General features: G+C 43.8%; 178 protein-coding genes and 4 tRNA genes (1 of these 182 only partly in view). 87 read left to right on the forward strand and 95 right to left on the reverse strand.

Annotation, left to right across the window (positions count from 1 at the left end; genetic code table 11):
- On the forward strand, positions 1–70 hold the end of the coding sequence (rlmB, locus tag X939_RS0112680) for a 23S rRNA (guanosine(2251)-2'-O)-methyltransferase RlmB (RefSeq protein ID WP_025763651.1). 701 nt of this gene lie to the left of the window's left edge; 70 of the gene's 771 nt are visible here — the last part of the coding sequence; its start codon lies off the left edge, out of view; it ends in the stop codon at positions 68–70.
- A 124-nt stretch (positions 71–194) separates the two neighbouring features.
- Here the strand turns inward: rlmB and mnmA are convergent, their stop codons facing one another.
- The gene (gene mnmA / locus X939_RS0112685) at positions 195–1307 is read right to left on the reverse strand and encodes a tRNA 2-thiouridine(34) synthase MnmA (protein WP_025763652.1); all 1113 of its coding nucleotides are present in this window, start codon (positions 1305–1307) and stop codon (positions 195–197) included.
- A gap of 1095 nt (positions 1308–2402) precedes the next feature.
- On the opposite strand from mnmA, the gene X939_RS0112690 reads away from it, so the two are divergent.
- The 7 genes from X939_RS0112690 to gdhA all read left to right on the forward strand — a co-directional run bounded on the left by X939_RS0112690 (position 2403) and on the right by gdhA (position 12262).
- The gene (locus X939_RS0112690; protein WP_025763653.1) at positions 2403–5561 is read left to right on the forward strand and encodes a SusC/RagA family TonB-linked outer membrane protein; all 3159 of its coding nucleotides are present in this window, start codon (positions 2403–2405) and stop codon (positions 5559–5561) included.
- A 34-nt stretch (positions 5562–5595) separates the two neighbouring features.
- The gene (locus X939_RS0112695) at positions 5596–7068 is read left to right on the forward strand and encodes a SusD/RagB family nutrient-binding outer membrane lipoprotein (RefSeq protein WP_025763654.1); all 1473 of its coding nucleotides are present in this window, start codon (positions 5596–5598) and stop codon (positions 7066–7068) included.
- A 38-nt stretch (positions 7069–7106) separates the two neighbouring features.
- Positions 7107–7580, forward strand: a complete 474-nt coding sequence (locus tag X939_RS0112700; RefSeq protein ID WP_025763655.1) for a hypothetical protein — start codon at positions 7107–7109, stop codon at positions 7578–7580.
- A gap of 43 nt (positions 7581–7623) precedes the next feature.
- On the forward strand, positions 7624–8811 hold the full coding sequence (locus X939_RS0112705) for a pyridoxal phosphate-dependent aminotransferase (RefSeq protein ID WP_025763656.1): 1188 nt from the start codon (positions 7624–7626) through the stop codon (positions 8809–8811).
- A 130-nt stretch (positions 8812–8941) separates the two neighbouring features.
- Complete coding sequence (locus X939_RS0112710; RefSeq protein ID WP_025763657.1) at positions 8942–10036, forward strand: AEC family transporter; 1095 nt, start codon at positions 8942–8944, stop codon at positions 10034–10036.
- Between the two features lie 20 nt (positions 10037–10056).
- Positions 10057–10635, forward strand: a complete 579-nt coding sequence (locus X939_RS0112715; protein ID WP_044199357.1) for a hypothetical protein — start codon at positions 10057–10059, stop codon at positions 10633–10635.
- A 289-nt stretch (positions 10636–10924) separates the two neighbouring features.
- Positions 10925–12262, forward strand: a complete 1338-nt coding sequence (gene gdhA / locus X939_RS0112720) for an NADP-specific glutamate dehydrogenase (RefSeq protein WP_198034411.1) — start codon at positions 10925–10927, stop codon at positions 12260–12262.
- 148 nt (positions 12263–12410) lie between these two features.
- On the opposite strand, the gene X939_RS0112725 is transcribed toward gdhA, so the two are convergent.
- From X939_RS0112725 to X939_RS0112740, 4 genes are all read right to left on the reverse strand, one after another.
- Complete coding sequence (locus tag X939_RS0112725) at positions 12411–13910, reverse strand: choice-of-anchor A family protein (RefSeq protein WP_198034412.1); 1500 nt, start codon at positions 13908–13910, stop codon at positions 12411–12413.
- Positions 13911–14608: 698 nt separating this feature from the next.
- Positions 14609–15661 (reverse strand): AI-2E family transporter, encoded by a 1053-nt coding sequence (locus X939_RS0112730; protein WP_025763661.1) that lies wholly within the window; start codon positions 15659–15661, stop codon positions 14609–14611.
- 119 nt (positions 15662–15780) lie between these two features.
- Positions 15781–16524 (reverse strand): hypothetical protein, encoded by a 744-nt coding sequence (locus X939_RS0112735; protein WP_025763662.1) that lies wholly within the window; start codon positions 16522–16524, stop codon positions 15781–15783.
- A 69-nt stretch (positions 16525–16593) separates the two neighbouring features.
- Positions 16594–17535 (reverse strand): sterol desaturase family protein, encoded by a 942-nt coding sequence (locus X939_RS0112740; protein ID WP_025763663.1) that lies wholly within the window; start codon positions 17533–17535, stop codon positions 16594–16596.
- A 119-nt stretch (positions 17536–17654) separates the two neighbouring features.
- Here X939_RS0112740 and X939_RS0112745 point away from each other — a divergent pair, with 119 nt between their 5' ends.
- Positions 17655–18734 (forward strand): agmatine deiminase family protein, encoded by a 1080-nt coding sequence (locus X939_RS0112745; RefSeq protein WP_374754301.1) that lies wholly within the window; start codon positions 17655–17657, stop codon positions 18732–18734.
- A gap of 51 nt (positions 18735–18785) precedes the next feature.
- Here the strand turns inward: X939_RS0112745 and X939_RS0112750 are convergent, their stop codons facing one another.
- Positions 18786–19583: a glycoside hydrolase family 25 protein gene (locus X939_RS0112750; RefSeq protein WP_025763666.1), complete on the reverse strand. Its 798-nt coding sequence runs from the start codon at positions 19581–19583 to the stop codon at positions 18786–18788.
- A gap of 92 nt (positions 19584–19675) precedes the next feature.
- On the opposite strand from X939_RS0112750, the gene X939_RS0112755 reads away from it, so the two are divergent.
- The 6 genes from X939_RS0112755 to X939_RS0112780 all read left to right on the forward strand — a co-directional run bounded on the left by X939_RS0112755 (position 19676) and on the right by X939_RS0112780 (position 28890).
- Positions 19676–20632 carry an isopenicillin N synthase family dioxygenase gene (locus X939_RS0112755; protein WP_025763667.1) on the forward strand — a complete coding sequence of 319 codons (957 nt, stop codon included), beginning with the start codon at positions 19676–19678 and terminating at the stop codon, positions 20630–20632.
- Positions 20633–20904: 272 nt separating this feature from the next.
- Positions 20905–22050 (forward strand): chromate efflux transporter, encoded by a 1146-nt coding sequence (chrA, locus tag X939_RS0112760; RefSeq protein ID WP_025763668.1) that lies wholly within the window; start codon positions 20905–20907, stop codon positions 22048–22050.
- A 90-nt stretch (positions 22051–22140) separates the two neighbouring features.
- Positions 22141–25104: a serine hydrolase domain-containing protein gene (locus X939_RS0112765; protein ID WP_025763670.1), complete on the forward strand. Its 2964-nt coding sequence runs from the start codon at positions 22141–22143 to the stop codon at positions 25102–25104.
- Between the two features lie 306 nt (positions 25105–25410).
- Positions 25411–26352 (forward strand): M20/M25/M40 family metallo-hydrolase, encoded by a 942-nt coding sequence (locus tag X939_RS0112770; RefSeq protein WP_025763671.1) that lies wholly within the window; start codon positions 25411–25413, stop codon positions 26350–26352.
- Between the two features lie 65 nt (positions 26353–26417).
- Complete coding sequence (treA, locus tag X939_RS0112775) at positions 26418–27971, forward strand: alpha,alpha-trehalase TreA (RefSeq protein ID WP_044199364.1); 1554 nt, start codon at positions 26418–26420, stop codon at positions 27969–27971.
- Positions 27972–28104: 133 nt separating this feature from the next.
- Positions 28105–28890, forward strand: a complete 786-nt coding sequence (locus X939_RS0112780; protein WP_025763673.1) for a PhzF family protein — start codon at positions 28105–28107, stop codon at positions 28888–28890.
- 66 nt (positions 28891–28956) lie between these two features.
- Here the strand turns inward: X939_RS0112780 and X939_RS0112785 are convergent, their stop codons facing one another.
- Positions 28957–29826, reverse strand: coding sequence for a DMT family transporter (locus tag X939_RS0112785; RefSeq protein WP_025763674.1), 870 nt, complete (start codon positions 29824–29826; stop codon positions 28957–28959).
- A gap of 75 nt (positions 29827–29901) precedes the next feature.
- On the opposite strand from X939_RS0112785, the gene X939_RS0112790 reads away from it, so the two are divergent.
- Positions 29902–31287 (forward strand): OmpA family protein, encoded by a 1386-nt coding sequence (locus tag X939_RS0112790; protein WP_025763675.1) that lies wholly within the window; start codon positions 29902–29904, stop codon positions 31285–31287.
- 700 nt (positions 31288–31987) lie between these two features.
- Here X939_RS0112790 and pth read toward each other — a convergent pair.
- Positions 31988–32548 carry an aminoacyl-tRNA hydrolase gene (gene pth / locus X939_RS0112795; protein ID WP_025763676.1) on the reverse strand — a complete coding sequence of 187 codons (561 nt, stop codon included), beginning with the start codon at positions 32546–32548 and terminating at the stop codon, positions 31988–31990.
- 145 nt (positions 32549–32693) lie between these two features.
- On the opposite strand from pth, the gene pyrR reads away from it, so the two are divergent.
- Positions 32694–33233 carry a bifunctional pyr operon transcriptional regulator/uracil phosphoribosyltransferase PyrR gene (pyrR, locus tag X939_RS0112800; RefSeq protein ID WP_025763677.1) on the forward strand — a complete coding sequence of 180 codons (540 nt, stop codon included), beginning with the start codon at positions 32694–32696 and terminating at the stop codon, positions 33231–33233.
- A gap of 40 nt (positions 33234–33273) precedes the next feature.
- Here pyrR and X939_RS0112805 read toward each other — a convergent pair whose 3' ends face one another.
- Positions 33274–34806, reverse strand: coding sequence for a hypothetical protein (locus tag X939_RS0112805; RefSeq protein ID WP_025763678.1), 1533 nt, complete (start codon positions 34804–34806; stop codon positions 33274–33276).
- Positions 34807–34954: 148 nt separating this feature from the next.
- Here X939_RS0112805 and argS point away from each other — a divergent pair, with 148 nt between their 5' ends.
- From argS to X939_RS0112860, 11 genes are all read left to right on the forward strand, one after another.
- The gene (gene argS / locus X939_RS0112810) at positions 34955–36733 is read left to right on the forward strand and encodes an arginine--tRNA ligase (protein WP_025763679.1); all 1779 of its coding nucleotides are present in this window, start codon (positions 34955–34957) and stop codon (positions 36731–36733) included.
- A gap of 173 nt (positions 36734–36906) precedes the next feature.
- Positions 36907–37491, forward strand: a complete 585-nt coding sequence (locus tag X939_RS0112815; protein ID WP_025763680.1) for a glutathione peroxidase — start codon at positions 36907–36909, stop codon at positions 37489–37491.
- Positions 37492–37560: 69 nt separating this feature from the next.
- On the forward strand, positions 37561–38454 hold the full coding sequence (locus X939_RS0112820; protein ID WP_025763681.1) for a 1,4-dihydroxy-2-naphthoate polyprenyltransferase: 894 nt from the start codon (positions 37561–37563) through the stop codon (positions 38452–38454).
- Positions 38455–38967: 513 nt separating this feature from the next.
- The gene (locus tag X939_RS0112825) at positions 38968–41358 is read left to right on the forward strand and encodes a response regulator (RefSeq protein ID WP_025763682.1); all 2391 of its coding nucleotides are present in this window, start codon (positions 38968–38970) and stop codon (positions 41356–41358) included.
- Positions 41359–41438: 80 nt separating this feature from the next.
- Complete coding sequence (locus X939_RS23085; RefSeq protein WP_025763683.1) at positions 41439–41762, forward strand: DUF6660 family protein; 324 nt, start codon at positions 41439–41441, stop codon at positions 41760–41762.
- Positions 41763–41844: 82 nt separating this feature from the next.
- A complete protein-coding gene (locus X939_RS0112835; RefSeq protein WP_025763684.1) occupies positions 41845–46224 on the forward strand; it encodes a CusA/CzcA family heavy metal efflux RND transporter in 4380 nt (1459 codons plus the stop codon).
- A gap of 47 nt (positions 46225–46271) precedes the next feature.
- Positions 46272–47471 (forward strand): efflux RND transporter periplasmic adaptor subunit, encoded by a 1200-nt coding sequence (locus tag X939_RS0112840; protein ID WP_025763685.1) that lies wholly within the window; start codon positions 46272–46274, stop codon positions 47469–47471.
- Between the two features lie 85 nt (positions 47472–47556).
- Positions 47557–49563, forward strand: a complete 2007-nt coding sequence (locus tag X939_RS0112845) for a heavy metal translocating P-type ATPase (RefSeq protein WP_025763686.1) — start codon at positions 47557–47559, stop codon at positions 49561–49563.
- Positions 49564–49710: 147 nt separating this feature from the next.
- Positions 49711–51915, forward strand: coding sequence for a hypothetical protein (locus X939_RS0112850; protein WP_025763687.1), 2205 nt, complete (start codon positions 49711–49713; stop codon positions 51913–51915).
- Between the two features lie 90 nt (positions 51916–52005).
- Complete coding sequence (locus X939_RS0112855; RefSeq protein ID WP_025763688.1) at positions 52006–52548, forward strand: pyridoxamine 5'-phosphate oxidase family protein; 543 nt, start codon at positions 52006–52008, stop codon at positions 52546–52548.
- 185 nt (positions 52549–52733) lie between these two features.
- Complete coding sequence (locus tag X939_RS0112860; protein ID WP_025763689.1) at positions 52734–54311, forward strand: glycoside hydrolase; 1578 nt, start codon at positions 52734–52736, stop codon at positions 54309–54311.
- Between the two features lie 23 nt (positions 54312–54334).
- On the opposite strand, the gene X939_RS0112865 is transcribed toward X939_RS0112860, so the two are convergent.
- The 13 genes from X939_RS0112865 to X939_RS0112925 all read right to left on the reverse strand — a co-directional run bounded on the left by X939_RS0112865 (position 54335) and on the right by X939_RS0112925 (position 79725).
- A complete protein-coding gene (locus tag X939_RS0112865) occupies positions 54335–56365 on the reverse strand; it encodes an aceric acid hydrolase (RefSeq protein WP_025763690.1) in 2031 nt (676 codons plus the stop codon).
- A gap of 37 nt (positions 56366–56402) precedes the next feature.
- Positions 56403–58256, reverse strand: coding sequence for an exo-alpha-sialidase (locus X939_RS0112870; protein WP_025763691.1), 1854 nt, complete (start codon positions 58254–58256; stop codon positions 56403–56405).
- A 66-nt stretch (positions 58257–58322) separates the two neighbouring features.
- Positions 58323–59735: a RagB/SusD family nutrient uptake outer membrane protein gene (locus X939_RS0112875; protein ID WP_025763692.1), complete on the reverse strand. Its 1413-nt coding sequence runs from the start codon at positions 59733–59735 to the stop codon at positions 58323–58325.
- A 74-nt stretch (positions 59736–59809) separates the two neighbouring features.
- Complete coding sequence (locus X939_RS0112880) at positions 59810–62956, reverse strand: SusC/RagA family TonB-linked outer membrane protein (protein WP_044199367.1); 3147 nt, start codon at positions 62954–62956, stop codon at positions 59810–59812.
- Positions 62957–63219: 263 nt separating this feature from the next.
- Positions 63220–65535, reverse strand: a complete 2316-nt coding sequence (locus X939_RS0112885) for a glycoside hydrolase family 95 protein (RefSeq protein WP_025763694.1) — start codon at positions 65533–65535, stop codon at positions 63220–63222.
- A gap of 51 nt (positions 65536–65586) precedes the next feature.
- Complete coding sequence (locus X939_RS0112890) at positions 65587–66231, reverse strand: DUF3826 domain-containing protein (RefSeq protein WP_025763695.1); 645 nt, start codon at positions 66229–66231, stop codon at positions 65587–65589.
- A gap of 52 nt (positions 66232–66283) precedes the next feature.
- A complete protein-coding gene (locus X939_RS0112895) occupies positions 66284–67165 on the reverse strand; it encodes a sugar phosphate isomerase/epimerase family protein (protein WP_025763696.1) in 882 nt (293 codons plus the stop codon).
- Between the two features lie 44 nt (positions 67166–67209).
- The gene (locus X939_RS0112900; RefSeq protein WP_025763697.1) at positions 67210–68295 is read right to left on the reverse strand and encodes a sialidase family protein; all 1086 of its coding nucleotides are present in this window, start codon (positions 68293–68295) and stop codon (positions 67210–67212) included.
- A 41-nt stretch (positions 68296–68336) separates the two neighbouring features.
- Positions 68337–69890: an MGH1-like glycoside hydrolase domain-containing protein gene (locus X939_RS0112905; RefSeq protein ID WP_025763698.1), complete on the reverse strand. Its 1554-nt coding sequence runs from the start codon at positions 69888–69890 to the stop codon at positions 68337–68339.
- Between the two features lie 4 nt (positions 69891–69894).
- Positions 69895–73029, reverse strand: a complete 3135-nt coding sequence (locus tag X939_RS0112910; protein WP_025763699.1) for a DUF6298 domain-containing protein — start codon at positions 73027–73029, stop codon at positions 69895–69897.
- Positions 73030–73079: 50 nt separating this feature from the next.
- Entirely contained in the window at positions 73080–74759 is a 1680-nt protein-coding gene (locus tag X939_RS0112915) for a pectate lyase family protein (RefSeq protein WP_025763700.1), read from the reverse strand.
- Positions 74760–74830: 71 nt separating this feature from the next.
- Positions 74831–76585, reverse strand: coding sequence for a RagB/SusD family nutrient uptake outer membrane protein (locus tag X939_RS0112920; protein ID WP_025763701.1), 1755 nt, complete (start codon positions 76583–76585; stop codon positions 74831–74833).
- 11 nt (positions 76586–76596) lie between these two features.
- Positions 76597–79725, reverse strand: a complete 3129-nt coding sequence (locus tag X939_RS0112925) for a SusC/RagA family TonB-linked outer membrane protein (protein ID WP_025763702.1) — start codon at positions 79723–79725, stop codon at positions 76597–76599.
- Positions 79726–80378: 653 nt separating this feature from the next.
- Here X939_RS0112925 and X939_RS0112930 point away from each other — a divergent pair.
- The 3 genes from X939_RS0112930 to X939_RS0112940 all read left to right on the forward strand — a co-directional run bounded on the left by X939_RS0112930 (position 80379) and on the right by X939_RS0112940 (position 83159).
- Positions 80379–81296, forward strand: a complete 918-nt coding sequence (locus tag X939_RS0112930; RefSeq protein WP_025763703.1) for a DUF5996 family protein — start codon at positions 80379–80381, stop codon at positions 81294–81296.
- 436 nt (positions 81297–81732) lie between these two features.
- Positions 81733–82557 carry a metallophosphoesterase family protein gene (locus X939_RS0112935; RefSeq protein WP_025763704.1) on the forward strand — a complete coding sequence of 275 codons (825 nt, stop codon included), beginning with the start codon at positions 81733–81735 and terminating at the stop codon, positions 82555–82557.
- A gap of 5 nt (positions 82558–82562) precedes the next feature.
- Positions 82563–83159, forward strand: a complete 597-nt coding sequence (locus X939_RS0112940) for a hypothetical protein (RefSeq protein ID WP_025763705.1) — start codon at positions 82563–82565, stop codon at positions 83157–83159.
- A gap of 45 nt (positions 83160–83204) precedes the next feature.
- Here the strand turns inward: X939_RS0112940 and X939_RS22405 are convergent, their stop codons facing one another.
- The 3 genes from X939_RS22405 to X939_RS0112950 all read right to left on the reverse strand — a co-directional run bounded on the left by X939_RS22405 (position 83205) and on the right by X939_RS0112950 (position 85356).
- Positions 83205–83849 carry an NAD(P)/FAD-dependent oxidoreductase gene (locus X939_RS22405; RefSeq protein ID WP_229236057.1) on the reverse strand — a complete coding sequence of 215 codons (645 nt, stop codon included), beginning with the start codon at positions 83847–83849 and terminating at the stop codon, positions 83205–83207.
- A 49-nt stretch (positions 83850–83898) separates the two neighbouring features.
- Complete coding sequence (locus X939_RS23925) at positions 83899–84117, reverse strand: NAD(P)/FAD-dependent oxidoreductase (protein ID WP_229236058.1); 219 nt, start codon at positions 84115–84117, stop codon at positions 83899–83901.
- Positions 84118–84522: 405 nt separating this feature from the next.
- On the reverse strand, positions 84523–85356 hold the full coding sequence (locus X939_RS0112950; RefSeq protein ID WP_025763706.1) for a hypothetical protein: 834 nt from the start codon (positions 85354–85356) through the stop codon (positions 84523–84525).
- A gap of 607 nt (positions 85357–85963) precedes the next feature.
- On the opposite strand from X939_RS0112950, the gene X939_RS0112955 reads away from it, so the two are divergent.
- On the forward strand, positions 85964–87202 hold the full coding sequence (locus X939_RS0112955; RefSeq protein ID WP_025763707.1) for an ice-binding family protein: 1239 nt from the start codon (positions 85964–85966) through the stop codon (positions 87200–87202).
- 294 nt (positions 87203–87496) lie between these two features.
- Here X939_RS0112955 and X939_RS0112960 read toward each other — a convergent pair whose 3' ends face one another.
- From X939_RS0112960 to X939_RS23090, 3 genes are all read right to left on the reverse strand, one after another.
- Entirely contained in the window at positions 87497–87988 is a 492-nt protein-coding gene (locus X939_RS0112960) for a hypothetical protein (RefSeq protein ID WP_131694739.1), read from the reverse strand.
- A gap of 17 nt (positions 87989–88005) precedes the next feature.
- Complete coding sequence (locus X939_RS0112965; RefSeq protein WP_025763709.1) at positions 88006–88374, reverse strand: alpha/beta hydrolase; 369 nt, start codon at positions 88372–88374, stop codon at positions 88006–88008.
- 681 nt (positions 88375–89055) lie between these two features.
- Positions 89056–91995, reverse strand: coding sequence for a T9SS type A sorting domain-containing protein (locus tag X939_RS23090; protein WP_025763710.1), 2940 nt, complete (start codon positions 91993–91995; stop codon positions 89056–89058).
- Between the two features lie 771 nt (positions 91996–92766).
- Here X939_RS23090 and X939_RS0112975 point away from each other — a divergent pair.
- On the forward strand, positions 92767–93348 hold the full coding sequence (locus X939_RS0112975) for a Crp/Fnr family transcriptional regulator (RefSeq protein ID WP_025763711.1): 582 nt from the start codon (positions 92767–92769) through the stop codon (positions 93346–93348).
- Positions 93349–93413: 65 nt separating this feature from the next.
- Positions 93414–94040 carry an FMN-dependent NADH-azoreductase gene (locus X939_RS0112980; protein WP_025763712.1) on the forward strand — a complete coding sequence of 209 codons (627 nt, stop codon included), beginning with the start codon at positions 93414–93416 and terminating at the stop codon, positions 94038–94040.
- A gap of 320 nt (positions 94041–94360) precedes the next feature.
- Here X939_RS0112980 and X939_RS0112985 read toward each other — a convergent pair.
- The 11 genes from X939_RS0112985 to X939_RS0113035 form a co-directional block, all read right to left on the reverse strand.
- Positions 94361–94447, reverse strand: a tRNA-Ser gene (locus X939_RS0112985).
- Between the two features lie 63 nt (positions 94448–94510).
- Positions 94511–95587 carry an asparaginase gene (locus tag X939_RS0112990; RefSeq protein WP_025763713.1) on the reverse strand — a complete coding sequence of 359 codons (1077 nt, stop codon included), beginning with the start codon at positions 95585–95587 and terminating at the stop codon, positions 94511–94513.
- Positions 95588–95602: 15 nt separating this feature from the next.
- Positions 95603–96373 carry a TatD family hydrolase gene (locus X939_RS0112995; protein ID WP_025763714.1) on the reverse strand — a complete coding sequence of 257 codons (771 nt, stop codon included), beginning with the start codon at positions 96371–96373 and terminating at the stop codon, positions 95603–95605.
- Positions 96374–96437: 64 nt separating this feature from the next.
- On the reverse strand, positions 96438–97430 hold the full coding sequence (locus X939_RS0113000) for a glycosyltransferase (protein ID WP_025763715.1): 993 nt from the start codon (positions 97428–97430) through the stop codon (positions 96438–96440).
- Positions 97423–98058: a polysaccharide deacetylase family protein gene (locus X939_RS0113005; RefSeq protein WP_025763716.1), complete on the reverse strand. Its 636-nt coding sequence runs from the start codon at positions 98056–98058 to the stop codon at positions 97423–97425. The genes X939_RS0113000 and X939_RS0113005 overlap by 8 nt, the downstream gene beginning before the upstream one ends.
- Positions 98059–98245: 187 nt before the next feature.
- Positions 98246–99754, reverse strand: coding sequence for a glutamate synthase subunit beta (locus tag X939_RS0113010; RefSeq protein WP_025763717.1), 1509 nt, complete (start codon positions 99752–99754; stop codon positions 98246–98248).
- Between the two features lie 56 nt (positions 99755–99810).
- Positions 99811–104394, reverse strand: a complete 4584-nt coding sequence (gene gltB / locus X939_RS0113015; protein ID WP_084299467.1) for a glutamate synthase large subunit — start codon at positions 104392–104394, stop codon at positions 99811–99813.
- A gap of 681 nt (positions 104395–105075) precedes the next feature.
- Entirely contained in the window at positions 105076–105498 is a 423-nt protein-coding gene (locus tag X939_RS0113020) for a hypothetical protein (RefSeq protein WP_025763719.1), read from the reverse strand.
- Between the two features lie 39 nt (positions 105499–105537).
- Positions 105538–106473, reverse strand: coding sequence for a phosphoribosylaminoimidazolesuccinocarboxamide synthase (locus tag X939_RS0113025; protein WP_025763720.1), 936 nt, complete (start codon positions 106471–106473; stop codon positions 105538–105540).
- A 13-nt stretch (positions 106474–106486) separates the two neighbouring features.
- Complete coding sequence (locus tag X939_RS0113030; protein WP_025763721.1) at positions 106487–107200, reverse strand: tetratricopeptide repeat protein; 714 nt, start codon at positions 107198–107200, stop codon at positions 106487–106489.
- 43 nt (positions 107201–107243) lie between these two features.
- Positions 107244–108206, reverse strand: a complete 963-nt coding sequence (locus X939_RS0113035; protein WP_025763722.1) for a vWA domain-containing protein — start codon at positions 108204–108206, stop codon at positions 107244–107246.
- 129 nt (positions 108207–108335) lie between these two features.
- On the opposite strand from X939_RS0113035, the gene X939_RS0113040 reads away from it, so the two are divergent.
- The 4 genes from X939_RS0113040 to X939_RS0113055 all read left to right on the forward strand — a co-directional run bounded on the left by X939_RS0113040 (position 108336) and on the right by X939_RS0113055 (position 109416).
- Positions 108336–108422 (forward strand) — tRNA-Ser (locus X939_RS0113040).
- A gap of 43 nt (positions 108423–108465) precedes the next feature.
- A tRNA-Pro gene (locus tag X939_RS0113045) sits at positions 108466–108542 on the forward strand.
- Between the two features lie 64 nt (positions 108543–108606).
- A tRNA-Arg gene (locus X939_RS0113050) sits at positions 108607–108683 on the forward strand.
- Between the two features lie 157 nt (positions 108684–108840).
- Positions 108841–109416: an O-methyltransferase gene (locus tag X939_RS0113055; protein WP_025763723.1), complete on the forward strand. Its 576-nt coding sequence runs from the start codon at positions 108841–108843 to the stop codon at positions 109414–109416.
- 57 nt (positions 109417–109473) lie between these two features.
- On the opposite strand, the gene X939_RS0113060 is transcribed toward X939_RS0113055, so the two are convergent.
- Positions 109474–110622: a N(5)-(carboxyethyl)ornithine synthase gene (locus X939_RS0113060; RefSeq protein WP_025763724.1), complete on the reverse strand. Its 1149-nt coding sequence runs from the start codon at positions 110620–110622 to the stop codon at positions 109474–109476.
- An 873-nt stretch (positions 110623–111495) separates the two neighbouring features.
- Here X939_RS0113060 and X939_RS0113070 point away from each other — a divergent pair.
- The 6 genes from X939_RS0113070 (at position 111496) to X939_RS0113095 (ending at position 121234) form a co-directional block, all read left to right on the forward strand.
- Positions 111496–114693 (forward strand): histidine kinase dimerization/phosphoacceptor domain -containing protein, encoded by a 3198-nt coding sequence (locus X939_RS0113070; RefSeq protein ID WP_025763726.1) that lies wholly within the window; start codon positions 111496–111498, stop codon positions 114691–114693.
- A 6-nt stretch (positions 114694–114699) separates the two neighbouring features.
- A complete protein-coding gene (locus tag X939_RS0113075; RefSeq protein ID WP_025763727.1) occupies positions 114700–115449 on the forward strand; it encodes a LytR/AlgR family response regulator transcription factor in 750 nt (249 codons plus the stop codon).
- Positions 115450–115706: 257 nt separating this feature from the next.
- The gene (locus tag X939_RS0113080; protein WP_025763728.1) at positions 115707–116372 is read left to right on the forward strand and encodes a peroxiredoxin; all 666 of its coding nucleotides are present in this window, start codon (positions 115707–115709) and stop codon (positions 116370–116372) included.
- Between the two features lie 183 nt (positions 116373–116555).
- Positions 116556–117704 (forward strand): NAD(P)/FAD-dependent oxidoreductase, encoded by a 1149-nt coding sequence (locus X939_RS0113085; RefSeq protein ID WP_044199379.1) that lies wholly within the window; start codon positions 116556–116558, stop codon positions 117702–117704.
- A 41-nt stretch (positions 117705–117745) separates the two neighbouring features.
- Positions 117746–118015 (forward strand): hypothetical protein, encoded by a 270-nt coding sequence (locus X939_RS0113090; RefSeq protein WP_025763730.1) that lies wholly within the window; start codon positions 117746–117748, stop codon positions 118013–118015.
- Positions 118016–118192: 177 nt separating this feature from the next.
- The gene (locus tag X939_RS0113095; protein ID WP_025763731.1) at positions 118193–121234 is read left to right on the forward strand and encodes a DUF8693 domain-containing protein; all 3042 of its coding nucleotides are present in this window, start codon (positions 118193–118195) and stop codon (positions 121232–121234) included.
- A gap of 66 nt (positions 121235–121300) precedes the next feature.
- Here X939_RS0113095 and X939_RS0113100 read toward each other — a convergent pair whose 3' ends face one another.
- Together X939_RS0113100 and X939_RS0113105 are read right to left on the reverse strand one after the other, a co-directional pair.
- Positions 121301–122794 carry a mannitol dehydrogenase family protein gene (locus X939_RS0113100; RefSeq protein ID WP_025763732.1) on the reverse strand — a complete coding sequence of 498 codons (1494 nt, stop codon included), beginning with the start codon at positions 122792–122794 and terminating at the stop codon, positions 121301–121303.
- A gap of 21 nt (positions 122795–122815) precedes the next feature.
- Positions 122816–124528 (reverse strand): purine-cytosine permease family protein, encoded by a 1713-nt coding sequence (locus X939_RS0113105; protein ID WP_131694740.1) that lies wholly within the window; start codon positions 124526–124528, stop codon positions 122816–122818.
- 369 nt (positions 124529–124897) lie between these two features.
- Here X939_RS0113105 and X939_RS0113110 point away from each other — a divergent pair, with 369 nt between their 5' ends.
- The gene (locus tag X939_RS0113110; protein WP_025763734.1) at positions 124898–125623 is read left to right on the forward strand and encodes an NUDIX hydrolase; all 726 of its coding nucleotides are present in this window, start codon (positions 124898–124900) and stop codon (positions 125621–125623) included.
- Between the two features lie 103 nt (positions 125624–125726).
- Here X939_RS0113110 and X939_RS22415 read toward each other — a convergent pair whose 3' ends face one another.
- Positions 125727–126047 (reverse strand): winged helix-turn-helix transcriptional regulator, encoded by a 321-nt coding sequence (locus X939_RS22415; protein ID WP_044199498.1) that lies wholly within the window; start codon positions 126045–126047, stop codon positions 125727–125729.
- A 135-nt stretch (positions 126048–126182) separates the two neighbouring features.
- Here X939_RS22415 and X939_RS0113120 point away from each other — a divergent pair, with 135 nt between their 5' ends.
- The gene (locus X939_RS0113120; protein WP_025763735.1) at positions 126183–127184 is read left to right on the forward strand and encodes a YhdH/YhfP family quinone oxidoreductase; all 1002 of its coding nucleotides are present in this window, start codon (positions 126183–126185) and stop codon (positions 127182–127184) included.
- Between the two features lie 15 nt (positions 127185–127199).
- Here the strand turns inward: X939_RS0113120 and X939_RS0113125 are convergent, their stop codons facing one another.
- The 10 genes from X939_RS0113125 to cmoA form a co-directional block, all read right to left on the reverse strand.
- A complete protein-coding gene (locus X939_RS0113125) occupies positions 127200–128084 on the reverse strand; it encodes a LysR family transcriptional regulator (RefSeq protein ID WP_044199381.1) in 885 nt (294 codons plus the stop codon).
- A gap of 102 nt (positions 128085–128186) precedes the next feature.
- Entirely contained in the window at positions 128187–130961 is a 2775-nt protein-coding gene (locus tag X939_RS0113130) for a PAS domain-containing sensor histidine kinase (RefSeq protein ID WP_025763737.1), read from the reverse strand.
- Positions 130962–131194: 233 nt separating this feature from the next.
- A complete protein-coding gene (locus X939_RS0113135; protein WP_025763738.1) occupies positions 131195–132658 on the reverse strand; it encodes a sulfatase in 1464 nt (487 codons plus the stop codon).
- Positions 132659–132747: 89 nt separating this feature from the next.
- A complete protein-coding gene (locus tag X939_RS0113140) occupies positions 132748–134202 on the reverse strand; it encodes a RagB/SusD family nutrient uptake outer membrane protein (RefSeq protein WP_025763739.1) in 1455 nt (484 codons plus the stop codon).
- A gap of 22 nt (positions 134203–134224) precedes the next feature.
- Positions 134225–137569 carry a TonB-dependent receptor gene (locus tag X939_RS0113145; RefSeq protein WP_198034413.1) on the reverse strand — a complete coding sequence of 1115 codons (3345 nt, stop codon included), beginning with the start codon at positions 137567–137569 and terminating at the stop codon, positions 134225–134227.
- A gap of 200 nt (positions 137570–137769) precedes the next feature.
- A complete protein-coding gene (locus X939_RS23095; RefSeq protein ID WP_025763741.1) occupies positions 137770–138828 on the reverse strand; it encodes a FecR family protein in 1059 nt (352 codons plus the stop codon).
- Between the two features lie 61 nt (positions 138829–138889).
- Entirely contained in the window at positions 138890–139525 is a 636-nt protein-coding gene (locus X939_RS0113155; RefSeq protein WP_025763742.1) for an RNA polymerase sigma factor, read from the reverse strand.
- A gap of 471 nt (positions 139526–139996) precedes the next feature.
- Entirely contained in the window at positions 139997–140398 is a 402-nt protein-coding gene (locus tag X939_RS0113160; RefSeq protein ID WP_025763743.1) for a hypothetical protein, read from the reverse strand.
- A 193-nt stretch (positions 140399–140591) separates the two neighbouring features.
- Complete coding sequence (locus tag X939_RS0113165) at positions 140592–141311, reverse strand: methyltransferase family protein (RefSeq protein WP_025763744.1); 720 nt, start codon at positions 141309–141311, stop codon at positions 140592–140594.
- Entirely contained in the window at positions 141308–142045 is a 738-nt protein-coding gene (gene cmoA, locus X939_RS0113170) for a carboxy-S-adenosyl-L-methionine synthase CmoA (RefSeq protein WP_025763745.1), read from the reverse strand. The genes X939_RS0113165 and cmoA overlap by 4 nt, the downstream gene beginning before the upstream one ends.
- A gap of 339 nt (positions 142046–142384) precedes the next feature.
- Between cmoA and X939_RS0113175 the strand changes: the two genes are divergently transcribed.
- A complete protein-coding gene (locus X939_RS0113175) occupies positions 142385–143758 on the forward strand; it encodes a sigma-54-dependent transcriptional regulator (RefSeq protein WP_044199385.1) in 1374 nt (457 codons plus the stop codon).
- A 2-nt stretch (positions 143759–143760) separates the two neighbouring features.
- On the opposite strand, the gene X939_RS0113180 is transcribed toward X939_RS0113175, so the two are convergent.
- The 6 genes from X939_RS0113180 to thiM all read right to left on the reverse strand — a co-directional run bounded on the left by X939_RS0113180 (position 143761) and on the right by thiM (position 148359).
- On the reverse strand, positions 143761–144666 hold the full coding sequence (locus X939_RS0113180) for an LEA type 2 family protein (RefSeq protein WP_025763747.1): 906 nt from the start codon (positions 144664–144666) through the stop codon (positions 143761–143763).
- 76 nt (positions 144667–144742) lie between these two features.
- On the reverse strand, positions 144743–145249 hold the full coding sequence (locus X939_RS0113185) for a pyridoxamine 5'-phosphate oxidase family protein (RefSeq protein WP_025763748.1): 507 nt from the start codon (positions 145247–145249) through the stop codon (positions 144743–144745).
- A 163-nt stretch (positions 145250–145412) separates the two neighbouring features.
- Positions 145413–146063, reverse strand: a complete 651-nt coding sequence (gene tenA, locus X939_RS0113190) for a thiaminase II (RefSeq protein WP_025763749.1) — start codon at positions 146061–146063, stop codon at positions 145413–145415.
- On the reverse strand, positions 146063–146881 hold the full coding sequence (thiD, locus tag X939_RS0113195) for a bifunctional hydroxymethylpyrimidine kinase/phosphomethylpyrimidine kinase (protein ID WP_025763750.1): 819 nt from the start codon (positions 146879–146881) through the stop codon (positions 146063–146065). Before thiD ends, tenA begins: the two co-directional genes overlap by 1 nt.
- Positions 146882–146915: 34 nt before the next feature.
- Complete coding sequence (gene thiE, locus X939_RS0113200) at positions 146916–147599, reverse strand: thiamine phosphate synthase (protein ID WP_084299473.1); 684 nt, start codon at positions 147597–147599, stop codon at positions 146916–146918.
- Complete coding sequence (gene thiM, locus X939_RS0113205) at positions 147556–148359, reverse strand: hydroxyethylthiazole kinase (RefSeq protein WP_131694741.1); 804 nt, start codon at positions 148357–148359, stop codon at positions 147556–147558. The genes thiE and thiM overlap by 44 nt, the downstream gene beginning before the upstream one ends.
- Positions 148360–148683: 324 nt before the next feature.
- Between thiM and hxpB the strand changes: the two genes are divergently transcribed.
- Both hxpB and X939_RS22425 read left to right on the forward strand, forming a co-directional pair.
- A complete protein-coding gene (gene hxpB / locus X939_RS0113215; protein ID WP_025763753.1) occupies positions 148684–149352 on the forward strand; it encodes a hexitol phosphatase HxpB in 669 nt (222 codons plus the stop codon).
- A 276-nt stretch (positions 149353–149628) separates the two neighbouring features.
- Entirely contained in the window at positions 149629–150081 is a 453-nt protein-coding gene (locus X939_RS22425; protein WP_025763754.1) for a hypothetical protein, read from the forward strand.
- A gap of 12 nt (positions 150082–150093) precedes the next feature.
- Here X939_RS22425 and X939_RS0113225 read toward each other — a convergent pair whose 3' ends face one another.
- Entirely contained in the window at positions 150094–151779 is a 1686-nt protein-coding gene (locus X939_RS0113225; RefSeq protein ID WP_025763755.1) for an amino acid permease, read from the reverse strand.
- Positions 151780–152044: 265 nt separating this feature from the next.
- On the opposite strand from X939_RS0113225, the gene X939_RS0113230 reads away from it, so the two are divergent.
- The 3 genes from X939_RS0113230 (at position 152045) to X939_RS0113240 (ending at position 155105) form a co-directional block, all read left to right on the forward strand.
- The gene (locus X939_RS0113230) at positions 152045–152836 is read left to right on the forward strand and encodes a phosphatidylinositol-specific phospholipase C/glycerophosphodiester phosphodiesterase family protein (RefSeq protein ID WP_025763756.1); all 792 of its coding nucleotides are present in this window, start codon (positions 152045–152047) and stop codon (positions 152834–152836) included.
- Between the two features lie 34 nt (positions 152837–152870).
- Positions 152871–154175, forward strand: coding sequence for an ethanolamine permease (gene eat, locus X939_RS0113235; RefSeq protein WP_025763757.1), 1305 nt, complete (start codon positions 152871–152873; stop codon positions 154173–154175).
- A 195-nt stretch (positions 154176–154370) separates the two neighbouring features.
- On the forward strand, positions 154371–155105 hold the full coding sequence (locus tag X939_RS0113240) for a LytR/AlgR family response regulator transcription factor (RefSeq protein ID WP_025763758.1): 735 nt from the start codon (positions 154371–154373) through the stop codon (positions 155103–155105).
- Between the two features lie 547 nt (positions 155106–155652).
- Here X939_RS0113240 and X939_RS0113245 read toward each other — a convergent pair.
- From X939_RS0113245 to greA, 4 genes are all read right to left on the reverse strand, one after another.
- Positions 155653–156897 (reverse strand): exo-beta-N-acetylmuramidase NamZ family protein, encoded by a 1245-nt coding sequence (locus X939_RS0113245; RefSeq protein WP_025763759.1) that lies wholly within the window; start codon positions 156895–156897, stop codon positions 155653–155655.
- A gap of 115 nt (positions 156898–157012) precedes the next feature.
- Entirely contained in the window at positions 157013–158083 is a 1071-nt protein-coding gene (locus tag X939_RS0113250; protein WP_025763760.1) for a M20/M25/M40 family metallo-hydrolase, read from the reverse strand.
- 81 nt (positions 158084–158164) lie between these two features.
- Positions 158165–158494 (reverse strand): hypothetical protein, encoded by a 330-nt coding sequence (locus X939_RS0113255; protein ID WP_044199389.1) that lies wholly within the window; start codon positions 158492–158494, stop codon positions 158165–158167.
- An 88-nt stretch (positions 158495–158582) separates the two neighbouring features.
- Positions 158583–159059, reverse strand: a complete 477-nt coding sequence (greA, locus tag X939_RS0113260) for a transcription elongation factor GreA (RefSeq protein ID WP_025763762.1) — start codon at positions 159057–159059, stop codon at positions 158583–158585.
- Positions 159060–159291: 232 nt separating this feature from the next.
- Between greA and fmt the strand changes: the two genes are divergently transcribed.
- From fmt to X939_RS0113275, 3 genes are all read left to right on the forward strand, one after another.
- Positions 159292–160254 carry a methionyl-tRNA formyltransferase gene (fmt, locus tag X939_RS0113265; RefSeq protein WP_025763763.1) on the forward strand — a complete coding sequence of 321 codons (963 nt, stop codon included), beginning with the start codon at positions 159292–159294 and terminating at the stop codon, positions 160252–160254.
- Between the two features lie 83 nt (positions 160255–160337).
- Positions 160338–160829, forward strand: a complete 492-nt coding sequence (locus X939_RS0113270) for a dihydrofolate reductase (RefSeq protein ID WP_025763764.1) — start codon at positions 160338–160340, stop codon at positions 160827–160829.
- A 50-nt stretch (positions 160830–160879) separates the two neighbouring features.
- Entirely contained in the window at positions 160880–162004 is a 1125-nt protein-coding gene (locus X939_RS0113275) for an alpha/beta hydrolase (protein WP_025763765.1), read from the forward strand.
- Positions 162005–162064: 60 nt separating this feature from the next.
- Here the strand turns inward: X939_RS0113275 and hslU are convergent, their stop codons facing one another.
- A complete protein-coding gene (hslU, locus tag X939_RS0113280; protein WP_025763766.1) occupies positions 162065–163468 on the reverse strand; it encodes an ATP-dependent protease ATPase subunit HslU in 1404 nt (467 codons plus the stop codon).
- Between the two features lie 215 nt (positions 163469–163683).
- Here hslU and X939_RS0113285 point away from each other — a divergent pair, with 215 nt between their 5' ends.
- The 3 genes from X939_RS0113285 to X939_RS0113295 all read left to right on the forward strand — a co-directional run bounded on the left by X939_RS0113285 (position 163684) and on the right by X939_RS0113295 (position 167653).
- A complete protein-coding gene (locus tag X939_RS0113285; RefSeq protein ID WP_025763767.1) occupies positions 163684–165966 on the forward strand; it encodes a GH92 family glycosyl hydrolase in 2283 nt (760 codons plus the stop codon).
- A gap of 85 nt (positions 165967–166051) precedes the next feature.
- The gene (locus tag X939_RS0113290) at positions 166052–167230 is read left to right on the forward strand and encodes a PQQ-dependent sugar dehydrogenase (protein WP_025763768.1); all 1179 of its coding nucleotides are present in this window, start codon (positions 166052–166054) and stop codon (positions 167228–167230) included.
- 6 nt (positions 167231–167236) lie between these two features.
- Positions 167237–167653, forward strand: a complete 417-nt coding sequence (locus X939_RS0113295) for a c-type cytochrome (RefSeq protein ID WP_084299475.1) — start codon at positions 167237–167239, stop codon at positions 167651–167653.
- Positions 167654–167697: 44 nt separating this feature from the next.
- Here the strand turns inward: X939_RS0113295 and X939_RS0113300 are convergent, their stop codons facing one another.
- Complete coding sequence (locus tag X939_RS0113300) at positions 167698–169155, reverse strand: gluconokinase (protein ID WP_025763770.1); 1458 nt, start codon at positions 169153–169155, stop codon at positions 167698–167700.
- A 348-nt stretch (positions 169156–169503) separates the two neighbouring features.
- On the opposite strand from X939_RS0113300, the gene X939_RS0113305 reads away from it, so the two are divergent.
- Complete coding sequence (locus tag X939_RS0113305; RefSeq protein WP_025763771.1) at positions 169504–171057, forward strand: DUF5723 family protein; 1554 nt, start codon at positions 169504–169506, stop codon at positions 171055–171057.
- A 97-nt stretch (positions 171058–171154) separates the two neighbouring features.
- The gene (locus X939_RS0113310; RefSeq protein ID WP_025763772.1) at positions 171155–173710 is read left to right on the forward strand and encodes a penicillin-binding protein 1A; all 2556 of its coding nucleotides are present in this window, start codon (positions 171155–171157) and stop codon (positions 173708–173710) included.
- A gap of 104 nt (positions 173711–173814) precedes the next feature.
- On the opposite strand, the gene X939_RS0113315 is transcribed toward X939_RS0113310, so the two are convergent.
- A complete protein-coding gene (locus X939_RS0113315) occupies positions 173815–175584 on the reverse strand; it encodes an ABC transporter ATP-binding protein (protein WP_025763773.1) in 1770 nt (589 codons plus the stop codon).
- Positions 175585–175798: 214 nt separating this feature from the next.
- Between X939_RS0113315 and X939_RS22430 the strand changes: the two genes are divergently transcribed.
- The 9 genes from X939_RS22430 to X939_RS0113365 all read left to right on the forward strand — a co-directional run bounded on the left by X939_RS22430 (position 175799) and on the right by X939_RS0113365 (position 184312).
- A complete protein-coding gene (locus X939_RS22430; RefSeq protein ID WP_044199396.1) occupies positions 175799–176344 on the forward strand; it encodes a DUF4126 domain-containing protein in 546 nt (181 codons plus the stop codon).
- Positions 176345–176366: 22 nt separating this feature from the next.
- Positions 176367–177281: a helix-turn-helix domain-containing protein gene (locus X939_RS0113325; RefSeq protein ID WP_025763774.1), complete on the forward strand. Its 915-nt coding sequence runs from the start codon at positions 176367–176369 to the stop codon at positions 177279–177281.
- A 164-nt stretch (positions 177282–177445) separates the two neighbouring features.
- Positions 177446–178828 (forward strand): glycoside hydrolase family 88 protein, encoded by a 1383-nt coding sequence (locus X939_RS0113330; protein WP_025763775.1) that lies wholly within the window; start codon positions 177446–177448, stop codon positions 178826–178828.
- 64 nt (positions 178829–178892) lie between these two features.
- Entirely contained in the window at positions 178893–179717 is an 825-nt protein-coding gene (locus X939_RS0113335) for a sugar phosphate isomerase/epimerase family protein (protein WP_025763776.1), read from the forward strand.
- Between the two features lie 32 nt (positions 179718–179749).
- Positions 179750–180895 carry a Gfo/Idh/MocA family protein gene (locus X939_RS0113340; RefSeq protein WP_025763777.1) on the forward strand — a complete coding sequence of 382 codons (1146 nt, stop codon included), beginning with the start codon at positions 179750–179752 and terminating at the stop codon, positions 180893–180895.
- Between the two features lie 59 nt (positions 180896–180954).
- Complete coding sequence (locus X939_RS0113345) at positions 180955–181725, forward strand: 3-ketoacyl-ACP reductase (protein ID WP_025763778.1); 771 nt, start codon at positions 180955–180957, stop codon at positions 181723–181725.
- A 97-nt stretch (positions 181726–181822) separates the two neighbouring features.
- Positions 181823–183064: an MFS transporter gene (locus tag X939_RS0113350; protein WP_025763779.1), complete on the forward strand. Its 1242-nt coding sequence runs from the start codon at positions 181823–181825 to the stop codon at positions 183062–183064.
- A gap of 353 nt (positions 183065–183417) precedes the next feature.
- Positions 183418–183810 (forward strand): T9SS type A sorting domain-containing protein, encoded by a 393-nt coding sequence (locus X939_RS0113360; RefSeq protein ID WP_025763780.1) that lies wholly within the window; start codon positions 183418–183420, stop codon positions 183808–183810.
- A gap of 115 nt (positions 183811–183925) precedes the next feature.
- Complete coding sequence (locus X939_RS0113365; RefSeq protein WP_025763782.1) at positions 183926–184312, forward strand: T9SS type A sorting domain-containing protein; 387 nt, start codon at positions 183926–183928, stop codon at positions 184310–184312.
- Positions 184313–184371: 59 nt separating this feature from the next.
- On the opposite strand, the gene X939_RS0113370 is transcribed toward X939_RS0113365, so the two are convergent.
- Together X939_RS0113370 and X939_RS0113375 are read right to left on the reverse strand one after the other, a co-directional pair.
- The gene (locus X939_RS0113370) at positions 184372–184995 is read right to left on the reverse strand and encodes an alpha/beta hydrolase (protein WP_025763783.1); all 624 of its coding nucleotides are present in this window, start codon (positions 184993–184995) and stop codon (positions 184372–184374) included.
- Positions 184996–185069: 74 nt separating this feature from the next.
- On the reverse strand, positions 185070–186014 hold the full coding sequence (locus X939_RS0113375) for a ring-cleaving dioxygenase (RefSeq protein ID WP_025763784.1): 945 nt from the start codon (positions 186012–186014) through the stop codon (positions 185070–185072).
- 241 nt (positions 186015–186255) lie between these two features.
- On the opposite strand from X939_RS0113375, the gene X939_RS0113380 reads away from it, so the two are divergent.
- Positions 186256–187365 carry a Gfo/Idh/MocA family protein gene (locus X939_RS0113380; RefSeq protein ID WP_025763785.1) on the forward strand — a complete coding sequence of 370 codons (1110 nt, stop codon included), beginning with the start codon at positions 186256–186258 and terminating at the stop codon, positions 187363–187365.
- Entirely contained in the window at positions 187358–188314 is a 957-nt protein-coding gene (locus X939_RS0113385) for an SMP-30/gluconolactonase/LRE family protein (RefSeq protein WP_229236059.1), read from the forward strand. Before X939_RS0113380 ends, X939_RS0113385 begins: the two co-directional genes overlap by 8 nt.
- Before the next feature lie 44 nt (positions 188315–188358).
- Here the strand turns inward: X939_RS0113385 and X939_RS0113390 are convergent, their stop codons facing one another.
- Positions 188359–190962: an alkaline phosphatase D family protein gene (locus X939_RS0113390; protein WP_025763787.1), complete on the reverse strand. Its 2604-nt coding sequence runs from the start codon at positions 190960–190962 to the stop codon at positions 188359–188361.
- Positions 190963–191196: 234 nt separating this feature from the next.
- Here X939_RS0113390 and X939_RS0113395 point away from each other — a divergent pair, with 234 nt between their 5' ends.
- The 5 genes from X939_RS0113395 (at position 191197) to X939_RS0113415 (ending at position 197822) form a co-directional block, all read left to right on the forward strand.
- Entirely contained in the window at positions 191197–193587 is a 2391-nt protein-coding gene (locus tag X939_RS0113395; protein WP_025763788.1) for a TonB-dependent receptor, read from the forward strand.
- Positions 193588–193635: 48 nt separating this feature from the next.
- Positions 193636–194577, forward strand: a complete 942-nt coding sequence (locus X939_RS0113400; RefSeq protein ID WP_198034414.1) for a DUF4249 domain-containing protein — start codon at positions 193636–193638, stop codon at positions 194575–194577.
- A 109-nt stretch (positions 194578–194686) separates the two neighbouring features.
- Positions 194687–195100 carry a hypothetical protein gene (locus X939_RS0113405; protein WP_025763790.1) on the forward strand — a complete coding sequence of 138 codons (414 nt, stop codon included), beginning with the start codon at positions 194687–194689 and terminating at the stop codon, positions 195098–195100.
- Positions 195101–195335: 235 nt separating this feature from the next.
- Positions 195336–195737, forward strand: a complete 402-nt coding sequence (locus X939_RS0113410; protein ID WP_025763791.1) for a DUF1398 family protein — start codon at positions 195336–195338, stop codon at positions 195735–195737.
- 42 nt (positions 195738–195779) lie between these two features.
- The gene (locus X939_RS0113415) at positions 195780–197822 is read left to right on the forward strand and encodes a dipeptidyl-peptidase 3 family protein (RefSeq protein WP_025763792.1); all 2043 of its coding nucleotides are present in this window, start codon (positions 195780–195782) and stop codon (positions 197820–197822) included.
- Between the two features lie 52 nt (positions 197823–197874).
- Here the strand turns inward: X939_RS0113415 and X939_RS0113420 are convergent, their stop codons facing one another.
- The 4 genes from X939_RS0113420 to X939_RS0113435 form a co-directional block, all read right to left on the reverse strand.
- A complete protein-coding gene (locus tag X939_RS0113420; protein WP_025763793.1) occupies positions 197875–198885 on the reverse strand; it encodes a threonine aldolase family protein in 1011 nt (336 codons plus the stop codon).
- 84 nt (positions 198886–198969) lie between these two features.
- Positions 198970–199686 (reverse strand): superoxide dismutase, encoded by a 717-nt coding sequence (locus X939_RS0113425; protein WP_025763794.1) that lies wholly within the window; start codon positions 199684–199686, stop codon positions 198970–198972.
- Positions 199687–199718: 32 nt separating this feature from the next.
- Positions 199719–200333 (reverse strand): recombination mediator RecR, encoded by a 615-nt coding sequence (recR, locus tag X939_RS0113430; protein WP_025763795.1) that lies wholly within the window; start codon positions 200331–200333, stop codon positions 199719–199721.
- Between the two features lie 29 nt (positions 200334–200362).
- Positions 200363–200638: an ATP-dependent Clp protease adaptor ClpS gene (locus X939_RS0113435; RefSeq protein ID WP_025763796.1), complete on the reverse strand. Its 276-nt coding sequence runs from the start codon at positions 200636–200638 to the stop codon at positions 200363–200365.
- Between the two features lie 111 nt (positions 200639–200749).
- On the opposite strand from X939_RS0113435, the gene X939_RS0113440 reads away from it, so the two are divergent.
- Both X939_RS0113440 and X939_RS0113445 read left to right on the forward strand, forming a co-directional pair.
- Positions 200750–202213 carry a sodium:solute symporter gene (locus tag X939_RS0113440; protein WP_025763797.1) on the forward strand — a complete coding sequence of 488 codons (1464 nt, stop codon included), beginning with the start codon at positions 200750–200752 and terminating at the stop codon, positions 202211–202213.
- A 298-nt stretch (positions 202214–202511) separates the two neighbouring features.
- Positions 202512–203081, forward strand: coding sequence for a Cif family virulence factor (locus tag X939_RS0113445; protein ID WP_025763798.1), 570 nt, complete (start codon positions 202512–202514; stop codon positions 203079–203081).
- A gap of 133 nt (positions 203082–203214) precedes the next feature.
- Here the strand turns inward: X939_RS0113445 and X939_RS0113450 are convergent, their stop codons facing one another.
- From X939_RS0113450 to galE, 7 genes are read right to left on the reverse strand one after another with little or no spacing between them, the layout of a single operon-like run.
- Positions 203215–203556 (reverse strand): MGMT family protein, encoded by a 342-nt coding sequence (locus X939_RS0113450; protein WP_025763799.1) that lies wholly within the window; start codon positions 203554–203556, stop codon positions 203215–203217.
- A complete protein-coding gene (locus tag X939_RS0113455) occupies positions 203534–204118 on the reverse strand; it encodes a DUF3109 family protein (RefSeq protein WP_025763800.1) in 585 nt (194 codons plus the stop codon). Before X939_RS0113455 ends, X939_RS0113450 begins: the two co-directional genes overlap by 23 nt.
- Positions 204119–204122: 4 nt before the next feature.
- Entirely contained in the window at positions 204123–206483 is a 2361-nt protein-coding gene (locus tag X939_RS0113460; protein ID WP_025763801.1) for a LysM peptidoglycan-binding domain-containing protein, read from the reverse strand.
- A 27-nt stretch (positions 206484–206510) separates the two neighbouring features.
- On the reverse strand, positions 206511–207152 hold the full coding sequence (locus X939_RS0113465) for an O-methyltransferase (protein WP_025763802.1): 642 nt from the start codon (positions 207150–207152) through the stop codon (positions 206511–206513).
- 34 nt (positions 207153–207186) lie between these two features.
- Positions 207187–208053, reverse strand: coding sequence for a glucose-1-phosphate thymidylyltransferase RfbA (gene rfbA, locus X939_RS0113470; protein ID WP_025763803.1), 867 nt, complete (start codon positions 208051–208053; stop codon positions 207187–207189).
- A gap of 2 nt (positions 208054–208055) precedes the next feature.
- Positions 208056–209111, reverse strand: coding sequence for a dTDP-glucose 4,6-dehydratase (rfbB, locus tag X939_RS0113475; protein ID WP_025763804.1), 1056 nt, complete (start codon positions 209109–209111; stop codon positions 208056–208058).
- Complete coding sequence (galE, locus tag X939_RS0113480) at positions 209108–210127, reverse strand: UDP-glucose 4-epimerase GalE (protein ID WP_025763805.1); 1020 nt, start codon at positions 210125–210127, stop codon at positions 209108–209110. Before galE ends, rfbB begins: the two co-directional genes overlap by 4 nt.
- 213 nt (positions 210128–210340) lie before the next feature.
- Here galE and X939_RS0113485 point away from each other — a divergent pair, with 213 nt between their 5' ends.
- Complete coding sequence (locus X939_RS0113485; RefSeq protein ID WP_025763806.1) at positions 210341–211186, forward strand: transglutaminase-like domain-containing protein; 846 nt, start codon at positions 210341–210343, stop codon at positions 211184–211186.
- A gap of 1 nt (position 211187) precedes the next feature.
- On the opposite strand, the gene X939_RS0113490 is transcribed toward X939_RS0113485, so the two are convergent.
- Complete coding sequence (locus X939_RS0113490) at positions 211188–211817, reverse strand: 4'-phosphopantetheinyl transferase family protein (protein WP_025763807.1); 630 nt, start codon at positions 211815–211817, stop codon at positions 211188–211190.
- 43 nt (positions 211818–211860) lie between these two features.
- Here X939_RS0113490 and X939_RS0113495 point away from each other — a divergent pair, with 43 nt between their 5' ends.
- From X939_RS0113495 to folB, 3 genes are all read left to right on the forward strand, one after another.
- Positions 211861–212763, forward strand: a complete 903-nt coding sequence (locus X939_RS0113495) for a WD40 repeat domain-containing protein (RefSeq protein ID WP_025763808.1) — start codon at positions 211861–211863, stop codon at positions 212761–212763.
- A gap of 103 nt (positions 212764–212866) precedes the next feature.
- Positions 212867–213787 carry a DivIVA domain-containing protein gene (locus tag X939_RS23335; protein WP_025763809.1) on the forward strand — a complete coding sequence of 307 codons (921 nt, stop codon included), beginning with the start codon at positions 212867–212869 and terminating at the stop codon, positions 213785–213787.
- Between the two features lie 53 nt (positions 213788–213840).
- On the forward strand, positions 213841–214191 hold the full coding sequence (folB, locus tag X939_RS0113505; protein ID WP_025763810.1) for a dihydroneopterin aldolase: 351 nt from the start codon (positions 213841–213843) through the stop codon (positions 214189–214191).
- A gap of 59 nt (positions 214192–214250) precedes the next feature.
- Here the strand turns inward: folB and X939_RS0113510 are convergent, their stop codons facing one another.
- From X939_RS0113510 to X939_RS0113525, 4 genes are all read right to left on the reverse strand, one after another.
- Entirely contained in the window at positions 214251–214559 is a 309-nt protein-coding gene (locus X939_RS0113510; RefSeq protein ID WP_025763811.1) for a rhodanese-like domain-containing protein, read from the reverse strand.
- Between the two features lie 29 nt (positions 214560–214588).
- Positions 214589–216457: a T9SS type A sorting domain-containing protein gene (locus X939_RS0113515; protein ID WP_025763812.1), complete on the reverse strand. Its 1869-nt coding sequence runs from the start codon at positions 216455–216457 to the stop codon at positions 214589–214591.
- Entirely contained in the window at positions 216429–217232 is an 804-nt protein-coding gene (locus X939_RS0113520; protein WP_025763813.1) for a PASTA domain-containing protein, read from the reverse strand. Before X939_RS0113520 ends, X939_RS0113515 begins: the two co-directional genes overlap by 29 nt.
- A gap of 67 nt (positions 217233–217299) precedes the next feature.
- Entirely contained in the window at positions 217300–217893 is a 594-nt protein-coding gene (locus tag X939_RS0113525) for a riboflavin synthase (protein WP_025763814.1), read from the reverse strand.
- Positions 217894–218076: 183 nt separating this feature from the next.
- Here X939_RS0113525 and hisB point away from each other — a divergent pair, with 183 nt between their 5' ends.
- The 4 genes from hisB to X939_RS0113550 all read left to right on the forward strand — a co-directional run bounded on the left by hisB (position 218077) and on the right by X939_RS0113550 (position 222240).
- Positions 218077–219201, forward strand: a complete 1125-nt coding sequence (gene hisB / locus X939_RS0113530) for a bifunctional histidinol-phosphatase/imidazoleglycerol-phosphate dehydratase HisB (RefSeq protein WP_025763815.1) — start codon at positions 218077–218079, stop codon at positions 219199–219201.
- A gap of 347 nt (positions 219202–219548) precedes the next feature.
- Entirely contained in the window at positions 219549–219845 is a 297-nt protein-coding gene (locus tag X939_RS0113540) for a hypothetical protein (protein ID WP_131694742.1), read from the forward strand.
- A 121-nt stretch (positions 219846–219966) separates the two neighbouring features.
- Positions 219967–220620, forward strand: coding sequence for a carbonate dehydratase (gene can, locus X939_RS0113545; RefSeq protein WP_025763817.1), 654 nt, complete (start codon positions 219967–219969; stop codon positions 220618–220620).
- A 42-nt stretch (positions 220621–220662) separates the two neighbouring features.
- Complete coding sequence (locus X939_RS0113550; protein ID WP_025763818.1) at positions 220663–222240, forward strand: SulP family inorganic anion transporter; 1578 nt, start codon at positions 220663–220665, stop codon at positions 222238–222240.
- Positions 222241–222372: 132 nt separating this feature from the next.
- Here the strand turns inward: X939_RS0113550 and X939_RS0113555 are convergent, their stop codons facing one another.
- From X939_RS0113555 to X939_RS0113590, 8 genes are all read right to left on the reverse strand, one after another.
- The gene (locus X939_RS0113555) at positions 222373–222849 is read right to left on the reverse strand and encodes a hypothetical protein (protein WP_025763819.1); all 477 of its coding nucleotides are present in this window, start codon (positions 222847–222849) and stop codon (positions 222373–222375) included.
- A 16-nt stretch (positions 222850–222865) separates the two neighbouring features.
- Positions 222866–223315, reverse strand: a complete 450-nt coding sequence (locus tag X939_RS0113560; RefSeq protein ID WP_025763820.1) for a hypothetical protein — start codon at positions 223313–223315, stop codon at positions 222866–222868.
- 57 nt (positions 223316–223372) lie between these two features.
- Positions 223373–223915 carry an RNA polymerase sigma factor gene (locus tag X939_RS0113565; RefSeq protein WP_025763821.1) on the reverse strand — a complete coding sequence of 181 codons (543 nt, stop codon included), beginning with the start codon at positions 223913–223915 and terminating at the stop codon, positions 223373–223375.
- 177 nt (positions 223916–224092) lie between these two features.
- Entirely contained in the window at positions 224093–225046 is a 954-nt protein-coding gene (locus X939_RS0113570; RefSeq protein WP_025763822.1) for a transketolase family protein, read from the reverse strand.
- A gap of 71 nt (positions 225047–225117) precedes the next feature.
- Positions 225118–225984 carry a transketolase gene (locus X939_RS0113575; RefSeq protein WP_025763823.1) on the reverse strand — a complete coding sequence of 289 codons (867 nt, stop codon included), beginning with the start codon at positions 225982–225984 and terminating at the stop codon, positions 225118–225120.
- A gap of 98 nt (positions 225985–226082) precedes the next feature.
- Positions 226083–226535, reverse strand: coding sequence for a thioredoxin-dependent thiol peroxidase (gene bcp, locus X939_RS0113580; RefSeq protein WP_025763824.1), 453 nt, complete (start codon positions 226533–226535; stop codon positions 226083–226085).
- Positions 226536–226541: 6 nt separating this feature from the next.
- Entirely contained in the window at positions 226542–228485 is a 1944-nt protein-coding gene (locus tag X939_RS0113585) for a M23 family metallopeptidase (protein WP_052353462.1), read from the reverse strand.
- A 46-nt stretch (positions 228486–228531) separates the two neighbouring features.
- Positions 228532–229143: a fumarylacetoacetate hydrolase family protein gene (locus X939_RS0113590; protein WP_025763826.1), complete on the reverse strand. Its 612-nt coding sequence runs from the start codon at positions 229141–229143 to the stop codon at positions 228532–228534.
- A gap of 253 nt (positions 229144–229396) precedes the next feature.
- Between X939_RS0113590 and X939_RS0113595 the strand changes: the two genes are divergently transcribed.
- Positions 229397–230026, forward strand: coding sequence for a C40 family peptidase (locus X939_RS0113595; protein ID WP_025763827.1), 630 nt, complete (start codon positions 229397–229399; stop codon positions 230024–230026).
- A 4-nt stretch (positions 230027–230030) separates the two neighbouring features.
- Here X939_RS0113595 and X939_RS0113600 read toward each other — a convergent pair whose 3' ends face one another.
- Positions 230031–230684, reverse strand: a complete 654-nt coding sequence (locus X939_RS0113600; RefSeq protein ID WP_025763828.1) for an HAD family hydrolase — start codon at positions 230682–230684, stop codon at positions 230031–230033.
- Positions 230685–230686 lie beyond the last annotated feature (2 nt).

Below are 230686 nucleotides of genomic sequence, written 5' to 3' on the forward strand. Positions count from 1 at the left end.
AGAATCCTTGAACGTAGGCGTTGCCAGCTCAATCGTGCTTTATGAAGCCGTAAGACAGAGAACCATCTAAGGTAAAAAGCAAAAAGAGCCCTGGCCAATAGAATTGACCAGGGCTCTTTTATGATCCCAAGTGATGGGTACATGCCTAAGATTGAAATTTAGATGGCCTTCATAATAGAACTGGAACAGGGCTCTTACGAATGTTCTTGTTTAAAGCTTTTCATAATCCATCCCCCTCCTACTACATCGTCACCTTCATAGAAAACCGCCGCTTGGCCGGGTGCAATCCCGTTGACGCCATCGTGAAAGCGTGCAATTATTTTATCTGATTCAACCTGCTCAATAACTGCTGGCGTACCTTCGTGCTTATACCGAACCTTAGTTATTGTTTCCATAGAACCTGGGATATGGTCATATTTTTGCAAGTTAAGCTTGGAAACATTCATCCCGTCCCTGAATAGATCGGGCAAATCACCCAGTACCACTTCGTTGCTATCTTTCCTTATTTCGGTTACAAAGACTGGGCGACCTAAAGCGATACCCAAACCCTTGCGCTGCCCCACCGTGTAGAATGGGTAACCCTCATGTTTCCCTACTACGGTACCATCGGCATAGACAAAATTACCACCCGCCACTTCGGCCTCCAGACCTGGGATCCTACGTTTTAGAAAGCCTCGGTAATCGTTATCGGGCACAAAGCATATTTCGTAACTCTCCGATTTGTTAACCAGGTCGATAAAACCGCGCTCTTTGGCCATTTCCCTAATCTCCGATTTGTGCAGATGCCCAAGTGGCAACTTGGTCCGTGCCAAACTCTCCTGCGACACCCCCCAAAGTACATAACTCTGATCCTTGGTCGTATCGATTCCTTTAGAAACATAGTGTCGCCCATTCTGAAACTGCATGTTCGCATAATGCCCCGTCGCAATAAACTCACAGTCGAGCCGGTCGGCGCGCTTCAGTAGAGCATCCCATTTGATATGTGTGTTGCATAGCACACAAGGATTGGGAGTCCGTCCTTCTAAATATTCACCCGTAAAATGATCGATGACGTAGTCACCAAACTCATTACGGATATCCAGAATGTAATGGGGGAAACCCAATTCTACAGATATATTCCTGGCATCATTTATGGAGTCTAAAGAGCAGCAACCTGTCTCCTTTTTGGTGCCGCCGCTACTGGCGTAATCCCAGGTTTTCATGGTCATACCAATGACCTCATATCCTTGTTCGTGTAATAAAACAGCTGCGAGGGAGCTGTCGATGCCACCACTCATGGCGACTAAGATTCTTCCGTGTCTACTCATTATACAATCAGCCGAAGGTTGAATGCCTTCCGATGTTAAGCTATAAAATAAAAAAATCGGCTCCATCCGAAACCGAAACACAAAGATACTCAATAAATCTGGTGGAAAACGATTGTAACTAGGATATTCTACCCTATGCACTACTTCCCACCCAGCCAATACTCCTTGGCAATAGTAAAGTATTGCAAATATCTCTCCTCTAAAATTTCCGTTCTCATGCCAATTTATACGTGGTCCTACAGATTTTGATTTACCAGGACTATTACGCTTGCAATAAATGAACTAAGAAATGGCATGCGTCCTACCTCAGCATACTGAGAGACAAGGCCAAATGCAGAACCCCTTGCCAAGCAATTATACCATTAAACCAATTCAGCTATCCCGGCAACAGGCCTCTTTTAGTTTAGGAGGGCCAATTCCCTGAATGATCCATAGCTTTTGCATGAAATAGCATTCTTCCCATACTGTAACAAGAGGGCTTAAGGCAAAAACAAAGCGCTATTTCTCTGGTTTGAAGAATTTGACAGACTACGGCTGCCTCCATTCACTGCTGGCAAACCCACTGGAAAGGATTATTTCAATATCATTTTGCAAGAAACCTAAGTAGCCAATTTTTATTGCCTATTATTTGACTTTTTTAGAATATTCATCTTGCACTTTTCAAGTTTGTCAGTATATTTGAACTGTCATTACACGAATGAACCAGCGATTTACAAGACCTCTATAGTTATGCCGCACCTATCTATGGAGGAAGATTTGCAGGAATGTTAAGGAGACTTACTCATACTATTTTATTTTACAAATAGTATTTCAGCCAAGTATCCTACCTGCCTCATATTATAATTTTACTTATAACCACCATAATGGTGGACAAACGTTCGGGACATCGGTACCAGCTTATTGTATTCGATGAATCAACCTAATTTTTGTCCTCTATTAAGAGGGTAATGCTTTCCGGAAAAGCTGTTTTGCAAGCTTATGGCCGTGGCGTTCTGTTCGTACACTCCTGTGTGCGGCGCATGAGTGACGATCAGCTCACGGCCATAACTTTTTTACTAATCCTAACTATCACCAACGGCACTTAATGGATTCAATATGCGAAACATTTTACTTATTCTATCCTGCGTTTGTTTAATTTCCTTTCATGGTTTTGCACAGGTTCGTGAAATCAAAGGAACCATAACAGCAGCAGATGACGGACTCGGCCTAGCAGGAGCATCCATAATACTTAAAGGAACTAATGTCGGTAGCAATGCTGATATGGATGGTAATTTTAAATTCACCATTCCTGGAGAAGGAATTCTCGTTGTATCCTATGTTGGATTTCTTATTGAAGAGATACCAGTAGGAAACAAGACAACTTTTGATATCAAACTCAAATCGGATACCCGGCAGCTTTCAGAGGTCGTCGTAACGGCTTTTGGGATCGAAAGAGAAAAGAAAGCCCTGGGATATACCGTACAGGAGGTAAAAGGCAGTAGCCTCACCGAATCGCGATCTACCAATGTGGCCAACGCGCTTTCGGGTAAGATTGCCGGAGTCCGGATCCAGTCGAATGGAGGGCCCGGAAGTGGTTCTACTATTCAGATACGTGGAGCCGGATCTATTTCAGGAAATAATCAACCCCTTATTGTGATTGATGGGGTGCCTATGCAACAAAGTGCCTCCTCTTCTACTGGAAATCAGTTTGGGGGAGGAATGTCTGAGGTAAACCCCGACAATATAAAAGAGGTTTCCGTACTTAAAGGGCCCAACGCGGCTGCCTTATATGGCTCCCGTGCGGCAAATGGCGTAATCCTTATTACCACCAAAACGGGCCAAGGCACCAAAGGAATTGGAGTAGAAGTCAATTCCAATATTACATTCGAACGGCCCTGGATCAAGCCCGATTTTCAGAATACATACGCCGGGGGAAATAGTTATAGGACCTGGTACAACGATGGCTGGAGCTCGGCATTTTCCGATCCCTTGCAGGTGGCACAATACCAGGCCGTTTACGGCACTTCGGCTCCTTTAACGGGAACTCAGGGAACGGATGAAAGCTGGGGATCTCCTATGGATGGACGATTAGTTCGTCAATGGTGGACAGGCGACGACGTGGCCCCACTTACTCCACAACCCAATAACTGGGATGAGTTCTGGGACACAGGCCGTACCATTACAAATAGTGTAGCACTGTCGGGAGGGAATGATCAAGGATACTTCCGTCTAGGGCTTGGACAAACCAATCAAAAAGGAATCGCTCATAATAACGATTTTCATCGATACAATTTCAAAATCAATTCGGGGTACAACCTAACCAAAAAGTTGAGTGTTGCCCTTTCGGCCGAATATATAAAATCTGGTGCTGACAATAGAGGATACACTTCAGGACAGGAATTCATCTGGGCCCACCGCCATGTATCCTGGGATCAGTTGAGAAATTATGAAGACTATGCTGGGGTTCACAACCAAAAAGCTGGTGATACTGATCCTGCCAACTGGCAACATACCTACTTTACTAATCCATTCTTTATACAGGATAAACTTCCCCTAGGGAACGAGAAAGATCGACTATTAGGCAATATTTCTCTTAACTATAAGATCTTACCCTCACTTAGTTTCATGTTGAGGTCGGGAACAGATGTATGGACGGATACACGAATTAATGTTTCCAACTTCGAAAGAGTCAGAAACGGCAATAAGACTCCGGGGCGATACAGTGAAGAAGTATTAAGAAATCAGGAAACCAACACGGACTTCATGCTGACCTTTAACAAGCAGCTTACCAATGATCTCTCATTCAATCTGCAAGCAGGAGGAATTCAACGAAGCAACTACTCTAAACGCAACTACCTTTATGTAGGCGAATTGGTAGTAGATGGGGTATATAATGCCGCTAACTCCGTAGCGAGTCTCAATAAAATAGAAAGTTCTATTATTAAGTCAGAGGTACAAAGTCTGTTCGGGGCGGCACAGTTTGGCTGGCAAAATATGCTATTCCTGGATCTGACTGCTCGCAATGACTGGTCGAGTACCCTTCCCTCAGCGGATCGATCCTATTTCTATCCTTCTGCCTCTTTAAGTGCCGTGATGACCGATGTGTTCAATGTACAGAGCGATGTGTTGAGTTTTGCCAAATTACGGGCCAGCATTGCTCAGGTCGGAAATGATGCCGATCCTTATGCACTTCAGCAAACCTTCGCCGCCAGCGGATCGTGGAATGGTAACTTAACAAAATTTGCGGAAGCCACGAAAATCGCCAATGCAGGCCTGAAACCTGAGATTACCACTGGCCTTGAATTTGGAGCAGACTTACGATTCTTTAAAGGAAAGCTGGGTCTAGACCTTACTTACTACAGTCAAAATACGAAGGACCAGATTCTGGCAGTAGAAATTTCTAAGGCTAGCGGTTACGATACCAGGGTGCTAAATGCCGGAGAGGTGACCAATAAGGGTATAGAGATAATGCTTACCGCTACTCCGCTGAAACTTCCCAATGGATTAACCTGGGATTTAGGAATTAACTTTGCCAAAAATAAGAACAAAGTAATAGCCTTAGCAGAAGGGCTAACAACCTATACCCTCACCACGCAACGCGGTATGACCTCAGAAGCGCGGGTAAATGAGGCCTATGGTACCTATTATGGCAAAGGATGGCAAAGAACTGAAGACGGGCAGGTTATCTACAAAGACGGACTCCCTCAGGTGGCCAACGGAACCATCAAACTCGGAAATATTCAGCCGGACTGGACGGGCGGAATTACCAATAGTTTTAAATACAAGGGATTTACCTTAAATGCCCTGGTAGACATCAGAATGGGTGGAGACTTATATGACGAAGGAACCGCCACAGCCCGCTGGACCGGCCAGTATGCAGAAACTGCGATTGGGCGCGAAGAAGGTGTAATTGGTCAAGGTGTCAAAATGGGACCCGATGGCAATTATATAGCTAATGACATTATTATTCCAGCCAAGGAGTTCTATGGGTATAACAACCCCAGAAACTACCATGAAGCGGCAATTTTCGATGCTAGCTATGTTAAACTCAGGGAACTCTCACTGGGCTACAGTATCCCTGCCAATTTACTAAAGAAGACCTTTTTACAAACAGCAAAACTCTCACTGGTGGGTCGTAATGTGTGGATGATTTTCAAAAACACCCCACATCTTGATCCAGAGTTCGATTCGAAAGGAGGCAATGCCCAGGGCTTCGGCTACGGACAGCTACCAAGCTCGAAGAGCATGGGCTTCAACCTTAGCTTTTCTTTCTAAGACAACCGCTTTCCTTACTTAAATCCGATTTAGAATGAAGAATTTCACCTATAAATCCATCATTTTGAGCGTTGCTACGGTATTACTCTCTAATGGTTGTACCAATGACTTCGATACTATCAATGCGAACCCCAACGACCCTACTCAGGTGAAGGCTCAATACCTTTTAACGACAGGGCTCGAATCCTCAATTGATCGTTACTGGGGACATCGCAATAGGTTTGAAAGGATTAATATTGACGCGGCAGAGTTGTATATGCAACATTTGACTCGTAATATCTATTCAAACGAAGGAGATGATTACACGGTATCCGTAGCGCTTACCAATAACAACTGGAAGGGCTTTTTTAACGACGCTCAGGTCAACTTTCAGCGTATTATTGCCATCTCATCCGAGGGCGGACTCACACCCAATAGTAATTATGCTGGAATAGCACTAACCATGCGTTCATGGGTATTCATGTTGCTCACCGACATGTATGGGCCTATCCCCTACTCGGAAGCCATAAAAGGCACCGCTAGTGAGCCCATTTATAGTCCAAAATATGATTCTATGGAATCAATTTACGCTGGCTTGTTGAATGATCTGAAGTTAGCCAACGAACAGCTAAGCCTAACGGGTCCTGCCGTAGCAGGAGATATTATGTACCAAGGGGATATACTGAAATGGAAAAAATTCACCAACTCCCTCCGGCTTCGTATTGCCAATAGACAGGCGGCCAAGAAACCGGCAGAGTCTAAAGCTATTTTCTCCGAAATTTTAGGAAACCCCACAGTCTATCCGATTTTCACGTCCAATGCTGACAATGCCCAACTGAACTGCACCACGGTTTTACCTAGTAATAATGAGTGGAACCAGGTCATGATACAAGACGGGCGTACCGATTGGAACATTAGCAAGACCTTGGCTGACAAAATGAATGCGCTGAGCGATGATAGAATCAAGGTATATGCCAATCCCAATAAGGATGGACTATATCAGGGGCACCCCAATGGATTGCCCGATAACGTGGCGACTACTTACCTGGCAACCAGCTCGACTATCGGAAGCTATTTTACGGATGCCTCTGCTCCAGAAGTAATTATGACTTTCGCAGAGCTCAATTTCATCCTGGCCGAAGCAGCCATAGATGGCGATATTGTCGGTGATGCGGATATGTATTTCCAAAAAGGTGTAAAAGCATCATTCGAGCAATATGGACTTACGCCCTCTGCCGAATTTACCAGCAAACTCGGATCGGTCTCCAAGGAAAAAATATTAGAGCAAAAATGGGTAGCACTTTTCGGACAAGGCATAGAGGCCTGGACAGAATGGCGTAGAACCGGCTTCCCTATTTTCCCTCCTGCCGACTCCCGAGCCGTACTCAATAATAATGGAATATTACCCACCCGCTTCACTTATTCTACCAACGAATATTCCTTGAACAAAGTGGGCATAGAAAGTGGAATCAAGCTACTTGGAGGTCAGGATGATATGAAGACAAAATTATGGTGGGCCGAGAAGTAATTCCTAAAAAATGATCTATAATCCAAATCATTGATCCTATGAAAATTTCTTATAAATACTTGTTTTTACTTGGGCTAACCCTATCCCTGCTATCATCTTGCAAAGAAGAAGACCCCTGGGTAGATGCGGCAGCGGCACCAGTCCTGGTGGATATAATAGGCGCTCCTTTTGGCTATCCCCAAGCTAAAGACCCAACCGTAGAATACCCCATTGCTACGGCCAAGTTATCCTTACAAGCCAGGTTATTGGAGCTTGACAAAACTAATATTCTTAATAAGGATATTGGAATCGATTCAATACCAGTAGCGGGTGTAAAAGTAATCGTAAGCCTGCGCGATGGGGCAACCCTTGCCGAGGCCACCTCAGGAGCCGATGGCCTGCTTAAAATAGAAAAATCCTGGACAGAACTTGGCGTCTCGGCCCCCAAGGCGAACCAATTGATCAAACTCAGCTGGACAGGATCATATAAAGGAGTAACATTTACCCGATTTTCCCAGATCAAAGCCTTGTAACCATAATCAAACTACCCAAAATTAAGCTAAAACAATTGTAGATATGAATCAGAAAATGGACCGTCGCAGTGTATTAAAATCGGGTTTATTAGCCATTGGAGGCATGTCCCTTGCCCCTCACCTGAGCATGGGAGCGTTCTCTAACAGCCCTTTATCCCTGGATCCTGAAAATCGCATTTACCGCAGCCCTCTGGTAAGGGAGCATTTTCTTCCTGATGATTTTAAGGCCCCTAAAATCATAGCCAAGCTGAATGCCAATGAGAACCCTTACGGCCCTCCAATGTCTGCCCAGAAGGCAGTGGCTGATTCTGTTAAAAATGGCAATAGGTATGCATGGAAAGAAATGTATGATCTGGTTGATAAGATTGCCAAAAAAGAAGGGGTTACACCAGACCATATAATGATGGGCCCTGGCTCCTCAGACCTCTTAGAGAAAGTTGCAATTGTACTTTTTATGGATGGGGGAAATGTCGTATCGGCAGACCCATGCTATATGTCCTTAATTAAGGTAGCAGAGTCGGTTGGAGCTACCTGGAAGGCGGTTCCCTGCACCTCCGATTGGTCACATGACCTAAAAGCAATGGAAGCGGCCATAGATAAGGACACCAAATTGGTTTACGTATGTAATCCCAACAACCCTACAGGGGCTATCACCTCGGGAAAAGATTTGCTGGACTTCTGCTCCAGAGTGTCCGAAAAAGTCCCTGTTTTCGTAGACGAAGCCTATATCGAACTTGCGGTAGGTGCCGATACAGAAAGTATGGTATCCCTTCTTGCTAAGAAAAAGAATGTTATCGTGGCCCGTACCTTCTCTAAAATTATGGGTATGGCCGGAATACGGGTGGGATATATGGCGGCCCTCCCTTCGTTTATTGAGCAAATCAGTAAGATTACACGGGGAGGAATGGGTATTTCTTACACGTCAATATTTGCAGCTTCTGCCAGCCTCGACGACAAGGACTTCCAAGGAAATACGCGCAAACTCAACCACGAGGCAAAGCAGTATCTCTATACAGAATTAAAAAATCGAGGATATGAATATATTCCCTCTTATACCAACTTTGTTCTGTTCCCTATAACCTTTCCAGGAAAGGAATTACTAACGAAAATGGCCTCTAAAGGCGTAGCCGTTCGCTCCTTCGATATTATGGATAAAACATGGTGTCGGGTAAGTATTGGCACCATGGACGAGATGAAGGCCTTCGTAGGTGCACTCAACCAATTTAGTTAAATAATAGTACGGGGACCCAGCCGGGCGGAGAATCCGCCCGGCTGGCTTAGCCCTATTAGCGTACCCACGAAAGCATTACCCTCTTCTCTATAAAAGACTCAGGACTCCTATCATCAAAAAGAAATTCACCATGAGCGATGCCCTACAAAAAACCATTACCCTTCTCCTCATTATCGTACTCGGCCTTTTATTAAAGAATAAGTTCACAAGCAAGGAACAGACCAATGGTCTTAAAGAAATCATATTGTCGGTAGCCCTTCCAGCCACAATTTTTATCTCACTGATGAAGATTGAAATCGACTCTACCATGATTGTTATCCCGGTTCTGATGCTGGTATTTAACATTATACTCTACTTACTCACGCCCCTGTCCTTTACGCTCTTTGGGATCGATAAAGATAGCCAGACAGGGCGGACGATGATGATGTTGATTCCCTCCCTGGCCCCTGGACTTTCCTGCTTCCCATTTATCGCCGAATTTCTTGGAGATAAAAGTCTGGCCATTGCGGCCTTAGCAGACGTGGGCAATAAAATATTTGTTCTCATTACCCTTTATATTGTGGCTTTGAACATGTATTTAAAAAATAATAATGACCAGGATACGAATACCAGGAGTAAAGTCACGAGTCTATTGTCCAGTATGTTCCGCGAACCCATCAATATACTAATGATAGCCGCCCTGATCATGTTAAGTATCGGGATCAATTATAGCACCTTACCGGCCGTTATCACCGACCTTTTTAACAAAACCAGTGCCATGATGACTCCTCTGGTTTTGCTATTTATAGGCTTAGCCGTTCAGCTTCGGGAAGGCAGAAAAAGAACTGTAGCAAGCATGTTATTTTTTCGGGCGGGTATTAGTCTTTTGATTAGTTCGGGAATGATATTTCTACTCAACATTAACGACACAAACACTATCTTGCTGGCCACCGTGCTTCCGCTTAGCGCCGTTAGCTTTTGGCCGTTAGCCCATATATCTGCCTTTACCGCCAAGGAAGATCAAAAAAATCTACCGAAGGAAAAGCGTACTTTCGACACCGAATTAGCCGTACTATTGCTCGCCTTTTCCCTTCCATTTTCGACCCTGCTCATACTCGGACTCCTTTCTTCAGGCACTTATTTTGCGAATCTCCATCACCTAATTATTTCAGGATTTGCACTGCTTGGTATGGGAGCGCTCCCCCAGATTATAAACAAGGTATATCTCAGTGTGTCTAAGGCCTAATGTCACTCCATTCCCCTATTATGAAAGCACTATCCCTTATATTCCTGATCATTCTAAGCGCAAATTGTTTTGCCAGAGAGCAAACTGATAAAAAAAAGAAGGTCACCAGTGAAAAAAATTCCGTTCAAATTGGTAAAGATAGTCGGCGCGTTTCCTTTCTGGGTCCTAAAGCCACCATCACCCTTGCTGATGGATTGAAGAAAAATCTGGAGAATATCGTTATTGGAGATCAGCTAACTACCTGCCAGCACGGACAGCCTGCTATCACTAAAGTTCTGCACATAACCGTATATAATAATCCTTCTCAGCCTCTTATGGCTGTATACCTTCGTCCGCACAGTTCCGAAGAAACAATGGTACCGGCCCTATTGCTTGAAGGGGCGGCACATCACAAAGTGCAAACGACAAATGGTAGAAAGAAGTTGAAAAATCTTAGTAAAAGGGATATACTCTATCATTTCGACTACGAAACCGGCTTGGTTACAAAATGGAGGGTGGGGGCTATTAAAAGAAATGCAAATAACATAAACAAGGCTTATCAACTCACCACGGAATCTGGCACATTCCTTGCCGACAACCTCCTAGTTACCAACCATTAGAAGATCATGTAAATCCGCACTGTAAGGTGGTGCAAACAGTAATGATACAACTTGGGGCAGTTGCTCCAAGTTGTTTTTATTTGGGATAAACTCATGGAAAAACACATATATCCAGTAGCTAGCCTACCTGTTGGCCTGGGTGGAGTATGGTTTTGGAACAGTGGTCACAAATTAAATATAATTTGTAACTTCGGGGCCTAATGCGCCTACCAATTTCCTTCTCAAGGAGGCATGGGCCAGAAAACGCACACACTCACATGAATTTCATTCCATATAAAATTTAAAAAAGTTGAAGTCTGTAAATTCCTTCATGTCCCGGATCATTAAAAGAAATCCGGGGGAGCCTGAGTTCCACCAAGCAGTTCAAGAAGTAGCAGAAAGTGTACTTCCATATATCGAAGATAAGCCAGTATATGTAAAAACCAAGATTCTCGAACGAATGACCGAACCCGAACGGGTTATCATTTTTCGGGTACCCTGGATGACTGATTCGGGGGAAGTGGAAGTAAACCGGGGTTTCAGGGTTCAAATGAGTAGTGCTATAGGGCCTTATAAGGGAGGACTGCGCTTCCATCCATCGGTCAATCTTAGCACCTTAAAGTTCCTGGCTTTTGAACAAACCTTTAAGAACAGCCTTACGCAACTGCCTCTAGGTGGCGGTAAAGGGGGGTCCGATTTCGACCCTAAGGGTAAGTCAGACCGGGAAATTATGAATTTCTGCCAAAGCTTCATGACTGAACTCTTCCGCCATATCCATTCCGACAATGATGTCCCTGCAGGGGATATTGGAGTAGGAGCCCGGGAAATTGGATTTATGTTTGGCCAATATAAAAGACTTAAAAACGAATTTACGGGTGTACTTACCGGCAAGGGACATAGCTACGGGGGAAGCCTGATACGCCCTGAAGCAACAGGATATGGACTGGTATATTTTGTGCTGCATATGCTCAAACTACATCAACGATCCATCGACGGAAAAATCGTTGCTATTTCAGGCTCAGGAAATGTAGCTCAATATGCATTGGAAAAATGCATAGAATTAGGGGCAAAGGTCGTAACATTATCCGACTCATCGGGATACATTTATGATCAAAATGGTATTGATGCGGATAAATTGGCCTATGTTATGCGCCTCAAAAACGAAGAAAGAGGGCGAATTAAAGCATATGCAGAACGATTTGGCTGTGCTTTTGTAGCGGGAAAAACGCCCTGGGAAGTAAATTGCGATATTGCCCTCCCCTGTGCGACACAGAATGAACTCCTGGAAGAGGATGCCAAAATGTTAATCAAAAATGGTTGCTTCTGCGTAGCAGAAGGAGCCAACATGCCCTGTACTCCCGAAGCCATCGAGATTTTCGAAAACAACGATATTCTTTACGCTCCCGGAAAGGCAACTAATGCGGGTGGAGTAGCCGTATCTGGCTTGGAAATGTCTCAGAATGCGCTGCGCCTGTCCTGGTCTCGTGCAGAAGTCGACCAGAAACTACAAGAAATTATGGAAAACATTCACCGAACCTGCATACAATACGGCTATCAACCGGATGGTCGATTGAGCTACGTTCAAGGTGCTAATATTGGGGGCTTTATTAGGGTTGCAGACGCAATGATCGCCCAAGGATTGGTTTAAGTTCATTCCTATTGAACGCCTTCCATAATTCATCATATAAAAATCCCGGAAAAATTCTGAATAGAACATTTCTGGGATTTTTATATTTCAACCTTATGTTTGATATCAGCAGTCGTGAAGCAGCTAACCTTAGTTTCCGGGAATATTATTATGGACGCTGTACCAACAGTTTATGTCTCGACTCCAGAATTCCATTCCTGAACAAGGAAATGGTATAAAACCCTTGAGCCAAATTCCGGCAATCCACTCCTTCTTCCGAAATTAAAGCCTGAGAATAAACAACTAATCCAGAGGCATTAATAATCTCAATACGATCGTATAAACTAGGTTGGCTCACCAATAACCGCTCACTTACAGGATTGGGATAAAGACTTACCCCCCCACCTACATGGATACTCCTTATACGGCTAAAACTAAAGGTTCCATCTTGATCTATCATTTTTAAACGAAAGTAATGCATTCCTACTGAAGCCCGGGCATACCAATAGGAATACCTCATCTCCGCCTGGCTTTCACCCTCTGCCCCCACTGCAGCTAGGGTTTCCCAATTTTTTCCGTCGAGGGTATGCTCTACTTCAAAATGACTACTGCCACGTTCCTCAATAGTACTCCATTCCAATTGTACATCAGTATTTTCCAGGTTCAATAAAAATTGCTTCAGTCGTACGGGCAAAGCGTTATCAAAATTGGCTGTCAAATTAAAATTATGAAATTCGAAACCCCCTATCTGTTCGACATTCCCACCTATGACGGCCTGTCCGTTTATGGAACCACCGCTACCCGATAAGCTAGCCTGTGGAGCCAGAACACTTCCTAACAAGCCAAAACGTGTTAAGGACAATTGGGTAGTATTGGGGAAATTAAATAATATCTTTTCACCAGCTCCATACAACGGGATCCCTTTCCCATTAATGGTCATATTTCCGTCTGAGATTACTACATCCGTATTGGTCACATTGATCAGGATGGAAGATCCTTCAGGTACCATCACGGAAATTCCTGTATTATGCCCGGCAGGAATGGTAAGTTCAAATACATTCAGCTCCGTATTGCTACCCGTTAGCGTAATGGGCTCCCAGGGGAACTCTTGAAGAGCAGTGCCAGTAGGAGCAAAATTTTGCAGTTTAATACTAAGGGCTTTGTATTCGTTCAGTAGATCACCTTCATTAAACTTGATATAGTTGGTTAAGCCCGTCTGCATCGTCCCCATGGTCGTGGGTGTGGTAGACCCTACACTTACCCTATTCAAGATAATATTGCCCTGGACCTGCCAGTTAGAGCCTAAATTGGTAAAATCTCCATTGACTATAAAATTATCTGTATTAACTGGAGCACTCGACGATCCCAGGGCTGGTCCGGCGATGCCCACACTATAACCAGCGTTGGGCGTGAGGAACGAAAAGTCTCCTCCTACAACTAAACGCCCCTCGGTGTCACCAGAGTTACTGGTTAGATTCCCGAAGATCAGTGCATTGAAATTCCCACTACCTGCAAACCCGGTAGTTTGGTATTTGGCAGGTATTGTCAAGATATTATTGACACCCTGCGCATGGCTTTCCGATGCATACAGTCCTACATAGCCAATGATCATTAATATTTTAAAAAAGGTAAGATTGCTCTCAAAACTTACAGTAAATTTTCTACTCATAAACACTAATAAATGATTGGTTATATTATTTATTTTTTTACTCACCTCCCACCTTGCGAATTCCCCTGTCATGAAAAGCAATTATTATTTTGTGAGCAATTGCATTATTCAGGAACAACCAATGATTAAGTTCAGCAAATAGAGTCAAATCTTTTCGATTTAATATTTACGATTATTCAAGGCAAACAAGCCCGCAAATATAAGGAGATCCTATGACCCAAACCTAGACAAAATAATATTTATCTACCTAACAATCAGCAGATTACAAAGAATAATAGTAGCGTTATTGATTTTTATTAATTATTGGATCCAAATATGGCATTCTACATTTATCAGATGTCTCAAATTTTAACTATAATCAATAAAAATAAATTTGAATAATTTTGGTAAAATAAAATCAGATAGGAATATAATTTCTATTGGTCTAAAAACGGATGATACCTAAGATCGAATAGCGGTAATATGGGTTTATATCCGTTAAGATTAAATTGATTTACGTCGGCCAAAAGTAGGAGCTCCTTCCCATTTTGTTTGATACAACAGCAAACTTTATCTGTTTTTCTCTAAACAAAACTCTAGAAACCTAGACATAATTTTTCAGAGAAAGGGAGATTTACCAAATCCTTTACGGTCAGGTAGTAAAGAGCAGGGACAATAAAAAATCGCCATCACTTACGGAGGTATAATAACCTTCTGATTCAATCAACTTTTCCTGGCATGTGTTTCCTCTCCCCCATCAGGAGCAACAAAGCTTCCGCTCCTTCTATTTTCTCTGCGACGAGTCTGAAAATAGCAGCAAAAGGAACAAAAAGGATCATTCCGGAAGCCCCCCAAATAATACCACCGGCCACTATTACTACCAGTGTCGCCAAGGTATTAAGATTAACCCTTTGGCCAACTGCCCACGGGAAAATCAGATTGGCTTCCAGATATTGAACAAAACTGTAAATACCTATCACTCCAAGGGGTGCCCAGATAGAATCGTATAAACTCCAGGAAATAGCAATGGGCAACAGGGAAGCGATCATAATCCCCACATATGGTATAAAAGTAAGGATTGAGGCAATTAAGCCGAAGAGTAAAGCCTGTGGAATTCCCAACGCAAGTAATCCAATGGTATTAAGGATGCCAACAATCAGATAGACCGTAAGCATTCCTTTAATAAACGATACGTAGGAGCCTACGGACTCATAAAGAATGGTTTGCATTTGCCCTTGAAGACGCTCCGGAGCTAGCAATGTTAGGGCACGGGTAAACTGTGTCCGGTAATAAAGAATTAAATATGCATAAATCGGAATCAGAAGGAGGTTAACTAAAGAAGTCACCGATTGTCCTAAAATGGCACCAATGACCGAGAACATAGAGCCCAATGATTTTTCCAACCCCTGGGCAATCCATTGTCGTCCCTGTTTTTCACTGATTTGAAATTCGACTTCCAGATAGGAAATAAAGTCCGAAAAGCTAGCCAGAAGCTTTATCTTCAGACCGGGCCACAGGCCTTGTAAGGCGACAATCTGTCTAAAGAGCAAGAACATAATCACCCCTATGCACAAAACCAATAAGGACATTGCCAGTAGAATAGCCAGAGCCCGGCCTAGCCGCCTGGCTTCCATCCACCGACATAGGGGATATAGAAGCAACGCTAAAAATAACCCATAACTAAGCGGTATAAACAAGGGACGACCGAAATAGAGCACTACGGTAGAAAATACCGTATAATACAGAACTTTGCCAACTGTATTCTGGACCATACCTTCCCTGGATTAATTGACCTGACGGCTATTATGACGGTAAAAAAGATGATCCTAAATATAACACATCTTCGGCAAAAGCCATACATAATCTCGGGAAGTTAGGGCGGGTACAAACCCTATAGCTCCTCTACCACCTCCTGAAGGTTGTTGCGCAGCAGAAGCCCGGAATAGACCGAAGCTAGCACCAATTTTATTTCTGGATGTATATTATCCCTGGTCCAAACCTTACCTGCATCAATAATTGATACGGCTCCAATTAGCTTCCCATCCATTCTAAACGCATATCCATAAACCTGAGAAGTGGGAAATTTAGCTGAGCGCCCTTCTAACTGTCTGATACCTTCTACTGAAATCTGCAAATGGTCTTCAGTACTGCGCAGATATCCAAGCGTTTTATTCCCCTCCCCCAATGCTGCACCATCTGCGGCCTCCAACCAAAATTCCCAATTCTCCTTGGTGTTACTTAACTCAATACCACCTGCGAAAATATTCCTGACCGGCCCTGAGATTGTAAAATACTCCCTAAACAGATCGACTTCTGTGGATCTTATCTTACTCACCATGGCCACTCGTGCAAATTGCTTGCCTGGCCCAAATTGTTGAAAGCTAAGCTTTTCTTTGGCGCCAGAAAAAGAAACTATAAATGGAATACGAAAGCTATTGGTCCAACCCCGCTCCACTTTACTGGTGCTATATTCACCGAAACGAAGAACCTGCCCAATCTGGAACCCCTGTCTTCCTTTAACTGTAAGCACTGTGGTTCCGGCTTTAAGATCCTCTCCTACATGTAATTCTGCCGTACGGCAGGCCGTCAAGCCTAGAACCATACATAATATTAGTTGCCTTAGTTTGATTTTCATATATTCAGATTATTTCGATTCAAATGCAAAGATTCAAATAATCCATCCAAGGTTGGAGAAGGGTTAAAACTAATGAGTATGTGGTCCTTTTTCGGTAATATCGTTCGTGACAGAGGGGGCTTCAGATACGGCCTGCGGGCTACCCTGGCCCTTAGATCGAAGCTGCTGAGTAGTGCTACGAGAGCCATCATGGGACCACCCAGGTGGACCAAAGAGATATCCGATTACAGATCGAAAATTATTGGCTGCTAACAAATCATGATATATTGCTTTCCATTCATGAAAAGCAATGTTGAAGGGGTAATAACTTTTTAAATTGTTGGTAAGCCCGTAAACCGGGCGTTCTTCCTCCTGCTGGAATGTACCAAAGATCCTATCCCAGATAATGAGGATACCTGCATGATTTTTGTCCAGATACTTAAGATCAGAGCCATGATGTACCCGATGATGAGCTGGGGTATTAAAAATATACTCGATCCAGGCTGGCAGCCGGTTTACAGATTCAGTATGAATAAAAAACTGATAAATAAGGCTCAGCGTCTGCATCAAGAGCACGTCAACAGGATGAAACCCGATGAGGGGCATCCATAAATAGAAAATAAAACTGCCAGATATTTGGCCGGTCCAGGTCTGACGCAACGCTGTGCCCAGATTATAAAACTGTGACGAATGGTGAACCACGTGAGAGGCCCAAAAGTAGCGTATCTGATGACTAGACCTGTGAAACCAATAATAACTAAAATCGTCCGCAAAAAATATCAGAATCCAATACCACCAAAGTGATCGGTCGAGCTCCCAAAATTGATACTGATAAACCAGGTATAAGGAGGCCAGCAATATACCCTTGGAAAATATACCTGTAATGACATTTCCAATGCCCATACTAAGACTAGCCACTGTGTCCCTCCATTTATAATGCGAAGCATCATGCTGTATATATTTAAAATACAGAACCTCCACCAGTAGAGCCAATACAAATACCGGAACAGCGTAATGAATAATTTCTAACATACAGCTACTTTTTAAACAAAAATAATATAATTTATAACCCTTCCCATATAAACTAGCTATTACTGTCTACCCTATATGAGAATCTATTTAGCTTTTACGTACTTTGCCTTTTATTGATATTGAAATACAAAACCATCGCCGTGTCTACACTTCAAAGCACCCTTACCCCCCAGCAACTGGGTTACACTTTCCCTCCGGAATGGTATCCACATCGGGCCACATGGCTCACCTTTCCGCATAATGATGCTTCCTGGCAGGGAGAAAGGTTATCCAAAATGCTTCCGCAATATCTGGCCTTTATCAAAGCAATCAGTCAAGGCGAACAAGTGGGCATCATAGCCAATGATTCTAACCTGAAAGCCTTCATAGAGCAACGACTAGAAGCGATTGGTGTGGATCTTTCCCGTATAGAATTTGTGATAAAACCCACCAATGACGCCTGGTGCCGGGACCATGGCCCTGCTTTCCTTATCAACGAAAAAATGGGAAAGAAAATGATCGTTGATTGGGGGCATAACGCATGGGGTGGCAAATATCCACCTTATGATGATGATAACCGCACCCCAGCCGCTATAGCGGCATATCTGGACCTGCCCATGGTCAGTCCGGGGATCATTATGGAAGGGGGCTCCGTAGAGTTTAACGGCGCCGGGAGTATTTTGACGAGTAAGTCCTGCCTGCTCAACAAAAATAGAAATCCTCACTTAAGCCAGGCAGCCATTGAGGAAAAGCTCTGCGCTTACTACGGTGTTGAGCAAATTCTATGGGTAGAAGACGGGATAGTAGGTGACGATACCGACGGGCATATAGATGACACCACCCGTTTCATCGCCGAAGACACCGTGGTTGCCTGCGTGGAAGAAGACAAATATGATGAAAATTATGCTGTTTTACAGTCTAATTTGAAGATGTTAAAACAGATGCGACTTTTAAATGGAAAGCAGTTAAATATCATTGAAATACCCATGCCTAAGGCCGTGGTCATCGATGAATTCAGGACGCCTGGTTCCTACGTTAATTTTCTGATGTGCAATGCCGGAGTAATTGTCCCTGTCTTCGATAATGCCCATGACGACCTTGCAATAGACCTCTTAGAAAGGGCCATGCCGCAGCGGAAAATCATACCACTTTCCGCTTCAGAAATTATTTGGGGGCAGGGTAGCTTCCATTGCCTAAGTCAGCAGGAGCCACAGCTATAATAAGGCAGCCGTATATAACAGACCTGTGCTGGGTAGCCCTATACCTATCCTTCACAGGTCTTCCCATTCCGAAATACTATGTAGGAATACATTATAATCCACAAATCCTCGGATCCCAGGAGCCCACCCTTTCTCACTGTGCTGCCAGAATAGGACATGTGCGTCACTGGCCAGATCCTCGACATGAGTTCGCGAATAACCCGCCAGCCAAAGGGGATAATCATCGAAGTTGCCGGCAATATATTTTTTATAAAAATGCACATTGACGTAAATAATCGGCCGTACCCCATAATGCTGTTCCACCCTTGTCAGCCAGTTACGGACACCTCTGATAATAATATCGTCGGGCTTTCCAGCACTCACCTCCAAATCGAGCACTGGCGGTAGATCTCCGGACTGCATCTGCACTTTTCTTCTAAAGTTTTCGAACTGCAAATCCGACAGTACCCTTGGGTTATAAAAATGATAAGCTCCTCGTTTAATTCCTACCCTGCGCGCCTCTTTCCAATTCCGCTCAAATTGCTTATCAATATGGGTGGCCCCTTCAGTAGCCTTAATATAGGCAAAATCAATTCCTACTTCCCCCGTCCGTCCATTTTTCAGTTTCACCCAGTCGATCCTTGCATTATGGTGGGAAACGTCGATGCCATGAATAGCATAACGTAATGGTAGCTTTATTCCGATCTGAGGAATAAAAACCCATCGATTGCCCGTTCGGGCATCAAGATACCAATATAAGCCGCCGATTATCAAACAGACGGCACCCAAGATTACCCATCCCTTTGCAGGCAAAGGTCTTAGATAGTCATTGCTATTTGAGTTGTTTTTATTACTTTTCTTTTTTGCCATAAGGCGGCAAAATTACAGAAACTGATGGATTACGAATAGATTAGTTGCATGAACAACGGAATGTTTTCACCTTTGAAAAAAAAAATATGAATATGGAACCTGCATTGCTTAACGAAGTACCCTCGCTGAATTTAGCAGACTTCACCTCCGGAAACACTAGTGAAAAGCGCCAGTTTGTTGCCGATCTGGGTGCGGCCTTCACAAACATCGGTTTTGTCGCCATCAAAAACCATGGACTTTCCGATACTTTACGTGAAAAATTATACGATGTCGTTCAGGCATTTTTCTCCCAACCAGAATCAGAAAAACAAAAGCTGGAATTTCCAGAGCTCTTTGGACAACGGGGCTATATAGGAAAGAGAAAAGAAACTGCCAAAGGATTTAAAGTCGCCGACCTAAAAGAATTTTACCATATAGGCCAGCCCGACCCTATTGGCTCCATGCCCCATAACGTATTCCCCGAAAACCTCCCCGAGTTTAAGTCCTTAACCTTGGAGGTCTACGGGATGTTCGAAAATACGGGAAGAACCCTTTTAAAAGCCATTGCGCTTTACCTGGAACTTCCGGAAGATTACTTTGAGGATAAGGTAAAAAATGGGGACAGCCTGCTGCGCGCTTTACATTACTTCCCGATAGAAAACCCCGATGCCCTGGAAGAAGGTGCCGTAAGGGCCGCTGCCCATGGAGACATCAATCTTATTACCCTTCTGATGGGTGCCAGTGCGGAAGGCCTGGAAGTCCTCCGCCGGGATGGGCAGTGGATCCCTATCACGGCCCTGCCCGATCAGATCGTGGTGAATGTGGGAGATATGTTGGATCGGCTTACCAATCATAAACTGAAGTCTACTATTCATCGTGTAGTCAATCCGCCCCGTGAAAAAATGGGCAGCTCCCGCTACTCCATCCCATTCTTTATGCATCCCCGTGCCGATATGGATCTTACTTCCCTGGAAAGTTGCATCGGACCTGAAAGTCCAAAGATTTATACTGATATGACTGCAGGAGCGTTTCTTGACGAACGACTTCGGGAATTAGGACTAAAAAAGTAACCAAACTAAAAATTGCAATTTGCTTTTTTGATCCAGATCATATTTCAACCTAAACAAATCAGTTACTTTCGTGGTTACAAATTAAATTGTCTGCTCTTGATGGGATTATGTCCCTTCCCTTCGGGGGCAGACAGTTCCCTAAATAATTAGATAGCCCTTTATTTATATTACATAAAAGTGCTAAATGGTTTTAAATTCCTAATTACCCGTTCACTAAATAGCCCATCACTTTGAGCCTGCCCGTTCGACGATTTCGGTATCTGATCTATTTAATGGATATACTTCTCCTGGCCTTTACGGCATTTGGAGGCCCACAGGTACATCTGATGATGATGATCGAGCGATTGGTCCACAAACGTGGCTACCTTAGCGAAGAGGAATTACTAGAATTACAAGCGCTGTGCCAAGTGTTGCCAGGACCTAGCTCTACGCAAACGGTTACTGCAATAGGGTTAAAAATCGGAGGTCAGCCACTAGCCTATCTAACCCTGATCATATGGTCATTACCTGCCATGATCCTTATGAGTATGGCCGGCATAGGTATTCACTATCTGGAGCAAAATGACATATCCCTATCCTTCACCCGTTTCGTTGGCCCTATGGCGGTGGGCTTCCTTATTTTCGGCGCATATAAAATTGCCAAAAAAGTAATTCACAATCAACAGGATTGGATTTTATTGGTGCTCTCCATCATACTTGCATACCTTTATCCATCCCCCTATATGACCCCAATTCTAATTGTTTCCGGAGGGGTCATTGCATCCATCAATTTCAGTAAGCTCGAAAAAATGGAAAAGGGACCTATTAAAATCTCCTGGCGCCCCCTGATTTTTTGGATTTCAGTCTTAATTACAGCAGCTATCATTGGTAATATCACCCGCTCATTGCCGGTCCGACTCTTCGAAAACTTTTATCGGAATGGGAGCCTAGTCTTTGGGGGCGGACAGGTACTCATCCCCATGCTTTTCAATGAATTTGTTGAATTTAAGCACTATCTTACCAATCAGGAATTTCTATCGGGCATGGCCCTCACGCAGGTAGTACCGGGACCCGTATTTTCAATTGCCACATTTGTGGGTAGTTTATCCATGAAAGGACAGGGCATGGCCGGGCAACTATTGGGAGGTCTTGTAGCAACAGCAGGAATCTTCTTGCCTGGGACTTTCTTTATTTTCTTCGCCTACCCATTCTGGGATCAGCTAAAAAAATACCGTGGAATCCGTGCCTCCCTTGCCGGAATTCACGCCACCAGTTGTGGGCTTACCCTGGCCGCAGCCATCACCTTATTTGAACCCATGTCCGATCAGACGCTGCCTTTAGCTACCGTGGTAGGAACCTTATTGATACTATATTTTACAAAAGTCCCCTCCTACCTGATCATCATTGGAGGTCTCATTTTAGGACTGATCTTTCATTAGTGTTGCTTAATCCTGCAATTCACCAGCCTTAATTGTAATTTTCAAATTGTTTTCCAAACTTTGGATCTTACTTTCTGACCCAGTCAACAAATGAATAAAACACTTCTTTTACTTATGATAGGCATAGGGGCTTTATTTTCCAGTGCCCAGGCACAAATGAGCACCCCGCCTCCTTTTTTGTATCAACATCAAGCATGGGTAGATTCCGTATTTGCTTCCCTGACTCCTGAAGAGCGCATCGCCCAACTTATTATGGTAGCGGCCGTTTCCGATACCAAGCGATCATCCATAGGAACCACCACCAGTAGCCCTGCATACGTAGAAAAACTAATCCGAGAAAACAAAGTAGGCGGTGTGGTATTCTTTCAGGGAGGACCTGTCCCTCAGGCCAGACTTACCAATCATTTTCAATCCATATCGAAAGTGCCGCTACTCATCGCAATGGACGCCGAATTTGGCCTGGCCATGCGCATCGACAGCACCGTACGGTATCCCTACCAGATGACCCTGGGGGCCATGCAGGGACATAACAATCTTATTTATGATATGGGGAGTCAGCTGGCCAAACAAGCCCTCCGCCTCGGAGTACATGTCAATTTTGCTCCCGTTGCCGATATCAATAACAACCCCAATAATCCGGTCATTAGTTTTCGTTCTTTCGGTGAAAACAAATATCGTGTCGCAGAAAAGGCCCTGGCCTATATGCAAGGAATGCAGGACCATGGACTGCTCACTAGTGCCAAGCACTTCCCTGGGCATGGAGATACGGGAGTTGATTCTCATTATGACTTACCTGTTATTAACCATAGCAAGGCACGCATCGATTCCCTTGAGCTCTTTCCATTTAAAGTATTGATCAATAATGGGCTAAGCGGTATGATGATCGCACACCTTGCAATCCCTGCACTGGAAAAGACTAATAACCTACCGTCGACGCTTTCCAAACCAATTGTTTCTGATCTACTGAGACACCAACTTGGATTTTCCGGGATGATTTACTCCGACGCGATGAATATGAAGGGGGTTACCAAATATTTTCCTAATGGCAAAGCCGATGCAATGGGGTTAGAAGCGGGAATGGACGTTCTTGAGTTCACTGAAGATGTAAACAAATCTATAGCCGAAATCAAAAAAAGTATAGCTGAGGGAAGAATTTCTCAGGCAGAAATCGACTATAAATGCCGAAAAGTACTCCAGGCCAAAGCGTGGGTTGGCCTTAATAAATTCAAGCCTATAGAGCTAAAAAATCTCTATGAGGACTTGAATCCTAAACAGGCAGAGCTTACAAATCGATTGATGACTGAAAAGTCTTTAACTGTTCTTCGCAATCAAGATGACCTGCTCCCCTTAAGGGAACTTGACACCTTAAAGATTGCCTCTATCTCCTTGGGCGTAGACAGCATTAGTACCTTTCAGACCACATTAAGTCTGTATACCAGCATGGATCATTTCACCTTGCCGGCTAATCCGTCCGAGGCTCAGATAAAGGCGATTCGAAAGCAGCTTTCGACATACAACTTATTGCTGGTAGGTCTGCATCTCCCGAGCATTTCTCCACGAAACACCTATGGGCTTACGGCATCTACCAATGGCTTTCTCGCTGAGTTAATCAGTACTAATAAGGCCGTAGTATCGATTTTCGGCAATCCCTATGCCTTGAATAATCTTAACAAAATTGAATCTGCCCGTTCCCTCATCATGGCCTACCAATGGACGAAGTATACGGAGGATTTGTCGGCTCAGCTGATTTTTGGCGCCATTCCGTCTGAGGGCCGTCTTCCCGTTACGGCCAATGCACAATTCCCTTATGGTGCAGGCGTGAGCACCCCTGCCTTGGGTCGACTCAAATATACTATTCCCGAAGAATTAGGCCTAAGTTCAGAGGTGATCACCTACAAAATCGACTCGGTCGCTAATCTTGCCTTAAGCCAGCAAGCAACCCCTGGTTGCGTAGTTCAGCTAGCGAAAGATGGGAAGGTTTTCTTTAGAAAGGCCTACGGGAAGCATACTTACGAAGGAAACACGCCTGTAAGAGTCACCGATATTTATGACCTCGCATCGGTAACTAAAATAACTGCGTCTACTCTGGCTTTGATGAGTCTATGGGACCAGAAGAAATTCGATCTTGACAAGCATATGAAAGACTATCTGCCCACCTTCAAAAACTCTAATAAGGCAGACCTGGTTTGGAGGAAAGTGTTAACACATAGTGCGGGGTTAAAATCCTATATCAAGTTCTGGAGCGAAGCGCAAAATCCAGATGGAAGTTGGAAACCCAATATTTTCAGCACCAAAAAGTCGGCCCAATATCCTACCTCGGTAGTTGGTGACAGTTTATATATACGGAAAAATTATACAGAAGTCCTGTACAAAGGCATTCGTGATTCCCCGCTGAACGCCAATCAGGATTATGTATACAGTGATCTTTCGTTCCTGCTTTATCCTAAACTGGTACAAAATCTAACTGGAGAGAATTTTGAAGACTATCTAAAAAAACATTTCTATCGTAAACTTGGTGCAAGCACTTTGACTTTTAACCCAACCCGCCAGTTCGGGCTATCGGAGATCGTGCCTACTGAAAAAGATACCTTCTTCCGAATGACCCAGATTCACGGCCAGGTGCACGATGAAGCTGCAGCGATGATGGGGGGCCTTAGTGGACATGCAGGTCTGTTCGGCTCGGCAAACGATGTAATGAAGGTATGGCAAATGTTTTTGCAAAAAGGGTATTATGGGGGACAGCAGTTATTAAGCTCCGAAGCACTAACTGAATTTACCCGTTACCAATATCCTGAAATTGGCAACAGAAGAGGAATTGGTTTCGATAAACCCAACTTTATATATACGGCCAATGCACCCAGATATGCCAGCCCGAGCAGTTACGGACATACGGGTTACACCGGCATTATGACCTGGGCGGACCCGGCATGGAATCTCAACTATGTATTCCTTTCCAATCGGGTATATCCTACAAGAGAGAATAACAAGATCTCTCAACTGAATATTCGAACAGGCATTATGGAGGTTATCTATAAAGAGCTCCTGAAAAAATAAATTTATCCAATACCCGTTCAGAAACTGAGCGGGTATTTTTTGATCTTATCCACACTCCTATAAGGTATATTTCAGAGAAAATGAAGGTGATCGTGAAAGTAAAATGAGTTAGGGAAATAAATTTTTATCTCTAGTAAATGATCGAAATCGCTGCCATAATTGTTAGCTAATAGACTGTATTCCAACACTTCAATTTGTCTTGCCTTCATAGTAATTTCTTTAGATCACTCCATATTCATCAAATTGCATTTGGGCGTGGGCTTTTGAGCCTTTATATTGCCTTTTTTAAGAATCTAATAAAGTAGCATGAGAATTACCCTTTTATTGGGATTGCTGACCATCTCCCTGATGAGCACAGCCCAGAGTATCCAGCCTTCCCCATCGGAACTCACAAAACACATTACCTATCTGGCTTCCGATGCCATGAAAGGACGGGGTACTGGTAGTAAACAAAATGACCAAGCGGCAAAGTATGTAGCCAAACAATTTAAAAAATATGGGTTAAAACCCATGGGTACCAAGGTCTATGAACAGGAATTTATTGCCAAAGTTAAGCGGGTAGTGGTGAAGGACAGTATTCGCCAGGCAAAAAACATAATTGGGTTTTTGGATAATGGTGCGGAGTATACCATTATCGTAGGTGCTCACTTCGATCATTTGGGAGAGGGGCGCCAAGGAGGATCCAAGGCCGAGAAACCCGAAGGAAAAATCCATAATGGCGCCGATGATAATGCTTCTGGCGTAGCAGGAATGTTGGAAATAGCCCGATATTTCTCTGGCAATAAGGTCAGAGAAGCATATAATTTTTTATTTATTGGCTTTGGTGCCGAAGAGCTGGGCTTATTAGGTTCCAAACATTTCGTCAATAATCCCACAATTCCGCTTGCTACCGTAAACTTTATGACCAATATGGATATGATAGGACGGTACAATCCGGATCGTGGCGTTGGAATAGGTGGGTATGGAACGAGCTCCCAATGGCCCCAGGTTTTTGATGGAATAAAAGGGACGGTACGGTTTTTTACCGACAAGGCGGGAAGTGGTGGTTCCGATCACGGCTCATTTTATGCTAAGTCCATACCTGTCCTGTTTTTTCATACAGGCGGCCACGACGACTACCATCAACCCACCGACGATATAGAAAAGGTAGATGTGGTATCGGAAGCGGAAATATTAAAGATTCATTTGCAATTGATTGAAAAAGCAATGTCTTTCCCGAAACTTGATTTTTCTGAGGTTGCATCCTAAAGCAGTCCTAAAACCTGATCGGTCAATCGTGTATAAATACAAGAAGTAACCCCGAAAAAGTCTATATGATACAAGGATATTCTCCAGCCCCACATACGTTTTTGCAGTCACATATCTCTCCGGAGGATCTGTACGGAGCCCTCTTTGATGATGTGCAACGGAGTCATATTTTTGCCGACTGCAAGACTTTTGTGGATTGCATACCACTTTCGGACCCGATGTTTATTATCGAGAAATATCATGTAGAAAAAGAAAAATCTGATTTCTGTTTAAAACAATTCGTCGCAGAAAATTTCCGTTTAGCCAAAGAGATTAAATGCGAATTTATTCCCGACAAAAATATTGATGTTAGCACACATATCAATCGACTGTGGCCAGTGCTGATCCGGCAACCGGAAGACCAGGAGCCGGGGGGCTCTCTGGTAGCCCTACCCTCTCCGTACGTAGTGCCCGGAGGTCGCTTCCGTGAAATATATTATTGGGACAGCTACTTTACGATGCTGGGTCTTCGGGAAAGTGGTCGGAATGAAATGGTAGGTGATATGGTCAATAATTTTGCCTTTCTTATCAATACCTTTGGATTCGTCCCAACCGCCAATCGCACTTACTATTTGAGTCGCTCCCAGCCTCCGTTTTTTTCGCTGATGGTAAATTTATACAGTGAGATGGAGGGCAAGAAAATCTTGATAAAGTATCTACCTCAGCTTCAAATGGAATATGACTACTGGATGGACTCAGGCCCTGATGATTTGTCCCCTGGAGAAGCCCATAGACGTGTAGTTTGCATGCCTAATGGAACCTTGCTCAACCGCTATTGGGACGACAAATGCAGTCCCCGACCAGAAGCTTATCGGGAAGATATAGAACTTGCAGAACAAGCTCATAAAGCTTATGGAACTCCACCCTCAGAGTTGTACAGGCATATTAGAGCCGCTGCCGAGTCGGGTTGGGATTTCAGTAGCCGCTGGTTCGGTAAGGAAAATGACTTTTGTAGTATAAACACCACAGATCTGGTCCCGGTCGACCTAAATTGCCTTATCTATATGTTAGAAATCACTCTGGCGGAAGCTTATAGATTAATTGACAAATTTTCTTTCCAGAAAAAATACGAAGAGCGGGCAAGAAAAAGGAAGAAGGCCATACGTAAGTTTTTGTGGAATGAAGAAAAAAAGTATTTCATGGACTTCGACTTCAAGCTCCAACGCACCACTGCTGCGGTCACCTTGGCTGGCACCTTTCCCCTGTTCTTTAAATTAGCCTCCAAAACTCAGTCGCATTATGTACGCTCTTATATTCGCCTCAATTTTCTGAAGTCTGGAGGCTTACTCACCACTACCTGTCGTTCCGGACAGCAGTGGGATGCGCCCAATGGCTGGGCCCCGCTGCATTGGATTGCCTATAAAGGATTAATCAATTATAATTTTCATAGAACCGCCAACGCCCTAAAGTCGGAATGGCTCGACCTGATCGAGAAGGAATTTAAACGGGGAGGTAAAATGCTCGAGAAATATAACGTGGCAGACACCAATATGGGCGCTACGGATGGAGAATACGAAATCCAGGAAGGGTTTGGCTGGACCAATGGCGTATACCTTCGTATGAAGAATAAGAAGAACTAGTACCCCGCATTCAATCTTTTTTCATTCATAATTTGTACAAAATAAATATTAAATAAAATTTTCCTACATTATTAAAGATGAATGGACATTTTTTTTAATACCTTGCCATTTGAATATCACCTAGCCAAAGTTCATGAAACTTCCCATATACCAAATTGATGCCTTCACCAACCAACGTTTTGGTGGCAACCCTGCCGCAATAGTGCCTTTGTCCGAGTGGTTATCTGAAGACATGATGTTGACAATAGCTGCAGAAAACAACCTGGCTGAAACGGCATTTATCGTGGCAACGGGTGAAAGCTATCATATCCGATGGTTCACACCTAAAGTTGAGGTGGACCTTTGTGGCCATGCCACCCTTGCCGCTGCTTATGTACTTTATAATTTTCTGAATTATGATCAGGAAAACATACGCTTTGAGTCAAAAAGCGGTGAATTAATGGTCACCAGACAAGATTCATGGTTGACTTTAAATTTTCCGGCCGACCAGTATCAAATAGCGGTTCCCCCTCCGGCATTAGTGGAGGCCTTAAAATACAATTCATTATTAGAAGTTTATAAGGGAAAGACCGACTATTTGGTCGTATTGGAAACTGAAGAGGAGATCCAAAATTTGGATCTGGATATCATTGTGCTATCCACCATTCCTACCCGGGGTGTGATCGTGACCGCACCAGGTGATGAAGTAGATTTTGTTTCTCGATTTTTTGCCCCACAGTCTGGTATCGATGAAGATCCAGTAACCGGCTCTGCCCATACTACATTGGTGCCTTATTGGGCAAGCCGCCTTGATAAAAGTTCTTTTACAGCCAAACAATTATCAAAACGCCAAGGTGACCTTCGATGTAGTATTCAGGACGATCGAGTACTCATCAGCGGGGAGGCAGTTCTCTATATGAAAGGAGAAATAGAAATATGAGTTCAGGGGCTGGCTAGAGAAATTTGGCTGGCCTTCTTTCATTTTCCGGGACTTGAATTTTAATTATTACGTGGATTGGCTCCTACTCCGTAAACCTAAGTATAAACCCGTAACAACTAAAGCTGTACCGACATAAGTATATACCGTGATGGGCTCATCCATCAGCCACCAAGCATATACAAATCCAAACAAAGGGCAAAGAAATAACCACATAGACGCTTTGATGGCGTCCTGACGCAAAAGGTAAAACCAACAAATTAACCCGAGGACGCTTACGCCTACACTTAGCCAAATGACCGACATCCAAAACTGGCTACTCCAGTGAATGGCATCGAAACCACCGACGAAAACGGTTAAGGGTGCCAAAAAAATTCCCCCAAGTAAAACTTGCCATCCATTGATGAGTATATTGGACATTTGCCAGTCGACCGTACTATAGTAAACACTGGCGCTGGAAACACACACCATGCTGGCCATAAGTATTAAAACTCCGAAAGGCTGGGTAATTCCCAAGGTTAATAAGGGTAAAGTTGCCACAAAAATCCCAAGCATGCCGAATATGATCGCCAGAATATCTCCTGATTTTATGGTCTTCTTCAGCCATAAGGCCGAAAGTAAAACCATAATTAGCGGATTTGTTGATACTGCTAAACTTCCAATTCCAGCTGCGGTATATTTCATGGCATACACATATAATCCCAAGTACAACGTTGTATTCAAAAAACCAAAGCAAGCCAGCCGATACCATTGTCGGGCCTTGGGCCAGCTAGCCTGAGCGTCGAATAAGTAGCCATAGGAAAGTAGTATGGCGCCCGCCAGAAAGAAGCGAAGATTGGCCAAGACCAGTGCTGGAGCCACGATTAGACCAAATTTTGTGGCAACTGAAGCGGAGGCCCATAATGCAGCAAAGAGCAGTCCAATGATGAAATTTTTCAAGAGTAGCAATATTTTTATTTTACAAAAATAGAAGAAGGGTTCCACTAGCCCATTCGTTTTTCATAATTTTGAGTCATGAATTACCAAGAACTGATAAGAATACTGCTCATCTGGACCATTGTCACCACTTGTATAGGCCCCTTAAAGGCACAGCAACAATGGACATATGACTTTAATAACGGATTATTGCCTATTGAAAGCGGGGGGCCAGCCCTTAAAGTTTTGGGAAATCCTGGTAAATTTGTAAAAGAAGATATTCCTGATACTGAATATTTGCAGCGGACCGTGTATCAGTTCGAAGAAAACAGTGGTTTGCAGTTTAATAATGCCCTTACCAAAGGCTTTCTTAGCAAATCCTTTACCGTGGAGCTATATTTCAAAATGAACAAGCTCGACAGCTGGAAAAGAATATTAGATTTCAAAAATCGTAAAAGTGATTATGGGAGCTATATCTACGATGGCAAACTTAACTTTTACGATTATGCTATTAGTGAAAAGGCCCCAGTTCGCGCCAACCAATATGTGCATTATGTATATTCCCGCGATTTTGAGACTAAAACCATCAAAATGTATATCAATGGGCAGTCCAAAGTTGAGTTTACCGATCCGGGTACTGAAGGAATCTTAGATGCCGATCAGGTATTAAATATTTTTCAGGATGATCTGATCGCAAACCATGAGGCCAGTGCCGGCTCCGTGGCTCTCATCCGCCTTTATGACCGGGTGATGACCCCTGTGTTTATTCGTAGAAGCTACCACAGCCTGCGGCGTCCACAGCAAAAAACCATGGCTGAAACCCCTCCCGAAACTGTTGAAGAAAAGCTACCCGAGATAAATATCAGTGCTCCGAAAATTTCGAATGTCACCGGAAAGGTCTATGACGGTAATAATTTACAGCCCGTTAATGATGCCGACATATTGGTAAGGAAGGCAGAAGATAACAGCTTGGTAGCCCAGGCGAAAACAGTTGACGGAAATTTTTCTTTCGATCTGCTACCCTTTCAAAACTACCAGATCACCGCTCAGGCAGAAGGCTTTTATCTTCGCAGCATTCCTATCAGAACCAAAAGCAGGAATGAAGAAATCAAGTCGTTAATCAGCCTGAGTCCCGATAAAAATACGACTCCGTTAGCGACCTTATTCTTCGATCAAAGCGAACAAACTTTAAGCACCGAAGCTACGGCTCAGCTCGATGCAATGGTCGCCTATTTTAAAGAACATCCAAAATTGAGGATTTTTATTAAGGGGCATACCGACAATCTGGGTGATTTCGCTCAGAACCTCGCCTTGTCTGAAGCTCGTGTAGACATGTGCAAACAATACCTGATTGACCGGGGAATAGAAGCTCATAGAATCAGCGGAAAAGGTTATGGCCCTGCCCAGCCCCTAAGAGCCAATAATACAGAATCGTTAAGAAAAATGAACCGTCGCGTGGAGATTTGGAAGTCCAGTGTCCTATAAAAGATAAAGCCACCTCAAATGAGATGGCTATATACTGACTATTCCTAAACCCTTAACCTTTTCTTATCTTTATCAGATAAATCCGGTTAGTTATTCTTCAAAGCGTCGTGGCAATGACATTTACCTAACCAATCTGACTATATTTTTATTTTTCTAATTTTTGTACCTTTAATTCTTACTTCAGTCACTTATATTAACATATACTGATGTAAAACAGTTGCAAGCTTTTTTATTTTTTCCTCCTTGAGGCCCTCATTTGGTCATAAAATCATACTTATGACGGTATTTCAGGGATAAGTAACAAAAATATTTCTATTTTTTTTCAATTTTATTTCGCCAGCTATACAATTTTTTATCTCTTCACTTCTGTCCTCTTTACTAATTGCAGGTTTACCTCTACTGCAATTTAAAGCTTTTATTACTACCAGGCGAAGGATCGTATTCTTACTGCTCCAATTCTCGGTTTAGTTCAATAAATCCCTCTCGAATTGACTATACAAATATCGCAATATATTTTGATAATAAAAATATCTAACATATCCATATCAACACCTCATTACCATATATAATTTCAAAAATCAGATAATCATAAAATATTATTTCGATTTACTATTTTAATCAGAATCTAATATTAATTACTTACCAAAACCAAGAATTTTGTAAATTCTTTGAAAAATCATATTTTCTTGAAATAGTTACATCATTGGTTATAATTATTCATTGTGCGCTGTATACCTAAAGTACAAAAGGAGGTCACCATTTCACCAGCTTTATCCAAATGAAGGGGCAAAGTGATAAACTCCTCATCTGTAAAGGGTTTGAGCACATAATCGACCTGACGGCCTCTGGAGAAATTATTATCGATGCCAAATCGGAGCCGGGCGTAGGACGAAGAAGCCAGCAGCTCTTCAATATTTCGAAGACCATTATGGCCTCCATGACTGCCCTTGGCCTTTAGGCGCAGGGTACCAAAAGGGAGCTGTAATTCATCTACGAGAACTAATAGATTTTCATGGGGAATTTTAAATTGGTCGAGGTAATAGCGAATGGCTTTACCACTCAAATTCATATAGGTGGTGGGCTTGATAAAGCAAATTTGCCTGCCTTTATATTTCCACTCGGCTACAAAGGCCAGCTTTTCGAAAGAAAATTTAAAATCGTGTTGAGCCGCTAAGCGGTCTAAAATCATAAAACCTATATTATGACGAGTAAAAGCATACTCCGGGCCAATGTTTCCCAACCCAGCAATAAGATATTTCATTTGCAATATTTAATTAATTAATACAGATTTGTAAGGAATCAATTACCAAAAATGATACCTTTAATCGGCAAGGTAAAGTATTAGAAAATTTTTGATTCTATTATCCTGTACTTAAATTTAGCCTAAAATTCAGGGAATTTACAGCATGACCCAAAAACGATTATTACTTAGCAGCCCCTTACTGGAAATAATGACGAGCCGGCTATGTCAGCAACTCATTGAGAATCATCAGAATTTTGATAATACGGTCGTAATGGGACTTCAACCCCGTGGCATTTATTTTGCAGATCGTATTGTCGCTGAACTTTCTCAACGCCTGGGGTACCCCGTACTAATTGGGCATTTAGATGCTACATTTTATCGTGACGATTTTCGCCGCCGTGACTCCCCTTTGGTGCCCAACAAAACGGATGTACCTTTCCTGATTGAAGGAAAACGTGTAATCCTGATCGATGATGTCCTTGCTAGTGGGCGCATGGTTCGTGCCGCATTGGACGCCATGACCGCCTTTGGCCGCCCTCAGGCAATCGAACTTCTCGTGCTCATCGACCGGCAGTATAACCGCGACCTTCCCATATCTCCCGATTATGTGGGCATGCAGGTAAATACTTTGGATAGTCAACGGGTTCAAGTAGAATGGAAGGAACAAGGTTTCGAGTCCGATCATATATGGATGGTCGATTAGTACCGGGCATATAATCTACTCCCTGACCACTGCGCCTGATTTAATCTTCCTGGATGACCGAATCTATTTCACTGGTATCGTAGGTAAACTTGTTGATAAAATAGACCTCTCTTCCGTTTACGGTCGATGAGCTTCCCACGCGCTGCGTTCCATAGGCTAGGAAATATTGTCCATACCAGGGAGACAAATAACTGTCGGCATCATTTAGCACCTTTTCACCCTCTGCCTTGGGTGTAATTTTAAACTTTTCACTGGTTGCAACGACTTCATTTCTGCGAATTACCTCGGTATGGATTTCGCCTTCCTGAGGATAGGCTAAAATAAAGTAATCCTTTACAGGCGTTACCTGAACCATTTCCTGAAGTTCATAGCTTTCCAGATCCTTGATAGCAATACAATTATCCCAAAGAAATTTACCTTCCCGATCGAAAGCGCATACGATCGCGTGCGTATACTTATACCCCTCTAGCGTACGTCCATAGTATTGTCTACTAAGTCCGCTGGACACAATTGGCGTCGCCGTACGTTGATTGGGATAATACACCTCCGCTACCAAAACTATTTCATTTTCTCTCTGAATAAGATCATGCACCAGCAAGCGATACCGAAATTTATTTTCCTTACCTAACTGTTCCCGCTTACCGATACGCTGCAAAACCTTGGCCTTTCGTTTTGGCTTCAGATAATTAAAAAAATTCTGCAACTGCGAAAAGGCAATAAATTCTGGTTTTCCGGGATCATTATCCTTTATATGAGTCACATACAATCCCTGGGAATATTCCGTACAACCTATTGAATAATTACCAATCAAATAAGAATCATCCTCATTTAAAGGTACGATCTGTCCAGATATAACACTATAACGTGGATCGCTTAAAGTGGTTTTTTTGAGTAACTTCCCTTCATAATTATAGGTTCTAATATCGAAAATGCAGTTTTTCCTTTTAAAGGCATAAGTAGTAACGTTGATATTGCCACTCACTTCATCCAGCTCTACATTATTGATTTCGGTATTTTTTTCAAAAAGCCCGGGTAATACCCGGGTGGTGCCGTCGAAAAAGGAGTGGACAATTACTACAGGGCGGGATCGGTAATATCCAGAAACCAAAGCCTTGCTCCCGATGACCTTAAACTGCTGAACCTGAATTCCAGACAAGAGATCTCCCTGAAAACCATCAAAAGCTCCGGTGCTATAATCCAACTGTAGAAAAAAGTAATGTTCCGTATCGGGTTGTGCAAAAAGCCAATAACCTTTCGTAGGTCCCTGAAAAGACATAATAGGCTTATACTTATTTTCTATTTTGTAATGACGCTTCCAAAGGGCTTGGAAAGCTGTATCGTATTTTACAAATTGCCATTCCTGATTCCTACTGGCATACCGCTCATTTCGTGTAAGGGTTAGTAACCCTTCTTCTCCCAGAGGGTATACTTCGAAAAACTCCGAATCATTGGATTTTGCCGGTATCTCTATTCGGTCAGCCTGCAGGAGTTGCCCATAACCTGGTGTATGAATAATATAAATTAAACCAGTAAAAACAAGAATCAAAAGACGATAAGCAAATATACATTTCATAAGTTTTATGGCGGGGTTGGATAATTAGCCTAATTTTGCACCAAAAAGCATAAGTTACTTCTTAATTTAGGAAATTAATTACACTATTTAAGGTTTAGAAAAGTAATTTTACTTTTTCCATACAAATAGAAAAATTCAGACCAACTGCATGACCACCGAATCGATAATTAAGGAGGATATTAAAAAAGCAATTCTAGCTCAATTTGAATTGAGCGTGGAGGATATTGTACTACAACCAACGAAAAAGGAATTCGAAGGTTTTTATACTTTTGTAAGTTTTGCACTAAGCAAGTCCATACGTAAAGCTCCTGCTGAGATTGGGCAATTAATAGGCGCCTATTTGTTAGAACACTCTACCATTGTTTCAGACTTTAATGTCGTTCAGGGCTTTCTGAACATCAGCCTGAAGGATACTGTATGGCTTCAGACCATAGATCAGATATCGAAAAATGCACATTTTGGCAGTAGCGAACCTAATGGAGCCTCGGTAATGGTGGAGTTTTCCTCACCTAATACAAATAAACCCTTGCACCTGGGACATTTAAGAAACAATTTCCTCGGCGACTCTCTGGCTAAAATACTGGAAACGAGTGGCTACCAGGTGGTAAAGACCTGCCTGGTCAACGATCGGGGCATTCATATCTGTAAATCCATGTTGGCGTATCAGTACCTGGGAAATGGAGAAACTCCTGAGACCGCTCAATTGAAAGGCGATCATCTCGCAGGCAAGTATTATGTTCTTTTTGATAAGGAATACAAGACCCAAATTAAGGACTTAATCGCACAAGGAAAAACCCCGGAAGAGGCCGCCAAACAGGCTCCCTGGATGCAGGAAGCTCAAAAATTGCTACGTCTCTGGGAACAAGGGGACAAGGAAACGGTAGACCTTTGGCATAAGATGAATGGCTGGGTCTATGCCGGCTTTAACGAAACCTATACTAAAATAGGAGTCGAATTCGATAAAACATATTATGAGTCCGATACCTATCTATTAGGAAAAGATATTATTGAAGAAGGACTAGAAAAAGGTGTATTCTTTAAAAAAGACGACCAGTCTGTTTGGGTGGACCTGACAGCGGAAGGCCTCGATGAGAAGCTTGTACTTCGTGGCGATGGCACTTCTGTATACATCACGCAAGACCTAGGCACGACTGAACTAAAATATAGCGAATATCATTCCAACAGATACTTATGGGTAGTAGGTAACGAGCAGGATTATCATTTCAAGGTACTCTTTGCGATACTAAAACGTTTGGGACGTACCTATGCACAAGAATGTCATCATATCAGCTATGGTATGGTAGACCTACCCACAGGTAAAATGAAAAGTCGGGAAGGGACGGTGGTAGATGCCGACGATCTGGTAGCTCAGATGATCCAAACTGCCGCAGATAGAACTCAGGAACTTGGAAAAATTGAGGACTTCCAAAGTGAGGAGGCCAAATTGCTCTATCACCAGCTGGCCTTGGGGGCATTGAAATATTTCTTGTTAAAGGTAGACCCAAAGAAAAGGATGTTATTCAACCCCGAAGAGTCTATTGATTTTCAAGGACACACAGGACCGTTTATTCAATATACCTATGCTCGTATCCGCTCCATTGGCAGAAAGGCCGTGGCTACATCTATCCAAGGTGCCATTCCAGCAGCGGGCTATAGCTTGCACCCGGCGGAGCGAGAGCTAATATTCTTCCTGTCTCAGTATCCTCAAAAAGTAAAGGCCGCTGCGGAAGAGTTTGCACCCTCCATCATTTCTTTATATGCCTTCGAATTAGCGAAAGTCTATAATCAGTTTTATGCGGAAGTGTCTATTTTTGCTGATCCCAATCCGGAATCTGTACAATTTAGAATTGCCCTATCTGCGGCTGTGGCTAAAACAATCCAACATGCCTTAGGACTCTTAGGCATAGACGCACCCGAAAGAATGTAAGCAATTGGTTTAGGCGGGCCTAGATAGTATATTTGAATCATTCGGGATCCGGATAAAGTGCTGTCGTGAACATATGTCTCGGAACTTAAATAAATAATTCTTGACGAACAATCGAAGGCAATTGCGTGTTAAAATATTAAGTACTGCTTAACCAACCAACTAAAACAATATATATGGCATTTCTCCAATCTATTTTCGTAACTATCGCCTCTCTTATCACCGGATTATTTGCCGACAAATCTGCGGCCATTCAAAGACCTGTGGAGGCACGTACCGTGCAACAGACGCTATACGATTTTAAGGTAAAATCGTTGGTAGGTGGTCAGGTAGTTGATCTCGGCAAATACAAAGGCAAAAAAGTAGTTATTTTGAATGTAGCCTCCAAATGTGGTTACACCAAACAGTATGCTGACTGGGAGGCATTTAACAAAAAATATGGCAACGACGTTATCGTTTTAGGATTCCCTTCTAATAACTTTGGAGGTCAGGAGCCAGGAAGCGCTGAAGAAATTGCCACTTTTTGTTCCAAAACCTATGGCGTAACTTTTCCTATGTTCGAAAAAGTAGAAGTGGTGGGTGAAAATCAAGCCCCGCTGTACAAATGGCTAAGTACCAAGTCGATGAATGGTTGGAATGACCAAACTCCATCATGGAATTTTTGCAAATATGTAATAAATGAACAAGGAGAACTCACCAACTTTTTTGCTTCGAAGGTATTACCTACGGACCCGGAATTTCTAAAATCCGTAAATCTTTAAAATAATAGTATGAAAGGGGTAGGTCTTCGATCTGCCTCTTTTTTAAACCAACTTTCCTCTTCTTTGATTATGCAGCCCTGGATTGAAGCGGCGCGTCCCCGAACTTTGCCGCTTGCCCTGTCATGTATTCTGATGGGATGCTTTCTGGCCTATACTACAGGACCATTTAGCTGGACCATAGCAGTACTAAGCGTCCTTACCACTACCTTACTTCAGATTTTATCTAATTTTGCTAACGATTACGGAGATGCCGTAAATGGAAAAGATACAGCCCTACGGCAGGGGCCCAAACGTGCCGTTCATGCAGGCGAAATTAAGGCTTCAAGCATGTTGAGAGCAATTATTGTATTCTCTGTATTATCCTTGATCTCCGGGCTTACCCTATTATCCATCGCCTTGCACGATGCCCCTGCCAATACATTTTGGGTTTTCCTGGGTATTGGCATAGCCTGCATTCTGGCGGCTATCACCTATACCGCCGGCAAACGTCCCTATGGGTATGCAGGTTTGGGCGACTTATCGGTCTTGATTTTTTTTGGATGGGTAGGCGTTATAGGAAGCAGCTACCTACATACCTTAGACTGGAATTGGGAACTTTTACTACCGGCAACTACCTGTGGCTTATTTGCCGTCGCTGTCTTAAATATAAACAATATCAGAGACATAGATTCGGATAGGGCTACCGGAAAAAATTCTATACCCGTTCGCATTGGCCGGGAGGCAGCAATAAAATATCATTGGATTCTTATTTTGACTGGGATGGGGACCACTCTTCTCTACACGGCTCATCATTATCAGGGATTCACCAGTTTGTTATATTTGCTCAGCTTCCCTCTGTTTTTAAAAAATGCCAGAGAAGTTTCCCGACTGACGGATCCGACTCTATTGGATCCCTATTTAAAACAGATGGCTTTATCCACCTTGCTATTCGTTATTCTTTTTGGTTTGGGCAACATACTATAATGTTATCCTCAAATCGATATTGGATTTCCCAAAAATTTGCTTGTAACCTTCCCTTATAATTACCAGCATGAATGCCAGGCGGTTATTTTTAACCTACTAGAATTTTTTCTATTATTTTGTACAATTAAATGTACAGTAATTATTGCACTTAATACATTTACTCCATTTATAATCAGCTGAAATATTTAAATCGCAGGTAGTTTTTAAATAAACTTCATCCAAAACTCATCTTAAAATAAGCCCGACTGAATTATTTAGTTCTTCAAAAAACTATTTATAATTTGCACAGCATTCCAGTGAAATCTCTGTTTTCGTTATTTTATATTATATAATCAAAAAATATTTATATTAAAATACTTGGTAAAGATCAACAAATACTTAACTTCGATCCAAGAAAAAATTATTTTGACATAAACCCCATGTATATTGACGAATAAATACCAATTATATAACTACTTGGCTACTTTTGAGATTCCGTATTCCTCTTTATGAAAATTCAGCCTTGACCCTCTGATGTCATTTATACCCTCACTTCCTTCTGCTCCTTCCAATACTATTTTTGGAATCTTCATACTTCTCGTATTGAATATTTCCACTGTTTACGGCCAAATAGGTACTGACAAACAGACAATAATTACTCGGGACTTAAGGGCTTTCGATTTTGACAACAAGGACACCACACTGAATGGGTCCTGGGATTTTTTTTGGTTGGAGTACAGAAAAGGAGGCATAAGTGATACGCGTGGAGAAGTGGTCCAATTTCCCAGTTTCTGGACCGACAAGAAATCATACAATAGGTCTCTACCTGCTGCAGGCTACGCCACCTATCGGGTTACCATCCTACTGCCCCCTCACACAAAACCATTAGCACTCCGACTTCCTGACATTAATTCTTCTTATCAAATTTACGAGGGAGACTCTCTTATATGTCAAGATGGGCGGCCTGGCACGACCCTGGAAACTACCCAGCCGCATTATAGCAATAAGATTCTTCCTATCTCGGGAGATACGCTCCGTCTGGCACTACAAATTGCCAATTTTCATCATAGCCGGGGGGGAGGTATGATAGACCCCATCCAGATAGGCAGTCTGGAACGCCTACAAAATGCGCATACCCTGAACAGTGCTATGGATTGGTTCTTAACGGGACTAATCTTTATCATGGGGTTGCTATTTTTAGGACTCTATATATTTAGCCATGGAGATAGACCTCTGTTGTTTTTTGGACTGTTCTGTATGCTCTATAGTTATCGGATTGTAGGGACATCTACCTACCCTCTGCACGATGTGTTGCCCAATATGGATTGGACCTGGTCTATTCACCTGGAATATCTGTCCTTATTTCTTTCGGTGTCGATGTTCATGCTTTACACCAAATCTCTGTTTCCTAAGGATGCCCCTCAAAAGCTGCTAACCGCCCTGGCTTCCATTAGCCTTATTTTCGCAGCCATCACCATCCTTAGCTCCCCTTTGTTTTTCAGTAAAATTATAGATATCTATCTGGCCATTTTGCTGGCCTCGATAAGTCTAGCATTTTATATCTATTGGAAGGCCACCTATAATAAACGAGTGGGAGCCACCATCGCACTGCTAAGTTCGATAAGTATCAGCATCCTTGGGGGCTTCCTCATACTGGAATATTATGGAATCGTAAACCTGTCTAAGCCCATAATCTTTTTTTCTTATCTGGGCTTTTTTTCCTGCCAGTCCCTCGTCCTACCTTTCCGCTTCGCCTATATCCTGAATAAGGCAAAGGAAAAAGCAGTTCTGGGCTTAAAAGCGAAGAACGAATTTCTTAGCACCATGAGCCATGAAATCAGGACTCCTCTGAATTCTGTTATAGGCATGGCCCATATCATGCAAGGTGAGAATCCGCGTGAAGATCAAAAGGCACATTTAGAAGTGCTACTCTTCGCGGCCAATAATTTGCTGGGTATCGTAAATAATATTCTGGAATTAAACCGAATGGAAGCCGGGCAACTCACCATTCATAATGAGCCGGTGAACTTACATAGTATTGCCAAAAAAGTAATGATCGGTATTAGAGCCGCTTCGAATAATCCAAATGTAGAATTCATACAAAATACAGATTCTGTGGCCAACCTTCTGGTTCTGACGGATGGTCAGAAATTTGCCCAAATCTTAGCTAACCTTTTGGGGAATGCTGCCAAATTCACCAAACAGGGACAGATTAAATGTACCATCGATATTTTGGAAATTACGGAGCAAAACATTCAATTACGCATCGGCATTTCGGATACCGGCATTGGCATTCCTCTGGAAAAACAGGCTATCATATTCGATCGTTTTACACAGGTCGATTCAACCTTCACCCGAAATTTTGAAGGGGCGGGACTCGGGCTATCTATTACCAAACAAATCCTCCAAATGCAGGGTGTCGATTTACAGCTTAACAGTGTTTTTGGACAGGGCTCAGAATTCTATTGGATACAAACCTTCGAGCTATCCACACCCTATATTAAAAATATAACAACATCAGTTGAGAATACGGCTCCCTTGTCAGATATGCATATTCTGATCGTCGAAGATATCAAGATGAATATCCTGGTATTACAAAAGTTTTTAACCAAATGGGGGGCCACCTTCGATATTTCTACCAATGGTAAGGAGGCAGTCACTCAATTCGATGAGTCTCGCCACCATCTGGTCCTGATGGATCTTCATATGCCTGTAATGGACGGTTACCAGGCTACAGAAATACTCCGTAAGCAAGGAGTAAAAACACCCATTATAGCCCTTACTGCCGATGTGGGATCGGCTAACGAAATAGCCAAAGCTGGAATGAACGATCTTGTTTTAAAACCATATAATCCTGAAAAACTTTTGGAAGTCATTCTGAATTACCTTCAACCGAAGTTTCAGGAAAGAAAAATTCAGGCATAACGGGTCCTCCTTAGAGCCCTTTTCTATAATTTATTCTTCTTGACTACCTGTTGCACGTATGTAAGTGGTAAATTTGTACCATGAGCAAACTGATTCATTATCTACTGGTCCTGTACACACTGGCCTTATCGGCAGTACCCTGCAATGACGCATGGGCCAGGGTCAGTGATACTGCTGTACTGGAGTCGGTGGTGAGTGATCTGCCTGGTAGTCACCAGGACAGGGCTGACCATTGTTCTGTATTCTGCTCATGCACTTGCTGTGCATCCATCACCTCGGGACAATATTCCTTAGCTATTCCTACTATAGCCGTAAAAGAATATTACTACAAAGCTCAATTCTGGGCCGCCGAAAATTTCTATGGTACCGACCGAGGTAAAATCTGGCAACCGCCTCAGATTTAATAGTATTTCCTTTTTATACTAGTCGCTTTTTCCCTTACACTCCGGGGAACAGGAAATCTATTACCTATTAAATACAAACCATATGTTAGACCGCATTATTTATTTTTCGGTTCATAATAAACTTATCATAGGGTTGATGACCCTGGCCTTAATGGCCTGGGGAGGCTACTCTCTGACCCAATTATCCATCGATGCTGTACCGGACATCACCAACAATCAGGTCCAGATCATCACTACAAGCCCCTCCCTGGCAGCTCAGGAGGTGGAAAGATTGGTGACCTTCCCTATAGAAATGGAGATGACAACCATTCCTGACACGGAAGAGATTCGTTCCATTTCCCGTTTTGGACTTTCGGTAATCACCATCGTTTTTAGAGATAACATTGATATATACTGGGCTCGACAACAGGTTGCAGAAAGACTTGGCCAGGCAAAAGAGCTGATCCCAGCGGGTAGCGGCCTGCCCACCCTTGCTCCGGTCACCACCGGTCTTGGAGAAATATATCAATATCTTCTATATGCAAAACCGGACTTTGCCAGTCAATACTCAGCAACAGAGTTGCGAAGCATTCAGGACTGGATCGTTCGCCGGCAACTCCTGGGAACAGAAGGAGTGGCTGACGTAAGTAGCTTTGGTGGCAACCTGAAACAATATGAAGTGGCCATAGATCCACAGAAACTTCGGAGCACAGGGGTGACCATCAGCGATATATTTACAGCATTAGAAAAAAACAATCAGAATACGGGAGGTGCCTATATTGACAAAAAGCCCAACGCATATTTTATCAGGACGGAGGGGCTCATAAAAAACGAGTCTGAAATTGGAAAAATAATGGTAAAGCGCACAGGCGAAGGATTACCAGTCCTTATCCGCGATGTAGCCAAGGTGCAAATTGGGAGCGCTGTCCGTTATGGGGCCATGACCAGAAACGGTGATGGTGAAGTGGTAGGGGGCTTAGTCCTGATGCTCAAAGACGGCAATGCCGCAAAGGTTATTAAGCATGTAAAGGACCGAATCGCCCAGATCCGTAAGACTTTGCCAGAGGGAGTAGAAATAGAACCTTTCCTGGATCGTACCAAGCTCGTTAACAAGGCCATCGGCACGGTCTCTACCAATTTGGTGGAAGGAGCCCTGATTGTCATTTTTGTCCTTATACTCATGCTAGGTAACCTACGTGCAGGACTTGTGGTAGCCTCCGTAATTCCCCTTTCTATGCTCTTCGCCGTAAGCATGATGAATATGATGGGTATTTCGGGAAACTTGATGAGCCTAGGGGCCATCGATTTTGGGTTAATCGTAGACGGGGCTGTCATTATTGTCGAGGCTACCTTACATCATATTGTAGGAAAAAACCATCAGCAACGCCTGACGCAGGGACAGATGGACCGGGAAGTGTACGAGTCAGCCTCCAACATTCGGAAGTCCGCCGCCTTTGGTGAAATCATAATTTTAATAGTCTATCTCCCCATATTAGCACTGGTAGGTATTGAAGGAAAGATGTTTAAGCCCATGGCACAGACGGTAAGTCTAGCCATTCTTGGGGCCTTTATCCTTTCGCTTACCTATGTCCCAATGGCATCAGCATTATTTTTGAGTAAAAACGGTAAACATAAACCCAATGTTTCAGATCGCCTTATGGCATTCTTTCAGGGATGTTATAGCCCGGCCTTACAGGCAGCATTACAATTAAAATACCTGGTGGTGTCGATAGCCTTGGTCCTTTTGGCTCTGAGTGTTTGGGCTTTCACCAAAATTGGAGGAGAATTTATCCCTCAACTCGACGAGGGTGATTTCGCTGTAGAAATGAGGGTGCTTACAGGAAGCTCTTTGTCTGAATCGATATCGGCCTCCAACAAGGCCGGAGAAACTCTGCTTAAATATTATCCCGACGAAGTGGTAGAAGTAGTGGGCAAGCTTGGAGCGTCGGAAATTCCAACAGACCCTATGCCCATAGAAGCCGGAGACCTCATGGTAATTTTAAAAGATCGGTCGGAATGGACCAAAGCCTCCAGTCGGGAAGAACTGGCCGAAAAAATGCAGGAAACGCTAACCACGGCCATTCCCGGAGTAAGCTTTGGATTTCAGCAACCCATCCAGATGCGTTTCAATGAACTTATGACGGGAATCAAACAGGACGTAGCCGTAAAAATTTATGGAGAAGATCTGGAAACGCTCGCCGAACAGGGCAGAAAAGTGGGCCAGCTCGTCAATAGTGTAGAAGGTGCCGTAGACCTTTATGTAGAAAGCGTTACTGGATTACCTCAAATCGTTGTAGATTTTGACAGGGATCGACTATCTCAGTTTGGGGTGAGTATAGAGGAAGCCAACCGCACCATTCAAGCGGCTTTTGCCGGGGGACAAGCTGGAATGATTTATGAGGGTGAGCGACGCTACAACCTGGTACTGCGCCTGGATAGCGAGAGCCGTCAGTCCATCGAAAATGTTAGTGAACTTTTCATTACTGCTCCAGGCGGTCAGCAGGTCCCTCTCAATCAGGTAGCCAATATATCCATGAAAACAGGAGTCAACCAGATCCAAAGAGAGGACGCCAAACGACGAATTACAGTGGCCTTCAATGTCAGAGGCAGGGATGTCGAAAGCATTGTCAAGGAATTGCAGGCCAAAATGGACCAGCAACTTCAACTTCCTACAGGCTATTATGCCACTTTCGGGGGACAGTTTCAGAACCTCCAGGAAGCCAATAAACGGCTGCAAATAGCCGTCCCCATGGCCCTTTTATTAATTTTTGGTTTGCTATATTTTAATTTTCATTCGTTGCGACATAGCCTTCTTATATTCACTGCCATACCCCTTTCGGCTATAGGAGGAATTGCAGCGCTTATCCTGCGAGGAATGCCCTTTAGTATTTCGGCCGGCATCGGTTTTATCGCCCTTTTTGGGGTTGCGGTTCTAAATGGTATTGTTTTGATTGCCGAATTTAATCGACTCCGGCAGCAGGGAATTGAGGATCTACACGAGGTCATAAAACTGGGCACAGCCACCAGGCTAAGACCTGTTTTAATGACCGCACTAGTCGCCTCATTAGGATTTCTACCTATGGCACTTTCTACCAATGCAGGTGCAGAAGTGCAGCGCCCATTGGCCACGGTAGTGATAGGAGGATTGGTAACGGCCACGGTGCTTACCTTACTGGTACTCCCTGCCCTTTATTTACTGGTGGAAGAGCGACTCATGGCCTTGGCCAAAAGTGCTAAAAGTGGCTTATTAGGAATCTTTCTACTGGTTGGATATGCTGCACAAGCGCAGGATGCTCCGCCTATAAGCCAACAAATAACTTTGGAAAAAGCAATTGCCAGGGGGCTGGAAAATAACCTCCAAATCGCTGCGGATCGATATCAGGTAAACCTTCGCCAAGCCTTGAAAGGAACGGCACTGGACCTGGGAAAAACCAATCTCAACTGGACGGGAGGACAATACAACAGCTTGCAATTTGACAATCAATTTAGTTTTTCTCAAACATTACCAACTCCCTGGGAAGTAAAAAAGCGCAGACAGAGCTTAAATGCGGAGGAAAAAGGTGCTAATGCAAAAATAGAGATCAGCAAAGCCAATTTAATTCGTAGTATTAAAGAAAATTATTTTCGGCAGATTCTTCTCAATCACCGATCCACACTCCTCCTTTTGCTCAGGGACAACACGGCCCGTTTTGCCTCTGCCGCTGATCTACGCCTTAGAACCGGTGAAGCTAATAAATTGGGACTTTCACTCGCTCAAAGTGAGCTGGGAAGTATTGAGGCCCTAATCCTGCAGAATGAGAACGAGCGTTTTAGTCTGCAACGGCAACTACAGACCCTCGTGAATGGCGAGCAGCCCTTAGCTGCAGAACCTGACACCCTTGTACGCATGCCTTCGATCCAGGCAGCTGTGGACAGCTCCCTGCTCAAGCAGCATCCCACCCTACTCTATTTACAACAATTGGAGAAAATTGAGCAGTCGAATACCCAGTTAGAGAAAGCCAACTTATTGCCAGACCTCGTTTTGGGCTATACCAATCAATCTTTGATTGGGAACCACCTAAAGAATAATATAGACATGTATTTCGGGGCTAATAAGCGTTTCCATTCCTTCCAGGTTGGACTCGCCATTCCATTATTTAATGGAGCTACCAAGGCAAGAGTACAAGCAGGAGTGATACAAGAGAAAATGGCTCAGAACCGCTCCAATCAGGAATGGATTAGCTTAAGTCAGCAACTGGATCAAGCCCTGTTTACCATGCAGACTGCCTCCAAAAAATTGGAACTGTACGAGACAAAAACTCTTGTTGCAGCTCAGGATTTATTCGACCAGGCAATGGTTACTTATGAAAAAGGAGAAGCGGGTTATTTAGAATATTCTCAAGCCATAAGGCAGTCTATTCAGATTCAGGCTTCTTATCTGGATGAGATTAACCGTTTTAATATGGCCGTGATAGAGCTGGAATATCTTCTAGATCAGAACTAAGTCAGGCAATTGATACCTATTTATTTATAGTATAAAATATCCATCCAATGAAAAATTTAATAATCATATTCCTATTGGTATCGGCAGGATTTTCCTGCTCGTCTCCACAAGAAGATAATAAGGAAAGCCAGGAAACGGACCAGCATGACGATCTGGAGAACAACCGCATCGAGGTTAGCGAGGCGGATCTTCTGACGGCAAAAATTGTCACAAGTAATTTACAACAAAAAAACCTTAGCAATGTCGTAAATGCCAATGGTGCCATTGACATACCTCCTCAAAATCGCGTCAGTATTAGCGCACCTATGGGCGGATTCATTCGAAAAACGGACCTATTGGAAGGCATGAAAGTACGAAAAGGCCAAGTGTTAGCCGTCATAGAGAATCCAGAATTCATCCCTATTCAGCAAGAATACCTGGAGGTCTCCAGCCAGTTGGAATATGCGCAAATGGATTTGGAAAGGCAAAAAGCACTTAGCGCCGAACAGGTGAATGCTTTAAAAACCTACCAGCAGGCGCAGACTACGGTAAAGACCCTGCTGGCCCGTAAGGCGGGATTAGCCGAACGGATCACCACTGCTGGTTTATCACTCAGTACTGTTCAGAAGGGAAGTATCGTGAACAACGCAGTCGTCAGGTCACCGATCAGCGGTACAGTCACTACGGTTAATGTAAATATAGGCATGTATGTAGCACCAACGGATGTAATTTTCGAGATCGTTGATACCGACCATCTTCATATTGAACTTTCTGTTTTTGAAAGGGATATCAATAAAATAAAACCAGGTCAGAAAGTCCGGTTTACTTTAAGCAATCAACCAGAAACAGAATACCTGGCCAAGGTCTATCTGATCAATCAAATGATTGATGAGGACCGTACCGTTAGGGTCCATTGTCATCTTGACACGGAGCTAAAAGGATTGCTGCCTCAAAACTTCGTAAAAGCGAGCATAGAATTAGAAGGACAAAAAAGTTGGGCGTTACCCGATCCTGCCATCGTCAACTTCGAAGGGAAGTTCTATATTTTTGCAGAGACCGACAGCTCAGCCAACACCCATGATGGTGTAAAAGAGTCTCACGGTACCTCCTTTGAAATGATAGAGGTACAAAAGGGTACATCTGCAGATGGATTTACGGCCATAGATCTTCCGGCCGATTCGAATGTAAGCACCAGAAAGGTCGTTACGACCGGGGCATACACCTTATTGTCGATGATGAAAAACACGGAATCAGGGCATCATCACTAAGCGACCATTTAAAGCTTATTTAATAGCCTAAGGCCTTCCCCTTTCCGGCGAAGGAAGGGGAAGGGCTTAGATAAATCTACACAAAATGACAACTATACATCAAAAAGATGAGGATACTCATCAACATAACGATGCCCACAACCACCAGGGCATTTTCGGCCCCTATACGGAACTGGTCTTCTCAGTTACCTGCGGAGCACTCTTGGCCTTAGGTTATTTGCTGAACTTCGTAGAAAACTTTCCAGCTTGGATAAATCTTAGTCTTTACCTGATGGCTTATTTTTTTGGAGGTTTTTTTACAACAAAAGAGGCCATCGAAACCATTAGCAAAGGACGATTTGAAATAGATTTCTTAATGTTGGTGGCTGCCGTGGGCGCAGGAATCTTAGGAGAATGGGCCGAAGGAGCACTTTTGCTTTTTTTGTTTAGTCTTGGCCATTCTCTGGAACATTATGCGATGGGTCGGGCCCGTAACTCCATCAGCAGCCTGGCCGACCTGGCCCCGCCAACGGCAGTGCTCCTAAAAAATCAAAAGCGGCAGGAGATTCCGGTTAACGAATTGGAAAAGGGAGATACTATTCTGATTAAACCCAACAGCAAAATACCAGCCGATGCCTTGGTAATAAAAGGCTCTGGTCCTGTAGACCAGTCACCCATCACAGGAGAAAGTATTCCTCTTGAGAAAGTGGCCTATCAAGCGAACGACGATTTCTTACAACAACCTGAAAAATACCTTTCTGAAAACCGGATTTTTGCCGGAAGCATCAACGGTCCCTCAGCCCTGGAGGCTAGGGTATTAAAGGTTGCTCAAGATTCGACCATTGCCCGGTTAATCAGAATTGTTAAAGAGGCCGAAAAGCAAAAATCCCCAACCCAGCGTTTTACTGATCGATTTGAAAAGTATTTTGTCCCTTCTATTTTGATTCTTGTAGTGGTACTTTGTTTTGCCTTTCTGGTAATCGATGAATCTTTTAGCTCCAGCTTCTACCGTGCCATGGCGGTTCTGGTCGCTGCAAGCCCCTGTGCCCTGGCAATTTCCACTCCCAGTGCGGTGTTAAGTGGTGTTGCGCGCGCAGCCCGAGGGGGAGTGCTCATCAAAGGTGGACGCCCACTGGAGGATCTGGGAAACATCGAGTCTATAGCCTTTGACAAAACCGGAACACTCACCGAAGGAAAACCTAAACTCACTCATTCCCTGCCTTTCGATGGTTTTACTGAAATACAGCTCCTCCAATATGCGGTTGCCGTAGAACAGGCCAGCGATCATCCCTTGGCCACAGCCATCGTAAAAGGGGCTACTCTTTTGCTCAAGGACAGCCCCGTTCCCCAGGCAGAGGGGCTGCAATCGATCACGGGAAAAGGAGTTTCCGCCCGTATCGATCAGGACCAGATACGAATTGGCAACCAAGCCCTTTTTGAGGGCAATATTCCTAAGGAAATACTCGCTCAAATGACAGAAATTGAAGGTACAGGGCATACAGCTATGCTCGTCCAAAAGGGCGACCATTGGGTAGGTCTCCTCGGACTGATGGACACACCAAGAGCGGAAGCGGCCGACGTGTTGAAACGGTTGAGATCTTTGGGAATTCGGAAAATGGTTATGCTTACCGGAGATAATCAAAGGGTGGCAGAAACGGTCGCTCGGACGATAGGGATCAGTGAGGTATGGGGTAATTTAATGCCCGAGGACAAGGTGGATGCCGTAGCGCGCCTCGATGCTCGGGAAAACAAAGTAGCCATGATTGGTGATGGAGTCAACGATGCTCCCGCGATGGCCAAAAGTACGGTGGGAATTGCCATGGGTGCTGCCGGCTCCGATGTAGCTTTGGAAACAGCTGATATAGCCTTAATGGGCGATCAGCTGAGCAGCCTTCCTTTCGCCATAGGCTTAAGCAGAGAAGCAAAACGGATTATAAAGCAAAATTTATGGATCAGCTTGGGAATGGTAGGTATCTTAATCCCACTAACCATACTGGGCATCGCTTCCATAGGTCCTGCAGTACTCGCTCATGAAGGATCTACCCTTATCGTAGTCTTCAATGCGCTTCGACTGCTCACTTACCAGGATAAGTCGGAAGAACTACCGACTTAAAAATCAGACTCAGGCTCATACTGTAAAGTACCGCATTTCGTTTTCTTAATCCATGACATCGGTGGGGTAAAAAATGATCCGACTTGGCAAGTGGAACAATCTTAAAAGTTGCTCCACTTGCCAGCACCGAAAGAATTATTCAACCTTGTGAAACGTAAACTTAGTATCATTATCGGAATTTCCGTCCTTTTATTTATAGTGCATTTCTTCTTCAACGACTTAGTCTCAGTACCTAACGTTGAAAAGTTATGGAGGGCCAGCCAGTCCGAAGGGCAGGCAAAGATGCCCGGAATTACTTCTGATGGTCCTTGTGAATTTGGGCCAAAAATCATGGAAATTCTAAATGTTTCTCCAACGGGGGCACATGTCACATTTCATGGCGTAAATGTTTTCGGCCTCAATTATAAGATATACGATCGGGCAGGCAAACTCAAAACTTCGGCAGACCTTCAGCCGAAATCCAGTATGATTGTCATTCAATACCCCATTTTAGAGGAGGGCACATATAAACTCATCTTAAGTGGGACCAGTTGCGATGGAAAATCCGAAAAGGAGTTTGTGGTTAATAAGGCTACTCCCTATAGCAATTTAAGAGTTCAGGCGGCCAATGGTCCCCGATGGATTACAACCGGAATGCCCGAGCATCTTGATCTGCGATTTAGTGGGGGACCTGGCAATTGGATGATTCATGACGTCTCTAGTCCTCCCCTGGACGAGGGCTATGAATGGCGTTATATCATCAATGGCGCTTTAATTAAGCAAGAAACTCCGCTTACCAGTTACCAATATCAGTCGAATGCCCCAATTCGTGTGTTAAAAATGAAAACCAAAAAGGGGCTGGAATCAGTAAATAGATGGTCAGACAAAGTCAAAAATTACTTTTTCTCCACCGACGCTGGTAAAACTTTTAGTAATAACGTAACCTCCGCTTTGTATACCGGAATCTTTCCAGGACAATATCCAGGTTTTGTCAACCCCATTCCGGAATCCTATAATCCAGATATAAAAAATACGCAGTGGGCTGATATCATGGCTCCTATCAAACTCCCCAAGGGTCATGTTTTTATTGTAAACCGAGGCGAAACTCCGGTATCCACGCTCTTATCGAAAGGTGTGACGCATATCTCTCATTTTCAATTGCCTTGGGAAAATATTAAAGAAGTCGAACGTCTCAAACATGCTGGTCTTACCTATTTTGATGTACAAAGACTTGAAAATTTCCTTCAGCTGAAGCCTACCAATGGCGCCGACGACTACAGCAATGGGTACAACAAAAGGTGGTGGCCCAATGGACCTTTTGACGAAGCTACCGCTACCAGCAAGGCAGATCTCGTTCAGCCGCTGGATGCGGTTTGGATAGGAGAAACACTGGAAAATGCTTCCTGGATTCAGCAGGATGTACCCATGTGGGGATGGTATTATAAAAGACTTCGCCAACGGTATGAGGCGGAATTTGGCAGCAGGAATATCCCCTATTACATCTGTCACAATTATTTCCAACTGGGTCGGGACCTGATTACCAAAGGTCGGCAGGCAGCTAAAGACATTATCCGTGAGCCCGCATCCCAGACTGGCTTACAGGTATATCTGAAGGGAGGATCCCTCACCAACACCAATCTGATCACCACAGCGGTATACCTGGGTGCCCCCGACGCTCAGTTGGCAAGCCTATACCAGGATGTTTATGACATGGTTCTGAATCGTCGAATGGGATATGAAGCCGGCATATTTTTGGCTGGTTTTCATGAATGGAAGCCAAATAATCTCTTCAGATATGAATACCCGGAGGGCACCTTTTATACATTTAATAAACTTCCTGTCGACCCCAATGTGATTCAAGCTTATGCTTTTCTGTCGCAGATATATGGAAAAGTATTTGTAGAATGGGGCGGAGCAGGAAAGCAAACACTGAGAAGATTCTCCTTCGAATGGGCTAAAGGACTCTGGTATCCACATGGGTCGAAGGAACCCCAGGAAGGATTCCCCTACTATAGTAACACTAACGACTATTACTCTGGTTATAATGCCAGCGTGGATTTTTCGGCCTTCGGTTTGAATTTATATGCCCAAACTTTTGCAAAAGTTGATGGAGGGAAAAGACAATATTTGAAATTCAGAATTGACAATGGCCCCTGGATTGATCCTGAACAGGACTATGCGGACGAAGTAGTAAATGCCTATTACGATCGAAGGGGGTTTGTATATTCTCAAAGTAAAGGCGGGCAAGTCGCCTGGTTTTACCTGAATAGTTTTGCCGATAATCGATCGCATCAGCTCGAAGTACAGCTACCCAACGGAAGCGTCCGTCGAAAAACCGTCTCTAGCTCAGGCGTGCATGCGGTACTGGAGTGATGATTTCCCAAGGTTGGTGTTTATATTTACCCGTTCATACAATCAATCCATTACTGTAAAACAAGTTTATATTCATTACAGCATAACATTATGGGTAAAATTATTCCGGAAATCACGCAGAATCTTCACCAATTTATCGAGGCGCAAAAGATTTTTTTTGTGGCTACTGCTTCGAACACGGGATCTGTCAATTTGTCCCCTAAGGGGATGGACACCTTTAGGATTATCTCACCAAGTCGGGTACTGTGGCTAAACCTAACGGGCAGCGGTAATGAAACTGCCGCACATTTGCTTGAAAACGACCGTATGACCATAATGTTCTGCGCCTTCGAAGGTAAACCACTGATATTAAGACTGTATGGCCGAGCCAAAACCTTTCATCCCAGAAACGAAGAATGGTCGAGGTACATAGGACTTTTCCCCGCCATCGCCGGCGCCCGACAGATATTCGACATGAAAATCGACACTGTTCAAACATCCTGTGGCATGGCCGTCCCCTTTATGGATTTCGTCTCTGAACGAAAAGAACTAGAAAACTGGGCCGATAAGCAAGGCCCGGAAGGGGTTCAGGAATACTGGTCAAGAAAAAATAGAAAGAGTCTGGATGGAAGAGATACGGGTATATTCGAATGATTTAGTTTCGGCTCCTTTTTCTATTATGGCTAACATCCACACTAGGTCTCGAATATTTTGCACTTGCAAGTAAGGAATCTGACTTTCATACCTTAAAAAGTTTCAGCTTTCTTAAACGCCTATTTCGTCTTCTCCCTTCTAAACCCGTATTTTACAATCCATATTTACTTAAACCCTATTCTTTGATGATTTCGTGGAAACGACCTATAATTCTACCGGTCTGGCTGACCTGTTCCGTGGCAATGGCTGCCTTTACACCTTTATGTGCCCAGGAAAGGGATACCCAAAATTCGACCGCAACCCCCAAGCCTATTCGTTTAACCCTGAATACCAATCAGAAATTTCAAACCATAGATAATTTCGGAGCTTCCGACGCCTGGTCAGGACAGTTTGTGGGCCAGTGGCCCGCAATTAAAAAGAACGCTATCGCCGATTTGTTATTTAGTCGCGATACGCTGCAAAATGGTCAACCCGCTGGCATAGGACTATCCTTATGGCGCTTTAATATCGGTGCAGGAACGGCCGAACAAGGCGAAAAGAGTGGTATCAAGGATGAATGGCGCCGGGCACAGAGTTTTCTGAATGCCGACGGTACCTACGATTGGGAAAAACAAAAAGGTCAGATTTGGTTTTTGAATGCTGCCAAGCAAAGAGGCGTTAGTCAATTCCTAGGATTTACCAACAGCCCCCCGGTTTTTATGACAAAAAACAAAAAGGGATATGCCGATGAGGATTCCTCCAAAATAGGAATCCCTAACCTTTCCTTCACTGCCATAGATCAGTTCACCCACTATCTTACAGAGGTAACCAAGGGCATCCACAACAAAACAGGAGTAATGCTGGATTATCTAAGTCCGGTTAACGAACCTCAATGGGACTGGTCTAATGGAAATCAGGAAGGCACGCCATTTTATAATGACCAAATAGCCGCTATTACCCGTTCGCTGAGTAAATCATTACAAAAGGAAGGTCTACCCACCAAAATAGATATTGCCGAAGCCGGGCAGATCGATTTTTTGTATGGGAATCACAACAAGCCTGCAGGTAGAGGCTATCAGGTAGCTGAATTTTTTCAGCAAAACAATCCCTACTATATTGGCGGACTGTCCAATGTTTCTCAGACTATATCGGGACATAGCTATTTCACCACTTCCCCTTCAGACCTAGCCAGGAACAAACGACAGCAGGTGGCAAAAGCCGTCCAAAGCATTCCAGGATTAAAATACTGGATGTCTGAATATTGCATTCTGGGTTCAAACTCAGGGGATATAAATGGTAACAAGCGGGACTTGGGCATCCAACCGGCCTTATATGTCGCTCAAGTTATTCATAACGACCTGGTATATGCTCAGGCCTCAGCCTGGCACTGGTGGTTAGCCATTTCGCCCTATAACTACAAGGACGGATTAATTTATATTGACAAAAATAAAAACGACGGCAATTTCGAAAGCTCCAAAATATTATGGGCTCTGGGTCAATATAGCCGCTTTATACTTCCTGGAGCTAAGCGTATTGAAGTAAAAATATCTGAACAAAACCCTGATCTACTCGTTTCAGCATATGAAAATCCCAATCAGGAAATCGTAACAGTCATGATAAACCCTACAGCGCTTCCCATAGCAGTTACAGTAGAGGTAGCTGGTAAAAAACTCAATAATCTACGTGGCTATCAGACTTCTTCCGAAGGGGATCTTCAACCAATTGAAGCATCTAATCAAATGACCATCTCCCCTCAAAGTATCATTACGTTAGTTGGACAATAAAGACATACCACCTGGTACTCGGTTCAACGAACCAGGGGAAGCCATACCGTCATATCGGTATGGCCCCGGTTACCCCAGGCATAATAAGGAATCAGCTTAACAGTAAGAGTTGGTTCCTTAGTATCCGACATAGGTCTATAAAGGGTTTGGTTCCAATCCTTGTCATTGATCAGGCTGACCTCTCCTTGTAAGGCGATCATTGGGCTATTTTCAATTTGGATCGGACGGACTTTCAGGTTATTATTGAGCTTTACACCAACATCAAAAATGGTTTTTCCCTTAGGCAAATCCAGCGATTCCAGACAATACACCACGGGTCCACGTTTCACGGCAACCTGGTTCCTGGTTTCCTCCACCAGGGGGTTGGACTCAATGAGTTCAACAGGCATTGGCAGCATCAGCTCCACAGTATCTCCTGACTTCCAACGACGAGTTATCTTCACGAAATCTCCCGAAATTATGGACTGTTCTATATGCTTTCCGTTTACCTTGAGCCGGGCATTCCGGCTCCAGCCGGGGATACGAAAATGCATACCAAAAGCTTCTTCCGGTGCTGCTTCCACTACCACCCGTATCAGCCCATCCCAGGGGTAATCCGTAATTTGAGAAAGTTGTAGCTTCTGCCCTTTCAAGGTAGTACTTAAATTATTACCACCATACATTACCAGATAAACCCCCTCTTCGGACAAACTGTAAGCATACTGGCTTACTTCTGCAATGGTCCGTACCGCATTGGGAGGACAACAGTTGGACTTTCCAATATAGGCTTGTCGATCTTTAGACCAGCGTTGCTCAAAGGGAAGAGCGTCTGAGTATGCCAGCGGATTCGTATATAAAAATTTATCACCCTGGATATTGATTCCTGACAGCACACTGTTATACAAGGCAAGCTCCATAATATCGGCATATTTGGCGGCACCGCTCACCTGTAACATACGCCAATTCCAGAGCACATTGCCGATGTTGGCACAGGTCTCGTTATGCGCCGTAAAGTTAGGAAGCTGAAAGTCTCTTCCGTAGGCTTGATGTATCTTCTGTACCTCATCGGGCTTATAGGACGTACCGTCGGGCGACACACCATCATACAATGCTCCACATCCACCAGTAACATACATTTTATGCATGGTGAGATCGTCCCACATCCTTTCTAGCTGTTCCCAAAGCGCCTTATCGCCCGTTTCAGCATATACATCTGCAACGCCTGCATACAGGTAATTGGCACGAACAGCATGGCCCATTACTTTAGTCTGCTGTAGAAAGGGTATACGATCCTGGTTGTCGTCCGTACCCTCTGACGCTCCCTTGATGGCGACGAGATGTTCAACGAGCTTCAGATATTTATCCTCTCCAGTGGTCCGATAAAGTTCCGACAAGCCCATGTAATGGGCCGGACAGATCGCGTTTCTGGATTGTTCCGGTGTAGCAGCATTATAAAAACCTATCAAAAAATCGGCAGCTTTGATCGCTATATTGAGCATGGTCCTTTTACCAGTCGCCCGATAATGAATGCAGGCGGCCGTCATCAGATGTCCGAAGTTATACGCTTCAAAGCTTAATCGGTTATCAAATAGTCTTGCTTCACCGGTCTGCTTTTGCAAGATAATTTCTTTGGTGTATAGATAACCATCGGCCCTTTGAGCCTTGGCCATAACGGCTATGGCCTGATCCATAAGCTTGTCCAATTTAGGATCTTTAGTAGCCGCATACATGCTAGCTACGGCTTCGAAGGTCTTGTAAAAATCCCCATCATGAAAGGAGGGGCCTTTGAATTTCCCTTCCTGAACACCCGCGGCAATCTCAAAGTTACGGTATGCATGGCTGATTTCGGGATTGGTATAAACTTCCCAGAGTGTAGGCATCATATTGTCCTTACAAATCTGAAACCGGTCGGCCCAGAAGCCCTGAGTCCATTGAACCGCCTGCAGGTCTACCCCATGTAGCTTAGCAAACTTACTCTGGGAGGTATTTACTAAGGCATTTTGCTGCGCGTGAAGGGATCGCCCAGACATCAAAGCCAATAAGACCAGGATCCGATACTTCCAATTATTTTTCATTCTTTGTCTTTACTTTCAATCTTAAAAACTAAATCATTTAATAAGTCCTGGTAATCAGGTAATCGATTCCAAAACCGGCTTCTCTGGATCGGCCCCCGGCATCAGGCAGGTCGTAGTCCTGATCTGTAGGCGTATCAGCATTAGGGAAACGCCTGGTCGGACCTGTTCTGAATACAACACGAGAAATCGAGGAAACCGGAGCAAAGAGAACGTGATTCCCAAGGTTTCTCCCATTGATCTCCAGACTGTAAATCCTGGTTTGTACATCCAGCTTTACTTTGATCTTATAGGATTGCTCAGCCTGGTACTCTGTTAATTCCTTCTGTCGATACCCCGCCTTAGTCTGCAATTTACCTGTAGAATCCAGCGTCAAACGCAGGGCTACAGTTCCAACGGCATCCAGGATTTCCATGTCCAGATGCCCAAATGTGGACTGAGCTGGAGTGACCGACCATTCGGCTTCCAGTTTTCGAGTAGGTGGGATAATTCTTTCGGCACGTGCGTAATCGAAGGGGTCTGAATCCAGTAGATTCAAAAAACTCACATTCCGCGGGTTGGTCCTTATCCCAACCGATGCCCATAAGGGGCTGTAGATATTCCATCGCGACAATAACGTTTCTCCATCTTCCCTGGTAAAAAAATCTTCTGCATGTTGTGAAGCATCTGCGGTAATCGGAACCGGTATGGACGACACCCAGATATCTTCCTTGTTCATGCTATAGGTGACCCAAAGCTTTCCATCGGGGGGAATCCCATTTCCTTCCACTATACCACGTACGTATTGAGGCCCGTAGGATTTATAATTTCCTCCATAGCGCATGCCAGAAATTTCACCGTTTACAAGCAACAAATTTTTATATTCCAACCCATTATCGCTCACAGATAATGCTAAGGGCCAGCGAAACTCGGAGGGATTATACACGGTAACATACCTTCCATCGGCCGTTTTCTGCCCCCATATCTTGGCATTGCTATTGACGAAACCGGGAGCACGGGTAGGGTTAAATTCCCAGGTGTTGCCGCCATCAGAACTCGTACTGGTTAAAGCACTCTTCCACAGCCCAACCATTCTACCATCGTTCAAATGGTAATAACTAAATGCCTTGTATTGCTTTTGTAGGGCAATCAGAGGATCGTCGCGATCCGCCTCCTCTACCCACTGCTGCACCATGGGACGGTTAGAGAGAAGTTCCTGACACGCCTTAATGAAGTCTTTATCCCCTGAATCGCTAAATAAAGGATATGTCAATGGGTATTTCCAGGATTTATTGGGACGGATAAAATAAATGGGCCCAAAACTGCCATCACGGTGTATCTCCCTGATCACCCGGCCCACCCCCTTTCCATCGTTAGGATCGTCGCGAGAATCCAGGACCATCCCATAATATCCCAGCGCCAGAAGTTTGCCATTTCCAGAAACAAAAAAAGCCATACGTTGATGCATCACAGCTGTCAAATCCCTTGCTACTCCGGGATGCCCTACTTTTCTGGCACCATCGGGTATTTTATAAGGTGGAAATACCACAACAGGTGATGACCACTGCTTACCATCGGTAGATGTTTGAAGCATGCTCTGCCCCGGCGGAATATGTTCTCCGATGGGGTTACTAAGATAATTTATATAGAATCGATGGTTCCAATACGCCATCATGGGTGCGTGGTTGTAGGTCCAGGTCAGCGTCGAATCCCGCCCCTGGTGTTCCCTGTTAGCCCTGAAGGTCTGAAAGGAGTGTACACCGACGGCCGGCCGTAAGCGCCCGTCATGATAATCTACATTGACCATTGTCGTTCCCTTATAACGAACAGTGTCCTGCCCATAGCCGCTGCTAAGGTTAAGGCAGGTCAGTAGTAAGCAATAAAATCCCAGAATAATTCTACTCTCCTTTAGCATATCTCTATAAAAAATAAGGGCATCCTTCTGATCAAAATAGAAGGATACTCCCTAATCTAATTTTAATTAGTATCCTTTATTTTGGGTAATCAAGGGGTTCTGATCCCTTACAATGCCGGGAATTGGCAGCATTAATTTTTCATTGGTGATGTCCTTCCCTTTTGGTTTTAACACAGAAATGGCCCTTCCTGTACGCTTAAGGTCAAACCAACGATGAAACTCGAAAGCCAACTCGACCCGTCTTTCGTGCTCGGTGGCCAATGCTACGGTTGAATACTGCGCCGGATACCCCTGATCGCCATAAAGGGGCAAGCCGGCTCGTTTACGAACCTGATTCAGATACTGTACGTCACCAGTAGCTTCGGTGAGCAGGAGCAATAAATCGGCATAGCGAAAAACCATGAAATTATTATTTGCTGCTGCACTCTGCCCAACGATGGGGGCTGTTTTATCAACCCATTTTTTAGGAAATTTAGCCGCAGTGAAGCTACCCTTGGCATCCACAAAACCCGTGTCAATAGAAGCTAGGCGGCGCATATCGCCAGCTTCATATTCCTTCCAAAGATCTTCGACCACCTGGTTCATTCCAGATCCATAGAAACCTAGGGCATTGGAATTGGGGAAGAATTCATTATAATATAGGCTAAATGGAGCCGTAGCAGAGCCTCCAAGACGTTGAATTTCAAATATAGACTCAGCGGTATTTTTAACTTTAGGATCCCATAAGGAAATATAATTGGGTAAAAGACTATATTTTTGACTATTATATACCTCTAGGAACTCCTTTGCCGCATTGGTCTTATCGTTTTGAACCAGATAAATTTTTCCTAACAGGGTCTGTGCCGCCCCTTTGGTCGCCCTGCCGACGATGCTGGCTGTAACTGGCAAAATGGTTTTGGCTTCAGCAACATCCCTGGTAATTTGGGTCAGTACGTCAGCTATTGAAGACCGTGGTACCTCCAAACTTTCACTGGCAGTCAAAGTTCGCGTTACCAAAGGGACTTCTCCCCATATCTGCACCATGTGGTAATAGTACAAACCTCGTAAGAATAGCATTTCTCCCCTCAATTTTGATTTAAAATCCGAATCCAGCTCCGCCTTTTCTAACTTCTCAATGACGATATTGACATTATAAATCGATCGATAGAAATCCTGCCAGAACTGGTACATCATGGTATTGGACGAGGCCAACTTATAGTCGCGAAACTGCCATTTGTCGGCTTGGTTGCCGGAGATATTATAGATGGTTACGTTATCGCTCATCAACTCGCCAATATAGGACACTGGGCCCTGTGGATTGTAAACGGTATAGAGCGTATTATAAGCTGCTGTTGCAGCAAGGTCAAAATCTGATTTAGTCTTGTAAAAATTCCCCGCATTTGGATTAGAAACTGGCGCCAAGTCCAGAAAAGAATCTTTACAACCCCCTATTAGAAATAGGGTTCCCAGGAAAATAATTTGAAGTAAGTGCTTTCTCATTGTATGTTCAGATTTTCATCGATAGTTGATACAGATTCGAACAGGATGTTCGATAACTACTCCATTAATTTCGGCTAAAAACTGGCCTTTATCCCAAATGTTATGACACGGGGAAGTGGATAAGACCCATAGTCTACCCCCTGGAAGGCACCTGGAACGGGGGCATTACCACTGGAGTAGTTTCCGGCCGTCTCCATGCTTGAACCATAGGAAGTAGTACCATAGGTAGTATTTTCTGGATCGGAACCTATGTACTTGCTGAACAGATGAACATTCTCAGCATTCATATATACCCTGACATCACCTATATTCAATTTGCTGATTATTGAGTGCGGGATACTATACGAGATCCTAATATTTTTCAAACGTACGAATGAGGCATCTTCAACCCAATACGACGAAAATTGCTTTTGCAACCCCAGATAGTTCACCGAAGGCTTAAAATGCTTGCCGTCTCCTGGCTGGCTTTCAGAACGCCAGTAGTCGTACATATCTGCAAAAAAGTTACGACCATTATCCCAGGTACCCAGGAAACGGATGTTGTTATTGGTAATTTCTCCACCAAATGAACCCTGGAATAAAAAGGAGAAATCGAACCCTTTATAACTGAAAGTATTGGTAATACCTGCAATAAAGTTGGGCTGATAATTACCCAATATGGTACGGTCTGCGTCCGTTATTTTTCCATCCCCGTTCACATCCCGAACCTTAGGATCACCCGGTGTCGTACTCACATGGTGCGGATAGGCATCAATCTCTGCCTGATTATTGAATACACCATCGAAAATATAGCCATAGAAGTTGGATACTGGCTGGCCAACTTCCGTTCGCACGGTAGTAACATTATCCACATATTGAATTGGGGCATTTCCCGGCCCTAACTGAAGCACTTTATTCTTGTTTTGAGAAATATTAAAATCGGTGGTCCAGGTGAACGCTTTATCAATATTTTTGGTAGAAATACTGAATTCAACTCCCCGGTTGCGCATTTTACCAATATTAGTCAGCTGGGTAGAAAAACCAGAGATATCGGGAATGGGTACGAAAAGGAGCATGTCACGGGTGAGGGAATTGTACCATTCCAATGACATGTTAATTCTGCTGCCGAGCAGGCCTACGTCCAGACCCAGGTTGAACTGATTCGTTTTTTCCCATTTCAAACCGGTATTGGGCAATCCACTCACCCGTAAACCATTGGCCAGGGAGCCCCCATTTACATATGGAGCGGATGTTAACAGACTTATAGATCCATAATTAGGAATCTGGTTGTTGCCGGTGACCCCATAGCTCGCACGGAGTTTTAAATTATTGATACTCTTCACCCCTTCCAGAAAGCTTTCATCCGAAATCAGCCAGCCAGCGGACACGGAAGGGAAGTATCCCCATTTGTTGTCATTGCCAAAGCGGGACATCCCGTCACGGCGCAGGGCCGCGGTAAGAAAGTACTTGTTATTATAATGATACTGGATACGAGCCAAATAAGACAACAGGGACCACTCACTGGCCGTAGTATTCCCTGCCGACACCGTACCTGCATTCAAAGTATGCACCAGATCGTTGGGGAAATTATTGGCAGCCACATACATGGTCTCATCCCTTTGCTTCTGGACGGTATAGCCCAGCAACCCATTCAAAATATGATTGCCGAACTCTTTACTATAATTCAAAGTATTCTCACTCAACCAATTGAGCATATAATTATTGCCAGCATTCCCCTGAGCGGCCAGCACGGCCGAATATCCATATTTCTGTTTGTCATTCCAGTAAAAGTTCGTGTGTGTATTATATAAATTACCGCTCAGACTACTCCTGAATTTCAGATCATCAAAAATTTGGTACTCCAGAAACCCGGTAGCAATGGTATTAAAGGACTTCCTTCCTTTATCTACCTCACGGGTGAGTGAATAAGGATGCCAGAGGTTCATGTCGGCATAAGAGGTAAACCGAAACCATGTAGAATTAGGATCCCGGAAGCCTAGGTTTCCATTTTCGTTATAAACCGGAAAGATAGGGCTGCTTTGGAGTCCCAGACTAATCACGTCACTTTTTCCACTCGTTCCCTCTGTACGGTCGAAGATGGAAGTAAGTCCCAGATTTAACCCTACGGTTACCGACTTATTAATGGCCGTCTTCAGATTCGATCGCAATGTCAGGCGTCTATAATAATTTTGATCCAATACGGCAGTTTGATCCAGATAAGCTCCCGAAAACATATATTGGGTCCTTTCCGTACCACCGGATATGCTCACCTGGGCATTATAAGACGGGGCTGTCCGGAACATCACATCCTGCCAGTCGGTACCCTTGCCGAACTGTCCGGGGTTAGTGGTAAAGTCTTCCGGTATCCGGAGTGTGGCAGGCCGCAACGCATTAGCATCGTCAGCTTTTCCACCTTGTGCCGTCCAGGCGTTATTCTTAGCATCGACATAGGTCTCAATAAACTGCTGGGCATCCATCATTTTCACCCTCCGTACCACTTTCTGACTCCCATACTCAATATTAGCACTCACATTCATCTTACCTGGAGAGCCTAATTTGGTAGTCACCAATACCACCCCACTCGATCCCCTGGATCCATAGATCGCCGCAGAGGCTGCATCCTTCAGTACCTCTATAGAGGCTATGTCCTGAGGATTAATCAGGTTTAAGTTAAAGTTTTCCAGTGGAACACCATCTACGACAATCAAGGGACTGGTTCCCGCTGTAATGGAGCTTACCCCGCGTATTTTGATGACAGGAGAGACACCGGGAGCGCCTTGCGACTGGGTGATATTAACTCCTGGCATGGTTCCGGCCAGGGATTGTGTAACGTTGCTAAACGACCGATCCTTAAACTTATCATAGTTCACCGAAATGACAGATCCCGTTACTGCTCGTTTGCTCTGAGTACCATATCCTACCACAACAACCTCTTCCAAGGCTTGGTTATCGACCGACAGCTGAACCGTCATGACCGACTGCCCTCCAACTTCCTGCTCTACAGTTTTGTAGCCTACAAAACTGAATACTAATACCGACTGTTCACTTGGGACTTCTAACTGAAACGACCCTTCCGCATTGGTACTGGTACCACGCTGCGTACCTTTCACAACGACGCTCACACCGGGCAGTCTACCTTCGCTTCCGGCTCCCTGTACGGTACCCTTGACAGTTATTGACTGGGCCATCGATACAGACCCTATTAGGAGCCCGAAAAACAGGATTAGTAAAATTGATTTCATGTAAGATCAGGGGTTAAATTTCAGAAAGAACTTTCCTTTATTTTCCTTTTTTTTCGAAAATTACAAACATTACGAACATAAACAAAAATATATAAAAATTTCCTACCAATAATGATATTTAACCCCTTGCATCAGTCAAAATTCGAAAAACTTAGTTAATCATTATGTCCTGATCGAAAATAATCATAAATTCAATTCGTTAATACGTCCTAAAACTGAGAGAATTCGCAGGATATAGATCGTTTGAAATATCCTTCAAATCCTTACTTGGCAAACCTGGTCAGCTCGGGTCCAAAACGATAACGTTTCCCCGGAAGAGTTTGTAACGTATAGCTATGATTTAGATAACGAAGGGTACAGACCCCTCCTTTTTTGGAAACCAGCTCGACCTCAACGAGCTTATTCTCTTTCCAGGACATACTTAGCTCGAAGGCACCACGTGTGACAAGTCCGGTTATTTCACCTTCCGACAAGGCATCAGGAAGGGCTGGCAATAAATGCAAATTCCCTTGGTGGCTCTGTACCAGCAGCTCAAGAATACCGGCAGCCCCGCCGAAATTACCATCAATTTGAAAAGGGGGGTGCGCATCAAAAAGATTGGGGTAAGTACCCCCTCCTCCTTTTTTTACGGAAGCATCCATAATAGGATTCAAAAGATTTTTTATAAGGCCGTAGGCATGATTGCCCTGGAGTAACCGAGCCTGAAAGTTTATTTTCCAGGCAAGACTCCACCCTGTCCCTCCGTCTCCTCTGTAAAACAGGGACTTACCAGCCGCTTTGGCGAGTTCAGGAGATGTATCAGGACTAATCTCAGACCCGGGATACAGCCCCCATAGATGCGAAATATGACGGTGCTGACTGGTAGTATCGTCTATATCGGTGAGCCATTCCTGCAGCTGGCCTGCCTGCCCTATCTGATTCGGAGCAATCTTACCCACCAGATCCATTAATTTGGTCCTAAAAACGGGATCCTCTCCGAGCAGACGTGAAGCCTCAATACATGCAAGGAACAGACTCCGGATGATCTGATGATCCATGGTAGGCCCCGCAACCAACCCCCCGTTTTCGGGAGAATTTGAAGGACTGCTAATCAACCAACCGCTATTTGGATCATACTGCAAAAAATCAACAAAAAACCGGGCCGCTTCACTCATAAGGGGATAGGCCGTTTCCTTCAAAAATAAAGAATCTTTGGTATATTGGTAATGCTCCCATAGATGATGGCATAGCCAAGCTCCGCCTGTAACCCATATCCCGTGGTTAGAAGCATTAATGGGTGCCGCACCTCGCCAAAGATCTGTATTGTGGTGAACTAGCCACCCTGAGGCATTATAATGCTCTTTGGCAACCTCCGATCCGGTTTCCGACAGGTCGCGGATCATATTGAATAAAGGCTCATGACATTCGCTCAGATTGGTCATCTCCACAGGCCAATAGTTCATCTCCGTATTAATATTCAAGGTGTATTTGCTATCCCAGGAAGGCTTGAGCTGATAATTCCATTTCCCCTGAAGGTTGGCGGGCTGGCTCCCGGGACGGCTGCTGGCGATCAACAGGTATCGGGCATACTGGACATATAAAGAAAGGAGCCCAGGGTCATCCGAATCCTCCTTAAACGCCAATAGACGCTGATCTGTCGGAAGAGCCTCTTTTCCCTTAGAAGGCAAAAAAAATGAAAACCTTCCAAACAGCTGCTGGTAATCCTTTATATGCCTTTTACGCGCATCTGCATACTCAGGAGCGAGATCTAAAACCTTCGTAACCTTGGAGCGGGCATCCGCTCCTATGGTTTTATAATCAATAAAATTGGTAGCAGCTGCCAATACCAGAGTAGCCTGAGTGGCCCCTTTAACGACTAGTCCGTCTTCTTGCCTCAGGACCTTTCCGTCCGTCAGAATTTTCATTTTAGCCATACCTTCGAGAACTCCCCCGTCTACTTTTACGTCTAACGTCAAAACCCTACCATCCTGACTAACCGTCTTGTTACCATGCAAGGCATCCAGGCGAATTTTAAAATTCATCTCTGCCTTACGATTGTTGGTAAGGTTCACGTAAATAGCCTGATCAGGATAACTGGCAATGATCTCTCTGGTATAGATTGTGCCTTCATGCAGATAAGAAACCCTGGCCAGGGCCGTACTCAGGTCCAGGCTTCTCTTGTACTGAGTATAATCATCATGACCCTCAAAATCAATATATATATCGCCAAAAGCCTGGTAAGCCATCTGCCTTAACGGTACCCCCATAAAGGAAGTCTCTGCCAGAGCTTCAGCCTCCTTTTGGCGACCTTGAGACAACAAATTTCTGATCTCCTGCAAATAAACAAATGCACCCTTTTTTGCATAGCTGCGGGGTTGGCCAGTCCACAGTGTCTCTTCATTAAACTGAATATGCTCCACTCCTACCGTTCCATACACCATGGCCGCCAAACGACCATTCCCCACAGGCAAAGCATCTTCCCACTGCTTGGAAGCTTGTGTGTACCATAGCCTGGGGTCGTCGGTTTCTGCGTATGAACTAAAACTTAATGCCCAAAAGGACATGAGAAGAATAGATGTAAGCCTATCGAATGTAATCATAAAAGGATGGAAAAGGGGCTGTGGCTCCATTAGAAAATGAATTAATACCTTCTATTTTTTTTGTCGTTCCTCCCACGCCTTTCTTTCGGCCTGAAGGTCATAACCTCTTGCTGAAAGATAGTTATTGATTCGGCCCTTGTATTTCCCAAAAACCTGATGCTTGGCATCCGAAGAGCTGGCATCCATGGCTATTTCCCTGGCTTCGGTTAACCAGTCCAGGATTTGCATTTTTTCTCCGGCCGACAGGGAAGGTATCATTTTCTGATAGGCATCATAGGTGACAGGAAGAACTCCATACGTCATTCCATTTTTAATACTAATAATTTCCTGCTCCGTCAACATTTGTCCCAGTTTATCCAGAAAACGTACATGGGCCTGACGTAACAGGCTGTCTGCCTTAGGAATTATGGGCAAATCACTAACTGCCAAGGGAGTATCTGCCTTCCGCTGCTTTAAACGATCCTGCTCTTCAAACCGTAGCCGTTGTAAATCGTTCAGAATTTGATATTGGTTCACCACCACCTTTCTAACGTGTAGATACTTTACCGAATCGGAGATCTGCATTGGAGCGAGAATCTTATCGACTCTTTTTAGTAGCGTCGCCTCTGGAATGACATCCCGGTCAGCGGGAATCTGAGCCGTGCTGGCAACTACGGCCCCCATTAAGATCATCAATATTTTCGCTATTTTATTCATCTTTATTTTAATTTTCGTAAAACAATATTGGTTAGTACGATTAAATCCTATTTTACTGGAAAATACTTTTCATATAAGCCACATTGGCACTGAAATTCCCTAATACATCTTTGGGCCTGCTGGCATCTCTGGATCGCTCCACCACCAACCATCCTTTCCAGCCCATTCGATCCAAGGTTCGTTTAACTTTGGTCATATCCAGTCTGCGATTATTTTCCAGCCAGACCCCATCCTTATCCGTGCAGTGAATTTGGCAAATCCGGTTTTTCCCCAGGATTCGTAATTCTTCACACAAATCGCGCCCCTCTTCCAATGGATTCGAAAAGTTGAAATAAATTTGAATGGCTTTAGAGCCCACCTCTTCCAATAGCTTCACTTCCGACCGGGCGTCCAGAGCAGTCTCTATTCCAATGACTACTCCGGCCTTTTCTGCCATAGGTGCTATTTGTCTGAGCCGTTCTACAATTAGCGGACGAAGCTCTGGATTCTTTACCAAATCACCTTGAACACCCAGAGGCAGAAAGGCCGTTTTAATATTCATGGCTTTCATCGTTAGGATGCAGTCGGCCACCATCTTTACCACTTCCTCTCTTTTGGCGAATGACTGGGCATAGAAGCCCGTCATCGCCAGGGAACAGAAACTAAGGTTCATTTCCCGGGCCTTGGCCAGATATTGATCCTGAATAATGGGATCCGACAATTTATTATCAAAAGTAGGCCGATCTCCTAAACCTCCCATGTCTATTTCCAGACCATCGGCGCCTATCTCCCGAGCCAGCGGTATAGCACTTATCTTCTGACGTTTCAAAATCATCAGATCGATCACCGCCACCTTATACCTCTCTTGTTTTAGCAGCTTCGCCGCTCCTGCAAAACTCTTGATACCTATAAATATCGAATAGGCCAATGACCCTAAAAACGCTCTACGTATCATTTCATGTCACTTTGTTCCAACAGCTGATTTCAAACATGGGCCTTTTACTGTGGCCATAAACCATGATTTATGCGACTGGTTTTTAGCTTTTCCGGATCGATCACCACATATTTAATCCGTTCTCGTCGCCAGGTATATACGATATGTACCTTTCCATCCTGTGCCTGGATGACAGAGGGATAGGAGTATTGGCTGATGGGGGAATCCTCCAGAATCAAGGCGGCATTCCATTGTCTCCCATCGTCCGAAACGGCTACATTTAACGGCGTCCTAGGACCCTTTGCTTCCTGGCCCGGAGGTTTTACATGATTATATACCAATATCTGTTTACCATTAAAAAGGGTTACCGCATCCGTACCAGAGTTGTTATTGGGCAGCCCGCTGGGAAGTAAGGGCGACCAGCTTTTCCCCCCGTCCTGCGACCATGAAGTCAATAAGGCCTGCGACCTGCTCCTGCACAAAATTTGCATATTACCATTGGGATGCAAAAGTATACTCGGCTGAATGGCAAACACTTCCTTACCGTCATTGATAGGCCCTACCTTACGCCAGGTTATTCCAAAATCAGAAGTCACTTCAAAGTGCACCCTCCAGCCATTATCCTCCGAACTCGACGGACACCACAGTTCACCGTTGTCGAGCAAGACGGGCTTATTTTTAACCGGCCCTAAGAATCCTTCGGGCAATGCCTTCGGAGCCGACCAGGTCATACCATGGTCTTTGGATCGAATCATAAATCCTTTCCAGGCAGATACCTTGGGACCCACCTTATAAAACAGTAATAAATCGCCCTTAGGGATCTGATACAGCACCGGATTCCAGCAGGCATAACGTAAAGTATCGTTTACGATGCCGTTGGCGACTTCATTAGGCGCACTCCATTTCCCCTCATTTAGTCGGCTCACCCATATACCGACATCGGGATTTCGTTCTTTGGTACCTCCAAACCAGGCCGCTACTATGCCGGCGGGAGTTTCAGCCAGCGTCGAGGCATGAGCCTCTGGAAAGGGTGCTTTTTCAAAAATAAATTCATCGACTAAAATTCCTTGCTTCCAGTTTTGTCCTTTAATGCCGCTTACGGAAATAAAAACCAGCAACAAGCAAGTTACATACCTCTTATTAATTTTCATGATCAAGTTATTATGGTGTAAAAATCAGGACTTCTCAATGGTTAAACGGCATTGGGGATTTCCATTTTTCCCAAAACAGGGCTAATAGCCACTGACCGACCATCTACAAACACCTGCAATCCTCTTCCTTTATTATAATGTGTCCCATCCTCATCCCAAAGGATGGTCAGAATCCTCCCCTTATATAAAATATTGTCGAGGCAAAACCATTTCCAGCGCCCCTGCGGCAACAGGGGATTAATTTCCAAGACCCCGTCCTGCCGGGGACGAAGCCCCACCAGACCGGTGATAATAAGATCGTTAAAAGTAGAATGATTATAGTAACGACTCCTTTCCTGGTCACCCTTCAACCAGTACCCCGTTGTTTCGTCCAGGTATTCGCCTATATAAGGCCTGCCCCTATAATATTGTGATTCTACGTATAATTCCAGATGGCGGAAATACAGGGAGTCGGAAAGCACCGACGATGGCGATCCATTCAACCGATTCGCCATTGCCGTAAGGGTCTGGGCGCTGGCAAAGGGCCAAATAGCACCATCCCATTCACATTTACAGCACCCACTCTTCCGAAATTCCGGATGCCGCCTCTCGGCGGTAGTGAGGCCGAAGGGAGCCAGAAACCCGTCTTCAACCTTTACCTGCTTCCAGGCGCTGTCCTGAGCAGACTCTGGAATATTAAAATACCAGGGAATATAACCTATGGCCTCTCTTACCTGTGCAAAATCACCATCTCCCCTCTTTTTTATGGTCTCAAAAAATGAGTGTTCAGGATTCCAAAGTTTCTGAAGAATTAAATCCTTAAGGGTATCGGCCTTGGACTTATACCAGGCAGAGGCCGGTGCATCGAGAGCCAGGCTGCTCATTTGGGAAAGTGCTAAGGCGTTTCCATACATATAGCTATTGATGGTTGGTCTGGCGTTTTGTTCTCTACGCCCCCCACTAATCGACTCTTCCATCCCATCTTTTACATCCGACTGCCAAAAAAGTCCTGACTTGGTTCGGCGTTCCCGTTCCCATAACTCGTACTCCGCCTGTAGGTCAGGAAGCATATCAAGAACAAAAGTTCGATCACCATTGACCTTGTAGCGGTTAAAAACCGCATCGGCCGTCCAACTGCTAAAGGTCATTAACTTTTTCATACGCCCTCCCTGATTTCCCCGAAACCATACCTTTATATAATCGTCCAGATATTGTTGATCGTGCAGCCACCTGCCTTCATAGATATGGTGCCCCAGAGCACAGCTGATCATGTTGTAGTCGTCGGCATAGCTTCGGTCTACGAGAAATTCCGTGAATATATAGCCCTTAGGAGTCTGATGAATATGCTTGCGTAAGCTCCACCAACGGTAATAATAAATCTCTTTAAAATTTTCCTGAGGACAGTCGAACAAAGGAATATTTTTTTGCATCCACCGATAAGATGCTTCATTGGGAATAGCATTTACCTTGTTTTCGTCTTCCATCGTATTGAAATAGTCGACATATGGCCTGAAATCCTTTGCATTTAAAATTACCGGGACTACACTTTTCCTGGTACAGGACATACCCATGGATACCCACAATCCTATCAAAATAAACCTTACTGCATTATTCATACTCTCATTTCTGTTTATATAACCACCATAAGCCAGTGTTTTTTACTGCCGAAGGAAATGGGATTTTCTGCCCTCCCTTTACCGGTGCTGGACCATCAACCATTCTTCCAGTGTTAAGATCTATACTTTGTAACATAAATTTTCCTTTCCATTCGGAAAGGTCCAGATAGGACGCTTTATCTGATGTTTGTCTGTATATTAATGCCTGGGTTCCCAACTCACTGAGAACATAGCCTTCCTCCATTAAATCGGACCCAGGGTCCGGTCGCATGGCAGAGATAGCCTTCAGTAAACCATTGGGGACACCCTTAGGCAATGCGGGAAGGGATCCACCGGCCATCAACACGGCCCAACCATATTGATCATACCCGGCACCATAGTAGCAAACGGGTTTATCAGGATAAGCAGCCCTATAAGCTCTCACCCCCTCGTATACCGATCGGAAGTCTACTTTACCCGGCTTTTCTAAACGGGCATGCTGACGTAGTGCCAGATGCTGTCCCCCTTTCGGGGCATAAAAGGATCCATCGACACGTTGATGCCAGTATCGGATATCGATTACATCTACGAGTTTACCAAGCAGCGGGTCGGTCAAAATAGCATCCTGAACGTCCTTTGTAACACTGAGAGCTACTAGTGCGTTTCTGCCTGTTTCCTGTTCCCAGGCTCCAATGGTCTCCAGCCAAAATTGCACGAAATGCAATGGCCCGGTATATTCCGAACTGATCAGATGCAGAACCGTGCCATGATTTTTGAAATTTTCCAGACACTTGCGGATATAGGCCCGGTGAAGGTCCAAACGCTTTTTGTTTCTTAGATCATAAAATTGTTCATCCAGAAAAATTCGCTTATCCCCGGCATATGGGGGCGGCTCCGGGAACCCAACTTCGTTTATATTATTGGCTGTTCGCCAAGGAAAATCGGCATAATGCGCCCCTGCTTCTAAAATATTATGTTGAAAATAATGCTGATGTAGCAGTACCAGTCCTTTTTCGTCAGCTAGGTCTGCAAAACTTGCCAGACGATTCCAATACCAGGTATTGTATTTGCTAAGGTCATACTGACTCAACTGATCCCAGGCTAGTCCTTTTCCACTTCTGGCAAAAGGTTGCTCATAGAAGGGAGGCCATACTTCGGCATCCATCCTCCGGATACGTTCATGGTCGTCGCGCCGGCGATCGTACCAGAGGCCGTAATGATGGTCCACTACACGTATATTTTGCTTTTTTAAGGTATCGGTCATATCTTTTAATTCATCGGTTAACCCGGCACCATATCGACCTGGCACGAAACGGGTGATATGCGGCTGCGCCTTATCAAGCTCATACGGCCGGATACCTCCTCGCCACCAGGGCACCTCCTGTACGTTTCCTGTAACTACTCCTTGATTCCAGAGAAGCCATCCCTGGACAGTATTCAGGGAAAGTGAACTATCCAAAGCCTTACTTACAGGCGCCGGCTCCACCCATCGGATCAAACCTTCCTGGGAAATGGCTATGGGATGACGCCCTGCCGCTCCATCGATCCATTCCGCCAGTTGCAAGGGAGGTATTGCTGCCGCAAGGGTTAGTTCTTCAGCCTGCTCTTGAGAAGGACTGCTGGTGGCACCGGCCTCAGTGGGCATCAGCTGGCCACTCGGATCAAAATCTCCTCCCAATCGCTGAGCTAGCTGGGCATAAAAAAGACTTCTGGGTTTGATATGCTCATTCATTTGCTCCCAATAGCCATTCCCATTAAACTGGGACCATATTCCAAAGGCATAATTACTGGCGGTGGGTGGGCTCTGATTTTCTACCCTGGCCGCTGAGCATTGCCATAACACGGAGTTTGCCGCCGCCCAGCCTGCCCCCTTACCGTCCTGGCCCCTATTGATTAGGCTTAAGGCTCCCCCATCGATATGCACATTATCGAACAGGGTTCCCGAAGCCCAACTGTCGATGGCCCCGCTAAAACTAAGGGGCAAATAGGAGGTGCATTGCACAAATGCGTTGGGGCCTGGAGACATGAAACCCACAGAAAAAGCGTGATAACCATATTCTGCGTAACAACTCAGGAAAAGTGTCTGCTCACCTTCCGTATAAAAGCTATATCTTCTTTGAGCGGCTTTTTCAGATACGGGTTCCAGGGATTTACAGTTTTCTACAGTAACCTTTCTGGAGCCTGACAATATGGCGACGGCAGAACCAGCCAAATGCTGAAAATTCACCTGACGTACCCAAGCGTCTTCTACATTTTCCATGGTAATACCCATCCAGCGATGTGCTTCATCGAGGGGATTTTCTGGGTCGTAAGTCGATCGTATGCTTAGATTTTCCACTGCAAGGTTATTCACCTGGTCTTTGCTGTCAATTTTATGGACCAGGGCTCCACCAAAGTTTTGCTCCAAGGCAGTGGTCAACCCTTGGTCCAGGGTGATCCTCCTTCCCTGAATGTCCTGTATAGTCCGAATCCATTGAACTATTCTTTGTCCTGGTTTCCAGCCTATCCAGTCGGTCTCTCCCCCAAAATTTTCCATTCCAAGGGCTGCGATCCATTCTCTGGTACAAGGGCGGGTTATCCTAATCCGGTCTCCTGCCTGCAATGATTTTGTCGTGTTCACCTCCAGTATCCTGGAACCAACCCCTACATAATCATCTGTGAGCTCATAAACGGTTTGCGACACATTGGGTGCGTTGCCCTTCATACGGATTACCGTTTCGCGTGTCTCTCCTTCGGCCAACAGCACCGTCCCAGCATTCCCAGAACCACTACCGCGTAGCACTACTCCCGAGGCTATCATCTTTAAGCCGGACGAAAGACGAAAAATGCCCGGTGCCAGCAACACGGCCCCACGGAACCCCTGACCGTCCAAGGGCAATGCAGCAACATGATCCAGGGCCGACTGTATCAGCGAAGTGGCGTCGCCCTGCACGGGATGAACGACCAGAACGGCAGGAACGAACGGAAGCCCACTATTGGAAGACCGATAACCGCAGTAAGAAAAATCCACGATCCTGTTCCCCATCGAGTCAGGGTGGTTTTGTAGCACCCCTTTTGAATCTATCGTAAGGGGTCGCCATGGCACGATGGCCTTTTGCGCCAGAACGGAAGAAGCCAAAAGTAAGACCAGGGGAAGGAGTCGAAGAAATTGAGCAGCCATAACAGACAATGTATCAATGAATAATCTAACAAATTTCGGTTTCTCCTGGGCTAGTTTTTCAGCAAGGCCGACGTCAAAGTCTCACGATTATTGGCTGGGTTGGTCCAGTCTACTTTTCGTGTAGGATCTATTCCATTAATGTATTTTTCAATATTGCTGTAACCATCTCCCGAGAGGTCAGTCCTGGCGTCTCCAGGATCCTGGGGATTAAGTCCATATTTTTTTTCCCAGGCATCGGGCATCCCGTCTTTGTCTTGGTCGGCATAGGGAGCTCCCTTGTACTCGGGATAGCCTCCCACCTGTGCTATATCCGTGATGATCCCCTTCTTATAGGAATCGATAGGCAACCTACGGTGTTTGAACTGGGTATCAGGAAGCTTTACATTTTTTAATGGATTTATCTCTCCAGTACGCACCTGCCGGGTCACCCGTAGATCTACCGGATCTCTTTTGGGCAAGGTGGCTCCGGCATTGGCAAGCACATAATCAAAAGACTCCTTAGCCGTTAAAATGGGAAAAACGGGCATGGGCAAGGGCTGATTCCATTTCATATAATCCTGGTGCTCACCCGTATTGGGTAGACTTTCGACCTGCACGCCACCATTCCAGTTATCCTTTGTAATGTGTTCATAACCCTCCATGACATTTCCATTTACATAGGCCCGGCCGTATACATGATGGTCCAATTTACTTCTCCCCGATTCAGGCTTTAAAATTCTGTGTCCCACTGCCGAATTGATAGGAGTCTGTGGTCCGGGTTTAAAATAATTGTTGATAATATTATACATCGCCCTATAGTCCCCTCCATCGATGGAGCGATGTACCCAATTGAATACTACATTATTAACAAAATTAAAGATCCCGTACCAACCTATAGAAGGATTTCTCCCGGCATTGTTAGCCCATAAATTGCGCATAAAGGTACAGTTCTCACCTCCCAAAGTACTTCCAAAGGAGTGATTATAGGTATCAAGGGTTTCCGAAAAAATTGAGTTCTGAATGGTAATATTCACGGTAGGAAGTTTCTGGTCGGCAATGCCTGTACTATCGTTATACATATGACGATACATGGACATGTTTTCATCCAATCCCCAGCTAGCCGACACATGGTCGATCATAATATTGCCAATAGGATTACCCCCAATGGCATCGTCCCGCCGTCCTACGAAGGTCTCCCCTCTTCGAAAACGCATATGGCGTATTACGACGTCATGGGTATCAATCCAGACCGTTTCACCGGCCACGCAGACCCCATCACCAGGGGCCGTCTGGCCGGCAATGGTAATATATGGGGCTCGAATAATGAGTGGGGTTTCTAGCCGAATAATACCTGCGACGTTGAATACAATGATGCGGGCTCCACCTTTTTCACATGCCTCACGTAGGGTACCAGGTCCATGGTCTTGCAGGCTGGTCACGACGTATACCTGTCCTCCCCGACCCCCAAAGCTATAAGCACCTCCACCTTCCGCACCTGGAAAAGCAGGAATTTTCGCCTGGGGTAGATCGACCGGGCGCGCCGCCCATGGAATATAGGGTTTTCCCTCCTTGGCTTCTTTCTGAATGGTGGGCCAGGCTTTGTTCCAGGCGATGTCTGACCGTCGGGTGGCTTCGTTCAGTAAGGAGTCACTTTTTCTTTGAACATCGGCGGGTATCTGAGGATACTGGGCCAGAGACCCGTTAGAAATGGCGAAAAAAGTAATGGTAAAAAAACTGATTAGGTACTTCATAAAGAATTCAATTGAGTAAAAAAAATGAATATCCCTCCAATGGAACCTCTCCAAGGGGGGACAGGAACTTATTATTTTAATGGATCAAACTGGCCCGCCGGCCATCCATTGGTTTGAAGTAGTTTACTATTATTGACCAAAGCAGCAGGAGGCAGAGCGAAAAAATAATATTCCGGCAACCAATTTATGGCATACTTGGTATCCAACACGCGGGGCGCTAGATCGAAATAGTTCAGGTAAGCCGAATCCAACGGTATGGATTCTCGGATAGCAGCAAAGGCACTGGCAGAAATCTTTCCGGTCTTCAGTTTTATATCCAACCCAGTTCTTCTTTTTCCATTCAACACCGTTTCAAACTTTTTCCAGCGGCGAAGATCCCAGAAGCGTTTTCCTTCGAATGCCAGCTCGACCTGTCTTTCCAGCATAATTGCTTCAAACATCTGCGATCGCGACATATTGGGCTCCAGCCCATAAAGATTGTCAGGCCCTGGGAGTATTCCCGCCCTTTTTCGAAGCGCTGTTAGCTGCAGGTAAGCTTCTTCAAGACGGTTAATTCCACAAGCAGCCTCGGCCAGATTCAGCATCACTTCGGCATAGCGCATCTCAATCCAGTCTCCCCCACTGTTGGTAACTGCACCTGTAGCCAATTGAGGGTCGATGGCCTTACGGCAGTAAAACCCTGTACTGGTCGCCTTCTGCTCCACGGTTTTATTATCCACCAAGTAGGTCCACAGCCGATAACTGGGATTGGCATTGATATGCCAGGTGGTGCCATTGAAAGCGATAGTCTGCTCGAATCGGGGATCCCGATTTTTAAAGAAAAGCTTTTCATCATATCCCGACCCCGGCGCTGAAATACTCTTTCCATTTTTCATTGGAAAAGCCTGAACAAGCTCCCAAGTTGGCTGATTGCTCCCTCCCCCGGTACCCAAATAGGATGGCCGGGTACTATTGTCCCATCCCTGATTCTTCTGAATCTGATCTCCTGTTTTATTATTATAACCCGTTACCCATACTGCTTCCGGATTATTGGTTTCCTGAAACCATAATGCAGAAAAACTATTGTTCAATTTAAATCCGTTGGCAGACAAGAGCTCCAACGCTTGCTTATTGGCCTCGTAGGCCGCCTGCCATTTACCCGTTTCATCTTCGGGGTTAAACTGGGGACTTGCCAAAGTCAGCAATATCCGACCCTTATATCCTGCAGCAGCACCACTGGTAATTCTTCCCCAATCGCTTGAATTTGTCCAGGAACCTGGAAGGTTAGCAATTCCAAAATCAAGGTCCTGAACGATTTGTCGGAATGTTTCGGTAGTAGTATTTCTTGGCAAAGCCGCTTCATCCTTGGCCAGATCTCCAATGCCATCCAAAGGCTCCAGCACCAAGGGAACACCCCCATATAGGCGTACCAACTCAAAATATCGGTGCGCCCTGAAAAATAAAGCCTGAGCAATCAGTTCCTTCTGATAGCGCTTACTCAAAGAACCAGTGGGTAGTTTAAGTACAAATTGGTTAATGGAGCGTATCTTACCATAATTATTATTAGGGGCTACAGCGGTTCCAAAATCCGTCACGGTATTGGTCTGCACGGTTCCTTCGAAAAAACGCGTTTCACCCATTATTTCATCGGTACATTTCAGGAAATCACCCGTTGGCCAGGTAGGCAGATTCTGGTCATACACATAATCGATATATGCCCTTGCGAGTAAACTATCATTGAATACCTGTTCTTCGTTGAAAGCGGTAAGGTCTGTTTTGTCCAGGACATTCTCACAGCCAGTGAGAACTAGCATAGACATGAATAAGGTAATATAGCAGGATCTCATGTAGCTCAGTGTTAAAGTGTAAGGTTCAAACCCAAAGAAATTGTCCGTAGCACCGGATAGGTATTATAACTTCCGGAGGCATCTTTATAATCATAAGGATTATAAAAATTAACTGGATTGATAGCGATCAGATTAATTTTAAGGGACGAAACTCCAATTTTCTGAGAGAAATTCTTCCCAAGAGAATAGGCGAGCTTAAAACTTCTCATCCTGTAGGAAAAAGCATTTCTAAACCAAAAGGAGGATACCACGGAGTAGGTATCTTCATAAAAGGGATCGGGATAACGGGCATTGGGATTTTCAAGAGTAAAATGATCGGCCCAAAATACGGGTTTGGACAATTGATTGGTGGCTTTCTTACGCGCATCACCTTCTATAACTGCCTGCCCTCCAAAGGACCCTCCGGTTACGATATCCATGCTAAAATTACGATACGAAAGCCCCAGGGAGAGTCCCATTCCATAATGGTTGCCCGCTTTTCGAGTCAGCCAGTCCTGATCATCTTCGGTTATTTTACCGTCAGGAGCAGCATAGCTGCCGTCTGGCTGCCGGGGTCCACGAATATCCTGATAATAGAGCATTCCAGGCTTGGGGGCCTGCCCAAACAGGGTATATCCAGGAACCTTTTCCAGATAACGCTCTACATCCTGCTCGGAACGGAACATTCCCAGATAGTGATAGCCCTGCACTCCCCGATCACTTGAATAGCCATTGGGATCTTTCCAGGAACCCCGATTAATATCCTCCACATCCACATAGATATTCTTATCGTCATTCCAGGAGAAAAACCCGCGAAGGGAGTACCCCAGGTTCTGGCCGATTTTATCCCTCCACCCCAATGCGAACTCGGTACCAAATGAATTAACGGTAGCATAGTTTTCTGCAGGCATGGCCGAACCTATAGTGAGGGGTACAGAAGCGGTGAGCGTTGTCAAAAGATTATAACCGTGATCATGAAATAAATCCAGGCTTGCCGATAACCGATTATTCATAAATTCGGCATCGATACCGACATTCTTTTTAGTCATATCGTCCCAGCGTCCGTGATAATTGGGAAGTTTTTCCAATTTAATTCCAACCGTACGGTCGCTATTGCCCCCAAAAACGGCTCCATTAGAAGCCTGAGGAGTATAACGCTGCAGCCATTGCCAGTTGGCAGTTCGGTCGCCTCCCAAAAACCCAATGGAAGCCCGTACCTTAAGAAAATCGATAAAGGACATTTTTTGCTTCATGAATTTCTCCTCCGACAAAACCCATCCTGCAGAAAAACTAGGAAAGGTCCCCCAACGATACTCCGGAGCGAATTTCGTGGAGGCATCTCTGCGAAAGGCAAATTCAAACAAATATTTATTAGCAAATGAGTAGTTCAGCCGGCCAACATAAGACAATACCCCGGCCTCATTGGCTGCATTGGGGCCGATATCTTTGTTTCCTAATGCAGACATAAGATAATCGTTCCCCCCTTCAAAGATCCCTTCTTTTGAGGTGGCAATACTTTCTGCATAAAGTTCCGAACGCTCCAGTACCGCCAGAGCGCTTATAGAATGGCGGCCAAAATCACGTGCATAATGTAAATTGACATTAAACTGATAGGAATCACTATAGCCGGGATTAAAACGTAGCATATCCGCATTTTTTAGCCGGGTAGCCGGATTTGGCGTGCCTCCATAGATATGCTTGTTTTCTCCCAACATGGAAAAGCCATATACCTTATAGTAGGTCCCAAACTGCTTCCCCCAGTCATTGCCCAGATTCCGATTATAGACCATTTTGGCCTTCAAACCTTTCACAAAAGGCACCTCATATTCCAGATAGGCATTAACGTTCATAACTACCCCTCGCGATTTGGTATAATTATCAAGGCGTTGCCCTTCAAAGAAATGAAAGCCTGTACTGCCAGATCCCCCGGGCAATAATACGGGAAGCCCATCAATATAGGGGGGTATAAATTGTGGCGTGTTCAGAAGGTTAGTAACATCCTTTTCAGGATTTTCTCCGCCTTGTTTCAGGTAAAATAATTTTTGGTCCGACAAGTTTCCACTAAGTCCTATTCCTGCCTTCAGGTGCCGGGCAAGCTTCAGGTCAGCGCTGGCCCTGAAATTCCACCTTCGGTTCGAAATCTTATCGACATTGCCATTTTGGTAAAAATAACTAGCACCTGCAAAGTATGTAGCTTTCTCTGTCCCTCCGCTGATGTTGACGGTATGGCGCATGGTTAATGAAGGTTTCCAGGCCATATCGAACCAATTGTAATTATTATTTTTAAAATGCTCCAACTCATCCTGAGTATAGAAACTGATATTGTTTGACGGTAAGCCCCGGGTCTTGTTATAGTCATTCAGATAGGTTGCCAATTGATAACCGTTCATCATTTTTGATTTGTAGACCGCATCGGCCGACCCCAAAGTTGCGCTATAGTTAATTTTGGTTTCTCCACTCTTCCCTCTTTTGGTGCGAACCACGATGACCCCAAGTCCCGCCCTTGCACCATAAACGGCCGCCGCCCCATCTTTCAATACCGAAAAACTCTCAATTTCCGATGCATCCAAAAGTTTAAAATCGTCCTCTGTTCTTACTACATCGTCTATTATGAATAAGGGAGAACTCGTTCCCCCATCCTTACTGGCCGAGGGAGGGTTACGGATGACAATAGACGCAGCACTTCCCGGCCGGGACGATCCCCCCGAAATCGACACTCCTGGCAGTTTGGCCGCAATAGCGGATAATATATCTCCAACTGGTAGCTCGTCCACTTCCTTCATATTCACCGTTGCAATGGCCCCAGTGAGATGTGATCGCTTCTGCTCTCCGTAACCCACTACGACCACATCCTCTAGTGCCTTAACATCGTCCTTAAGTTGTACGTCCAAGTACGTCTGATTTCTTATGCTGATGGTCTGCTTCTCAAAGCCAACATAGCTAAAGACCAATGCACTACCTTCCCTGGGGACCTGAATCTTAAACTTACCCTCCTCGTCCGTGAGAGTACCTATGGTTGTTCCCAGCAACATCACCGAAACCCCTGGTAGAAACTGTCCGGAAATACCATCTCTTACCGCACCTCTTAGTTCACTCGTTTGCGCTATCGCCTCAGCGAACGCAAACAAACAAATCATAACAAGTAGTATTTTTTTAGTCATTTGCGAATTTTTGGTTAAAGTATGACTATTCGAATAAAATGGCCAAAATAGATTGACATAATCCAATTAAAACCACTTTCAAGTCTATTTTCATTATATTTAATAAGCAAGTAAAAGAAAATATTTATTTCTGATAACGTTCCCGGGAACGTTATCAGAAGGCAATTGAAGATATTAAAAATAATTACAAAGTGTAATACTGACACAATATGAAATATACAAAGCTTAGCGAAAGCATTAGAAAACAAACAAAGACATTGGACTTTATCAAGAAGGGTCATTCTAACAAACCCTCAATGTCCTAAATCCCCTGATCCTTTGTCCATTACGCTATTCTCCGCTTAATAAAAGGCAAAATCTGGAAGAAGCAACCTGGACATAGTAGCGATGAATTAGAAACAGCAAAGTCAGGGGTATGCAAGCGTGTAGGTCCCCACAGGCAGCAATGAATACGCATCGCGCAACTAATATCCTGACACCGGCAGACTAAGGAGGCTACCAGACCATTCAAGGAGTCTGAATAGATAATCAGTTATTTGGTTAATGATCAACCGGAATCTTTATTTGGAAGCGATATTAAAAATGATTATCGTTGTATGTCAGTAGTTTACTGACACGAAAAACACTTTACCATACTATCTAAATCATTCACGATGAACTTACCCTACCTCCCATTCGACTCCTGGAAAGAAAGTAGGATCACCCTACACCTAATCTTACAAATCATTGGAAAGATTAGACTGCAGTCTACTCCCCGAAAAAACCATTGGTGGTTTGTTACGGAATATGTGACTAATAAGGGTTTCTCCACATACGACATTCCGATGAATGACGGCATCAACACCTTCGAAATAACTCTGAATATCCGAAAACGTTGCGTACAATTCGAAAACAGCAAAGGGGAAGAAAAAGAAATTCATTTAAAAGACGGATATTCCGTCGGGCAGTTTTACAAGGAAAGCTTAGCCATACTTTCCGAATGGAACATTCAGCCCAAGTTTGTCGACAAACCCCTGGATATGGGTATCGACAAGCCCTTTGATAAAATCACCGAGTACCACCATTACGACTGGGAGGCCATCACTACCTTCTGGCAAATGATGCTCTGGAATGACGGTGTACTTAAGGAATTCAGCGGCCGCTTTTATGGAAAAACCTGCCCGGTCCATATTTACTGGCACCATTTGGACCTTACCGTTACCAGGTTTTCAGGAAAAAAAATTCCGCAATCCAACCCCAATGCGAGCAAATTGGAAAAGGATGCTTATTCACATGAAGTGATCAGCTTTGGTTTCTGGGCCGGAGACGATAATATGCCCGAGCCAGCCTATTATTCGTACACCTTCCCAGCTCCAGACGGCCTGAAAGAAGAGCCTCTGCAGCCTGACTCGGCCTTCTGGGTAGAGGCCAATGGAAGCCCTATGGCCATGCTAAAGTATAAAGATGTTGTAGAAAGCGCAGAACCCACCCATACCCTGTTAAACTTCCTGGAAAGCGCTTACCTGGCCGGAGCAAAATTGGCTGAGTGGGATATAGAAAACTTAAAAGTACCTGCCCTGGAAGAATTATAAAATGCACAATTTCTCTTTCAAAATATTAAATAAATTTCTCTCTTATCCCCCGAGTCAATGGTCGGTTTATAGTAGCCCATCCTATCCATAATTGTCATCGCCGATAGTAGAGATGTAAGAACACCCAAACGGTCTGGCCGTTTGGGTGTTCTTATTTTTACCCCTTTATCACCAGGAGTTTATCATCTTCCAAAGAATTCAAAAATATGAACAGCCCATCCTCCCCACTGCCCAATACATAATTCTTTTCCCCCTATTCCGGGAACCAAAAATGCTGTATATAACTTTGTATATACTTAACATATAAGAATATTTCGAAACTGAAAATCGAGATCGTTTTATAATCGTGCTATATTTCTTTTGAGCCTTAGAAAGAGTTGGGCATAGTTTTATCAAACCGTTAGTTAAAAAAAGAAACAGCCTCAAATTTCGATAAATGATACCTTACTATATCACCAAAAGGGTTGCCCCTGCACTCTTAATTATTTTGATCGGGCTGTTTTACTCTTGCGAGGGACTTTTCCATTTCAGTCCTAATGAGATTACCTTAAAAGAAAGTGAGAAAAATCTGAATGCGAAGAACATAGCACGTATTCAAAGTCAAGTTCCAAACGACACCCTTCGTTTTATTTTCATGGGTGACACCCAACGGTGGTACGACGAATCCAGTGATTTTATAAAGAGTGCCAACGCACAACCCGGAATCTCATTTGTCGTGCATGCTGGCGATATCTCAGATTTTGGCTTGGCTACAGAATTTAAATGGATCAACGACATCATGAAAAATTTAAAGGTCCCATACGTCACAGTTGTCGGAAACCACGATCTGGTAGCCAATGGACCTCTTGTATATGAATCCATGTATGGTCCAATGGACTATTCATTCGAGTTTGGCGATAACAAATTCATTTTTGTTAATACGAATTCCCGGGAATATAAATTTAATGGTCGGGTACCAAATTTACCCTGGCTCCTCTCCGAGTTACGAGATAATCCTAAAAATAAGAATGCCATTATTATGGCTCATGCCCCACCATTCGATGCGGACTTTGATCCGAGCATGCAGGAGAACTTTTCTAAAATGCTTGCCAATGACCCGAATGTAAGATTCACCCTCTATGGGCATCAACATACTTTCAAAGACGGAGAGTATTATGGCGATGGCGTTCATTATTTCGTAACTACCAGCATGGGCGAAAGAGGTTACCTTTTGGTGAGTAGTTGGAAAGAGGGGTATAAGATCGAACGCGTGCTATTTTAACTATTATGAAAAAATCCATATTAATTTTTTGCCTATTCCTTTCTCACCTGGCATGGGCTCAACAGCCTGTGGATTCCCTAATTATCGATAAATGGTATATGCCCGATCATCTAAAGTTGCAATTTGCGGGCAATATTGGATTTCTATCGGGAGGGCCAGGCTATATTTCGCGTAACCATACCTTAGAAACCGATATTCTCCTGGGTTATGTACCCAAAATTGTAGGAGGTGACGCCCTGATTTCCTTAACTGCCAAAACAACCTATTCACCATGGCGGATCGATTTGAAAAATGCGCGGTATATAGTCCCATTTTCTATTGGAGCCTATTTGAATTACACTTTTGGCCCGCAATTCGATTCCAAGTGGCCAGATTATTATCCCAAAGGATATTACTGGTGGGCTACATCCATTAGACCTGGGGCTTATGCAGGAGGCAAAGTTGGCAGAAAAGTACAAAACAGAAACAAAATTAAGGGAGTGGAACTCTATTATGAAGTAGGGACTTACGACCTGTTATTGGTTAGCTACGTTTTAAACCCAAACTATCTCAAGCCACATGATATTTTAAGTCTATCCCTAGGCATGAAAATTGGGTTTTGAACCCTGGTATTTCCTATATTCAATTTTCCACTCCCCAGGTAACTTTTAGAATTGCTCCGACACCAGTTCGGCATTAACCATCGCCCCGGCCTTTACGCCCGAAGCAACCGCACCGGAAACGGAGCGCATACGCTCACTGTTGTCTCCACAAGCGAAAACCCCACCAATATTAGTTTTCTGCATAGCATCGACAACAATATAGCCTTGCTCGTTTATTCGACAGCCTAACAAGGCAGGGACATTTGAATGTTGCTCAAAAGGGAGAGCTGCGTATAGAGCATCAAAATCCTCAATTCGTCCATCCTCAAAAACCAAGCTTCTGATATAGCCTCCCTCATGATTAACCTTTACAATTCGTTGCCCTACTATCCTGATTTGATGCTTCTCTAGCGTTTGCAATTGATTTGTATCGAAAGCTTCTTTTTCCGACTTAATTAAGGTTATCTTATCAGAAAGATTCTGAACTAACCCTGCCAGGTGAAAGGCCCGCTCAGCATTGGCCATTATTCCTGTTTTCTTGTTGCGTAACTCATAGCCATGGCAATACGGACAATGAACTATGGATATTCCCCAGCAATCAGCAAATCCCTCTATCGGGGGCATGACATCGCTAATTCCGGTGGCAAAAATCAACTTCCTGGCAGCATACTCCTGTCCTAATTGCGTGCTGACAACGAATCCTGGCCCCATTTCCTTAGCAGCAATAACCTACAGTATCCTCCACGAATGATACTGTAGGTTATTGCAGTACCTCAGCTTTTGCTTTAGCAGATATCTCACCGGGCCTCAACCCGTCGTTCGTGATAAAATTATGCGAATATGGCGTCTGCCGATTGCAGGGTTTGCCACTGTCTACAATCAACACCGCACGCATGGAGCGCCCCAAGGCCATGGCGGCGGATAGACCAGCATAACTCCCTCCAATGACTATTATTTCATATTCTTTAAACTGACTCATATCTGTTATTGTTGTTATAGTGATTATTTGACTCGGGTGGCCTGCACCCATGCTGTAAATAATGAAGTCCCAGGTATACTAGCCCAATCAAACACATTATTTGCAACATTGTTGCAAATATAAATATATAAAGTCATTTTGAATGCAACTATGTTGCAAATCAAATAAAAATAATCACTCAGACGACGAAAGTGGGAGTCAATTGCAACGAATCATTTTCATACAATGTCAGTCGATGCCTAAGGGAGCATTTGTGCAAAGAACACTTAACCAAGGAGCTTACTATAGCCTAATAATACTGTAAAACTTCAAATCCAGCATTTAACTAACAAAACCTACGAAGATTGAAGATCTATATCAGTCCGGTACTAACCATATTATACCCGGAAGCCAAAAGACTCCTCGTTACCATTCTCTATACACGTCCGCTATTTCTGGACTTACTGCCTCATTTAGAAGTTCGACGAGGTGCTCGTCGGATAATGGACTGGAATGGGCTTTAAGCAGCTTCCACAGCTTAACAAATACAGATGCCCCACCCCCTTCATAAATATCCTTTCCCGCTACATGTAGCCGACACTGATACCATCCATAATTTTCTGGGTCCATGTTATCATAAAGCCTTTCGAAGTCTGCAAGAGATGTATATTCATAATCGGAAGTTCGTGAGGCCACTACCATATCAGGGAACACGGTTAAGGCCGGTAATTTTTCAGGTTCATTTTCGGCAATATAAATATGCAACATAATGTTACAGAATAACTCCTGCATCCATAGTCGCTGCATGGTCAATCCGCCTTGCTGGTGAAATCCATGGCCTAATTCATGAAGTGCCAACAGATCAAAGAATGCCATCGTACTTACACTACCATGGCCTGTGGTATAGGTGGACTTGATTTTTTCAGCCAGTTCTGATGGTATTTCATCCAAAGGTGGAATAAAGCTTCGCCAAAAGTCATTGTCCTCCGATGCGACCACCAACCTGTTGTCAGCGGTATAATGGGGCATTCCATAAAGGGGAAAGGTGGCATACTCCTTCCAATGCTCAGGACTGAGTACAAAAACACGAACCTCAGGCATAAAATAAACGAGACCTTGCACGTATTTTAGGGCTGATTCACATTGTCCGACGATCCTTCTGGCTCGATCCTCATTCCCTGGACTGTAATATGCTTTTATTGTAAATCCTGTAAGCTCATTCAGCTCCGGGGAAGTCTGAGCATGGACGCTCATCTTCATCGACAGGCTCCATACAAACAAAATTATGTACTTAAAATGGGCCAAAATATCAATCGTTTAGGTCAACTAAAGCATGATGGTATTATACTGAATTAGGTATTCAAGTATAAGTCTAAAATGGATCTTTTGCAAGGTTTTTGCACGCAGTTGATCTAACGGTATTAACTGTCATAGCTTCCGAAACTTTTGATTCTGTTGTATAAGTGTTCTTAACCCAAAGTTTCTAAGACTAGATGACATATTAGATCAGGCCCTTGCATTTAAGCTGAGTTTTTAGGCAGCGACAATTAAAGTATTCCCATAATGGGGAAATTGATAATCAAACTATTCCTAAACACCCAATTAAAATACTGGCATATTATTTGTAGAATTATTTTGAAATAATATACTACCCTAGTATTTTAAGCTCTCCTTTCACCATGGCCCCCTGCGCCAAAGGAACTTCCAAAAGGTCGAACTCAACCTTTTAATATTTTCAGCATTGTCCCATTACAAATTCCTTGCAAAACTGCCTTATCCTACCTTAAGGTTCGGAGGAAATCCATACCCAAACCACTGACAATTAGATCGTATTTCTCAATTCCACTCATTTATAAAATCAAAGATCATGACAAAAAACTTAACATTCACCTTTTTACTGGCTTTTGCCATGCCGTTGCTGACGGTCGGACAGACGATGCCCAACTTGGGCACTAGTGCATCTACTTTTATTCTTTACACCCCTTCAGGAGCTTTAGACAATGTTGGCAACTCTGTGGTAGTCGGTGATGTAGGAACCAATAATGTAGGGGGCTATTCGGGTTTTACACCTGGAACCGTATTAAAAGGGACGGCCCATATAAACGATCGAGTCTCCATCGATGCTGGCGTTGAGCTGCAGGCAGCATACAACAACTTCGCCACTAACACCATTTGCGGAACAACCCTTCCAATGCTTTTTGCAATACCTGTTACCTTGACACCGGATACCTATTGCACACTCGGAGCTACCGCTATTATGAGTGATATAACCCTTGACGGCGGAGGAGATCCCAATGCCGTTTTCCTATTTAAAATTGGGGGGGCTTTGAGTGTACTCGAAACAAGTCAAATTATACTAACTGGAGGAGCACAAATTTCCAATGTATACTTTCAGGTAGATGGTGCCGTAGACTTGGCCACTGGTTCAATATTCAGAGGCACTATCGTTGCAGATGGTGCCATTGAACTTCTTGGGGACGCTATGCTATACGGCAAAGCACTTTCCACTTCGGGGGCAATACACCTTCACAATAATAGGGTTGCAAGTTCTGAAGCCGCACTACCGGTCACCCTGGTTAGCTTCAACGTCATTAGAAATGACAATAATACCTGTACCATGAGCTGGGCCACTACAGAAGAAAGAAATAGTGATCGTTTTGAGATTGAAAGCAGTCAGAACGCAATTGATTGGCAAAGTAGCGGCTCGGTGCTCGCCATGGGAGAAAGTGTTCAGCGCAGAACTTACAGTATTTCTACAGAAATACCAGGCACAGGTATTACATACTTCCGATTGAAAATGATCGACAAAGATGAAACATTTAGCTATAGTCGTATCCGTCAAGTAGAATTTTCTTCGAATTCAAGAACAGCTCATTTCCCAAATCCGGTCAAAGATCAACTTACCTTGAATATTAGCGATATGAGCAAGGTAAAAAGAATTCAATTAAATGATCTTAATGGTAGGATAATCTATGACCAGAGCAAAGGCATGGGCAGGGAACTACCGGGTAGAGTAGATCTACAAAATACCCCATCTGGACTATATAACGTCCGTGTTTTCAATTCGGATGGTACGGTGATCAATATGAAAATAGTAAAACAATAGTCCTAATTTTGGTTTATCTTAGAATCAGGGCACCTTTTCGGTACCCTGATTCATCATGACCAATTCTTCTAAGTTTGTGTATTGATACTCTGGTACCTGGCTAAAAATCAGAAATCATTCCATTGGATTTCCCTGCCATTAGTAAAGAGCCTTCAAGAAGAGTCCTCTAATGAATTATAAATTCGCTGGAGGCCATCACGCTCCTATGATCTTTTATAGAAAAAAAGCCATATTTAAACCCGCCTTCTGGAGTAGGACATTGGAGCATTTTCTTTTCTTTGTCTTCAAAGGCCTTTACCGATTTCCACTCTCGTTTCTCATTGGATGAAAGTGTATCGTTGGTATAAAAAAATGCGCAGATACCAGGCTTACAGGAGAAGTGTAAGAGGCAGATAGCAGCCCATCTTTAATCTTCACCTGTTGTACCGTCGGAGCAGCAGCCAGACCAAAAGCAAAATGATCGAAAAAGGTGCGTATTTCCAAAGGCTCCCAGCCTGCCGGATGACTATCGGACATATCTGGCTTGATGCAAACCTGACGAGATTTCTCAGAAATCAAAGAATACGTTTTATGATATGGGATGACATTATAAAATCGATCCTTATTCCCATTGACAAAAAGAAATTCTGCCTCAGCCTTAAGCAGATATACGGATGGATCGAAGTATTTTAGCCATTTCACTCTATCGGCCTCAGTAAGCTTTTCAAGGTCCTTTTTAAATACATCGGACTCATCATAAAAACCACATCCGTAAACCGGAACGGCTGCTTTAAATCTATTATCCACCGAACCCACAATATTAGTCAGATACCCTCCCCGTCTTTACCCCCAAAGTCCATGTCTATGGCGGCATAACCCTGGGCGGCCCATTTTTCTACCCATTCCTGAAAGGCCTTGCCGCCGCCACCGTGTAAGAGCATAACTCCAGGATATTTCTTCGAAGATATCTTCCCTGTTAGCATATCAGGATTGGAACAATAGGCGAATACTTCAGTAGGCCTGCCCCGATAATCCACGCTTTGAAACAAAATTGACTCCACCCCTCGGTTAGAATTTATGATTTTGGAAGGAGGTGATTGATACAAGTTCTTCAATTCCCAAAAGTCCTGCGTAGTGAGATTGGCCAGATCCCTCTGTTCCGATCTGGACTGAGCCAAAGCTTGAAACGTCAAGAAGTTAAATATCAAAAGACATCGGATGCAATTTTTCATATCTCTGCGCAAACTATTTGGTCTCAACATATTTATTCAACTATCTGTAATTGCTTATAAATAATTTCAATAATCTGTTTTTGATTAATCTTTTGGATAGATCCTGGATCTGAAAGCCGTTGCAAGATTTGCCAAACTTTGAATTTAGTGTCATACACCTACTAACCCGCCCCCCAAAAAAAACTCCTACTGAAATAAGATTTAGGAATTATTCGACTTATAATACCATTTAGGAGCCTAACATCACCCAAAACTACTCGTTTTGTATAATTAACCGGTTTCGTGACCAATGCATCCCTTTCAATACATATTAAAACTGGAATAGCCCTTCATCAGAACTTCAGGCAGTGGATGACCTGAACATACTAGTTGAATCAGGATTTAAAATGCCAGTCAATCATTTATGACGCAATAAAGAACTGCCTCGCGATCTATTCAGTTGGTAAGTTGACTGAACCATCGTGAGGCAGCTTAGAAGACAGGGCTGGACTTGTAAATTGGTGGCGGATATGGATTTGGGAAAATCCATATCCGCTTAGATGAAATTAAATGACCACTGACATCATAACGAATTTAAACTCCAGAGATAGGGAGATGAAGATAAAAATCCACCGTCTAACCTCTAACAAATAGGACCTTACATTATCGGTTGACAATCACTTTATAAGTACTGACCGATCCATCTAAATCGGTGGTCGTCATCATATATAACCCTGCTGGAAGATGTCGGACCGATATGCCGTTTGTTGGCATAGAATCGTATTTTAGGAGCGTCTGGCCAGTATTATTTCTTATTACAATTTCCTTAATCTGCACGTCCTTATCAACATTCATAAATAGGGTTGAAGAGACAGGATTCGGAAAAATTTGTATGCTGGCCCCCTGATCGAAGTAAAGGCTACGAATTCTACTATAGGCAAAGGTCCCATCGAAATCGACCATTTTCAGACGATAAAGGTTTTCTCCAAAAGCAGGGGTCAAATGCTCATATTGATAGCTCTTGCTATTTGAACTTTCACCCAGGGCAGCGATCTCAGTTAGTTTGTTCCAGACTTTACCGTCCCTACTATGCTCTACTTCAAATTTTTCGCTATTGGTTTCAAAAGACGTGGTCCAATCTAGTCTGGCGGTATGGTCTTCAACCGTAGAAGCGTTAAATGAAGTCAATGTAACGGGAAGCGGATCGGCGGTAAAAGGAACCTGTATCGTTTTAGGATCAGAAGAAATACCAGCATTATCATCAACCGTATAGGTAAAAGTTACGGTGATGATATCTTGATTACTAGTACCTTGAGGGTCAACCGTCACAAGTTCTGGATCAAAATTTGCGATGGGTGCATCAGCTACGACAACTTTTACACCATTATAATAAACATCACCATTTGTTCCAGGCTCAAGGTTCACTATTCTACCACTAAGATTATTAGGATAAGAAACATCCTCTAAGTCAGTTCCTGTAAACAAACTGCCAGATACAGGACTGGTAGTAGTGCCTCCCGGATTAATTCGAGTGGTATCAGTACCATTGTTGACTACTGGTTTTTTATCAATGCCAAAGTTAGCATTCGTAATATTCGCATTCGTAAGACTGATACCAGAGACAATACCATTGACAGTACCATCCGTCCCACCCGCAACAGTTCCGACTTGTTCTCCAGTATATACCCATCCGGAAGGAAGTGGAGAATTTCCAGCTGTTGTTCCATTAGGATCTGTACTTAAAACGGTGGAATAGGAGTCAGGAGCCAGATCGTTAAATGTATAGGTACCAGTGGAGGTAACCGGAACGGTTGCTATAGCATCTCCATTACTGGTAACCAAAGTCACATACAAGGGTACCCCTAAATTGCTTTCACCGTTTAATGGATTATAGGCCCCAGCACCTGAAGTATTTACTAATGCTCCACCTACATCATTAAGTCCATTTCCATCATCAAATACATTGCCCGATAAGGAGTATAATACAGGCGCAACAGCCGACTTAGCGCAACGGGCACCATCGCCTCCTGAAAAACTTGCTCCGTTTCCATATATAGAACCAGCCACAGCATCATTTGCTACATTGGGAACTTTTACAATATCTGTATTATTGGCACGCTGAACGTATAAGGTACCTGCATTATCAAAATAAGCTACAACATAACCACTTCCTGTTGAAGGAATTCCCGTTACGGCACCCACGTTAGTTACTAGTCCCGAGGCAGGATTAATTCTAATCAAATTATTGTTCGCACTAATCGTATAAAGGAAACCATCTATAGGGTTAAATGCAAGGTCTTGTATACTGGACATTCCTGACGATGGGCTAAAAGGAGTCAGCACCACATCCGAAAGTTTAGTCAGATAGGTGGGCGATGATGGATTCAAATCCACTCTCACAAAGCGATCTCCCAATATACCATTCAGCAGATACATCACCCCATTGTCATCAATATCCCCTGAGAAAAAGAAGGTATTGTCTGTATTACCAGCACCGGGATAGTTGCAGTTATTAGAGATTCCTGGAATAGCGAAAAAATCCACCGTTCTGTCCTGACCGATCCGGACCAACTGATTTGTTCCTGTCCGGTATGCCCAGAGAAAATTATCAACCGGGTTATAACCTAGGTTATTAATAGAGCCCCTCAGTGTCCCAAAGGCTTGAATTAAGGGATTACTGGTATTAGTTACGGTCCCAGTCGCTAAAGAGTATTCCAATAGCTGTGATTGTGTAGTACCAACCTCATCGCAATTATTTACAGGTAAAACCCCAGATGTCGAAACAAATGCTTGATTGGGTGTACAACTAAAGGCAGGCTGGGTCGTTGCCAGCGAGGTTACACAACGTGCCCCATCAGTATTGGTGATAGCAGTTCCTAGATTTGGTGTTATCCTGGTTAAGCTATTCTCATTAGGAAAACTAGGCCCCGAGACTTCATAAACGCTGGAGGAACCATCTGAAATGATAAACAAATCCCCTGTAGAGTCCATAAAGGACGATGCTGATACAGCAGTAATTCCTACGTCCGTATTTGTCATAGGCCCCCCGTTTATTGGCCAAGAAACTAAATTACCATTCCCAGCAGAGATCCCATATATTCGGGTTCCGTCGGGACTAATAGAGATGTCCTGGGCATTGGCCCCAGCATTTAATATTATATTGGATACCGAAAGTGTAGCAAGATTAACCAGCTGCATGGTAGTAGAAGATGCTACATATAAGAATAGCGTTCCGTTCGGCGACACATCCCCAGATGTGTATGCCTGAGGAAGCAATCCAAATACATCAATTAACTCAACAACCCCGTCACTTCCAATTTTAACAATATCATCTGTACCAGAAACCGAGGCGTATAGGAAATTATCGTTTACGTTATAACCTAGGCCCGTTAAATTTCGATTCCCTAAAGTTGCGGCGCTATGAAGTAGTGTTTTAGCACCTGTTCTTAGATCAACAGTGTATAAGGCAGATGGATTACCTATTATCTGATAAGAAACTGCATCAGTACAAGTAAATGGTGTTTGAGCGTGCACTACCCTTCCAAAGAAAAGCAAGAGCATAACGGTTGAACATCGAATTAGATTTTTGTAACGATTCTTCATGTGTATATATGTTAACAAGTTAAATTGATAAAAACTTACCTTAAAACATTTAGACCTGCAGAATTCAGGACAAATTCGAACCTCAGATAACAAACTTTAATTTAGCTCCACCTCCGATCACCGATCTGAAATATCGAAGATCTTTTATTAAATAATTGGATCTAGATTGTATAGGATCATGGAACTGAACTATAAAAAAACGAACTGGCATCTATACCATGCCCCTCCCATTCTAATCCTAAATATACAGATTTATCTATAAAATCGAATTTATTTAGTATAAACTTATAAACTTATTTAGTGTTTTTTCTAAATAAAATCGGCCTTCAGGTACTCTAGAATGGGTTTACCAAAGATACCTCCCCATTCATGAATTACTGTATCAGCCTTAAAGACCTGAGAATGACGATTGTACTAACAACTAATTTACCCTGTTAGTTATCAACTAATTCACTATCCGCTAATAATTACTTGACATTCTAAATGGTTTTAATATGAAAATTTCTATTCTCATATAGTGATTCCTTCCTATGAGGTCTACCGGATAACTTAAATTTATATGACTATGGCAGAACAGGTGGGTAGACAGCCCAAAAATCACACGAAACACTAGGGCAAGTAAAAGGAGAAAACCTTTTGCCTTTCATTGAGTTTAATTCCTTAACACCCCAAAACAACTTGATATTCTATTATTTTTAATTGTTATTGGATCGGCCTAGTGCTAGACTTTAGAAAGGGATTAGTATTAATAATAGCAGTTGGCAGTCTATTATGAACGAAAAATTACTTGGAAATATCTCTAAATATATCAGCCTTTCCTTAGAAGAAATAAACCTGCTCGAGGCTTTCTGGTCCGAAAGGACATTAGACAAAGGAGATTATTTATTAAGAAACGGATCTATTTGCCGAACCGATAATTATATAGTCTCAGGAGCCTTGAAGGCATTTTATATTAATTCGGATAATGGAAAAGAAGAAATCCTCTATTTTTCTATAGACGATTGGTGGGCAACAGACCTTCATAGCTTTCAAAAGCAAACACCATCAATTTATAATATACAAGCACTGGAAGAGACCCACTTGTTGCAGATCAGTCGAAGCGATTTTGAAGTTATGTTGGCACAAATACCAAAGCTGGAAAGATATTTCAGATTAATCCTAGAAGGTTACCTAGGGACTTTGCAGCGCCGGATCATCCAGCATCAAGTCTTCAATGCAGAGCAAAGGTATTCAGATTTTATTGAGAAATATCCCGAAATATCAGACAAAGTACCTCAATATCTTATCGCATCCTATTTAGGTATTTCACCCGAATTTTTAAGTAGAATTCGTAAGAAACAAAAAAACCATTGAACCAGGTCAATTTTTATTAAAATACGATTTATGAGCTTTGCCCTATCAAAAAATTATTATGAATCATGAGCAAAGTACTGATCATTAATGCCAGCGTAAGAGGCGCTAAATCGCACAGTAGGAATCTAACGAATCTATTTAAAGAGACCTGGCAAAGTAACCATCCAGGAGACCTGTTTACCTTCAGGGAAGTCGGGCTCCATACTATCCCGCATATCAATGAAAGCTGGATTGCCAGTGCATTTATCAGACCGGCGGACAGAACCGAACACAATCAAAAAGCGCTCACCCTTAGTAACGAACTAGTCAGGGAGCTAAAAGAGCATGATATTTATGTAATTGGTACACCTATGTACAATTGGTCTATCCCCAGCGGACTAAAAGCCTATATAGACCAGGTAATGCGTATCAATGAAACCTGGAAATTCCGATCAGGAGAACCTGACGGAGATTATGTAGGCTTACTTAAAAATAAAAGACTATTTATTCTGTCCAGTCGGGGGGACACAGGGTATGGAGAAAATGAAAAAAATGGACATATGAATTTCCAAACGACCTATTTGAAATTCATGTTTGGAATGATGGGTGTTAGAGACACATTGATCATCACCTTGGATAATGAAGAATTTGGGGGTGACCTTTTCGAAAACTCCAAGCGGCTCGTCTATGAAAAGATAAACCGTATAGCCTAGACCTTTTTTAGGGGAATATTCATTTTGTATATTCTACCCCTAATAAAATGCTTGGACGTGCAGCAATGCAGGGCGATTCACGGTGGCTTATCATTTTATTATAAAATAGAGTCTGTTCTACCTATTGCATTTACAGCCGAAAAGGAACACATCGAACCAGGCATATTTAAATCGAAGCCATGTAAAATGAGTCAATAAATTAAAAAAGGGGGGGGGAACACCCCCCTTTCGCTTTCCATATCGTAAAACGTTACTAAAAAAGTAGCAAATAGGGTATCAATCATAAAAAAAGTGTCTATACAAGCCGTATAGACACTTAGCAGAGAGGAAGAGATTCGAACTCTCGATGCAGTTACCCACATACACACTTTCCAGGCGTGCTCCTTCAACCACTCGGACACCTCTCTAATTGTGATCAGGGTGCAAATATAGCTTAATAATACGATTTTACAAATCCCTGCCCTTGAAAATTATGTGGACATGCTCATCTCTCCTTCCATTTCCTGGGCTAACAGCTTGGATGAATCTACCTTACCCGACTTTCCAAATACGTACATCATTTTGGTAATAGCCGCTTCGGCGGTGATATCTTCCCCACTTATGACACCCATTTCCAGCATTTGACGGCTTGTCTGATATCGGCCCAGTGACACCCTTCCTCCATCACACTGCGAGACATTAAAAATCAATATCCCCCTGTTAATAGCCGCTTGCAGCTCATCCAGAAACCAGGGAGCTGTAGGGGCATTGCCAGCTCCAAAGGTTTCCAAAACGATCCCTCGCAATCCGGGAATATGGCATAACGACTTCACCACCGGTGGAGTAATTCCCGGAAATAGCTTCAGAAAGGCAACATTAGGATCTAGATGCTGCTGAACCGTAAGGGAGGTTCGTCCTTTAAAGGGTCTGATATATGGAAGATTATATTCTATACTAACACCAGCCTTTGCCAGATAAGGGTAATTTGCTGAATGGAAGGCGTCGAAATCTGAACTCTCCTGCTTTTTTGACCGGTTTCCACGCAACAGATACGAATTAAAATAGATGCATACTTCGGAAATCATAGGCTCCCCCCGCTCATTTCGGGCAGAAGCTAGCTCTAATGCGGTGAGCATATTTTCACGGGCATCGGAACGGGCCACTCCTATCGGAAGCTGGGCCCCGGTGAGAATAACAGGCTTACTTAGTCCCTCCAGTAAATAGCTGAGGGCCGAAGCGGTGTAGGCCATGGTGTCGGTCCCATGTAAAATGACAAAGCTATCGTAATGGAAATAATTTCTGGCAATGATATTAGCAAGCTCTATCCATACCTCAGGGGCTATGTTAGAGGAGTCGATGGGTTCTTTTAAAGATAAAAATGTAATGTCCTGATTCAACCTACAGATCTCAGGGACCTTGTCGATCAACTGCTCGAAATTAAAGGGCACCAATTGCCCCTTGCGGCTTTCGAAAACCATACCCAAGGTTCCTCCAGTGTAGATGACCAGTACCGATCCACCGGGTCCTCCATCGGTTTCGGCTTCAATTTTTATCGTTGCGTATTCCATTTTTCAGGTTGTATTTTAAAGAAAGCCTTTACCAATCATTCCCAGTGCCGTTCGAGTAGTCTGAGCGAGCACCCGATCGACAGACATATGCATTAGATCGGCAACCCTGGTTGCTACCAAACTCGTATAAGCCACTTCATTACGTTTGCCCCGATAGGGCACCGGAGCCAGATAGGGGCAGTCGGTTTCTAACACAATATGCTTGATATCTAGATGGGGAAGTACCTTGTCAAGGCCACCGTTTTTAAAAGTAGCAACCCCTCCTACCCCCAGTTTAAACCCTAACTCTATGGCTTTCTCGGCCTCTTCCAATGTTCCCGTAAAACAATGAAAAATGCCCGTAAGCTGGGGATCGGCAAACTTTTCAATAAGGGTCACGGTCTCCCAGAAGGCATTACGACTGTGAATATCGATCCATAAATTATGCTTTCGAGCCAATTCACATTGATACAAAAATGCCACCTCCTGTTGTTCTCGGAAGGTCTTGTCCCAATGAAGGTCCATTCCTATTTCTCCTATGGCTATAAATTCTTCTTTTTCTAACCAGTCAGATATAATTTTCAGTTCTTGCTCAAAATCCTCCTTTACATAACATGGATGAAGGCCAATCATCGGGAAACATTTGTCCGGATACTTCTTTGCCAGCTCCAGCATACCTGGAACAGTATGTTGGTCGCAGTTGGGCATCCATATCTGGGATATTCCTGCATCCCATGCCCTGTCGAGCATGGCCGTTCTATCTTCTGAAAAATCGTCACTATATATATGTGCGTGGGTATCTATCATTTAATTTATTTATGAGAATATCCAATAAAAAAACATTACTAACAGCTTCCGCTGTGATCCTTGTCTAAGGGTAAATGCGGCCCTTCCAGGCAATACTGCCTGAGCGGAAATAATAAAACAGCATCAGACTCATGCTGGCCATGGTAAGGGGCCAGAAAAACGGAACCACCCACCATAGGTCTTTTTGCCGTAAAATTAAGAGCGCCATAATAGCCAAAAGTGTAAAAGCACCGTAATGAATCCCTAATACCCCCGCCCATACTCCAGGATCTATCAGAGTTAATAATAGAAGTAAAGGAAAAAGTATTGCAGCCAATACAATGCCCATTTGAACTAAAAGATGGGAATCTTTGACTCCCCTGATCCAACGCCTTCGCTGCAACGTCCATTCCTTAAGGTCAGCTAAAGGAGCCGAAAAAGACAGTATACCACTCGAAAACAGCATCTTAAAAGAAAAGCCCTTTTGTACAATAGCCATAAAAAGGGCGTAATCTTCTACCACAGAAAACCCAATGGTTTCGTAGCCCCCTACCCCGTAGTAAGCCTTCCGACTCACAGCCATATTATTACCTAGGCCTGTAACGGGAAGACCCAGTGTTCCTGCCAGATGGATGACAAAGAGGGCTACCATCCATTCCAGGGAGAGGAAGTCTACCAGTATATTCCCTTTGAGCATTCGGGTGACTCCCACTACTACCCCTACCCCGGGCTGGAAGCCTTCGAGCATGTTTCGGCACCAACTGGGCTGTACGGTAATGTCAGCATCACAAAACAAAAAGTAATCCCCTTTTGCGCGCTGCATTAAATGTGCCAGTACATTGGCCTTTCCCCTTAGCCCAGTCAGGCGGTGATCGATAAAATGATATGTAAAATAAGGTTTATCGGCAATATATTCCTGTACCAGCTGAGCGGTCTGGTCGGTAGAACCATCGTCACCTATCCAGATTTCTATCTCTTCTTTAGGATAATCCAGTGCATCGAGTGCTTGCAAGCAATCCAGAATGTTACCTGCCTCATTGCGTGCGGCTAAGAGTATGCTGACTTTAACTTCACTCATTGGGACTGGGGGTCATGGGCAGGGCCTCGAAACGAAACCCCTTTCGAATAAAATAATCCAAATAAGCAGGAAGTGCCGCCTGCATATTGCGGGAAGCCTTGATACTATCATGAAACAGAACAATCGATCCGGCTTTCGTATAACGTATCGATTTTTCCAAGCATTGTTCAGGACTTACTTTTGGAGAGAAATCACCACTTAGCACGTCCCACATTACAATACGCTTGTGCGTAAGTTGTTTGGCCTGACTGCTTTTAATACGTCCATATGGAGGCCTAAACAAGTAGCTTTGCACCGTCAGCAGACGGTCACAGCGTGCTATATTATCCAGATAGGCATGGTCTTCATTTTTCCATCCATTCAGGTGATTAAAAGTATGGTTACCTACTGAATGCCCATCAAGGAGCAATTGATTGAAAATCTGGGGATGTTTGCGGACATTATCACCAATACAAAAAAAAGTAGCCTTGGCATCATAATCCTTTAGGGTCTTCAGCACATATTCGGTGATATCAGGAATGGGTCCATCGTCGAAGGTGAGATAGATAACCTTTTCAGAGGTAGGGATATGCCAGGTATATTTTCTGAAATATGCCTTGAGCCAGAAGGGTGCGTAATGTAAAAACATAATTGCGATAGCCGCAGTCTTTAGGGCGGAAAATTAATGCATAGGGATTTACGGGTCAAAGTTAGTAATTATCAGCAATAGACCGGCGGCCTTTGTAAGTTAATACCAGGAAGCCTTGTAAAAGCAATGGAGCTACCATTGCGGGTAGCTCCATTGACTATTATACTTTTATTTCGAAACTGGTATCTCAGGCATGAGCAAAGTCAGGATTAAGCATCGATACGGCCTTTGCTTCCAGGAACGACTCTCCCATCAGGTATTCATCCACGGCACGTGCAGCCTCACGACCTTCACTGATGGCCCAAACAACCAGCGATTGCCCCCTGCGGCAGTCACCGGCAGCAAATACCTTTTCGTTGGTAGTCGACTGATACAAATGTGTTTTTACATTTCCCCGATCGTCGTAGGCTAGGCCCAACTCATTGAGCAGCCCCTCCTGTTGTGGATGTAAAAATCCAGCTGCTAAGAAAGCCAGGTCACAGGGAATGGTGCGCTCGCTGCCCATTACCTCTTTCATCTGTAAACGACCCGACTCAGGATCCTTCTGCCAGTCCAGATCTACAATTTTAAGCGCTACAAGGTTACCCTCTTCGTCACCTATAAACTCTTTGGTATTAATAGACCAATGGCGATCAGCGCCTTCTTCGTGAGAAGTAGAGGTACGCAACATCATGGGCCAGTTAGGCCAAGGAGTACTTGCATCACGTTCTTTTGGGGGGATGGGCATCAATTCGATCTGGGTAACGGACTTAGCGCCATGGCGCCCGGAGGTACCTACGCAGTCGCTACCAGTATCACCGCCACCAATAACGACGACATGTTTATCTGTAGCCCGAATTTGACCATTAACATATTCGGAGCCACGATGGTCTACTACAGGGTCGATTCCGGCTACACGCTTGTTCTGCTGGCTTAAGAATTCCATGGCAAAGTGAACACCCTTCAGATTACGCCCCTCTATCTTCAGGTCGCGGGGAACGGTAGAACCCATGGTCAGCACCACGGCATCGAACTCGTTAAGTAGCTCGTCGGATTTTATATCGACACCTACATTTACATTCGTACGGAACTCAATTCCTTCTTCCTGCATCACCTTCAAACGGCGATCGATCACGCCCTTATTAAGCTTAAAATCGGGGATACCATATCGCAGCAATCCACCGATTTGATCGGCACGTTCCAACAGAACCACGCTATGTCCGGCCTGATTGAGCTGGCTAGAGGCAGCCAGTCCTGCCGGACCCGATCCTACTACGGCTACTTTTTTACCGGTGCGCTTCTTAGGAAGACGAGGCTTTACCAGATCCAATTCGAAAGCCTTTTCAATAATCGACTTCTCTATAAATTCGATGGCTACGGCCGGCTTATTGATTCCCAATACGCAAGAAGCCTCACAAGGAGCCGGACATATACGGCCCGTAAACTCAGGGAAATTATTCGTAGACGTTAGGATGTCATAGGCTAATGCCCAGTTTTCATCGTAAACGGCATCATTGAATTCGGGAATAATATTTCCTAGTGGGCAGCCATTATGACAAAAAGGAATTCCACAATCCATACAACGTGCTGCCTGTGTTTTGGCACCGGCATCGGTAGGAGCAGCCTCAATCTCCTGATAGTCTTTCAAACGTACTTCGACTGGGCGCTTCTTGGGTAACTCCCTTTCAAACTCTAAAAATCCGGTTGGTTTTCCCATTATATTTTTTTCTATTAAATCGTAATTAAAAATAAAAGTGAATTTCGCTCTTGCGATTACAAATGAGGTACATCAACGACGATGTCCTGATATACCACATTTTTATCGGCAATTTGCTGAGCCAGTGAGACGCCCCGACTATCCAAAGCCTTCTTAAAGTCTGTTGGCAATACCTTTACGAACTGCGTGGCGGACTCTTCCCAGTTTTGAATTAGTTGGAAGGCCACATTGCTGGTGGTATACTGGAAGTGTTTGTCCAGATACTCCCTTACAATTGCCTGGTCTTCTTCGTTTAGGGGACTTAATGTCACCATTTCACCATTCACTTTTTCTTCAAAATCACCGGCTTTGTTCAATACATAAGCCACACCTCCCGACATACCTGCCGCGAAGTTGCGACCCGTTTCCCCAAGGATAATAGCTAATCCACCGGTCATATATTCGCAGCCGTGATCACCCACTCCTTCTACCACCACTCGGGCACCTGAGTTACGCACACAGAAACGCTCACCGGCAGTACCTCTGATAAAGGCATCACCTGAGGTCGCACCATAGAATGCTACGTTTCCAACGATAATATTTTCTTCCGGGTTGAATTTAGAATCCCGATCCGGATAGACAACTAGCTCGGCCCCACACAAACCTTTTCCGAAATAATCGTTAGCATCTCCCTCCAGTTCCAATCGGATACCGGCGGTATTGAAGGCGCCAAAACTCTGCCCCGCCGTTCCACGGAATTTAAAATGTATGTTTCCAGCTGGTAATCCGGCTCCTCCATGCAACTTGGAAATTTCATTCGATAGCATGGTTCCAACCGAACGATTCAAGTTGTTAATAGGATATTCCTGATATACTTCTTCTTTGCGCTCCAGGGCAGGAGCAGCGGCTTTAATGAGCACACGATCGATAATGGCATCGATACCATGGTCTTGCTCTTCCTGCTTAAATTGAGCCACCGACAGATCGGTTGACTTGTACAGGATAGCATCAAAATTAAGATTCTTGTATTTCCAGTGCTTGATATCGTTGCGAAGCTCCAGATACTGCGCCTGGCCCACCATCTCATTAACCGTACGGAAGCCCAGTTGAGCCATAATTTCACGAAGCTCTTCGGCCATAAAGCGGAACATATTCACTACATGCTCTGGCTTACCCGAAAATAAGGCTCTAAGTTCTTTGCGCTGCGTGGCAACACCAACCGGACAGGTATTTAGGTGACATTTACGCATCATGATACATCCGGCTGCAACCAATGCTGCCGTGGCCACACCCCATTCCTCTGCTCCCAGCATAGCTGCTATGGCCAAATCGCGACCTGTGCGAAGCTGTCCATCGGCTTGCACGGTTACCCGGCCTCTCAATTTATTTCTCACCAAAGTTTGGTGCGTTTCAGCCAGTCCTAGCTCCCATGGCAATCCCGCATGGCGAATTGAGCTTAAAGGGGAGGCACCGGTACCACCATCATAACCTGAAATTAGGATATGATCGGCATGTGCTTTGGCTACTCCAGAGGCAATGGTTCCTACCCCAGCTTCGGAAACCAGCTTTACGCTAATCCGGGCCTGACGGTTGGCATTTTTAAGGTCAAAAATCAGCTGAGCCAAATCCTCGATGGAATAGATATCGTGATGAGGAGGCGGAGAAATAAGGCCTACCCCAGGGGTTGAATGACGCGTTCTTCCGATCCAATCATCCACTTTTGGCCCTGGAAGTTGCCCCCCCTCTCCAGGCTTAGCGCCTTGAGCAGTCTTTATTTGTAACTCATTGGCATTGCTCAGATAATGGCTGGTTACTCCGAAACGTCCAGAGGCAACCTGCTTGATCTGCGAGATCATATTATCTCCATTGGGCAAAGTCTTGTATCGTAGTTCGTCTTCTCCTCCTTCTCCAGAATTGGACTTACCGCCAATACGATTCATGGCGATGGCCAATGTGGTGTGCGCCTCCCAGGAAATCGATCCAAAGGACATGGCACCAGTGGCGAAACGTTTAAATATATTTTCTACAGGCTCTACTTCTGAAAGCGGAATAGAATTACCCTTCTTAAATCTTAATAACCCTCTTAACGTCAGAGCCTTTTGTGTCTGATCGTCGATTAGCCTTGAATATTTCTTAAACTGCTCATAATTATCCGTGCGAGTCGATTGCTGAAGTAAATGAACCGTCTGAGGATTGAAAATATGCGCTTCTCCACGCTGCTTCCATTGGTAAAAACCTCCAACTTCCAGTTTAGGATGATTTTCAGGCGTTTCATGATAAGCCACCTTATGGCGCACCAATATCTCACGTGCAATTTCGGACAAGCCCATTCCGCCAATTCGGGAAATAGTTCCTGTGAAATACCGATCTACCACATCCTTATTAAGACCCACACATTCGAAAATCTGAGCACCCTGATACGACTGCAAAGTGGAGATACCCATTTTAGAGAATATCTTAAGGAGCTCCTTGTTAACCGCTTTGATATAGTTGTAGTGCAGTTTTTCGTCGGCAAAATCCCCTTCGATCATGCCCTTCTTATTCATATAGCTGAGCGTCTCCAAGGCCATGTAGGGGCAAACTCCAGCAGCCCCATATCCAATCAGGGCGGCAAGATGATGGGTCTCCCAAACATCACCAGCTTCTACGAGTATGCCCACCTTGCCACGTAGCCCTTCACGGATCAGGTGGTGATGAATGGCGGCAGTGGCCAATAGCGATGGAATCGGCGCATGGTCAGAGTCGATTGAACGGTCGGAAAGGATTACAATTTCGAATCCATCTTCGATCGCATCCACTGCATAACGGCAGATGCGCTCCAGGGCGCGCTCTAAGGCTTTTCCACCCTGATCGGCTCTGAAATAGGTATTAATAGTTTTGGCCTGGAAACCCTCCTTATCTACAAAGCGCAATTTATCGAACTCATGCACGGTAAGTACCGGCTGAGGCAAAGAAATCTGACGACAATGCTGAGGGGTCTCCGTCAGAATATTTTCAGTAGCTCCAACAAAAGAAATCAGCGACATAATCGACCGTTCCCGGATAGAATCGATAGGGGGATTGGTAACCTGGGCGAATAATTGCTTGAAATAACTGGATAAGTGCTGACTTTGCTCTGAAAGCACCGCCAGAGGCACATCTGTCCCCATAGAGCCAATGGCTTCTACACCAGTTTGAGCCATTGGTGCCAGTATCATACGAAGGTCCTCGGAGGTATATCCGAATGCAACTTGACGCTTGATCAAGGCATTTTCTTCATATGGGCGGTAGGTACGGATGGGTGCATCCAACTCCGAAAGTTTCAATTTATGATCGTCGAGCCATTGCTGATAAGGTTGGGCGGCACATAAAGAGTCTTTGATCTCCTCATCGGGTATAATACGGCCTTGCTCCATATCTACGACAAACATACGACCCGGCTGCAAACGTCCTTTGGTCACAACCCGCGACTGATCAACTTCCAGAACCCCAGCTTCGGAGGCCATGATAATGGTGTCGTCGTCCAGCACCCAATAACGAGAAGGTCTTAGTCCATTTCTATCTAGGGTAGCGCCCACCATTTTTCCATCGGTGAAGGAGATAGAAGCGGGACCATCCCAAGGTTCCATTATTGCAGCATGGTATTCGTAAAAGGCTTTTCTTTCGGGACTCATCTGCTCATTACCATCCCAGGCTTCGGGTACCAGCATCATCATCACATGAGGCAGGGACCGACCCGAAAGATGCAATAGCTCGATGGCATTGTCTAAGTTTGCCGAGTCGGATTGATTGCGATTACAGATCGGCAAAAGCATATCCATTTCCTCCTTGGTAAAAAACTCAGAAGAAAATGATTTCTCACCGGCACGAATCCAGTTTACATTACCTTTCACAGTATTGATTTCGCCATTATGGGCGATATAACGGAAAGGCTGAGCCAGCTCCCAGGAGGGGAAAGTATTGGTAGAAAAACGAGAATGTACAACCGCTAGAGCAGAAACGACCGATTCGTTTTCTAGATCCGGGAAATAATATTTGAGTTGAGCCGTAGTTAGCTGTCCTTTATATGAAATAGTACGGCAGGACATCGAAGAATAGTAAAAACATCCTTTGGCACCTTTTACAGTCTCATATATGAGCCGGGCCGATACCTGTCTTAGTACGTATAATTTCCTTTCAAATAATAAATCGTCTTCAATCTCTTCTGGCTGTTTCAAAAATATCTGCTCCACGTAGGGCTCTACCGAAAGGGATCCTTCTCCCAAGGTTTCGTTAAGCGTCGGCACCTTACGGTAACCCAGCAGCTGAAGACCTAGTTTACGGAGTTTACGGTTTAAGATATCCCGGCATTCCTCACGGGTTTTTTCATCCTGAGGAAAGAAAATCATCCCCACACCATATTGCCCAGCCTGGGGCAGTTGAAATCCTAATTTCAGACATTCGTCCACGAAAAATTCGTGGGGTATTTGAATCAGGATCCCTGCTCCATCTCCTGTATTAGGATCAAAACCGGTAGCCCCTCTGTGTTCCATTCGCTCCAACATATGGATAGCATCAGCCACTATTTGGTGTGACTTACGTCCCTTTATGTTGGCGCGGAAACCTATCCCACACGCATCGTGCTCAAATTCAGGGCGATATAACCCTTGATTTTCTACCATTGGTTCAGACATTTGCGACATATATCGAAGATTGTAGAGTAATTATAAAATCCTTGTATGGAATTTTTATAAATAAGCCGTTGAAAAAATTGTTTTCCCCTTATCTATTTACATATAGGGTAAAGTCTCGCAATTTAATCATAAAAAATATTTGGTGGAATAGTCAAAAGACAAAATTTTATTCCAATCATAGAATTTGGTCAATATCTTACATATTTTCTGAAAATACTGATAATTCGGCAAGAAAAACACCGGGAGTATGAAAAATTCGTAAAATATAAATGGCAGACCGTTTTGTCCCTACTAGCCATTTTGAACTTGGGTACGACGTAGTAAGTTAGCAATTTTATCTTAAACAGGCAAATGTAACCTTGCAAGTAGTCCTATGATACTCAAGTCACTACCCTATCTTCCGGGATAAATTTACCGTTAATAAAAATCAGGTCACCCGATTACTAGATTGTCGATTCCCTTCTGCCATGCTCTCACTTTAAAACCAGGCGCTATACGTAACTAAAAAAAGGGTACTACCAGTAACGGACAGTACCCTTTTCCACAATTCAAATAATAAGCTAAACTATAAGCACCGAAGGTTTCACAAATCCATTCCTAAGATGCTGACTTGCCCAATGGAAACTTCCACCATATTGGATAGATATGTTTTCTCTGCATGGTCAATATTAAACGATGACATACCCGATACTAAGGCTCTGAAGATTCACTAACATTATTATAATCGTCATCATCATAATCGTCGTCCCCAGCACCGAATTCATTTTCCAGGCTATGCATAAATACGGCATCTATGGCCTCCTCTTTAGAAGGCAAAACGGTGAGTCCCGGAATTTTCAAATCTTCTAATTCATCCATAAAATCATCATCCCGGGTCACCAATACTAACAAACCCAGATCGTTACCGCACAACCAATTGATTTTTTTAAGCATGGCGATACCTCCCGCATCCAACTTCTTCGTCAGATTAACATTCACGATAAGATTATGCGTTCCTTCACGAAATAGCGAGCGGGCCGTCTTCTCGAATTCCGCTGGTATCTCTCCCGTAAAGGCTGGCTCCTGCATATCTATATAGGCGTACTGTTCCTTTCTTTCGATAGTATGAATCATTATATATATTTTTTGTTCACAAATGATGTTTATGTTTAATTAACGAACACTTGCCGCAATGGCCTGTTCTATACGCTCCAACGGATGATCTAAATTATTCTTCTGGAATTTGTTTCCTGTCACCTTCTCATAAAGTTCGATATAGCGTTCAGAAATTTCCATTACTTTTTCATCCGTCATTTCAGGCACTACCTGCCCATCTTTCCCTTGAAAACCATTTTGTATGAGCCATTCCCGAACAAACTCCTTGGACAATTGTTTCTGAGGTGCTCCATTACGCTGGTTCTCCTCATACCCTTCCAGGTAAAAATACCGGGAAGAATCTGGCGTATGAATTTCATCGATCAGATAGATCACCCCATCAAGCTTTCCAAATTCGTATTTCGTATCCACCAGAATTAACCCTTGATCGGCCGCCATCTCGGTACCCCGGGCATATAAAGCCAGGGTATATCTTTCCAGATGTTCGTAATCCTCCTGACTTACCAGACCTTTAGCGAGTATTTCTTCCCGCGAAATGTCTTCATCGTGCCCTTCATGCGCTTTGGTCGTGGGAGTGATAATAGGGTTTGGAAGACGATCGTTTTCTTTTAAGCCTTCGGGAAGGGGCACTCCACATAACATGCGCTTACCAGCAGCATATTCCCTCCAGGCATGACCTACCAAATAGCCCCTAACGACCATTTCCACTGGATAGGCTTCACAATTAATCCCAATACTCACATTGGCATCGGGCACCTCTTGGAGCCAGTTAGGCATAATGTCGCGCGTGGCATTTAAGAAATGCGCAGCAATTTGGTTGAGCACCTGTCCTTTATAAGGGATAGCCCTGGGAAGGATCACGTCAAAAGCAGAGATCCTATCGGTAGCTACCATTACCAATTTTGATCCAAAGGAATACACATCCCTTACTTTGCCTTTATAAAATCCGGTTTGACCGGGAAATGTAAAATTGGTTTCAGCTATACTTTTCATCTATATTCGTTAATTACCATTCTATTTTTTTCTTACCCTCTTTATCTGCTGCGTACTGTGCCCTTCGAAGCTGAAAGATATATTGAGATTCATTGGTTTTCATTGCATCTAAGATTGAACGAGCCTGATCTTCCGTCATATTTATCGATTTAAGGCTCTTCAATAATTGTTCCCGCTTGGTTTGAGCTGTCAATTGTTGCTGCTGAGCTGGAATACTATCGGGTGCCGCCTGCTGTTGTTTCAGCTTTTGAACGACTTTCCTTTGGATCGCCGACCGCTCCGAGGCATCTGGACTGCCGTGATAATGTCGTTTTAAAAATATGTAATTGGATTTGGCATTTTTATTGTCCACATGCAGTTCCAGGGCTTTCCGAAAGCTCATCAGAGCTGACGCCGAATCGGACCTCATCAACCGTATCACCCCAATCTGACCATTAGCTACAGATGCCAGGTGCCGATTTCGAATATTAACCAATAGTTTATATTGCTGCTCCGCAAGCTTATACTGACCATTTTTAAAATAAGCATGTGCCAAATTCATGCGGGCGGAAGGGCTTGAAAACATAGTCCCATAAGCTATCTGGTGGTAAATTTCCGCCGATTCCTTATACCTTTGGGCCATAAAAGCGTCCTCAGCCATTACCTTTAATTCATTCGTTTTGGAAACGGAATCAAAGGAGCGATTATCCCACAACCATAGCAAAACATACAGTATCAGCGTTGTCATTCCTGTTCCTTACACATGAGTCGCAAAAATACACATAGATATTTTATAACCGAAACGTTCCGATCGTAATTAGAACATCCATGAGTACCAACACAAGTGCTGCTCCTAAAAAGTAATAATACTTGTTGGTATCTATCATTAAAGTCCTGGTGTCTACGAAAGATCCGGTGGTATTATTTACCGCCTGAACCATGGCCTCCATTTCGTTGGTAATATTATTAAGGATAAAATAATTGCCTTTCACCTGGGAGACCAGGTTTTTAAGAAATTTTTCCTCCAGACGGGAGACGACCACATCCCCATCCTCATTGCGAAGCAGCTCCTTTCCGACTTTAATACTCGATCCGGTCAGGGTTCCTACCCCCACAGCTTCGACCGCAATGCCGTAACGTCGAATATTATTATATAATGCACCGCTACACTGAGCCGACTGCTCCCCATCAGTAAAAATAACCAGCATTTTAGAGCGCTCTTCAGGGCTGGCATCGCCCGTCATTTTATTAAACGCAAGCTGTAAAGCCGTACAAAGATCCGAACCATTTCCTGGAATTAAATCGGTTTGAAGGGATTGTACAAAAGCTTTGAGAGCGTCTTTATCGTATGTTAAGGGTACCTGAACATACGCATTATTGGAATATACGATGATACCAATGCGATTGGCTGCCTGACTTTCTACAAATCGATTCAATTCAAACTTCACTTTCTCCAGGCGGTTGGGCGTAACATCGGGGGCCTGCATGGACAAGGACAAATCTACTAATACATAAATATCCTTTCCGATACCCTTTACCTCTTTTTGCGCTTCCCCAAAGGAAGGCCCCAACAGACTTATGATTAATAAGGAAAAGGCTCCGCTGCGAAGCACAAGCTTCACTACCAGGGAACGCGCTGTAGTTCTGAGCTGATGAGCTACCCGTACCGTGCGAAAAATGTAAATTATATAAAGGGTAATGAATAAAAAAATAAAAAAATATTCGGTGACTCCTAGAAGGTAATTCCAGTTCATAATGAACGCTTTGTATCGTTTGAGAAGCCCAAAATTAGGGATTAAACGATTCTAACGAATATTTTTTTTTCAATTTGTTTGCATATTTAAAATCAAACCAGCTATATTTGCAACCCAGAACGGAAAGACGGAGGGATGGGTGAGTGGCTGAAACCAGTAGTTTGCTAAACTGCCGTACTCGCAAGGGTACCGCGGGTTCGAATCCCGCTTCCTCTACACGTTTTAAATACCGGGCCTAAATATCGATTTAGGTTTTATTCGGGGAGTGGCGCAGCCCGGTAGCGCATCTGGTTTGGGACCAGAGGGTCGCAGGTTCGAATCCTGTCTCCCCGACCATTACAATAGGCAGATAGCCGTATGCAGATTTTTCTGCAGTCTGCTGGCTGCCTATTTTTTTTAAGGTCCCGTAGCTCAGTTGGATAGAGCAACTGCCTTCTAAGCAGTAGGTCTTTGGTTCGAATCCAAACGGGATCACCACGAAAATTATTTAGGCCGTAGGTTGTAAGCAATAAGCTTAAGATCTACGGCTTATTGCATTTTAAGATCCAATTTCAAAATTTGTGATTCCCGAAATTTTCCTAGCTTTACTACCTATTCCCAGTTCCCGAACCACCTGATCCTTACTGCGGCCAACATGAGAGATACCGATCCAAGACTTCCAGCTGCTTATGATAAAATAGCCGAGGCTACCCTGGCAAATGGCTTCAACATGGCCTCCGACCGGACGACCTGCTCCCTGCTGCGAACCCTTGCCGCCACCAAACCTAATGGTGATTTTCTGGAACTGGGTACCGGAACAGGACTCTCTACGGCCTGTATCCTGGATGGAATGGATAGCCAGTCTACCCTGGTATCGATTGATTATGATGCCGAACTTCTGGCAATAGCAAGTGACTATTTAGGAAAAGATCCTCGTTTAAGCCTCATTCATTCCGACGGAGAAATATGGGTGAAGACGAACAGAGATAAAAAATACGACTATATTTTTGCAGATACCTGGCATGGAAAATACCTTCTGTTAGATGAGGTATTGTATATGCTTAATCCAGGTGGACTATATATTGTAGACGATATGCTACCTCAGCCCAACTGGCCCGAAGGTCATGAGCAGAAAGCCCACGACTTTACGCATTATTTAGAAGGTAGAAAAGATTTAATCATAACCAAATTGACCTGGGCAACAGGTATTATAATTGCTGTAAAGAGATAATCCCATATTACGAAGCAGTGTTTCCGCAATACGGGATTCAACAAGCTGCAAAAAGCCCTATTCCGACTTCAAGAGATGGGGATATGCAGTATTCCGATTTTGGAATTTAATGATGCTGGGTTTTACAATTTTCCCCTGATCGATATTAATGGCATTCCGAATGGTACTGCTCTTATCCCAATATTCACGTCCTGATACTACGGCAGGAATATGAACGATTAAAGCAGCAGAAATAGATCTGGAGGCGCTCTCCCAAAAATAACTGGGAGAATGATCCACTGCATAATAATCGATTTTATCAATATTAATCAGTGGATTTTGGAAGGTGGTTGGCTTTGCAAAATAGAAGCCCATGCCTTCGTCACAACTCACATCAATTATTAAAGTTCCTGGTTGTAAATATTCCTTCTCCTCCTCTTTAACGTAATCAATGGGATCGTCAATATCTTGATAAGTACCATTGATAATAATCTCGGATTCATGAATCAATTCCAGCAATGGGCGCTCCGAACCGTCATGCTCGACAACGATTAGCCGGGGTTCGCCCTCCACCCCTTTCCTGAGCCTTGCATAATGCACATCCAATACCTCTTCTCTTACCTCGTGATCTGGCCTTTGAATGCAGATGGTTATGTCTCGAAAACCATGGGCTTTAAGTGCATAGATAGCCCCTCGACTCACTGCACCGAAACTAAAAATGATTACTTTACGCTGGTTACCGTAATGACCATCGATTCCTTTCAATTGCAGGGCATGGATAACGGCACTATAGCCAGCCATTTCATTATTTTTATAAAATGTATGTCTTCCCATTTGCCCATTTGGGTACCAGACATACATGTCTTCGAATGCAATCAGGGTTAATCTTTTGTCAATAGCAATCTGGGTGATCGGCTCCTGTTGGGCACAGTGCGGATATCCCCAGATGGTCCCACCGTTTTTTAGATCTTCCAGATCGGACTGTACCGGTTTGGCAATAATAACAGAACCAATATGCGATAATATCTCACTCCTACTGGCCACGCCCCCGGTCAAATGCGCCAATTCCTTATCCTCAAGATTAAATCGCTCTCCATAACCCTTTTCAAAGATTAATTGACGGCGAATGGTCTCTGGAAGCCTTAATAAATGCTCCGGATGAATAGGAACCCGGCGCTCATCCTGTTTTTTGGAAGTGCCTATTACACCAAATTGCAATAATGTCATACTGTTTTGGGATGGAACGTATTGCAGTGTAATGAAGAGCGCAAAGCGTAGAATGGTCGTAAATTATATATCTTAGTACCCAGGCATTAAGTTGGCTACCAGCGTTATATATGTCAGCAGTAGATTTTATCGGAAAGTATCGATAGCCGGTCTATGAAGCCCGGGGGAAATTATGATAAGCAAATATATAACAAGCAGATGCTAAGGTACGAACTTAAAAAGCATTTAAAGAATCTAGCTTCTGCAACCCACCATAGAATTTCATCTATAATTTTGGCTTTCCAATTTATCTTATCAATTCAGTGGGAATCTGGCGGGGGCAGAATATCACCAATCAAAAAAATCTGCCATTAGCGCGATAAAACTACTATCAATAGACAATAGGGTGATAACCTGATGAACTTTAATAAAATCAGATTTTTAAGTTCGTCATAGCATTGGTGTTTTTTATATTTCTAAAATAGCATTACCGTCTGCAAAAGGAACATCTAGCTCCAGACGGCTTGATGAAGTTTAATTTAAAATTTCGGCAAAGCGATGGGCCTTAAGTCTATTTACCCAGTGGGCTATAACCTAGCCCATTCCGCAAAAAATGGCTTGATAATATAATTAACACTTAGCAATCTGACCACTTTTAACTTCAGGAGCCAGGAATAAGGGCTGGTGTAATAAGACTATCCCGAACAAAACATTTGGAGGAATAAGAAGTATAACAAAGGACCGTACAACCTTCTATCGTTTAGTAACTACTATTTTATAAATTCCAGAAATTTATATATAATTGTCATCGACATATCTCTAAATCAATTCAAGTACGCAACTAGGGGCATCCTGACATCCAACAGATGAAAGTGCCTTAAATTCATTGCAAACATGCTCCTCAGGCTTCCGGTTTCCATCCTCGTACCTGTCGTCTTGGTTTTCCTTGCCGCTGTCCATCCGTTAATGGGAAATATTAATGAGGGAGCAACGGATTCTGACTATATCATCACCAAAAGAGTGCTATCAATAGAAAGTGGTCTGGCTTCCCACGAAGTTTTTTGCGGTTTACAAGACTCTTTAGGTTTTTTGTGGTTAGGTACCCGCAACGGATTGAATCGTTATGATGGAGAAAACATGCTGCTGTTCACAAAGCAACGGAAGCAGCTACAGGATAATAAGATCGTACAGCTGGCCTATGATGGATCACGTCAATTGTTTATCGAATATGGCAATACGGGGTTTCAGCTCACTACCAATGGCAAAGTCGATGTCATGGATGTCATTACCCATAAGGTAAAAACACTTTCCCAGGCTTTCCCCAACCTACCCTTCCAGGAAAATGATGTCTATTGGATCGCGAATGACGGGACTGATGAAGTTTGCTTTATGACCAGCTCTCCATATCGGTTATGGAAATATTCAAACAAAAATGGCTTCCGACTCCATTTGGAAATGAAAGAATGGGATAAGATTAGATTAAATAGTGACTACCGGACGACTGGTTCCATGTGTACTTTCCAACAAGGAATGGCCATTATAAAGCTAAATAATCAGGAAAAACAATACTTTGTTTCTGGAAACGATGTCGTCAGCTACCGTCAAAATAATGTATTGCGCTCCTTACCTATTGCATTTCCAGATAAAAATAAGGCCTTTATTACCTACAATACCTTTATGAATCCAGATGCATTTGTGGTGGGTGAGGTAACAAAGAATGGCGAGGTGTCGACAGTCAGAAATCTGCAAAAATATCACCTCAGCGAAGTAATAGGAAGGTATTGGTTTCAGGCAGGGACAGCCACAGATGGTGCTGCATCCTTCTTCTATAATGCGAATGAAGCACTTTATATCTGGAACAAAAGGGCCTTTTTGAAGGTGTTGGACAAATCGGAATTAAAAGGATTCGAGAATTTAGCTGTTTACAAGCTTTTTCCCGACGGGTTAGGGAACCTGTGGCTGTGCACTTCCTTAGGTTTAATTCAGTTAACCCTTAAAAGAAACCGGTTCAAACATTATTTCACCACCAGACAGCAAACCCTACAAGCTAATAATCAGGTAAGGGGGATCTACGCAGAGCCTTCAGGTAAGATACTGGCGAATATCTGGACGGATACCTTTCAGCAAGACGGTTCATCCATCCAGATGGTCAGACACGATGCAATTAATTATGCATTGGTGAAGCACAATTCCAAATTATACTCGGGAGGAGTAAAGCTAACAATTTACGATGAGCAAAATCATCAGGTCCGGTTAACTCCTGCCAAGGCCGGTTCAGAAATTTGGTCCATGCTATCTCTAAACGATAGCCTTTTGCTATTGGGCAGAACCTATGGTTTCAGTTTGTATAATTCCCGTTCAAATCGCTTGGATTCACTCCCATTTGAAAAACATAACACGCCTGTTGCACAGTTTGTTTATCGGCTCTTCAGGGACAAAAAAAATAATATATGGGCCGTAGCGGAGAATGGATTATTCCAACTTCAATTTTCTCCCCTTCCCCAGCTTTCTACCTCTCTCGCTAGCCAATGGAAAGTTGAAAGCCTGCGGTCAGGTTTCCTCCAAAGCCTGATTTTAATGGATGCTTATCGGGAGGACAATGGGACTTTTTGGCTGGCTACCAACGGAGAAGGTCTTTATCGCTGGGATCCTTTAACAAATGCAATAAAGCAGTTCAATATTACTGCAGGATTTCCATCCGATGTCTTGTATAGAATTGAGTCGGATACTTTTGGCAACCTTTGGATTAGTTCAGACTATGGACTTATCCGCTTCAATTTGAATGATTTTTCTGTCAACACCTATACGACCATTGACGGTATTTCTCATAATGAGTTTAACCGTACTTCCTCATTTAGTTCCTCCGATGGAATGCTTTATTTTGGTGGGTTGAACGGGATAAATGCCTTCCACCCGGCCGACTTCCGCTCAGACAAACTGGCAATGGAAGTGCCATTTCAAATCATTTCGTTTAATCAGTTCGTAGGATCCCGCAATGAGTTGATCGATAGAACAACTGAATTACTGAATAGCCCATCCATTATTCTTGAACCTGCCGACAAATTCTTCACCCTCGACTTTCAACTACTGGATTTCACCAAGAATGAAGGTCATCGGTATGCCTATAAAATTGCAGGAGTTGACGAAAGCTGGAATTATATAAATGAGAACTCGGTTCGAATCAGCGGACTTCCTTATGGTAAATATACACTAAGAATAAAAGCCCAGAACCGGGAAGGAGTCTGGAACAAAATCGAGTTAAGCATTCCAATTACCGTTTTAAAACCCCTGTATCTTCATTGGGGCTTTATTTTGCCCGCTACCTTGGCATTTCTACTGGCCATATATGTTTCGATACAGTTAAGAATAAGAAAATTGGCTCGCGACAAAAAGAAATTGGAAGCAACGGTGGAGGAACGTACTACTCAATTGAAAAAATCTCTTAGCGAACAATCTGCTCTTCTATCCGAGAAAGATGTTCTCATGAAGGAAATTCATCATCGAGTTAAAAATAATTTACAGGTTATTTCCGGCCTTCTGGAACTACAAAGTAAAACCTTAGCCGACAGCTCTGCCAGAGAAGCATTGCGTGAGGGTCGCAATCGTGTTCGAAGTATTGCATTGATACATCAGAATTTGTATCAATTCGAAAATTTAAGCAGCATTGATTTAAAACGATTTGTCACCGACTTGTGCTGTCAGGTACAAAGCATCTATACCCCTACTAAGACCGTGGCCGTGGAAGTGCATATTACCGAATTGCACCTGGATATAGACTCAGGGGTACCCGTTGGATTAATTTTGACTGAACTCCTGTCCAACTCCTTTAAATATGCCTTCAATGAGGTAAGGGAAGGTAATATCATCATTAAAATTGAAACGATTGAAGAAGGAAGATTTTTATTAACCTATTCCGATAATGGACCAGGCTTACCCCCTGACGATGAGCTTGCCAAAACAAAAACGCTAGGCCTTCAGTTGATTAATGATTTAACCAGGCAAATTGGGGGCCATGTGCAATATGCTACGAAACAGGGGGCCTTCTTTTCTATTATCTTTACTAATCGCGATCTACGGAAGCTTGAAGACTGAACCCTCATGGCAGCTATAAAAATTGGAATAATAGAAGATGAACTCGTCATTGCACGAACCATCCTAAGCACGCTTGAAGAGCTGGGTTATACACCCTGTGGTCCGGCTATAAGTTATACAGAAGCTCTGGATATGTTTGAAAGTCAAAAGCCGGAACTTGTACTTCTTGATATTCAGCTGGCTGGACGGAAGGACGGCTTCGACGTAGCGGAAAAAATCAACGAGACGTATAGGATCCCTTTCATTTTTCTCACCGCAAATAGCGATTTTGATACCATCGACCGTGCCAAAAAATTGAAACCTCATGCCTTTATTGTGAAACCTTTCAACAAAGAAGAGTTGTATGCGGCAATAGAGATAGCCTTGACGACTTTCAATGGAGGTCCAGTCGGTTCAAGGTCCGAAAGTGAGGTAGCCTCCAGAGTCAGCCGCAACTTCATGTTTGTTAAAGATGGCTATGTTTTCCGGAAAATATTCTTTGACGAATTGATTTATCTGGAGAGCGAAGCCAACTATGTTCTCCTCCATTTGAAATCTCCAAAACGAGTAATGGTACGATCCACCATTAACGACTTTACCAACCAACTACCATCAGACCAATTTCTTAGAATCCACCGCCGTTTTTCTGTCAACCTCGACTATATTGAAGAAGTTTTCCCTAACGAATTATCCTTGCATGGCTCCCAGCTCCCCATTGGAAAATCTTATCGAGATGTACTTCTGAAGATACTGGGAATAAAGTGGAATCAAGGATGAAGCTTGAGGACAAAATCCGTTTATAACCCTATTTTCTGCAGACATAATTCCCAGCTCTTCCTGCCCTTTGGAGGAATTCACCGGTATCTTAGTAATTCCCTAAGTTGGCAAGTTTCATCCCTGCTCAGCTGCGTTCGTCACTTTTATTTCTCTGTTGTTTTGCTTTGATCCATTTTTGATGAGTCAAAAGATGATTCAATCAGAAAGATTATACACCTTAAGTATACCAATATAATAACCTTAAACCTATACTATTCATGAGTCTAAGATTAAACGACCTAGCTCCTGATTTCCATGCCGAAACCACCCAGGGGCCAATTGATTTTCACAACTGGATAGGAGATGCCTGGGCCATTCTTTTTTCTCACCCTAAGGATTTCACTCCCGTATGTACTACCGAGTTAGGGTATATGGCAAAATTAGCTTCTGAGTTTCAGCAAAGAAACTGCAAGGTTATCGGATTAAGCGTGGATCCGGTGGAGAGTCATTTGAAATGGGAGCAAGATATTGAAGAAACACAGGGCTATAAAGTTAATTATCCTATGATTGGCGATCCCGATCTGACCATTGCAAAACTTTACGACATGCTGCCAGCAGAGGAGCCTGGAACTTCAGAAGGGAGAACCGCTGCTACCAACCAAACGGTTCGGTCTGTTTTTATCATAGGGCCAGACAAGAAAATCAAGTTAAATCTTACCTATCCGATGACTACCGGACGTAACTTTTACGAAATACTCCGTGTTCTGGACTCCATGCAACTTACTGCGCAACACAAGGTAGCGACACCCGTCAACTGGAATCCTGGAGAGGATGTCATTATCGTTCCTGCTGTTTCAGATGTGGAGGCTCAGGAAAAATATCCGGAGGGCTGGACTACCCTCAAACCCTATCTACGTATAATTCCCCAAGCAGCCATTAAATAGTTTATCAAAAGGGGTTTACTCACTAAAATAAAACGAGGGCCAGATTCTATTAAACCCAGAAAAATCGGTAATCATACGGCAATTCGTATCTGATTTTCTAAAAAACAGTCTGACCATAACAATGCTAATGCAGATCTTCGGCTAGGCACCTCTACCATTTTTAAAACATATTCTAATATTAGTATGAGCGCAAAATTACGGGTACTGGTACTGGGTGCGGGTTTCGGAGGACTGGAACTCAGTACAATCCTTTCCGAAAAATTAGGAGACCAATTAGATCTGACACTTATTGACCAAAGCGACTCCTTTTTCTTCGGATTTTCAAAGTTCGATGTCATGTTCAATCGAAAGTCGTCTGAAGGCGTGCGTATTCATTACAAAAATATTAATAAGCCAGGAGTCAGATTCATATGTAAAACAATCTCCCGGATCGATCCCATACTAAGGCGGATCCACACCTCTGATGAGTCCATCTACGAGGCGGATATTTTGGTCGTAGCACTCGGAGCAGATTATGATATCGGTGCCACCCCCGGTCTTGCAACTGGTGGTAACGAATTTTATTCTTTCGAGGGAGCATTACGTCTGAGGGAAGCCCTCCCCCATTTCTCAAGCGGAAATGTAATTATCGGAGTTTGCTCAGCACCCTTCAAATGTCCCCCCGCCCCAAGTGAAGCGGCCCTGCTCATGCATGACTATCTGGTCCACCGGCGAATAAGACAGAGATGCACCATTAGCCTGGTCATGCCATTCGGATTGCCCATTCCACCCTCTCCCGACACATCACTTGCCTTAATAGATGAATTTTCCAGGTGTAATATCCGCTATATTCCCAAACACGTAGTAAAATCTATAGATCCGGAAAGCAGTACAGCTATTCTTGACGATGGTCAACAGTTACCATTCGATCTTTTTCTAGGCATCCCAAAACATTGCGCACCAAATGTGGTGTTAGAAAGTGGAATGACTGTCAACGGATGGATACCAGTGTCCAAAACTAATTTCATGACTCAATATCCGGGGGTATATGCCATTGGAGATGTCACTAGCGTAGGAACACCTAAAGCGGGAGTGTTTGCGGAAGGTGCGGCGAAAGTCGCTGCTGCATCCATCATTGCCGAGTTTGAACAGGGGCAGATGCCGGAACCTTATCAGGGAAACGGTATTTGCTATATCGAATTTGGAGAAGGGCGCGTCGGGAAGGTCAGTGTAAACTTTTTCTCAGGACCTAAACCTTCCGGAACGTATACGCCTGCATCTACTTCCATCGCCGCCGATAAGGACTATTTTGGATCCAGTCGTTTAAAGCGCTGGTTCGGAACATCTTCATGAGTAAATTACTATTAAACCGTCAACCTATAAATATCTAAATAATGCCTACCTACCTAGTTGAAATCCCTCATTCAGAGAAAGTCTCGGATTGTATGCATGTAATCAATGTTTTTTTGTCCTCAGGGTCTCATGTTATCTCCAAAGCACATTGGGGATGCAAGGACGGGGTCCATAAGTTATGGTTCATTTACGACTTTGATGATAAAGAGCAGGCCTTACGCTCTATTCCTGCCCTCATGCGCGCAGATGCAACCATTGTGGAGCTTAATCAGTTTCGCGTCGAGGACGTGAGGCAGTATGCCCAGGAATGATTAATAAGATAGTACTTAGATTCTCCTGACATTTGGACATGTAAAAGCACCTTGCTCAAAAATTGCATGTGTCCCATTATTTGCTACAGACCACTCACAATATATATATTTTATATCAGGACATCCATACCGCCTCTTCCTTCACTTGCGACTCTCTAAAATATAAAATACAACGTAATGAAGACCATTCACCCTACCACAATTCAAACGGCTTCAACTTACCTTAAGCAGCTATTATCTATTTTACTATTGCTCTTAAGTTTGGTTAATTCATCTGCGCAAACCACCTCATGGCACGGAAGCAGTGATAATGACTGGCATAACGGAGCCAACTGGACCGCAGGCGTTCCTAATGCAAACTTGAGCGCCGTCATCGGAAAAGGGGCAATTTCACCGGTGATTGTAGAAAATAGTATAGCTCAGGCTAAATCTGTGCTTGTAGAATCGAACGCTACCCTGAATATTCAGCCGGAAGCAAGTTTGATAATTCACAGCAATGCTCCTTATAGCTCCCCTTTCCCCCTCACGGCAGGACTTTATAACAGAGGTACTATTCTCCATAGCGGTAATATTTTCATAGGTTTAATTCCCAACACAGACAGAATATATGGTATCATTAATCAGGGCAGCCTAGTTATTGAACAAGCGGGCCATATGGCCATTGACCGGTACTCTGATACAGGTATTTATAATGTTTCCAGCGCGATATTTACTAACAAGGGCACGCTCAATATTGGAAGTACCAACGCAATGGGCGTTCATGGAATATTCAATGAATCGTCCTTTAGTAATAATGGAGGTATAATTAATATTAATAACACCTCAATTGCAGCCATTCGAAACGTTCTAGGTAGTTTTTCAAATTCTGGCAATATTACCCTTGGGGCAGTCGCCGGTGTAGGAACATTCGGTATACGCAACGATGCGACTTTCAACCATACAGCAGGAATCATCCAAATTGACCGAGCTACTGAGGCTTCTATCTACCATGTGGCAGGTATCTTTAACAATACTTCCAATATCACGATCGCAACATTGGAGGCGACTAATAATATTCATGGCATTCTGAGTCAAAGTAGCTTCAATAATAATGCAGGTCATATTTGGATCAACAGAGCTTCACACAATGCTATTAGCCATGTGAATGGTACATTCAACAATCAAGCCAGTTTAACCATAGGTGCATTAGGAGCCATTGGAATCTATGGAATAAAAAACAATGGTATATTCAATAATAATGAAGGGGGAAAAATAAAAATAGACGACTGTACCGAAACCGGAATTTACAATGCAACGGCAGGGATCCTGAATAATATGGACTTAATAACCATTGGATCGGACCGAAGGATGGGGGTATATGGGGTATTCAACGAGGCCCAGGCTTATAATAAGGCTGGATCAATACTGATTAACCATGCCCATTTAGGGGCTATCCATAACGCATCAACGGGAGAGTTCTCCAACCAGGCACTTATTAAAATAGGAGAAATTGAAACGGGTAAATTTGGAATCCGTAACGAGAAAACTTTTACTAACCTTGGTGGCGGTGAAATTTTTATTTACAAAGCGGATGATATCTCTATCTACAACATAGCTGGCGGGGATTTCTCCAACGAAGGAAATATAAGTATTGAAGGCGGAGGAAGCATTGATTGGCGTCTGGATGGTATTCGAAATGATGGAAATTTTAAAAATAAAGATAATGCACAGATTAAAATCGATAATGTACCTGAGACAGGAATATATATTAATGGAGAAAATGCGGTATTTAATAATGATGCCATGATTGCCATCGCCGGATTGGAAAACTCCCTGGAAATAAATACGGGTATCGATATACAGGAAGGAGAATTCCACAATAATGAAAGTGGCAGGATCCAAATAGATAATACCAAAAAGTTGGCTATAAGTCAGTCTGCCAATTCTGGGATCTTTTATAACTCAGGTGAGATAATTATCGGAGGATCGAAAAAAATCGGGGATGCAGGTATACGATCCCAAACCGAATTTCATAATGATGTGAAAGGAACGATCAAGATTAATCGTACCCAAGAAGAAGGTATACGTCACTATAAAGGTCACTTTAAGAACTCTGGCACCTTAATTATTGGTGAATCTGTAGATGCAAATAAGTATGGAATCATAGCTTATTCTGGTCTGTTTTTGAATGAGTCGGGTGGGATGATAACCATCAACAATATCGGAAAGGGCGGGGTATATTTATTTGACAAATTTGAAAACTCCGGAACTTTACTCCTAGGTTCAGCATCCAATATTAACTATCCTCTCATCGGAAATTCTACAGGAATATTTACAAATAATTCAGGCGGAACTGTAAGGGGAACCGGGACCATTCAGGCATCCACTTCCCGGTTTGTTCATAACGGTGGTCATATATCACCTGGTTACTCCCCAGGCATAATGAGTTTCAACGGCAGTACAAACTTTAACAATAGCATCCTGAATATTGAAGTGAATGGTACAGATACAGAGGGTATTGATTTTGACCAAATTGTTGTTTCTGAAACCGCAACCTTGGGTGGTCATTTGAATGTATCTGTAGGTTATGCTCCTACAGACGGCGACGCTATTATCGTCTTAAGGGCGGCTTCAATTTCAGGTACGTTCGAGACGGTTGAATTGCCATCCGGCAACTGGTCAGTGGATTACACCTCCACCGAGGTTAAACTGATCTATACCGATGCCCTGCCGGTGACTTTAGTCTCCTTCTCCACGCACAAAGAAGGGGCAAGTCTAAGACTGGAATGGCGCACAATTTCGGAAATGCATAATCAAGGATTTAGCATTGAACACAGTGCAGATGGGGTTCATTGGTACGAAATCGGATTTGTACCCGGGAAAGGTTCCGGTGCGCAGGTGGTAGACTATACCTTCGTAGATGAAAAACCCAGGAGTGGAAATAACTATTACCGCCTGAAGCAAATGGATGTCGATGGTAAAACACAGTACTCCCGGGTGAGACATATACATTATGAAAGCTCCGATTCAGATATAATAGTCTGGGTTGATGCCAGCCGCCATGTACATATTCTAACCAGAGATCTCTTCGAAAGGGTAACTGTTTCCAACCTTTACGGCCAGGTTTTGGCAAATTCGGAAGTAAACACTGTAGATTTGTCTCATGCCCCTGCCGGAATGTTACTTGCAAGGGTGCAAACAGTCCGAGGAATGCAAACCAAGAAATTTGTTCTAAGATAAGACCGCTTTCTTCCCCACAAAAAAGGGGAAGGCCTTAGCCTTCTCCTTTCCTTCAGTTTACCATCCTTATTTAAAAGTCCCTTCATTAATTTGTTTTACGCACTCCTTCACCTTGTGGGAACGCAGTAGAGAAAGGGATCTCAGAAATGCCTGAACAAAAGCCTCGTTATTTACCAGATCGCCAAATATCGATTTTATTTCCAGAAAACGGATCGGTAGCTGATGAGAGAGCGCAGCGGCACGAATCAGTTCATTGCTCATTGCATCTTCGATCGGATAAGTGTTTCCATTTTCGTCTATCCCATCATTATACTTACACCAGGCAGCGACTATAAAAGCCGCCCGGCTGATATTCCCTTCTTGTTTTAGCTGAGATTTGACTGTAGGCAGGAGGAAAATAGGTATTTTGGCCGAACTCTCCAGGCATATGCGTGCGATCATATCTTTAATATGAACGTTTTGAAAGCGAGCCACTAAGCTTTTCTTATAGTCATCCAGATTAATTCCACCAAGATCTCCTAAAGTAGGGCTTACTTCCTTATCCATAAAGTCTTTCAGAAAATTCGAAAAATCGGGATCACTAGCTGCTTCGTCAATGGTCTTATAGCCATGTAACGCCCCCAGCATTCCCAGAACGGAATGCCCAGCATTCAAAAGCCGAAGTTTCATATTTTCGTAGGGGAGCACATCGTTCACAAACTGAACACCGACCTTCTCCCATGCCGGCCGGCCTGCTGCGAAATCGTCCTCGATTACCCACTGAATAAAGGGCTCACAAACTACAGGCCATTGGTCTTCGACCAGGAACTCCTGTTGCAGGTTTTCAATATCATCGGTTAAGGTCACAGGTGTAATACGATCAACCATGGCATTGGGGAAAGAGACATTTTCTTCTATCCAAGCCTCCAGAGCGGGTTCTGCATGCCGTACATAGTTGATCAAGGCCTTTTTGGCCACATGACCATTTCCCTGAATATTGTCGCAAGACTGAATGGTACAACCTCCCACTCCCCTATTCATGCGTAGCTTCAACGCCTGAGCCAGGTAACCAAATACAGTCTTCGGAGACAGTGGATTTTTCATATCCTGTATGATTACCGGATTGCTAAAATCAAATTCTCCTGTGGCTTCATTGAGGTTATAGCCGCCTTCCGTAATAGTTAAGGATATAATTTTGATATCCGGGCTGGCCATTTTTTCTATTACTGCTATAGGATTTTCAGGGGCAAACATAAACTCAACAATAGAGCCAATCACCCTGGCCGACTTGGATCCGTCGAGTTCTTTGACCACTAAGGTATACAAGCCATCCTGATCCTTCAGGATATTATAAATGCGACGATCGTAATCCAGTAGTCCTACTCCACATATACCGCAGTCTAAGATTCCATGGCGCTCCATCAATTCATTGGTATAAAAGGCTTCGTGGGAGCGATGAAAATTACCTACGCCAATGTGTACAATACTCGTTTTAACTTCATCCCGATTGTAGGAAGGAACTTTTACCCGAGCTGGAAGTTTACCCAGGTTATCTTGGTTTAATGCGATTGAAAGTTTCATATTTTGGTGTATTATTTGTCGTTATTTTATCAGGGCCTTTTCTCTGCGAAGTTTCCAATAGGCAAAAACAAAGTAACCTATTGTACACAAAAAGGCGATATGGTGGAATTGTTCCTTATTACGTTGATATACTTCCATATTAGGGCTGGCAAACATGGTATTCATGGCCAAAATGGCTATAACCAATAAGCAGGCTATGGATAGTGCGCCCAGGAGCTTAGAAAGGATGGAGTCGTCGACATACTGTACCTTTTCTTCTCTGGATTTCTGAACTTGAAAAACACGAATCTCTTCCTGCAACTGTTTCTCCTGGGCGATTTCCGAGGTATAATTCTGATCGGCCCCACTTCGTTTGGCCAGCCAGGTGTAGACCACCAAGGTAAAAAACCATGTAGGAATAAATAAATAATAGAAAGACATAAAATTTACGGCATTCAGGCCAAATCCCAGAAATAGTCCCATCCCCCATGCGATAAGGGCAGGTTTGCTGGTGACCAGTTGCTGATATTGTGCCCAATAACGGGTTAATCCTATTTTGGGGAACAGAAAATGCTCCGCAAATACAATAGCCCCTACCGGCACTACGATCAGCCCAGCATACGTAAGCAAAGGCAACATTTTGGAAAATACAAATGGAAAACAAGCAATAATGACGGTAAATATTCCGACAACCATGGTATTTCTCCTTCGGGAATGATTCGTAAATATCGCCTGTGCAGCCAGGCCGGCACGGTACAAATTCGCATTGGCGGTGGTCAGGCCTGCAATGATGATAATGACGAACCCTGAAGCCCCTAAGGCATAATAGGCCACATCGCCAGGGTCCAATGAGGAAACGGGTTGCCTTAGTAAAACAGCCGCTCCTGCACCCATAATCCCTGCCGCTATCCAAGCGATATAATGCCCAAAGAGCATCCCAAAACTCGAATAGAGTCCATAACTAGCTTTTTTAGCATAGCGCAGTAAGGCCATATCAATCAGACCAACATGGGTAATCGTATTTGCGGCCCAAGCAAAACCAATCACTTCCATTAACCCTATTCCAGGTTCGCCGGTGTCGGTCACACCCTTCCATATCGACTGATCACCAATCAATACGAATTGGTTAAAGTTTGTTATAGCAGTTACCCCTATTACTTCATGTGCCAGGGCGGGCAACAAGGCCAGGGCCCCAGCAATAAATAACGTAAATAGCCAGGGGGCACAGATACTCGAAAAATCTGCAACCGTATTAAAACCATATGTCGCGATAAGTACGACTATACTACCCACCAGCACAACAATCAATAGGAAACCAGGATGGGTAGAATACCAATTCAGTTGAGCAGGAATATCGAAGATAAATCGTATAGCAGAAGCAGAAACCGTTATCATGGCCGCCGAAATCACGGTGAAAATAATGGCGTTAGCCCAGTTATAGACCAATGTCATGGTATCTCCCGCTATTTTATTCAGATAGGTATACAGACTCAGTCTGGTCTGAACCGCAATGGGTGCGGTAAGAAAAGTCCAGCTCAACACGGCAAGAACATTTCCAATAAGCAAGCCGAGGAGGATATCCCTGGTAGCCGCCCCTAATGCGACAAAGGTGGCCCCTATTACAAATTCCGTTGCGGCGACATGCTCTCCGGCATAAAGCCCAGCGAAATGCTTACCTCCATGTAGCTTATTAGAAGCTACAGGCAACTGCTCCTCATCCCATTGAGCGAAATCTGGTTGTCTATTTTTCTGCATGGTCATCATAAATCTAAAATCAGCTATGGTCACTCCCGGGTTTATCTGTTTCCCAAAAAACCTATTTAACGTATTTTTTACGTTTCTTCTCCAAATATAAAACCTAAAGCTTGATTAAAACAAATAATTATTAAAAAAAGTACAAACGAATCCAAGTACCGGGATTTTATAAAAGGTAATAATGCCATAAAAACGGGACTACGACAGAGATATCCCCGGTTCGGAATAAGGGTACCCCAACCACTATCCTATTAAACGTACCTTTTACGTTATAAAATGGAATGTGAGTTTTAAAATATATTCGGAAAAAAGTCATGGTCAGTCTATCTTTGGTCGCTCAATCAAGTACGACTAGCAAGTTATCCTTATATGGACTTTAGAAAATTCCCCAATATTTCGGTGGACTGTGTAGTGATGGGGCTGGACCATACAGGACTACAGCTTCTGCTCTCCAAACGGACGCTACATATGTATGACGATCAATATCCCGTAGTTGACGACTGGGTATTAACAGGAGATCATGTATTTAAAAGCGAGAAACTGGATGAAGCGGCTAACCGCATCTTTAAGCTTTTAACGGGCCTGAATACTTCATACTATAGACAATTCAGAGCCTTTGGAAACCCTGAGCGCATTAAGAATGATCGGGATCTGCTTTGGGTAAAGAGTTTGGGAGTTGATACCCGGACCATTTCAGTAGCTTATTATTTCGCATTGCCTGTCGAACAAGTGAAGACACTAGCTCCACATTCGGCCTGGTATCCTATACAGGACCTCCCCGAGTTAGGATTCGATCATCGTGAAATTATTCAAAGTGCTCTGCTTGACATCCAGGAGAAAGTGATGAATGATCCCATTATTTTTGAGTTTCTACCAGACAAATTCACATTGAATGAGCTTCAACACGCCTATGAGTCCATACTAGGTGTAGAAATTGACAACCGAAATTTCAGGAAGAAAATAATAGCCAAGCCTTATATTGTTTCGATTAATGAAAAAAGAATCGGAACGGCCAAAAAGCCCGCAAATCTGTATATGTTTAGCAAAGATATTTTTATAAAAACCAGTGATAAACATCAAATAATAAATATATAAAATTGGGCTGGCAACTTCTTCTTACAACCCTTGAACAATATTAGAGCAGGCTGGAAGGGGAAGAGCTTCCAATGTAAAAAAAACAGACGGAGTTTTGCTAAGATTAAGCTGTAGTAATTGACTTCTCCAATAAAATTCCTGCCTTAAACATTCCTTTAAGGAAAGGGTGTATTTCCCTCCCCAAAGGTGTAAGACTATATTCTACCCGTGGAGGCACCTCTGCATAGATCGTACGATGGATAAGCCCATCCTTTTCCAGCTCCCTCAATTGTTTGGTCAACATTCTCTCGCTGATATCTGGCAATAATTTGGACAAGGCACCATATCGCTTATCTCCTTGAAAAAGATGGAGTATGATCGTCCCCTTACGTTTTCCTTTGACCACGTTTATAAACGTGTCTATAGGGCAATAACTTTTATTCATTTTTTTCCTTCTAACGCATTGAAATTCTGCAAATCGGAACAAAAAGTTCGTTTGAATACCTTTTGTAAGATATTGATATTTAAGCAATATATATGGAAATTAGCCAATGTTAAACCATAATTTAAGCCAATAAAGATGTCTGAAATAAAAAAAACCTTTCGTGCTTTCCGAATTGAAGAAACCGAAGATTCCTTCCGGAGTACGATTATGCAGGTTCCATTCGATAAACTTAGGGATGAAGAATTACTAGTAAGAGTCCAATATAGTGCGCTGAATTATAAAGATGCTCTTTCAGCAACAGGCAATCGGGGGGTGACCAAACAATACCCGCATACCCCGGGTATTGATGCTGTCGGAACAGTGGTACAATCGAATTGCGAGACCTATGAGGTGGGCGATGTAGTTATTGTAACAAGCTTCGATTTGGGGATGAATACCGACGGTGGCTTTGCTGATTACATACGTGTACCCGCTCAATGGGCCATAAAATTGCCGGCAGGCCTGAGCATGAAGGAATCGATGATATATGGCACTGCCGGATTAACTGCCGCCATGTCTGTAAAGAAGATTACGGAATCTATTGCCATTTCGGCCGGAAAAATAGCGGTGTCGGGAGCTACCGGAGGGGTGGGAGCACTCTCTGTTGCCCTGCTTCATAAACTGGGCTATGAGGTCGTGGCCATATCGGGAAAGAAATCAGAAACGGACTACCTCCAATACCTGGGCGCCTCACAAGTTCTCGATCGCCACGAGATAGAGGCTTTCGACAAAAAACCGCTATTAAAGCCGATTTTTGCCGGGGCGGTTGACACGGTCGGGGGAGTCATACTGGAAAATATCATCAAAGCCACCAAACCCTTGGGTGTGGTTACCTGCTGTGGCAATGTCGCCTCCCCAAAGCTAGACCTAACCGTATTCCCCTTTATCCTAAGAGGGATTTCTTTAATAGGAATCGACTCTCAAAATTATCCCGTAGAACCCAGGGCTGGGTTATGGCAACTTCTCGCCAGCTCCTGGAAGCCTGATACTTTGGCCCAGTTGCATCAGGAAATAAGGCTCACAGAGCTTCAGGATAAAATCACGAATATGCTTCAGGGCCAGCTAAAAGGGAGAATCGTCATTAATCTATCGGCATAGCGATACGGAGGCCGCTCATTTTCGGGCAAATCGCATAAAAAGCTCGGGAAGAGCATCCGGCTGGCCCTGAGGAAGGGCAAAATAAAAATAGCGCTCTATGGTCAAGCCCGTCACATCGACGATGGTACATTCTTTATTTTCTAATTCTTTGATGACCGCATGCACCGACAAAAAAGCCATGCTATCTGAATGCAGCATATATAGCTTCATGCTTTCGCTACTTCCTAGTTGCATATCCTGTTGCAAGTCGGACAGTTTTAAACCTACCGATTTCAAGCCATGGGCAATTACCTCCAGTGTTCCCGACCCCGGCTCCCGAAGCAACAGAGGAATATGCTTTAATTGTTGAGGAACAATCTCACCACTTCTGGCAAGCGGATTGTTAACTCTTGAAACGAGAACAATTTCATCCTTCAGAAATTCGGTATACCGAATGGAATTATTCCTGGAATAGCCTTCAATCAAAGCGATATCCACTTCTTTGTTCTGAAGGGCATGCTCTATTTCTTCGGTATTGCGGATCGTCAGGGTCAGCTCAATCTCTGGATATTGTCTCCGAAAAGCCGCCAATATAGGGGGCAGAATGTATTGTGCAACAGTAGTGCTCGCTCCAAGCCGGAGCTTACCATTTCTACGCTCACTTAATCCATTAATTTCAAATTCAAGATTACGGTATAGCTCAAAAATATGATCCGAATAACGCAATAGAACTTCCCCTGCTGCAGTCAAGGAGAGATGAGGCCCACTCCTGTCGAATAATTTGGTCTTTAGCTGTGCTTCGAGCTCATGCACATGGCGGGTTACAGCAGGCTGAGAGATGAATAGCTCTTCGGCTGTGCGGGTAAAATTAAGTCTGCGTGCTGCGGTATGGAAGACCTGCAATCGAAAATCAAATATCATACGGATGGTAATACCTCAAAAAATTAATCTGGGAGCAAACTGAACAGCCGCCCTGCTTGAAAGGAAAAAGCAAGGCGGCTATTATTTCTAATCATGAGCAGATCACCCCCTTTTCAAAATGGGCAGATATATTTCAAAGGTGGCTCCTTGTCCCAGGGCACTTTTCGCTAGTATAAAACCATCGTGATTATCGACGATTTTTTTTACAATGGCCAGCCCAATCCCCGTACCCATATAACGGCTCGTTGGGTGCAGCCGTTGGAATACTTCGAAAATACGCTGAGCATACTCTGGCTCAAAACCTATACCATTGTCCTGGATAGAAAGGTAAACATATCTCAGATTTCGGTCTAATTGAGCTGGAAGCAGTTCCTCTGCGGTAGTTTGCCTCAACTGGATGCTGATATCGGGAGCCTGCTCTTCCCTACTGAATTTTAAGGCATTGCTAATAAGATTATGAATGAGCTGTTTGAATTGGAAGACTATTACCGGAAACACCTCATGACCACTAACTCGAATTGTTGCCGCTTTTAACTGTATTTCTTCTTTTAACTCTTCCTGCACCTCCTCAATCAATGCAGTCAAAGAGATGTCCTTAAAGTTTCTTTCTTCACTGTTAGTTCGGGAGTAAGTTAGAAGGTCCTGAATAAGTGCCTGCATACGGTGGGCAGCATTTTCGATTCTAAAAAACGCATTCCTCCCTGCAGGTGTCAGTAAATCCAGCTCCCTCTCTCTTAATTGTGAAGTAAAGGCCTGAATTTTACGGAGAGGTTCCTGCAAATCATGACTTGAAATATAAGCAAAGGACTGCAACTCTACATTTTTGCTCTCTAATTCCCTATTTTTTTGCTCTAGCTCCCGGGTCCTATCCGCTACCTGCTTCTCCAACTCTGAAGAAAAGGCTTTTTGTTCCTGAATATTCATACAGGCTCCTATATAACCCTGAAAGCCACCATCTACCGTGAATCGGGGTACACCATTATCTGAAATCCAATGATATTGCCCATCATAACGCAATAAGCGATATTCCATATAGAATGGCTCTCTATTTTCAAAGGCTTGGGTATAGGTCTGCAGACAGATTACTCTATCATCCGGATGTACACTACTCAGCCAGCCTTTTCCAATTTCCTCTTCTAAAGTTCTTCCTGTAAAATTGAGCCATGCCGTATTAAAAAAGGTGCTTAAGGCATTAACGTCCGTCATCCAGATCAGGGCGGGGGCGCTATCGGCTACATGCCGGAATCGTTGTTCGCTCTCCTCAATCCTTTTCCTGGCTTCTACCCGCTCCGTTACATCATTAACTGTAATCATAATCCCCGAAATTTTTCCATTTGCCGTTTTCAAGGGAAGATATTCGTAGTCGAGATAAAACTTTTTCATTCCGTCACTCCCAGCAACATAGGCCAGAGACTCTATCTCCCGATGTCCAGTTCCTGACTGATAAACGGTCTCTAGGATTTCGGGATACTTCTGTTCATGGAGCTCGGGAAACACCTCCAAGAGATTCTTTCCAAGCACCTCAGCTTCAGACAACCTCCATATTTTTTCGAACATAGCTCTATTGGCTATTTCAATTCGAAACTCTTCACCTCGGACAATTGTCATGGGAATGGGCGAATCCATTACCAGTTCTCTGAACTTTTTTTCGCTCTCGGCAATAAACTGTTTGGTTTTTACCGACTCCGTCACCTCACTGGCCGTTGCAATAATTCCACTTATCTGGCCATCCTCATCGAGTAAAGGGTGATACAAAAAGTTAAAGTAACCCATCAATGGCTTGCCTTTTCTATTTAAGGGTATGGGGAACTCACTTGCAGCATAGGGCTTACCAGTTCTGTATACCTGAGAGAGTAAAGACTCGACCGTATCTCTTACTTCGGGCAAAGAATCGAAGATGGGCCGACCTACAAAACTACACTCCTTATGATCTATTATTTGAAGGTAGGCATCGTTAGCCATTTCCACTACAAAGTCTTCACCTCTCAAAATAGTGATCCCTATCGGGGCTTGCTTTACCGTTGACCTAAATTTTCGCTCACTCTCTTTCAACAAATCTTCTGCTATCTTCCTACCCGTGATATCCCGGGCTACGGCAAACATATAGGGCTCACCTTCCAGAACCAAGCCGCCCATTTTTATTTCTACCGGATACACCGTACCATCCTTTTTTCGGTGCAAAGTCTCAAAAAGCGGTAATTCTTGCTTTTGTGCCAGAGCAAATGCCTCCTCAAACTTATGTATGTTATAAATGGGATCGACCATGGGGACTTTTAAGCTCGCCACTTCCTGTTCGCTATAGCCCCATTTTTCCATGGCTATTTTATTCAGATAGGCAAAGCTACCATCCTTACGCATCAAGATGAAAGGGTCACTTGCCTGGTCTGCAATAAATTTGAATTTATAAAGTTCTCGATCTTGATCAGGACTGGAAAGACTATTCCAGACAAGAAGAACACCTGACACCTCCCCTTGATCTCCATATAGAGGACCCATGGAAGGCTGAAGATTTATTGCGCTCTCCCCATTTTCAAACAGCAGCGCAGGCGTAGCCATCCTTGGCTTATCATCCATAACTGCATTAATCGCACCCTCGAGTCGCGACCATAATAAAGTATCCTCAATGGGCAAGCCGAGGGAATAGCTGGCATGACCATAGGCCAGACAGGCATCATTATAGATATATGATTTGGCATCTCCCCATACAATAGACATGGGTAGAGGATTACTGAGAATTAACTGGACTGAATATCGAAGGGAATCGGGCCAGGACTCAGGAGAGCCTAATGGGCTGGAATTCCAATTTGTTTCGCGTAAAAGTTTCCCCACTTCCCCACCGCGATGTAAGAATGAAAGGTTGTTAAATGGTAATGTCATTAAAGAGCGCATTATAGTTAATTACCTCAAAGTAACGCTCTGCCTCTTTGCAAGGGCCTGAGGCTCATCTACTCTAATGAATGAGTATACCATTATGGCAAGCGTTAAGTATTTCAACGGCTTACAGGAATCTGTAAATCTGTAATGGATAGTAACTATTTCTATGCCAACCAAAAAGGATGGGTCTCTTCCAGACGGAAAAGACCCAGCAATGATAGATACAATTCAAAGGGCTATAATGGTTTGGCATTGGGGTTTTTACTCGGATAACGCGCCTGGGTTTCCTTCCGCCAATTGTCCAAAAGGATCTGGAGCTCCCGAACCTTTTCCGGGTTGGCCTGTGCCAGGTTATTATTTTCACCCAAATCCTCTTTTAAATTATAAAGCTCTATACCTCGTCCTTCTTCAAACCATTGTATCAACTTCCAGTCACCCAGCCGAACAGAAGATCCGGGTGAACCCCCTTGATTACCATAATGCGGATAATGCCAGAAAACAGCACCTCTATCTAGTTTTTTACCTTTCAGCAGCGGCACCATACTTTTGCCATCTTGATGCTGCTCCGGTTTAAGGGGCAGACCCGCCATTTCTAGCAAGGTGGGATAGAAGTCGGTGCTAACAACATACTGATCGGTCACTGAGCCGGGTTTGGTTACGCCAGGCCAATAGATAAGCATAGGTTCCCTTACCCCGCCTTCATAGAGCCAACCTTTGCCCGCCTTTAGGGGCAAATTGGAAGTAGGATGCCCTTCCGAAGTGGAAAGCCCCCCGTTGTCAGACATAAAAACAATGACCGTGTTTTGATCTAAATTCTTTTCCTTCAAGGCATTCATCACCTTCCCTACCGCCATATCCATAGACTCTACCATGGCACCATATACGGGTAGACTCTGACTCAGCCTTACTTTATTATCTCCCTGCGTACCCCAACGATCCTCTAAGCCCAGCCGAGCTTTTTTCTGAGTATATTTATCTATCAGATTCTGCGGTGCGCCTAAGGGGGTATGAACGGAATAGAAAGAGAGATAAGCTAAAAATGGCTTATCCTTATTACCTTCTATGAAGGCAATAGTTTCATCAGCCAAGCGGTTGGTTAGGTTCTCGTTGGCCGGACCGTCAGGTAGTTTGGGGTTGGCATAAGGAGCAAAATAGTGATTGCCTCTTGGTGATCCAGACCAATACCCTCCCTTATTAATTTCAAATCCCTGATCTTCCGGATAAAAGCCTTCATGTCCCAGATGCCACTTGCCAGCAAAAAAGGTTCGGTAGCCCCCGGCTTTGAATGCCTCTGCTAAAGTCTCCTCTTCCAGGGCCATCTGCTCATTATAGGAGGCAGGAAGCAGAGGTTTATCCCGGGTCCAATGTTTCTGTACCGTCTCTGGCTGGGGAGCGCCAAACCAATCGGTAGTACTCGTTCTGGCTGGATACTTGCCTGTGAGAATACTCGCACGTGTTGGGGAGCACACCGGACAGGCGGCATAGGCACTGGTAAACTTCATACCTTTCCCTGCCAATGCATCAATATTGGGCGTTTCATAAAAGCTACTTCCGTAAGCGCCAATATCCGCCCAACCAAGGTCGTCTACCAAAATAAAGAGAATATTAGGCTTCTGGGATACGGCATTCTTTTTGGCACTACTACATGCGGCCAGGAGAATCCCCAGAGATAAGGCGGTCCATTTTAAACAAATCTTCATAAAAGCTGGAATCTTATTTTTAGTTACAGTTGAATGTCTTGCTATTTTTGTCAGGCTGCAAAAGCAGCATTCCAGGTAAAACTACCGACTTAGTAACCCTCATTTTGAATTAGATTAGGATTTGCATCTATTTCCGACTGGGGCAAGGGGTATAGTACATGATATGGCTTAGCATTTTTTCCCCTAGCAATGGCATTTGAAATAAATTTACCCATTCGGATGAGATCTTCCCGACGCTTCCCTTCTGTGAAAAATTCCCAACCCCGCTCTTGAAGCAAATGATTGCGTAATGCTTCTTGGCTCGCTACTTCCGCTAAAGTAATGGCCGGTACGCCAGCTCTACCTCGCACCTGGTTGATCAAGTCCACACTTTCCTGAGTTGGCCCATCAATTTCATTCAGAGCTTCCGCCAGCATTAATAAAATATCAGCATACCTGATAACGGGAATATCATTGCCGTTGCTAACCGAAATAGCGTTCGGGTCGGGACGATATTTGAAACTTCTGGCCTGGTCTAAAGGCTTCCCATCGGCGTCTTCAAGTAACTTTTGGAGCTTCCCATTGGTGTCTGTATATTCCGTCACAAACATTTTCAACCGGCGATCGGAGGGGTGAAAAGACTTAATAAAGGCCGTATAGGTTCGAAATTGTGCACCATAATTAATCCAGTTACTTTGAATTGGATAGTTGGGAGGAAAGGCATGCGCCATGTAATTATTTCCAGGACCTTGTGCCAGACAGGGGTATACATAAATATATTCTTTATTTATTTCGTTTTCTACTGCAAACAGATCCTCAATAGAAGGAAATAATTCGTACTGATTCAAAGCAATCAGCTGTTTCGATGCAGAAGCACTCTTTTCCCATTGCTTAGTATTCAAACAAAATTTGGCCAAAACAGCGAGGCCCGTCCCTCTTGTAGCCTTGCCATACAAATCCTGCTTAAGGGGGAGCCCCTGGGCAGCATCGCTGAGCTCTTGAGTTATAAAGGTCACGAAGGCAGCATCGGTGGGTCGACTGGGCTGAAGATCGTCCGTTTTGGTACTGAGAACCAAGGGTACAGCTCCAAAATACCGGTATAAATGTGCATACGCCTCGGCTCTAATAAATGTCCCCTCAGCTTTATACTGTGCCAGACGATCGGCGGGTATGGAGCTTATGTTATCGATATTCTCCAGCAAAACGTTGGCATTCCGAATGGCGGTGTACATACTCGCCCAGATGCTCCTCAAAAATCCAGAAGAAGCATCCCACTGAAAATTGATATAAGGCAAGGCATCCTTTTCGAATTGTCCCCCACTCTCCAGGGTTATATCCGTCGGAAACTCTGAAAGAGTAAACTGGTCTTCTCTCATATTACCGTTCACCTGCAGCTGGCTATATGCCCCCACCAGCACCTTTTTTATTCCTTCCTCAGTTTTCAAAAAGGTCTCCGGATCATACTGTGTATACACTTCTTCTTTCAAAAATTCGGTGCATCCTGTAGGCAGCAAACATGCTGAAGCCATAAGGATGATCAAGGAAATACTACGTATATTTTTCATATTGCTATTTTTCTTACAAAAATTAAAAACCTAAATTAAATCCTACGCGAATGGTTCGGTTCAGGGGGTAGCTATTATAGCTCGCCCTCTCCACTCCGGTTCCGGAGGCGTTGGCGTCTGGATCATACCCCAGGAAACTGGTGAGTGTAAGCAAATTGTCGGCAGCCAGGTATACAGAAGCCGACCTGAAAACCGATTTTGTCTTAAAACCAAAATCATAACCGAGGGTAACGGTCTTCAGGCGTACAAAAGAGGCATCCGATACGGTAAGTGAGTTTACCGCCAAAGCTCCACCATAGGTACTGGGATTTACCCCGGAAGGGTACTTGGCACCAGGATTCTGTGGAGTCCAGCGATCCAGGTAATGCTCCGCAATACGGTTTCGCTCAAAGTTGATGGGGTATAACGATTCCACAATATTATTGTCCAGAGCACTGATGCCATCCACAGCTGTGATTAAAATGTTTAAGTTAAGACCCTTATAGGAAAAATTATTATTAAGACTATACATGTATTTGGGGAATGGGCTGCCTAGTATAACCCGGTCGTTGGGGTCTATTTTTCCATCTGCATTAGCATCTACGAAGCGGGGGTGCCCCGGAAGGGCATTGGGCTGTGCCGAATTGGCAATATCGTCCGATTCCTGAAAGAGTCCATCGACCTGATATCCAAAGAATGCCCGCATCGGCGCCCCTTCTTTGACAATAGCATACTGGCCCGTGTACCCTACCCCGCCCGTCAGGACCTGAGAGATAAAGTCCGGCAATTGTCTGACATTATTTTTTAAAACCGAAAATGTTGCTGTAGTGCTCCATTTCAGATCATTGACCAGGTTGCGTGATTCCAGCATCAGGTCCAGGCCTTGGTTCCTGACTTCACCGAAATTAACACGGATACTTGAAAATCCAGAAGTAGTAGGCAGTGGCTTATTAAAAAGCTGGTCGCTGGTGGTTTTGATAAAATACTCCGCCGAACCATTTAATCTCCCCTTCAGGATGCTGAAATCAATGCCTAGGTCCAATTCTTCGGTAGACTCCCAGCGTAAGTTGGAATTCGCAATACGTGCAGGCTCTACTCCTTGCACCAGGCCACCACCTAAAACGGCCCTGCCTCCGGCAATAAAAGTCTGTAGGGTTTCAAAATTACGTATCGCCTGGTTACCACTTTTTCCGTAGCTTAGTCTTAATTTCAGTTCGTTGAACAGACCAGATTCTTTGATAAAACTTTCTTCCGAAAGCCTCCACCCCAGGGCAAACGAAGGGAAGAATGCATATTTGTTCTGGTCAGAAAACCGCGAAGTACCATCAGCTCTGAGAGAGGCTGTTAGCAGATAGCGATCCAGAAGCGTATAATTGACCCGCCCTAGGTAAGAGTTCAGCTGATTGGTAGACCGGCTACTACGAACCTGGTCGCCCCGATCTCCATCTCCACTCTCCAATAAATTGGTTCCCGTTACATCCGATAAGAAACCCAGTGATGAAGCTCCGACCATTCTGTAGTCGTATTTCTCCAGAGTTGCTCCAGCCACCACGGAAAGCTGGTGTACATTCTTAAAGCTATGATTGTAGGTAGTAAAAAATTCTGAAATCCAATGTAGGTTTTCAGACGACTGGATGCCACCCGAACCACCGGAGGCCAATCCTCGTTGGGTAAGTGTGCTAATATAATTATCGTCCCGATCGTTAGCAATGTCGGCACCGAGTCGCAAGGTGGCTGTCCACCCTTTCAAGATGGTGTAGTCGGTACTCAGTGTTCCGAAGCTTCTGTTGGATAACTGACTCTGGTCGACACCGTGGATCAATGCCAGCGGATTTTCTAAAGAAATCAAAGGATTGAATGGATATCGACCGCCTGCGTCAAGCCCTACGGCTATGGTAGGATCAAACTGCAGGGCGGCATTAATTGGTCCTGCATTTTCGTTTCCTGAATTGGTAGTTAGAATCCTTGTTGTATTACTTCGATTGGTATTCAAACTAAGATTTACTTTCAATTTCTCAAAGGGATTCACATCGTAATTCAATCTTACATTATATTTTTTGAGACCCGAACCTTTAACTACCCCATCTTGATTCAAATAATTTATTCCCAAATAGAAATTTGATTTCTCCGCCCCTCCAGATATCGACAGCTGATGATTTTGCGCCAGTGCACTGCGAAAAATTTGATCCTGCCAGTTAGTACCTGTTCCTATGGAGGCGATCTGCTCAGTGGTAAATTTGGGCTGTCTGCCCATATCAGCCGACAGTTCGTTCAATACTTGCATATATTCTGGCGCCGAAAGCATATCGATGTTTTTCACGACCTTCTGAACCCCCAGATAAGCACTGTAGTTGACCTGCGTTGCCCCTTTCTTTCCTTTTTTTGTGGTGATCAATACGACTCCATTGGCGGCCCTCGATCCGTAAATGGCAGCTGCTGAGGCGTCCTTTAATATTTGTATAGACTCAATATCTTCCGGGCTGATGGCCGACGCCGAAGCACCGGGCATTCCATCTACCACGATCAATGCCCCATTATCACTGTTAATAGAGCCAGCTCCCCTGATCCTGATGGCGATATCTCCTCCAGGAGCCGAGCTTGACTGGCTGATTTGCACCCCTGAGGCCTTCCCATTGAGGAGCTGAAGTGCCGAATTATTCACCCCTTGGGTAAAATCCTTTTCGCCAACCGACACCACCGAACCCGTCAGATCCGACTTCTTCTGAGTCCCATATCCTACTACGACTAGCTCTTCCAGTGATTTGGTATCGCCCAGCAAGGTGACATTCATCAGCGATTTATTGTCTAAGGGCAGCTCCTGTGATAGATATCCCACATAAGAAAAAATAAGGAATTGCGTTGATCCATTTTCTGATTCTTCGGGAACAGCAATACTATAAGACCCATCGATATTACTTACCGTTCCCCGCTGCGTACCCTTTACTATGATGCTAACGCCCGGAAGAGGCTCACCTTTATCATCCTTAACCACCCCTTTTAGGATTCTGTCAACAAGGGTACCGGGCGCTTCCAGAGGGCCCGGAAGTATTGCACCTGAATCGTCCTTACGATTTGGACTAATCACCACTTGACTTCCTACTACTCTGTAGCTCAAATCAAGAGGACTAAGCAATGCTTCCAAAACAGCAGACAAAGGAAGATCCTTTACCTTAACCGTAGCCAGCCTTTCTGCCTGAGCAGCTTTGGGGCTATACACAAAATGAACAGGCAATTCCGTTTCCAGCTTGGACAATATTAATCTTAACGGCTTGGATTCCATCCTGATAGAGAGTCGTCTATCGAGTAGCTCCTGGCCCGACACCATGGTAGCATTGGCTACCCCGACCCATATAAAGGCGAGCATACATTGCACAAGGGAAATTCTCATAATTCTGATCCAAAGACCTTGCGGTATTAAAGGTTTTTCCATAGATTTGATACACTGCTTCAGCAGCTTGTTTTTGTTAAACAATTGACTAAAATTGGACAAAAGCATTTCCCGTAAATCATGATGGATTGTCCGAAACGGGTTCATGGGCCGATGATGTTCGCGGCATCATCGGCTTTTTCTTGACTCATAATCATGATTCAATCACAGTGGCCTGCATTGATTACAATTTGCCCATCTACCACCTGGTAGTCGGCATGAATCGTTTCGCAGATCAAAGCCAGTTTATCATACAGTGGCTCAGTAGAAAGTGTAGCGGTTAAATTGCATTTCTTCAACAGTTGTTCGTCATACAGCATCGTGACACCATAAACACGCTCCAGATCCTTTAGTACGACATGCATTGGCGTTTCACGATATATAAAGGATTCCACAGCATGTTGATCAATCGGAATAGGCGTTTCGACGAGTGTTTTTACTATTTTATGCTCCGCTCGCAAGAAAATTGCTTGCTGATTTGGGGTTAAAATAAGCTCCTCTGAAAGCTTTGTAACGGGGGTTAGCTCATCTTTATACACCGTAACTTTACCACTGCTTACCGAAACCGAAATACTTTGATCGTCTGTCTCCGTATTGATCCGAAATTTCGTCCCTAGAACCTTGGTCACCAGGCCTCCGGTATAAACCAAAAAAGGAGAATTGACATTGCGTTGAACGCTGAATTCCGCCTCACCTTCCAGATAAACTTCCCGATATTCAAATCCGAATTCCTTGTCGATTCTCAGGGTACTATTGGGTTCCAGACTCACCTCACTTCCATCCCCAAGTGTTATGAGCTGTGGGGTAACATGGTAATTGGTAAAGACCTCTTTAAAACTTGCTTTCTCTACAGGATGAGCCAACTGGGTAGATACAGGAATTTTCTGATACAACCACCAGCCTAGCGCCATCAATAGCAAGGTACTGGCAGCTACCTGCCATACCCCCCTTTTCCACCAGGATCCGGTTGATGTTTCCTGAATTTGTTGCATAATCTGTTCTATGGCTTGCCGGTCGGCCTCAGGCTCACTGTAACCTAGGTCACACTGAAAGGCTTTAATCATTTCTGTGGCTTGTTGGACAAGTGGCTTTTTATCGGGATATTCTTTCAGCCAGAGCTCCCAGAAACGATCATCGGACTGAGAATCTCCTAGCACCCATTTTCGAAAATGCTTATTTTGCACCAAATCGTCGACTTGATAATCCTTATATGATTTCATGATCAGATTTTCTTGAATAAATAATTAGCTCCCGCACAGGCATCAGACGTTCCAGACAGCCCTAGCTCACAAGAATTGGCATGATCAGCAACCAGGATAGAAACCAATTTTTGCGCATAAGCTTCAATGCTTCGTAAATAAGGTTGACTGCTGAATGGCGGTTGATGTCCATAATATTGGAGATCTCTTCATATTCTAACTCCTGGTAAAAACGCAGATAAATCACTTCCCTCTGTCTTTTGGTAAGTTTATTTAAATTCATCTTTAGTCGAATCAGTGATTCGTGTTTTATCTCGTTATTGATAAGGTAGTTTTCTATCGAAAATTGTACATCAAAATGATCGTCCTCCTGTATTTCTCTCGCCTCCCTGAACCAGCGTAATCGGCGCGATTCTCGAATGACACGTCTCCGTAATGAAGCCAGCAGATAGGGTTTAAGATTGTTTACCGTTTCCAGTTGTTGACGCCTGTTCCATATTTCTACAAAGAGATCCTGCAAACAATCTTTTACAAATTCTGGATCGTCTTTAATGCGGACCCCATAATTCATCAGCAGAGGATAATAGCGCTCCAGCAATTTGGAAAAGGCGATCTGATCTCCATTTTGAACTAATAGCCACAAACGATGCTCCTCCACATTGGAAGCATTTCTGGAAAACTTCTCTTGAAGACTTAATTGATTACTGGAAGGCGCCATTCAGAATAATTAATAACCATCGGTGATAAAACATCATTTTACCTGCTTACTTGTTAGGAGACTAGATATAGAAGAATATCCTGATTATTTTTTGTTTTTTTTGCTAGCCAGTAAAATTTAAGTTCATAAAATTTGGCAGTGCAGAGCATAAGCAACAGCCCAAATGAGTAATTTGGAGGTTTAATTTTTACGATCAGTAAGATGAGCTCTTGTTGATCGGTATAGAATTTAATAGTTGGCAAATCCTGCTTCTTCCCTACTTCGGATACTACCAGATTACAAAGAAGAGGGGCTAGCTTTTTTATCGGCAGAATTAGCTAGATGAAAACAGGCAATAGATTTCTCCACTGACAAGAAAGTCAGCCCAGAATCCGGGTATTAGAATAGATGACTTTAATCTGGCAATTAGATCAAAAAAAATGCCTCACCCTGCGATGGGGAGGCATACTTTATACAGGAAAGTAACCGTTGCTATTTATTGGTACTCAATACAACGAAATTACTTGGATATTTCACATCTTCGCTACTCTCAGCAGTAATAAATATTTTATTGGGCTCTTGAGGAGAAACGGTAGAGAGGTCGCCCTTTAGCCCCTTGGAAGAAATTTTAATCATACCCAGTTTTTCGGCATCAACCTTCTTATTGTCCATCCATACGACATAATGCGAACGACTGGGTGTCAGCTGTTCGGGCTGTGCCAGGTTACGCACTTGTACGGAAATGGCATAGTTGTCATTTTTATCCTTTTTGACCTTCGCGGAGCCCGACGCCGCAGGCACAACTGAGGAATTGACAAACTGCATCTGGTTAGAACAGGCGCTCATCACAAGGCCAAGAAAAAGGATGCCTGCTAATTTGTTGATAGTCTTCATATTGAAATTTTGCTTAAAGTTAAATATATAGCCTTCCTATCTGCAAGTGATAAATTCAAACTTCTTCATTACTTTCCACTACACAAAACCTATCAGAGAAAGGTCGATCGTGGGAAAGGAGGCTACTATTAGAATGCCCTTAAATTACGAAATAATTCAATGGAGGAAGAATCTATCTCCAATTCTTTTTAGATTACTCCGTCATCTTGCCAGACTTCTTTAAATAACGTACCAGGAGATACAAAAACGCCAAAATTACGATAGAGGTAAGAAAGAAATTTTTATTGGCCGTTGTGGTAGCAAATAGCTGTGGATAATTAATACTGATGATCGCCACAATCCCTGCCAGCCAGATAAAGAGGGTATTATATTCTTTGAGTACCCAACGTTTGTAGTTAAAACGCATTGCGCTCATTGACTTTCCTATGCCACGGGGGTCAATTAACCAACGGTTCACGCGTTGGGTATATCGCTCGAAGTCGGAGCCAAATTTATTTCGGAGAAAATTTTCCTCTGCCAACACAATGGCCTGATAAATAAAAAGAAAGAGTGGAATGACCACAATCACATAAATCAAGGAATTAGAAAGTATCCCCACCCCTGCAAGCATAAGAATATTACCTACATATAGCGGATTACGACCATGGTTGAAGATTCCTTCCGTCACCAGCTTTTCTGCATAAACTTTCTTGTCTTTACCACCACGAATGATATAAGCCAGTCCAATGGTAATGCCACGGGTAAGCTCCCCTAGAATGGTGATGAGCAAACCAGCAATAAGGGGGATAAAATAATACTCCGGTCCAAATATTTCTGCTGTAAACAGCTCGGGAGATGGAGCGAAAAGTAAGAGATATAAAAAAATAAAAAGAATGTTTCTATACTTAAAAAAGAAGTTTCCTATTGCGATCATTTCTTAAAAGCGATTAGTCCTGAAAAATTATACCATTTGAAAAACATTTCACAACCGTCAAAACCGGCATCATGCAGCATTTGCGTGTTTTCGGCAACGGTATATGGTATCAGTACATTTTCCAATGCTTCCCGCTTTTGTGAAATCTCCATTTCACTATAGCCATTTCTTCTTTTATAGTTATAATAGTATTTTATAAAATCTCTGTTAAATAAGCTGTGATCGGTAAGTACCTTTTCAATTAAGATAAAACACCCCCCTGGATTCAATCCCTTGAATATCTGTTCAACAATCTTGCTGCGATGGGTCGGTCTTACAAATTGGAGCGTAAGAGACATAATGACTACGGAAGCATTTTCAATTTTAGAGTCATTATTTATATCTCCTACTACTAATTCATGGGGCCTAGTTATACCTGCCTGGTCAAATTTGAGCTCGGAACGTTGGATCATCTCGGCCGAATCATCAATACCAACAAATTCAACAGTAGGGTCTACAAGTGGATCTAAGGCGATCAACGAGGTACCCGTACTACAGCCCAGATCGTAAACTCTTGAATTGGGCCTGGCATGGCTCGCCGCCAGCTCTGTAATCATACGCTGAATCTCATCGTAAAAAGGCACGGACCTATTGACCATGTCGTCAAAAACATTTACTACCTTACTCTCAAACTTAAAATCAGATACCTGTTGAATCTCCGAATCAAAAACCTTATCTATATTCCTCTGCTCCATGTATTATTAAATTTTTAATATAAAAAACGAGTTTCAATTTACTAAAAGTAATTCGAAATAAAAATAGGCATAGTCCTATGAACAACAATTGAACATGTGGCTAATGACATTTTTAACCATCAACTTCGATGGCAAAAGTATAAAGTATCGAAATTACCACAGAATATTAGACAGGGCCTGAGGTATAAAAGCCGAGACTTTTGCTATCTTTCCAATGCCATATTTTAAATCTTCCTGATTATATTCCTGAAGTATTAACCCATTCAGAAAAAGGTGGGGGCTTTTAAAATAATATTATTATATTCCTAAAATATTAACCCCAACTGCCTTTACTTACCAATGCCAATCTCAAAAGCCAAGATTTTAATTATCGACAATGATATAGAGGTATTAACTGCTGCCAAACTGCTTATCAAAAGGCATGCCGCTACAGTGGATATAGAAAAAAATCCCGAGAATATTCCATTTTTGGTAACCAATGGTAATTACGATATCATCTTACTGGATATGAATTACACCGGAAATCTTCATAGTGAAAAAGAAGGTCTTCACTGGCTCGACAAAATTCTGGATATTCAACCCCTTGCCAAAGTTATCATGATCACCTCCAATAGTGATATAGAGCTGGCGGTTCAGACGATTAAGGCGGGAGCAGCAGATTTTATTATGAAGCCCTGGGATAACGAAAAGCTTCTTAACACGCTGGAAAAGGCCCTCGAGGCCCCTTATATGACCTCTTTAGAGGACCCCCATTCGATTTCGAAAAACGAGAGGTCTTCAGAGGCCAAAGCAGGCCATCTCCCTACCTTTGTTGCGAATAGTGCGGCTATGCGCGAACTGATGCAAGCGGTTGATCGTGTAGCAGACACGGATACCAGAATCCTTATCTTAGGCGAAAATGGAACCGGGAAAACTCAGCTGGCACAGCAGATACATTATAGATCTAGGCGCTCGGATAGACCCTTTATAGCGGTTGACCTAGGCTCAGTAAATGAAGAATTGTTCGAGAGTGAATTGTTTGGCCATTCTCAAGAAGCAGTCACCGATGCCCTGTCAGACCAGTCGGGCCGGCTCGAAGCAGCGACGGGTGGAACTTTATTTCTAGATGAAATTGGAAGTTTGAGTCCAACGTTGCAGGCCAAGCTCATCACGGTGCTTCAAGAGCAAAAAGTGACGAGGGTGGGGAGTGATAAACTGATTGAGCTAGATTTTCGCTTGATATGTGCAACGAATATGCCCTTGGAAGAAATGGAAGCTAACCAATCATTTCGTCAGAATCTATATTACGGGATGAATACTATCGTCCTTTCCATTCCTCCATTACGCGAGCGACCCGAAGACATTAAAAGTCTGGCAGACTTCTATCTGAACACCTTTGCCAGAAAGTATAACCGACCGGTAACCCATATGGACAAAGATTTGATAAAGGACATGATGCATTACCATTGGCCAGGAAATATTCGTGAACTCCAGCATGCCATGGAAAGAGCCGTGATTCTGTCCTCTGGCCAATGCCTGGATGCGGATACCATGCAGCTTAAAAATGCGGAATTTCCTGAGGAGTCCAATCCGGGATTAGACCTGGAAGAAATGGAGAGGTCTATGATCAAAAAAACTTTGAAAAAACATGCGGGAAATATCCCAGCAACAGCTCGGGAATTAGAGTTAAGCCGAGCGGCTTTGTATCGTCGAATTGAGAAATACAGAATATAAATTTAATTGGCTATACTCTTTTTTAATTTCTCCATGTCCTTTAATTCACCTTCAATGATGAGGTTCATGGGGCTATTAGAAAACACTTCATTTTCTGAAGTTAGGGTACTTTTTATATGTAGGGTAAAAGGGAGATCCTTGCCCTGGCCAATTAGTTGCCCTACTGCCTTAAGCAATTTGCCCATTTCTATTTTAAAAGGCAGTTCGTAAGTTGCTTTACTTTTTGCCGGGATCACCGTTGTCCCAGGCTTATGCCCCTCTCCCAAGTTGGCTTGGGAGCCCAGGTCGATCATAAAATAGGGATCTTTAAACTCTATTGGAAATACATTTTGGTTATCAATTTGGATTTTAAGAACAATTTCTGATTCGCTTAGCCGAAATTTTTCCATATCATATCCGGAAACCTTAATCTGCAGCACGCGGTACAAGGGAAGACGTGCGTTTCGGACGACACGAATCATATCCTTTCCCAATACAGGTTTTGCAAGAAGCAACTTAGCTTCAAAATGGTAATCCGCACTGTCTACTCCTTTGTTGGCCTCGGCAACACTCTCTTTGGAAAGATCGCCAAGATTGAACTTTGCGGGAATTTCTACCTTGCTACTATCCCTGGATTCTATCTTGAATGGCTGTTGATACCGATCCTCAATCACTACAATGTCATTCATTTTAATCAGATAATCGAAACCCTTCAAATCCAACCCTACTGGGAGCGGATTATGGACCAATAAATTTAAGGTAAGGTCTACAGACTTTTCAGTAATATTGTCAATCTTCCCTACCCCTACTTCTACCCGGGGCTTTAAGCCTGATACCGGATTGGCATATCGCTTTTTGTAGAAAAAATAGCCTAGTACCAGTAATACTAGGACGGCCAGAAGGCTAAGAATGACTGTAGATTTTTTCATACCGAGGGATTAGAATGCTAACCCCGGCCGAGCGTACAGCCGGGGTGATTGCTTTGTCGTTTCCTGAAGAAGGAGATTAATGTATCTGTATGGTTCCGTGTTCTCCGGAAACTCCATTCTTATCAGCGTCGCCCGTCAGGATAGATTTAATCAGGGAAAGGAAGACCACCATTTTCGAAGAAGTACTATCCCAGTAAGAGGCCTCGGTTGAGCGAAAGCGAATCATTACCAGATCCGGATCATTCTTTCCTTCGGGGAACCACGCCTTGGAGACAGGGCTCCATAAAGCTTCTTTTTTGGCCTCATCTACTACGTGCTCCCAGGTTCCTTTTACACTCATGTAACTATTATGACCTGGATGAGCATAGATCAGGCTCGCCTCTTGTACCTGACCAGTGCTACCTAGGTCAGTGTCCCTGCTAGTAAAAAACCATATACATCCCTCGCTATCCACATCCAGAGTGGTCATAGGCCTGGAGACGATCTCCCCATCTTCCAGCGTGGTAAACATGCATATGTTAATTTCCTCAGCTAATTCTTTAAGTTTATCGATTCCCTTTTGGTCAATTAAGTTGGTTTCCATATGTTCTATCTTTAATTTAGAAAACCTCCTTAAAAAACCATTCCTCCTGCCCTTCTTCCCGAACCTCAGGCAGGGCAAGGTGCTGAGGATGCTAGCATCCAACCTGCCTGGCAGCTATCAACATTCAAAAGGGAAGTTATCCTTGTTATTGGCTCTCAAGACCTCATACGGGCCATTTTTCCATTTTATAAGCACTGTCCCAGAACATATATTCTAATTGACAAGCCCGGGTGAAGGCCACTTGCATTTCTTTCCTTTCTTCCGGAGATGCTTGCTGGCCAAGGTTCTCGCAAAGCCCGAGCATTCTGGTTACAGCCTGGGCAAATTCTTCTCCAGAATAGGTATCAATCCAGCTTTGATAAGGATTGTTTCCTGCCGACTCCCCTACAATATAGTTTCCGACACGTTGATATATCCAGAAACAGGGTAATAGGGCCGCCACCGATATTGCGTACGAACTATAGTTTGCAGTGGCCAATAAATATTGGGTATACGAAAAAGCTGTAGGCGACATACCATCCGTACGATTGATAGCATATTCTTTAAAATAGGTATCATGCAAGGCTCTTTCGACGAGAATTGCATTTTGTGCAAAACCTAAGAAAGCCAGCAAGCTGTCCGCCTCCTGGGTCTTTGTTCCCGTTACGGCAAGGGCCTTTGAGAACTGATGCAAGTATAGCGAATCTTGATAGATATAGAAGGTAAATTGATCGGTCTTTAAGCTCCCATCCTTTAACTCCTGGATAAATGGATGGGCTATAATTTTATCAAAAATGGGGGTATTTTCCTCCCATAAGGAATCTGTAAATTTCATTACTTTAAATACATTTTCTGTGGTGAGTAGGTATGATTTAAGGGCCCAGATCCATGTCCAGTGACTACGTCCTTACCCGCCTCAATAGCATCGGCAATATAGTTTTTGGCCATCAATACCGACTCCATTAATGACAGATCCAAGGCGGAGTAGGTGGCTATTGCGGAAGAGAGTGTGCACCCCGTTCCATGCAAATTCTTACTATGAATATATGGCGTTTCCAGGAGCAGTGGATCACATTTGTCCTCCGCAAACACATCATATAGTTTATCTGCCACTAAATGGCCTCCTTTAAGCAAAACCGCCTGGCATCCTTTTTCCACCATTTCGGCAGCCGCAGCCTGCATTTCCTTTTCCGATCGTATAGGGCGCCCTACTAGTATTTCCGCTTCATCCAGATTGGGGGTTATCAGGTGGACTCTTGGAAAGAGCAGTTCCCATAATGCGGCAATGGTTTTTTCCTCTATAAGTTTAGAACCACTCGTAGAGACCATAACCGGATCGAATACTATGAAGCGGGGAGCATATTTTTCGAGTGCCTCTGCGATTACCTGAGCAGCCTCGATCGTATTGACCATACCGATCTTCACTGCATCAATAATAAAATCATCGAATACAGCTTCCAGTTGACTTTTCAAAAAGGATCCGGGTACCCGATGAATGGCGGTAACGCCTAAGGTATTCTGGGCCGTCAGAGCTGTAATAGCTGACATGCCATAGCCCCCTAGTGCGGCAATAGTCTTCAAGTCGGCCTGTATGCCTGCCCCTCCACCACTATCGGATCCGGCAATGGTTAATACGGTTGGATATCTTTTCATATTGTTGAGAATCATTATCGACATATCAATAAATTCAGAGTGAGTCATTGGTGCTTATTGCCTGGCTCAGACTTTCAGCTTCCCGAGCGGGCATTGGGGCACTACAAATGGCCGATATTACGGCAATACCAGCCGCGCCACGCCTAATGGCTTCAGGAGCATTTTCCGCATTTACCCCTCCTATTACCAGGAGCCTGTGCCTACTATTCCGGCGTATCCAGCTAAGCCCCTCCATTCCCCATGCCTTCTTGGTATCGGTTTTAGAAGGAGTGGCAAATAACGGACTCACAGCCAAATAGCTTAAATCGAAATTTTCTGCTTCAAGAACATCTTCCTGCGTTTCGGCGGACAGTCCAATAATCTTACCTTCCGGAAGAAGGCGCCTTAGGTAGGAAATCGGCATATCACTTTGCCCGACATGAACACCGTCGGCATCTACTGCCAAGGCAACGTCTACCCGATCGTTAATGATTAATGGAATTTGATACGGTATAAGAATCGCTTGGAGCCGCTGTGCCTGCTCTATAAATGCTCGTGTGTCAGCATTCTTTTCTCTTAACTGGACCATGTTTACCCCTCCCTGGATGGCCTCCTGAACCACCCATTCCAACGACCGCCCTAAGCAGGCATTCTGGTCTGTTACCAGGCATAGTGTCAGGGGAGAACCTGCCTGGCTATACATATTCAAACTCGACAGAGGCCCTTTCTTCAAGTTCATGAGGCTGCAATGAAGCTAACTGATCCAGAAAACTCATTTGGAAACTTCCGGGGTGCTGGGCTAATTCATAGGCCCGGTCGCCGGCTACACCCATCATCGCCGCAGCACTTATCGCCGCTAAAAAAGGGTCATTCTGAACAGCTGAAAAAGCCCCCGCTAAGGCTGAAGATGCGCAACCCATTCCTGTAACCCGAGTCATAATCTCATTCCCATTTCGTAAATAGGCAATTTTCCCCTCGCCTACTATCACATCGGTGGCCCCACTAACGGACACCACACAGGCGTATTTCTTGGCCAGGCTCTGAGCCGCTGTCAGGGCATCGGTAGAAAATCCAGTGCTATCCACTCCTTTGGATTGAACCTGCTGACCTGCCAGGGACATAATCTCTGAAGCATTACCCCGAATAATGGTTGGCGAAGCTACGGAGAGCAATCTTTGCAAGGATTCATTACGAAAGCTGGTAGCACCAGCCCCTACCGGGTCCAATATGATCGGGATATGAAGCGCATCCGCACGGGCCATGGCAATTTCCATACCCTCAATCCATTTCCCCGAGAGGGTTCCAATATTTATAACCAGAGCACCGGCATGACTCACCATTTCGGCCACTTCTTCTACAGCGTGCGCCATTACGGGTGAGGCTCCTACAGATAACAAAGCATTAGCCGTGAAATTCATCACCACAAAATTGGTTATATTATGAACCAAGGGTGCTTGATTCCGCAAATTGATAAGATCGTTTCCTAAATTAACTTCCATAGTGAAAGATATAGCTTTATATGAAAAATATGGATGATTAGTCCTGAGGGCCATCCCTGTCCAGACTCTTTTAAGAAATATAGCAGTTTTAGTAGGAAGGGCTATGCTCTTTGGGTTCTATAAATGCCTTTGAGCTATTTTACTATTTATCTCTGCCATTCCTATCCGCTAAAGTAGTAGATTTGAAAAGATAAAAAAATCTAGCCGGCGGATAATCCGTAATCAACATCTCTGCTCAAGAAGATATTTGCCCTGAGCAAACTGGATATGGCCTCCGGCGACTCATCTCTAGTATTAAATTCAGTATTTTTAATTCCTTCATTCATGATAAAAGCTGCAATATTTGATATGGATGGACTGTTGATCGACTCCGAACCAATATGGGTAGAAGCTGCTAAACTGACCATGCAGAAAATAAATTTTGATCTAACCCAAGAAGTTCAACGCCAGACGACAGGATTGGCCTGCAAGTTATTTCTTGAGTATTGCCACAAAATACAACCCTGGAATACGCCTACTTTTGAGGAAATGGAAAAGGAAATCCTGAACTACGCGCACCATCATATTCTAGAAAAAGCTCTGCCTATGCCCGGGGCCTTAGAGCTTCTTAAAAAATTACATCAGAAAGGTATAAAGCTAGCCGTAGCTTCTGCTTCACATATGGAACTCATAGAAGGAGTTCTGGATCGTCTGAATATCAGAGACTATTTTCAGGTATGGCACTCGGGCACCTTAGAGGCTTTCACCAAGCCGCATCCGGCCGTGTACTTGACTACTGCTCAAAAACTCGGCTTACCACCTGCCCAATGTTTGGCTTTTGAAGATTCTTTCGCTGGACTGCAATCGGCACATTCCGCGGGGATGATCACTATTTCAGTACCAGCCCAGGAGGCTTACCATGACAAAAAATTTGATCTTGCTCATTACAAACTGCAATCCCTGGAGCAGTTTTCTCTTCAGGATATTCAGCAGGAATTATACAAGGTATCATAAAGAAAGATGATTGCCCTGCAGGAGGAAACTGTCTCGTAAAATTTGTCAGGTATACTCAGACATGAGATGATGAATCCGCTCACCCCAATTTACTACAGCGGGTCGGAAATCGGAATAAGTCTGTCCGCCAAATTATCAAGTAATTTGGCGGACAGATTAAAGTTCGTTCACAGAGAAGTACAAGCACTACTTTATTAATCGAATTGTAATTTATCACTGAAAATTTACAACCTATACAAGATTTTTAGTGTCACTTGGGTCTAAGCCGGAGAACATATGACAGTAAAACTCAAAAAGGCCCTAGTGCTTCTCAACTTAACGATAGTAGCATGCACGGGTCCATCTATAGATAAGCATACTGATGATTGGTTACATTACCGGGAAAGCAGAATTATCAATGACATTCCTTTAGCCAGGGTAAGGTTCTCGAGCCTTACCGACAGTCGCTGTCCAGACGGGGTTAATTGCTTTTGGGCAGGGAATGCTACGGTTGGGCTGGAGCTCACCGGAGCCAGCACAGAAGGAATCATCCGCAAACAAATAGAACTCTGTATAGGCCCATGCGATATGTCGGGAACTTCAGACTATCGATTTTCAGATACCCTCACCACTTCATTTGGAGACCAAAACTACCAGTTCATTTTACTGGGAGTAGTTCCTCCGCCAAAAACTGACAGCTTTGTCCCGGCCAAAGAATATGCCATTAAACTGAAAGTCGTACCGATATAGTGAAGTGTTGACTTATTGAGCCAGTTTACTTTTCCTATATCCGTAGGCAAAATAAATTATCAAACCAATAAGCAACCATATCAAAAAGATAAACCAGTTGGAAGATCCCAGTTCAGTCATCAGATAGAGGTTAGTTAAAATACCGGCCACAGGGAGTAAAGAAAAACGGAATTTGAAACTGAGAACTGATAATACGATCCAGGTAATCCAGAAAACTATCGTTAATAATTTATGCTCAATGACATCCATGATGGTGAGTTCACTCCATTCTTTTAGTGTGTCCTGACCATAGAAGAATAAGGCCATTACCGCCGCCACCAACAAAATACCTACCAAATATTTCCCATTGATATAAGGAACCCTAAACTTCGATTTTGCAGATAGTCCGGTGTGGTCTAAATAGAGAACCCCTCCACAAACCAGGATAAAGGCAAAGAATGTCCCCACACTAGTTAAGTCTACAAAAAAGTCCATTTTGAAGAAGAGAGCTGGAATGGCCACTACGAATCCGGTAACAATGGTAGCAAAGGACGGAGTATGGTACTTAGGATGAATTTTAGAAAACTTTTTCCATAGCAAGCCGTCGCGACTCATGGTCATCCATATTCTAGGCTGGCCAAGCTGATATACCAGTAGCGCACTCGTAATAGCGATCACCGAGCTTACTGAGATCAAACCAGCCATAAAATCTAACCCGACATATTCAAATACGAAAGCCAGAGGATCGTTAACGTTCAGTTCTTTATAATTGACCATTCCCGTTAAGACCAGGGTTATGAGTACGTATAATACGGTACAAATGATCAGACAGTATATCATGGCTTTGGGCATATCGCGCTGAGGATCCTTACATTCTTCCGCTGTAGTAGAAATAGAATCGAAGCCTATAAAGGCGAAGAAAACTGCGGCCACCCCACTAAGCACCCCTTTTACACCATTGGGAGCAAAAGGAGACCAGTTCTCAGGTTTCACGTAGAATGCACCTGCACAAATTACCAGAAGTACCACGCCAATCTTTAAGACGACCATAAAGTTAGAGGCCGTCCGAGACTCCTTGATTCCCAGATAAACCAGCCAGGTAACCAGGCCTGTGATAATGCCGGCCGGTAGATCTAAAATAATGGGCATGCCACCAAGCCTTGGAGCCTCTTGATAAGCCAATGCGGCATATTGCTCACTACTGGATAGTGCTTGCATACCCAGCTCCTGCATTTTGGAAAAGGCTTCTGAAGCGGAGCCTGGATCCATGGTCAGATAGCCCGGTATATGAATCCCAAAACCTGAGAGCATACTTACGAAGTACTCCGACCAGGAAATGGCTACGACCATATTAGAAACGGCATACTCCAGGATAAGAGCCCAACCGATGATCCAGGCAAAAAACTCCCCAAAGGCTACATATGCATAGGTATAGGCGCTTCCCGAAACCGGTACGGTACTGGCAAATTGTGCATAAGACAAGGCCGTAAATACGCAAGCGATTGCCGTAAAAACGAAAAGTAAGGATACCGCAGGACCACCGTTAAAACTGGCTAGCCCAATCGTGCTGAAAATTCCTGCACCAACAATGGCGGCGATACCCAGAGACACCAAATCGCGAACTCCTAAAACCTTCTCCAACCCTCCCTCCGAATTATGGGCATCCTTAAGGATCTGATCAACTGACTTTTTGCGAAATAAGGAGGTATTTGGTTTCATCTATATGTGATTTCTTGATGCTAAAAAAGTTAAGCGATAAGGGCCTAAATGTAAGTAAATTATTGAACCAGTCTTGCTTTAAAAAGCAAAAATGCTGAATTTAACTAATATACGTCAACAACTAACCCATAGAATATTCTGCTGAGCAACAAAAAAATTGAAATTATTCTAAAATATTGGGGAGCACGAAGACCAATCTACTTTCCATGGATTTCCATAATTCCAAAATACTGTTAACTTTACCATCTACAATCACACCAGAAAGATGCGCTTTTATTCCGTTACGCTTGGTTTGTTATGTTTTCCCCTATTACTACTGGGGAGTGTCACCGCTCAGAGCATCCAGTCATATACTCCTCTGCAAGCTCATTCACATAACGACTACCTCCGGGCCGAACCTTTCTGGGAAGCCTACCGTCAAGGTTTCGGTTCAATCGAAATCGACCTAGTGCTGCATAACGGCCAATTATATGTTGCTCACGACAGCTCCCAGATCGATGACGACAAGCGACTCGACAACCTCTATCTGAAGCCATTGAGCAAATTAATAAAGGGTGATCAATGGATAAAGGACGGACGAACCTCCCTACAGTTAATGATCGATTTGAAATCGGAGACTAAGGCTAGTATGGAAGCACTTAAGGAAGCATTGGGCCCCATGGAGAAATATTTGGCTCCTCATGGCCCCCTGAGGGTTGTCATCACGGGAAATATTCCCCACCCGGCTAGCTTTAAGGAATATCCGCTATATTTTTATTTTGATGGAAGGCCCGATATGTCTTACACGAAGTATCAATTAATGAGACTTGCATTAATCAGTCAAAATTTCAAAAACTACTCGCACTGGAATGGGGAAGGTGATATGACCCGGAAAGACCGACGTAGGATTGCCAGAACCGTGGAACAGGTGCACCTCAAAGGGAAGCCCATACGCTTCTGGGCTGCCCCAGATAATATTAACACTTGGAGAAAGCTCATGGAATTGCAAGTCGATTATCTGAATACCGACCGTGTCATCGAACTGGGTGACTATTTACGCACCGCGCCTAAAGATTAATAATTATTTCTTTAACCCTAACTGTTAGTCCTACATGTCCCAAGAAACTAATTCGTCATTAAAAAAAGTTTTAAAACCTATTCACCTTTGGGCCATTGCAGTTGGACTCGTTATTTCTGGAGAATATTTTGGATGGAATTACGGTTGGGGCGTTTCAGGAACAGTAGGTTTCCTGATTGCCACTCTGATCGTTACCGTTCTCTATATTACCTTTATCTATAGTTTTACGGAGCTTACCACCTCCATACCACAGGCGGGCGGCCCCTTTGCCTATGCCCATAGAGCCTTTGGCTGGTGGGGAGGACTCATAGCCGGCTACGCAACCTTGGTCGAATTTTTGATTGCTCCTCCAGCCATCGCCTTCGCTCTGGGAAGTTACACCCACTTCCTGTACCCTTCCTTGAGTGTTTTACATGTGGCCTTAAGCTGTTATGTGATCTTTATAGGAATAAATTTACTGGGAATCAAAGAGTCGGCAACCTTTTCACTGCTCATCACAATACTGGCTGTAATCGAATTGCTTGTATATATTGGTATCGTGGCTCCTCATTTTTCATACGAAACTTTTGTGACAGATCCCATGCCTTTTGGATGGCCTGGTGTATTTGCTGCCTTGCCCTTTGCCATTTGGTTCTACCTGGCTATAGAGGGTGTGGCTATGGTAGCAGAAGAGGTAGAAGACCCAAGAAGAACCATATCTCTAGGATATATTTATGGCATTCTGACCTTAGTATTTCTGGCCCTGGGGGTGATGATTGTTACAGGAGGAATTACACATTGGAGCACCCTTAGTCAGATCGACTATCCCCTTCCTGCAGCCTTGGCCATTGTCTTAGGAAGCGATAATAGCTGGACTCACCTATTTGCCAGCCTAGGTTTATTTGGTTTGGTAGCTTCTTTTCATGGAACCATAATTGGATACTCCCGACAAATCTATGCATTGGCCAGGGCGGGTTATCTCCCACGTTTCCTCGGAATCGTTAATAAACGATACCAAACCCCACACTGGGCCCTACTAGCAGGGGGGGCTGTAGGCTGTGCTGCCTTAATACTTGGGCAAACGGACCAGGTTATCGTAGTTGCCGCTCTTGGAGCTATTGTTATGTATATGATCAGTATGGTAGCATTATTTGTACTCCGTCTGAAAGAACCAAATATGGATCGGCCCTTTATTGCTCCTTTCTACCCCTATTTCCCGGCTATCGCCCTTATCCTGTCGGCCTTATGTCTGATTGCTATTGTCTATTACAACCCATTTCTTAGCCTATATTTTTTTATTGGTCTTTTGATTGTCAGTGGCATTTTTACAATAAACAAAAGGTTTTTTACTCGATCTTAGATATTTATCGACTATATTTGGGCCTTATACCTCGTTTAATTCGGATTGATACCGCAAAACCCTCTACAAATAATTATTTAATTTATTACTGGCGTTTTATTGATAATATTCGCAAGTATTCCCGTAGATAAGGGCGTATTCGCATCTTTGAGTGAACGTTTTTTGGTAAAAATAAAGAATAGGTTACCGACTAAGATGAATATATTAATCGTTGAAGACGAAGCTGTCATTGCCAAGCATCTGCAGTATACATTAAGAGGATTTGGCTATGAGAGTATTTTCCTGGCTGGGGATTATGTTCAGGCAATCGACATATTAAAAGATCAAATAGTGCACCTCGCATTGCTCGATATTAGTTTGGGAGGCTACCGTACAGGTATCGACGTTGCAGAATATATTCGACAGAACTTCAATTTTCCTTTTATCTTTCTTACGAGCCACGAGGAACTTCCTATCGTAAATGCCGCACTCAATACCTCCCCGAATGCCTTCTTGAACAAACCATTTAAGAATATTTCAGTCTATACGGCAGTGAGTCTGGCACTTAAGAATTATAAAGACAATATAGCCGGGAAGAATGAGTCGGAAGAACGAAACGAAGAGTCGATTGTAATTCAGGACGCACTGTTCATCAAGGAGAAAAATGTGTTTACCAAAATTTTTCTCAATGAGATTTTATACATTCGTAGCGACGACAATTACCTGGAATTGCACACCCCCGATAAGAAATACACCATTCGTGAAACCTTGAAAAATATGATTCAACAATTGCCAGACAATCAATTTTTCAGGACTCACAAGTCGTTTATTGTCAATCTGAACGCTATAACGGCTATCAACTATATTCATTTGATGATAGGTGAGATAGAGATCCCTATCACCGCAGATAATCGTTCGGAACTGTTGGGTAAGCTCAACACTTTTTCTTAGTGCAGTAGTCGGCATGAACAGTTATGGACCAGGAATAAATGGGCCAATCACATACTTTTTAAGCCCTACTTACCTTTGGAATATCTAAAACATGTTTTTTTATAAAAATTTATTCGCTGTTTCAATCTATACGTCTAATTCTGTCGTATGTTCTATCGAACACACCCCGTTTAGTTATATATACGCAGATTATACACTAAGCTACCCCGTAAAAAAGGGCTAGATGATACTTCGGACTTTTCGCTTATCGACGCATTGATAGGTCAAAGCATAATATCGTTGAGTAATTCCTTACATCCTCGGAGTAATTTCACTGAGGATGTTTTATTTGTAGGCTGCCTATATAACATATTCCTGGATCGCTGCTCCTTTTATCCTTGTCAGGCGGGTAAAACCCAGAAGCAGAGGCGAAAATTTCTCCTTTTCCGACCTAGTATGGCTGGAAGCTTACTTTACCAGTCACATAAAAAAAGTCTGGCTATACTAACCCGAATTACGATTAGTATGGCCAGACCCCATTATTTGCCTTTCATTTAGCATTAAAATATTATGGATAGAGCAGGTATTTTTTCCTTAGGGCTTTGTACTGACTTAATCCTGGCTCCCAACTTTGACGTATTTCAGCTTCCGACAGGCCTGCTATAACTTGCTTTCTCAAGTTTTCTGTTCCTGCCAGCTTATCAAAATCGCCCATCTGCCGACTTTGACTCTTATCGAAAAACTTATCTTTTACAGGGTAGTTGCGATACATTTCCATCAGCCATCCTAAATGTATTTTACCACTTTTACGGATTTCTGTCATATCAAAATTCCTTAGGTCCAGTCCGTAACAGAGCTCATTCATATGCAGAGGGCTTTCGCTCATACCCTTTATACTGACTGGCGTGAAAGCAAAATCATACTTTCCCTTAAGCAAAGGGGCTCCCAGAATGGTAAAGGGCATATAGGTGCCCCTTCCCTGGCTAATAATTGTACCTTCGAACCAGCAAATATGCGGATATAGCATAACCGATTGCTGGGTATTAAGATTAGGAGAAGGAAGTATTGGAAGTTCGTAGGCACTTTCGTGCGTATAATTCTCAACCTTGATAATTTTCAGCTTGCATTGAAGTCTATTAGGCAACCAACCTTCGCCGTTAATCATCTGAGCTAGCTCGCCCATGGTGAGGCCATGACTAATAGGAATTTTGTACATACCAATGCCTGAATGAAGATGATCTTCCAGTATGGGGCCATCCACTAAGAATCCGTTAGGATTGGGGCGGTCGAAAATCAATAATTCTTTCTGGTTTTCCGCGCAGGCTTCCATAACATGACCGAGCGTGTTGATATAGGTATAAAACCTTGCACCTACATCTTGAATATCAAAGATCATCAAATCTATTGAGGCCATCTGCTCTTTGGTAGGTTTTTTCAGTTTACCATATAGAGATATTGCCGGAATTCCGGTCTTGGGATCGACGCTGTCGCTCACCTTATCCCCATTGCTGGCTGTGCCCCGAAAGCCGTGTTCCGGACCGAAAATATACTTAATATTGACACCCAGGGCCACCAGTCTGTCAACAAGTGCCGTGGCCCCAATAATAGATGTCTGGTTGACTACCACCCCGACTCTTTTACCTTTGAGATACGACAGATAAGCCTGGGTCTGATCGGCACCCGTCTTCAATTCTTTGGCAACGTTATCTGATTGATCGGGGGATTCATTTTGCTGGCGCGACGCACCTACGCATTGAACCTGCAAAAGGAGCAATAAACCCAGCCCTAGATTGATAGTAAGTTTATTAAGCATGCTATTAGGAATAGTAGGTTGTTTATACTTGGACTAATGGCTGATGCGACCAAGCGTTCGCAACAACCATTAGTATCGATTTAAAAATTCCCTCGTTAAGAAAACTGGAGCAACTTTATTTAATATACCGAAAGTCTTCATTTCCTTTAAGACTCAGCAGTACATCATACATTAACTGTATAACGCCTTGTACATCATCTTTATGTACCATTTCTACCGTGGTATGCATGTACTTAAGAGGAAGAGATATCAACGCCGAAGCCACACCTTCCGAAGAATAAGCAAACGAGTCCGTATCTGTACCAGTTGAACGGCTTACTGCCTGACGTTGAAAGGGAATAGATTTTTGCTCGGCCACTTCAATTAACAGGTCACGAAGGTTATTCTGAACCGCTGGACCGTAGCATATTACGGGCCCTCCCCCACTTTTAAGATCACCTTGCTCTTTTTTATTGTACATGGGCGACTGAGTGTCATGGGTAACATCGGTACAGATAGCGATATCTGGCTTCAGTCTTCTGGAGATCATCTCTGCGCCTTTAAGCCCTATTTCTTCCTGTACGGCATTTACCACGTACAGGGTAAAAGGGAGTTTAACATTATTTTCATGCAGCATCCGGGCAACCTCTGCTATCATAAAACCACCCATACGATTATCAAGGGCCCGGCCTACATAGAATTTCTCGTTGAGCTCGTCCAGACCATCGGCAAATGTTACTACGGTACCTACATGTATGCCCATTCCAAGGACTTCATCCTTATTTGCCGCTCCCACGTCTATAAATAACTCATGAACTTTGGGTGTTTGGTCTTTTGAGGTATCCCGAACATGGATAGCCGGCCACCCAAAAACACCCTTTACTACCCCTTTGGCGGTGTGAAGGTTAACCCGCATGGAAGGGGCGATGGAGGCATCGGAACCTCCGTTACGACGCACTGAAATATAACCCTCATCGGAAATATAATTCACAAACCAGGCTATCTCGTCAGAATGTGCCTCAATGACCACTTTATAGTCCTGCCCCGGACCAATTACACCTACAGCAGTTCCATAAACATCTACGATTTGTTCTTCAATATATGGTTTTATATAATCCAACCATATCTGCTGCCCCGTAGATTCGAAACCGGTGGGTGATGCATTATTTAAATACTTATAAAGAAACTCTTTGCTCTTGTCCGACATATACTCGTATTGTTATTTATTTGAATGCTAATTATAAATCATAATGACATGATATTATCCTCTAGTGCCTCCTATTGAAGTTTATCCTTTCATAAAGCGAAGAAAACTCCAGTGCCTACGCTCATTGAGGTATTCAAAATTCTTTTCATTCAAAAAAGCCTCCCGCTCAAACGAAATAGCCCGATAGGCTTGGTAGTGGCTCTTTAACTTTATAATGCCAATCAGATATTCAATCAGGTACCAAAGATAAAACAATAAAATACCCATCTCAATCTGTTGTCTTAAATGAATCCTTTCATGATTTAGCAGAACCGGATCAGGATCAGTACTGCGGCTAAGAACAAAAGGATAAAGGGCCATACCCTCCACCCACAGAAACGAAATTTTCACCAAAATACCAGAGATGCGCATCTTGACATGTCTAAAAGTAAAACAGTCCACAATATACAGTATTAACTGACGATTGTGAACCGTTAAGCCTAAGGAAACAAAAACCAGTTTACAACCGGCTAATATCCAATACTTCAAATTCCATAATTCCGGCAGGAACTTTAATCTCGGTTGTTTCACCAACTTTTTTACCGAGTAGCCCTTTTCCTATGGGTGAACCAACGGAAATCTTTCCCGCTTTTAGGTCCGCTTCTTCTTCAGACACTAAGATATAGGTCATTTCCATGCCTGTCTTGCGATTCTTAATCTTCACTTTGGAGAGGACCGCTACCTGGGAAGTATCAATGGAGGATTCATCTATAACCCGGGCTGTAGAAAGTATCTCCTCCAATTTGGCAATCTTCATTTCGTGCATACCTTGTGCATCTTTGGCCGCATCATACTCTGCATTTTCGCTCAAATCACCTTTATCCCTGGCTTCGGCTATCTGCTTGGCGATTTCGGTACGGCCCTTGGTTTTCATATCATTCAACTCTGCCTTGAGTTTATTTAAACCTTCTTCTGTATAGTATGAAAATTTAGCCATGGTTAATTAAATGGTTTATATAGTCTTAAAAAATTACAATTGGGTATAAAAAAAAAGAACGGCTCCAAGACCGTCCACATGTGTTCGATTAAACGCATCGCAGAAGGCTAGAAAACCTTATCATTTCGGCACATATGTTCTGTATTCTTTCTCATAATTCTAAACATGAACAACAAAAATAGCAATATTTGTAAATGCTAACAAACCATACGCTCAAAAGGATTCATATAATATGTCAAATTCACTAAGAATAGTTTTTATGGGTACACCAGAGTTTGCGGTGGCTAGTCTGAAAAGCCTGGTCGAGTCAAAATCTAATGTAGTAGCTGTCGTTACAGCTCCCGATAGACCCGCCGGGCGTGGCCAAAAACTCCTGGCTTCCCCCGTTAAAACCTATGCTTTACAGGCAGGACTTACCGTGCTACAGCCTGAAAAACTCAAAGCTCCAGATTTCCTGGAAACTTTGCGCTCCCTGCAGGCAGACCTTCAGATTGTGGTAGCTTTCAGGATGTTACCAGAGGTCGTCTGGAATATGCCACCCCTAGGGACCTTCAACTTACATGGCTCCCTACTACCCCAGTACCGGGGGGCTGCTCCTATCAACTGGGCCATTATACAAGGTGAAACTGTAACAGGTGTAACGACTTTCTTCATAGAAAAAGATATAGATACCGGGAAAATTATTTTTCAGGACAGAGAAAATATCATGCCTGACGATGATGCCGGCACCCTGTACGAACGTCTGATGCATAAGGGAGCAGCATTGGTCGTGCGAACTGTAGAAGCCATTGAAACAGGACACTATCCTCAAGTAGAACAGAACGAAACTTCCTCACTGCAACCTGCACCAAAAATATTTAGAGAGACTTGTGAGCTAGATTGGACCCACACTTCTCAAACCTTACACAACAAAATACGGGGTCTGTCACCCTATCCCGCTGCCTGGTGTAATCTGAGTGACCTTACTTGTAAGATTTTCAAAACAAAAATCCTTGAAGAAAACGGTGATGCACAACCCGGGGTTTTCCGTACGGATAACAAAACTTACCTTCATTTTAAGACCGGTGATGGTTGGCTGTCTATATTAAATCTACAGCTTCAAGGTAAAAAGCGCATGGACATAGACGATTTTTTAAGAGGCAACAGGCTTAATCCCACAGATTGGAGCCGACCCAATGTAAAAGAGGACCAGTAAATACCCGATTGACTCAACAATGGTTCGTTCCGATTCGGGAATAAAAGTGCATAACGGATTAACCTGCAAACATTAAATTAAATATGAAATTATCCATCATTGTTGCCGTAGCAGAAAATGGCGTAATAGGGCGAGAAAACAGCTTGATCTGGCGGTTGTCGGCCGACCTGAAAAGATTTAAACAACTTACCATGGGTCACCCCATGATCATGGGACGCAAAACCTTCGAGTCTATTGGCAAACCCCTGCCGGGTCGTACCTCTATAGTAATCACCCGACAAAAAGATTTCCACCCTGAAGGAGTGGTTGTGGCCTACTCCCTGCAGGAAGCCATAGCCTGTGCAAAGTCTCTGGACGCCGAAAGCGCCTTTGTAATAGGCGGAGGAGAAATATACCGGCAGGCCCTGCCCTATTGCAACCAACTTTTTATTACCCGGGTAATGACTGATGTAGAGGGTGATACCTATTTTCATTTGCCCGACCTGGATCTTTGGAATGAAACCTTCTCCGCTGAATATCCGGCAGATGATAAAAATGAATTTTCTTACAAATTCCTCGATTTAGAAAAAAAATGAAGATAAAAATGGTATATTGGACTCTATTTTTTAAAAAGTAAGTAAGTAAAATGAGCCCATCAACCCTAACAGAAACTTTAGTTTTTGAGTTAATAACCCCCGCTACAGACCGAAGACCAGTATATATTTCCGGACCATTTTGTAAATGGTTGCCCGATGTAGAAGCCTATAAGATGACCGAAACCTCTCCTGGTCATTATATTTTGCACTTTCCCGAAACGGCCGAACTCATGTTCCCTTTCGAATACAAATATACCCGTGGAGGATGGGACCAGGTCGAGCTGGATCGATATGGCCAGCCTCAACAAAATCGCATGGTGTGGCAACACACCGAGCATGTAGAAGACCGGATCACACGCTGGCAAAGGAATGCCAGTATCAAACACGATCATTCGCCTATTATTGAAGTTTTATCGGAAGAGTTTTACATTCCTCAGCTCGATAAAAGTCGTAAAATTCACGTGCTCCTTCCCCATCATTATTATGAGCAACCCGACAGGCACTTCCCTGTTCTTTATATGACCGACGCTCAAAATCTGTTTGGAGAAGGCTCCCCTTATGGCAACTGGCAAATAGACCAGGAGCTTACCAAACTGGCCGAACAAGATCGCGCCAACGTGATCATTGTCGCTGTTGACCATGCCGATGAAGCCGACGACTACGACCGGATTCAGGAAATATCGCCCTATGATGCGCCTAAAATAGGCAAAGGTCAGGGTGACCTATTTCTGCGGTTTGTGGCTGAAACCTTGAAACCGCAAATAGACAAGCAGTACCGCACCTTGCCAGATCGACTGAATACCGGGATGGGCGGAAGCAGTGTAGGCGGACTCCTCAGTATCTATGCAGCTCTCATGTATCCCCATGTCTTCGGACGTCTCATGATATTTTCACCTACCTTATGGATATCAAGCCGTATCTATTTTGATGCCATACATTTCTTCGAACCTTTTGAAACGAAAATCTATTTATACGGAGGGGGGAAAGAAGAGCCGAAGACAAAGACAGACAATATGCTTGCAAATATTGAAAAACTAAATCAAACCTTAGTTAACCAAGGTTTTGGATATTCCAGGGTTGAGATCAAAACTGAAATAGACCCAGAAGGCATACATAGTGAAGAGCGCTGGGGGAAAGAATTTCCAAAAGCCCTGGACTGGCTATTTAATTGCTAAGCAAAAAAGGGCCTGCCCCACTAAATGGAGACAGGCCCTTTCTTTTAATTGTCGGCACCACTATAGTATATATTGACTTAAATCCCTGTTCTTAACCAGATGAGATAGTTTCTCTTTTACCATTTCCGCTGTAATTACAATCTGAGAATCGGACCCAATTACGTCGGGGACATCAAACATGAAATCGTTGAGAAGATGACTCATCACGGTTTGCAGTCGACGAGCACCAATATTTTCTACTTCGCTATTTACCTCAAAGGCAATCCGCGCTATTTCCCGTATCGCATTTTCTTCAAAAACAAGTTCCACTCCTTCCGATTCCAGCATGGATTCGTACTGTTTGGTCAATGCATTCTTAGGCGCTTGCAGAATCTGATAGAAATCATTCTCGGTCAGACTATTAAGCTCAACACGAATCGGGAATCGCCCTTGTAATTCCGGAATCAAATCTGAAGGTTTGGCAACATGAAAGGCACCAGCCGCAATGAAAAGGATATGATCGGTATGGATTACACCATGTTTAGTATTCACCGCACTCCCTTCAACAATGGGAAGTAAGTCACGTTGCACGCCTTCTCTACTTACATCGGGACCGCTTCCCCCTGAGGCTCGGCTAGACGCCACTTTATCGATCTCATCAATAAAAATTATTCCTAGGTTTTCTGCCCTCTGAATGGCTTCGGACTTCACCTCGTCCATATCAATAAGCTTAGATGCTTCTTCATCGAGAAGGAGTTTTTTGGCTTCCGAAACGGTAACTTTGCGTTTTTTACCGCGGCGAGGGACCATACTACCAATCATTTCCTGGATGTTCATCATCGAAACATCGTCTATGGCTCCCCCTATCATACCTACATTCGGTGCATTATTTTGTTGAACCTCTATATCGATTTTACGCTCATCTAGGTCGCCATTTCGAATTTTCTCACGGAAGCGCTCACGGGTTCGCTGATTTAGCTCGGCATCGTCCTCAGGCATGCGCTGATCGTTACCATCTGTATGGCTACGGTTGGCCACCTGTGGTGAGGACCCGTGCACAGGAGGAATCAATGCATCTAAAATGATATCTTCAACGGCTTGTTCCGCCTTAATTTTAACTTCTTCTTTTTTTTCGGACTTCACCATGCCGACAGCCTGCTCCACCAAATCGCGAACCATGCTTTCCACATCTCTTCCTACATAACCTACTTCTGTAAATTTAGAGGCCTCAACTTTTACAAATGGTGCATTGGCTACCTTGGCCAGTCGACGGGCAATTTCCGTTTTACCTACCCCGGTAGCCCCGATCATCAAAATATTATTGGGAATGATTTCATTCTGTATTTCCAAGGGGCTGTTCATGCGCCGCCAGCGGTTACGTAGGGCTATGGCCACATTTCTTTTGGCGTCATTTTGTCCGATAATATATTGATCTAGTTCAAAAACTATCTGACGGGGAGTCAGTCGGTTCAAATGTTCATTCATGATCTATGATTTCAAAGCTAAAAAAGGTTAATAACGATAGTCGTATACAAAATTGCCTGCAACTACTGCTATTATTAAAGATATATGCTTCTCCTACCAAAATAACCATGCCTTGACAATTTGGCAGTCTCTCCTCGCATTTATAAATAATAAACCTTGAAATCCGCCAGAAACCTTTAAATTTGCCATTATTTGCTAAACCGATTTTCCTTGCTATGAACAAAGTTCTTTTAGTACTTTTCTATGTATTAACCCTGGGCATTTTACAGGCCCAATCGCCCTTTACCAATGCCGACCCGGTAGACCTGGTTAATCCTTTAATGGGTACCCAATCGAAATATAACCTATCGGCTGGAAACACCTACCCTGCCATTGCCCGACCCTGGGGTATGAATTTCTGGATGCCTCAGACAGGTAAAATGGGGAATGGATGGAGTTATATGTATGATGCCGAAAAAATAAGAGGCTTCAAACAAACGCACCAGCCTAGTCCCTGGATCAACGATTATGGCCAATTTTCCATATTGCCCATGACGGGCAAACTGCGAATCGACGAAGAAGAAAGGGCCAGCTGGTTCTCCCATAAAGCGGAAAAGGCTCAACCCCATTACTATAAAGTATACCTGGCTGACTATGATGTAACTACCGAGATAACACCAACTGACCGAGCAGCGCAGTTCAGAATCACCTTCCCCAAGACCGATAGCGCATTTATTCTCGTAGATGCTTTTGATAAGGGCTCTTATGTGAAGATTATTCCCTCTGAAAAAAAGATAATTGGCTATACCACCAAAAACAGCGGTGGAGTACCGGCCAATTTTAAAAACTATTTTGTCGTTCAATTCGACAAGGAATTCCAGTTCATGTCCGCATTCCATGGAAAAACCCTGGCCAAAGATACCCTCGAAATACAAACCGGTCATGCTGGAGCGGTAGTAGGTTTTAAAACCAAAACGGGTGAAAAAATAGGTCTCAAGGTAGCCTCATCATTTATTAGCTATGAACAAGCCCAACTGAACCTCGATCGGGAGATAGGTAATGATAGCTTCGACCAGACCCAAGCCAAGGGTAGAGCAATCTGGAATGAAGAATTGTCACGCATCAAAGTGGAAGGTGATAATATTGACCATATCCGTACCTTCTATTCCAGTCTTTACCGTGTAATGCTTTTTCCAAGGAAATTTTACGAATTAGATGCTCAAAACAATATAATGCATTATAGCCCTTATAATGGAGAAGTTCTACCAGGCTATATGTTTACCGACAACGGCTTCTGGGATACCTTTAGGGCAGTGTTTCCTTTCTTTACTCTGATGTACCCTACACTAAACGGACAAATAATGGCAGGTCTTGCAAACGCTTACGATGAAAGTGGCTACCTCCCTGAGTGGGCCAGCCCCGGTCACCGTGATTGTATGATAGGCTCCAACTCTGCATCCCTGATAGCTGATTCCTATATTAAGGGCATCAGAGGTTACGATATCGAAAAACTTTATGAAGCCGTACTCAAAAATACGGAAAATGCAGGTCCCGTAAGTTCAGTAGGCCGATTTGGTCATGAATACTATAATGAGCTGGGTTATGTACCTTACGATGTTAAGATAAATGAAAATGCTGCCCGCACCCTGGAATATGCCTATGCCGACTTTTGTATTGCTCAGCTCGGAAAAGCGCTGAATAAACCTCAGTCGGAAACGGAACTATACCTTAAACGGAGTATGAATTATAAAAACCTATTCGACCCGGAGACCAAATGGATGCGTGGAAAAAATAAGGATGGAAAATTTCAAAAACCTTTTAATCCCTACAAATGGGGAGACGCATTTACCGAGGGAAATAGCCTGCATTATACCTGGTCGGTATTCCAGGACGTTAATGGCCTAATGAAGCTTATGGGTGGCAAAGAGGCCTTCGTTCAAAAGCTAGATACCGTTTTCAGCACCCCTCCTATTTTCGACGATAGCTATTATGGCTTCCCTATTCATGAAATAAGAGAAATGCAGATTATGAATATGGGGCAATATGCCCATGGTAACCAGCCCATTCAGCATATGATCTATCTGTACAATTATGCCGGTGCACCCCATAAGGCTCAGTATTGGTTACGAGAAGTAATGAACCGGATGTATCAGCCTACACCTGATGGGTATTGCGGAGACGAAGATAATGGACAGACCTCTGCCTGGTATGTATTCTCGTCCCTGGGTTTCTACCCGGTGACGCCAGGCACGACTCAGTATGTAATAGGCACCCCCTTATTCAAAAAAGCTACCTTAACGATGGAAGATGGTAAAAAATTCGTGATCGAAGCACCAAAAAATAATGCCGAAAATTTATATATTGGCGGAGCCAGCCTAAATGGTAAAGCACACCCAAAGACTTACCTGGAACATGCTGACATTCAGAAAGGCGGACGTTTTCAAGTGGAAATGCAATCCAATCCTTCTAAAACCTGGGGAACCAAGCAAGAGCATGCACCGTTCTCTATGAGCAAATAATCCAAAATCCTTGGCGCAGGCTTGCGTCAAGGATTCACCTGATTCTTGCTGGAATCGCTTTTTAATGCTACATCTAAACAAATTTATGAACGCATCATCTACATTTTTCAAGGCAGCCGTTGGGCTTGGCCTTGGATGCCTCACCCTGACATCGGCCTTGTCTCTAAGCGGATTTCGTTCCGTTGACGAGCCAGCTATTTCAAAATCCAACTTGGAAGCCAATTACAAAGTGGACACAGTGGCTACTGGTCTGGAAATGCCCTGGGCATCCGCATTGCTTCCTGACGGAAGTCTTTTGGTAACCGAACGAGTAGGAAAGCTAAGGTTGGTAAAAAACGGAGTGCTAGATCCTCAGGAAATCACGGGACTTCCTGAAATCCTGTATAAAGGACAGGGAGGGCTATTAGACATTAATTTGCACCCAGATTTTAACAAAAACGGATGGATATACATCAGCTATTCCTCCCCTAAGAAAGATGGTGAGGCGGGTGATGAAGGCGGGGCCAACACTGCCCTGCTTCGTGCAAAGCTTAAAGGCCATGAGTTGGTTGAAATTCAGCACTTATACAAGGCATTTCCCAACGTTAAGGCCAATGTCCACTTCGGAGGTAGAATCGTTTTTGACAAAAAGGGTTACGTTTTCCTATCCTTAGGCGAGCGAGGACAGAAAGAAAAGGCCCAAAGTCTCGATGCAGACCAAGGTAAAATCATTCGTATACATGAAGATGGAAAGGTGCCTACCGACAATCCTTTCGTAAAAACCAAAGGTGCCGATCCTGCTATATGGACTTATGGACATAGAAACCCTCAAGGCTTATTTTTCAATCAGAAATCGGGAGTTCTATGGGAGCATGAGCACGGCCCACAGGGAGGAGACGAATTGAACATCATCGAAAAAGGGAAAAATTACGGTTGGCCAGTTATCACTTACGGAATCGATTATGATAACAGCATTATTTCTGAGGATTCGGTAAAGGCCGGAATGGAGCAGCCCATCATATTCTGGAAGCCTTCTATCGCCCCCTGTGGCATGACCTTGGTAGACAACCCGAAGTTTAAAGATTGGAATGGAAATATACTCGTGGGCTCCCTGAAATTTATGTACCTCCAGCACCTGACCTTAAAAGGAAATAAGGTCGTAAAACGTGAAATTATTTTCGATAAAATTGGGAGGGTACGTGATGTACGCCAGGGCCATGATGGTAATATTTATGTAGTGCTTGAAAACTCCGGAAAAATCGTAAGAATCAGCCCTAAATCTTAAATACCAATGATCAAATTGATTGCTACTCTAGGTATTTCGGCCATTATAGCGATGGAAACAGGACAGGTTCAGAATGATGACCTGGCTAAAAGCATAGAAAGAGGGAAGATGGTATATTCCGAAAACTGCATTTCCTGCCATATGGGGACGGGAGAAGGCGTCATAGGCACCTTTCCGCCACTAGCCAAAGCCGATTATCTGACCAAAAACCATGAAAACGCAATTCGGGCCATCAAGTTTGGTCTAATGGGAAAGGTTACCGTCAACGGGGTGGAATATGACAATATGATGCCCAATCCAGGACTCGACGATGAAGAAATTGCCGATGTCATGAACTATATTTTGAATACCTGGGAAAATAAATCAGAAAAACCAATGATTACTCCTAAGCAGGTATCATTGATTAAACAGGAAAAGGGTTAAACAGGTAAAATATAGTAAAAGGGCGGATTCATTCCGCCCTTTTACTATGAAAAAGAGTCAAAAGCCACATATTCCCTGTCATAACGTATGGCCGCCTTTCGGTATACTGCATGCACCTCCAGGTTGGTTTCGAACATGACACTAACGGGTGTAAAAAGTTTCATTTCAGAATAATGATGCACCAATCCTAAGGATTTCATAGCCATCATGACCGCGCCCACTGTTCCAGTTTCTACAGTGTCATTTAAGGAAACGGGTAAGCCAAATACATCTGCCAGCATTTGCACCCATAGGTTACTATGCGCAAACCCCCCATTGGCATAGATCTTCTGGACTTCATTCTTTCGAATCAATACTTCAGCTACATTATAGAGGTTTAACAGTACGCCTTCCATAACGGCTCTAACGAAATGACCTTTTTTGTGTTGAATATCTAATCCCGTAAAGCCCCCTCGTACGCTAGAACTCCACAGTGGGGCTCGCTCCCCCAATAGATACGGATAAAACATTAAACCATCTGCTCCGGCCGGAGTTTGTATCGCCTGGTCAAATACCGTTTCATAGCTACTACCCTCAAAAAAGGTATCTTTTAACCAGTCGAATATTACGGCACCATTATTGGAGGCACCCCCTACTATATAGGTTTCCTCATCTAAAATATAGCAAAATGTCCTCATTTTTGGATCCAGATAGGGTTTCGATGCACTCACGCGAGTAGCAGCACTGGTACCAATGGTCACGGTCATGGAATCGGAGGCATAGGACCCGCTACCCAAATTGGCTAAGCATCCGTCACTAGCACCCATAATGAGAGGAACTCCCGCACTAACGCCCAACTCATTGCCTTCTTCCAATGGTTGCTGGAAATAGGGCGAAACAGCTGTAGAAAGCTTCTCTATGGGCAGTCCTATCTCGCCCAAGGTCCATATATCCCATTTTTTTTCGTGTATATTGAAAAGTCCTGTGGCGGAGGCAATCGAATAGTCTACCAAAAATTTACCCGTTAGCCGATATATCACATATTCCTTGATAGCGACAAACTTATGGGCTCTTGCGAATAGTTCGGGCATCTCCTGCCTTAACCAGATAAGCTTACATACCGGAGCCATAGCATGAATTGGAGTGCCATTTCTCTGGTAAATTTCACGTCCTGTGTCAGAATTGCGAAGCCTGTCTGCTATAGCCGCACTTCGATTGTCCGCCCAAATTATCAGTTGAGTGAGGGCCTTTCCATTCCTGTCCAATGCCAGCACCCCATGCATGGCGGAGCTAAAGGATATACCCAATAGCGCTCCATGCCTGGCATCTTGCTGACAAACCTGTCTGATACAGGTTAATAATGCCTGATAGATAGCCTCGGGATCCTGTTCGCTCCAACCCGCCTGAGGATGGCTCATCTCGTAACCATGACTCCTGGTGCCCAATATGGCTCCTGTTTCAGCATCAAAAGCAGTTGTTTTCACATTGGTGGTCCCAATGTCACATCCTATCAGGTAGGGCATCTCTAATTTATTTATATTTTATAAAATTCTTTCTTCCTTACGAACCAATAATTTTGTTTATTTCCATAATAAAAATCCACAACATGGAATTGGCCTTTCTGGGCACAACTTAATAATTAATAGGCCGTAATGCCAGTAACGAACCTTAACTTTACCTTTCCTTTGAGTATTATTGCATTTCCGTTCGTTGAAAGCAGTACCAGCAGGTTGAATCCTGGCGGGAAGCTAATTAAATTTTGGTCTCAGTAAATAGAAAAAAATAACAAGCATGCCATGTCCAACCGATAGGGCCGAATAGAAGAACAAGAATATTTATAGTCAATTGTGTACTGAATAGCACCCCCAACCTTGAACATACAAATATATCATCGCTGGCTGATACTACTTGGCCTATGGATACCATATCAAGCTCAGGCCCAGCACCTTCCCGGCACCTCTCTGGACAATTATGCTGGCACCCATTCGCTTTACCATAACCCTGCATTTGTTTCTGATACCCGTTTTTCTGTATATGCTAACCTAATTGGAACCCAGTTTTATACAGCCAATAATCATGTGAAATATGCAGCTCCTTATTCCTTTTTGAATTTGTTAACCGGCACGGTTCCCGACGAATATCGAAATCCTAATGGGGCGATAAAATTCCCTAGAACTTACCTGGAAGAAAAGCTGAATGGAAACAAAAAATACTTGAATGCCGGTGGGGACTTTCGACTCCCGTCTATCATGTTTGGTCTGTATAAGGGCAAGGTGGGAGTCGGAATCACTTCAAGAGTACGCTACCTGCTTAACACTTCCGGGGTTACCGAACCCATGGCCAGATTGATCAGTCAAACGACAAAATTTGAAGAAAGTCAGGGCAATATATATAGAAATCAATCAGGGCAGCTACATATGAATGGCTTTGGGGAAGTGGCCCTAACCGTAGGTGGGGTCCTATACGATGGCGATACCGATTTCCTTAAGGTAGGTGTAACCGTCAAACGACTGGTGGGCTTATATAATGCCCATGCCCAAATCGAAAACTCTGCGTATTCCGTCCTTCCCGACCCCGCCTGGAATGGTCTTCGCGAGCTCATTGGTGTTAATGAGCTTCATGTGAAATACGCCATGACCAAGGACGAAGGAATTACTAATTTCAAAGCCAGCCCCAGCTGGCTATTAGGTAACGCTTCCCCTGGAGGAGGCTGGGGATTCGATATCGGAGCGGTGTATGAGTTCCGGCCCGATATCAATAAATACAGCTATACCGAAAGAGGAGAAAGGAAAAGAGACGCTTCCAAAAACAAATATCTCTACCGGATTTCGGCTTCCTTAACCGATATTGGCAAGATACATTTCAAAAACCCATATTATCTGCTCCAACAGGAAACCCATACTTTCAACACCCAGTTTTTATATTCCGACTTCCAAAAGTTAGGGGGCTCCGAGGGGATCTTTAATGCCATCAATAACTCCTTAAATGGTGGAGCCACAGTGGCCCCTAATTTCAAATCTATACTCCCAATGGCCTTTCAGGGAAGTGTTGACTATCAACTAAAGCCTAATATTTATATCAACGGTCTCTGGGTTCAGAATTTAATTCGTTCCAATGCTTTCGGAATGAAGGCCGAGTCGGTTGTGGCCATCACGCCTCGTTATGAGCATAAATGGTTTCAGCTCTCCGTTCCACTTACCCTGATGAACCGGTACCGGTCCCCTACCATCGGGCTGGCTGGAAGGGCTGGGCCTGTTTGGTTTGGCACCGACCATCTTACAGGTCTGGTTAATATCGGTGACCCTAGGGCCTTTAACATTTATTTTGGCATTTCAGCAGGGCTTTTCCGGAAGCCGCCCGAAGCGCAAAACCAATGCTGGCCACCTCAGGAGCGATTTTTTAAGAGAATTTTTCAAGGAAGATAGCTCGGATCTCCTGACCTTTCCGTTAATATCACCAGGGACTACATCGAAATTATCCTCCTTTTCTTATCTTTGATCCTGTTTAGATTCTTAACGTTGAATGAAAGTTATCAGGTCCTTTTTTATAGATATTGCCGCATTTTTTGGAAGGCTATTGCGTCGGCTAAAGAGCACAATAAACCTTTTGATATACAAGGTTCTATCTCTGTTTGTGGGCAAACAACGCGCATCCAGCTGGGTACAGCATTATCGACTTAAGCGCACACAACTCTCCAGCTGGTGGGAAAACAGTATCGATAGAAATTCTTCCTACTATCGACCTATACTAATACTATGGAAAATCTTTGCCTTCGGTTTTCTTGGTTTTTGTTTTTATATATTTAGTATTGAGACCAACTTCCTCTGGTTGATGGGTAGCATGCCCAGTGTGGAAGACCTGCAGAACCCCAAGGTGGCGCAATCCTCGGAGATTTATACCGCCGACAGTGTCATGATAGGAAAATTTTACACAGAAAACCGGACCCCGGTAACTGCCGATAAAATCTCACCTAACCTGGTCAAAGCACTAATCGCCACCGAAGATGTTCGCTTCTATGCGCACTCAGGCATAGACTATAAAGCAATGGCCAGTGTAGCCATAGGCATTGCCACGGGCGCCACAGATCGGGGCGGAGGCAGTACCATCACGCAGCAGCTGGCCAAAAAACTCTTTAAAACCCGAAGAAGCGGTGCAAAGGGTTTATTGGGTTATGTACCAGGTCTCAGTATCCTGATTTACAAAACTAAAGAATGGCTAACCGCTATCAAATTAGAGCGCAATTTCACCAAGGAAGAAATTCTGACCATGTATTTCAATACCGTAGATTATGGTAATAATACTTATGGTATCAATACCGCTGCTCAATCCTATTTCAGCAAATCACCTGACAGTCTTAATATACAGGAAGCTGCCGTTTTGGTAGGTCTTCAGAAGGCTACTACCACTTATAACCCTATTCGCAACCCTAAACGATCATTGGAGCGAAGAAATGTCGTTATCAATCAGCTCCTAAAGTATGGTCATCTCACGCAGCATCAGGCCGACTCTATCAGCGCACTTCCTATAGAATTGAGAACTAAGTTTGAAACACCTTACGATGGAAATGCCAACTATTTTAAGAATGCTGTAGTCGACTTCGTAAAAAAGTGGGGAGAAGAAAATGGTTATGACCTGTATACCGATGGGTTAAAAATTTATACTACCGTCGATTCTCGCATGCAGGCAAGTGCGGAGGCCGCCATGGACGAGAAAATGCGACAGTTACAGCGTGTTTTCGAAGACCACTGGAATAATTCTAATCCCTGGATCGATGAAAATGGAAAGGAGATACCCAATTTTCTAGAAACAGTCATCAAAAGAACTAAGCGTTACAAAACCCTGGCGGCCAAGTTTGAGAACAATCCGGATAGCATTGCTTTTTATCTTAATAAAAAAGATAGTATGCAGGTCTACGACTGGAAGACCAACGGGGTAATCGAAAAATATTGGAGTTCTATGGACTCACTCAACTATTATAAACGTATCCTTAGGGCGGGAATGATGGCGATGAATCCCCATAACGGTCAAATTAAAGCCTGGGTGGGTGGACTGGATTATAACTTCTTCAAATACGATGCCGTTCGCCAAGGGAAACGTCAACCTGGGTCAACCTTCAAGCCATTTGTCTATACTGCGGCCATAGATGATAGTACTTTTAATATGTCACCCTGCGATCAGGTGGTAGACAAGCCTTTTGTGAAAAAATTTATGGAAAATGGGGAAGAAAAGGAATGGAAACCCAGAAATGCCACTGGTTACTGGACCTATTCCAACATGACCCTACGCCGGGCTCTGGCCCAGTCCGTCAATTCTGTTACGGCCGAACTCACGGACCGGGTAGGGCCTGAGAATGTGGTTCGCTATGCCAAAAAACTGGGTATTACCACTCCTCTCAAAGCACTTCCCTCCATAGGACTAGGGCCTTTCGATGTTTCCTTATATGACATGGTGGCTGCATATTCCGTATTCGTGAATGATGGGAACTATACCAGCCCTATGCTGGTAACCAAGATTGAAGATCGGAATGGAAATACTATTGAGGAATTTGAGACCGAGACCCGACGGGCCATAAGCCGGGAATCTGCCTTCCTAATGATTCATATGCTAAAAGGAGGCGTGGAAGAGCCAGGGGGGACTTCTGGCAGCATCCGCTGGCGATTCAATGTTACCATGAACAATAATGAGATAGGTGGCAAGACAGGTACCACATCCAATAACTCCGATGGGTGGTTTATGTGCATTACACGCGACCTGGTCGTGGGTGCCTGGGTAGGTGGTGACGATCGAAGCATTCACTTTCGTAGTACGAATCTTGGCGAGGGTGCCAAAACGGCCCTCCCCATTGTAGGCAGCTTCTTGGAAAAGATTTACAAGGATAAGTCATTGGGAATCATTCCGGGGCCCTTTCCAAAGCCTACTTTTACGGTAAACAAAACTTATTTGTGTCCTTCCTACTATCAACCGGAATCAGAGGAGGGTGAGGATGATTATGATAGTCTGCCTCCTAAAACTTCCGTAGACGATGAGTTGCTCATCGGGCCCTTGCCCTCCCCATTGGATACGGCTCGAAAGAAATAAATAAAGCTCCTGCGGTCAAGATTTCTGCAGGAGCTTTATTTATTGTGAAGTATACCTTGAAAGAGAGGCAGGCATCGGACTGGGCAGGCTGGGCCTGCGGGAGGCTAGCCAATTTTCAATACCTCTTTATACTGCATCTGATAAAGATTGGCATAAAAGCCCTGTTTTTCCAAAAGTTGTTCATGATTTCCCTCTTCCATTATTCTTCCTTTGTCAAGTACAATGATTTTGTCCGCCTCCTGAATGGTCGATAAACGGTGGGCAATAACGATTGCCGTACGACCTACCATTAGCTTTTCAATCGCTCGCTGAATCAATTCCTCAGTTTCGGTATCTACGCTGGAGGTAGCCTCATCCAGAACAATTATTTTGGGCTCATGAACCATAGCCCTTACAAAAGAAATCAGCTGTCGCTGGCCTACCGAAAGGGTAGCACCGCGCTCCATCACATTATAGGTATATCCCCCGGGAAGCCGTTCTATAAATTCATGTACTCCTACCAGTTTCGCTGCTTCCACTATTTTCTCATGGGTAATGCTGGGATCTCCTAAACGAATATTATTTTCGATGGTGTCCGAAAACAAGAATACATCTTGCAGTACCACACCAATATTCTTTCGCAGTGCGGTAAGCTCATAATCCTGAACAGGCACCCCGTCTACCAGAATCGTACCCTTATTGATATCATATAGCCGGCTCAGTAGATTAATTATGGACGATTTTCCGGCACCAGTAGCACCTACAAATGCGATGGTCTGCCCCTCAGCCACCTCAAAATTTATGTCTTTTAACACCCATTCCTCATCGATATATGCAAACCACACCTGCTTGAATGACACCTCACCTTTTAAAGTCTGGGGAGCATGTGTTCCTTCGTTACTCGTGTAATCGTTACTATCCAAGAGTTTCAAAATCCGATCGGTACTTACAATACCCATTTGTAAGGTGTTGATGCGATCGGCTAATTGCCGTATAGGCCTAAAAAATAAGTTGATAAACATCACAAACGCGGTGACGGTACCAAAAGATACGTCGGCACTTAAAATCTGCCGGGATCCATACCAGACTACCAAACCGGTACCAGCAGCGGATATTACATCTGCTACGGGAAAATAAATTGAATAATAAAGTATAGAACGAATGTTGGCATTTCGATGAACCTTGTTGATCTCTTTGAACTTCTTAAATTCATTATCTTCACTACTAAATATTTGAACGATGCTCATCCCCGTAATGTGCTCCTGAACAAAGGAGTTGAGATTAGCTACGGCTGCCCTTACTTCGTTAAAAGAGTCTTTTATTTTTTCTTTAAAAATATAAGTGGCAAATAGCATTAGCGGAATCATGGAAAGGCTGATCAGGGATAAACGCCAGTCAGTATAAAACATTACAGCGATGATTAGTACCAGCTGCAAAATATCGCCGGCTATTGCGGCCATCCCGTCACTAAAAACATTGGAAAGGGTCTCTACGTCTGATATGGTTCGGGTAACCAGTCGCCCAATAGGCGTATTATCAAAAAACTTCAACCTCAGACCTATGATTTTTTCGTACAATTGTACCCTAATATCCCTAATGATGTACTGGCCTAGCCATCCTGACATATATGTATTATAGAACTGGGCGGCGCCCTGAAGAACGATCACGCCTACCATAACGGCAAGCATGACCGACAGTTGCCCATAATTTCCTTGGGCAATGGGGGTATCAATGGTATATTTTATTAACAAAGGCATCATGGGAGCCAGAAGGGCATTGAGTAAGATGATGCCTATCAGCAGATAAAATTGCTTTTGATAGGGTTTGACAAACGCATAAAGTCGCTTCAGCGTAATGACATCGAATATCTGCCCGCTCTTAGTTTCCTGATTCACAGTACTGTGTTCTTTTATATTTCAACAAATGTATAAATTCCCGGTTCGAAGAACGGATAAAATTACGATATTGAATTGGTTTACAACTCACCGACCAACAACTTCCTTGGTCTAACGTTATAAAAGTAAAAATGATCGCAAAAAGTTTTGAATCGTATTAAAACTTATGTCTTTCTGGTTCTAACTCCCTTTCTGCTTTTGATATTGAATTTTTATGGAGCTATTACTGAGTATATGTCTGGGCCTAGGCTTAAGCGCCAGCAGTGGTTTTAGGGTTTTTATCCCGATGCTGCTGGCCAACATAGCCGCAATGAATGGATGGATTCAACCTGGGGAACAATTTTCCTGGCTAGCAACTTGGCCAGCATTCTATACTTTACTTTCTGCCTCCCTTCTGGAAGTGGCCGCTTATTATGTTCCCTTTGTCGACAATCTGCTAGATTTGGTGGCTACGCCTGCAGCGGTAATCTCGGGCACTCTGCTTTCGGTCAGCTTTATTGAGATCCAAGACCCCATATTACTATGGAGCATGGGCTTAATTGTGGGGGGTGGCACTGCTGGTATCGTACAAGCAGGTACAGGTATACTTCGGCTATTGTCGTCAAAGACCACAGGGGGGATAGGCAACTCGTTGGTATCTACCACAGAAAATTTAGCGTCGGCTGGGCTTTCTGTTATGGCTATCTTCCTGCCAATTGCAGCGATGGTACTGGTTATTTTTTTGGTTTACCTGCTGATAAAAAGGCTTGTCCGCCGCTAACAACTTTCAATCAAAATTTAAGATGATTCAGACCATACCGGTACATAGCCTCCCCAAGTCACCCGACACGGTTCCGGCACTTAGTATCTACCGATTTAAGAATAACCAGGGAGTGCACAAAGAATCGCCGGTGGCCTTGCCTACTACGCCCCTGCCAACAGATACTCCTCATCGGCATACCTATTACGAAATGCTATTCATTGAGGAAGGACAAGGGTTTCACGAAATCGACTTCCACTCTTACGCCATCCAAGGAGCCGGACTGCACTTTTTGACCCCTGGACAGGTACATATGCTCAGTGCCAGCCAACCTTGCAGAGGTTATATCCTGGCTTTTCCAGAAGAGTTCTATAATTTTTATAATCCTGGTAGTCCCCCTATTAATCAACTCCCCTTTTTTCAACCCGCTGCCCGTCAGCCCCTGATACATCTACAAGAAAAGGAAAGGGTATATTTTCATAATCTAATGGAAAATATGGTTGCTGAGCATCTGGCTCCCGCTGCCGATTGTGGAATTATAGGAAAATATTTGGGTCTTATCCTTCAGAAAAGCGCCAGTATTATTTCCAACCGCCCCTCGACAACTCAAATAAGCTCCGGACTTATGCCTGATTTGGTCGGCAAATTCCAGGAGCTGGTAGAGAAAAACTTTCTTCAATGGCACGAAGTCCAGCGCTATGCTTCTGAGCTGGCCGTTACTCCCGACTATCTCAGCAAGCTGGTGAAACGTTACCTAGGAATGACAGCACAGGAATATATATTAGACAAATTACTCCTGGAGGCCAAGCGTCTATTGGTTTTCACCCGTTTGAGCAGTAAAGAAATTGCTTATCATATCCAGATGGACGACCCTTCTTACTTCAGTCGCATCTTTAAGAAAAAATCGGGACTTACCCCTAATGAGTATAGAGAACTAGTTCGGAAAAGTACCATTTAATACCCCAAATGTACCTTGTCGCTAGGTAATCCCCCGCATATCTTTGTATTGTACAAAATTTAAAGGACTTATTAATACCATCTTTTCAAAATCTAGGACCCTTCCAGGTCCGGTCTTGAGAGAAAATAGCTCCTTTTCATCATTAACAGATACCGACAAAGATTATGAAAATCCGTACCGAGCTCACTGCGGCATCCCTTCAACCTAAACTTGACCGACTGTGGGAACTGTCAGCGCAAAAAATCAATCTGATCAATAAGGAGTATGATGCCTCTAAAGGCACTCCCGTATTTACCGTAGAAGGGAAATATACTTTAAGAGGCTGGACGGAATGGACCCAGGGATTCCAGTATGGAGCAGAAGTTATACAATATGATGTTTCCAACGATGAATCGTTTCTGAAGAGCGCCCGCAAACATACCGTACAAAATATGGCTTCGCACTTAAGCCATTTCGGAGTTCACGATCATGGCTTTAATAATGTAAGTACTTATGGTAACTTATTGCGCTTAATGAACGAAGGACGCATCCCAGAAAACGAATGGGAACGCAATTTTTACGAGGTTTCTCTAAAAGTTTCCGGTTCTGTGCAGGCAGAACGCTGGACACCAATAAAAGATGGTAAGGGATTTATTCATTCCTTTAACGGACCTCACTCCCTCTTCGTCGACACCATCCGTTCGGTGCGAGCCTTGATGGTCTCACATCTGCTAGGCCATAGCCATATGGGGGAGAATGATCTTAAAACGAGCCTTCTAGAGCGTGGCACGCAACATGCCTTAGCTACAGCGGCTTATTCTGTTTATTACGGCGAGGGTAGAGATAGCTACGATGTATGGGGCCGTACGGCACACGAAAGTGTATTTAATACCAATGATGGCAATTTCCGGTGCCCCAATTCACAACAGGGCTTCTCAGGATTTACCACCTGGACCCGAGGTTTGGCCTGGGCCATGTTAGGCTTTGCCGAACAGCTGGAAAGCCTACCATCATTTACGGATGAAGAACTTGCTCCTATGGGCGGACGGGCTCAGCTGACAGAGGTTTACGAGAAAGCTGCTCGGGCTACCTGCGATTTTTATATTGCCAACACCGCATCGGATGGTATACCATACTGGGATACTGGCGCACCAGAGCTTTATCGATTAGGAGATTATACCAATCGCCCTTCCGATCCTTACAACGATTTTGAACCTGTAGACAGTTCTGCAACCGCTATCGGAGCACAAGGTTTGCTGCGACTGGGTAAATATTTACAAGAAAAAAACCAGTCAGAAGAGGGAGACCGCTATTGGCAGGCCGGACTAACGGCGGTGGATTCACTATTCTCGGATCCCTACCTCTCCACAGATCCTTCACACCAAGGACTGATATTACACTCTATATATCACCGACCAAATGGCTGGGATCATACGCCTAAAGGTCAGAAGGTTCCCTGCGGAGAATCCAGCATGTGGGGTGATTACCATGCGCGTGAACTGGCTTTATATCTGCACAGGATTAATCATTCGGCACCGTATTACACTTATTTAGGGGCCGTTAAATAGACTAAATCATCCTCAAAACATTGGTCTGTGAAGAGCCACTTCACAGACTACCATTTGGCTTAAAATGAACAATATTTCTTTAGATCGCTGCTGCATACATACCATTACCACTAAGTCGTGGTCGTTTCCTCAGGCTGTGGAGCAATATGCTGCCGCCGGAGTAGCTGGGATAAGTGTCTGGCAAAATGCCATTGAGGGAATCGGCCCTCACCAAGCGGGTGAGCTTATCCGTAAGGCTGGGCTAGACATTGTCTCCTACGTGCGTGGTGGGTTTTTCCCCCACCCTACCAGTTCTGGGAGAGCTAAGGCCATCGATCATAACAAAAAATTACTGGAAGAAGCTGCCGCTCTTGGAGCCCCAATGATCGTTCTCGTTTGCGGAGCCTCACCCGACCAGTCCCTGGCTACCTCTCGCCAACAAATTAAAGAAGGAATCGAAGCCATACTCCCTTTGGCAGAAAAATTAAATGTTAAGCTTGCAATCGAGCCCCTGCACCCTATGTATGCCGCCGATCGATCGGCGATAAATACCATGGGGCAGGCCAACGATATGGCAGAAATATTCCAGTCCGATTATGTGGGTGTAGCCGTCGATGTTTACCATTTGTGGTGGGATCCCGACCTGGAAAAAGAAATTGCCCGCTGTGGTGCACATAACAATTTGTTAGCCTATCATGTCTGTGACTGGAAGGTCAACACCCTGGATTTACTGAACGACCGCGGATTGATGGGAGAAGGTTGTATCGACCTAAAAAAAATAAGAGGATGGGTGGAAGCTACGGGTTTCGATGGATACTGTGAGGTAGAAATATTCTCCGATATCCACTGGGCCAAGGATCAAAAAGTCTTCTTAAATGAAATCACAAATTCCTTTGTATTAAAGGTATAGACCAAACTGACCATTTTTTAATCTTACATAAAATGAAAGTACATCACGTAGGAATCATTATGAACGGCGTTACAGGCCGTATGGGTACCAATCAACATCTATTACGTTCCATCAATGCCATAATGGAGCAGGGAGGCGTTAAAATTTCTTCTGACGAGGTCATCATGCCCGATCCTATCCTGGTGGGAAGAAATACGGCGAAATTAGAAGCCCTGTGCAAAAAGACACTGGTCACCAAATATACTACTGACCTGGACAGCGTGTTGGCCGATCCGGCATATCAGGTTTACTTCGACGCCCAGGTGACGGGTCGTCGTGCTCCAGCCATCAAAAAGGCGATATTGGCGGGCAAACATATTTACTGTGAAAAACCGACAGGAACCACCACCGAAGAGGCCATGGAACTGTATGAGTTGGCTACAAAGGCTGGACTAAAAAATGGCGTAGTTCAAGATAAATTATGGCTTCCGGGAATGATGAAACTCAAACGCTTAATGGAAAGTGGGTTCTTCGGTAAAATTCTTTCCGTTCGTGGTGAGTTTGGGTATTGGGTGTTCGAAGGACATAGCATTCCAGCACAACGACCATCTTGGAACTACCGTAAGGAGGATGATGGTGGAATCATTGTCGATATGCTTTGTCACTGGCGCTATGTACTGGACAATCTATTCGGTAACGTTAAAGCCGTCTCTTGCCTCGGTGCCACCCACATTCCCGAAAGAATTGATGAGAATGGCAAACCATATAAATGTACGGCCGACGATGCCTGTTATGCTACTTTTGAGCTGGAAGACGACGTCATCGCTCAGTTTAATTCCTCCTGGACCGTACGGGTTCGGCGCGACGACCTGCTAACCCTGCAAGTGGATGGCACCAATGGATCGGCAGTTGCCGGACTCCGTGACTGCTATATTCAGCATTATGGCAATACACCTAAGCCGGTATGGAACCCCGACATCCCCCAACCGATCCCCTTCCTTGAAGGATGGTCCAAAGTGCCCGAACAGGAAGATCACGATAATGCATTTAAGGCGCAGTGGGAGCTATTCCTGAAACATATTGTAAAAGACGAACCCTTCCCATGGGATCTAAAAGCTGGAGCCCGAGGCGTTCAACTAGCCGAAAAAGGTATAGAAAGCTGGGAGAAACGCCAGTGGGTTAATATAGAAGAACTGTAGAAATTCTCTAGCCGGGCCTTTTGGGGCCTGGCTTTCTAACTGAACGTAATACAATTGAAATGAAAAAAACGGCGCTAATTACAGGTGGAACCCGTGGAATAGGCTTCGGCATTGCACAGGCATTAGCCAAAGAAGGCTACGACCTCGCCATCAATGGGGTACGTCCCGAAGAAGGAGCTATGGAAGCATTAGACACCCTAAGAGCTATGGGTGCCCGGGTCATTTACTGCCAGGGTAGTATTGCCTCAGCCGATGATAGGGCCAATATTATTGAAAAAGCATACCAGGAACTGGGGGCATTAAATGTACTGGTCAATAATGCGGGAATCGCACCCCGACAACGCCTGGACCTGCTGGATACTACGCCTGAAAATTACCAGGAGGTAGTCACCACCAACCTGGAGGGTCCCTTTTTCCTTACTCAGGCAATAGCCAAAAGAATGGCTCATCAAAAAGAAAATAACCATGCTTTCCAGGCGACTATAATTTTCGTCACTTCCGTGTCGGCAACAGTTACCTCAGTTAACCGGGGCGAATACTGCGTTTCCAAAGCGGGCCTGGCAATGACCAGCCAGCTCTTCGCAGTACGTATGGCCGAGTATGGCATACCCGTTTTTGAGATAAGACCGGGGGTAATCACCACAGACATGACTGCAAAAGTACAAGAAAAGTACGATGGACTTTTTGCCAATGGTATGGCTCTTCAGCCTCGCTGGGGAACTACGGAGGATGTTGGAAAGGCTGTTGCATCTCTTACCCGGGGCGACTTCCCTTACTCAACCGGCCAGGTCATCAATGTTGACGGTGGCATGCTCATCGACCGTCTCTAAGACTGGCTTGTTTCTGACAGTTGGATATCCATCAAAATTGATTACATAAACCCGCCGACAGCTTCAATAGCTGTTTGTATAAAGCCAAAACCCGATTATGTCTCAAACTCCCGAAATACGCAAACCCTTACTACCCCAGCTACTGCAAGTCCCTGTTATCGTGGCCGCTCTAGGCTACCTGGTGGATATGTACGATTTATTCCTGTTTAGTGTAGTACGCATTCCCAGCCTCCGGGATATAGGGGTAGCCGAAGAAGACCTGCTGACCGATGGTATCACGCTATTAAACAGCCAAATGGCTGGTATGTTAATTGGAGGAGTATTATGGGGAATTATCGCCGATAAAAAGGGGAGACTGTCGGTGCTTTTTGGCTCCATTATTATGTACTCCCTAGCCAATATTGGCAATGGCTTCGTGACCACTATGGATCAGTACGCCGTCCTTCGTTTTATTGCCGGGATCGGCTTGGCCGGTGAGCTTGGAGCTGGAATTACCTTGGTGACCGAAGTGCTTCCCAAAGAAATCAGGGGCTATGGCACTACCCTTGTAGCCACCCTGGGTGTTTTAGGAGCTATTCTGGCCTATTTTGTTGCCGATATGTTCGCCTGGAGAATATCGTATTTCGTAGGCGGAGGCATGGGTCTGTTGCTACTTGTACTCCGTTTCAATGTATTCGAATCAGGTATGTTCCAACATGTTAAGTCTCATAGTGTCGACAGGGGGAATATCATGATGATCTTGACCAACGCCCGTCGCATGACCAAATATCTGATGGCCATTCTGATTGGTTTGCCCATCTGGTTTGTGGTCGGAATATTGATCACTTTCTCACCCGAAATCGGTGCTGCCAAGGGGCTAATCGGCATTGATGCCGGAAAGGCTGTTATGCTCGCCTTTACGGGGCAGGTATTTGGCGATATCTCCAGTGGACTGATTAGTCAATGGATGAAAAGTCGAAAAAAGGCCATCATCCTTTTCATTGGACTGTCCCTTCTGATGATGATTGGCTACCTTACTATCCCCATGGATACCGCCTACGTATTCTATGTGTTCTGTGCCCTCCTAGGTTTCTGTAATGGCTACTGGACATTGTTCATTACCATCGCAGCGGAACTATTCGGTACTAATCTCCGTGCAACGGTAGCGACCACCGTGCCCAACTTCGTTCGGGGAGCTACCATCCCCCTGGCAGCGCTGTTCGTATATTTTAAGCCTAGCCTGGGTGTGATACAAGGGGCCTTGGTAGTGGGACTGGCTACCAGTGTGGTGGCCGTTATTGCCCTCTACTTCCTGGAAGAAACCTTTACCAAAGATATGGACTATATCGAAAAGGATTAATCAAGAATTCGCATGCATAATTAACCTATAAAACAGGGGGCCATCTTTTTGGGATAGGCCCCCTCTTTGTTTTTACGGATTCCCTGAAAATTTCTCTCCCGTCTTAAATAACATTTTTTTTCAGTCATATGCAACGTATGTCACCATACCTGCATCATTAAGCAAATGTAAAAAATTCCCTTCCAGAGCTCAGAAAGGGGATTTAAAGTGTGCAAATACCAGATTTTTACGGATCATACCATTCATACTGATAATTAAACCATTCATGTACTTTGTAATGCATAGTACCTGCCATAACACATACATTTGTATCGTTCTCATTAAAACAATCACCATTACAAAAACAAATAGCCATGAAAACTTCGATTAAAACCACCATCCTAGCTTTTGCCCTTCTGGCAGCAGGAACAGTAACGAGCTTCGCTTCAGACAAAGAAACCAAGAAGGTTGCTTCTTTTGGAACGGGGATCTATAAGACCGTTGACGGAAATATAAATGTACTCGTAGACAAAAAGGATGTAGCCTCGTCTACGACCATCCTGATTCGTAATGAACGATATGAAGTAATTTATCGGGAAACTCTCCCCAAGTCTAAAATGAAGTTTGGCCGGTCACTCAATGTTAGCGAGCTAAATCCAGGTAGCTATCAGATTGAAATCACCAGCAACGGTGAGCGTAAGATTCAGAAATTTGAAGTCGATCAGAAAGTTAGTAAGCAGTTAGTAACCCTGGAATCGGAGCAATAACTTTTGACCAGTTACTAATTACAGCTACCGTACAGGTAGTTTATATTGTGACAGTCAAGCAATTAAGATACTTTTAATCCAATCAATTAGCCAATAAATATAAAATTATTTAGCCATGAAAAAATCAATCACATCCATCGCATTCATTTTCGCACTTTGCCTATCCTTCGCAGTCTCAGCAGAAGACTCTGACAAAGGCAACAAAAAAGCAGCCAGTTTTGGGGCCGGCATCTACACGACTCAAGAAGGTAAGATTAACGTTCTGATCGATAAATTTCATTCGGAATCCCCCACACAATTACTGGTTAAAAACCACATTGGAGATATTGTTTACAGGGAAACGATTTCCAAAAAAAGTACTAAGTTTGGAAGAACGCTGAATATTAATAATTTAGAGGCTGGCGCCTATAGCATCGAAGTCATCAGCAATGGTGAACGTCAAATTCGGAAATTCGAAATAGGCCAGACGATTTCCCAGAGGGAGGTGTCTCTCGAATTATAAAAATTCTCATTAGGAAATGAAAAGGGGACTATCAATCAGAGATGGCCCCCTTTTATTATTTACTTTTTTAAAATTGAATTGATATAGTCAATTTCATTATCGTGGATATTATGCCCAAAGTCTGGATACAGTTGTACTGTCACCTTTGCACCCAACCTTTGTAATATCGCGCCGGATTCCTCTACCCGTTGTCTAGGAATATGAAAATCCACGTCGCTACAACCCAGGAGTACAGGAGTATCGGCCAAACTTCCTAAATAGTCCCGTTTGGTTTCATCGGGGCCGATCAACCCTCCGCTTAAGCCAAAAATTCCCGCATATTCCCGGGCATGCCGAGCCACGTACTCCAGTGACAAACAAGCTCCCTGGGAAAAGCCTAGCAGGTAAATATCCCGGGGCAGCAGTCCATAAATATCCTCTAACCCTACCATCAGCTCATCAATTGTAGCCAATCCTCGGCTAATCCCTGGCTCATTGTCCTGCAAGGGAGCCATAAAACTCTTTGGATACCAGCTTCCTCCTTCTGCCTGAGGGGCAAGATAAGCTATATGTGGATAATCGAAATATTGATAAAGATCCAGAATCCCCTGTGCGGTTGCTCCCCTTCCATGAATCATAATCATAGCTTTCTCAGCATGTTCTAATGGAGCTCCACGCTTCATTGCACGGTCTAATGCATTCATGTTTATTTTATTTGAAAATATAAAACTCTTTTCAGAGTATTCTAAACTCCGATCTTACCGGTCAGTTTGCTAATTTATTTAGCTTCTGCAACAATTGGAGGAAGGGCGGTTTCAATAGCCGATCTCTTAGGCTCATACCATTCGGGTAGTTTCAGACTGGACCCTAATTCCACAAGAGACTCATCCACAGCAAATCCTGGAGGATTAGTGGCAATTTCAAAAAGAATTCCTCCTGGCTCTCTATAGTAAATGCTATGGAAGTAATTGCGGTCGAGTACTTCTGTTGGCGAATACCCCGCCACCAAAAGCTTTTCCCGGATTTCCAACTGACTCGTATCCGACTCTGTAGCAAAAGCTATATGATGCACGGAACCAGCTCCTTGCAGTGCACGAACATCCTTAGGGGATTTTTTAACGTCTACATAATTCCCTGGCCCACCCAGCATCGCTTCGAAACGCCAGATATCCTCTTCTTCCGCAACCAATTTATGCTGCATCACCTCCGTTAATAAAGCAACAGTTTTATCGATGCTGAACTCATTTAAGGTAGCAGTAAAGAATCCTTTGATGCTGTACTCTATCGGAATCTTACCATTGTCCCAACCCGGACGCTGGTCTACATCGTTGGCGACCAGTTCGACACCCATCCCATCATAGTCCTCAAATCGGAGGTAGGATTCATTAAAGCGACGATAAGGACCAGAATATGGAATACCAAAACCAGTCAAACGATCCATCCAGTAAGACAATGAAGTCGTAGGAATGGAGAATGCCGTATAAGTTAACTGACCGCCCCCTTTACGTCCTCTCTGTAATCCTGCATAAGGGAAAAAGGTCAGAATGGATCCTGGCGAACCCGTCTCATCTCCATAATACAGATGGTACACGTCGGGAGCATCGAAATTGATGGTCTTTTTCACCATTCGCTGTCCTAATACACCAACATAAAAGTCGACATTCCGTTGCGCATCACTTGCCAATGCAGTGATATGATGTAAACCATTAATGAGCGTTTTCATTGCCGTTTAATTTATATGTTAAAACATTTAATGTATATACATTTAATGTTTTACATAAAGTTCCTGATATGGGCTGATTTTGATTGTTAACATTCTAAGAAGGTGAAAGAACGATGTAAATTGGTATTTTTAAAAGCATAAAAATAGTGGCGTTAAAGAGTGGGAATGAATATAGTGGTAAGGAGAAATTCTTTTAAGTTTACTTTTATGGAGTAATGTATACACTCAAAAATTTCTATATATGAATGCAAGGCGTGATTTTTTACAGAAACTTACCTTAGGCTTAGGCCTAACGGCGATGTCTGACTATAGCTTTGGCAGTGTGGCCAACATGCAGGAGCCAACCGCCGAACGCCCACTTCGTGTGGCACTTATGGGTCTGGGAGGTTATGCTAATATTGTGGCCAAGGGTATGCAGGAATGCAAAATGGCTGTAATTACTGGTCTTATTTCCGGTACACCATCGAAGTTAAAAAGTTGGCAGGAGAAATATAATGTTCCCGAACAGAACACATATAGCTATGAAACAATGCATCGGATAAAAGACAATCCAGATATAGATCTTGTATATGTGATCACGCCCAACTCCCTACATCATAAGCATGTGCTACAGGTTGCTGCCACTGGCAAACATGTGCTTTGCGAAAAACCACTGGCCGACAATGCTCAGCAGGCTCGGGAGATGATAAGTGCTTGCGAAAAGGCAGGTGTTAAATTGTATGTGGGCTATCGTCTTCACTTCGAACCTCATACCCGGGAAGTGATCCGAATGCGGGAAGAGGGAGCATTTGGAAAAATTATGCATGTAAACAATTATATGGGCTTCACCATCGGAGATCCTACCCAGTGGCGATTGAAAAAGGCACTGGCCGGAGGTGGAGCACTCATGGATGTGGGGGTATATTCCCTGAATGCAGCTCGATATTGTACAGGGGAAGAACCTATATGGGTAACAGCACAAGAGAGCAAAACTGATCCGGTAAAATTCCGAGAAGTCGACGAAACCATCACCTTTCAATTGGGATTTCCCAGTGGTATCATAGCCAACTGTGGGTGCACTTATAACTTTGGACATTCAGAAAGACTACATCTTATGGGGACGAAGGGATGGGCCGAGATGGTGCCGGCGTTTGGTTACGGCCCCATTAAGGGTAATACACATTTGGGTCCTATAGATCAACCAAAGGTAAACCATCAAACCTATCAGATGGACGGAATCGCCGCCTGTATCCTCAATAATGAGCCTGATCCTAACGTGACGGGCCAGGAGGGATTGAAGGACATGATCGTGATAGATGCTATATATGAATCTATTAAAAAAGGTGGTCAAAAAATTGTAATAAATGCTTAACACAAGGCCCATTAAATACGGAACAGTACCCATGAGAGCGATACAGAAGCAGATGAGGACGATTGTGGCTATAGCCTGCCTATATGCACCCCTGACATCAGAAGCCCAGATAGAAGACAGAAAGCAAATAGTAGCCAAGGGAGCGGAGGTAGAAGAGCTGGGAACAGGATTCTCCTTCACCGAAGGCCCTGTAGCCGACAAAAAAGGCCATGTCTTTTTTACAGACCAACCAAATAACAAGATTTTGCGCTGGGATGCCAAGGCCCAAACGATTTCCACATTTTCCGATCATTCGGGACGAGCTAATGGAATGTATTTTGACCGCTCAGGTCAGCTGATTGCCTGCGCAGATGAAGAAAATCAGATCTGGTCTTTCGATAAGAATGGAAAAAAAACGGTAATTCTTAAAGACTATCAGGGTAAGCTTTTCAACGGTCCTAACGATTTGTGGATAGACAGTAAAGGAGGAATTTATTTCACAGACCCTCTGTATGCGCGCCCCTACTGGAAACGGGATCCATCGATGCAACAGGAAGGCATGTACGTTTACTATCTTAGCCCCGACAGACAAAATGTATCGGTAGTAGCAAAAACCCTGACTAAACCCAATGGAATAGTAGGTACTGCCGATGGTAAGAAATTATATGTAGCAGACATTGGTGCGAGCAAAACCTATGTTTTTGATATTGTAAATCCTGGAGAATTAAACAACCAGCAACTATTTGCCGAAATGGGGTCTGATGGTATGACCATTGACAACAAAGGGAATGTATATCTTACAGGCAAAGGGGTAACCGTCTTCGATAACTCTGGAGCACGCATAGCTCATATTTCTGTCCCACAAAGCTGGACTGCGAATGTCTGTTTTGGGGGGAAAAAGAAAAACTTACTTTTCATGACCGCTGGAAAGGGCGTCTATGGCCTTAAAATGAACGTCAAAGGCATTTGATTCCTGACATGCCGCCATGAGCAGCTACTCATGGCGGCATAAGCTTATCCTAAGCGCAACCTGGTTTTTTTAGATCGTTTCCCCATGCGGAGGCCTTTTATTTCTTTCCAAAGGTCCCGATCAGGATCGCCAACTTTCAGGGTATACCTACCTTCTTTAAAAACAGCAGGTTTGAATTTATGCCCAGTAATACGGCGCGTATAAATCACCTCCCCAGTCGGTTCATAAATAACCTGGACTACGGGCTCCTCCATACCGGTCACCACCAATTCTGAGAGGTAACCTATAACTTTTCGCCCATCGTTATCGGACTGGTTGATGGTAATAGGCCAGCCTGTGTATTGGCCATTTTCTGAGTCTATTACCGGATTTGCACTGCGTTTCCAGCACTCCATGGTAATGTCCCTTGCCTTAGCATCAATAATCACCATGCCGTATCCAGTAGCCCGATCATGAATAATAGCTGGTTTTAATCCACTCTGTTGGGGATTGGCCACGGCATGGAGGGTAATTTTGTTTTTAAATCCGTCCTCAAAACGTCCGGTATTGCGGGCACCACCGCTTACTGGTTCATGATTCGCTGGCAGTTGGGGCCACCACCGTCTCGGCCATATATTATTCAGAGCGGGCCCGGCAAATGCGAACCCGGCATCATCATGGCTATCTACGCCATAGCGCACAACCGAGGCCAGATGCTGATCTCCAGCCAAATGCATCACTGATCCACGGCGCAGTATGTCCACAGCCCTGTTGCGCTTGCTGTGTGGCCAGCCATTGGAGTCCATATCGCGGGTCATATCATCGCCTTGAATGTATATTCCGGGCCTGGGTATTTCCAAGTTAGGTACCATGGCATCTCCCACAGAACCTTTCGGCAAGGTACCTATGGTACAGAAATTCGTTTGCGAAAGCAGAATTTTCATTCTCGCTCCCTTACTCCAATCCCGAGTCCATTCTTCTAAAAAAGCTTCCTGTCGACTTCCCAATAATTCCGCCTGGGGTGCATCCAGATAGGATTCATCCTTAAAATCTGGGTTGGTAATAAAACCATTCTGAATCTTCGCCTCTTCTGGGAAGATCCGTTTAGGGGCCGATTTGAACTTTCGGTCTTCGATAATAGCAAAACTTAAGGGCCCCCAGTTCCAGTGGGTGAAGTAAACTGGAATATTATTTTCCACCGGTGTAGGATCATAAGGATCCGGCAGATGACTCGATTGTGTTTTCTGTACCATGGCCACCCATTCTGGATGCATTTTATATCCCCCGCTATCCTGGCGCAGATAGGCCGCCCCCTCTTTTAAGGCAGCCTTTCCCCCTTCACCCCATACATTACCATGATACACATCGTGATCGTCGGGAATAGAAATGCAAGGCACATGCCGGAAGACGTCCCGGTATGACCATCCAAACTGATACCATTTACGCAGATAATCGAGGACAGACCGCTCCAAATTGGTCTCCTCAACACCAAAACCTCCAGAAGCTTCATAAAATTGATCTCCCAGAAATAGCGCAGCATCCATCTTATGAGCCAGAATATTTTCTCTGAGATCCGTATCAGGAAAGCCGTAGTCGCAATTACAACTAAACAGACCCAATTTGACGGGCTTGTCCATAGTAGGAGCCGGAGAAAAACTACCTTCATAAAAATAGGAAGTTGTTTTGCCTGCTTTGTCCGATATCGGGAGAAGCAAGCGATAAGGCACCATCTCTTTTGCTTTCCAGGAGGGTATAGAAAATGCCGCTACTCGGCTAACAGGGTCGATAGGGCTCTTTCCTATAGTGACCCATTGGTCATTTTCCTTAATTTGCAGCTCGAGATCGGCGAGAGCCGTAACCACGGGAGCGAGCTGTGCAGAAAGCTTTATGCGCTCGTAATGTAAGGTGTATTGCGCGAAAAATATTGGTCCGAAAGTTCGGCTCAGATCACCCACCAGCTTTCTTCCTTTCATTTCCAAATTGCTGAAACGAACTCCAGGCTGAAGTACTTGCTGGGCCGGGGTATCTGCATCATGCAGGAGGGCTACTCCACCGATTAATTCCAGATTCCCCACAATAAACCCCTTTATTTCGGACAGTACCTTTCTCCCTTTCTGAACGCTTAGGTGAAGCGTATATAAATCGTGGTGTATTGGCTTGCCAGTTAAAATAAGAAGTAAGCTGCCATCTAATTCATGCCTTTCTACCTTCGTCTCCGATTTTTTCTGACCCAATACGAGTTGCCCATCAGCTTGTACGCCAATCCGCATTCCCTTGCCATAAATGGCTGTTGAGCGATAGTCCGGATTGGGCCCTGAAGCGGCCAGCCTCCAGCCGGCAAGATCCAGTGGAGAAGTTTCTCCAATAAACTGTAGTTCCATTCGAACTTCAAATGCTTCCTTGGCGGGTCCTAACTCGTGGGTAAGTAAGGCAAGTGACCGATTTTTTCCCCTGATCACGGTTTCTACTGCTCCATTAATAAGACGCCAGTCCTGAAGTCGATTAGGCCAGTAGGCCTCTCCTACCCACGTTCGATCCGTCTGTCGATTCCAGTCGCTAACAAAATCGGGCACTGGCAACAATCTAGGCCTGGCAACCAACCCCTTTGAAGCGAAAGTAAGGCCTGCGGAAGCCATGAGGGTGTTTTCAATAAATTTTCTTCTTTTCATTTACATTATTTTGTTTAGGAAATAGTCGGATCAATTTAACGAACCTTATGGATAGAACCTGCAAATAAACCATAACTATACCGAAAAAGAAATCTACTTTTCAATCCCTTTCAATGGGACCAGGTTCTTTTAATTATTCCTAAATAATATTTCGGATATCCCATTCTTTATTATACAATATAGACAATTGTATCCCTATATTTAACTGTTCAATCATTACGCAACTACCTAGACATGCACATACGTTACTTACTCATCATCTTGAGCTTACTTTTTAGCACAGGATCCAGTTATGCACAGAAACAAATCACGATTAGTGGCTACGTTCGTGAACAGGGAAGTCGGGAATTGCTGCCTGGAGTAAATATTTTCATAGAGAATAGCTCATTTGGTACCGTTTCTAACGCCTATGGTTTTTATTCTTTGACCATTCCAGCTTCCGCGTCCGGCCCTCTCATTTTTTCATTTGTAGGCTACGAAAGGCAGTCTAAGGAAATAAATTTTCGGACCGACCAGCAGCTAGATATATTACTCCCTGCCGTAAGGGCACTGGAGGAAGTAACCATTTCGGCAAAGAAGCAGGACGACAAGGTAAGTGAGTCGGCACAAATGAGTAAAATTGAGCTACCTATTTCTCAGGTAAAAAAAATACCTGCTTTTTTGGGTGAAAAAGATGTTATCAAGGTGCTTCAGCTGATGCCAGGCGTACAGAAAGGTTCGGAGGGGCAGACCGGACTTTACGTACGAGGAGGAGGCCCCGACCAAAATCTAATCATTCTCGACGATGCCGTAGTCTATAATGCGAATCATTTGTTTGGCTTTTTTTCAATATTTAATAGTGATGCAATCAAGAGTGTAGAACTGACCAAGGGAGGGTTTCCGGCACGTTATGGAGGACGACTTTCCTCAGTAGTGGACATGCAGATGAAGGATGGCAGTAAAGAAAAGTTTCATGGAGAAGGTGGTATTGGCTTGGTTTCCTCTCGCCTAACCTTAGAAGGGCCACTTGCCAACAAAAAGGCCTCTTTCCTGGTTTCAGCGCGCCGAACTTATATCGATTTTCTGGCTCGCCCCTTCTTTGCCAAATCCCTTAGGGATGGGGACAGTCGAATCAGGCCCGGTTATTATTTTTATGATCTAAACGCTAAGATGAATTATGATTTTGGATCCAAGAACAAGCTCTTCCTGAGCGGTTATTTTGGTCAGGATAAGTTTAGCGTTAAGGAGGAGGGGTCAGGTAGCTCGCTTCGGTCCAAACTCGATTGGGGCAACGCGACGGCTACCCTGAGGTGGAACCATCTCATTAATCAGAAACTTTTTGTCAATACTTCCCTGATTTTCAGCAATTTTAATTTTGGCATATCGGCTTCTGAAAAAGACTTCCAGACAAGTGGTCCGGCCGACGAATTTAGCCTGAGCTATTCAAGTAAGATCCGCGACTGGAGCATCAAGTCAGATCTGGATTATTATCCTAATTCACGTCATAGTCTAAAATTTGGAATGATGGCGACGGCGCATCGTTTTGTCCCCTCGGCCTTGGCCATAAGGGGATCTTTTACAGATTTAGACTTTAAAGTGGAAGCCAAACCCATTAACACATTGGAAGCGGGTATTTATATTGAGGATACCTGGCAACCTACCGATGCCTTGAAAATGAATGCTGGATTCCGTCTGTCTACCTTCCAAACGGAATCCAAATATTATATCCGTCCCGAGCCCAGATTTACGGCCGCACTAAAAATCTCAAATGACCTTTCCCTTAAAAGTTCGTATGCCCTGATGAATCAGTATGTGCATTTACTTTCAAATACCGGCCTTGGCCTACCTACCGATCTCTGGGTACCTACCACCGACCGGGTCGCTCCCCAACAGTCGAGCCAGGTGGCCTTGGGCCTGGCAAAAGACCTGGACCGCTCCGGCCTCGCCATTACACTGGAGGGATATTATAAGGCCATGAACAATATAATAAGCTATAAAGAGGGTTCCTCATTTCTTAGTATTGAGGGTCAGAATGCGAATGAAATTAATTGGGAAGACAATCTTACCACCGGGAAGGGTTGGTCTTATGGTACAGAATTACTCGTTCAAAGGAAAGTAGGAAGGATATCTGGCTGGGTGGGGTATACTTTATCCTGGACTCAATGGAAATTTCCGGAGCTTAACTTTGGAAAAACCTATTTCCCACGCTACGACCGCAGGCACGACATCTCGATCGTCGGTATATACGAACTTAATAAGCGCATAACCCTTTCGGCAACATGGGTTTATGGTACTGGCAATGCACTTACCATTCCTGTGGCAAACTATTATACGTATCGTGACCGTTTCGATATTCATGAAAATGGTTATAATAACCCAATCCAAACTACAGAATACGGAAGCAAAAATGCATTTAGAGCGGAGCCCTATCACCGCCTGGATCTGGCCATACAATTTCACAAGAAGAAGAAAAGGCATGAGAGAACTTGGGAATTTGGTGTATATAATGCCTATAATCGAAAGAATCCCTTTTTTTATGATATTAGAAAACGGGACAGACCGGATCAGTCAGGGCAAATCAATGTTCTGACCCGTTATTCCTTATTTCCGATCATTCCCTCTTTCAGTTATAATTTCAAATTTTAGAAACTATCATTCAGCACTATTTATATGTTGTCAAAAAAAATATCCCGCTTGATTATAGGTTTACTAATGGCCTGTTCCCATTGGAGCTGCGAGTCATTGGTCACAGATCTTGATCCTAACAGCATTCCCGGAACTAGGCCCAAACTGGTGGTGGAGAGTTACATATCTCCGCAGCTTCCAGCGGTTCAGGTATCGGTTTCAGAATCTAAGACCATCTATGGCCCCGTCGACAACAATTTCATCAGTATTAAAAACGCCAAAGTTGTGCTATCCGATGGCAGTAGGGAAATAGTATTACCCTACCATACCGATCTGGACCGGTACCAGGTGGACAGCGCCACTTTCAGGATTGTACCCGGGAAAACGTACCTGCTGACCGTTTCGGCAAATAATAAATTGGTGCGGGCGAGCACCGTAATTCCCCCAGCCCATGTCAAGTTAAACCGATATCTGATCGATACTTTATTAAATCGTAATTTCAGGGGCGATTCCACCCTCCGCATTCGTGGCTTTTTTAACGATCCCGCCGGACAGACTAATTTCTTTAGCCACCGCGCCTATATAGAATATGAAGTGACAGAAATGGTTTATGACCCCGTAACTGGGAGTTACCACCAAAAAAGGGTTCGTAGACGAAGGATCATGGACTCCGACGATAACTTTGGTCCTTCCCAACTGCAAAATGACATTAATCTTGATGGCAAAGAACTTAAAGCGCCAACCTGGTATTTTACCTTCCCCTGGCAAACACTAGAAAACATCAATGCCCCTTCTATTCCTGATAGGGAATATTCACCCAATCCGGTAATTGTAAAAATACATATGGAAACCTTAAACGTAGATGAGGCTTACTACCGCTTCCACCGCAGTTGGTTAGAAGGAAGCGGCAACAATCCTTTCTCGGAACCGACCGTGATTTTCAGCAATATTCAGGATGGGCTCGGCTGTTTCGGTTCGTATCAAAATGGGGTGACAATTATTAGATTCTGAGATTCATTATCCCCACTCGTATACAAAGAAGAAGCGGCATGATTTTTTAAACTACCTGGTTATACCTCTAGGTAGTAAAATATTTTTACTAAAAAATCATACACCGGACATGGAAACTTCAGATAAAACACCCAATAACACAAGCAGTCAGAACCCCGAATTCCAAAATACTAATGAGCCCGACACGCTTATAGAGAAATTGGAATGGGCTAAGGGGGAAGGTTATACTTATGATTTCAATTTAACGGCTCATGCTTTAGAACTGCACAAAGAAGATGGTGTGAAGCTTAGCCTTTCACCCGACGACTTTGAAATTGTAGACTTTTATCGATTTGAAGGAATGACAAATCCTTCCGATATGTCGATTCTGTACCTTATAGAGTCTACTGATGGAATAAAAGGAACCTTAGTAAGCGCCTATGGGCCCTCGGCCGACAGCATGTCATCAGAGATGATTCAAAAATTGGATACCCGAAGTAAGTATGTGGTAACACCAGGAGATGAAGCCGAATCCGCAGAATAATAGAAAACATACTGGACCTCCAGTTTGAGTGGGGGGCTACAAATTTTTTAATCTTAAATTGGCATGTCTGTATCTCAATGCAGGCATGCCAACGCTTATTTATATGGTAGTAGAAAACAGCTTTTAATTCTAGCCCGGCTTCTTAAGTAAAAGCAGGAAGGCGGAATAATAATTATATTTTAATAATTTTATCGACCTGTCAACTGCAGGGTTATCACCAGATCAGCTACTTAAAATGGAATTTATAGAACTATCCAATTCCCTCATCGAAAGTTTAGAGGCCAAGTCCCAGGGCCTGCCATTCTCCGAACGCATAGCCCACTACAAAAGGGCTTATATAGATAATTACATCGTCAGGGTGGGATCGGGTGATACGACTTACACCTCCAAAAATGGCGATAAGCTAATCGTACCCGGAGAAACAGAACCCTTCGAAGCCCATGAAACTTTTCAACTCGAATCAGTACGCGAGGCTATTCAACGCTACCGGAATGGCAATACAGATTATAACGTATTTCTAAAGGAGTTAGGTGAGGCCGGCATCCACACTTTTGTGGTCGATTTACGAAGCATGAAAGTCATATATCAAGGACCAAATTCCGAATACGAGTACGAAGAAATGATAACTGAAGCATAAAAATTACTATTTTTAGGTTCCGTTTAATCAACAGAACCGCATATGAAACGTATCCACTTTTCAGGCTTTCTTTTATTAGGCAGCTTGTTCATAGCAGCATGCTCAGAAAAAAAAGAAGAGAAAGGCCCCGATTTTGAAGTACTGGCTGAGTCGTTTGCCGACTTACAAGTTCTGCGTTATCAAGTCCCTGGCTTTGATGAACTATCCCTACAGCAAAAAACCTTAGCATATTATTTGTATGAAGCTGCTCTAGAAGGCAGAGACATCATTTATGACCAAAGAGGTAAGCACAATCTTACCATTCGCAAAACGGTGGAGACCATTTACGATACATTTAAAGGTTCTAAAACCGATGCCGATTGGAAACATTTTGAAACCTATGCAGGTCGGATGTGGTTTAGTGATGGTATTTTCCACCACTACTCCAATGACAAGTTCGTTCCGGAATGTAGCTTCCACTATTTTTCGGAGCTGGTAAAGAATTCAGACCATAATCGCTTACCCTTATTAGAAGGTGAGCATATCGACGACTTTCTGCTACGAATCAAACCGTTGATATACGACCTGGGTTATCAGTCGAAAATGGTTGATTTAGTAGCGGGCAAAGATAATATTGCCCGCTCGGCTAATAATTTCTACGAAGGAGTAACTCAAAAGGAAGTTGAAGCCTTCTACGACCAATTCCCCTCCACAGGTAATCAGCCTGAGTGGGGATTGAATAGTAAGCTTCTGAAAGAGAATGGCAAGCTTGTAGAGAAAGTCTGGAAATCGGGGGGCATGTATGGTAAAGCAATAGATAAAATGATTTATTGGCTTGAGAAAGCCGTCTCCGTAGCTGAAAATGCCCAGCAACAGAAAGCCCTGAGTTTACTCATTGAATATTATAAAACGGGCGATTTAAAAACCTGGGATGCTTATAATATTGCATGGGTGGCAGATACGGCCAGTCGAATCGATGTTGTAAACGGATTCGTAGAAGTATATAATGACGCACTGGGGATTAAGGGTAGTTATGAGAGCGTAGTGTCACTAAAAGATCTGGAAGCGACCAAACGAATCAAGGCTATCGCCGACCAAGCCCAATGGTTCGAAGACAATTCCCCACTTTCCCCAGAGCATAAGAAAAAAGAGGTAAAGGGCATTAGTGCCAAGGCAATAACCGTAATCGTAGAGGGAGGCGATGCAGCACCCAATACTCCTATAGGCATTAATTTACCTAATTCTGATTGGGTTCGTAAAACACATGGCTCAAAGTCCGTTTCGCTAAGTAATATCATCCATGCCTATAATGAATCATCGAAAGGCAGTGGATTCCTCGATGAATTTGCAGTAGACAAAACAACCTTGGATCGAATCAGCAAATATGGCAACCTGTCCAGTGACTTACATACGGATATGCATGAATGTATAGGCCACGCCTCTGGGCAAATCAACCCCGGTATTGGTACACCCGATAAGACCCTTAAAAGTTATGCTTCCTGCCTGGAAGAGGCTCGTGCCGACTTGGTGGCACTTTATTATATTATGGACCAGAAACTTGTTCAGATTGGTGTTATGCCTAATCTGGAAGTAGGTAAAGCAGAATATGATAGTTATATGATGGGCGGGTTAATGACGCAGCTGACAAGACTCAAGCTGGGCGATGATATTGAAGAAGCGCATATGCGAAACCGAGCCTTAAATGCCTACTGGGTTTATGAAAAAGGAAAAGCCGAAAAGGTAGTAGAATTCGTAAAAAAAGAAGGAAAAACCTATGTTAAGGTAAATGATTATGAGAAGCTTCGAAGTCTATTTGGGGAGCTGCTCAGAGAGATTCAAAGAATTAAGTCAGAAGGCGACTTTCAGGCCGGCAAAAACCTGGTGGAGACTTATGGTGTAAAAGTTAACCAATCACTTCACCAGGAGGTACTTGACCGCTATGCTCAGTTGAATATCAAACCCTACAAAGGGTTCATTCAGCCTCGATTGGTTCCCGTAATGGATGGTGAGAACATCATAGACGTAAAATTAGAATATCCTCATTCCTTCTTTAAGCAAATGCTGGATTATGGAAGAAAGTATAGTAATCTTCCCACCTATAATTAGTTAAGAAGGGGCGGCAGCTAGGCCGCCCTTTCTTATGGAGACTCCTTCCTATCTAAAGCTTCTGAGCAAGCAGGTCCAGGTGGTTGTCGGTAAAGTCTAGATGCGTAACGAAGCGTACCAGATTTTCACCAAATGCCACTGCCAATATTCCTTTGCGGGCCAGTTGTCTGACATAGGTTTTCTCATCTATATGTGGTTGAAGCCGGATAATGACAATATTGGTATCCACCGGAAATATTTCCCTCACCTCTGGCTGTACCCGGAAAAGCCCGGCAATTTCCTGAGCACGGCGGTGATCATCTTTCAAACGATCAATATGATGATCCAGAGCATAAATACCGGCGGCAGCAAGGTAACCTGCCTGCCTCCACCCTCCGCCCATCACCTTGCGAAAACGCCGAGCCTTGGCGATGGTATGCTGTGTGCCTAGCAGCAACGAGCCTATAGGGCATCCCAGCCCTTTCGAAAGGCATATACTAATGCTATCGAATACTTGGCCGTACTGCAAGGGACTTTCCCCAGTTTCCACCAGTGCATTGAACAAACGTGCCCCATCGAGATGAAGAGGAATTCCCTTTTGAGCACAGATATCCTTAATTTTTTGGATTTCTTGGAAGTCATAATAGCTTCCTCCACCCTTATTCATTGTATTTTCAAGAGACACCATACGGGTGAAGGTAGTATGAATATCATCTTCTTCAGTAATTGCCTTCTCAATCTCGGAAGCCTTTAATCGTCCCCTGTCTCCATTCAGCAATCTTACCGATGCCAAGGCGTTAAGCATGATACCTCCTCCTTCGTAAAGGTAGATATGGGAATCTTTATGACAGACGACATCACTCCCAGGAACGGTGTGAACCCTGATCGCTAACTGATTGGTCATGGTGCCCGAGGCACAGAATAGGGCCTTTTCCATGCCGAACATTCGGGCAGCTTTCTCCTCCAAGGCCTTCACGGAAGGGTCGTCTCCGAATACGTCGTCACCTACAGGCGCAGCCCACATTGCCTCCTGCATTTGAAGTGTCGGCTTCGTTACCGTATCGCTCCTTAAATCGATCATCATAAAACTAGATGGTTATATTCCTTTTACAAAAGCGCCTCAATCCGAAATCCAGATTGAGGCGCTTAACCTAATGCTAATAAGCCTTTATTTAGCCTTCTTAAGATGTTCGGCCACCTTATCCCAGTTGATTACATCCCAAAATGCCTTTACGTAGTCGGCTCTCTTATTCTGGTAGTGCAGATAATAGGCATGCTCCCATACATCGATACCCAGGATAGGCGTCCCTTGAACCTCAGCAATATCCATTAATGGATTGTCCTGATTGGGAGTAGAAGTTACCGAAAGCTTCCCTTTATTGGCTACCAACCATGCCCAACCAGAACCAAAGCGGGTACCGGCTGCTTTGTTAAATTCTTCCTGAAGTTTATCCAATGAGCCAAACTGAGCATTAATGGCGTCAGCCACAGCGCCTTTGGGAGCACCTCCTTTTCCAGGAGCCATAATCTCCCAAAAGAAGGAGTGGTTCCAATGCCCGCCTCCATTATTGCGAATGGCGGCAGGAGCCTTACTTACTTGATTCAAAATCTCTTCCAGCGTTTTTTTCTCGAGGGCCGTGCCTTCTACCGCAGCATTCAAGTTTTTGACATAACCCGCATGGTGTTTGCCATAATGAATTTCCATGGTCATTTTATCGATGCTAGGCTCAAGAGCTGAGAAATCGTAAGGAAGAGGAGCCTGTTTAAAAGGGGCCTTTTCGAGTAATATCCCTGCGCTTTGCTGGTAAGCAAATACCTGATCTGTCAAAACGGTTGCGCCTACAGCACCGACGGCCATGGAGCGCAAAAATTCCTTTCTATTCATCATTGCAATTCTATAGGTTAAAATTTAAGTATTCAGTCGTAGGCCACCCGGCTTACGATACTCCTACCGAGGGTTATTTCGTCGGCATATTCTAGATCCCCACCCATAGGGACTCCCCGAGCGATGGTGCTTACTTTAATACCATTTGCTCGTATTTTTTTTTGTAAATAAAACGCCGTAGTATCACCCTCCATAGTAGGGCTAAGCGCCAAGATGACTTCAGTAACGGGCTCCTGAGCCCCATGCGGCGGCAGACGTTGCATCAGCGATTCGATATTCAAATCGGCCGGCCCTATGCCTTCCATTGGAGAGATTATTCCTCCCAATACATGGTATAGCCCCCTGAACTGGCTGGTTGCTTCAATGGCTAAGACATCACGGGTATCTACCACCACGCAAATTAAGTTCTTTTCCCGATGCGGATTGCTACATATATTGCAGAGGGTTGAATCGGCAATATTATGGCAATTCTGGCAATAGGTCGTCTGCGTTCGCATTTTGGTCAACGCTTCCGACAGACTCTGAGTCTGGGCCTGATCTCGCTTTAGCAGATGCAGGGCCAGGCGCAGAGCGGTTTTCTTACCTATCCCAGGAAGACGAGAAATTTCATTGACAGCTTCCTCAATAAGACGTGAGGGGTAATTCATGTAGGAGAATTAAAAAATTATCTGGAATATCAGTGGATTTCGGCCGAAATTCCACGTTCGCAAATTTGGTTACGCATGGGCAATAATTCCCCAAACTCCCCCTCTTTCACGCTACACTTACCCTTATAATGAATGATAATGGTGCACTGCTCAGCCTGTTCACTGGTATGGCCACATACCTCCATTAAGGTATCGATTACCCAATCGAAAGTATTGACATCATCGTTGAATATGATCAACTTCTGAATACCAACTTCAACGGTTTCTTCCAGAATTTGTTCGTCTGTCTCTATATCTACTTGCATAACAACTAAATTTCTGTTTGATTAGCAAAATTAATGAAAAACCCAGACTAACCGAAGCTCTTCGGTGATCTTTTAATTTATCCATCAAACTAAATAATTAACCCACAATCAATGAATCCGCTTATAGCATTACTTATTCTCGTCGTATATTTTGGCATGTTGATAGCCATTTCAATATACACCTCCAAAGGAGCGGACACCAACACATTTTTCACTGCCAATCGCCAATCCCCCTGGTATTTGGTCGCCTTCGGCATGATCGGCACTTCCCTGTCAGGTGTTACCTTTATTTCCGTGCCAGGATCGGTAGCCAACATTCAATTTTCCTATTTTCAGGTCGTATTAGGTTATATAATCGGTTACTTGGTTATCGGTACCATCCTGCTGCCCCTGTATTACCGGCTCAATCTGATTTCTATCTATTCCTATTTAGATCAACGATTCGGGTTCTGGTCCTACAAAACAGGCTCAGCCTTTTTCCTGCTTTCCCGGACTCTGGGGTCGGCTGTGAGACTCTATGTTGCAGCACAGGTGCTTCAGCTGGCACTTTTTCAACCTTTAGGAGTCCCTTTTGAAATTTCCGTAGCGATCACGATTTTCCTGATTTGGGTATATACATTTAAGGGCGGGGTTAAAACCATTATTATTACAGATACCCTGCAAACCTTCTTTCTGATTACTGCCGTAATATTAACAATCGTCCTGGTTTCACGGGAATTGAATCTGGAAGGGCCCGTAGCCATATGGGAGACAGTCCAGAACAGCAATTATTCGAAGATATTTTACTGGGATATAAATGACCCCAAGAATTTTTTCAAACAATTTCTAGCCGGTATGTTTATCGCCATTGTGATGACCGGGCTTGATCAGGATTTAATGCAAAAGAACCTTACCTGTAAAAACATAGGTGAGGCTCAGAAGAATATGTTCTGGTTTACAGCTGTACTCGTGGTTGTAAATTTCCTTTTTCTTTCTTTAGGGGCCCTATTATATGTGTATGCAGAAGCTAAAGGTATAGCGCTCACAGCGAAGACAGACGATTTCTACCCTATGTTGGCCCTCAATCATTTGGGACTGCTGGTAGGTGTAACCTTCTTGTTAGGAATTACAGCCGCCACATATGCCAGCTCCGATTCGGCTCTCACAGCCCTTACCACGGCCTTTTGTGTGGATTTCATGAATATCGAGAAGAAGGCTGAGGCTGAAAGGTCTAAAACAAAATTCTGGGTTCATATTGGCTTCTCAGCACTTTTCTACCTGGTTATTTTGGTATTTAACAAGATGAATAATAAGGAGGTGATCACAGCCATTTTTGACTTGGCTGGCTATACCTATGGGCCTCTTCTGGGACTTTTTGCCTTTGGAGCATTCCTGAAACGGCCTGTAATCGATAAGTGGGTGCCGATCGTATGTATCATTGCGCCCATCATGACCTATCTGCTCAATATTTATTCTGCGGAACTTTTTAACGGCTATAAGATCGGTTTTGAGCGGCTTATTCTAAATGGCGTCATCACTTTTATAGGGCTTTACCTTCTAAAGGGAAAGCAGCAACAATCTGGCTTGCGGATTTAGAATCGGACCCATTCATTCTATATCGTAATTGCGAAGATGGAAAAGCGGAGAAGGTAACCTCATCAGGGGTTTACCTCTCCGCTTTTATGCTTCAAATGAAAAACGATACTGCGGAGTGCGTATGGATCAGTAAAATTCTAGTATTCATGAGTAACTTAAAAAAAACTAATTACTACTTGATTTAATTCAAATTTTTACTAACTTACTAATCCATTCCCATAGGTAGTGCAAAATGGGATTATCATGCAACAGAAGTATTGTTTTGAATATTTTCTTCACAAACTAAATCTGCAAAATCATGAAATCACTCTCAATATTCTTCGTATCAATTCTACTTTTACTGGCTTGCGGCCCGAAAGATCCCAATAAGAATGAGGAAGTCATGGAACAAGAAAAACAGGCCATTCGGGAAGTAATTGCCAATGAAACTGCTGCCTTTTTCGCCAGGGATTACGATGCCTGGAAGTCCAATTTTGCCCAAACAGAATATGCTTTTCAAGCCTGGAGTAATGACGACGGCACTTTTGACTCCAATGTAGGATGGGAGGACATCAACAAACATATCGGAAAGTACATTGAGGAGAACCCCGAACCCGTCTCTAGCCACCCTATCGTTGAGAGGAAAAACATGATTTTCAAATTCTTCGGTAAAGATGTGGCCTATCTTACTTGGGACCAATTCAATAGTGATCAGGCAGAGAAGAACTTCCATCATAGCAAAGAAGTAAGGCTAATGGAAAAGATTGATGGAAGGTGGAAAATTGTATGTGTTTCGGCCTTTTGGGATTATAAAAATGAAATCCCTGCGGAAAAATTACCTATGATTCAAAAAATTGATAATGAAAGTCGGGGGACTAAAAAGATTTAGACACTATACATACATTAGTTTTCGATTAGCAGTTTGGGGTAAAATCAATCATAGCCCCTTACAACAAAGCGCCCCCTCAGTCGATAGGCTGAGGGGGCGCTTTTGGGGTTAGCCAGAGATGCTGCATTCTGTTTCAGATCAGCTGTTCTGCAGGGTCCCAAAATAAATCGTCCCAATTTTTTATGCGATCCGATTCTACGATCAATCCCTCGGCCTCCAGTCGTTCCTGCATGAGTGTAGGGGTAGCAAACTGTAAACGTCCCGTTAATCTTCCCTCCCGGTTCAGTACTCTATGAGCCGGAATATCAACCACTCCATGGCTATGCCCCAGGGCCCACCCTACCATTCGGGCGCCCTGCTTGGCACCTAGATAGTTGGCAATTGCCCCATAAGAGGTCACCCGACCTTTAGGGATCAACTTTACCACTTCATATACATCCTGAAAGTAATCCTTACGAGTTATTTTTGGCTGCATTCCTTTCGTCAATTTCCTGGGTTAATTGCTGGTACCATTCGGGACCATAGGCTCGGGTCAAAGGCTCCTTTAAGAACTTATAAACGGGCACGCCCAGGTGAGAACCTAGTTCGCAAGCCGGACTACAGATACTCCAGCGATCGTAATTTAAGGCATGGTACTGTTCATATTTAGTAATACGAATGGGATAAAGATGGCAGGAAATAGGTTTTTTGTAAGCAATTTTTCCGTCATTATAGGCCTGCTCTATACCACATTTCAGTATTCCCCTCTCGTCATAGAGGGCATAAGCGCATTCTTTCCCATCGATTACCGGTGTAACAAAGTCTCCTTCCCAATCTTTGGTATAGGTACCTTCCTGGGCAATTACCGCCTTTCCTGCCTCGGTAAGATAGGGAGCGACTTGCGGATAGATCTCATCCAAAATCGCACACTCCTCCTCGTCCAAAGGAGCCCCAGAGTCGCCCTCAACACAGCACGCACCTTTACACTTTTCCAGATCACATACAAAAAGTTGATCTTCTATATCATCACTAATACAGGTATTCTCTATTAATATCATTGCTTTAGCGTTGGGGTATTTTAAGCTTCTGGCCGACCATCACCGTATTACTAGTCATATTATTTAATTGTTTTATTTCGGCTACTGTGCAGTTATAACGCTGAGAAATAGCAAATAATGTCTCTCCCGCACGTACCTGGTGCACCGCAGTGCTTACAGAAGGTTTAGTGGATTCTGTGGGTGATGCAACTCCTTTACGAATCATCAACTTCTGGCCTACTGCAAGTGCATCACTGGTTGAAAGTCCATTAAGTGCCAATAGCTCGTTTACTGACATATCGTGCATTCTGGAAATACTATAGTAAGTCTGGCCCGACATTACTGTATGATAGGTTGCCGAAGATGCCCCCTTGAGAATCTTTTCCTCTACCTTTGCTTTCTCGGGTGCTTTCTCGGGCACTATAGGAGCCTTGGCTACTGTAGCGGTGGTAACTGGCGCAGGACGCTCCGGAGTCCCCCCCGTCGTGTTATCAATGTTGAGTTCCTCGCCCGTTTGTAAGCCCTGGTCAATACTTCTGCTGTTGAGCGCGAGCAGTTGTCTTACAGAAAGATCATATTTGCGGGCAATGCTAAAATATGTTTCCCCACTGGTTACTATATGTGTCTTCTTAACCGCAGCGTTTGACGGACGGGAGGTTTTGGGGCTACCAGATTCAGACTCAAATACATTCACTCTGATGGTTTCATTAGGTGTTTCTTTCACATCATTTGTGGGCACCTCCCCCTCCGAAGACTTTTCTCCAACTTGCGAAATGATGATAACCCGATCGTTAGGCTGGGAAGTTGTTGTGGCACTGGAAGGAGCCTTGGGAGATGGAGCAGCTGTTACAGCGACTTCAGGCTTGGCGGGCTCGGGCTTCGTTTCTACCAATACCGGAGTATATTTCTTCCTTCCTGAAGCATTAGCAGGAATGTCGTTGGTCACAGCTACTTCTACTTCCTCCTTTGCGGTGGTCGACTGAGCGACAGCAGGAACGGTCGAGGGCACAGAAGGCTGACTACGGGGTATGGCCGGGGCGGGTACGATTTCAATCGGTTGTCTACGGGGACGCTTTTTGGTAAGCCATAATTTCTGACCCGTTTGCAGGGGCGAATTACGGCTAATGGTTCTGTTGTACTTCAAAAGGTTCACTAAGCGTATGCCATACTGTTGCGAAACACTTTGCCAGGTATCGCCAGGCTGTGCGGTATGAAAGGGTGTTGCGGCCTGTTTTCTTTTCTTGGAAAGATAATAAATATTACCTGGTATCAGGGGCATATTTTGTACTAGGTCGTTATTCTTCATAAAGCGGGAAATACTTAGCTTTCCTGCCTTGGCCATGCTTTTAGGAGTATCACCCGCCTTGGCAGCTATTCCGGCCAGGCCGTTAATTTCGTAGAACTCATGAGGATCTTTCCCCTTGGACTGAACGTCAGACTTCTTAATTACAGGATAACCAGAATCCTCATAGACAGCACTCACAACTGCGGAGGCGGAGGAGGGAGCGGGGGCCAACGAAAGTTTTTCCCTTACGCTGGCTACCTGATTAAGACTTACCGGTATCAAAATTAGATATTCACGATCTGAGGGTACACGATCCCCCGAAAACCAACGGTTATAATCCTGAAGATCTTGTTTGCTGACGCCCAGATTTCTGGATATTTCAGAAAATGTAAGTCCCTTGCCATATTCACTTTCCAGTAATACTAACTTATTTTGGGAGCGGTATTTTTCTATTCCCGCTTCCAAAGCTATTTTATGAGCAAAAAAGCGAAGAACATAGCGGTCCGTCTTCGCGGTAAGGGACACTTCACGGGCATAAGCCCAGTTGGCAGGAACAATTTTCTTCACAGCTCCAGCACCCAAATAATAGGAATAGAGTGTGGAAACCCAGTTATTAAACAGTTGATTATTCTTTTTCAGATACCAGGCTGCACCATGGGTCGAGGAAGTAATGTTCTTTCTTTCATCCACATCGTCGTCCACTCTAAGATTCAGCTCGAGGGCAGTTTCGGCTTTGAACTGCCAATAACCTACGGCCTTGGAACTAGAGACCACATCGGGCCGAAATGAACTCTCCTGCACGGCCAGATATTTAAAATCAATGGGTACCTCTTCATCCATCAGGATACCTTCGACAATTGGAAAGTATAGGATCGCCCGGTCCATTTTTTCTTGCCAGAATTGCTGATTGCTCATTAGGCTGCGGATATCTTCATCGATTACCTTTTGAGCACCTTTATCGAATTTGACATTAATACCACCAAAACTTAACTGGTCGGGAACCGTGGGTGTTTGTTGTGCCTTAAGTTGGAATATGGCAAAAAGCACTAGTGCCAGGGCCATGCCAATAGCCCGAGAATAACTGGTCGATTTATGAGTCATATGGGTAGTTTCGAACGGTTTGTGTTACTAAAGTTTTTGTATCATCATCAGCCCGTCGCGCACAGGCAACAGCAGATTCGATACACGCTTGTCTTGCGTAACAAATTGATTAAAGTCTAACAACGCTTGGGTGTCCTTATCTATTTTATCTTTTTTCTCAATTACCTTTCCGCTCCATAGCACATTATCGGCGATAATATAGCCACCCTTTCGTACCATAGGTAGGCAGAGATCGTAATAAGATTGATAGTTGATTTTATCGGCATCAATAAAAACAAGGTCGAAGGTATTCTTTAAAGTGGGGAGGATTTCCAGGGCATTGGCAATACGATAGTCTATCTGACTGGCATAGGCTGACATTTCGACAAAACGGCGTGTCCTGCTTTCCAGTTCTTCATTGATATCGATAGTAATCAATTTTCCGTCAGGACTAAGCCCTTCGGCCATACAAAGGGCTGAATAGCCCGTATAAGTTCCAATTTCTAAGATATTATCAGGACGGATCATCCTGGATATTAGGGATAGCAATCTACCTTGTAGGGGCCCTGAAAGCATCCTCGGGTTCAGTACATGGGCATGAGTATCCCGGTTTAACTGACTTAACAGTTCGCTTTCAGAGTCCGAATGCAACTCACAGTAAGATTCTATTTCATTTAAAATAAACTTCATACAGAAAATTACTATTTAAAACATGAACAAGATTTTAGGAACGAGGCAGAATACTCTCCAAATATGTTCCATAGCCACTTTTCAGAAGCGGTTTTGCAATTTCAATTAGTTGTTCTTCATTGATAAAACCCATTCTATAGGCGATTTCTTCAATGCATCCTACCTTAAGTCCCTGCCGTTCTTCGATTACCTGAACAAACTGACCGGCCTGCATTAAGGATTGGAAGGTTCCCGTATCCAGCCATGCTGTACCACGGTCCAGCACACCTACCTTGAGTTTACCTCTTTCCAGATACACCCGGTTAACATCGGTAATTTCCAATTCGCCACGAGGAGATGGCGGAATAGTCTTGGCGATTTCTACGACATCATTGTCGTAGAAATATAGCCCGGGAACGGCATAATTAGATTTTGGTTTTAAAGGTTTCTCTTCTATTGAAAGCACTTTATTGTCCTGGTCGAAATCCACTACTCCATAACGTTCCGGATCGTGTACCTGATAGGCGAAGATAACACCCCCGTCAGGATTACTATTGGATTGCAATAATTTCGAAAGCCCGGAGCCATAGAATATATTATCGCCCAGAATCAAAGCCACCTTATCATCGCCAATAAACTCCTCACCAATAATAAACGCCTGAGCCAGGCCATCAGGACTTGGCTGAACGGCGTACTCAAAAGTACATCCTAATCTACTACCATCTCCTAATAATTTCTCGAAGTGTGGCAGGTCATGCGGTGTAGAGATGATTAATATTTCTTTGATTCCCGCCAACATGAGAATGGACAAGGGATAATATATCATCGGCTTGTCGTAAACCGGCATAAGTTGCTTACTTACTGCCAGGGTAAGGGGGTGAAGTCTGGTTCCAGATCCACCAGCCAGAATAATTCCTTTCATGATTAACGGTTATCGTACATAGAATCGTAATACTTCTTATAATCACCTGAAGTAACATTGCTAAGCCACTCCTGGTTGTTCAGATACCAGTCCACGGTTCGTTCCAGACCTTCTTCAAACTGCAGAGAAGGTTTCCAGCCTAATTCTTCTGAAAGCTTGGTAGCGTCAATAGCATAACGCAAATCATGACCCGCGCGGTCCGTAACAAAGGTGATGAGTTTTTCGGAATGCCCTTCTGGTCGACCTAGCTTCTGGTCCATTACGCTGCATAACAGTCGTACCAGGTCGATATTGGTCCATTCATTATGGCCACCAATATTATACGTATCTCCATTTTTACCTTCATGGAAAATAACGTCAATGGCAATAGCATGATCTACCACAAACAACCAATCCCTCACATTCTCGCCTTTTCCATACACAGGAAGGGGCTTATTGTTCAGGATATTATGAATGCTCAATGGAATCAACTTTTCGGGAAAGTGATTTGGGCCATAATTATTAGAACAATTAGAAATTACAACGGGCAATTTATAGGTATTATGATAGGCCCGAACAAAATGATCAGAAGATGCCTTCGAAGCTGAATAAGGGGAACGAGGATCATAACTCGTTGTTTCTAAGAAAAATGTGCCAGGGTCATGTAGCTCTCCATACACTTCATCGGTAGATACATGATAGAATCTTCGGCCAGAGAAGTCGCTTCCCCAGGTCTTCCTGGCTGCATTCAGAAGATTGACAGTTCCCACGACATTGGTCATTACGAATGACATAGGGTCGGAAATGGAACGATCCACATGACTCTCTGCTGCCAGGTGCACCACGCCCTGAAAGTCATGTTCAGCAAATAAGTTATCTATAAAAGAAGCGTCTACGATATCTCCCTTCACGAAGGTATAGTTTTCGGCGTCCTCGACATCCCGTAAATTTTCTAAATTACCTGCATAGGTAAGAGCATCCAGGTTATAAATATGGTACTCAGGGTGGTTGGTAACAAAGCGCCGCACCACGTGGGAGCCTATAAAGCCTGCCCCACCTGTAATCAGTATTTTTTTCATTTAGTCTGTGTAATTTTTAATTGCCAATTCCATGCGTCCCGCAACGATTCTGCTAAAGTCTTTTCAGCTTTCCAGTTCATAATCGTATTGACCTTATCCGCCTGAGCATAAATTTTTTCTACATCTCCAGCCCTACGTGGGCCTATATTATAATTCAGTTTGAGATTATTTACAGTCTCAAATGTATTGATCAGGTTCAATACGGTATATCCCTCGCCAGTACCTACATTAAACACATCGTAGTAATTGGAAGCTTCCGTCTGCTCAAGAAGCGACAAAGCCTTTACATGCGCTTTGGCAAGGTCTACCACATGGATAAAGTCGCGAACGCAAGTACCATCGGCCGTATCGTAATCGTCTCCGAATACAGTTAAAGAATCACGAAGGCCAGCGGCTGTCTGGGTGATATAGGGCACCAAATTGCTGGGTACTCCATTGGGGAGCTCACCAATTAACCCGGATTCATGCGCTCCGATGGGATTAAAATAACGAAGTGCAATGGCTTTCACGGAAGGCGCAGCATGGACATGATCCCGGATAATGTCTTCTGCAATCGCTTTGGTATTTCCATATGGAGAGGTTGCCGGGAGCCTTGGCGTGTCTTCAGTCACCGGTAAGCTTTCGGGTTGACCATATACGGTACAAGAAGAAGAAAATACAAAATTTGGCACCTTGTATTCTTGCATCACATTTAGTAAATTGAGCAGAGATACCAGATTATTTTCATAATAAGCAAGTGGTTTCTGCACAGATTCACCAACGGCCTTATAAGCTGCAAAATGAATTACCCCATCGAATTGCTCCTTATCGAACAATTCCCTTAGTTTTTCCAGGTCATTGCAATCATATTCGTAGAAAGGGAAGTCGACTCCTGTAATTTGTTTAATACCGTTGAGTACCGATCGATTTGAATTATAAAGGTTGTCTAGTATGACCGGCTGAAAGCCCGCCTGGTGAAGCTCAACCACGGTATGAGAACCAATAAAGCCGGCCCCTCCTGTCACTAATATTTTCATGTGTAGTGTACTAATTATTTTTTGATTACAAATAAGGAAATAACCATTAAAAACTCAAAAAACAAGGATTTTAACGGGTTCAAAATGGCGACTACACTAGAAAATAAACCCGTTTAAAATTATTTTTTCCGGGCAAAAGTAGAAAATTTGGCGTCGTTAAAAAAATAATGTTTTTATTTATCCGATTGTTAGAAAACGAAGATTTGTGGGAATATGAACAAGAACGAAATAAAAGCACTGATATCACTACTCGATGACGAAGACCTGGAGGTAAGTGAGCATGTAGAAGGAACTATTCTTTCGTTAGGAGGTAATATTATACCCTTACTGGAATCGGAATGGGAAAGAAGCTTTAACCCCACCGTTCAACATCGTATCGAGGAGCTGATACATGAGCTTCAACTGGCGACATTGATGGACCGTCTACAAACCTGGAAAAATGGTGGAGGGGTAGACCTGCTCGAAGGAATGTGGATCATATCTACCTACCTATACCCCGATCAGAGTTTAGAGGAACTATCTGCCTCGGTTGACCAATTATATTATGATATCTGGACTCAGTTTCAGGACCAAATGAATCCTTCGGACCAGATCAAGCGAATCAATAGCATTTTTTTTGGCCCCATGGGTTTCTCGGCAAACACCAAGAACTTTCATTCTCCATCCAATTCTATGGTGAATGTCGTCCTGGAAAACAGGAAGGGTAACCCTATTACCCTCTGCGTGATCTATCTGCTTATTGCCAGAAAATTAAATCTGCCTCTTTACGGTGTGAACTTACCCAATCTGTTTGTACTCACCTACAAAAACGATCAGGTCCAGTTTTACATCAATGTATTCAGCAGAGGAATTGTATTTTCTAAAACCGATATAGATCATTACATCGCCCAGCTCAACATCAAACCCAAGGATATATTCTATCAGCCTTGCAGCAATCTCGAAATAATTCAGCGGGTATTGCGAAATCTATTGATGTCCTATGAAAAAACAGGAGAAAGAGAGAAAATGACGGAGCTAGAAAATATTCTTCGCTCCACCATGGACGACCCGCTTTCCTAAATTAATAAGCGATAGCCATGCAATAATCCTCTATCCACCGCAACTGAATCTGTGCCCGTAGCAAATGATCTTCATCTCGAAGCTCCCCGGTAATGATCTCCGCCTCGATATCGAAGGGAGGTATGTAAATGTTATCCTTAAAACTAATTTTCTTCTTGCCATACAGTTTAAACATCGCCTCCTTGGAGCACCAATAGGCAGCTAGTGCCCGTAAATCCTCATCGGCATGCTCATATTCGTTCCAAGTGAGATACTTTGGTGCTGTCCTGCTGAGTTTGGGATCTAAACGTTCCATATCCACTCCCACCATCTCTTCTCGACCCATGACGACTGCGACATAGTCTTTGGTGTGCGTTAAGGAAATAGGCCGGTCCAGCTCGGTGAGATAAGCCTTGCCGTGCTCATCCTTGTAGGTACCTTTGTAGGGAAGGCCTGTCTGCTCAGCCAGGTGCTGAAGAAGTAATCGACTTGCCAACCACTCCCGTTTTTTTTGAGGATGACTTATCGCCTCCAAATCCTCCATATTATATTTGTTGCGAAGCATACCGCGGAGCTCCATTTCTTCCTCGGTGAGTTTCCAGAGGTAGAGAGTCGTTTGGGAATTGATTTGTTCGGAATGAACGAGGGCCATAGCAATACTGTTTTAAAAAAAACTCCTGTGAAAATACTGAATTATGAATATCCGCAAAATTGATACTTTTTCTGGTCATCGCGATAGTATCTACACCATTATTCCAAAACATAACCCTAGTGAGTTCTACTCGGCCGGTGGAGATGGATTTGTAATCCTCTGGGATTTAGAAAAACCCGATATGGGTAAACTCGTAGCCAAAGCAGGCGTTTCCATCTATGCCCTGGCCCACGATCCCAGCCGTTCCCAACTTTGGATTGGACAGAATTATGAAGGCATACAATTATTGGATACCCAAGAAAATCTAATCATTAAGTCAATCAAAATCACCAACTCCCCAATTTTTGACATCCAACTTACCGAGCAGAAGGCAATCGTTGCATTAGGAGACGGAATCATTGCCGTGATGGATATTGAAAGCTTTTCGGTCCAGAAACATATTAAGGTGAGCAACAAGAGTATCCGGACCATCAGCCTGCGACCCGACCAAAGTGAATTTGCGGCAGGTGACAGCGAAAATAAAATCCATATTTTTGACCTGGATTCCTTTAAACTGAAATATACACTAGCTGCCCATGAAAATTCTGTATTTACCCTGCGCTATAGTCCAGACAATAAATACCTGATTTCCAGTGGACGCGACGCACATATCAAGGTCTGGGATGCCCATCAAAATTATGCTCTGCTCCATGATATTCCTGCACATATGTATGCCGTTAACCATATCACGTACAGCCCTGACCACACCCTCCTTGCTACCGCAAGCATGGATAAGTCCATTAAAATATGGGATGCTCAGTCCTTTAAACTAAAAAAGGTAATAGACAGGGGAAGACATGCGGGCCACGGCACTTCGGTTAATAAATTATTATGGTCTGACTTTGAAAATCAGCTGCTTTCCTGCAGTGACGATCGTAGTATTTCGGTCTGGGAACTACAGCCTTAATATACTTTTCAAAAGGTAATATCAGTTATTACTTTGAAATATGTGATAGTTATCTTTAACTTACACAGCGATTGAATATCCATTATAACGCCGACTTTTTGCCATGAAAATATCAGCTATAGACATACGCAAGCATACTTTTGAAAAAATCTTCAGAGGTTATGATCCCGATGCGGTGGACGCTTTCTTAAATTCTCTTTCACAGGAATGGGAGCGCTACACCAGCGAGAACCGTCAATTAAAAACACAGCTTGAACAAACCGAAAAGGAATTGGCTAAGCTTAAGGACATAGAATCCTCCCTTTTCCGTACCTTAAAAACGGCAGAAGAGACCGGACGGCAAATAGAACGGGAGGCCCTGGAAGAGGCCAATCAAAAAATAGAAATATCCAAGGCCCAGGCCGACGATATGGTTCAGGAGGCCGAGCAGCGCACCCAGCAGATCGTAAAAGATACGGAAATGCGCCTTCAGCAGTTGAAGGAAGATTTTTTACTAGAAATAAAAAATCAGGAAAGAGATTTTAGGGCTATTGAAAATTACCGGGACAATCTGATCGTCCAACTGTCATCATTGGCCAATAATACTATGGAAACGGTTGAACGTTTCGAACAGAAATATGATAAAGAGTCGGTAATATCGAAGCTGGAGGATATAAAGAAGCATGTCGCTACCGTGGTTATCCCCTCTAAAGAGGAGTTGCCAGTAGCAGAGGGGGAAGGCTTGCCTGAACCTTTGCCAGTCTCCGACCTTGATCCGCCTTTGTTGGCACTTACGGAGGAAGGTCAAAAAGAGGCTTTTTCAAATGGAACCGAGGCAGATGATCATAAAGCCCAGGATATTGTAGAAGCAGTGGCCGCGCAGCCTGTTCCTCCTTCTGAACCAGATTCGGCTGAGATGGAAAATAAGTCCGACTCTCAGTCAGTAATCCCTGAGGAGGACCGGCAGGGTCAGAACAAATTCAGGAATCCAGAACCCATCCCCCCGAAGGAACAAAGCGGAGGCTCCTTCTTTGACCAAATTTAATTAAGCTAACACCATAGGCACTGCTTTATGAGCAGGGCCACAAAACAGATCACTTGGGAACGATTACCTTAGAAGGACTGGAGTTTTTTGCCTACCATGGCTACTACCCTGAAGAACAAAGAATTGGCAATAAATATGCCCTCGACATTAGTATAGAAACTGACCTAATGCTCGCCGCCGAGCAGGATAAGCTCAGCGAAACAGTCAATTATGAAACGCTGTACAGCATCGCTGTCACTGTAATGAAAGAACCTGCTCATCTCTTGGAACATATTGCCCACAAGGTAATTATAAGTATAAGGGAGAAATATCCTGACGTAAAAAAAGTAATCGTAAAGGTCTCCAAGTTCAATCCTCCTGTGGGAGGAGTATGCACCAGAGCTGCGATTACAATGGAGGGATAATGCCATCCATAATTTTGCTTCCGATAGTGTGTATGTAAACCTATCGGAAGCAAAATTATTTAATCTTCTAACTCTTCCATCTCCCGATAGGCAAGTATTCCTCCTAATACGTTACGTACATTGGAAAACCCCTGACTTCTCAAGTAAGCTGCGGCCTTTCCACTCCTTGCTCCTGAGCGGCAATGAATGATGATTTCCTCATCTTTTATCGCCGATAACTCGGGCACATGATCCGGTATCTCGCCCAAGGGTATCAACTCTGCCCCCAGATTATCTTCTTCATATTCATGCTCTTCACGAACATCATAAAAATGCAGTTTTTCACCCTTGTCCAGGCGCTCCTTTAATTCCTCTACCGTAATATCCATGGTCGATTATTTTTTTGTTCTAAAATATATTATTGCTTCAATATTTTCTGCACGTAAATTCCTTTGGCATGGTAACATTTAAAGTAATACATGCCGGCCGATAGTTCCTTAAAGTCTAAAAAATCTCCGGTTCTCATTGCTCCATTACCCCCTACCCTTCTTCCTGTGCTATCATATATTTCGATCGCATCGAGGGAATCACCCTTCCATTGCAACAAACCAGGTGCAGGATTGGGATAAAAGTAACCTACCGACTCAGTAGCTTTTACCCCCGTTATTAGCTCTGCTCCGGACCTTGCCAGAAAGGGGCGGAGCATAATACTTCCTCTTAAATTATCAGCCGCAACCCAACTGTTTCCCAAATTGTACAAGACTTGTTTGGCACCATAAACCGAGTTCAGATCATAACCCACGGTTAATGGTTGTTCGCTCACCTGTAACCAGCCCACATAAAAAGTATCCGTTACTGCAATTGCTTTTGAAAAAGCATATTCTTTTAACGCCTGTTCATTTCCGGAGTAGCTGGCCGGAAATGCCTGCTGCGCGAGTAGTACATCAGGTCGCCCTCCTTTATTGCTCCATAGCTGTAGGGTAAAACTGAGTCCTGCTACATTTTTGTTAAATGGCAAAATAGACATACGCACCCCACCTATAGTGTCTGGATGCGCCAAAACATAACGTACGGCTACACGACCCAATTTTTGGTTTACCTGTATTCCGTATTCCGCCGACCCATCGTCATAGGCAAAGAAATCACTCAACTCCGCCGTGGCACTTAATGTATCATTTCGCGTCAGATCTATACTAGGGATGCTGGGGTTTTGATTGTCACTGGTCTCCAACTTAAAACTATATTTTATTCGAAGAGCCGTATCGCTTAACATAGGCTCAACAGGCCTTAATTTCGCTCTTTTGTTTAAGGTTTGAAGGGGGCCAATATAGGATGATCCCTCCTGGTCCCCAGCAAACTGTTTCCCCGAAAGTTCATCTCGAACCTGCAAAGTCCAGGCCGTACGGTTTTCGTTATTATATAAATTTCGAATTTCAGCGCTGATCTCTTTCTCGGTAAAACGGGAAGGATCGACCCGATAATGAGAAAGAGGCATAGCCCTATAATTTTTTAAAAATGCGCTTAATGGATGAGTAAGAGCCAAGTCTCGAATATAAATATCCTTTAGGGACCTTTTGCTATTGAGATACAAGTAATCGATATGCCACATATCATAGGCTCCTGAACTTCTGCCAAAGGTCCTAAACCGAAATCTAAAATTGGCATGCATCCACCGATCTTCTTTAATAGCTATGAATTGATGATGGAATACATGATCAGTTTGGTAGCCCGACTGTTTCCATACGATATGCCATTGTAAATCTTTGTCCAGAAATTCTAGCTGGATATAATCACTGGAATCGGGTTTTTCAATCAGTTCACCACTTTGCCAATAATAACTGAGATAAATTGAATCGGACGCATGTTTTGCACTCAGATTGATGGGCAGACAGCTAAGCGTATCGGTGAAACCTTGAACGAGTGGGTTCGTAAAATTATAGGGAGCTCCGTTGGCATTTAATCCGTCAAAAGTAGCCACGTTGATAGAAGGCTGCCCTGTGGTCAGGGTATTATTGATCCTCACGCCACTTCCAGATTGCCATAGTTGGGAATGGGGACGGCCATCTACAGCCATAGAGAAGTCATCAAAAAAAGGCAAATCAATTCCTTGCTGACGCTGGGCCCCGGGAGTGTCTGCTAGGGGAATCTCCACCGACTGGGAGGTAGGAAAGCCGATGGGTACCAACTTTATCTGTGCAAACACAGAAGGTAAATTGGTACCCATGATTAGGAAGAGGAATACAATAACGATTGCATTCTTAAAATTGCAGGCCTTGAGGTTCTTCATTCGATTCGGTTTCAGGGGCGGAAGGAGTCACCCATAGGTCTATCACATCTCCGATTCTCACTTTGGTATCACCATCCGGATTTTGTTTTACCACCACTCCAGCTGCCTGCCCTTCTTCCGCTTGCACCTGCATAAGCTGCCCTACCTTTAAGCCAGCGCCAACGATCACAATCTTTGCTTCGTCCAAAGGCATATCCAATACGGATGGAGCGTTAAATTGAGCGGTACCTAATCCTTCACCAAGAACCAGGTCAATTCTGGATCCTTTGGCTACCGGTTGCCCCGGAAGAATCTCTTTTCCATTATATAATTGTTTTAATACGGCATTCTGAGCCATATCTGGCTCATATGTAATAGTGCCTTCCACCAGTCCTACGCTTTTCAGGTACATTTGCGCACTTTGATGTGTCATGTCCGTAAGCTTTGGCATTTTAATTAAAGGGGCCGTGTTCGACACCACGGTCACATATATCTTACGACCTTCTTTTACCTTGGAGCCAGGGGCTGGGTACTGCGACAATATGGTAAGGGCGGGCACATTGGCCACAAAAGTACAATCGCTGACCTCATAGCGCAGGTCTCGACTGTCCAGGAAAGCATCCAGCTCTACCACCTTCTTATTCTTAAGGTCCGGAACGGTAATAGATTCCCCATGGTTGGTAGTAAAAGGGAGATATAAGAAGAAAAAGCCCAGAAAAAATACAAGAACCAGTGCAATAATTATGCCTATATGGATCAATAAATCTGAACGTGATTGGGTGCTAATTTTTGTCATGTACGGTTGATACAATATCGTTTATAAGTTGGTAAAAATAAACGGAATATTTCAGGATGCCAATAGACTAGGGCTGATAACCCGTTAGAATTCGTTTAATATATTTGCCTAGAACGTCGAATTCCAAATTTACCTGGTCGCCTACCTCCACAGTTGAAAAGTTGGTAAAGTCGTAAGTATAAGGAATAATGGTGACTCTAAATGAGTCAGGGGCTGAATTAAAAACGGTAAGACTTACACCATTAATACTAATAGATCCTTTTTCCACGGTCACGTTTCCAAACGTAGGGTCGTAACTAAAATCGAACAACCAGCTTCCGTCCCGTTCTTCCTTATAGATACAAGTGCCGATTTGGTCTACATGTCCCTGAACAATATGGCCATCAAAACGGCCATTGGCCGGCATACATCTCTCAAGATTGATGATATCCCCAATCTTCCACTCATTCAAATTCGTTTTCCTCAGCGTTTCCTCCACTGCCGTTACCGTGTAGTGGTCGGGCTGACATGCTACTACAGTCAGACAGACGCCATTATGGCTTACACTCTGATCGATCTTAAGCTCCGATGCCAGGTCTGCCTGAATGGTGAAACTAGTGTTGCTGCCTTCTAGCTGGCAGTGCACTACCCTGCCGGTTGCCTCTATTATTCCTGTAAACATAGGACTATCTTGTTTTAAAAAAAGCGATTATGTTAAGCTAACTGGGTTTTGATAAATCAAATTCCATTCAAAAAAGTAAATAAAGGCCGAAAAGACTTTCCAATCCGGCATAGTTTACGAAATTTGAGCAAAATTAGGGAATGCAATTGTCTTGACTCAATAAAATTTCAATATTACTACCAAATGAAGAAGGTGTTGTTTATAGATCGTGATGGTACTATCATTGTAGAGCCACCGATCGACTTTCAGGTCGACTCTCTTGAAAAGTTGGCCTTTTTACCCGGAGCCATTTCGAATCTGAGGAAAATTGCGGAAGAAACCGACTACGAACTCGTGATGGTTACCAACCAAGATGGTCTGGGAACCGACTCCTTTCCGGAAGACACTTTCTGGCCTGCCCAAAATAAAATGCTGGCCATCCTAGAAGGTGAGGGTATTCAGTTCACCAAGATTCATGTAGACCGAAGCTTTCCAGAACAAAACCTCCCTTCCCGAAAACCAGGGACGGCCATGCTCACTGAATATTTCAGCGACGAATATGACCTGGCCAATAGCTACGTGATTGGGGACCGTCTGACCGATGTGCAGTTGGCGGTAAACCTAGGCTCCAAAGCTATCTACTTAGCCTCCGACGAACAAGCCCGACAGTGCGACCCTGAACTGACCCCACACCTTAGCTTTGTATCCACTGACTGGAATGCTATCTATGAACATTTAAAGCTACCCTCCCGCATCGCCGTGGTACAGCGCGAAACAAAAGAGACAGAAATTAGTATCGAACTCAATTTGGATGGAAGCGGGCTGTCGGACATACATACCGGCCTAGGATTCTTCGATCATATGCTGGACCAACTCGCTCGACACTCCGGAGCAGACTTAAAAATCAGGGTAAAAGGAGATCTACATATTGATGAGCACCATACCATCGAAGATACTGCACTGGCGCTTGGCGAAGCATACAAAAAGGCTTTAGGTGATAAGCGCGGCATTAGTCGCTACGGCTATCTATTACCAATGGACGAGGCTCTGGCACAGGTGGCCATAGATTTTTCAGGTCGACCATGGATGGTGTGGGATGCAGAGTTTAAAAGAGAGCGTATTGGAGAGATGCCTACCGAAATGTTTCATCACTTCTTTAAGTCCTTCTCGGATACTTCGCTTTCAAACTTAAATATTAAGGTGGAAGGTGATAATGAACATCATAAAATCGAAGCCATCTTTAAAGCCTTTGCAAAAGCGATTAAAATGGCCGTGAAACGGGATTTGAAGGCCCTTGACGTCTTACCCTCTACAAAAGGTGTTTTGTAAGATTTTTTTTATCAATGTGAACTCCCATTTCACGTTTTTTACCTAAATTTGCCCTTATTGAATACGAAAACCGGATAGTTTATGTATATGACCATTATCATGATCGCCTTTTATGTAGTGTTATTGACCTCTGCTTTTCTTGTAGGGCGATGGCTGGAAAACCACGAAAAAGGGTGGAAAGCATAATATTTTATTAAAGGTTGTATACTTACAACCTTTTTTTTGTGGGTCATTTATAATGATTCGTTAATTAAAACTTATAAGTCTAAAGCGCAATAATATTTGCATTTGGAACGTTTTGTTGCTATTTTGAGTTGAAAAATAGTAAAAGACAGAATTCTATACCCTTGAAAAATATACTCATCATATTCATAACCTTGACTTTTCTATGCTCCTATACGGGCATTAGTCAACAATTGCTTTCTATGAGCAAGGTGAGTATGCTTTGTGAGTCTGATAATTGTGAGAGCGAGACCATTGAAAATCAGCAACTCATGGAGGACGATCATATTATTGGTTTCTCCATTGATTTTTTCAACTACCTCTCTGCTCCTGTCAACAATTTTTTACCCTTTCATTATCGAGTGAGCTTCAATAAGGAAGTTCATCGCGTGATGCATTATCCCCCGCCGGAGCTGGGCTAAATATTTTTATTAAAATTACTCTTCGACAGTGAACCGCCGTACCAACAGGGTTAGGACGGAAATAATGCCACTATGTCAAGATTTTGTTAAATTATTTAGTCAATGAAAATTCGTTTTTCCTATGGATCGCTCCTATAATAAGCTTTTTGAAAATAATGTTAAATGGGTGGCAGAAACTACTGCTGCTAATAAGGACTTCTTTACCGACCTGGCAAACGGTCAAAAACCTGAGTTCCTCTGGATAGGCTGTTCCGATAGTCGGGTTCCCGCCAACCAGATTACCGGCACCAACCCGGGAGAGATATTTGTTCACCGTAATATTGCCAATATGGTCGTGCATACGGATATGAACCTCCTGAGTGTAATTGATTATTCGGTAAACGTACTGGGAGTTAAACATATAATGGTTGTTGGCCATTATGGCTGTGGTGGTGTTAAAGCCGCTATGGGAAATGCTCAGGTAGGGCTTATCGACAACTGGTTACGCCATATCAAAGATGTGTACCGACTTCATGAGAAAGAGCTCGACTCAATCATTGATGAGGATCTTCGCGCCGACCGATTGGTAGAACTCAACGTGATCGAGCAGGTATATAATTTGGGTAAAACATCCATTGTTCAAAATGCCTGGTCAAATAATAAACCCTTGCAGCTTCATGGTATTGTTTATGATATCAAAAATGGCCTTATGAAAGATTTGAAAGTATCGGCAGACGATAACTCTCATATCCGTTCAGTATATCGTCTAAACCCAACATCCCGGAACGCCTCTTAATCAAGCCTCATCAGTTAGGAAATCAAAGAATACAATCGTTTTATGTCAAAATCTCATAATAATATATTTGCCAATTTAAAATACGATCTTCCAGCGGGTCTGGTCGTATACCTGGTCGCATTACCCCTATGTTTAGGTGTAGCCTTAGCTTCCACAGGTCGTTCCGACCTGCTTTTCTCCGGTATTATTGCCGGGTTTGTAGGCGGTATCGTGGTAGGATCATTAAGCGGGTCTTCCCTTGGTGTATCTGGGCCCGCGGCAGGTCTGGTGGTAATTGTACTGGGCGCCTTAGAAACCTTGGGCAGCTTTGAGGCTTTCCTGCTCGCCGTCGTCTTTGCCGGCGTCATACAGGTAGTTGCAGGCCTTCTGAAAGCGGGTATAGTAGGTTACTATTTTCCCTCATCCGTTATTAAGGGGATGCTCGCCGCCATTGGTATAACCCTAATTTTGAAGGAAATTCCACATGCCTTTGGATATGATGTGGATTATATGGGCGACCAGACTTTCGAACAGAGTGATGGCCAGAATACTTTTACCGAGCTAATTGCCGCCATGGATCATATTAGTATAGGAGCCATTATTATTTCAGTGGTCTCACTTGGGCTATTGATCCTTTTTGATAGACCCTTCATGAAGCGCATTCAGCTCTTCCGCTTCCTGCCAGGTGCGTTATTTGTAGTCCTTACGGGCGTATTACTAAATTTCCTTTTTGGAATGTTCGCACCAGAACTTGTTTTAGCTGGCGACCATCTGGTTCAACTCCCCGTAGCAGGAAATATTAACGAATTCTTTAGCTTCTTTAAAACACCTGATTTCTCGGCATTCAACAATCCCCAGGTATATACCGTGGCTATTACTCTTGCTATTGTAGCCAGTCTGGAAACCTTGCTTTCTGTGGAGGCGACCGATAAACTTGATCCTTATAAAAGAAGTACGCCTACTAACCGGGAGCTAATAGCCCAGGGAATAGGGAACATGACGTCCGGACTCATTGGAGGGTTGCCTATTACACAGGTGATCGTACGTAGTTCGGCAAATGTTGATTCGGGCGGACGTTCTAAAATGTCTACTATCTTCCATGGTAGTATCCTGCTACTTTCAGCCCTGCTAATTCCTGTATTGCTCAACTATATTCCTTTGGCGTCTCTGGCGGCTATCCTTTTGATAGTTGGATACAAACTTTCGAAAATTGCCCTTTATAAATCTATGTTCAAACTGGGTAAAGAACAGTTTATACCATTCATTGTAACAGTTATCGCTATTCTTCTAACGGACTTGCTCAAAGGGATTGGTATTGGTATGGTTGTAGCCATTTATTTCATCCTGCGCAAAAACTTTCAGCATTCGTATCATTACGAGAAACAGGCGCATCAGGAAGGAGAAGTCATTAAACTCACTCTATCCGAAGAAGTCACCTTCCTCAATAAAGGAAGCATCAACGATACGCTGACCAATTTACCCGCTGGCTCTACCGTGATGATCGATGGCAGTAAGTCGGTAAATATTGATTATGACGTCTTGGAGATTATTCAAAATTTCCGGAACCATACTGCACCTTTGAAAAATATCACCGTGCTCACGCAAGGCATAGACGAGGTAGCCAGTACAGGCGGTCATTAATCCTCGGACGATAGATAGTAAATAGGGGTTGTCTTTTAGGACAGCCCCTATTTTTTTGTCCTATAAAAATATAAATGCACAAAAAAACCCGATACCAGATTGGCGTCGGGTCTTTTATATTACCGGTTCGACTTAGTTGTTTGGTTTATTTTCTCTGTTATGTTTGAGCCGCTGAATCAGCATTTCATTAAATGTCCGTTCCGCTTTATAGAGTTCAGCTACCTGGCTGGCAGATATTACCTTCAAAAAGTTCTGCTGATATTCTTTTTCAAGATCTAATTCCCGCTGTTTTAACTCCTGAACCTCCTTTAGATTATTCAAGGCTTCCCGGTCGTCTAGCCCTTCGGCTCTTTTTTCACCGAAAATCTTTCGCTGCTCCCGGTGAATCTGACGCTTCTTCTGAGAATATTCATTATAAACAGGCCAGAAGGCTGCCGATTGTTCAGCAGTAAGATTGAGACGATTGGTAATAATTGCCACTTTCGCATCCTGTATGCGTTTCATATCATCGTTCGAATGACGCTGCGCATAGGCCGTGGCCGACAACAACAAAACGAAAAATAAGCAACCAATACGTACCATATTTATTTTATTTAATAGCAATTCCATTTTCTATTTTGTTAGGTCAAATCGTTTCTAAATCTATGGATGAAGACTCCTGTAATTGCTGCATAATCATATTCTCATCCATACCATCAAGATAAAACATGATTGTAGAGTCTGCATCAAAAGCATTTTGTATTACTTGTTGCTCGCTCAGATCGTAATAGCTCAGGTTTTGCTCTTCCAGATATTCAATTATAGTACCATCACTAATACCACTAAGTGGCTCATTACCCAAGGCTCCCTGTTGTTCTGGAAAAGTCACCCAAATCAGTGATGCAATCAGCAGCATAGCCGCTGCCGAACTTAATCCCCATTGCCAGTTTTTAAGCACCGATCCTTTAGGTACTACCCCTGGTTGAGAAGGTATTCTAGCCATAATCTCCTGAGGTAGCTCATCGAAATACCGTTCCGGTGCCCTGAAGGGAGGCTTTTTTTCGATATCTTCTAACCGTAAACGTTTCTTATCCATGTTTTCCAATCTTTTCACTAAGCATTCGGGAGTTGGACTCCATTTGAAAGCCAAGGTTTAATCACTCGTATTTAAATAGTCTTCAATTTTTTTGGTGGCCCAATGATAGGAGGCTTTCAAAGCGCCCACCGAAGTGCCGGTAATCTCCGAAATTTCTTCATAAGGGAGCTCCTCATAATATTTGAGATTGAACACGAGTCTTTGTTTCTCAGGAAGTTTTAATAGCGCTTTTTGTAACTTCAGCTGAATGGCATCCCCGCTGAGCTCTGGATCCGATTCGAGTTTTTGAGATAGTTCGTTTTCTACGTCGTGTAAGGGGACAAAAAACCGGCGTTTCTTTTTATTTAAAAAATTAATGGCCTCGTTGCTCGCCACCCGATAGAGCCAGGTGTATATTTTTGAATCACCCCGAAACTTTTCTAAAGCATTCCACGCCTTAATAAAAACATCCTGAGTTATATCATTGGCATCATCATGATCTACCACCATTTTACGTACTAACCAATAAACTTTCTGCTGATACTTACGCACCAGCTGGTTGAAAGCGTTACGACGCGTTTCAGGATCTTCAAATAGGGCTAGTAACTCTTCGTCTGACATTCAATACAATTTGACAACCTATAACTATGTTGCGGAGCGATCTGACACGCCAGTAAGCAGCACAGCCACCAATATTAATCGATTTTAACGATTTGGGCAAATAAAATTAGAGTCTTGCGATAAGTCACCAGAATAGACTTAACACAAGACTCTAAAGCCTGGATCTAAAGTTAGATCTTATTTTCTTGACATCACTTTTTTAGCGGCCTCCACGATATTGACTGCCGAAAGGCCATATTTCTCCATCAGCTGAGCGGGCGTACCACTTTCGCCGAAGCTATCGTCAACAGCAATATATTCTTGAGGAACGAGGTCGTGTTTTACAATAAGCTGGGCCACGCTGTCTCCCAATCCACCAATCCGGTTATGCTCTTCGGCCGTTACCACGCAACGGGTTTTAGCAATAGATTTCAAAATTGCTTCATCGTCCAGAGGCTTGATGGTATGGATATTAATGATTTCTGCATTAATTCCTTCAGCAGCCAGGGTTTCCCCTGCCTGAATGGCCTCCCATACCATATGGCCTGTAGCGATGATGGTTACATCTGTACCTTCATTAACCATCCAGGCCTTTCCAATCTCAAATTTCTGATCGGCATCAGTAAATACGGGAATCACTGGACGGCCAAAGCGCAGGTATACCGGTCCTTCGTAATCGGCTATGGCAATGGTGGCTGCCTTGGTCTGGTTATAGTCACATGGGTTGATCACGGTCATTCCCGGAAGCATCTTCATCATGCCTATATCCTCCAGAATTTGGTGGGTGGCTCCATCTTCACCTAAAGTTAAGCCTGCGTGAGAAGCGCAAATCTTAACGTTCTTTCCGGAATAAGCAACGCTCTGACGGATCTGGTCGTAAACCCGACCGGTAGCAAAATTGGCAAAAGTAGTTGCAAAAGGTATTTTTCCTCCAATGGTCAAACCGGCAGATACGCCGATCATATTCGCTTCCGAGATTCCGCATTGAATAAAGCGGTCTGGATTTTCTTTAATAAAAGGATCCAACTTCAGAGAGCCTACCAAGTCAGCACAAAGGGCTACAACATTTGGGTTGGACTTGCCAAGCTCATGCATCCCGGCCCCAAAGCCTGAGCGGGTATCTTTTTTTTCTGTGAACGTGTATTTTTTCATTATATATCTTAAAAAATCTTGGTCTTGAATAAATATCACTGCAAGGCAGTATTATGGATCTCGTCTATGACTTAATAGTCCCCCATGGTTTCCTCCAGTTGACCCAAGGCCGCAGCCAGTTGGTCGTCGTTCGGAGCAGTTCCATGCCATTTATGCGTCCCCATCATAAAGTCCACGCCAAAGCCCATGCCCGTATGAACCATTACCATAATGGGTCGCCCATGCCCTAAGCGAGACTTGGCTTCATAAAGTCCTTTCAACAGGGCTGCCATATCGTTGCCCTCCTCGATGGTCAATACCTCCCAGCCAAACGCTTCGTATTTTTTCACCAAATCCAGGTTATTCATTACTTCTACAGTAGGCCCATCAATCTGCTGACCATTCAAGTCAATAAAGGCGATGAGATTATCAACCTTATGGTGGGGTGCAAACATAGCAGCTTCCCATACCTGTCCTTCCTGTTGCTCTCCATCGCCCATCAGTACATAAACGGTACTCGGATCGTTATTCAGTTTTTTGGCCTTGGCAGCTCCCAGAGCTACCGACATTCCCTGGCCCAATGACCCTGAAGCAATGCGAATTCCTTCCAAATGTTCGTGGGTAGTAGGATGTCCCTGCAGCCTTGTGTTCAGTTTACGGAAGGTAGCCATTTCTGGTACGGGGAAATACCCTTTACGGGCCAATACGCTATACCATACCGGAGAGATATGTCCATTGGAAAGAAAAAACATATCTTCATTCTTGCCATCCATATCGAAGACAGGCTTACCATCTTCTTCCTTAAGCTTCATTTGCTTAAAATAGAGGGCTACCAACAAATCGGCACATCCTAACGATCCACCTGGATGCCCCGACTGGCAACCATGAACCATGCGTACGATATCCCTACGCACCTGTGAGGCAACTTTTTCTAATTGTTCAATTTCCATTTTTGTCATTATTGATTAAAATATGGCCGTTATAAAGCAATTTATAAAGCCTGGGGAATTTGTAAAATTCGTAATTTGGGAAAGAATAATAAGACTCTATTTTGGCCTTAGGCCCCTACAATTTGATCGGTATGATTTTTGGTGTCGACCTTTTTAATAATCTCGGAGATTTTTCCTTCTTCATCGATTATAAAAGTCGTACGGGCGATCCCCATATAGGTTTTGCCATACATATTTTTCTCCACCCAAACCCCATAAGCCTCTACGATCTGATGATCCGTATCTGCCAATAAGGGAAAGGGTAATTCAAACTTCTCTATAAATTTGGTATGAGATTTTTCATCGTCAGCGCTTACGCCCAATACAACATATCCTTGAGAAAGCAGGCGCTCATAGTTGTCGCGCAGATTGCAGGCTTGCGCCGTACAACCCGGTGTATTGTCCTTAGGATAAAAATACAATATCACCTTTTTACCCCTAAAAGAGGAGAGCGACAAGGCATTTCCGTTTTGATCTTTTCCGGTAAATTCCGGAGCCTTAGTTCCAATTTCTAATGCCATAGCTGTTTATTTTCGTTTTTTGGCAGAATTTGTTTTCTCTTTTATTTCGGTTTGCAAGATAGTACTATTTCCCGCTCTATCGGTAACCTCAATGATAAGCTCACCTTCAAAGTCTTCATTTTCATCTAACTTGTCCGACCAAACCATTCCCGTTTTATAGTCATACAGTAGCAGGACCCAAGCTCCGTTCACCTCAGCATTAAAATGCTTAATTCCGGAATCATTATCTTGAATATAGGCCGCTATTCTGCTTTTACTTTGTTCGATTACCCTAAGTTTTGGAGGAATACTATCCGTCTTAATGACGAAGCTTCCCAATTCCCGGGTTCGGAAGGATATGCCATCCGAAGACCATTCCCCTCCTATAAAGCTATAATTACCATCCTTATACCGATAAATATGGCTTTTATCTTTATTGGCCGGCACAAAATCAGGCTTGAAGCCTAGCTGAATATAATGGCGCAGGGCTACTCCCGGATCATTGACTGTGAGCATCTGCCCTTTGCGGTGTGTCCTGACATATAAGGTATCGAAAAGGCTGCTGCTATCGGTGACCATGTACCAATCTTCTTTCTGAAACCGCTGAGGAATTCCCGGAAGAAAAACCGTTTGAAAATCTGTACGCAGGAGATGTTTGCCAATGCGCACAGAATCGGGTAGAACCCGTCGTAAATCCAGTAAAAAAGTGGCCCCCGCACCAGTGTGGGCAGAAGCAGTGAATGACTTCTGAAGACCGTCACGATAAACCAACATCTCGGGATTCTGATTTTGATATCCCGGCGCCTCAATCTTATATACATTTTCTTCAATAGAAGCTGTCAGACCCGAAGCTTCGTTTGAGGTTTCGGAGGGCATAGGGGGGGCTACCGCCTCTCCTTTTATCCGAAAAACAAGTTCACTGGCATTTTGATATGAATCGGAGATGGTTACCTGCACAGTATGGGTTAGCGAATCTGTAATCATTAGCCGACCTTTATGCTCATCGGTTTTGTAAAGATTAAACTGGTTGCCATCAGGCACATAGCATCTCAAATATCGCTCACCACGCTCCTGCTGAGTCGAATAGTCGATCAAATTATTATAATCTCTGGTAGCGGCATTGGGAAATATTTCCATATTATAAGAAAATATTTCCTTCCCGTCCACTTTCACTTCAATGCATTGGAGGCCATAACGGAAGCCTGTTCCGGTCATCTGGTCGAAGGCTTGAAGATCAATACCTATGGCCCCAGTACCAGTAATCGTTCCTGGTAATTGGTAACTTCCATCCTTTTGTCGGATAGGTGTGAACTCTTTTCGATCGAACCGCCCATTGATCCTACTATCTATGGACAGAGGTCTCAAGGCCAGTTTCACAAATTTGGGAGGGGCATTATCTATTATTTCTTTAAAATCGAAAAAGAGTGGATTGATATAATTGTCTTTCGAATCCCTTATTTCAAAATGCAAATGCGGACCTGCAGAACCTCCAGTGTTACCGGACAAGGCAATTACTTCCCCTTTTTTAAAAACAATCGAGTCGGTAGGAGGGTATAAATCAATTTCAAAAGTGCGCTTTGCATATTGATTACGGCGTACGTAGTCGGCAATCTTTGATCCGAATACCTTCAAATGACCATATACAGTGGTTTGTCCATTAGGATGCCTCAGGTAAATGACGTTTCCATAACCTCCCCTTTGTACACCTATCTTGTAAACATATCCCTGCGCCGCTGCGTGCACGGGCAAACCCTCGCGCTGCTGGGTACGAATATCGGTACCCGCATGAAAGTGATTGGTACGAAGGTCTCCCAACCCACCAGAAAGGGAATTACTCAGACCGGGGCGGATAGGGAATTGATAATATCCTTTCGGATAGGTCAGACGTTGGCTCTGGGCAGTATTTCCCATTAATAGAATCAACAACCCTATAAAAATTGACGACAACAGAGTGCCAGTATGACGCAACATGCACATATATTATTTGTAATGAATAGTGTTCCTGATTCAGAACACATTATTTCACGGAAAGCTTCATCATTTCCTTACCTTCGAGATAGGTAGTTAAGGTATCTCCAATCTGTACTGCTCCCACTCCTTTAGGCGTTCCGGTAAAAATCAAATCACCTTTTTTAATCATAAAAAATTTGGAAATAAAAGAGATCAGATGATTTACACGGTAGAGCATCATCGAGGAATTTCCCTCCTGTTTCATCTCCCCATTGAGTGCCAGGCCAAAATTCAGGTTTTGTATGTCTCCTAGCTCCGATAAGCTGACAAATTCGGAAACTGGGGCGGAGCCATTAAAGGCTTTGGCCAGTTCCCAAGGCAGGCCTTTGGCCTTGAGCTCCGACTGCAAATCCCGAGCTGTGAAGTCAATACCTACTGCTACTTCACTGTAATATTTGTGAGCAAACCGCTCTTCTATGTTCTTGCCTACCCGGTTGATCTTGACAACCAACTCCACTTCATAATGGATATCTTTAGAGAATTCAGGATAAAAAAATGGCTCCCCAGCTCTGATCTGAGCAGTTTCAGGTTTTAAAAATATAACGGGAGCATCTGGGCGCTCATTATTCAATTCGGCAATATGTTCCGTATAATTCCGGCCAACACATATAATCTTCATAGACTGTAGAAATATAAATCACTTAAACCATTATACAAAACTACTTACATTGCGTTCAGTCCAATACTATTTACCTTAAATTTTAGCTAGAGTGAAGTTTTTCAACAATATTTCCTGTTTTTTAAAACCTAATACTAGAAAATTGAAAATTTATTTACCTTTTTGCCTCCACTCAACGTTAGGAATTAAATAGTTGCTGGCGTCGACGCCAATATGAACATTACTTTTTGACTAATTGATTACACATCCTTACATGCATACTTTCAACATCCCTAACCTATTCAGCATATTATTCATCAGTATAACCCTAATGGCCTGCGACACTCTTAGAAAAGGGCCATCCAATGCCTCGGCGGCCCGGCCCTATAGCCGCCCCAGCCATGCTTCCAAATCTGCTCCGACCCGCAACACGGGGAGCCTTTACAAAAAGCCAGTCAAAGCACCGGCAAAACCCTCTCGTACTTATCCTCCATCCACTCCGCCTTCCTCTAAAGAAATAGCCAGTGTTATAGAAGCGGCCAGGGCCTATACGGGCACCCCCTACCGATCGGGCGGAAATGATGCATCGGGAATTGATTGCTCTGGACTAATTTGTACTGTATATTCTGAAGTGGGAATAAAGGTGCCAAGAATTTCCTGGCAACAGTCTGAGTATGGTCGAGAAGTGAGCAGCATTTCAGAGATACGTCCGGGCGATTGGTTATTCTTTGTCCCTGAAGCAGGCAAAGAAGGCTATGTCTCTCATGCTGGAATCGTTACTGATGTGCGTGGTCAACAGGAAATTATCTTCATCCACGCATCCTCTTCCCGGGGTGTTCGTGAAGACAACCTATTCTCTACTTATTTTAAGGGCAGATTTGTGAAAGCCATGAGGCCATTATAAACCACTATATCTGTAGCAAGTCCTGAAAACTTAAATGAACATAATCGGCAATGTACAAATCGCAAGGAGGTAATTCATCCTTATCATGTGAACTCAAAACCCCTACGACACGCATACCCGCATTTTTGGCCGCGGTGATACCAGAAAATGAGTCTTCAAAAACCAGGCAGTCTTCTGGTTCCACACCAAGATTATGAGCACTCTTCAGGTATACTTCCGGATGAGGTTTATGTTTATTAACATCCTCGCTGGCTAATAAGGAACCAAAATGGGGACCCAGCCCAATCTCTCCCAGTATCATTTCCAAATTTGCCCGAGGCGCTGAAGTAGCTACCCCCAACCCTATGGACTGCGATACCAATTCCTCAAAAAAAGTTTTGAAACCTGCAATGGGGTCGACATAGGGCTTATAAAGCGTTCGGAATAGCCCCTCTTTCTCTTCTTCCATTTCCAAAAGCTCTGACCCCTCTATCGGCCTTCCCAGGAAATGAGAAAGAATATAGCTATTACTTTTGCCATACATGTGCTCCTTAAAAGCCTCTTCTGTAGGTTTTAGCTCTCGTTTCTCAAAAAAAGTTTTAAATGCAACGGAATGATATGGATTGGTATGGCAGATCACTCCATCCATATCGAAAATTACAGCGCTCAATTTTTTCATTC

Origin of the sequence: Dyadobacter tibetensis Y620-1, assembly GCF_000566685.1 — a bacterium.
Taxonomy (GTDB): domain Bacteria; phylum Bacteroidota; class Bacteroidia; order Cytophagales; family Spirosomataceae; genus Dyadobacter; species Dyadobacter tibetensis.

Excerpts from the sequence above, each read along its gene's own strand:
- X939_RS0112790 (WP_025763675.1), top strand. The coding sequence starts at position 29,902 with ATGAATTACCAAGAACTGATAAGAATACTGCTCATCTGGACCATTGTC.
- X939_RS0113275 (WP_025763765.1), top strand. The coding sequence starts at position 160,880 with ATGAGCCCATCAACCCTAACAGAAACTTTAGTTTTTGAGTTAATAACC.
- X939_RS0112935 (WP_025763704.1), top strand. The coding sequence starts at position 81,733 with ATGATACCTTACTATATCACCAAAAGGGTTGCCCCTGCACTCTTAATT.
- X939_RS23090 (WP_025763710.1), bottom strand. The coding sequence starts at position 91,995 with ATGAAGAATCGTTACAAAAATCTAATTCGATGTTCAACCGTTATGCTC.
- thiE (WP_084299473.1), bottom strand. The coding sequence starts at position 147,599 with ATGAACTTGAAGAAAGGGCCTCTGTCGAGTTTGAATATGTATAGCCAG.
- X939_RS0113420 (WP_025763793.1), bottom strand. The coding sequence starts at position 198,885 with ATGATGATCGATTTAAGGAGCGATACGGTAACGAAGCCGACACTTCAA.
- X939_RS0112895 (WP_025763696.1), bottom strand. The coding sequence starts at position 67,165 with ATGATACGTAGAGCGTTTTTAGGGTCATTGGCCTATTCGATATTTATA.
- X939_RS0113565 (WP_025763821.1), bottom strand. The coding sequence starts at position 223,915 with ATGTCAGACGAAGAGTTACTAGCCCTATTTGAAGATCCTGAAACGCGT.
- X939_RS0113310 (WP_025763772.1), top strand. The coding sequence starts at position 171,155 with ATGAAAGTTATCAGGTCCTTTTTTATAGATATTGCCGCATTTTTTGGA.
- X939_RS0113110 (WP_025763734.1), top strand. The coding sequence starts at position 124,898 with ATGGACTTTAGAAAATTCCCCAATATTTCGGTGGACTGTGTAGTGATG.
- X939_RS0113490 (WP_025763807.1), bottom strand. The coding sequence starts at position 211,817 with ATGGCCCTCGTTCATTCCGAACAAATCAATTCCCAAACGACTCTCTAC.
- X939_RS0113060 (WP_025763724.1), bottom strand. The coding sequence starts at position 110,622 with ATGACATTATTGCAATTTGGTGTAATAGGCACTTCCAAAAAACAGGAT.
- X939_RS0113225 (WP_025763755.1), bottom strand. The coding sequence starts at position 151,779 with ATGAAACCAAATACCTCCTTATTTCGCAAAAAGTCAGTTGATCAGATC.
- X939_RS0113135 (WP_025763738.1), bottom strand. The coding sequence starts at position 132,658 with ATGAAGATTTGTTTAAAATGGACCGCCTTATCTCTGGGGATTCTCCTG.
- X939_RS0112955 (WP_025763707.1), top strand. The coding sequence starts at position 85,964 with ATGACAAAAAACTTAACATTCACCTTTTTACTGGCTTTTGCCATGCCG.
- X939_RS0113140 (WP_025763739.1), bottom strand. The coding sequence starts at position 134,202 with ATGAAAAATATACGTAGTATTTCCTTGATCATCCTTATGGCTTCAGCA.
- X939_RS0112740 (WP_025763663.1), bottom strand. The coding sequence starts at position 17,535 with ATGTTAGAAATTATTCATTACGCTGTTCCGGTATTTGTATTGGCTCTA.
- X939_RS0113165 (WP_025763744.1), bottom strand. The coding sequence starts at position 141,311 with ATGATCGCAATAGGAAACTTCTTTTTTAAGTATAGAAACATTCTTTTT.
- gltB (WP_084299467.1), bottom strand. The coding sequence starts at position 104,394 with ATGTCGCAAATGTCTGAACCAATGGTAGAAAATCAAGGGTTATATCGC.
- X939_RS0112825 (WP_025763682.1), top strand. The coding sequence starts at position 38,968 with ATGTCATTTATACCCTCACTTCCTTCTGCTCCTTCCAATACTATTTTT.
- X939_RS0112900 (WP_025763697.1), bottom strand. The coding sequence starts at position 68,295 with ATGAAAATTAATAAGAGGTATGTAACTTGCTTGTTGCTGGTTTTTATT.
- X939_RS0113560 (WP_025763820.1), bottom strand. The coding sequence starts at position 223,315 with ATGGATAAGAAACGTTTACGGTTAGAAGATATCGAAAAAAAGCCTCCC.
- X939_RS0112975 (WP_025763711.1), top strand. The coding sequence starts at position 92,767 with ATGAACGAAAAATTACTTGGAAATATCTCTAAATATATCAGCCTTTCC.
- X939_RS0113105 (WP_131694740.1), bottom strand. The coding sequence starts at position 124,528 with ATGCAGAAAAATAGACAACCAGATTTCGCTCAATGGGATGAGGAGCAG.
- X939_RS0113175 (WP_044199385.1), top strand. The coding sequence starts at position 142,385 with ATGCCAATCTCAAAAGCCAAGATTTTAATTATCGACAATGATATAGAG.
- X939_RS0113010 (WP_025763717.1), bottom strand. The coding sequence starts at position 99,754 with ATGGGAAAACCAACCGGATTTTTAGAGTTTGAAAGGGAGTTACCCAAG.
- X939_RS0113385 (WP_229236059.1), top strand. The coding sequence starts at position 187,358 with ATGCTTAACACAAGGCCCATTAAATACGGAACAGTACCCATGAGAGCG.
- X939_RS0113335 (WP_025763776.1), top strand. The coding sequence starts at position 178,893 with ATGAACAATATTTCTTTAGATCGCTGCTGCATACATACCATTACCACT.
- pth (WP_025763676.1), bottom strand. The coding sequence starts at position 32,548 with ATGAAATATCTTATTGCTGGGTTGGGAAACATTGGCCCGGAGTATGCT.
- X939_RS0113375 (WP_025763784.1), bottom strand. The coding sequence starts at position 186,014 with ATGAAAACGCTCATTAATGGTTTACATCATATCACTGCATTGGCAAGT.
- X939_RS0113080 (WP_025763728.1), top strand. The coding sequence starts at position 115,707 with ATGAGTCTAAGATTAAACGACCTAGCTCCTGATTTCCATGCCGAAACC.
- X939_RS0113240 (WP_025763758.1), top strand. The coding sequence starts at position 154,371 with ATGAATATATTAATCGTTGAAGACGAAGCTGTCATTGCCAAGCATCTG.
- X939_RS0112930 (WP_025763703.1), top strand. The coding sequence starts at position 80,379 with ATGAACTTACCCTACCTCCCATTCGACTCCTGGAAAGAAAGTAGGATC.
- X939_RS0113550 (WP_025763818.1), top strand. The coding sequence starts at position 220,663 with ATGTCAAAATCTCATAATAATATATTTGCCAATTTAAAATACGATCTT.
- X939_RS23085 (WP_025763683.1), top strand. The coding sequence starts at position 41,439 with ATGAGCAAACTGATTCATTATCTACTGGTCCTGTACACACTGGCCTTA.
- X939_RS0113340 (WP_025763777.1), top strand. The coding sequence starts at position 179,750 with ATGAAAGTACATCACGTAGGAATCATTATGAACGGCGTTACAGGCCGT.
- X939_RS0113330 (WP_025763775.1), top strand. The coding sequence starts at position 177,446 with ATGAAAATCCGTACCGAGCTCACTGCGGCATCCCTTCAACCTAAACTT.
- X939_RS0113495 (WP_025763808.1), top strand. The coding sequence starts at position 211,861 with ATGAATATCCGCAAAATTGATACTTTTTCTGGTCATCGCGATAGTATC.
- X939_RS0113445 (WP_025763798.1), top strand. The coding sequence starts at position 202,512 with ATGAAATCACTCTCAATATTCTTCGTATCAATTCTACTTTTACTGGCT.
- X939_RS0113365 (WP_025763782.1), top strand. The coding sequence starts at position 183,926 with ATGAAAAAATCAATCACATCCATCGCATTCATTTTCGCACTTTGCCTA.
- X939_RS0113390 (WP_025763787.1), bottom strand. The coding sequence starts at position 190,962 with ATGAAAAGAAGAAAATTTATTGAAAACACCCTCATGGCTTCCGCAGGC.
- thiM (WP_131694741.1), bottom strand. The coding sequence starts at position 148,359 with ATGGAAGTTAATTTAGGAAACGATCTTATCAATTTGCGGAATCAAGCA.
- X939_RS0113030 (WP_025763721.1), bottom strand. The coding sequence starts at position 107,200 with ATGACAACGCTGATACTGTATGTTTTGCTATGGTTGTGGGATAATCGC.
- X939_RS0113025 (WP_025763720.1), bottom strand. The coding sequence starts at position 106,473 with ATGAAAAGTATAGCTGAAACCAATTTTACATTTCCCGGTCAAACCGGA.
- X939_RS0113020 (WP_025763719.1), bottom strand. The coding sequence starts at position 105,498 with ATGATTCATACTATCGAAAGAAAGGAACAGTACGCCTATATAGATATG.
- X939_RS0113185 (WP_025763748.1), bottom strand. The coding sequence starts at position 145,249 with ATGGAAACCAACTTAATTGACCAAAAGGGAATCGATAAACTTAAAGAA.
- X939_RS0113435 (WP_025763796.1), bottom strand. The coding sequence starts at position 200,638 with ATGCAAGTAGATATAGAGACAGACGAACAAATTCTGGAAGAAACCGTT.
- X939_RS0113270 (WP_025763764.1), top strand. The coding sequence starts at position 160,338 with ATGAAATTATCCATCATTGTTGCCGTAGCAGAAAATGGCGTAATAGGG.
- X939_RS0113595 (WP_025763827.1), top strand. The coding sequence starts at position 229,397 with ATGCATACTTTCAACATCCCTAACCTATTCAGCATATTATTCATCAGT.
- X939_RS0112735 (WP_025763662.1), bottom strand. The coding sequence starts at position 16,524 with ATGAAAATCAAACTAAGGCAACTAATATTATGTATGGTTCTAGGCTTG.
- X939_RS0112835 (WP_025763684.1), top strand. The coding sequence starts at position 41,845 with ATGTTAGACCGCATTATTTATTTTTCGGTTCATAATAAACTTATCATA.
- X939_RS0112750 (WP_025763666.1), bottom strand. The coding sequence starts at position 19,583 with ATGGCAAAAAAGAAAAGTAATAAAAACAACTCAAATAGCAATGACTAT.
- X939_RS0113460 (WP_025763801.1), bottom strand. The coding sequence starts at position 206,483 with ATGACTCATAAATCGACCAGTTATTCTCGGGCTATTGGCATGGCCCTG.
- X939_RS23335 (WP_025763809.1), top strand. The coding sequence starts at position 212,867 with ATGAAAATATCAGCTATAGACATACGCAAGCATACTTTTGAAAAAATC.
- X939_RS0113095 (WP_025763731.1), top strand. The coding sequence starts at position 118,193 with ATGAAGACCATTCACCCTACCACAATTCAAACGGCTTCAACTTACCTT.
- X939_RS0113360 (WP_025763780.1), top strand. The coding sequence starts at position 183,418 with ATGAAAACTTCGATTAAAACCACCATCCTAGCTTTTGCCCTTCTGGCA.
- X939_RS0113075 (WP_025763727.1), top strand. The coding sequence starts at position 114,700 with ATGGCAGCTATAAAAATTGGAATAATAGAAGATGAACTCGTCATTGCA.
- X939_RS0113345 (WP_025763778.1), top strand. The coding sequence starts at position 180,955 with ATGAAAAAAACGGCGCTAATTACAGGTGGAACCCGTGGAATAGGCTTC.
- X939_RS0112890 (WP_025763695.1), bottom strand. The coding sequence starts at position 66,231 with ATGAATAAAATAGCGAAAATATTGATGATCTTAATGGGGGCCGTAGTT.
- X939_RS0113000 (WP_025763715.1), bottom strand. The coding sequence starts at position 97,430 with ATGAGTGAAGTTAAAGTCAGCATACTCTTAGCCGCACGCAATGAGGCA.
- X939_RS0112880 (WP_044199367.1), bottom strand. The coding sequence starts at position 62,956 with ATGAAATCAATTTTACTAATCCTGTTTTTCGGGCTCCTAATAGGGTCT.
- X939_RS0112695 (WP_025763654.1), top strand. The coding sequence starts at position 5,596 with ATGAAGAATTTCACCTATAAATCCATCATTTTGAGCGTTGCTACGGTA.
- X939_RS0113510 (WP_025763811.1), bottom strand. The coding sequence starts at position 214,559 with ATGGATATTACGGTAGAGGAATTAAAGGAGCGCCTGGACAAGGGTGAA.
- X939_RS0113585 (WP_052353462.1), bottom strand. The coding sequence starts at position 228,485 with ATGTTGCGTCATACTGGCACTCTGTTGTCGTCAATTTTTATAGGGTTG.
- can (WP_025763817.1), top strand. The coding sequence starts at position 219,967 with ATGGATCGCTCCTATAATAAGCTTTTTGAAAATAATGTTAAATGGGTG.
- X939_RS0113285 (WP_025763767.1), top strand. The coding sequence starts at position 163,684 with ATGAACAAAGTTCTTTTAGTACTTTTCTATGTATTAACCCTGGGCATT.
- X939_RS0113070 (WP_025763726.1), top strand. The coding sequence starts at position 111,496 with ATGCTCCTCAGGCTTCCGGTTTCCATCCTCGTACCTGTCGTCTTGGTT.
- X939_RS0113575 (WP_025763823.1), bottom strand. The coding sequence starts at position 225,984 with ATGACAAAAATGGAAATTGAACAATTAGAAAAAGTTGCCTCACAGGTG.
- X939_RS0113405 (WP_025763790.1), top strand. The coding sequence starts at position 194,687 with ATGGAAACTTCAGATAAAACACCCAATAACACAAGCAGTCAGAACCCC.
- X939_RS0113055 (WP_025763723.1), top strand. The coding sequence starts at position 108,841 with ATGAGAGATACCGATCCAAGACTTCCAGCTGCTTATGATAAAATAGCC.
- bcp (WP_025763824.1), bottom strand. The coding sequence starts at position 226,535 with ATGGCATTAGAAATTGGAACTAAGGCTCCGGAATTTACCGGAAAAGAT.
- X939_RS22405 (WP_229236057.1), bottom strand. The coding sequence starts at position 83,849 with ATGGGGCCAGGATTCGTTGTCAGCACGCAATTAGGACAGGAGTATGCT.
- X939_RS0112910 (WP_025763699.1), bottom strand. The coding sequence starts at position 73,029 with ATGGCTGCTCAATTTCTTCGACTCCTTCCCCTGGTCTTACTTTTGGCT.
- X939_RS0112715 (WP_044199357.1), top strand. The coding sequence starts at position 10,057 with ATGAAAGCACTATCCCTTATATTCCTGATCATTCTAAGCGCAAATTGT.
- X939_RS0112820 (WP_025763681.1), top strand. The coding sequence starts at position 37,561 with ATGCAGCCCTGGATTGAAGCGGCGCGTCCCCGAACTTTGCCGCTTGCC.
- X939_RS0113450 (WP_025763799.1), bottom strand. The coding sequence starts at position 203,556 with ATGCAGCCAAAAATAACTCGTAAGGATTACTTTCAGGATGTATATGAA.
- X939_RS0113555 (WP_025763819.1), bottom strand. The coding sequence starts at position 222,849 with ATGGAATTGCTATTAAATAAAATAAATATGGTACGTATTGGTTGCTTA.
- X939_RS0113515 (WP_025763812.1), bottom strand. The coding sequence starts at position 216,457 with ATGAAGAACCTCAAGGCCTGCAATTTTAAGAATGCAATCGTTATTGTA.
- X939_RS0112920 (WP_025763701.1), bottom strand. The coding sequence starts at position 76,585 with ATGAGATCCTGCTATATTACCTTATTCATGTCTATGCTAGTTCTCACT.
- X939_RS0112780 (WP_025763673.1), top strand. The coding sequence starts at position 28,105 with ATGAAACTTCCCATATACCAAATTGATGCCTTCACCAACCAACGTTTT.
- X939_RS0112915 (WP_025763700.1), bottom strand. The coding sequence starts at position 74,759 with ATGAAGTACCTAATCAGTTTTTTTACCATTACTTTTTTCGCCATTTCT.
- chrA (WP_025763668.1), top strand. The coding sequence starts at position 20,905 with ATGGATATACTTCTCCTGGCCTTTACGGCATTTGGAGGCCCACAGGTA.
- X939_RS0112860 (WP_025763689.1), top strand. The coding sequence starts at position 52,734 with ATGATTTCGTGGAAACGACCTATAATTCTACCGGTCTGGCTGACCTGT.
- X939_RS22430 (WP_044199396.1), top strand. The coding sequence starts at position 175,799 with ATGGAGCTATTACTGAGTATATGTCTGGGCCTAGGCTTAAGCGCCAGC.
- X939_RS0112940 (WP_025763705.1), top strand. The coding sequence starts at position 82,563 with ATGAAAAAATCCATATTAATTTTTTGCCTATTCCTTTCTCACCTGGCA.
- X939_RS0113130 (WP_025763737.1), bottom strand. The coding sequence starts at position 130,961 with ATGACATTACCATTTAACAACCTTTCATTCTTACATCGCGGTGGGGAA.
- X939_RS0113455 (WP_025763800.1), bottom strand. The coding sequence starts at position 204,118 with ATGATATTAATAGAGAATACCTGTATTAGTGATGATATAGAAGATCAA.
- X939_RS0112885 (WP_025763694.1), bottom strand. The coding sequence starts at position 65,535 with ATGATTACATTCGATAGGCTTACATCTATTCTTCTCATGTCCTTTTGG.
- hslU (WP_025763766.1), bottom strand. The coding sequence starts at position 163,468 with ATGAATGAACATTTGAACCGACTGACTCCCCGTCAGATAGTTTTTGAA.
- X939_RS0113485 (WP_025763806.1), top strand. The coding sequence starts at position 210,341 with ATGAACAAGAACGAAATAAAAGCACTGATATCACTACTCGATGACGAA.
- X939_RS0113230 (WP_025763756.1), top strand. The coding sequence starts at position 152,045 with ATGCGCTTTTATTCCGTTACGCTTGGTTTGTTATGTTTTCCCCTATTA.
- X939_RS0112845 (WP_025763686.1), top strand. The coding sequence starts at position 47,557 with ATGACAACTATACATCAAAAAGATGAGGATACTCATCAACATAACGAT.
- mnmA (WP_025763652.1), bottom strand. The coding sequence starts at position 1,307 with ATGAGTAGACACGGAAGAATCTTAGTCGCCATGAGTGGTGGCATCGAC.
- X939_RS0113145 (WP_198034413.1), bottom strand. The coding sequence starts at position 137,569 with ATGAGAATTTCCCTTGTGCAATGTATGCTCGCCTTTATATGGGTCGGG.
- X939_RS0113380 (WP_025763785.1), top strand. The coding sequence starts at position 186,256 with ATGAATGCAAGGCGTGATTTTTTACAGAAACTTACCTTAGGCTTAGGC.
- tenA (WP_025763749.1), bottom strand. The coding sequence starts at position 146,063 with ATGAAATTTACAGATTCCTTATGGGAGGAAAATACCCCCATTTTTGAT.
- treA (WP_044199364.1), top strand. The coding sequence starts at position 26,418 with ATGATACAAGGATATTCTCCAGCCCCACATACGTTTTTGCAGTCACAT.
- X939_RS0113425 (WP_025763794.1), bottom strand. The coding sequence starts at position 199,686 with ATGAATAGAAAGGAATTTTTGCGCTCCATGGCCGTCGGTGCTGTAGGC.
- X939_RS0113465 (WP_025763802.1), bottom strand. The coding sequence starts at position 207,152 with ATGAAGTTTATTTTAAATGAAATAGAATCTTACTGTGAGTTGCATTCG.
- X939_RS0113035 (WP_025763722.1), bottom strand. The coding sequence starts at position 108,206 with ATGAACTGGAATTACCTTCTAGGAGTCACCGAATATTTTTTTATTTTT.
- hxpB (WP_025763753.1), top strand. The coding sequence starts at position 148,684 with ATGATAAAAGCTGCAATATTTGATATGGATGGACTGTTGATCGACTCC.
- X939_RS0112730 (WP_025763661.1), bottom strand. The coding sequence starts at position 15,661 with ATGGTCCAGAATACAGTTGGCAAAGTTCTGTATTATACGGTATTTTCT.
- X939_RS0112765 (WP_025763670.1), top strand. The coding sequence starts at position 22,141 with ATGAATAAAACACTTCTTTTACTTATGATAGGCATAGGGGCTTTATTT.
- X939_RS0113570 (WP_025763822.1), bottom strand. The coding sequence starts at position 225,046 with ATGAAAAAATACACGTTCACAGAAAAAAAAGATACCCGCTCAGGCTTT.
- X939_RS0113350 (WP_025763779.1), top strand. The coding sequence starts at position 181,823 with ATGTCTCAAACTCCCGAAATACGCAAACCCTTACTACCCCAGCTACTG.
- X939_RS0112725 (WP_198034412.1), bottom strand. The coding sequence starts at position 13,910 with ATGAGTAGAAAATTTACTGTAAGTTTTGAGAGCAATCTTACCTTTTTT.
- X939_RS0113300 (WP_025763770.1), bottom strand. The coding sequence starts at position 169,155 with ATGCCCTACCTGATAGGATGTGACATTGGGACCACCAATGTGAAAACA.
- X939_RS0113440 (WP_025763797.1), top strand. The coding sequence starts at position 200,750 with ATGAATCCGCTTATAGCATTACTTATTCTCGTCGTATATTTTGGCATG.
- X939_RS0113120 (WP_025763735.1), top strand. The coding sequence starts at position 126,183 with ATGTCTGAAATAAAAAAAACCTTTCGTGCTTTCCGAATTGAAGAAACC.
- X939_RS22415 (WP_044199498.1), bottom strand. The coding sequence starts at position 126,047 with ATGAATAAAAGTTATTGCCCTATAGACACGTTTATAAACGTGGTCAAA.
- X939_RS0112865 (WP_025763690.1), bottom strand. The coding sequence starts at position 56,365 with ATGAAAAATAATTGGAAGTATCGGATCCTGGTCTTATTGGCTTTGATG.
- X939_RS0113180 (WP_025763747.1), bottom strand. The coding sequence starts at position 144,666 with ATGAAAAAATCTACAGTCATTCTTAGCCTTCTGGCCGTCCTAGTATTA.
- rfbA (WP_025763803.1), bottom strand. The coding sequence starts at position 208,053 with ATGAAAGGAATTATTCTGGCTGGTGGATCTGGAACCAGACTTCACCCC.
- X939_RS0113370 (WP_025763783.1), bottom strand. The coding sequence starts at position 184,995 with ATGAATGCATTAGACCGTGCAATGAAGCGTGGAGCTCCATTAGAACAT.
- X939_RS0112905 (WP_025763698.1), bottom strand. The coding sequence starts at position 69,890 with ATGAATAATGCAGTAAGGTTTATTTTGATAGGATTGTGGGTATCCATG.
- X939_RS0112815 (WP_025763680.1), top strand. The coding sequence starts at position 36,907 with ATGGCATTTCTCCAATCTATTTTCGTAACTATCGCCTCTCTTATCACC.
- X939_RS0112770 (WP_025763671.1), top strand. The coding sequence starts at position 25,411 with ATGAGAATTACCCTTTTATTGGGATTGCTGACCATCTCCCTGATGAGC.
- X939_RS0113410 (WP_025763791.1), top strand. The coding sequence starts at position 195,336 with ATGGAATTTATAGAACTATCCAATTCCCTCATCGAAAGTTTAGAGGCC.
- X939_RS0113085 (WP_044199379.1), top strand. The coding sequence starts at position 116,556 with ATGAGCGCAAAATTACGGGTACTGGTACTGGGTGCGGGTTTCGGAGGA.
- X939_RS0113100 (WP_025763732.1), bottom strand. The coding sequence starts at position 122,794 with ATGAAACTTTCAATCGCATTAAACCAAGATAACCTGGGTAAACTTCCA.
- X939_RS0113520 (WP_025763813.1), bottom strand. The coding sequence starts at position 217,232 with ATGACAAAAATTAGCACCCAATCACGTTCAGATTTATTGATCCATATA.
- X939_RS0113525 (WP_025763814.1), bottom strand. The coding sequence starts at position 217,893 with ATGTTTACAGGAATAATAGAGGCAACCGGCAGGGTAGTGCACTGCCAG.
- X939_RS0113005 (WP_025763716.1), bottom strand. The coding sequence starts at position 98,058 with ATGTTTTTACATTACGCACCCTTCTGGCTCAAGGCATATTTCAGAAAA.
- X939_RS0113290 (WP_025763768.1), top strand. The coding sequence starts at position 166,052 with ATGAACGCATCATCTACATTTTTCAAGGCAGCCGTTGGGCTTGGCCTT.
- X939_RS0112990 (WP_025763713.1), bottom strand. The coding sequence starts at position 95,587 with ATGGAATACGCAACGATAAAAATTGAAGCCGAAACCGATGGAGGACCC.
- X939_RS0113250 (WP_025763760.1), bottom strand. The coding sequence starts at position 158,083 with ATGTCGGACAAGAGCAAAGAGTTTCTTTATAAGTATTTAAATAATGCA.
- rfbB (WP_025763804.1), bottom strand. The coding sequence starts at position 209,111 with ATGAAAAAAATACTGATTACAGGTGGGGCAGGCTTTATAGGCTCCCAC.
- X939_RS0112700 (WP_025763655.1), top strand. The coding sequence starts at position 7,107 with ATGAAAATTTCTTATAAATACTTGTTTTTACTTGGGCTAACCCTATCC.
- recR (WP_025763795.1), bottom strand. The coding sequence starts at position 200,333 with ATGAATTACCCCTCACGTCTTATTGAGGAAGCTGTCAATGAAATTTCT.
- X939_RS0113325 (WP_025763774.1), top strand. The coding sequence starts at position 176,367 with ATGATTCAGACCATACCGGTACATAGCCTCCCCAAGTCACCCGACACG.
- X939_RS0112755 (WP_025763667.1), top strand. The coding sequence starts at position 19,676 with ATGGAACCTGCATTGCTTAACGAAGTACCCTCGCTGAATTTAGCAGAC.
- X939_RS0112995 (WP_025763714.1), bottom strand. The coding sequence starts at position 96,373 with ATGATAGATACCCACGCACATATATATAGTGACGATTTTTCAGAAGAT.
- X939_RS0112690 (WP_025763653.1), top strand. The coding sequence starts at position 2,403 with ATGCGAAACATTTTACTTATTCTATCCTGCGTTTGTTTAATTTCCTTT.
- X939_RS0113600 (WP_025763828.1), bottom strand. The coding sequence starts at position 230,684 with ATGAAAAAATTGAGCGCTGTAATTTTCGATATGGATGGAGTGATCTGC.
- X939_RS0112980 (WP_025763712.1), top strand. The coding sequence starts at position 93,414 with ATGAGCAAAGTACTGATCATTAATGCCAGCGTAAGAGGCGCTAAATCG.
- X939_RS0112805 (WP_025763678.1), bottom strand. The coding sequence starts at position 34,806 with ATGAAATGTATATTTGCTTATCGTCTTTTGATTCTTGTTTTTACTGGT.
- cmoA (WP_025763745.1), bottom strand. The coding sequence starts at position 142,045 with ATGGAGCAGAGGAATATAGATAAGGTTTTTGATTCGGAGATTCAACAG.
- galE (WP_025763805.1), bottom strand. The coding sequence starts at position 210,127 with ATGAAAATATTAGTGACAGGAGGGGCCGGCTTTATTGGTTCTCATACC.
- X939_RS0113415 (WP_025763792.1), top strand. The coding sequence starts at position 195,780 with ATGAAACGTATCCACTTTTCAGGCTTTCTTTTATTAGGCAGCTTGTTC.
- X939_RS0112710 (WP_025763657.1), top strand. The coding sequence starts at position 8,942 with ATGAGCGATGCCCTACAAAAAACCATTACCCTTCTCCTCATTATCGTA.
- X939_RS0113255 (WP_044199389.1), bottom strand. The coding sequence starts at position 158,494 with ATGCGCATCTCTGGTATTTTGGTGAAAATTTCGTTTCTGTGGGTGGAG.
- X939_RS0112705 (WP_025763656.1), top strand. The coding sequence starts at position 7,624 with ATGAATCAGAAAATGGACCGTCGCAGTGTATTAAAATCGGGTTTATTA.
- argS (WP_025763679.1), top strand. The coding sequence starts at position 34,955 with ATGACCACCGAATCGATAATTAAGGAGGATATTAAAAAAGCAATTCTA.
- X939_RS0113160 (WP_025763743.1), bottom strand. The coding sequence starts at position 140,398 with ATGAAGACTATCAACAAATTAGCAGGCATCCTTTTTCTTGGCCTTGTG.
- X939_RS0113590 (WP_025763826.1), bottom strand. The coding sequence starts at position 229,143 with ATGAAGATTATATGTGTTGGCCGGAATTATACGGAACATATTGCCGAA.
- X939_RS23925 (WP_229236058.1), bottom strand. The coding sequence starts at position 84,117 with ATGAGTCAGTTTAAAGAATATGAAATAATAGTCATTGGAGGGAGTTAT.
- fmt (WP_025763763.1), top strand. The coding sequence starts at position 159,292 with ATGTCAAATTCACTAAGAATAGTTTTTATGGGTACACCAGAGTTTGCG.
- X939_RS0113125 (WP_044199381.1), bottom strand. The coding sequence starts at position 128,084 with ATGATATTTGATTTTCGATTGCAGGTCTTCCATACCGCAGCACGCAGA.
- pyrR (WP_025763677.1), top strand. The coding sequence starts at position 32,694 with ATGACCCAAAAACGATTATTACTTAGCAGCCCCTTACTGGAAATAATG.
- X939_RS0112855 (WP_025763688.1), top strand. The coding sequence starts at position 52,006 with ATGGGTAAAATTATTCCGGAAATCACGCAGAATCTTCACCAATTTATC.
- thiD (WP_025763750.1), bottom strand. The coding sequence starts at position 146,881 with ATGAAAAGATATCCAACCGTATTAACCATTGCCGGATCCGATAGTGGT.
- X939_RS0113295 (WP_084299475.1), top strand. The coding sequence starts at position 167,237 with ATGATCAAATTGATTGCTACTCTAGGTATTTCGGCCATTATAGCGATG.
- X939_RS0112870 (WP_025763691.1), bottom strand. The coding sequence starts at position 58,256 with ATGCTAAAGGAGAGTAGAATTATTCTGGGATTTTATTGCTTACTACTG.
- X939_RS0112840 (WP_025763685.1), top strand. The coding sequence starts at position 46,272 with ATGAAAAATTTAATAATCATATTCCTATTGGTATCGGCAGGATTTTCC.
- X939_RS0113395 (WP_025763788.1), top strand. The coding sequence starts at position 191,197 with ATGCACATACGTTACTTACTCATCATCTTGAGCTTACTTTTTAGCACA.
- X939_RS22425 (WP_025763754.1), top strand. The coding sequence starts at position 149,629 with ATGACAGTAAAACTCAAAAAGGCCCTAGTGCTTCTCAACTTAACGATA.
- hisB (WP_025763815.1), top strand. The coding sequence starts at position 218,077 with ATGAAGAAGGTGTTGTTTATAGATCGTGATGGTACTATCATTGTAGAG.
- X939_RS0113245 (WP_025763759.1), bottom strand. The coding sequence starts at position 156,897 with ATGCTTAATAAACTTACTATCAATCTAGGGCTGGGTTTATTGCTCCTT.
- greA (WP_025763762.1), bottom strand. The coding sequence starts at position 159,059 with ATGGCTAAATTTTCATACTATACAGAAGAAGGTTTAAATAAACTCAAG.
- X939_RS0113155 (WP_025763742.1), bottom strand. The coding sequence starts at position 139,525 with ATGGCGCCTTCCAGTAATCAATTAAGTCTTCAAGAGAAGTTTTCCAGA.
- X939_RS23095 (WP_025763741.1), bottom strand. The coding sequence starts at position 138,828 with ATGAAATCATATAAGGATTATCAAGTCGACGATTTGGTGCAAAATAAG.
- X939_RS0112950 (WP_025763706.1), bottom strand. The coding sequence starts at position 85,356 with ATGAAGATGAGCGTCCATGCTCAGACTTCCCCGGAGCTGAATGAGCTT.
- X939_RS0112925 (WP_025763702.1), bottom strand. The coding sequence starts at position 79,725 with ATGACTAAAAAAATACTACTTGTTATGATTTGTTTGTTTGCGTTCGCT.
- X939_RS0113090 (WP_025763730.1), top strand. The coding sequence starts at position 117,746 with ATGCCTACCTACCTAGTTGAAATCCCTCATTCAGAGAAAGTCTCGGAT.
- X939_RS0112875 (WP_025763692.1), bottom strand. The coding sequence starts at position 59,735 with ATGAGAAAGCACTTACTTCAAATTATTTTCCTGGGAACCCTATTTCTA.
- eat (WP_025763757.1), top strand. The coding sequence starts at position 152,871 with ATGTCCCAAGAAACTAATTCGTCATTAAAAAAAGTTTTAAAACCTATT.